Source organism: Nocardiopsis sp. NPDC006938 (assembly GCF_042869555.1).
Lineage (GTDB): Bacteria > Actinomycetota > Actinomycetes > Streptosporangiales > Streptosporangiaceae > Nocardiopsis.
In genome coordinates, this window is sequence record NZ_JBIAGA010000001.1 from 292,664 (window position 1) to 523,349 (window position 230,686).

The 230,686-nt window shown below is 71.0% G+C and carries 186 protein-coding genes, 1 tRNA gene, 3 pseudogenes and 1 riboswitch (2 of these 191 cut by a window edge); of the genes and pseudogenes, 97 read left to right on the forward strand and 93 right to left on the reverse strand.

Annotated features, from left to right (window positions below; all coding sequences use genetic code 11):
* Positions 1–695: the 3' portion of an IclR family transcriptional regulator gene (locus ACFYL4_RS01320; RefSeq protein ID WP_357766575.1), read on the forward strand. 40 nt of this gene lie to the left of the window's left edge; 695 of the gene's 735 nt are visible here — the last part of the coding sequence; the start codon falls outside the window, past its left edge; it ends in the stop codon at positions 693–695.
* A 71-nt stretch (positions 696–766) separates the two neighbouring features.
* Here the strand turns inward: ACFYL4_RS01320 and era are convergent, their stop codons facing one another.
* The 5 genes and pseudogenes from era to ACFYL4_RS01345 all read right to left on the reverse strand — a co-directional run.
* The gene (gene era / locus ACFYL4_RS01325; protein ID WP_387515522.1) at positions 767–1,735 is read right to left on the reverse strand and encodes a GTPase Era; all 969 of its coding nucleotides are present in this window, start codon (positions 1,733–1,735) and stop codon (positions 767–769) included.
* A gap of 9 nt (positions 1,736–1,744) precedes the next feature.
* Complete coding sequence (locus ACFYL4_RS01330) at positions 1,745–2,089, reverse strand: cytidine deaminase (RefSeq protein ID WP_357766464.1); 345 nt, start codon at positions 2,087–2,089, stop codon at positions 1,745–1,747.
* A complete protein-coding gene (locus tag ACFYL4_RS01335) occupies positions 2,086–3,450 on the reverse strand; it encodes a hemolysin family protein (protein WP_357766461.1) in 1,365 nt (454 codons plus the stop codon). Before ACFYL4_RS01335 ends, ACFYL4_RS01330 begins: the two co-directional genes overlap by 4 nt.
* A complete protein-coding gene (gene ybeY / locus ACFYL4_RS01340; protein ID WP_387515524.1) occupies positions 3,447–3,944 on the reverse strand; it encodes an rRNA maturation RNase YbeY in 498 nt (165 codons plus the stop codon). Before ybeY ends, ACFYL4_RS01335 begins: the two co-directional genes overlap by 4 nt.
* Positions 3,945–4,079: 135 nt before the next feature.
* Positions 4,080–4,484 (reverse strand): annotated as a pseudogene (locus ACFYL4_RS01345) (PhoH family protein); the annotation flags it as partial.
* 1,030 nt (positions 4,485–5,514) lie between these two features.
* Between ACFYL4_RS01345 and ACFYL4_RS01350 the strand changes: the two are divergent.
* Positions 5,515–5,574 (forward strand): annotated as a pseudogene (locus ACFYL4_RS01350) (hypothetical protein); the annotation flags it as partial.
* Here ACFYL4_RS01350 and ACFYL4_RS01355 read toward each other — a convergent pair.
* Positions 5,565–6,263 (reverse strand): annotated as a pseudogene (locus ACFYL4_RS01355) (PhoH family protein); the annotation flags it as partial. The pseudogenes ACFYL4_RS01350 and ACFYL4_RS01355 sit on opposite strands and share 10 nt — an antisense overlap.
* Positions 6,264–6,470: 207 nt before the next feature.
* Positions 6,471–6,821: a histidine triad nucleotide-binding protein gene (locus ACFYL4_RS01360; RefSeq protein WP_387515526.1), complete on the reverse strand. Its 351-nt coding sequence runs from the start codon at positions 6,819–6,821 to the stop codon at positions 6,471–6,473.
* A 283-nt stretch (positions 6,822–7,104) separates the two neighbouring features.
* On the opposite strand from ACFYL4_RS01360, the gene ACFYL4_RS01365 reads away from it, so the two are divergent.
* Both ACFYL4_RS01365 and ACFYL4_RS01370 read left to right on the forward strand, forming a co-directional pair.
* A complete protein-coding gene (locus tag ACFYL4_RS01365) occupies positions 7,105–7,695 on the forward strand; it encodes a SigE family RNA polymerase sigma factor (RefSeq protein ID WP_387515528.1) in 591 nt (196 codons plus the stop codon).
* Entirely contained in the window at positions 7,692–8,402 is a 711-nt protein-coding gene (locus ACFYL4_RS01370; protein WP_357766453.1) for a hypothetical protein, read from the forward strand. The genes ACFYL4_RS01365 and ACFYL4_RS01370 overlap by 4 nt, the downstream gene beginning before the upstream one ends.
* Before the next feature lie 119 nt (positions 8,403–8,521).
* Here ACFYL4_RS01370 and ACFYL4_RS01375 read toward each other — a convergent pair whose 3' ends face one another.
* Together ACFYL4_RS01375 and dnaJ are read right to left on the reverse strand one after the other, a co-directional pair.
* The gene (locus ACFYL4_RS01375) at positions 8,522–9,265 is read right to left on the reverse strand and encodes a 16S rRNA (uracil(1498)-N(3))-methyltransferase (protein WP_387515530.1); all 744 of its coding nucleotides are present in this window, start codon (positions 9,263–9,265) and stop codon (positions 8,522–8,524) included.
* The gene (dnaJ, locus tag ACFYL4_RS01380; RefSeq protein WP_357766448.1) at positions 9,262–10,401 is read right to left on the reverse strand and encodes a molecular chaperone DnaJ; all 1,140 of its coding nucleotides are present in this window, start codon (positions 10,399–10,401) and stop codon (positions 9,262–9,264) included. The genes ACFYL4_RS01375 and dnaJ overlap by 4 nt, the downstream gene beginning before the upstream one ends.
* 119 nt (positions 10,402–10,520) lie before the next feature.
* On the opposite strand from dnaJ, the gene ACFYL4_RS01385 reads away from it, so the two are divergent.
* Positions 10,521–11,444 carry a tyrosine-type recombinase/integrase gene (locus ACFYL4_RS01385; RefSeq protein WP_387515532.1) on the forward strand — a complete coding sequence of 308 codons (924 nt, stop codon included), beginning with the start codon at positions 10,521–10,523 and terminating at the stop codon, positions 11,442–11,444.
* Positions 11,445–11,614: 170 nt separating this feature from the next.
* On the opposite strand, the gene ACFYL4_RS01390 is transcribed toward ACFYL4_RS01385, so the two are convergent.
* The gene (locus ACFYL4_RS01390; RefSeq protein ID WP_387515534.1) at positions 11,615–13,033 is read right to left on the reverse strand and encodes a hypothetical protein; all 1,419 of its coding nucleotides are present in this window, start codon (positions 13,031–13,033) and stop codon (positions 11,615–11,617) included.
* 575 nt (positions 13,034–13,608) lie between these two features.
* Here ACFYL4_RS01390 and ACFYL4_RS01395 point away from each other — a divergent pair.
* The 8 genes from ACFYL4_RS01395 (at position 13,609) to ACFYL4_RS01430 (ending at position 19,242) form a co-directional block, all read left to right on the forward strand.
* Positions 13,609–14,127 (forward strand): HNH endonuclease, encoded by a 519-nt coding sequence (locus ACFYL4_RS01395; RefSeq protein ID WP_387515536.1) that lies wholly within the window; start codon positions 13,609–13,611, stop codon positions 14,125–14,127.
* A 527-nt stretch (positions 14,128–14,654) separates the two neighbouring features.
* Positions 14,655–14,924: a peptidoglycan-binding protein gene (locus ACFYL4_RS01400; RefSeq protein ID WP_387515538.1), complete on the forward strand. Its 270-nt coding sequence runs from the start codon at positions 14,655–14,657 to the stop codon at positions 14,922–14,924.
* 157 nt (positions 14,925–15,081) lie between these two features.
* Positions 15,082–15,600, forward strand: a complete 519-nt coding sequence (locus ACFYL4_RS01405; RefSeq protein WP_387515540.1) for a hypothetical protein — start codon at positions 15,082–15,084, stop codon at positions 15,598–15,600.
* 83 nt (positions 15,601–15,683) lie between these two features.
* Positions 15,684–16,043 (forward strand): hypothetical protein, encoded by a 360-nt coding sequence (locus ACFYL4_RS01410; RefSeq protein ID WP_387515542.1) that lies wholly within the window; start codon positions 15,684–15,686, stop codon positions 16,041–16,043.
* A 1,021-nt stretch (positions 16,044–17,064) separates the two neighbouring features.
* On the forward strand, positions 17,065–17,322 hold the full coding sequence (locus ACFYL4_RS01415) for a hypothetical protein (RefSeq protein ID WP_387515544.1): 258 nt from the start codon (positions 17,065–17,067) through the stop codon (positions 17,320–17,322).
* 41 nt (positions 17,323–17,363) lie between these two features.
* Positions 17,364–17,912: an Lsr2 family protein gene (locus tag ACFYL4_RS01420; RefSeq protein ID WP_387515546.1), complete on the forward strand. Its 549-nt coding sequence runs from the start codon at positions 17,364–17,366 to the stop codon at positions 17,910–17,912.
* An 11-nt stretch (positions 17,913–17,923) separates the two neighbouring features.
* Positions 17,924–18,106 (forward strand): hypothetical protein, encoded by a 183-nt coding sequence (locus tag ACFYL4_RS01425; protein ID WP_387515548.1) that lies wholly within the window; start codon positions 17,924–17,926, stop codon positions 18,104–18,106.
* Between the two features lie 182 nt (positions 18,107–18,288).
* Positions 18,289–19,242, forward strand: coding sequence for a hypothetical protein (locus tag ACFYL4_RS01430; RefSeq protein ID WP_387515550.1), 954 nt, complete (start codon positions 18,289–18,291; stop codon positions 19,240–19,242).
* A gap of 240 nt (positions 19,243–19,482) precedes the next feature.
* On the opposite strand, the gene ACFYL4_RS01435 is transcribed toward ACFYL4_RS01430, so the two are convergent.
* On the reverse strand, positions 19,483–19,716 hold the full coding sequence (locus ACFYL4_RS01435; RefSeq protein WP_387515552.1) for a hypothetical protein: 234 nt from the start codon (positions 19,714–19,716) through the stop codon (positions 19,483–19,485).
* On the reverse strand, positions 19,713–20,012 hold the full coding sequence (locus ACFYL4_RS01440) for a hypothetical protein (protein WP_387515554.1): 300 nt from the start codon (positions 20,010–20,012) through the stop codon (positions 19,713–19,715). The genes ACFYL4_RS01435 and ACFYL4_RS01440 overlap by 4 nt, the downstream gene beginning before the upstream one ends.
* Positions 20,013–20,183: 171 nt before the next feature.
* Here ACFYL4_RS01440 and ACFYL4_RS01445 point away from each other — a divergent pair, with 171 nt between their 5' ends.
* Both ACFYL4_RS01445 and ACFYL4_RS01450 read left to right on the forward strand, forming a co-directional pair.
* Positions 20,184–21,002, forward strand: a complete 819-nt coding sequence (locus ACFYL4_RS01445) for a helix-turn-helix domain-containing protein (RefSeq protein WP_387515555.1) — start codon at positions 20,184–20,186, stop codon at positions 21,000–21,002.
* Positions 20,992–21,174 (forward strand): DUF397 domain-containing protein, encoded by a 183-nt coding sequence (locus tag ACFYL4_RS01450; protein WP_387515557.1) that lies wholly within the window; start codon positions 20,992–20,994, stop codon positions 21,172–21,174. The genes ACFYL4_RS01445 and ACFYL4_RS01450 overlap by 11 nt, the downstream gene beginning before the upstream one ends.
* A gap of 141 nt (positions 21,175–21,315) precedes the next feature.
* On the opposite strand, the gene hrcA is transcribed toward ACFYL4_RS01450, so the two are convergent.
* Positions 21,316–22,329: a heat-inducible transcriptional repressor HrcA gene (hrcA, locus tag ACFYL4_RS01455; RefSeq protein WP_387515559.1), complete on the reverse strand. Its 1,014-nt coding sequence runs from the start codon at positions 22,327–22,329 to the stop codon at positions 21,316–21,318.
* A 177-nt stretch (positions 22,330–22,506) separates the two neighbouring features.
* Between hrcA and ACFYL4_RS01460 the strand changes: the two genes are divergently transcribed.
* From ACFYL4_RS01460 to ACFYL4_RS01470, 3 genes are all read left to right on the forward strand, one after another.
* The gene (locus tag ACFYL4_RS01460; RefSeq protein ID WP_387515561.1) at positions 22,507–23,346 is read left to right on the forward strand and encodes a DUF3097 domain-containing protein; all 840 of its coding nucleotides are present in this window, start codon (positions 22,507–22,509) and stop codon (positions 23,344–23,346) included.
* A gap of 711 nt (positions 23,347–24,057) precedes the next feature.
* Complete coding sequence (locus tag ACFYL4_RS01465; RefSeq protein WP_387515966.1) at positions 24,058–24,387, forward strand: DUF4870 domain-containing protein; 330 nt, start codon at positions 24,058–24,060, stop codon at positions 24,385–24,387.
* Positions 24,388–24,417: 30 nt separating this feature from the next.
* Positions 24,418–25,026: a DUF4870 domain-containing protein gene (locus ACFYL4_RS01470; protein ID WP_387515563.1), complete on the forward strand. Its 609-nt coding sequence runs from the start codon at positions 24,418–24,420 to the stop codon at positions 25,024–25,026.
* A gap of 80 nt (positions 25,027–25,106) precedes the next feature.
* Here the strand turns inward: ACFYL4_RS01470 and hemW are convergent, their stop codons facing one another.
* Positions 25,107–26,339, reverse strand: a complete 1,233-nt coding sequence (gene hemW, locus ACFYL4_RS01475; RefSeq protein ID WP_387515565.1) for a radical SAM family heme chaperone HemW — start codon at positions 26,337–26,339, stop codon at positions 25,107–25,109.
* A 161-nt stretch (positions 26,340–26,500) separates the two neighbouring features.
* Between hemW and ACFYL4_RS01480 the strand changes: the two genes are divergently transcribed.
* Positions 26,501–27,514: a DUF5954 family protein gene (locus ACFYL4_RS01480; RefSeq protein ID WP_387515567.1), complete on the forward strand. Its 1,014-nt coding sequence runs from the start codon at positions 26,501–26,503 to the stop codon at positions 27,512–27,514.
* Between the two features lie 155 nt (positions 27,515–27,669).
* Here ACFYL4_RS01480 and ACFYL4_RS01485 read toward each other — a convergent pair whose 3' ends face one another.
* Positions 27,670–28,764 carry a LacI family DNA-binding transcriptional regulator gene (locus ACFYL4_RS01485; protein WP_357766430.1) on the reverse strand — a complete coding sequence of 365 codons (1,095 nt, stop codon included), beginning with the start codon at positions 28,762–28,764 and terminating at the stop codon, positions 27,670–27,672.
* Between the two features lie 96 nt (positions 28,765–28,860).
* Here ACFYL4_RS01485 and ACFYL4_RS01490 point away from each other — a divergent pair, with 96 nt between their 5' ends.
* The 5 genes from ACFYL4_RS01490 to ACFYL4_RS01510 all read left to right on the forward strand — a co-directional run bounded on the left by ACFYL4_RS01490 (position 28,861) and on the right by ACFYL4_RS01510 (position 35,851).
* Entirely contained in the window at positions 28,861–30,462 is a 1,602-nt protein-coding gene (locus ACFYL4_RS01490; RefSeq protein WP_387515569.1) for an alpha-amylase family glycosyl hydrolase, read from the forward strand.
* A 177-nt stretch (positions 30,463–30,639) separates the two neighbouring features.
* Entirely contained in the window at positions 30,640–31,869 is a 1,230-nt protein-coding gene (locus tag ACFYL4_RS01495; protein WP_387515571.1) for an extracellular solute-binding protein, read from the forward strand.
* Positions 31,870–32,085: 216 nt separating this feature from the next.
* The gene (locus ACFYL4_RS01500; protein WP_387515573.1) at positions 32,086–33,333 is read left to right on the forward strand and encodes an extracellular solute-binding protein; all 1,248 of its coding nucleotides are present in this window, start codon (positions 32,086–32,088) and stop codon (positions 33,331–33,333) included.
* A gap of 2 nt (positions 33,334–33,335) precedes the next feature.
* Positions 33,336–34,949, forward strand: a complete 1,614-nt coding sequence (locus tag ACFYL4_RS01505; protein WP_357759122.1) for an ABC transporter permease subunit — start codon at positions 33,336–33,338, stop codon at positions 34,947–34,949.
* The gene (locus ACFYL4_RS01510; RefSeq protein WP_357759120.1) at positions 34,946–35,851 is read left to right on the forward strand and encodes a sugar ABC transporter permease; all 906 of its coding nucleotides are present in this window, start codon (positions 34,946–34,948) and stop codon (positions 35,849–35,851) included. The genes ACFYL4_RS01505 and ACFYL4_RS01510 overlap by 4 nt, the downstream gene beginning before the upstream one ends.
* Before the next feature lie 130 nt (positions 35,852–35,981).
* On the opposite strand, the gene lepA is transcribed toward ACFYL4_RS01510, so the two are convergent.
* Positions 35,982–37,823, reverse strand: coding sequence for a translation elongation factor 4 (gene lepA / locus ACFYL4_RS01515; RefSeq protein WP_357759117.1), 1,842 nt, complete (start codon positions 37,821–37,823; stop codon positions 35,982–35,984).
* A gap of 269 nt (positions 37,824–38,092) precedes the next feature.
* On the opposite strand from lepA, the gene ACFYL4_RS01520 reads away from it, so the two are divergent.
* The 5 genes from ACFYL4_RS01520 (at position 38,093) to holA (ending at position 44,453) form a co-directional block, all read left to right on the forward strand.
* Positions 38,093–39,082 (forward strand): hypothetical protein, encoded by a 990-nt coding sequence (locus ACFYL4_RS01520; RefSeq protein WP_357759113.1) that lies wholly within the window; start codon positions 38,093–38,095, stop codon positions 39,080–39,082.
* A 246-nt stretch (positions 39,083–39,328) separates the two neighbouring features.
* Complete coding sequence (gene rpsT, locus ACFYL4_RS01525; protein ID WP_357759110.1) at positions 39,329–39,598, forward strand: 30S ribosomal protein S20; 270 nt, start codon at positions 39,329–39,331, stop codon at positions 39,596–39,598.
* Positions 39,599–39,737: 139 nt separating this feature from the next.
* Entirely contained in the window at positions 39,738–41,066 is a 1,329-nt protein-coding gene (locus tag ACFYL4_RS01530) for a helix-hairpin-helix domain-containing protein (protein ID WP_387515576.1), read from the forward strand.
* Between the two features lie 5 nt (positions 41,067–41,071).
* Positions 41,072–43,402, forward strand: a complete 2,331-nt coding sequence (locus ACFYL4_RS01535) for a ComEC/Rec2 family competence protein (protein ID WP_387515579.1) — start codon at positions 41,072–41,074, stop codon at positions 43,400–43,402.
* 88 nt (positions 43,403–43,490) lie between these two features.
* Entirely contained in the window at positions 43,491–44,453 is a 963-nt protein-coding gene (gene holA / locus ACFYL4_RS01540; protein ID WP_387515581.1) for a DNA polymerase III subunit delta, read from the forward strand.
* 123 nt (positions 44,454–44,576) lie between these two features.
* On the opposite strand, the gene ACFYL4_RS01545 is transcribed toward holA, so the two are convergent.
* The gene (locus ACFYL4_RS01545; protein ID WP_387515583.1) at positions 44,577–45,785 is read right to left on the reverse strand and encodes an amidohydrolase family protein; all 1,209 of its coding nucleotides are present in this window, start codon (positions 45,783–45,785) and stop codon (positions 44,577–44,579) included.
* Between the two features lie 446 nt (positions 45,786–46,231).
* Positions 46,232–47,743 (reverse strand): GTPase HflX, encoded by a 1,512-nt coding sequence (hflX, locus tag ACFYL4_RS01550; protein ID WP_357759097.1) that lies wholly within the window; start codon positions 47,741–47,743, stop codon positions 46,232–46,234.
* 336 nt (positions 47,744–48,079) lie between these two features.
* Between hflX and aceB the strand changes: the two genes are divergently transcribed.
* The 6 genes from aceB to ACFYL4_RS01580 all read left to right on the forward strand — a co-directional run bounded on the left by aceB (position 48,080) and on the right by ACFYL4_RS01580 (position 57,126).
* Positions 48,080–49,684, forward strand: a complete 1,605-nt coding sequence (aceB, locus tag ACFYL4_RS01555; protein WP_357759095.1) for a malate synthase A — start codon at positions 48,080–48,082, stop codon at positions 49,682–49,684.
* A 191-nt stretch (positions 49,685–49,875) separates the two neighbouring features.
* A complete protein-coding gene (locus ACFYL4_RS01560; RefSeq protein WP_387515586.1) occupies positions 49,876–51,360 on the forward strand; it encodes an FAD-linked oxidase C-terminal domain-containing protein in 1,485 nt (494 codons plus the stop codon).
* Between the two features lie 62 nt (positions 51,361–51,422).
* Entirely contained in the window at positions 51,423–52,655 is a 1,233-nt protein-coding gene (locus ACFYL4_RS01565; RefSeq protein WP_387515588.1) for an FAD-binding oxidoreductase, read from the forward strand.
* A 78-nt stretch (positions 52,656–52,733) separates the two neighbouring features.
* Positions 52,734–54,080, forward strand: a complete 1,347-nt coding sequence (locus tag ACFYL4_RS01570) for a (Fe-S)-binding protein (protein ID WP_387515590.1) — start codon at positions 52,734–52,736, stop codon at positions 54,078–54,080.
* A 301-nt stretch (positions 54,081–54,381) separates the two neighbouring features.
* On the forward strand, positions 54,382–56,457 hold the full coding sequence (locus ACFYL4_RS01575; protein WP_387515592.1) for a hypothetical protein: 2,076 nt from the start codon (positions 54,382–54,384) through the stop codon (positions 56,455–56,457).
* Positions 56,458–56,487: 30 nt separating this feature from the next.
* Positions 56,488–57,126 (forward strand): ABC transporter ATP-binding protein, encoded by a 639-nt coding sequence (locus tag ACFYL4_RS01580; RefSeq protein WP_387515594.1) that lies wholly within the window; start codon positions 56,488–56,490, stop codon positions 57,124–57,126.
* A 17-nt stretch (positions 57,127–57,143) separates the two neighbouring features.
* Here ACFYL4_RS01580 and dapF read toward each other — a convergent pair whose 3' ends face one another.
* Positions 57,144–57,968, reverse strand: a complete 825-nt coding sequence (gene dapF / locus ACFYL4_RS01585; protein ID WP_387515596.1) for a diaminopimelate epimerase — start codon at positions 57,966–57,968, stop codon at positions 57,144–57,146.
* A gap of 138 nt (positions 57,969–58,106) precedes the next feature.
* Here dapF and miaA point away from each other — a divergent pair, with 138 nt between their 5' ends.
* Positions 58,107–59,099 carry a tRNA (adenosine(37)-N6)-dimethylallyltransferase MiaA gene (miaA, locus tag ACFYL4_RS01590; RefSeq protein ID WP_357759076.1) on the forward strand — a complete coding sequence of 331 codons (993 nt, stop codon included), beginning with the start codon at positions 58,107–58,109 and terminating at the stop codon, positions 59,097–59,099.
* Positions 59,100–59,111: 12 nt separating this feature from the next.
* On the opposite strand, the gene ACFYL4_RS01595 is transcribed toward miaA, so the two are convergent.
* Positions 59,112–59,792, reverse strand: a complete 681-nt coding sequence (locus ACFYL4_RS01595; RefSeq protein ID WP_387515599.1) for a hypothetical protein — start codon at positions 59,790–59,792, stop codon at positions 59,112–59,114.
* 180 nt (positions 59,793–59,972) lie between these two features.
* Here ACFYL4_RS01595 and ACFYL4_RS01600 point away from each other — a divergent pair, with 180 nt between their 5' ends.
* Both ACFYL4_RS01600 and ACFYL4_RS01605 read left to right on the forward strand, forming a co-directional pair.
* Positions 59,973–60,791 (forward strand): TetR/AcrR family transcriptional regulator, encoded by an 819-nt coding sequence (locus ACFYL4_RS01600; protein ID WP_387515601.1) that lies wholly within the window; start codon positions 59,973–59,975, stop codon positions 60,789–60,791.
* 16 nt (positions 60,792–60,807) lie between these two features.
* Positions 60,808–62,103 (forward strand): cytochrome P450, encoded by a 1,296-nt coding sequence (locus tag ACFYL4_RS01605; RefSeq protein WP_387515603.1) that lies wholly within the window; start codon positions 60,808–60,810, stop codon positions 62,101–62,103.
* 79 nt (positions 62,104–62,182) lie between these two features.
* On the opposite strand, the gene miaB is transcribed toward ACFYL4_RS01605, so the two are convergent.
* Positions 62,183–63,649, reverse strand: coding sequence for a tRNA (N6-isopentenyl adenosine(37)-C2)-methylthiotransferase MiaB (miaB, locus tag ACFYL4_RS01610; RefSeq protein WP_357759146.1), 1,467 nt, complete (start codon positions 63,647–63,649; stop codon positions 62,183–62,185).
* A gap of 584 nt (positions 63,650–64,233) precedes the next feature.
* On the opposite strand from miaB, the gene ACFYL4_RS01615 reads away from it, so the two are divergent.
* The 5 genes from ACFYL4_RS01615 to ACFYL4_RS01635 all read left to right on the forward strand — a co-directional run bounded on the left by ACFYL4_RS01615 (position 64,234) and on the right by ACFYL4_RS01635 (position 70,206).
* Positions 64,234–64,977, forward strand: coding sequence for an amino acid ABC transporter ATP-binding protein (locus ACFYL4_RS01615; protein WP_357759063.1), 744 nt, complete (start codon positions 64,234–64,236; stop codon positions 64,975–64,977).
* A 72-nt stretch (positions 64,978–65,049) separates the two neighbouring features.
* Complete coding sequence (locus ACFYL4_RS01620; protein WP_357759060.1) at positions 65,050–65,904, forward strand: glutamate ABC transporter substrate-binding protein; 855 nt, start codon at positions 65,050–65,052, stop codon at positions 65,902–65,904.
* Between the two features lie 79 nt (positions 65,905–65,983).
* Positions 65,984–66,658, forward strand: a complete 675-nt coding sequence (locus tag ACFYL4_RS01625) for an amino acid ABC transporter permease (protein ID WP_357759057.1) — start codon at positions 65,984–65,986, stop codon at positions 66,656–66,658.
* Positions 66,655–67,833, forward strand: a complete 1,179-nt coding sequence (locus ACFYL4_RS01630; RefSeq protein ID WP_387515606.1) for an amino acid ABC transporter permease — start codon at positions 66,655–66,657, stop codon at positions 67,831–67,833. Before ACFYL4_RS01625 ends, ACFYL4_RS01630 begins: the two co-directional genes overlap by 4 nt.
* 351 nt (positions 67,834–68,184) lie before the next feature.
* Positions 68,185–70,206, forward strand: a complete 2,022-nt coding sequence (locus tag ACFYL4_RS01635; RefSeq protein ID WP_387515608.1) for a S9 family peptidase — start codon at positions 68,185–68,187, stop codon at positions 70,204–70,206.
* Positions 70,207–70,325: 119 nt separating this feature from the next.
* Here ACFYL4_RS01635 and ACFYL4_RS01640 read toward each other — a convergent pair whose 3' ends face one another.
* From ACFYL4_RS01640 to ACFYL4_RS01655, 4 genes are all read right to left on the reverse strand, one after another.
* Positions 70,326–70,955, reverse strand: a complete 630-nt coding sequence (locus tag ACFYL4_RS01640; protein ID WP_357759050.1) for a class I SAM-dependent methyltransferase — start codon at positions 70,953–70,955, stop codon at positions 70,326–70,328.
* 68 nt (positions 70,956–71,023) lie between these two features.
* On the reverse strand, positions 71,024–71,617 hold the full coding sequence (locus ACFYL4_RS01645) for a regulatory protein RecX (protein WP_357759047.1): 594 nt from the start codon (positions 71,615–71,617) through the stop codon (positions 71,024–71,026).
* Positions 71,610–72,728, reverse strand: a complete 1,119-nt coding sequence (gene recA, locus ACFYL4_RS01650) for a recombinase RecA (protein WP_387515610.1) — start codon at positions 72,726–72,728, stop codon at positions 71,610–71,612. Before recA ends, ACFYL4_RS01645 begins: the two co-directional genes overlap by 8 nt.
* Before the next feature lie 181 nt (positions 72,729–72,909).
* Entirely contained in the window at positions 72,910–73,104 is a 195-nt protein-coding gene (locus ACFYL4_RS01655; protein ID WP_357759042.1) for a DUF3046 domain-containing protein, read from the reverse strand.
* A 120-nt stretch (positions 73,105–73,224) separates the two neighbouring features.
* Here ACFYL4_RS01655 and ACFYL4_RS01660 point away from each other — a divergent pair, with 120 nt between their 5' ends.
* The 3 genes from ACFYL4_RS01660 to ACFYL4_RS01670 all read left to right on the forward strand — a co-directional run bounded on the left by ACFYL4_RS01660 (position 73,225) and on the right by ACFYL4_RS01670 (position 80,121).
* Positions 73,225–77,781: an ATP-dependent helicase gene (locus ACFYL4_RS01660; protein ID WP_387515613.1), complete on the forward strand. Its 4,557-nt coding sequence runs from the start codon at positions 73,225–73,227 to the stop codon at positions 77,779–77,781.
* Positions 77,782–77,900: 119 nt separating this feature from the next.
* Complete coding sequence (locus tag ACFYL4_RS01665) at positions 77,901–78,380, forward strand: GNAT family N-acetyltransferase (RefSeq protein ID WP_357759143.1); 480 nt, start codon at positions 77,901–77,903, stop codon at positions 78,378–78,380.
* A gap of 91 nt (positions 78,381–78,471) precedes the next feature.
* On the forward strand, positions 78,472–80,121 hold the full coding sequence (locus ACFYL4_RS01670; protein WP_357759036.1) for a protein kinase: 1,650 nt from the start codon (positions 78,472–78,474) through the stop codon (positions 80,119–80,121).
* A gap of 96 nt (positions 80,122–80,217) precedes the next feature.
* Here the strand turns inward: ACFYL4_RS01670 and ACFYL4_RS01675 are convergent, their stop codons facing one another.
* Complete coding sequence (locus ACFYL4_RS01675; RefSeq protein ID WP_387515615.1) at positions 80,218–81,432, reverse strand: ROK family protein; 1,215 nt, start codon at positions 81,430–81,432, stop codon at positions 80,218–80,220.
* A gap of 259 nt (positions 81,433–81,691) precedes the next feature.
* Here ACFYL4_RS01675 and ACFYL4_RS01680 point away from each other — a divergent pair, with 259 nt between their 5' ends.
* From ACFYL4_RS01680 to ACFYL4_RS01700, 5 genes are all read left to right on the forward strand, one after another.
* Positions 81,692–82,978: an extracellular solute-binding protein gene (locus tag ACFYL4_RS01680; protein WP_357759030.1), complete on the forward strand. Its 1,287-nt coding sequence runs from the start codon at positions 81,692–81,694 to the stop codon at positions 82,976–82,978.
* Between the two features lie 85 nt (positions 82,979–83,063).
* Positions 83,064–84,044, forward strand: a complete 981-nt coding sequence (locus ACFYL4_RS01685) for a carbohydrate ABC transporter permease (protein ID WP_387515617.1) — start codon at positions 83,064–83,066, stop codon at positions 84,042–84,044.
* On the forward strand, positions 84,041–84,922 hold the full coding sequence (locus ACFYL4_RS01690) for a carbohydrate ABC transporter permease (RefSeq protein WP_357759024.1): 882 nt from the start codon (positions 84,041–84,043) through the stop codon (positions 84,920–84,922). Before ACFYL4_RS01685 ends, ACFYL4_RS01690 begins: the two co-directional genes overlap by 4 nt.
* An 86-nt stretch (positions 84,923–85,008) precedes the next feature.
* Entirely contained in the window at positions 85,009–86,481 is a 1,473-nt protein-coding gene (locus ACFYL4_RS01695) for a glycoside hydrolase family 3 N-terminal domain-containing protein (RefSeq protein WP_357759023.1), read from the forward strand.
* 248 nt (positions 86,482–86,729) lie between these two features.
* Positions 86,730–87,194 (forward strand): Rrf2 family transcriptional regulator, encoded by a 465-nt coding sequence (locus ACFYL4_RS01700; RefSeq protein WP_026129576.1) that lies wholly within the window; start codon positions 86,730–86,732, stop codon positions 87,192–87,194.
* A 113-nt stretch (positions 87,195–87,307) separates the two neighbouring features.
* On the opposite strand, the gene ACFYL4_RS01705 is transcribed toward ACFYL4_RS01700, so the two are convergent.
* The 9 genes from ACFYL4_RS01705 to ACFYL4_RS01745 form a co-directional block, all read right to left on the reverse strand.
* Entirely contained in the window at positions 87,308–87,664 is a 357-nt protein-coding gene (locus ACFYL4_RS01705) for a helix-turn-helix transcriptional regulator (RefSeq protein ID WP_357759020.1), read from the reverse strand.
* A gap of 158 nt (positions 87,665–87,822) precedes the next feature.
* Positions 87,823–88,359: a CinA family protein gene (locus tag ACFYL4_RS01710; RefSeq protein WP_357759017.1), complete on the reverse strand. Its 537-nt coding sequence runs from the start codon at positions 88,357–88,359 to the stop codon at positions 87,823–87,825.
* A 4-nt stretch (positions 88,360–88,363) separates the two neighbouring features.
* The gene (pgsA, locus tag ACFYL4_RS01715) at positions 88,364–88,975 is read right to left on the reverse strand and encodes a CDP-diacylglycerol--glycerol-3-phosphate 3-phosphatidyltransferase (protein ID WP_357759015.1); all 612 of its coding nucleotides are present in this window, start codon (positions 88,973–88,975) and stop codon (positions 88,364–88,366) included.
* Positions 88,972–90,405 carry a 30S ribosomal protein S12 methylthiotransferase RimO gene (gene rimO / locus ACFYL4_RS01720; RefSeq protein ID WP_357759013.1) on the reverse strand — a complete coding sequence of 478 codons (1,434 nt, stop codon included), beginning with the start codon at positions 90,403–90,405 and terminating at the stop codon, positions 88,972–88,974. The genes pgsA and rimO overlap by 4 nt, the downstream gene beginning before the upstream one ends.
* Positions 90,406–90,602: 197 nt before the next feature.
* Entirely contained in the window at positions 90,603–91,709 is a 1,107-nt protein-coding gene (locus ACFYL4_RS01725; protein ID WP_387515621.1) for a helix-turn-helix domain-containing protein, read from the reverse strand.
* A 133-nt stretch (positions 91,710–91,842) separates the two neighbouring features.
* The gene (locus ACFYL4_RS01730) at positions 91,843–94,335 is read right to left on the reverse strand and encodes a DNA translocase FtsK (RefSeq protein ID WP_357759007.1); all 2,493 of its coding nucleotides are present in this window, start codon (positions 94,333–94,335) and stop codon (positions 91,843–91,845) included.
* A gap of 195 nt (positions 94,336–94,530) precedes the next feature.
* Positions 94,531–96,216 (reverse strand): ribonuclease J, encoded by a 1,686-nt coding sequence (locus ACFYL4_RS01735; RefSeq protein ID WP_357759004.1) that lies wholly within the window; start codon positions 96,214–96,216, stop codon positions 94,531–94,533.
* A complete protein-coding gene (dapA, locus tag ACFYL4_RS01740; RefSeq protein WP_357759001.1) occupies positions 96,213–97,184 on the reverse strand; it encodes a 4-hydroxy-tetrahydrodipicolinate synthase in 972 nt (323 codons plus the stop codon). The genes ACFYL4_RS01735 and dapA overlap by 4 nt, the downstream gene beginning before the upstream one ends.
* Positions 97,185–97,608: 424 nt before the next feature.
* Positions 97,609–97,989 carry a phage holin family protein gene (locus ACFYL4_RS01745; protein WP_357758999.1) on the reverse strand — a complete coding sequence of 127 codons (381 nt, stop codon included), beginning with the start codon at positions 97,987–97,989 and terminating at the stop codon, positions 97,609–97,611.
* Positions 97,990–98,104: 115 nt separating this feature from the next.
* Between ACFYL4_RS01745 and ACFYL4_RS01750 the strand changes: the two genes are divergently transcribed.
* The 4 genes from ACFYL4_RS01750 (at position 98,105) to ACFYL4_RS01765 (ending at position 101,132) form a co-directional block, all read left to right on the forward strand.
* The gene (locus ACFYL4_RS01750; RefSeq protein ID WP_357758996.1) at positions 98,105–98,659 is read left to right on the forward strand and encodes a GNAT family N-acetyltransferase; all 555 of its coding nucleotides are present in this window, start codon (positions 98,105–98,107) and stop codon (positions 98,657–98,659) included.
* A 340-nt stretch (positions 98,660–98,999) separates the two neighbouring features.
* The gene (locus ACFYL4_RS01755; RefSeq protein ID WP_357758993.1) at positions 99,000–99,872 is read left to right on the forward strand and encodes a 1,4-dihydroxy-2-naphthoate polyprenyltransferase; all 873 of its coding nucleotides are present in this window, start codon (positions 99,000–99,002) and stop codon (positions 99,870–99,872) included.
* Between the two features lie 19 nt (positions 99,873–99,891).
* Positions 99,892–100,383 carry an NUDIX domain-containing protein gene (locus ACFYL4_RS01760; RefSeq protein WP_387515625.1) on the forward strand — a complete coding sequence of 164 codons (492 nt, stop codon included), beginning with the start codon at positions 99,892–99,894 and terminating at the stop codon, positions 100,381–100,383.
* Between the two features lie 68 nt (positions 100,384–100,451).
* Complete coding sequence (locus ACFYL4_RS01765) at positions 100,452–101,132, forward strand: methyltransferase domain-containing protein (RefSeq protein WP_357758987.1); 681 nt, start codon at positions 100,452–100,454, stop codon at positions 101,130–101,132.
* Between the two features lie 77 nt (positions 101,133–101,209).
* Here the strand turns inward: ACFYL4_RS01765 and dapB are convergent, their stop codons facing one another.
* A complete protein-coding gene (gene dapB, locus ACFYL4_RS01770) occupies positions 101,210–101,953 on the reverse strand; it encodes a 4-hydroxy-tetrahydrodipicolinate reductase (protein WP_387515627.1) in 744 nt (247 codons plus the stop codon).
* A gap of 69 nt (positions 101,954–102,022) precedes the next feature.
* On the opposite strand from dapB, the gene ACFYL4_RS01775 reads away from it, so the two are divergent.
* Entirely contained in the window at positions 102,023–102,727 is a 705-nt protein-coding gene (locus ACFYL4_RS01775; RefSeq protein WP_357758981.1) for a VIT family protein, read from the forward strand.
* 3 nt (positions 102,728–102,730) lie between these two features.
* Here ACFYL4_RS01775 and egtD read toward each other — a convergent pair whose 3' ends face one another.
* From egtD to ACFYL4_RS01825, 10 genes are all read right to left on the reverse strand, one after another.
* A complete protein-coding gene (gene egtD / locus ACFYL4_RS01780; RefSeq protein WP_387515629.1) occupies positions 102,731–103,702 on the reverse strand; it encodes an L-histidine N(alpha)-methyltransferase in 972 nt (323 codons plus the stop codon).
* 64 nt (positions 103,703–103,766) lie between these two features.
* Positions 103,767–104,504, reverse strand: a complete 738-nt coding sequence (egtC, locus tag ACFYL4_RS01785) for an ergothioneine biosynthesis protein EgtC (protein ID WP_387515631.1) — start codon at positions 104,502–104,504, stop codon at positions 103,767–103,769.
* Complete coding sequence (gene egtB, locus ACFYL4_RS01790; protein WP_387515633.1) at positions 104,504–105,847, reverse strand: ergothioneine biosynthesis protein EgtB; 1,344 nt, start codon at positions 105,845–105,847, stop codon at positions 104,504–104,506. The genes egtC and egtB overlap by 1 nt, the downstream gene beginning before the upstream one ends.
* Complete coding sequence (egtA, locus tag ACFYL4_RS01795; RefSeq protein ID WP_387515635.1) at positions 105,844–107,169, reverse strand: ergothioneine biosynthesis glutamate--cysteine ligase EgtA; 1,326 nt, start codon at positions 107,167–107,169, stop codon at positions 105,844–105,846. Before egtA ends, egtB begins: the two co-directional genes overlap by 4 nt.
* A 192-nt stretch (positions 107,170–107,361) precedes the next feature.
* Complete coding sequence (locus ACFYL4_RS01800) at positions 107,362–108,309, reverse strand: arylamine N-acetyltransferase (RefSeq protein WP_387515637.1); 948 nt, start codon at positions 108,307–108,309, stop codon at positions 107,362–107,364.
* 194 nt (positions 108,310–108,503) lie between these two features.
* Positions 108,504–109,601, reverse strand: a complete 1,098-nt coding sequence (locus ACFYL4_RS01805; protein ID WP_387515639.1) for an ABC transporter ATP-binding protein — start codon at positions 109,599–109,601, stop codon at positions 108,504–108,506.
* A complete protein-coding gene (locus tag ACFYL4_RS01810; RefSeq protein WP_387515641.1) occupies positions 109,598–110,650 on the reverse strand; it encodes an ABC transporter ATP-binding protein in 1,053 nt (350 codons plus the stop codon). Before ACFYL4_RS01810 ends, ACFYL4_RS01805 begins: the two co-directional genes overlap by 4 nt.
* The gene (locus tag ACFYL4_RS01815; protein WP_357758962.1) at positions 110,647–111,624 is read right to left on the reverse strand and encodes an ABC transporter permease; all 978 of its coding nucleotides are present in this window, start codon (positions 111,622–111,624) and stop codon (positions 110,647–110,649) included. The genes ACFYL4_RS01810 and ACFYL4_RS01815 overlap by 4 nt, the downstream gene beginning before the upstream one ends.
* On the reverse strand, positions 111,621–112,691 hold the full coding sequence (locus ACFYL4_RS01820; protein ID WP_387515644.1) for an ABC transporter permease: 1,071 nt from the start codon (positions 112,689–112,691) through the stop codon (positions 111,621–111,623). Before ACFYL4_RS01820 ends, ACFYL4_RS01815 begins: the two co-directional genes overlap by 4 nt.
* Positions 112,688–114,523, reverse strand: coding sequence for an ABC transporter substrate-binding protein (locus tag ACFYL4_RS01825; RefSeq protein WP_357758957.1), 1,836 nt, complete (start codon positions 114,521–114,523; stop codon positions 112,688–112,690). Before ACFYL4_RS01825 ends, ACFYL4_RS01820 begins: the two co-directional genes overlap by 4 nt.
* A 235-nt stretch (positions 114,524–114,758) precedes the next feature.
* Between ACFYL4_RS01825 and ACFYL4_RS01830 the strand changes: the two genes are divergently transcribed.
* The 7 genes from ACFYL4_RS01830 to ACFYL4_RS01860 all read left to right on the forward strand — a co-directional run bounded on the left by ACFYL4_RS01830 (position 114,759) and on the right by ACFYL4_RS01860 (position 124,798).
* Complete coding sequence (locus ACFYL4_RS01830; RefSeq protein WP_357759134.1) at positions 114,759–115,472, forward strand: metal-dependent hydrolase; 714 nt, start codon at positions 114,759–114,761, stop codon at positions 115,470–115,472.
* A 111-nt stretch (positions 115,473–115,583) separates the two neighbouring features.
* A complete protein-coding gene (locus tag ACFYL4_RS01835) occupies positions 115,584–116,243 on the forward strand; it encodes a class I SAM-dependent methyltransferase (protein ID WP_357758954.1) in 660 nt (219 codons plus the stop codon).
* An 82-nt stretch (positions 116,244–116,325) separates the two neighbouring features.
* The gene (locus ACFYL4_RS01840; protein ID WP_387515646.1) at positions 116,326–117,483 is read left to right on the forward strand and encodes an exonuclease SbcCD subunit D; all 1,158 of its coding nucleotides are present in this window, start codon (positions 116,326–116,328) and stop codon (positions 117,481–117,483) included.
* On the forward strand, positions 117,484–120,486 hold the full coding sequence (locus ACFYL4_RS01845) for an AAA family ATPase (protein WP_387515649.1): 3,003 nt from the start codon (positions 117,484–117,486) through the stop codon (positions 120,484–120,486).
* Positions 120,487–120,997: 511 nt separating this feature from the next.
* Complete coding sequence (locus ACFYL4_RS01850) at positions 120,998–123,661, forward strand: ParA family protein (RefSeq protein ID WP_387515651.1); 2,664 nt, start codon at positions 120,998–121,000, stop codon at positions 123,659–123,661.
* Positions 123,662–123,735: 74 nt separating this feature from the next.
* A complete protein-coding gene (locus ACFYL4_RS01855; RefSeq protein ID WP_357758942.1) occupies positions 123,736–124,164 on the forward strand; it encodes a hypothetical protein in 429 nt (142 codons plus the stop codon).
* 121 nt (positions 124,165–124,285) lie between these two features.
* The gene (locus tag ACFYL4_RS01860) at positions 124,286–124,798 is read left to right on the forward strand and encodes a DUF3558 family protein (protein ID WP_387515653.1); all 513 of its coding nucleotides are present in this window, start codon (positions 124,286–124,288) and stop codon (positions 124,796–124,798) included.
* Between the two features lie 160 nt (positions 124,799–124,958).
* Here the strand turns inward: ACFYL4_RS01860 and ACFYL4_RS01865 are convergent, their stop codons facing one another.
* The 5 genes from ACFYL4_RS01865 to ACFYL4_RS01885 form a co-directional block, all read right to left on the reverse strand.
* Entirely contained in the window at positions 124,959–125,351 is a 393-nt protein-coding gene (locus ACFYL4_RS01865; protein ID WP_357758937.1) for a hypothetical protein, read from the reverse strand.
* Between the two features lie 35 nt (positions 125,352–125,386).
* A complete protein-coding gene (locus tag ACFYL4_RS01870) occupies positions 125,387–126,673 on the reverse strand; it encodes a hypothetical protein (RefSeq protein WP_387515655.1) in 1,287 nt (428 codons plus the stop codon).
* Positions 126,674–126,893: 220 nt separating this feature from the next.
* Positions 126,894–127,751 (reverse strand): aldo/keto reductase, encoded by an 858-nt coding sequence (locus ACFYL4_RS01875; protein WP_387515657.1) that lies wholly within the window; start codon positions 127,749–127,751, stop codon positions 126,894–126,896.
* 442 nt (positions 127,752–128,193) lie between these two features.
* Positions 128,194–128,331 carry a hypothetical protein gene (locus tag ACFYL4_RS01880; protein WP_357758929.1) on the reverse strand — a complete coding sequence of 46 codons (138 nt, stop codon included), beginning with the start codon at positions 128,329–128,331 and terminating at the stop codon, positions 128,194–128,196.
* 73 nt (positions 128,332–128,404) lie between these two features.
* Positions 128,405–129,274: an alpha/beta hydrolase gene (locus tag ACFYL4_RS01885; RefSeq protein ID WP_387515659.1), complete on the reverse strand. Its 870-nt coding sequence runs from the start codon at positions 129,272–129,274 to the stop codon at positions 128,405–128,407.
* 312 nt (positions 129,275–129,586) lie between these two features.
* Between ACFYL4_RS01885 and ACFYL4_RS01890 the strand changes: the two genes are divergently transcribed.
* Positions 129,587–130,189, forward strand: a complete 603-nt coding sequence (locus ACFYL4_RS01890; RefSeq protein WP_387515660.1) for a TetR/AcrR family transcriptional regulator — start codon at positions 129,587–129,589, stop codon at positions 130,187–130,189.
* Between the two features lie 154 nt (positions 130,190–130,343).
* Here ACFYL4_RS01890 and ACFYL4_RS01895 read toward each other — a convergent pair whose 3' ends face one another.
* From ACFYL4_RS01895 to ACFYL4_RS01920, 6 genes are all read right to left on the reverse strand, one after another.
* Positions 130,344–130,469, reverse strand: a complete 126-nt coding sequence (locus tag ACFYL4_RS01895; protein ID WP_387515662.1) for a hypothetical protein — start codon at positions 130,467–130,469, stop codon at positions 130,344–130,346.
* A gap of 10 nt (positions 130,470–130,479) precedes the next feature.
* Positions 130,480–131,079 (reverse strand): class IV adenylate cyclase, encoded by a 600-nt coding sequence (gene cyaB / locus ACFYL4_RS01900; protein WP_387515664.1) that lies wholly within the window; start codon positions 131,077–131,079, stop codon positions 130,480–130,482.
* 176 nt (positions 131,080–131,255) lie between these two features.
* Positions 131,256–131,426 (reverse strand): DUF397 domain-containing protein, encoded by a 171-nt coding sequence (locus ACFYL4_RS01905; RefSeq protein ID WP_387515666.1) that lies wholly within the window; start codon positions 131,424–131,426, stop codon positions 131,256–131,258.
* Positions 131,427–131,764: 338 nt separating this feature from the next.
* On the reverse strand, positions 131,765–132,010 hold the full coding sequence (locus ACFYL4_RS01910; protein ID WP_387515668.1) for a DUF397 domain-containing protein: 246 nt from the start codon (positions 132,008–132,010) through the stop codon (positions 131,765–131,767).
* A gap of 19 nt (positions 132,011–132,029) precedes the next feature.
* Positions 132,030–132,197, reverse strand: a complete 168-nt coding sequence (locus ACFYL4_RS01915; protein ID WP_387515670.1) for a DUF397 domain-containing protein — start codon at positions 132,195–132,197, stop codon at positions 132,030–132,032.
* Positions 132,194–133,000: a Scr1 family TA system antitoxin-like transcriptional regulator gene (locus ACFYL4_RS01920; RefSeq protein WP_387515672.1), complete on the reverse strand. Its 807-nt coding sequence runs from the start codon at positions 132,998–133,000 to the stop codon at positions 132,194–132,196. The genes ACFYL4_RS01915 and ACFYL4_RS01920 overlap by 4 nt, the downstream gene beginning before the upstream one ends.
* A 223-nt stretch (positions 133,001–133,223) precedes the next feature.
* On the opposite strand from ACFYL4_RS01920, the gene ACFYL4_RS01925 reads away from it, so the two are divergent.
* The 4 genes from ACFYL4_RS01925 to ACFYL4_RS01940 all read left to right on the forward strand — a co-directional run bounded on the left by ACFYL4_RS01925 (position 133,224) and on the right by ACFYL4_RS01940 (position 135,572).
* Positions 133,224–133,709, forward strand: coding sequence for a hypothetical protein (locus ACFYL4_RS01925; RefSeq protein WP_387515675.1), 486 nt, complete (start codon positions 133,224–133,226; stop codon positions 133,707–133,709).
* A gap of 297 nt (positions 133,710–134,006) precedes the next feature.
* Positions 134,007–134,606, forward strand: a complete 600-nt coding sequence (locus tag ACFYL4_RS01930) for an ATP-binding protein (protein ID WP_387515676.1) — start codon at positions 134,007–134,009, stop codon at positions 134,604–134,606.
* Entirely contained in the window at positions 134,606–134,926 is a 321-nt protein-coding gene (locus ACFYL4_RS01935) for a hypothetical protein (protein ID WP_387515678.1), read from the forward strand. Before ACFYL4_RS01930 ends, ACFYL4_RS01935 begins: the two co-directional genes overlap by 1 nt.
* Positions 134,927–135,029: 103 nt before the next feature.
* Positions 135,030–135,572: an ATP-binding protein gene (locus tag ACFYL4_RS01940; protein WP_387515680.1), complete on the forward strand. Its 543-nt coding sequence runs from the start codon at positions 135,030–135,032 to the stop codon at positions 135,570–135,572.
* Positions 135,573–137,637: 2,065 nt separating this feature from the next.
* Here the strand turns inward: ACFYL4_RS01940 and ACFYL4_RS01945 are convergent.
* Complete coding sequence (locus tag ACFYL4_RS01945) at positions 137,638–139,839, reverse strand: cytochrome c oxidase assembly protein (protein ID WP_387515968.1); 2,202 nt, start codon at positions 139,837–139,839, stop codon at positions 137,638–137,640.
* 377 nt (positions 139,840–140,216) lie between these two features.
* On the opposite strand from ACFYL4_RS01945, the gene ACFYL4_RS01950 reads away from it, so the two are divergent.
* The 5 genes from ACFYL4_RS01950 (at position 140,217) to ACFYL4_RS01970 (ending at position 145,065) form a co-directional block, all read left to right on the forward strand.
* Positions 140,217–141,443 carry an amidohydrolase family protein gene (locus ACFYL4_RS01950; RefSeq protein WP_387515682.1) on the forward strand — a complete coding sequence of 409 codons (1,227 nt, stop codon included), beginning with the start codon at positions 140,217–140,219 and terminating at the stop codon, positions 141,441–141,443.
* A gap of 137 nt (positions 141,444–141,580) precedes the next feature.
* Positions 141,581–142,699, forward strand: a complete 1,119-nt coding sequence (ald, locus tag ACFYL4_RS01955) for an alanine dehydrogenase (RefSeq protein WP_387515684.1) — start codon at positions 141,581–141,583, stop codon at positions 142,697–142,699.
* 240 nt (positions 142,700–142,939) lie between these two features.
* Positions 142,940–144,064, forward strand: a complete 1,125-nt coding sequence (locus ACFYL4_RS01960; RefSeq protein WP_357758894.1) for an enolase C-terminal domain-like protein — start codon at positions 142,940–142,942, stop codon at positions 144,062–144,064.
* A gap of 73 nt (positions 144,065–144,137) precedes the next feature.
* Positions 144,138–144,593: a MaoC family dehydratase gene (locus ACFYL4_RS01965; RefSeq protein WP_357758892.1), complete on the forward strand. Its 456-nt coding sequence runs from the start codon at positions 144,138–144,140 to the stop codon at positions 144,591–144,593.
* Between the two features lie 28 nt (positions 144,594–144,621).
* Positions 144,622–145,065 (forward strand): VOC family protein, encoded by a 444-nt coding sequence (locus ACFYL4_RS01970; RefSeq protein ID WP_357758889.1) that lies wholly within the window; start codon positions 144,622–144,624, stop codon positions 145,063–145,065.
* A gap of 17 nt (positions 145,066–145,082) precedes the next feature.
* Here ACFYL4_RS01970 and ACFYL4_RS01975 read toward each other — a convergent pair whose 3' ends face one another.
* The 6 genes from ACFYL4_RS01975 to ACFYL4_RS02000 form a co-directional block, all read right to left on the reverse strand.
* On the reverse strand, positions 145,083–146,825 hold the full coding sequence (locus ACFYL4_RS01975) for a glycosyltransferase (RefSeq protein ID WP_387515688.1): 1,743 nt from the start codon (positions 146,823–146,825) through the stop codon (positions 145,083–145,085).
* Entirely contained in the window at positions 146,822–148,822 is a 2,001-nt protein-coding gene (locus ACFYL4_RS01980) for a glycosyltransferase (protein WP_387515690.1), read from the reverse strand. The genes ACFYL4_RS01975 and ACFYL4_RS01980 overlap by 4 nt, the downstream gene beginning before the upstream one ends.
* 217 nt (positions 148,823–149,039) lie before the next feature.
* On the reverse strand, positions 149,040–150,716 hold the full coding sequence (locus ACFYL4_RS01985) for a glycosyltransferase (RefSeq protein WP_387515692.1): 1,677 nt from the start codon (positions 150,714–150,716) through the stop codon (positions 149,040–149,042).
* On the reverse strand, positions 150,713–152,752 hold the full coding sequence (locus tag ACFYL4_RS01990) for a glycosyl transferase family 2 (protein WP_387515695.1): 2,040 nt from the start codon (positions 152,750–152,752) through the stop codon (positions 150,713–150,715). The genes ACFYL4_RS01985 and ACFYL4_RS01990 overlap by 4 nt, the downstream gene beginning before the upstream one ends.
* Before the next feature lie 155 nt (positions 152,753–152,907).
* The gene (locus ACFYL4_RS01995) at positions 152,908–153,942 is read right to left on the reverse strand and encodes a class I SAM-dependent methyltransferase (protein WP_387515697.1); all 1,035 of its coding nucleotides are present in this window, start codon (positions 153,940–153,942) and stop codon (positions 152,908–152,910) included.
* A gap of 247 nt (positions 153,943–154,189) precedes the next feature.
* Entirely contained in the window at positions 154,190–156,271 is a 2,082-nt protein-coding gene (locus ACFYL4_RS02000) for an acyltransferase family protein (RefSeq protein ID WP_387515699.1), read from the reverse strand.
* 503 nt (positions 156,272–156,774) lie between these two features.
* Here ACFYL4_RS02000 and ACFYL4_RS02005 point away from each other — a divergent pair.
* Complete coding sequence (locus tag ACFYL4_RS02005) at positions 156,775–157,389, forward strand: superoxide dismutase (RefSeq protein ID WP_387515701.1); 615 nt, start codon at positions 156,775–156,777, stop codon at positions 157,387–157,389.
* Positions 157,390–157,556: 167 nt separating this feature from the next.
* Here ACFYL4_RS02005 and ACFYL4_RS02010 read toward each other — a convergent pair whose 3' ends face one another.
* The 4 genes from ACFYL4_RS02010 to ACFYL4_RS02025 form a co-directional block, all read right to left on the reverse strand.
* Positions 157,557–159,044, reverse strand: coding sequence for a PLP-dependent aminotransferase family protein (locus ACFYL4_RS02010; RefSeq protein WP_387515703.1), 1,488 nt, complete (start codon positions 159,042–159,044; stop codon positions 157,557–157,559).
* Between the two features lie 205 nt (positions 159,045–159,249).
* Positions 159,250–160,047, reverse strand: coding sequence for an enoyl-ACP reductase FabI (gene fabI / locus ACFYL4_RS02015; protein WP_357758864.1), 798 nt, complete (start codon positions 160,045–160,047; stop codon positions 159,250–159,252).
* 138 nt (positions 160,048–160,185) lie between these two features.
* Entirely contained in the window at positions 160,186–160,890 is a 705-nt protein-coding gene (bioD, locus tag ACFYL4_RS02020; protein WP_357758861.1) for a dethiobiotin synthase, read from the reverse strand.
* Positions 160,887–162,260, reverse strand: coding sequence for an adenosylmethionine--8-amino-7-oxononanoate transaminase (locus ACFYL4_RS02025; RefSeq protein WP_387515705.1), 1,374 nt, complete (start codon positions 162,258–162,260; stop codon positions 160,887–160,889). The genes bioD and ACFYL4_RS02025 overlap by 4 nt, the downstream gene beginning before the upstream one ends.
* Before the next feature lie 333 nt (positions 162,261–162,593).
* Here ACFYL4_RS02025 and ACFYL4_RS02030 point away from each other — a divergent pair, with 333 nt between their 5' ends.
* Both ACFYL4_RS02030 and ACFYL4_RS02035 read left to right on the forward strand, forming a co-directional pair.
* A complete protein-coding gene (locus ACFYL4_RS02030) occupies positions 162,594–163,847 on the forward strand; it encodes an 8-amino-7-oxononanoate synthase (RefSeq protein WP_387515707.1) in 1,254 nt (417 codons plus the stop codon).
* 75 nt (positions 163,848–163,922) lie between these two features.
* Entirely contained in the window at positions 163,923–165,335 is a 1,413-nt protein-coding gene (locus tag ACFYL4_RS02035; protein ID WP_387515709.1) for an SGNH/GDSL hydrolase family protein, read from the forward strand.
* A gap of 88 nt (positions 165,336–165,423) precedes the next feature.
* On the opposite strand, the gene rocD is transcribed toward ACFYL4_RS02035, so the two are convergent.
* Positions 165,424–166,698: an ornithine--oxo-acid transaminase gene (gene rocD, locus ACFYL4_RS02040; RefSeq protein WP_357758851.1), complete on the reverse strand. Its 1,275-nt coding sequence runs from the start codon at positions 166,696–166,698 to the stop codon at positions 165,424–165,426.
* A 372-nt stretch (positions 166,699–167,070) separates the two neighbouring features.
* On the opposite strand from rocD, the gene ACFYL4_RS02045 reads away from it, so the two are divergent.
* The 3 genes from ACFYL4_RS02045 to thiD all read left to right on the forward strand — a co-directional run bounded on the left by ACFYL4_RS02045 (position 167,071) and on the right by thiD (position 171,016).
* Complete coding sequence (locus tag ACFYL4_RS02045) at positions 167,071–168,768, forward strand: acyl-CoA synthetase (RefSeq protein WP_387515711.1); 1,698 nt, start codon at positions 167,071–167,073, stop codon at positions 168,766–168,768.
* 353 nt (positions 168,769–169,121) lie between these two features.
* Positions 169,122–170,045 carry a DUF368 domain-containing protein gene (locus tag ACFYL4_RS02050; protein WP_387515713.1) on the forward strand — a complete coding sequence of 308 codons (924 nt, stop codon included), beginning with the start codon at positions 169,122–169,124 and terminating at the stop codon, positions 170,043–170,045.
* Between the two features lie 79 nt (positions 170,046–170,124).
* Positions 170,125–170,224: riboswitch (TPP riboswitch) on the forward strand.
* Positions 170,213–171,016: a bifunctional hydroxymethylpyrimidine kinase/phosphomethylpyrimidine kinase gene (gene thiD / locus ACFYL4_RS02055; protein ID WP_387515715.1), complete on the forward strand. Its 804-nt coding sequence runs from the start codon at positions 170,213–170,215 to the stop codon at positions 171,014–171,016. (Overlaps the previous riboswitch by 12 nt.)
* An 86-nt stretch (positions 171,017–171,102) precedes the next feature.
* Here the strand turns inward: thiD and ACFYL4_RS02060 are convergent, their stop codons facing one another.
* Together ACFYL4_RS02060 and ACFYL4_RS02065 are read right to left on the reverse strand one after the other, a co-directional pair.
* On the reverse strand, positions 171,103–172,548 hold the full coding sequence (locus ACFYL4_RS02060; protein WP_387515717.1) for an alanine/glycine:cation symporter family protein: 1,446 nt from the start codon (positions 172,546–172,548) through the stop codon (positions 171,103–171,105).
* Positions 172,549–172,769: 221 nt separating this feature from the next.
* Entirely contained in the window at positions 172,770–173,039 is a 270-nt protein-coding gene (locus ACFYL4_RS02065) for a DUF6457 domain-containing protein (protein ID WP_357758836.1), read from the reverse strand.
* A gap of 225 nt (positions 173,040–173,264) precedes the next feature.
* Here ACFYL4_RS02065 and ACFYL4_RS02070 point away from each other — a divergent pair, with 225 nt between their 5' ends.
* Entirely contained in the window at positions 173,265–174,449 is a 1,185-nt protein-coding gene (locus ACFYL4_RS02070; protein ID WP_387515720.1) for a glycosyltransferase family 4 protein, read from the forward strand.
* 148 nt (positions 174,450–174,597) lie between these two features.
* Here ACFYL4_RS02070 and ACFYL4_RS02075 read toward each other — a convergent pair whose 3' ends face one another.
* On the reverse strand, positions 174,598–175,923 hold the full coding sequence (locus ACFYL4_RS02075) for a pyridoxal phosphate-dependent aminotransferase (RefSeq protein WP_387515722.1): 1,326 nt from the start codon (positions 175,921–175,923) through the stop codon (positions 174,598–174,600).
* A 147-nt stretch (positions 175,924–176,070) separates the two neighbouring features.
* On the opposite strand from ACFYL4_RS02075, the gene ACFYL4_RS02080 reads away from it, so the two are divergent.
* Positions 176,071–177,021 (forward strand): LysR family transcriptional regulator, encoded by a 951-nt coding sequence (locus ACFYL4_RS02080; protein ID WP_357758829.1) that lies wholly within the window; start codon positions 176,071–176,073, stop codon positions 177,019–177,021.
* Between the two features lie 97 nt (positions 177,022–177,118).
* Here ACFYL4_RS02080 and ACFYL4_RS02085 read toward each other — a convergent pair whose 3' ends face one another.
* The 3 genes from ACFYL4_RS02085 to ACFYL4_RS02095 all read right to left on the reverse strand — a co-directional run bounded on the left by ACFYL4_RS02085 (position 177,119) and on the right by ACFYL4_RS02095 (position 179,710).
* A complete protein-coding gene (locus tag ACFYL4_RS02085; RefSeq protein ID WP_357758827.1) occupies positions 177,119–177,448 on the reverse strand; it encodes a hypothetical protein in 330 nt (109 codons plus the stop codon).
* Between the two features lie 122 nt (positions 177,449–177,570).
* Positions 177,571–178,800: a glycosyltransferase gene (locus ACFYL4_RS02090; protein ID WP_387515725.1), complete on the reverse strand. Its 1,230-nt coding sequence runs from the start codon at positions 178,798–178,800 to the stop codon at positions 177,571–177,573.
* A gap of 16 nt (positions 178,801–178,816) precedes the next feature.
* Entirely contained in the window at positions 178,817–179,710 is an 894-nt protein-coding gene (locus tag ACFYL4_RS02095; protein WP_387515727.1) for a DMT family transporter, read from the reverse strand.
* A 438-nt stretch (positions 179,711–180,148) separates the two neighbouring features.
* On the opposite strand from ACFYL4_RS02095, the gene ACFYL4_RS02100 reads away from it, so the two are divergent.
* Positions 180,149–181,786, forward strand: a complete 1,638-nt coding sequence (locus ACFYL4_RS02100; RefSeq protein WP_387515729.1) for a beta-N-acetylhexosaminidase — start codon at positions 180,149–180,151, stop codon at positions 181,784–181,786.
* A 92-nt stretch (positions 181,787–181,878) separates the two neighbouring features.
* Here the strand turns inward: ACFYL4_RS02100 and ACFYL4_RS02105 are convergent, their stop codons facing one another.
* Positions 181,879–183,117: an alanine racemase gene (locus tag ACFYL4_RS02105; protein WP_387515731.1), complete on the reverse strand. Its 1,239-nt coding sequence runs from the start codon at positions 183,115–183,117 to the stop codon at positions 181,879–181,881.
* A 148-nt stretch (positions 183,118–183,265) separates the two neighbouring features.
* On the reverse strand, positions 183,266–184,246 hold the full coding sequence (locus ACFYL4_RS02110) for a glycerophosphodiester phosphodiesterase (protein ID WP_387515733.1): 981 nt from the start codon (positions 184,244–184,246) through the stop codon (positions 183,266–183,268).
* Positions 184,247–184,561: 315 nt separating this feature from the next.
* Between ACFYL4_RS02110 and ACFYL4_RS02115 the strand changes: the two genes are divergently transcribed.
* Both ACFYL4_RS02115 and ACFYL4_RS02120 read left to right on the forward strand, forming a co-directional pair.
* Positions 184,562–185,995 (forward strand): hypothetical protein, encoded by a 1,434-nt coding sequence (locus tag ACFYL4_RS02115; RefSeq protein ID WP_387515735.1) that lies wholly within the window; start codon positions 184,562–184,564, stop codon positions 185,993–185,995.
* A 264-nt stretch (positions 185,996–186,259) separates the two neighbouring features.
* Positions 186,260–188,068: a gamma-glutamyltransferase family protein gene (locus ACFYL4_RS02120; RefSeq protein ID WP_387515737.1), complete on the forward strand. Its 1,809-nt coding sequence runs from the start codon at positions 186,260–186,262 to the stop codon at positions 188,066–188,068.
* A gap of 364 nt (positions 188,069–188,432) precedes the next feature.
* Here ACFYL4_RS02120 and ACFYL4_RS02125 read toward each other — a convergent pair whose 3' ends face one another.
* The 5 genes from ACFYL4_RS02125 to ACFYL4_RS02145 all read right to left on the reverse strand — a co-directional run bounded on the left by ACFYL4_RS02125 (position 188,433) and on the right by ACFYL4_RS02145 (position 194,079).
* On the reverse strand, positions 188,433–189,620 hold the full coding sequence (locus ACFYL4_RS02125) for a C40 family peptidase (RefSeq protein WP_357758804.1): 1,188 nt from the start codon (positions 189,618–189,620) through the stop codon (positions 188,433–188,435).
* 194 nt (positions 189,621–189,814) lie between these two features.
* Positions 189,815–191,545 (reverse strand): bifunctional 3'-5' exonuclease/DNA polymerase, encoded by a 1,731-nt coding sequence (locus tag ACFYL4_RS02130; protein ID WP_387515739.1) that lies wholly within the window; start codon positions 191,543–191,545, stop codon positions 189,815–189,817.
* 64 nt (positions 191,546–191,609) lie between these two features.
* Positions 191,610–192,530 (reverse strand): 2-hydroxyacid dehydrogenase, encoded by a 921-nt coding sequence (locus ACFYL4_RS02135; RefSeq protein ID WP_387515741.1) that lies wholly within the window; start codon positions 192,528–192,530, stop codon positions 191,610–191,612.
* An 85-nt stretch (positions 192,531–192,615) separates the two neighbouring features.
* Positions 192,616–193,458 (reverse strand): TrmH family RNA methyltransferase, encoded by an 843-nt coding sequence (locus tag ACFYL4_RS02140; protein ID WP_387515743.1) that lies wholly within the window; start codon positions 193,456–193,458, stop codon positions 192,616–192,618.
* A 33-nt stretch (positions 193,459–193,491) separates the two neighbouring features.
* Entirely contained in the window at positions 193,492–194,079 is a 588-nt protein-coding gene (locus ACFYL4_RS02145; protein WP_357758792.1) for a hypothetical protein, read from the reverse strand.
* A 441-nt stretch (positions 194,080–194,520) separates the two neighbouring features.
* Between ACFYL4_RS02145 and ACFYL4_RS02150 the strand changes: the two genes are divergently transcribed.
* The 6 genes from ACFYL4_RS02150 to ACFYL4_RS02175 all read left to right on the forward strand — a co-directional run bounded on the left by ACFYL4_RS02150 (position 194,521) and on the right by ACFYL4_RS02175 (position 201,952).
* Positions 194,521–196,254, forward strand: coding sequence for a substrate-binding domain-containing protein (locus tag ACFYL4_RS02150; RefSeq protein ID WP_387515745.1), 1,734 nt, complete (start codon positions 194,521–194,523; stop codon positions 196,252–196,254).
* A gap of 238 nt (positions 196,255–196,492) precedes the next feature.
* On the forward strand, positions 196,493–198,286 hold the full coding sequence (locus tag ACFYL4_RS02155) for a substrate-binding and VWA domain-containing protein (RefSeq protein ID WP_387515747.1): 1,794 nt from the start codon (positions 196,493–196,495) through the stop codon (positions 198,284–198,286).
* A 156-nt stretch (positions 198,287–198,442) separates the two neighbouring features.
* On the forward strand, positions 198,443–199,060 hold the full coding sequence (locus tag ACFYL4_RS02160; protein WP_387515749.1) for a hypothetical protein: 618 nt from the start codon (positions 198,443–198,445) through the stop codon (positions 199,058–199,060).
* A 107-nt stretch (positions 199,061–199,167) separates the two neighbouring features.
* The gene (locus ACFYL4_RS02165) at positions 199,168–201,084 is read left to right on the forward strand and encodes a hypothetical protein (RefSeq protein ID WP_387515751.1); all 1,917 of its coding nucleotides are present in this window, start codon (positions 199,168–199,170) and stop codon (positions 201,082–201,084) included.
* A gap of 74 nt (positions 201,085–201,158) precedes the next feature.
* Positions 201,159–201,809: an oligoribonuclease gene (gene orn / locus ACFYL4_RS02170; protein ID WP_387515753.1), complete on the forward strand. Its 651-nt coding sequence runs from the start codon at positions 201,159–201,161 to the stop codon at positions 201,807–201,809.
* Between the two features lie 67 nt (positions 201,810–201,876).
* Positions 201,877–201,952: transfer RNA gene (locus tag ACFYL4_RS02175), tRNA-His, on the forward strand.
* A 298-nt stretch (positions 201,953–202,250) separates the two neighbouring features.
* Here ACFYL4_RS02175 and ACFYL4_RS02180 read toward each other — a convergent pair.
* Entirely contained in the window at positions 202,251–202,790 is a 540-nt protein-coding gene (locus ACFYL4_RS02180) for a class IV adenylate cyclase (protein WP_387515755.1), read from the reverse strand.
* A gap of 690 nt (positions 202,791–203,480) precedes the next feature.
* Entirely contained in the window at positions 203,481–203,897 is a 417-nt protein-coding gene (locus ACFYL4_RS02185) for an NUDIX domain-containing protein (RefSeq protein WP_387515757.1), read from the reverse strand.
* A 329-nt stretch (positions 203,898–204,226) separates the two neighbouring features.
* On the opposite strand from ACFYL4_RS02185, the gene ACFYL4_RS02190 reads away from it, so the two are divergent.
* Positions 204,227–206,299, forward strand: a complete 2,073-nt coding sequence (locus ACFYL4_RS02190; protein ID WP_387515759.1) for a DUF262 domain-containing protein — start codon at positions 204,227–204,229, stop codon at positions 206,297–206,299.
* A gap of 487 nt (positions 206,300–206,786) precedes the next feature.
* Here ACFYL4_RS02190 and ACFYL4_RS02195 read toward each other — a convergent pair whose 3' ends face one another.
* A complete protein-coding gene (locus ACFYL4_RS02195) occupies positions 206,787–208,388 on the reverse strand; it encodes an MFS transporter (RefSeq protein WP_387515761.1) in 1,602 nt (533 codons plus the stop codon).
* Between the two features lie 358 nt (positions 208,389–208,746).
* On the opposite strand from ACFYL4_RS02195, the gene ACFYL4_RS02200 reads away from it, so the two are divergent.
* From ACFYL4_RS02200 to ACFYL4_RS02210, 3 genes are all read left to right on the forward strand, one after another.
* Positions 208,747–211,983: a BTAD domain-containing putative transcriptional regulator gene (locus tag ACFYL4_RS02200; protein WP_387515764.1), complete on the forward strand. Its 3,237-nt coding sequence runs from the start codon at positions 208,747–208,749 to the stop codon at positions 211,981–211,983.
* A gap of 239 nt (positions 211,984–212,222) precedes the next feature.
* Positions 212,223–212,978 (forward strand): 3-oxoacyl-ACP reductase FabG, encoded by a 756-nt coding sequence (gene fabG, locus ACFYL4_RS02205; RefSeq protein ID WP_387515766.1) that lies wholly within the window; start codon positions 212,223–212,225, stop codon positions 212,976–212,978.
* Between the two features lie 226 nt (positions 212,979–213,204).
* Entirely contained in the window at positions 213,205–213,822 is a 618-nt protein-coding gene (locus ACFYL4_RS02210) for a dihydrofolate reductase family protein (protein ID WP_387515768.1), read from the forward strand.
* A gap of 331 nt (positions 213,823–214,153) precedes the next feature.
* Here the strand turns inward: ACFYL4_RS02210 and ACFYL4_RS02215 are convergent, their stop codons facing one another.
* The 4 genes from ACFYL4_RS02215 to ACFYL4_RS02230 form a co-directional block, all read right to left on the reverse strand.
* The gene (locus ACFYL4_RS02215; protein WP_387515770.1) at positions 214,154–215,326 is read right to left on the reverse strand and encodes a DNRLRE domain-containing protein; all 1,173 of its coding nucleotides are present in this window, start codon (positions 215,324–215,326) and stop codon (positions 214,154–214,156) included.
* A 903-nt stretch (positions 215,327–216,229) separates the two neighbouring features.
* Complete coding sequence (locus ACFYL4_RS02220) at positions 216,230–217,162, reverse strand: ornithine cyclodeaminase family protein (RefSeq protein WP_387515771.1); 933 nt, start codon at positions 217,160–217,162, stop codon at positions 216,230–216,232.
* Positions 217,159–218,511 carry an MFS transporter gene (locus ACFYL4_RS02225; protein WP_357765018.1) on the reverse strand — a complete coding sequence of 451 codons (1,353 nt, stop codon included), beginning with the start codon at positions 218,509–218,511 and terminating at the stop codon, positions 217,159–217,161. Before ACFYL4_RS02225 ends, ACFYL4_RS02220 begins: the two co-directional genes overlap by 4 nt.
* Before the next feature lie 144 nt (positions 218,512–218,655).
* Positions 218,656–219,348: a GntR family transcriptional regulator gene (locus ACFYL4_RS02230; protein WP_357765015.1), complete on the reverse strand. Its 693-nt coding sequence runs from the start codon at positions 219,346–219,348 to the stop codon at positions 218,656–218,658.
* Between the two features lie 406 nt (positions 219,349–219,754).
* On the opposite strand from ACFYL4_RS02230, the gene ACFYL4_RS02235 reads away from it, so the two are divergent.
* Together ACFYL4_RS02235 and ACFYL4_RS02240 are read left to right on the forward strand one after the other, a co-directional pair.
* Positions 219,755–221,461 carry a sensor histidine kinase gene (locus ACFYL4_RS02235; protein ID WP_387515774.1) on the forward strand — a complete coding sequence of 569 codons (1,707 nt, stop codon included), beginning with the start codon at positions 219,755–219,757 and terminating at the stop codon, positions 221,459–221,461.
* 22 nt (positions 221,462–221,483) lie between these two features.
* Complete coding sequence (locus tag ACFYL4_RS02240; RefSeq protein WP_387515970.1) at positions 221,484–222,224, forward strand: response regulator; 741 nt, start codon at positions 221,484–221,486, stop codon at positions 222,222–222,224.
* A gap of 305 nt (positions 222,225–222,529) precedes the next feature.
* Here ACFYL4_RS02240 and ACFYL4_RS02245 read toward each other — a convergent pair whose 3' ends face one another.
* A complete protein-coding gene (locus ACFYL4_RS02245; protein WP_387515776.1) occupies positions 222,530–225,181 on the reverse strand; it encodes an FtsX-like permease family protein in 2,652 nt (883 codons plus the stop codon).
* Positions 225,175–225,930 carry an ABC transporter ATP-binding protein gene (locus tag ACFYL4_RS02250; RefSeq protein WP_387515778.1) on the reverse strand — a complete coding sequence of 252 codons (756 nt, stop codon included), beginning with the start codon at positions 225,928–225,930 and terminating at the stop codon, positions 225,175–225,177. Before ACFYL4_RS02250 ends, ACFYL4_RS02245 begins: the two co-directional genes overlap by 7 nt.
* Before the next feature lie 281 nt (positions 225,931–226,211).
* Here ACFYL4_RS02250 and ACFYL4_RS02255 point away from each other — a divergent pair, with 281 nt between their 5' ends.
* Positions 226,212–229,307 (forward strand): alpha-mannosidase, encoded by a 3,096-nt coding sequence (locus ACFYL4_RS02255; protein ID WP_387515780.1) that lies wholly within the window; start codon positions 226,212–226,214, stop codon positions 229,305–229,307.
* Between the two features lie 116 nt (positions 229,308–229,423).
* On the opposite strand, the gene ACFYL4_RS02260 is transcribed toward ACFYL4_RS02255, so the two are convergent.
* Positions 229,424–230,257 carry a carbohydrate ABC transporter permease gene (locus ACFYL4_RS02260; RefSeq protein ID WP_387515972.1) on the reverse strand — a complete coding sequence of 278 codons (834 nt, stop codon included), beginning with the start codon at positions 230,255–230,257 and terminating at the stop codon, positions 229,424–229,426.
* A gap of 68 nt (positions 230,258–230,325) precedes the next feature.
* On the reverse strand, positions 230,326–230,686 hold the 3' end of the coding sequence (locus tag ACFYL4_RS02265) for a sugar ABC transporter permease (protein WP_357765001.1). It continues 473 nt past the right edge of the window; only the last 361 of its 834 coding nucleotides appear in the window; its start codon lies off the right edge, out of view — the gene reads right to left on this strand; its stop codon occupies positions 230,326–230,328.

The window sequence follows — 230,686 nt, forward strand, 5'->3', positions numbered from 1 at the left end:
TGGCCGAGGCGGGCGGCGAGGCCTCCCTGAGCCAGCTCGCCGACTCCTCCGGACTGCCCCTGCCCACCATCCACCGCATCATCCGCACCCTGGTCGGCAACGGGTACGTCCGCCAGCTCCCCTCCCGCCGCTACGCCCTGGGCCCCCGCCTGATCGGCCTCGGCGACAAGGCCGCCCGCATGCTCGGCACCTGGGCACGCCCCCACCTGGCCCAGCTCGTGGAGGACCTCGGCGAGACCGCCAACCTCGCGATGCTCGACGGCGACAAGGTCATCTACGTCGCCCAGGTGCCCTCGCCCCACGCCATGCGCATGTTCACCGAGGTCGGCCGCCGCGTCCTTCCGCACTCCGCGGGAGTCGGCAAGGCACTGCTCTCCCAGCTCAGCGACGAGGAGGCCCTGGCCACCGTGCGCCGCACCGGCATGCCCGCAGCCACCGAGCGCACCATCACCGACCCGGACGCCTTCCTCTCGGAACTGCACCGCATCCGCGAGACCGGGTACGCGATCGACGACGGCGAACAGGAGGTCGGCGTGCGCTGCGTGGCCGTCCCGGTCAGGGACGCCCCCTCCGGCATGGCCGTGTCGGTCTCCGGCCCCGAAGCCCGCGTCAGCTGGGACTTCGTGGGTCAGGCCGCCCCCATCGTGCAGCGTTGCGCCCGGGTGCTGGCCACCGACCTCAACAACCAGAGCTGACCCGACGGGCCGCGCCGGACACGACGAGGGGGCGTGACCACATGTGGTCACGCCCCCTCGTCGAACCGCCGCTACGTCTGCTGGTCGAAACCCAGCTTGCGCAGCTGCTTGGGATCGCGCTGCCAGTCCTTGGCCACCCGGACCCGCAGGTCCAGGAACACCCGCTGCCCCAGCAGGCCCTCGATCTGCTTGCGGGCCCGCGAGCCCACGTCGCGCAGACGCGAGCCCTTGGAACCGATCACGATCGCCTTCTGGCTGGGCCGCTCCACGTACAGCGACGCGTAGATGTCCACCAGTTCCTTGCCGGGCCTGGTGTTCTCTCGCTCGTACATCTCGTCCACGACCACCGCGATCGAGTGCGGCAGCTCGTCCCGCACCCCCTCCAGGGCGGCCTCGCGGACCAGTTCGGCCACGAGCATCTCGTCCGGCTCGTCCGTGAGGTCGCCGTCCGGGTACAGCGGCGGTCCCTCGGGCAGGTGCGAGCACAGGACGTCGGTGACCGTGTCCAGCTGGAACTCGCCCCGCGCGGACACCGGAACGATGTCGGCCCAGTCACCCAGCTCGTTCACGGCCATCAGGTGCTCACCGACCGCCGCCCGGTCCACCAGGTCGGTCTTGGTCACCAGAGCCACCACCGGGGTGTTGGTCTGCTCGGCGAGCTCCTTGGCGATGTAGCTGTCGCCCCGCCCGATCGGCTCGTTGGCGGGCAGACAGAACGCGATCACGTCCACCTCGACCAACGTGGACCGCACCAGCGAGTCCAACCGCTCCCCCAGCAGGGTGCGGGGTTTGTGCAGACCGGGCGTGTCCACGATGATCAGCTGCGCGTCCGGACGGTGCACGATCCCGCGCACCGTCCGCCGCGTGGTCTGGGGCCGGTTGCTGGTGATCGCCACCTTCTGCCCGACCAGCGCGTTCATCAGGGTGGACTTGCCCACGTTCGGGCGGCCCACGAAGCACGCGAAACCGCTCCGGAAACCCTCCGGCTGGGAGAGCGACGGCAGCGGCACGCGGAGCTTCTCAAGGTCGAGGTCGTTCATCTGTCCTTCTCAACGCCGGGTGACGCTCGCGGGCACCCCGTCGGGGGCCGCGATCACCACCAGCTGGGTCTTCAGGTCGTCCGCCACCGCGCGGTCGGCCTCGGTCAGCTCCCTGGCCTCGGTGACGACCACCGCCGCCTCCAGCGCGGCGGCCTCACTGGAGGCGGCCGCGGCCACGGCGGCCTGGAGCGCGCTCAACCGCAGCGAGGGCAACGACACCGTGGTGGCCACGTACGTGCGCCCGGTCTCGTCGCGCACCGCGGCGCCCTCGGCGGCCGCGTTACGGGCCCGGGAGGCCCGCGCGAGGGTGATCAGCTTGGTGTCCTCGGGGCCGAGTCCGGTCGTGTCCGTCACTGGTCCGTGCTCCTTACGTCGTGGTCGGGGCCCTGGGCGGGATCATCGGGCAGTCGCTCCACCAGCACCGTGGTCATCCGGTTCCGGCGGCTGCTCTTGCCCTCCAGGGTCAGCCTGAGTCCAGCGTATTCCGCCTGGGCGCCACCCGCCGGGACCCGACCCAGCACGAACGCCACCAGGCCGCCCACGGTCTCCACGTCGGAGACCTCCAGGTCGCGCTCGGGGAAGAGCTCGGCCAGGTCACCCAGGGGAAGGCGCGCGGTCACCCGCACCCGGTCCTCGTCCAGCCAGTCGACCGGCGCGATCTCGTGGTCGTACTCGTCGGTGATCTCCCCGACGATCTCCTCCACGATGTCCTCCAGCGTGACCAGTCCCGCGGTGCCGCCGTACTCGTCGATCGCCACCGCCACGTGGTTGCGGCGCTTTTGCATCTCGCGCAGGAGCTCGTCGATGGGCTTGGTGTCGGGCACGAAGGTGGCGTCGCGCATCACGTCGGCGGCGGTAAGGGGCACGTCGTCCGCTCCCCCGGCGGCCGCCGCCCAGCGGTCGCGCAACCGCTCCACGAGGTCCTTGAGGTAGACGATGCCCACCACGTCGTCCTCGTCCTCCCCCGTGACGGGGATGCGCGAGTAGCCGCTCGCCATGGCGAGCGAGAGGACCGCGTCCGCGTCGGCGTCCCGGCCGGTGAAGACGATGTCGGTCCGTGGCACCATGACCTCGCGCACGGAGGTGTCGTCCAGCTTGAACACCGAGTGGATCATCTGGCGCTCCTCAGGGTCGATCACCTCCCCCTGCTCGGCCAGGTCGACCAGCTGGCGCAGCTCGACCTCGGTGCTGAAGGGGCCGTCCCGGTCGCCCTTGCCGCGGGGGGTCAGGGCGCGCCCGGCCCCCACCAGCAGTCGGGCCACCGGCCCCAGCACCACCTGGAGCGGGTACACGACCGCGGCGCTGGTCCGGGCGAACGGTCCGGCGAACTGGCGGCCGAGGATGCGCGGGGTGACCGCGATCAGCACGCACTCCGCCACCACCATCACCAGAGCGGTGAGCGCCAGCGCGGGCCAGCCCGGTCCCAGTAGGAAGACCATGCCCACCACGGCGGCCAGGACGGCGCACACCTCGCACACCACGCGCAGGAACAGCAGCATGTTCAGGTGGGCGGCGGGGTCGGCGACCACCCGGTCCCAGGCGGCGCGCGCCCGGGCGGGACGCTCCCCGTGGGCGTCCTCCATCCCCATGGAGACGACTCGGGTGACGGCGACCTCGGCGGCCACCAGGAACCCCGCCACGGCGGTCAGGAGGAGGGCGGCGACCAGGGCCCCCGCCCACACCACGGGGTCTCCCGTGGCCAGCGACGCGCTCATCGGGCGCTCTCGTCCCCTTCGGTCGTGTCATGGGCGGCCGACTCGCGCTCACGCCAGGCGGCGAGGATCTCTCCCTGGAGCCCGAACATCTCCTTGTGCTCCTCGGGCTCGGCGTGGTCGTACCCGAGCAGGTGCAGGATGCCGTGCGTGCACAGCAGGTCGATCTCCGCCTGGGTGCCGTGACCGGCCGTCTCGCCCTGGCGCTCGGCCACCTGGGGGCAGATGATCACGTCACCGAGCACGCCGGGTTCGCTGGTGCGCCCGGGGCCGCCGGGGCGCAGCTCGTCCATGGGGAACGAGAGCACGTCGGTGGGGCCGGGCTCGTCCATCCAGCGCACGTGGAGGTCGGTCATGGGTCCTTCGTCCACCAGCACGACGGACAGCTCGGCCAACGGGTGCACCCGCATGGCGTCGAGCACGTGCCGGGCCAGCCGGGAGAGTCGTTCCTCGTCCACGCTGGTGACGCCGGACTCGTTGGCGACGTCGATACTCATCGGTTGCGGATGCCTCACTTGGGTTCGGGGTGGGTCGGCGGTGTCCCTCCGCCCGGTGCCCGGGAGGGCACCGTACCGACGGCGGTGGGCCCGCACGAGGCGGGCCCACCGGTCGGTGTCACTACGTACTTCTTCTCAGTCTGCCCGTTGTTCGGGGCCCTCGGGGCCGTCGGAGCGGTCCTTCGGGGTGTCGCCGCCGCGGCGCCGGCCGCCGCGCGGTCCCGATCGGCTCCGACCTCCGTCGCCCGGCCCGCCCTGAGCGGCGTCGTAACGCCCGTAGGCGTCGACGATCTGCCCCACCAGCCGGTGCCGGACGACGTCCTCACTGGTCAGTCGGCAAAAGGCGATGTCGTCGATATCACGCAGGATGTTCTCGATCGTCCGGAGCCCGCTGGCCTGCCCTCCGGGCAGGTCCACCTGGGTGACGTCGCCGGTGACCACGATCTTGGACCCGAACCCGAGCCGGGTCAGGAACATCTTCATCTGCTCCGGCGAGGTGTTCTGCGCCTCGTCCAGGATGATGAAGGAGTCGTTGAGAGTGTTGTGTGTGAGCAGGAAGTCCTCGGTGACGTAGAGGGAGTCCTCCGCCGCCACCTGGATGCACACACACTCCTCGCTTCCGGCTGGTTCGACGGAGTCGACGAAGCGCATCGGGCGTCCCCCACCGGTCGCGTCGTACTTCTCCTTCTTGCGTCGGAGCCGGAAGGGCTGAACTCCCTCGGGCAGACGCAGGTCGAGGCCATGGGTGTCCTTGCGGTGGAAGACCTCCCGTCCCCCGGCAAGGCCCGGCGCACGCCCCTCGGCTGGGCGGGAACGCTCGTAGACCACGCCTCCAAGAGACCGGACCAGGAAGGTCACCGCGTCACGCAGGTGGGGGGACGTCGTTCCGTACTGCACGCGGCAGGTGCGCCCCGCTGGTGTGACCGGTTCCCCGTCGGAGTCGAGCAGGCCCTGGAGCAGGGCCAACCTCACCTCGGCCGTGTTGTACAGGTAGTCGTCCGGGACGAACTTCGTGTCGGACCTGGTCCCGCACAGTCCCAGGTTCCGCATGATCGCGGTCACCGGGTTGGCGATGGTGATCACCTCGCCCGGCGCGCTCTCGCGGTTGAGGACGTGGTCCGGACCGGACTCGTGCCGGACGCGAACACCGGGGAGCAGCGTGTCGAGTGCCTCGGCCAGCTCGGGGTCCTCGGTCGCGAGACCCGGTGTGGTCGAACCCGTGAGGCAACCGTCCCCAAGGAGAAGGCCCAGTGCGTAGGCGTCCATGGGCACCTCCCGCTCCGGGAAGGCCACGGGCTCGCTGAGCAGAGGGAGCTCGTACTTGCGATAGTGCGAGCTGCGCAACCCGCTCTCGACGATCTCCTTGGCGGTGAGCACCCTGGGCGGCTCGCCTCTGCCTGCGTCGTCCCTGGTCCGGACGGTCCACAGGTGGTCCTCTGAGCACAGCGTGGAGGCACCGTCCTGGGAGGAGAATCGGTAGGTCGCCTTCTCCCCCTGCGGGTACACCCCGATCACCGGGGTCGGTCGCCCGTCAGAGCCCGTCACCAGGTCACCGACCCGGAGGTCACCGATGGGCCGGAACCCCTCAGGGGTCAGCACCTTGGTGTGCAGCGGCTGCGCCCGGCCGCGCATGTACGCCAGGGGGGCGACCTCGATGGTCCCGGCGGCCATCAGCTTGGGGATGGAGTCCGGGTCGAGCATGTCGTGCAGGGCGTCGTAGAGCGGCCGCAGGTACGGGTCGATCTTGTCGTAGAGGGTGCCGGGGAGGAACCCCAGGCGCTCACCGGCCTCGACGGCGGGCCGGGTGAGGATGATCCGGTTGACCTCCTTGTCCTGGAGGGCCTTCACCGCCTTGGCCATCGCCAGGTAGGTCTTGCCGGTACCCGCGGGGCCGATGCCGAACACCACGGTGCGCTCGTCGATGACGTCGACGTAGCGCTTCTGGTTCAGCGTCTTGGGGCGGATCGTCTTGCCCCGGTTGGACAGGATGTTGGTGGTCAGCACGTCCGCGGGGCGTTCCTTGCCCGGCGAGCGCAGCATGTGGATCATGCGCTCGACGGTGTCGGGAGTGACGTGGGTGCCGCTCTTGGCGAGCTCGATCAGCTCCTCCACGAGGCGGACCACCACGGCCGTCTCCTCGGGGGTCCCGCTGATCGTGAACTCGTTGCCGCGCACGTGGATGTCGCTCTTGAAGGACCGCTCCAGCGCTCGGAGCAGCTCGTCCCCCGAACCCAGCAGGCTGATCATCGTGTGTTCGTCCGGCACCACGACCTTGACCTGGGTCTCCGGGTCCTGGTGCGTGTGAGTTGACTCGGCCATGGTGTGGCCTTGCGGCCGCTGTCCCTACCCTTCGGTCACGGCCCCGGGGTCGGTCGCCCGGGGGTCCTCGCGGACGGGCCGCACACCGTGTCCGACGGCGTCGAACACGGTCACCACGGGTGCGCGGGGCAACCGAAGTGGCCGGTGGGGCCCGTCCTCGAGTCTACCAACGGGGTCCTCCCGGGCTCGAGCGGTTATCGGGGCCGCCTACCCGGGGGGCCAGTTCAGGCCGCGGCCGCCGAGCACGTGGACATGGAGGTGGAAGACGGTCTGTCCGGCGCCCGCCCCGGTGTTGAGGACCATCCGGTAGCCGCTGTCGACCACGCCCTCGGCCCGGGCGACCTCGTGGGCCTCGCGCACGAGGGCGTCCATGAGCCCGGTGTCGGCGGCGGCCGCCGAGGCGGCGTCGATGACGTGTTCGCGGGGCACGACCAGGACGTGGGTGGGCGCCTGGGGGTTGATGTCGCGGAACGCCACCGTGCGCTCCCCCTCGCGGACGATCTCCGCGGGGACCTCGCCCTTCACGATCTTGCAGAAAAGGCAGTCGGGGTCGACCATCGCTCACCTTCCGTCACGCGGGGCCGCGTTGGGCCGCGGCACCGCTTCTCGGGTCTGTCCGGCCCATGATGCCGCAGGTGGGATGGGCGCCGCAGTGGCACGGAGGGTGAGGAGATGAACCCTCAACCTTTCCGCAACCGTTCCGATCCACGTTCCCCGCCAGCCCACAACCCCGGCGCGGTAGGCTTTGCGTCCGTGCGCGTCAGGCTGTTGGGAACGCCCGCCGTTCGGCCTCATCCGACGTGTTCGGATCGGAACGCACGTCTACTGGAAATGAAGAGGTATGCCCTTTCGTAAACCCCGCGACAAGGGTGTGCGTCGAACTGAGGTGACGACAGAAACCTTGGTGGCCAGTGCCACCACGTCGCCGCTCTCAGTCGAGTGGGACGCCGACCACGCGGTCACGGAGCTCTACCGGGAGCACTACCGTCCGCTCGTACGGCTCGCCGCCCTGCTCGTGCGGGACCACGCGACCGCCGAGGAAGTCGTCCAGGACGCCTTCGTGGCCATGCACGGCGCCTGGCGTCGCCTCAGGGACCCCAACAAGGCCCTCTCCTACCTCCGTCAGGCGGTGGTGAACAAGGCCAGGTCCGTGCTGCGCCACAGGGCCGTCGTCGAGAAGCACGCGCCCAAGGCCCTGCCGGACGCACCCAGTGCCGAGCACGGGGCCATGAACCTGCTGGAGCGCGAGGCGGTCATCGCCGCCCTGCGCAAGCTACCCACCCGTCAGCGAGAGGCCATCGTGCTCCGGTACTACGGCGACCTGTCCGAGGCGCAGATCGCGGACGCCATGGGCATCAGTCGAGGCGCGGTCAAAAGCCACACCTCGCGTGGCATCTCCTCCCTTCGCTCTGTACTGGAGCAGACGTCATGAGTAGCCCCAACGAACGAAGCGAAACGGAGTTCGAGGACCAGCTCCGTCAGATACTGAGGGCCGAGGCCGACGACGTCACACCGTCGGCCGAGGGCCTCAACCTCATCCGTGAGCGCACCGAGCGCCACCGCGGCTCCGCGTGGTTCGGTCTGCCGTGGCTGCGCCCCGTGGCGGCCGTGGCCGCCGCCGTACTCATCGTCACCTCGGTGATCATGTCGAGCCCCCAGGTTCGCGAACAGGTCCTGGACATCGTCCCGGCCGGGGCCGACCGTGCGGGCACCCCGCCCGAGGACGGCGGTGACGGCGGCGGCGTCGCCGCTCCCGGCCCCACCACGGGGTCCGCCTCCGGCAGCAGCAAGCCGGAGGAGGAGGCCGAGCTCGACCCCGAGAGCTCCCCCAGCCCGTCCAGCTCCCCGTCGTCCTCCGAGGACGGCGACCTGGAGACCACTTCCTCGTGCCCCCCGGGCGAGGAGCTCACCCCGGTCGCCTCCGACGGTGCCCGCGACGAGGACAAGAAGGACAAGGACGAGCGGGAGGGCAGGGGTTCGGGCAAGGAGACCTGCGCCCCCACGGACGAGCCCAAGGAAGAGCCCACCGACGAGCCCACCAGTCCCGGTGGCGGCGACCTCGACCCCGGTGAGGGTGTCGAGGAGCCCGGCGGCGGTTCCGGGAACCAGGGCGACGAGGACGGTGCCAGCGCGAGCTGACCCGTCGGGCCCCGGGCCCGGTACTGACACGGTGAAGGGCCCGTGGGATCTCCCACGGGCCCTTCACCGTGTCCGGTCCCCGCCGGCTCACCGGCCGTGCGGTGCTCCGGGCGCCGGTGTCACCAACGCCCGGTTCGGGCCTGGAGGACCGAGAGCGCCGCGACCCCGGCGGTGGAGGTGCGCAGGACCGAGGGGCCCAGCAGGGCCCGAACCGCCCCGGCGTCGTCGAAGGCGGCCAGCTCGGCCTCGGAGATCCCGCCCTCCGGGCCGACCACCAGGACGATCCCCGCACCGCGCGGTTCCGTCGGCAGCGGCAGTGACGACAGCCGGAGCGCGCCCTCCTCGTGCAGAACCACCGCGAGGTCCGCCTCGGCGAGCAGGGCGCACACCGCCCGGCGGTCGAGGGGCTCGGTGACCTCGGGTGTGCGGGACCGGCGGGCCTGCTTGGCGGCCTCGCGCGCGCTGGCCCGCCACTTGGCGAGCGCCTTGGCGCCCCGGTCGCCCTTCCACTGCGTGACGCAGCGTTCGGCCGACCAGGGGACGACGGCGTCCACCCCGGCCTCGGTCATCATCTCGACCGCGAGTTCGCCGCGGTCGCGCTTGGGCAGGGCCTGGACCACGATGATCCGGGGGCTGGGCGCGGGTTCGCTCCGGCGCTCCACCACCCGGCACACCAGGGTGTCCCTACCGACCACCTCGTCGACCTCGCAGCGCACGCGCAGGCCGAGACCGTCGGAGAGGTCGACGGTCTCGCCCTCGCGGACGCGTCGGACCGCCACGGCATGGCGGCCCTCCGCGCCCTCCAGCCGGACTCGGTCGCCCGCGAGGGCGTCCGTCCCGGCCAGGAACACCGGCGGGGTCACTTGGCTCCGAAGGCGTCGCGGATCTTGGAGAAGAACCCGCCGTGGCCGGGGCTGAAGCGGCCCGGGTTCTGGTCCTCCCCGCGCAGCTCGGCGAACTTGCGCAGCAGGGCCTCCTGCTCCTCGTCCAGCTTGCCCGGGGTCTCCACGTCCACGCGGATGCGCAGGTCGCCCCGGCCGCCGCCGTCGAGGTGGGTGACGCCCTTGCCCGGCAGGGTGATGACGTGGCCGGAGTTGGTGCCCGGACGCAGGTCGATGTTCTCCGTGCCGTCGAGGGTGTCGAACGCGCACGAGGCACCGAGCGCCGCCGCCGTCATGGGGACGGTGATGGTGCAGTGCAGGTCGTCGCCGCGCCGCTCGAAGGTCGGGTGCGGCTTCTGGACGATCTCCAGGATGATGTCGCCGCGCGGTCCGCCGTTGGGGCCGACCTCGCCCTCGCCCGCGAGCTGGATGCGGGTGCCGTCGTCGACGCCGGCGGGGATCTTCACGGTGCGGGTGACCTTCTCCCGGACCCGGCCCTCGCCCGCGCAGTCGCCGCAGGGGTTGGTGATGACCGACCCCTGGCCGGAGCACTGCGGGCAGGGCCGCGAGGTCATGACCTGGCCGAGGAAGGAGCGGGTGACCTGGGAGACCTCGCCCTGGCCGTGGCACATGTCGCAGGTGGTCCGGTGCGAACCGGCCGCGGTGCCCTCGCCCTGGCAGGTCTCGCACAGGATGGCGGTCGGGAAGGTGATCTCCCGGCTGACGCCGAAGGCGGTCTCGACGAGGTCGAGCTCGATGCGGAGCTTGATGCTGCGCCCGCGACGGACCCGTTCCCGGGGGCCGCGCGCGCCGGGGTGCCCGCCGCCGAAGAACGCGCCGATGAGGTCGTCGAAGGCGAACCCGCCCGCCTGCCCGAACCCTCCGGCACCGCCTCCGCCCGGGGCGAAGGGGTCCTGGCCCATGTCGAACATCCGACGCTTGTTCTCGTCGGAGAGGACCTCGTAGGCCTGGGTCACTTCCTTGAAGCGTTCCTGGGTGGCGGGGTCCGGGTTGATGTCCGGGTGGAGCTCGCGCGCGAGCCGCCGGTACGCCTTCTTGATCTCGTCCTTGGACGCGTCGCGACGCACCCCGAGAACCTGGTAATAGTCTCTGGCCACTGAGTTACTGTCCTGCCAAAATCTGTCCGACATACCGGGCCACCGCACGGACGGCTTCTAGGTCTCTGACCTGCGCAGATGCTCTCTGCTGGGGGAACAATCCTCTGTAGTGACGAGGTATGTGCACGATGACCTCCCTGGCGACACTAGTTGACGACTACCGCGCGCATCTCAAGTCCAGCAAGAAGCGCTCTCCCCTGACCTTGCAAGCCTACCTGGGCACGATCACCAAGTTCAGTGCCTGCCTGAGTGAGGGCATGGGCACCGACGTGGAGGACATCCGTCCCAGGCACCTCCGAGACTGGCTCGGGGGCTACATGGAACAGGGCAAGACCTCCAGTGCCAAGACCTACTACGAGCGTCTGAGGAGCTTCTTCAACTGGTGTGTACGTGAAGAGGAGCTGACCAAGAGCCCACTGGCCAAGGTCGATCCTCCCCAACACAACGAAGAAGCCCCCGAAATCATGCCCGAAGATGAGGTCCGATCCCTCATCAAGGCATGTGACGTGCCTCTAGCCAAGAACGCCTCATCGGTCAGGTTCGACAACGCCAGGGACACAGCGCTCATCCGGCTCATGCTGGACATCGGTCCCAGGGCTTCGGAGACCGCTGGCATCCTGTTGGACAACATCGACCTGAAGGCTCCCTCCATCCGCATCGTGGGCAAGGGAGGCAAGGTCCGCACCCTTCCCCTTGGGGTCAAGGCTGAGAACGCCCTGAGGAAGTACCTGAGGCTCAGGAAGAAGCACCGCCATGCGGACTCCCCGTTCCTGTTCCTCGGACAGCGTGGAGCACTGGGCTACCACGGCATCTGGGCCATCGTGGATCGTAGGGCTAGGGCAGGCCGTATCAGGCACATCCGTCCCCACGTACTCAGGCACACGTTCGCTCACTACTTCAGGCTCTTTGAGGGCTCTGAGGGAGACCTGATGTACCTCGGAGGATGGAGCCGTAGGGAGATGGTGGACAGGTACGCCATGACCGGTGCTCAGGTCAGGGCTCATGCTGCTCACAAAATCCACTCACCAGGAGACCACTTCTAATCCCCTGGAGGCCACTCCTAACGAATGAGAGCCCCGTCTTCCCGTTGCTGGGATAGGCGGGGCTCTCTTGCGCCTAGGCGGCTCTCAGATCGATCCTGAGGGACTTTCATGGCAACCCTGGAGTCCTTTATGGGGAATCGACTTGTGGCACTTCCGAGGGGACCTGAGGGCTACCCCTCCCAGTCCCACACGTTTTGAGCGACTCGGGCAACTCCCTTGTCTCCACGCTCTTCAGTGATCCACTCACCCAAGGGAGTGTCCTTCACCTTTTCCACAGCCACGAACTCATCAATACCTGAGTTCTTTAGCTGAACCAGGGCCCAGAAGACCCGTTGATCCGAGTCCCCTTGCCCCTGACTGGTGAGTTCCTGGAAGGTCCCGATATCCACTGAAGCTGAAGGCAGATCCAAGGCATCCATCTCGACCTCTTCACAGGGCACCAGTCGGTAACGGTCCGCCTTGCCGTACTTGTTCTTGCCGACATGGATGGAACGCCAGATGATCCCCTGCTCTCGAAACTTCTTCAGGATGCGAGACACCTCAGGCCTGGGGATGCCGGTCTCCTCAGAGGCACGGTACTGACCAAGGATGATCTCCCCGGGGTACTGAACCGCCAAATCCTTGATGTACCTGAGCAAGGCCACCTGATTCTTGGTTCTCCGAGCCAACTTCCCAAGAGCCTCCTTATGCCACTCCCAAGGATCTCGATCGTAGTCAACAAGAAGACTCTGCTGAGCTGCGTTTTCTTCCTTATCTACACTAGTAGTCCAAGAGAGCGAAGGAAGAGAAGGAGGAGTCTTTGTGTCTTGTACTTCCTTCTCCTCTTGCTTAAGTACACTAGTAGTCCAAGAAGAAGGGAAGAAGAGGAGACGTTCTTTTAGTAGTTGGTATGAGTCGTCTGGAAGATGGGTTACCTGGTCTGGAATGAGGTGTCCTTCGTACAGGTAGCCCTCTGCTGTTATAGAGCCAGTAAGCGTGGTCCAAGCAGAGTCCTGCTTGTCTCCCCGAAACAGCCCGATGAGGTCTGCTTTGGGATGGATCTGCTTCACTGCCCGGGGAAGCCCGTGGTCTTCACGCTTGAAGTGCTGGTGGTAGCCCTTCCTGGTGGACATCTCCACGGTTGCAGGCAGGCGATAGGTCTGGACAATCTCATCCATGATCTGCCGAGACTCCTCAAGACCGTCTCCATCTACATCAATGACGAGCGTTTTGTAGTTAGTCCAACCTGCGGCAATGCAGTCAGGATGAGCCTTGAGGTAGTCGAACCATTTCAGCTTCGACGTGAATCCTCGGTTCATGAAATCCCTCTGTCGACCCTTGCGCTCACCCTTGGAGATCTTGGCCCCGAAGACTCTTTCCCCGAGGTCGATAGCGGCACAGCCGTTGATGAAGATCCCCCACTGGCGGATGGGAAGGTCATCGATCCTCCGAACCCCTCTGGTGCGCTCAGAGTCCTGAGGAACGATGATGTTCTCCTTATCTACACTAGTAGTCCAAGAGAGAAGAGAGGAAGAGGAGAGGATAAGTTCTGTATGTAGTTCTGTTGCCTTGGCCTCTGCCAAGGCTTGCTGCTGTTCAATGTAATCCATGCAAGGCATGTTGATTGCTCCTAGTTTTTAGTCTTTCCTAGTCTCAATTAATTGCCCCAGGGGGAGGAGAGACTAGGAAAACCTCCCCCTGGGCTCACCCCATGCGTCGTCTGGCCGGACTCGGCATGGAGGCTGCTCTTATTTAGGGAGGGTGCAGTTCCCCTCCAGCCTTTCAGTGGGCTCGTCAGCTTTTAGACAGCATCGATCTCTATTGAGATCTGCCGGTTAGCTGGGGAGCCCCTTCACTGTTTCCCTGAGGTCTCTACCGTGTTCACACAGGAGACGCTTCAGGGTGACCCATGCCACAGAATCTAGGCATGGTTAACAGCGATACCTAATTATCTCACGTCTTCGGTCAGCCGTCAATATTTCTCGACTTGAGTGACGCTCCCCCTGGTCATTCATCATTGCCTGTCCTTTTGATCCTGACACCTCTTAATCATTGGAGGAGCAGTTTTCAGCTTGACCGATCTCTTGAGTGAGCAATCTCAAGCTGTTGCTGTCCTTCTGGATCTGAGAGCAAAAGGAATATGTGAGGAGATACCTCACCAACGAAAGGAATCAAAGTAATGGCTATGACCCTAGAAGAACTCACCGAAGCCATCTTCGGCGACCTCGACAGAGAAACACTGACCCCGATCCACCTAGTTGATGAAGAGGAGTTCCTATCAAAGATTCCAGGTTATGACCCCGACGTTGACGGACTGGGATTGGATGCAACGCAGTGTTGGGAACTGCGGAATCGCGTATGCCCAGCCAATGGTTATCCCTATATCAAAGTGAAGGGCGAAAATTGGAATGCAGCACGTATCTCATTCGAGATGTTCGTAGGCCCTCTAGGTCGGGATGAAGAGGGACGCTCAATGGAGCCCGATCATCTGTGCGGCAACACTCGCTGTGTGAACATCTACCATCTCGAAAGGGTCAGCAAGAGAGAGAACGTGCTTCGCTCTAACAACCCCTGTGCACAGAACGCCAGGAAGACCGAATGCATTCGTGGCCATGCGTTCGACGAGGACAATACGTACCTACGGCCTAACGGTGGAAGAACCTGCCGTGAATGCATTCGGATGCGCAGAGCGGGTGAGATCTGATGAGCAAGAACAGAATTCTTCAGATCATTGCGCTCCTCATCATTCTGAATGGAGCGCTTCAACTCATCGAACTCATCTGGATGGGAACATGATTACACTGACTAAGACACAATGTGGCTACTGCTATCGGGAGAACGATCTCTTCCTATGCGAGGATTGCAAGGAACAGGCCAGAGATATTCTGAGTGGTGTTCGCTGGCTGGAAGAAAACCTAGTGACCTCCCTATGTCGGCAAGACGAGTTGTCACGAGATACCGGCCCTTCCAGCGGGGGGACCCATCAACCTTTAATGTACTCCGAAAGGGCATCAGAAGCCCTCTCCCGGCTCAGGAGCGTTTTGGGGCAGTACGGGGCTCCCTTGCTCAACGGAAGACGCACAGAGGCTCTGAGAGAGGGCAGGGTCTCCCCTATGAGCTGGGCTCTGCTCATCGACTCAGACCTTGACCGCCGAGCGGCACAGGACCCTTCAGCCAGCAAGCTCCTGGAAGACCTCCAGGAGGTGAAGGAGCAAGCGCTCAGAGCTATCGATGCTCCTGAAGCGCAGCAATACCAGTACCGGTATTACGCTCCCCAGTGGTACCCCGGTACTGAAGAAGAGTAATACCGGTACCCGGGTACGACAGCTCCAGAGGGCTCTTATCAAGTCCGGGGAGAAGCTACCCAAGTACCAGGATGACGGGTGCTTTGGTACTGAGACACAGAACGCCCTGAAGAGCTTTCAGAGGAAGGCGGGTATCGCTGTGGATGGCGTCTACGGACCCAAGAGCGCTACCGCCCTGAGAAAGCGTTTGAAGTAACCAAGACCCCGGTCTAGGCATCACGTCTAGATCGGGGTCTTTTGTATTTCCATCGGACATGTGGTGACCCGATGATCACATCAGCCCCAATCCGGAAATCGGGGAAGGTTTCGGGAGCACTCAGACCGCTGTCACTGGATTGGCTTACCTTGTAGGCATGAACGAGCCTAGTTCCCCCTCATTCGGACACGGACCCATGATCGGTGGAGGCAGCCAGGGTCAGATCAACAACGACCTGGGGTCGATCCTCAGCAGTGCGGCAATCGTGGTGAACAGCCCTGCCTTCATCGGTGGCACCAGTGCCATTGGTACTGCTCTCACCACCATGATCATCACGTGGTTGCGCCAGCGTCGCTCCACGGTGCGCATCAAATCCGTCCAGCCTTCGGGGCAGGAGTACGAAGTCGAGTCGGACAAGCTCCTTGACCCTCAGGGCTACACAGAGCGCACCCTGAAGATGATCAACGAGTCACAGCACGTGGAGGTCACTGAACTCCTGACCGGAGATACTTACTTCTTCCAAGAGGGTCACAAGATTCGGGTAGTGCGCAACGACTTCAGCAGCATGTTCAGCACGGACATGTCTGACTTCAGGAAGCGCCTGGAAGCGCTACGAACCCCCACCAGGGAGCGAGAGCCCAAGTCGGGGGAAGAGACCCAGGAGACTGCTTCCTGAGGCCCTGAGATCCATGCTCCCGAGTCAGGGGAAATCGGGGGAGAGTGAGACACCAACTCTCCCCCACCACTAGCGTGATCCCCATGAACGTAGATGAGTACGACACGTGGCCCGAGGACTGGCCTGAGCCCGAAGAGAAACGCTATGCCCTCCTTCAGGAGAGTGCAGACCCGACGAACCTCACCGACATCGTGATGGTGACTGCGCTTGCGAGTGCCTTCACAGTCCCTCTGTCTAAGGTCGTCATCACCTGGTTGAAGACCAAGAGGTCCAACGTTCGGGTAGAGGTACCCCAGGATGGAAAGGGTCCCGTGAAGATCCATGGGGAGAGACTTCTCAACCCGCAGGAGTTCACGGAGAACATCCTCAGGCAGATTGATGCGTCCGAGGCAGTAAAGATCTCCTGGGCTGAAGAGAAGCCCAAGCCTCCCAAAAAGAAGTAGGTACAGCCCTGGGCTACATGCTCGGGGCTTCTTCGTGTTTGACCCATAGGAACTCGGAGATCACTCTTCCACTCATTTGATTCTAACTGCTGAATCCTTGCGTGTCTGCTCTGAATTTCCTGGCTTTGCCCTTGGTGCTATAACACCCCATCAAGAATCTGATATCACTATATTGACTTTTGTGCTGTCCGATATTCATTCATTGATCCTGAATAATATTCATCCCATCAATGCCAACTATGCACCTGACTGCATACTCATCCACACTCCAAGGCGACGAATACCCCCACCCTTTTGCCGCATACCCCCAGGGGTATCCAACCACTCTTCAGGACGTCTTGCCTGATCAGATACCCCCAAGGGGTATTACAGTGCCCTGATCCCCCGACCTAACCCCCAGACTGACTGCCTCCTGGGGCTTCCTGGCACATATCCCCAGGTCAACTCACTGCATTCTGACCCCCGATAAGCGAACGTTATCGGTAGTTAGGATTCGCAGTCATGCCGTTACACAGCGCTCTACCTGTGGCTATGCATATTTCCATCTGCCTGCATACTCACGAGTCGTCTGCATATCAGCAGGTCAGCGACACAGAGTCCTGAGCGTTGCCGACAGAGCACCAAACTCACTGCATTCGACACTCAATGCCCTTGAATGGCCCTGCATGGCTGTCAGATCAATTCTGAGGCACGATGAGCCCTTACCCTACCCCTTTACTCCATTCGACACGAAAGGCGCTCAGCGTTCATTGTAGAGCCGCTTAGGGCATAGGGATGTTTATGCAGTGACCCCCTACCCCCTAGAGAGAATGGAAATCGTTCTGGGGAACACCCTCTATATCCAGACATCTCAAAGGAGGGGGTCCGTTTTTCTGGAGGGTCACAGAGATACCGGGCTTCTTGCTCAGTGACAGAGAACCCGGACTTGTGAGCAGAGAACTACCTGTTGAGTGCGAAGAACCCCCTGGAGATCCCTGTGTCCTTACAGCATCTTCACCTTCTGATGGTCTATTCTCTCCCCATGACACATAACGAATACCTCCAGATGATCGAAGAGCAGGGGTACATCTATCTCTTCATTGAAACGACGAAGCGGGACTTCAACCAAAGCGAGCCTGATCCCCATGTGATCGTGGTCGTCTATCGCGAACCCAACGTTCATCTGACGTCGGAAAACTCATGGCGTGACAGTGGTCTCACTGACCTAGAAGCTGTGAAGAGCTTGATGGAGAGGTTCCCTGAGGGAGACTTTGAGAACGCGGAAGAGCAGGCTCCGTAAGGCCGATAGGATGCCCGAAACCAATCACGGGGAGGCACTACATGGTGCGTAAGCAAGTCGTCACATTCGTGGATGACTTAGACGGCTCTGAGGCAGAGGGCACGGTTCAGTTCACTCTGGACACCAACGCCTATGAGATCGACCTTTCACAGGCCAACCAGACCAAGCTGAGAGAGGCCCTGAGCCCCTTCCTGGAGGCCGGTAGGAGGAAGCAGTCTCAGCCCCTCTCCCGAGCCAAGGCAGCCAACCCCCGGTCTACTCAGTCTCGCCAGGAGCTTCAGCACATCCGGGCATGGGCCAAGGAGAACGGCTACCCGGTCAACGAGCGTGGACGTATCCCCAACGGCATCCTGGAGGCGTACCAGTCCGGTACCCCCTCCCCCACGGCTGGTGCCCAGGGCAAGGCCCTGAAGCTCCTGTCCACTGGCTCTATGTCCTCTGAGGGTCCGGCCAAGGCCACGATGCTCTCTGACTCGGAGTTCACCAGGTGGGCTCAGCGCGTCCTGGAGGAGGAGTCTGAGCTTCCCCAGGACGACATCAGCGCTGTGGACTTCACTCGGCTTCGGACTGACCTGAAGGCCAAGGCATAGGAGGTCGAGAGATGCCCACACACGATTACAAGACTCTCAGCAGCACCCAGCTGGGTCAGTTGGCGCTGGACAACGCCTATGCGGGGAAGACGGAGCTGGCTCAGGTTCTCGCCACCCTGGCTCAGACCAAGGAAGCAGAGTTCACTAGGAGAGTGCTCCAGACCGAACTCAAGGCCCTAGTTGACGAGAAGTAGTCCTGCAAGGCCCTGAGAGCCGCGTAGCACCACTGGGAGGCCCTTCCTGGAGGAGTTCCCATGGAAGGGCCTTTCCGTGCCCCTGGAGACGTCCTGGGGGCATCCCCCGAAGTCTCTACCAATCCTCCTGGGAAAGGTGCATCCTTGTTCCCTCATCGGACTCGGCAAGAGACGGACCCCTCGTGAGCAAGAGCCAACATGGGCAGGACTTCCATTTCCCACCCATCACAAACGGTGTCGATTACCTCTACAGCGTCATCGATCTATTGCTCAGCCATGAGGCTAAGCACAACCCCAGGAATCTGAAGTACGTCATCCTGCATCTTCATGGTGCTGTTGAGGTGATCCTCAAACACCGTCTTTGGCAAGAGGGTTGGCAACACGTAGTTGAGGACCCTGATGAGACCAGCTATGAAGATTTTCAAGCTGGCAGATTCCGAAGCATCTCCTTGAAAGTAGCCATCAAGGTTCTGAAGCGGGACTTCGGAGTGAAAATCACCAAAGGGGAGAAGACTGGGATCGACCTTCTCAGCAACCGAAGGAACGCCTTACAGCACTGGGGTGACACCAACTCAACAGCAGCCCTGGAAGCGCTATCGGTGAAGGTCTTGGACTTCCTGATCCGGTTCCTTGAAGAGGAGTTTGAAACTCTTCACGCCGATCTTGACGAGATCCGGGAAGGCACTAGCAAAATCAAGAGGTTCGTTGAGCAGAGGCTGAGCCGAATCAGGCCTGAGCTGATGAAGACAGACTTTGCTATTCCCCAGTGCCCGAACTGCACACAGTTGGCACTACCTCTGGACCCCAACGAACTCCGATGCCGGTACTGCTCTCGGGAGTGGAGCCAGTCACAAGACCTCTTTGATGAGTTCGTGGACATCGTTCTAGAGGCTTCCCCAAGAGACATCTCCCGTGGGGCTGATGATCCAACGGAAACTTGCCCTCACTGCGCCGAAGAGATGCTTGTGCGAAACGTTTCCCTCTTTGGGGAGAAGCATCCCGAAGCGGCTTGCTTTGGATGCGGCGACTACATTCGCAACTTGGAACAGTGCTCCCAGTGCTTCGGCTTGTACATCCCTGATGAGCACGAAGTAATCTGCCAGGATTGCTTCGATTACCTCATTAACAATGATTGACCATTGTGTTGAATTTACCCTGAACTCCCCCGAAGCAAGCCTGAATCTCCCCTGAATAACCCTCGAACATCCCTTGAATCTCCCCCGAAGATCCTCGGAATTCAAGGGGGTTGAAACCCGTGATGACGTGCTCATAGCGTGGTTCTAAGTGGCAAACACAGAGAAGAGCCCTCTCCCCGGGGAAGTTAATTTGGGAGAGGGCTCTTCGGCTACGGGGGATTAGGGTCCGGGGTTTTGCTCTCACAGATCAAGCTTGGAGAACGTGATCATGGTGTGGTCTGCCCTGACCACTACGGCTCCTCTGGAGCAACGGAAGAGCGTCCCCCTCTCGGAGAGGTTCAGGAGGCCGATCGCTGAGGCATGGAGCTTCTTCGGGCCTTCGGGGAACTCCACACCTTCCAGCCCGAGGAAGTTCAGAGCCTCCCCCAGCTTCGCTGGCACCGTGGCCTCATACCGAACCCTGGTGTGACTCACCTGATGACCTTCTCTTCCAGAGCCGAGAGGCTGAGCACGTTCTCCAGGCGCTTAGCAAGCTCCTGCTCCTGGCCTACGGGAACGGCAAGTTCGTACTCCCAGTTGTCGTCAGTGCGGTAGGGCTCCCAGCACCACCACCAGCACCACTCACCGGCATCGGTCCTCATGAGCCTGATCGGCTGCTCTTGGGTTTCCTTCCTCACCAGGATCACCATGTTCGGCTGAGGCAGTGGTTTGAGCCCAAGCTTGTCCAGCTCCAGGCAGAGTGCTTTCGCTGCTTCCCTCGTTGTCGTCATGTCTGCTTCCCCCCACTGGTACCGAAAGCCCCATATGAGCTGCCCGAAAGCCCCGGGCTGAGTTCTGATCTTCCGAGACAAGGCGTGGAGAACCTAGGGTTATTGGAGAGGTGCGAAAATCTGACAGAAGCGGTAGCGGCTGCTGAGATTCTGCTTCAGAAAGGTGGAAAAATGGCAAAGAGGCAGGTCAAGCCACATGCCAAGGAGTGGGGAACCGAGTTCAGGCGATTCCGTTCTGGGTCAGGTAAGACCCAAGTGTCCCTTTCGGTGGTCCTGAACTGCTCTGATTCACTGATCTCGGGATTCGAGAAGGGAACCTACTGGCCAAGCCGTGACATGGCTGTCCAGTTGGATGAGCTGGTAGGAGCTGGTGGGGAGCTTGCGTCTCTCTGGGAACGGCTGAGCAACCGCAAGGCTTACCCCGAGTGGCTTGGTGAGCGGGTCAAGGCTGAGCCCCGGGCTGTGCTCATCCGAGAGTTTGAGACCGTAGTCATCCCTGGCCTCTTCCAGACAGAGCCCTACGCTCACACCCTCATCAAGGCCAACAATCCTCTTGAGACTGATGGGAAAATCCAGGAAACCGTTGAAGGCCGCATGAGTCGGCAACTGCTGTGGAAGTCTGACCAGGCTCCACGAATGGTGCTGATCCTCAATGAGGCTGCATTGACCGCACGTATCGGGGGACCAGAGATCATGGCTAACCAGCTAGATCGGCTGGTGGAAGCGGTGGAGACCAACGTTCGGCTGCACATCATCCCCCCGGAGTGTGAACAGCCTCCCTCAACCTCCTCCTTCTCGCTGCTGACCTTCGCTGACAGGCCGGACACGCTGTACGTGGAGGATGCGATCTCGGGTTCGATGGTGACTGATCCGAAGGTGGTAAGGAGGTTCGATAGGCTCTTTGGAGACCTACAAGGTGCGGCTCTGTCGGTAGAGAAGTCGCTCAAGCGGCTGTATGAGATCCGAAGGGGGTCCCAAGATGGGGCTTAACGATGGTTGGAAGAAATCCAGCTACTCGCATGGCAACGGTGGAAACTGCGTTGAGGCCAAGGCCACTGGTGAGGGGGCTGCTGTCCGAGACACCCAGAACCGCCACCTGGGGCACCTGGAAGCCTCACAGAGCGAGTGGAGCGCCTTCCTCGGGGTTGTCAGGGCCAAGTAGCGCTAGACCCCTCAGAAGCCCTCTCAGAGCCCCCTGACCCCCACTTGGGCAGGGGGCTTCGCAATGTCGTACCGGCAAGGTATATTCAGAGCGTTCAACCCCCTGCTGGAGGTCATCGGCACAGGTCACAGGGCCACTGAGTTACTGTCCTGCCAAAATCTGTCCGACATACCGGGCCACCGCACGGACGGCGCCCATGGTCCCTGGGTAGTCCATACGGGTGGGTCCCACCACTCCGATCTTGGCCAGCGACTGGTTTCCCACACCGTAGTCGGCCGACACGATGGAAGTGGACCGAAGACCCTCGTGGAAGTTCTCCGCGCCGATGCGCACCGTGAGCATGGAGGGGTCCTTGGCCTCGCCGAGCAGTCGGATGAGGACCATGTTCTCCTCCAACGCCTCCAGCACCTCGCGCAGGCTGGCCGCGAAGTCGACGGCCGCGAGGTTGGCGGTGCCCGCCAGGACGATCTTCTCCTCGTGACGTTCCACGAGGCTCTCCAGCAGGACGGTGAGGACCGCGACCGCGACCGGCCGGTCCTCCGGCGCGACCTGGGCGGGCAGGTCCTCCACCGCGTCCGGCACGTCGCCGAGGTGCTTGCCCGCGATGGCGCGGTTGAGCATGGCGCGCAGGTCGTCGACCACGTGTTCGCTGACCGAGCCCAGCACGTCGATGACACGCTGTTCGACCCGGCCGGTGTTGGTGATGACGACCATCATGATGCGCTGGCCGCCGAGCGGCACCAGCTCCACGTGCTGGACCGACGAGCGGGTCAGCGACGGGTACTGGACGATCGCCACCTGACGGGTGAGCTGCGCGAGCAGCCGGACCGTGCGGGCGACGATCTCGTCGAGATCCACGGCGCCGCCGAGGAAGGACTCGATGGCCCTGCGCTCGGCCGCCGAGAGGGGCTTGACGGAGGAGAGCCGGTCGACGAAGAGCCGGTAGCCCTTGTCGGTGGGCACCCGTCCCGCACTGGTGTGGGGTTGGGTGATGTAGCCGTCCTCCTCCAGCGCGACCATGTCGTTGCGGATGGTCGCCGGGGAGACACCGAGGGGGTGGCGGTCCGCCAGCGCCCGCGAACCCACGGGTTCGTTGGTGTTGACGAAGTCCTCGACGACCGCACGCAGGACCGCGAGCTTGCGCTCATCCAGCAACTCGCCACCTCCTGGCACTCCAAGGTTCTCAGTGCTAATTCTATGCCCGGGCGCAAACCCTCCCGGCTACCCGCTCGCAGCAACACCGTGACGGGGGGCGCTTCTTCCCTGCGGGACCGGCGACGTGCGCCACCGCCCACGGGTGTCGCGGGCCCCGCACCAGTAGACTGCACCACCGTGGTTACCAAGGGAACCGGCCGTTACGGCCGCGACGTTCTGGCGGGAGACTGGCGGCGACCGAAGAAGGGTGCGGTGCGCGAGATACCCCTCACCCGTGACCTGGTCGTGGAGGACGCCGACGAGACCTTCTGCGGGGCCGTGGTGTCCTGGGACAAGGTCGCGGTGACCCTGGAGGACCGGGGCGGGCGCCGCAGGGTGTTCGAGCTGGGCCCGGCCGCCTTCCTGGTGGACGGCGAGCCGGTGACGCTGGTGCGCCCGGCGGCGGCGCCGCGGGGTCCGTTGCGCAGCGCCTCGGGCTCGATCGCGGTGACCGGCGCGCGGGCCCGCACGGCCCGGGAGAGCCGGATCTACGTGGAGGGCGCCCACGACGCCGAGCTGGTGGAGAAGGTGTGGGGGCACGACCTTCGGGTGGAGGGCGTGGCCGTGGAGTTCCTGGAGGGGGTCGACGACCTCCCCGCCGTGGTGGCGGAGTTCGCCCCGGGGCCGGGACGGCGGCTGGGGGTGCTGGTGGACCACCTGGTGCCGGGGTCCAAGGAGAGCCGGATCGCCGAGCGCGTGCGGGGCGCGGACGTCCTCGTCGTCGGCCACCCCTACGTGGACGTGTGGCAGGCGGTGCGCCCGGGCTCGGTGGGGATCGGAGCCTGGCCCGAGGTCCCGAAGGGGCTGCCCTGGAAGGAGGGCGTCGTGGACGCCCTGGGGTGGCGGATGGAGACGGGGGAGGCCTGGCGCCGCATCCTGGGATCGGTCCGCGGCTACGGGGACCTCGAACCGTCGCTGCTGGGCCGGGTGGAGGAGCTCATCGACTTCGTCACGGGACCGCACGCCCCGGAACACTAGGATTGTCGCGAGCGCGTGGTCTGATGGGGTCTCGGGGCCGGCGTCCCGGTCCCGTCCGTCCGGTCAGCACCGCGCCCAGCGCACCCAACAGCGGAGTCGAGGGAGAGCATGAGCGAGACCCCGTCCAGTCATCCGTCGCCGGATGACCCCCAGGGCCGGCCGCAGTCGCCCCCGAACCCGTCGGAGCGCAGCGGCGGGCGAGCCGAACGGGACGGGTCCGACGCCGACCGGCAGGTCCAGGAGCACGCCCAGGCCCCCCAGAGCGGGCCGCACCCCGGCTGGGGAGCGCCCTCCCACCAACAGCGGGCCCAGGCGTACGACCAGGCCCACGGCGGCCCCCGGGCCCCGCAGGTCAGCGGTGAGCAGCGGGGCTGGGGACAGCCGCACCAGGGTCGGACTCCGGGGCCGCAGACCGGGGCGCAGCCCGCCTGGAACCAGCCGACCGGCGGCCAGCGGCCAGCGGCGTACGGTCAGTCCGGGGCCCAGACCGGATGGGGGCACACCGCCGGGCAGCGGCAGGAATGGGCCACGCACACCGGCGCCTCACCCCAGGCACCCCAGCCGCCCCAGGCGCCGCAACCGCCGCAGTTCCCACAGGCCCCCGCGGTGGCCGGTTACGGCCAGCCGTACCAGCAGCAAACGCGGGTCCAGGGCTACACCGCCCCGCAGGGCCCGACCGCCCCCGGCGACGGCGACCCCGTCACGGCCTCGATGCTCGCGCACCTGACCGGGTTCGTCATCGCCTTCCTCGGCTGGATACCGCCGCTGGCGATCTACTTCGCCCGGCGCGAGCGGTCTCCGTTCGTGCGCCACCACGCGGCGGAAGCGGCGAACTTCCAGATCACTATGCTGATCCCCTACGTCTTCGCTGGCGTCGTGTTCTTCGGCTTGGGTATCTTTTTCCCCAGCCTGTCCTGGATCGGCTACCTGCTGATCGCCCTCGTGTGGATCGCCTGCATCGTCTTCGGCGTCCTGGGGGCGTCCGGAGCCAACAAGGGGATCTGGTACCGCTACCCCGTGAGCATCCGGCTCCTGAAGTAGTAGCCCGCTCCCATACACCAAGGAACCACCATGTCCTACCCGAACAACCCGAACCCCCACGACCCCTACGGTCAGGGCGAGTCCGGGGGCTACCCGCCCCCGCCCGGTTACCCGCAGCAGGGCGCCGCTCCCGGTGGTCCTCCCGTTCCCTACACCGGCCAGCAGAGCGGCGGCTACCCGCCGCCGCCCCAGGGCGGCTACCAGCAGCCCGGTGGTTACCCCCAGGGCGGCTACCAGCAGCCGGGCGGTTACCCGCCTCCCCCCGGCCAGTACGGCGGTTACCAGCAGCCCGGCGCCCAGGGCTACGGCTCCTACGTGCCGAGCGAGGCGGAGCGCAGCTCGGCGAAGCTCGCCCACATCGGCGGTGGCTTCCTCGGCTGGCTCCTGCCGCTCATCGTGTACATCACGAAGAAGGACGAGTCGCCCTACGTGCGCGACCAGGCCGCCCGGGCGCTCAGCTTCCAGCTGGTCATGCTGATCGGCTACCTCGTCTCCAGCGTCCTGGCGTGGTTGCTCATCGGCGTTTTGACCTGGTTCGCCCTGCTGATCTTCTCGATCGTCTCCGGCTTCCGCGCGGCGTCGGCGGTGGACCGGGGTGAGTGGGCCCGGTACCCGATGGACGTCACCTGGGTGAAGTAGCCCGACGTTCCACGCGTGAGGAGGGGCCCGGCCGTGTGCCGGGCCCCTCCTTCGTGTGCGTGTCGGGTGCGGGGCGCGCCTCAGGTGAGGTCGCGCACCACGGCGTCGGCGAGCAGGCGGCCGCGGCGGGTCAGCGCGGCCCGGCCCCCGGCGTGCGCCCGTGCGTCCAGGAGCCCCTCACCGACCAGGCGTTCGGCCGCGGCCAGCCCCGAGGCGTCCAGCAGCTCCAGCGGGCAGCCTCCGTCCACGCGCAGCTCCAGCAGGACGCGCTCGAACCGGCGTTCGGCCTCGGTGAGCACCTCGCGGGCGTGGGCGGGGCTGTCGCCGGCGGCCAGGCGGGCGGCGTAGGCGGCGGGGTGCTTGACGTTCCACCAGCGGGTCCCGCCCACGTGGCTGTGCGCGCCCGGGCCGACCCCCCACCAGTGGCCGCCGGTCCAGTAGAGCATGTTGTGGGCGCTACGGCCCTCGGTGCTGCGGGCCCAGTTGGACACCTCGTAGGGGGTGTACCCGGCGGCGGAGAGGGCCTCGTCGGCCATGAGGTAGCGGTCGGCCATGGCGTCGTCGTCGGGCTCGGTGAGCTCGCCCCGGCGGACGCGGGCGGCGAGCCGGGTGCCCTCCTCGACGATGAGCGAGTAGGCGGAGACGTGGTCGGGCCCGGCACCGATGGCGGCCTCCAGGGAGGCGGCCCAGTCCTGGTCGCTCTCCCCCGGGGTGCCGTAGATGAGGTCGAGGTTGACGTGCTCGAACCCGGCCTGGCGGGCCCAGGCCACGCACTGTTCGGGGCGGCCCGGGGTATGGCCCCGCTCCAGGACGCGCAGGACGTGGGGGCGGGCGCTCTGCATGCCGAAGGAGACGCGGGTGAACCCGGCCTCGCGCAGGCGGGCCAGGTAGTCGGGGTCGACCGTCTCGGGGTTGGCCTCGGTGGTGACCTCCGCGTCGGGGGTGAGCCCGAAGCGGTCGCGGATCTCGCCGAGGACGCGTCCGAGGTCCTCCGGGGAGAGCAGAGTGGGGGTGCCGCCCCCGACGAACACGGTGCTCACCAGGGGCCGCTCGCCGGTCAGGACGCGGTCGGCCAGGGCGACCTCGGCCGCGGCCTGCCCGGCGTAGGTCTCCCGGGAGGCGGTGGCGGTGCCGTCACGGGAGACGAGTTCGTCGGCCGTGTAGGTGTTGAAGTCGCAGTAGCCGCAGCGGGTGACGCAGAAGGGCACGTGGACGTAGAACCCGAGTGGGCGGCCGCCGAGTTCGGCGAGTGAGTCTGCGGGGAGTTCCCCGGTCCGGGGCACGGGTTCGCCGTCGAGGGCTACGGATGGCATGCCTCCAGTGTCACCGACCCGGCGACGTGCCCTGACACCCCGGGTCCGGGGGCGGCCTCCGACGCGTCGCCGGGCCCCCGCGCGGCCCCCGCGACCGGTCCCCGCCGGATGGTTTCGCCGAAAACCCCCTCGGATCGGGCTCCTGTGCGCACAATCAGAGGATGGACCCCTCACAGGCACCGAAGCCCGCTCCCCTGCGCGTCACCTATCCGCTGTACCAACCGGTCATGGAGGTGGACGGCACCTGGCTCACCCTGCGGTCACCGAGCAACTCGCCTCAGGGCGGCCGCGACGAGCTGGTCAACCACTTCTGCTGTCGGGCCAGGGAGCGGGAGGGCGACCCCCGCCTCGCCCATGAGTACCGGGAGTTCCACGACGCCGAGGTCCTGCTCTCGTGGGAACGCCACGACGAGGTCCGTGTCCTGGGCACCCGCTACCGGGTGGCGCGGATCGAACGGTTCCTGAGGTTCGTGGACGGTCTTCCCGAGGCTCCGCGCCCCTGCGACCCGGTCGACCACCCGACGGAGTCGGTCGCGGGCGAGGAGGACGGGTACTGGTCCGGCATGGACCTGACCCGGGACTGGGAGGAGGACGCGCTGGCCCAGCAGGCCCGGGGCGAGATCCTTCGCGGCAGCCTCCCCCAGCACTTTCCTGAGGAGGTGCGGATGGACGGCGCGATCCGGAGTTGCGCCTACCCGGACGTGGCGATCCTGAATCCGGACTTCCAGTGGCTGGTACACGACGCGGTCCGGCGCACGTGGGGCCCCTACGGCCCGGAGTTCTCCGATCCCGCGGACGCCCGGTCCTACTGGCTCACCCACTTCGACGCCCGTTCCCGCCCCTCGGTGTACACCGAGATGGACGGCATCGGTGAGGAGGAGACGGAGGCGATCGGACGCGCGGTGGCCACGCAACGCGTCGAGGGCGGCGACGGTCCGATCCGGGTACTGAACCGCAGTTTCCACCTGGCCCGCACGGTCCGGGCGGCGCGCTCGGGCTTCGACGGGCCCGAGCCGCCCCGTGAGAGCGACCCGGAGTTCCACGAACCGGTGGCGGTGTCGCACAAGGAGCACGCCGACACCAACGGGTTGGAGTGGGACGAGGCCCCGGTACCTCCCCCCGTGACCGAGGCGCACCGGCGATTCCTGCCCGGTCACGACGGACGCGTCGGCTGAGGCGGTCCCCACCGGGAGACCGCGTGACGGACACCGCCGGGCCTCGGCGCAGCCTCCCGGCGTAGGGCCCCGGTCCCGTGCCGGGGCCGTAGGCGGGTCGGCCCCGCGCGGGGCTCGCGCGTGCCGGGGGCCGCCCCTCGCGCGGCTCCCGGCGCTCAGACGCCGTGGGCGGCGTCCTGGGGGTCGCGGCGCAACGGGGCGGGCGACTCCAGCCGGGTGTGCGGCGCGGTCGGGCCGGACACCCGGGCGGCCGGGGCGACGGCCGTGGAGCCGCGTACGACCAGTTCGGGGTCGAAGACGTACTCGGAGTGCGAAACGGGGTGCCCGGCGATCTCGTCGCACAGGGCCCGCACGGCTGCCAGTGCCATCGCGTTGACGGGCTGGCGGACGGTGGTGAGCGGCGGGTCGGTGAAGGCGATCAGCTGTGAGTCGTCGTAACCGACCACGGAGAAGTCCTGGGGCACGCGCAGGCCGTGCTGGCGGGCGGCGCGGATGGCGCCCAGCGCCATGATGTCGGAGCCGCAGACCATGGCGGTGACGCCGCGTTCGATGAGGCGTCCGGCGGCGGCGTGTCCCCCCTCCACTCCGAACAGGGAGAGCTGGACGAGGTCCTCGCCGTCGAGGCCGTGCTCGGCGAGCGCCTGGTGGTAGCCCTCCAGCTTGCGGCGGACGGGGACGTAGCGCTCGGGTCCGCTGGTGAACCCGATCCGGGTGTGTCCGAGGGCGACCAGGTGGTTGACGGCCAAACGCCCGGCCTCCCGGTCGTCGGCGGAGATGAAGGCCGCCGGAATGGACTCGGTGTATCCGTTGACCAGCACGATGGGCAGCCGCCGGGAGACCAGGGCCTGGTAGCGCTCGTGGGAGGCGGAGGTGTCGGCGTGCTTGCCGGAGACGAAGAGGATGCCGGAGACGTTGCGCTCCAGCAGGAGTTCCACGTACTCGTCCTCGGATATCCCGCCGGGGGTCTGGGTGCACAGCACCGGGGTGTAGCCGCGCTGGGCCAGGGCGCCCTCGGCCGCCTGGGCGAACATCGGGAAGACCGGGTTCTCCAACTCGGGGATGACCATGCCGACCAGTCCGGCGGAGCGCTGGCGCAGCCGGGCGGGGCGTTCGTATCCGAGCACGTCGAGCGCGGTGAGGACGGCCTTGCGCGTGTCGCTGCCGACCCCGGGCTTGTCGTTGAGCACCCGCGAGACGGTGGCCTCGCTGACGCCTGCGTGCCGCGCGATGTCGGCAAGTCGTGGACCCATACGGGCAACTCTAGTCGAGATTACCGTCACAGGGACGAAAGTTGGCGGTAATCTTGCGCAAGAACTTGCAGCCATGATCCGGAAGGACCCCCACAGATGAAGGACCAGTCGCACTGGTGGCGCGAGGCCGCCATCTACCAGATCTACGTGCGCAGCTTCGCCGACTCCAACGGGGACGGCGAGGGCGACCTCACCGGCATCCGCGAGCGCCTCCCCCACCTGGCCGAGCTGGGCGTGGACGCGATCTGGCTGACCCCCTTCTACGTCTCGCCGCTGGCGGACGGAGGCTACGACGTCGCCGACTACCGCGACGTCGACCCCCGGTTCGGCACCCTGGAGGACTTCGACGCCCTCCTGTCCACCGCCCACGAGCTGGGCATCCGCGTGATCATCGACGTGGTCCCCAACCACTCCTCCTCGGCGCACCGCTGGTTCCGCGAGGCCGTGGCGGCCGAGCCGGGCAGCGCGGCCCGCTCCCGCTACGTCTTCCGTGACGGCCGGGGGGTCGACGGCGAGGAGCCGCCCAACAACTGGAAGTCGATCTTCGGCGGCCCGGCGTGGACCCGCCTCACGACCGCCGACGGCCTCCCCGAGCAGTGGTACCTGCACCTGTTCGACTCCGAGCAGCCCGACTTCGACTGGACCAACCAGGAGGTGCACGACGAGTTCGACGACGTCCTGCGCTTCTGGCTGGAGCGCGGGGTGGACGGGTTCCGGATCGACGTCGCGCACGGCATGGTCAAGGACCCGAAGCTGCCCGACATCGACCCCGACGCCAAGGCCGACCTGCTCGACGGCAGCACCTCGCTGCCCTACTTCGACCAGGACGGCGTCCACGACATCTACCGCCGCTGGTCACGTCTGGCCGCCGAGTACCCGGGGAACCGGGCCCTGGTGGCCGAGGCCTGGGTGGAGGACGCCCGACGGGTGGCGCGCTACCTGCGCCCGGACGAGCTGCACCAGGCGTTCAACTTCGAGTACCTCACCGCCCCGTGGGACGCGGCCCGTCTGCGCGCGGTGATCGACGGTTCCCTGGCCGCGAACGGCGAGGTGGGCGCGACCACCACGTGGGTGCTGTCCAACCACGACGTCACCCGGCACGTGACCCGCTTCGGCGGCGGCGAGCAGGGACTGCGGCGCGCGCGTGCGGCCACCCTGCTGATGCTGGGCCTGCCCGGTTCGGTCTACCTGTACCAGGGCGAGGAGCTGGGGCTGCCGGAGGTCACCGACCTGCCGGAGGAGTCGCTCCAGGACCCGACCTGGGAGCGTTCGGGCCGCACCGAGCGGGGCCGCGACGGCTGCCGGGTCCCCCTGCCGTGGGAAGGCGGCTCCGCCCCGTACGGTTTCGGCCCCGAGGGCTCCACGCCCTGGCTGCCGGTGCCCGAGGCGTGGGCCGGGCTGGCCCGCGCCGTCCAGCACGGGGTGGAGGGCTCGACCCTGGAGCTGTACCGGACCGCGCTCGGCCTGCGCCGTGAACTGGAGGCCCTGGGCGACGGCTCGATGCACTGGCTGGAGTCCCCCGAGGGTGTCCTGTACTTCGAGCGCGAGCCCGGCGTCCGGGTGGCGGTGAACCTGACCGGCGAGGCGGTCGGCCTGTCCGCCTCGGGCGAGGTGCTGGTGGCCAGCGGCCCCGGCGCCGAGCTGGCCGACGGCACGCTGACGCTGCCCGCCGAGACCTCGGCGTGGCTGCGCGTCTGACCGGCCCGTGAGCCGCGGGTGCCGGGCGGTGCGCGCACCGCCCGGCACCCGCGGCTCGCCCGGCCCGCACCCCGGGCCCGTCCAGGCGCGCGCGTGCGCCGGGACCCCTCCCTCACCTTCGCGGGGCACACCCCCGCCCGCTCGTCCGGGCCCCGCCAGACTTCTCTGGAGACCGTCTTGAGGTCACTGATCCCCCTGTGCTCGGCGGGACTGCTGCTCGCCCTGACCGCCTGCTCCACCGCCGACGACGCCGACGACTACTCGTCCGTTCCGCTGACCATCTGGGCCGACGAGGAGCGGGCCCAGGCCATGCGGACCTTCGCCGAGGCCTTCGCCCGGGACGCCAACCGGCAGGTGGAGGTGATCGTGGTGGACCACGAGGAGCTGCGTTCGAGCTTCCTGAGCGCGCACTCCACCGGTCTGGGCCCGGACCTGCTCGTGGGTCCGCACGACTGGACGGGCGAGCTGGCGTCGGCGGAGTCGATCGTCCCGGTGGGGTTGTCGGCCGACGACGCGGACCTGTTCTCGCCGGGCGCCCTGGACGCGGTGACCTACGACGGCCGGGTGTACGGGGTGCCCTACGCCACCGAGAACCTGGCGCTCTTCCGTAACACGGACCTGGTCCCGGAGGCACCCGCCTCGCTGGAGGCACTGGTGGAGACCGGTACGGACCTGGTGGACTCGGGCGCGGTGGACCGCGCCCTGAGCCTCCAGGTGGGCGAGGAGGGGGACGCCTACCACATCCACCCGTTCTTCACGTCGGCCGGCGGCTACCTGTTCGGCGAGGACGCCTCGGGCGATCCCGACCCCACGGACCTGGGGGTGGCGGCACCGGAGTCGGTGGCGGCCTTCGAGCGGCTGGCGGAGCTCGGGGAGGAGGGTTCGGGGGTGCTGGACCGTGCCGTCGACTCGTCCAACGCCACCGAGGCGTTCACCTCGGGCCAGGCTCCGTTCCTGGTCAGCGGCCCGTGGAGCATCGCACCCACGCAGGAGGCGGGGGTACCTTTCGCGGTGGACCCGGTACCGGCGTTCGCCGAGGGGGACCCGGCGCGGCCGCTCATCGGCGTGCAGGCCTTCTTCGTGGCCTCGGGGGCCAGCGACCCGGAGCTGTCGGAGAACCTGGCACGCACCTTCCTGGAGGACCCGGAGCTGTCGGTGATCCTGCACGAGGCCGACCCGCGCGTGCCCGCGCTCGACGCGGCGCTGGAGATGGTCTCCGACCAGGACCCGAACCTCGCGGCGTTCCAGCGCGCGGGCGAGGGCGGCCTCCCGATGCCCGCGATCCCGGAGATGGAGGCGGTATGGAGCCCGTTCTCACAGGCCAGCGCCGACATCATCGCCGGACGTGAGCCGTCCGAGGCCCTGGCCGAGGCGGAGCGGCTCATCCTGGAGGGTTTCGGCCCGTAGCGCCTCGAGCCCACGGCGAGCGGGGCGACACGTTCCGTGCGGGGAGACTCGAACTGTTTCCGGGGTGTTTCCACATCTTTATCCACAGCGCCTGCAAAGACTTTCAAAGCCTGCAAGTTATTGCTAACGTCACATCACCACGCATGCCCGCAACGGCTCCGGTCCCCCCGGTGAACCGTATGCACCCCACCTCAGTCCTCCCGGAAGGAAGACACCATGAGATCCCGTAGCGCTTCGGCGGTCGCCGGTATGGCCGCGATCGTCCTGATGGCGACCGCGTGCGGCGGCGACGGTTCGGACGGGGGCGGCGACGACGCCGCCGAGGGCACCCTCGTCATCTGGTCCGACCCCGAGCGCGCCGACGCCATCCAGGGCGCGGCAGCCGAGTTCGCCGAGGCCAACGGCATCACGGTGGACGTCCAGGGCCTGGCCTTCGACGACATCCAGGGCGACCTCCTCAACGCCCACCAGGCGGGCAACGCCCCCGACATCTTCATCGGGGCGCACGACTGGACCGGCAACCTGGTCCGCAACGGCGCCGTCTCCCCCGTCGAGCTCACCGGTGACCAGGAGGGCGGCCTGGACGAGACCGCCGTCGAGGCGCTCACCTACGACGGCCAGCTCTTCGGCGTCCCGTACTCGCAGGAGAACATCTTCCTGCTGCGCAACACCGACCTGGCTCCCGACGCCCCCGAGACCTTCGAGGAACTCGTCGAGGTCGGCACCGAGCTCAAGGACGCCGGGGACACCAGCGAGGTCCTGGCCATGGCGATCGGGCAGGAGGGCGAGCCCTTCCGCATGAACGCCCTGTTCACCTCCGCGGGCGGCTACCTGTTCGGGCAGGACGACACCGGCACCTGGGACCCCTCCGACCTCGGCGTGGGTTCGGACGAGTCCATCGCCGCGATGGAACGGATCGCCGAGTTCGGCGAGGGCGGCGAAGGCGTGCTGCGCCGCTCCATCGACACCGAGAACGACGCCAACCTCTTCTACGAGGAGGAGGCGCCCTTCTTCATCGCCGGTCCGTGGAACATCGGTGACGCCAACGAGGCGGGCATCGACTTCGAGATCAGCCCCATCCCCGGCTTCGAGGGCGAGGCGCCGGCCAGCCCCTACATCGGCTACCACGCCTTCTTCGTCACCGAGGGCAGCGCCAACAGCGCCCTCGCCCAGGAGTTCGTGACCAACTACGTCACCGCCAGCGACTTCGTCCTCAGCCTCTACGAGGCCGACCCGCGCACCCCCGTGCAGGCCGAGGCCCTGGAGTCCGTCTCCGCCGACGACCCCACCATCGCCGCCATCGCCGAGGCCGGTGCCGACGGCATGCCGATGCCGTCCATCCCCGAGATGGGCGAGACCTGGGACCCGCTGGGCCAGGCCCAGGCCCAGGCCATCGCGGGCGGGGACGTGCGTGAGGCCATGGAGGCCGCCCACGACACCATCGCCGAGCAGATCGGCGGGTAGAGGTGGCCGCTTCCAGCCACGACAGCGCGGGCGCCCCCTCCCGGGCGCCCGCCCGTCCGCCGCTGCCCGGCGGGCGCTTCGCCGCCAGGGGGTCGACCGTCGGCCAGCTCGTCAAGATCGCCCTGCTCAGCGTGTTCACCGCCTTCGGCGTGTGGGCGGCCCTGCCCCTGTACGTGGCGGGCAACTGGTGGGGCATCGCCCTGGTCGCCGCGGTGGTCGGCCTGGTCTACTACGTCTACCTGTCCAAGCGCACCGTCCCGGCCAAGTACCTGGTCCCGGGCGTGGTGTTCCTGTTGGCGTTCCAGATCCTGCCGGTGCTCTACACGATGAGCACCTCCGTGACCAACCTCAGCGACGGACACCGGGGCGACAAGGCACGGGCGATCTCGGCCATCGAGGCGTTCTCGGTGACCCGCGACCCCGACTCCCCCGAGTACGTGCTCACCGTCGCCACCACGGGCGACCCCGACACCGGTGAGCTGGCGTTCCTGCTCACCGACGCCGAGGGTCACACCTACGTGGGCACCGAGGACGGTCTGGGCGACCTCGGCGGCGCCGACGTCGACGCGGCGGGGAAGGTGACCGACGCGTTCGGGTACACGATCCTCACCCCCGCCGAGGTGAACGCGCGCAGCGACGAGCTCCAGGAGTTCGCGGTTCCCACCGGCGACGGTTCGGGAATCCGTTCCAGCGGGCTGTCCAGCGCGTTCGAGGGCGGCGCGGTCCGCGTCTACGACCAGGACTGCGACTGCGTCACCGACTCCGAGACCGGCCAGGTCTACACCGCCGACAACGAACGCGGCGCCTTCTACAACGAGGACGGACAGCGGCTGGCGCAGGGCTGGCAGGTCAACGTGGGCCTCGACAACTTCGCCCGCTTCCTGTTCAACCCGACCTTCGCCGGTTCGTTCTTCGGCATCCTGCTGTGGAACCTGGTGTTCGCGGTGGCCGTCACCGGGCTCGTGTTCGTGGTGGGCCTGGGGATCGCCCTGACCCTGCACGTGCCGCGCATGCGCGGACGGGTGCTCTACCGCGTGCTGGTGATCCTGCCCTACGCGATGAGCTCGCTGGCCATGTACCTGCTGTGGCGGGACATGTTCAACACCGACTTCGGCCTGTTCAACCGGATGCTCGGGCTCCAGGTCGACTGGCTGGGCGACGTGTGGACCGCCAGGGCCGCCGTCATCCTCGCCAACGTGTGGCTGGGCTACCCGTACATGTTCCTGGTGGCCACCGGTGCGCTACAGGCCATCCCGCGCGAGCTGGGGCAGGCGGCGCAGATCGACGGCGCGGGCCCCTGGCAGGCCTTCCGGCACGTCACCCTGCCGTTGCTGATGGTCGCCATGACCCCGATCCTCATCGCCACGTTCGCTTTCAACTTCAACAACTTCAACGCGGTGTGGCTGATCACCAGGGGCGGACCGTTCTCGCCGGACAACCCGACGGCGGGCGGCACGGACCTGCTCATCACCTACACCTACCGGCTCGCCTTCAACGAGGCCACGGCCCAGTACGGGTACGCGGCGGCGCTCTCGGTGATGATCTTCCTGATCGTCTCCGTGATCTCCGTGGTCAGCCTCGGTCGGAGCAAGGCCCTCAAGGAGGTGGACCGATGACGGTCGGTGTGACCGAAGCGGCGCGCGCGACCCACACCCGGAGCGCGGGGACCCGGTTCGCCCTGTGGGCGCGCCGCCTGGGATGGCGGCACGCGGTCATGGTGGTGGTCGTGGCCTTCGCGATCTTTCCGGTGCTGTTCGTGGTCTCGGCCGCGCTCAACCCCCTGGGCACCCTGAGCAGCGCGCAGCTGTGGCCGACCGGGGCGAGCCTGGCCAACGCGCAGGACCTGTTCCGGAACACGCCGTTCACCACCTGGTACGCGAACTCGCTGTTCTTCGCGCTCACCAACGCCGCGGTGACGGTGCTGCTCTCGGCCCTGGCCGCCTACACCTTCAGCCGGATGCGGTTCAAGGGACGCCGGGTGGGCCTGATCGGCCTGCTCATCATCCAGATGTTCCCGCAGTTCCTGGCGATCGTGGCCATCTACCTGATGTTCTCCACCATCGGCGAGCTCTACCCCGCGATCGGCTTCGACACCCGGTGGGGTCTGCTGCTCGTGTACCTGGGCGGCGCACTGAGCATCAACACGTGGCTCATGAAGGGCTTCTTCGACACGGTGCCCAAGGAGCTGGACGAGTCGGCGCAGATCGACGGAGCCACCCACGCGCAGGTGTTCTTCCGGATCATGCTGCCGCTGGTGACCCCGGTGCTGGCGATCGTGGCACTGCTGGTGTTCATCTCCACCATCAACGAGTTCCTCATGGCCAGCGTGTTCCTGCGGGACACCGACGCCAAGACGCTGGGCCTGGGCCTCTACCAACTGGTCGCCTCACAGCGCAACGCCAACTTCGGCATGTTCGCCGTGGGGGCGCTGATGCTGTCCCTGCCCACGCTGATCGTGTTCTGGTTCCTCCAGCGCTACATCAGCGAGGGCCTGACCGCGGGCGCCGTCAAGGGGTAGGACGGTCCGCCCGGCGGACACCGCGTGTGCGGTCGCACGGCACACGAGAGGAGGGGCGCTCCCTGACGGGGGCGCCCCTCCTTCGTCGGGTCACGGCCCGGTCGGCGTTCGTACCGACCGGGGCCGCCCCCTACTTCTTCTTCTTGTCCTCGGCGACGCTGGAGTCGGTGGACAGCGCCGAGATGAAGGCCTCCTGGGGCACCTCGACCCGGCCGACCATCTTCATCCGCTTCTTGCCCTCCTTCTGCTTCTCCAGCAGCTTGCGCTTACGGCTGATGTCGCCGCCGTAGCACTTGGAGAGCACGTCCTTGCGGATGGCGCGGATGTTCTCGCGGGCGATGACCCGGGCGCCGATGGCGGCCTGGACCGGCACCTCGAACTGCTGCCTCGGGATGAGCTCGCGCAGCTTCTTCGTCATCTCGACGCCGTAGGCGTACGCCTTCTCCTTGTGGACGATCGCGGAGAACGCGTCCACGGGCTCGCCCTGGAGGAGGATGTCCACCTTGACCAGATCGGCCCGCTGCTCGCCGATGGGCTCGTAGTCCAGGGAGGCGTACCCCTTGGTACGGGACTTGAGGGCGTCGAAGAAGTCGAAGACGATCTCGGCCATGGGGAGCGTGTACCGCATCTCCACGCGGTCCTCGGACAGGTAGTCCATGCCCTGGAGCTCGCCGCGGCGGTCCTGGCACAGCTCCATGATCTGGCCGATGTGGTCCGAGGGGCTCAGGACCGTGGCCTTGACCATCGGCTCGTAGATGCCGTCGACCTTGCCCGTGGGGAACTCGCTGGGGTTGGTCACCACGTGCTCGGCGCCGTCCTCCATCTCCACCCGGTAGATCACGTTGGGCGCGGTGGAGATGAGGTCGAGGTTGAACTCGCGCTCCAGGCGGGCCCGGGTGATCTCCAGGTGCAGCAGGCCGAGGAAGCCGCAGCGGAAGCCGAAGCCCAGCGCGGCGGAGGTCTCCGGCTCGAAGGCCAGGGCCGCGTCGTTGAGCTGGAGCTTCTCCAGGGCGTCGCGCAGCACCGGGTAGTCGGTGCCCTCGATCGGGTACAGGCCCGAGAACACCATGGGCTTGGGTTCCTGGTACCCGCCGAGCATCTCCGTGGCGGGCTTGGCCAGGGAGGTGATGGTGTCACCCACCTTGGACTGGCGCACGTCCTTCACACCGGTGATGATGTAGCCGACCTCGCCCACGCCCAGGCCCGCGCTCTTGGTGGGCTCGGGCGAGCTGACGCCGATCTCCAGGATCTCGTGGGAGGCCTTGGTGGACATCATCTGGATGCGCTCGCGTGGGCTGAGGTAGCCGTCCACGACCCGCACGTAGGTGACCACGCCGCGGTAGGTGTCGTAGACCGAGTCGAAGATCATCGCGCGGGCCGGGGCGTCGGCCACGCCGACCGGCGCCGGGATCTGGTTGACGATCTCGTTGAGCAGGTCCTCGACGCCCTCGCCGGTCTTGGCGCTGACCTTGAGCACGTCGGAGGCCTCGCAGCCGATGATCCCGGCCAGCTCCTCAGCGTACTTCTCGGGCTGCGCGGCGGGCAGGTCGATCTTGTTCAGGACCGGGATGATCGTGAGGTCGTTCTCCAGCGCCATGTAGAGGTTGGCGAGGGTCTGGGCCTCGATGCCCTGCGCGGCGTCGACGAGCAGGATCGCGCCCTCACAGGCGGCCAGGGAGCGCGACACCTCGTAGGTGAAGTCGACGTGGCCCGGGGTGTCGATGAGGTCGAGCGTGTAGGTCTGGTCGTCCACCGCGGTGAACGGGATGCGCACGGCCTGCGACTTGATGGTGATGCCGCGCTCGCGCTCGATGTCCATGCGGTCCAGGTACTGGGCGCGCATCTGACGGTCCTCGACGACGCCGGTGATCTGGAGCATCCGGTCGGCCAGCGTCGACTTGCCATGGTCGATGTGCGCGATGATGCAGAAGTTGCGGATCAGCGCAGGATCGGTCCAGTTCGGCTGTGCCACCGTGCTCCGTTCACAGGGTTGGGTGTGGGTCGTCGTGCGCCCGGGGAGGCGCCGCCCCGCCGGGCTCTCGGTGATGGGAGGACCATCCGGCCACGGCATCGTCCATCATCCCACGGCGCCGAGACCGTCCTCACCGGATACGTCCGGTGGGGATACGGCAGTATGGGCGCGAGCGCGGGACCTGGGACCAGATTATGCGACCCGGGACCGGGAACGGGCGACGCGGGTGCCGAGCGACGAGGGCGCCGGACGAGAGCGGGTGGCGCAGGGTGAAGTGGCTTCTGAAGCGGTTGCTGGCCGGTGTGGCGGCGGTCCTGGTCGTGGTGGTGGGCGCGGGAGCGCTGCTGGTCTACCAGTTCGCGGGGTCTCCGGAGGAGTGGGCCGCCTCCCAGGGGGCGGACGCGGCCTGGGTGGGCTCGTGGGAGGACACCCGGTCGCTGGAGGGGCTGCTCGACACCGGCTCCGTGAGCACCCTGTACGTGTACGCGGGCGAGGTGGACGCGGCCGGCGGGGTGGAACGCACGCCCGACACGGCCGCGCTGCTGTCCTGGCTGGACGCGAACTTCCCCGACGTGGAGGCCCTCGCCTGGCTGCGGCACGTGGAGTCGGGGTCCTCCCTCATCAGGGACCGGTTCGACTCCGCCGCTCGTGAGGCCCTGGCCCCGGCCGTCGCCGAGGTGGGCGCGGACGGGTTCGACGGGGTGCACCTGGAGGTGCGTCCGGTGACGGTGAACGACCCGTCCCTGCCCGCGCTCGTGGAACTGGTGCGCGAGGAGCTGGACGAGGACTCCGTGCTGTCCGTGCAGGCCCACCACGTGGAGCTGGTGCCGGGCGGCCGGGTGCCATCCTTCGTCGCGGGCGGTGAGGAGAAGTACTGGTCCAAGGGCTACCTGGACCGGGTGACGGAGCACGCCGACCAGGTGGTGCTGCCCGGGGTGGGCGCGAACATGCCCTCGGCCGGGCTGTACGGCGGCTTCATGGTGCGCCAGGTGACCGAGGCGGTGACGGCGCTGCGCACGCGCGAGGACGTCACCGTACGGTTCGGGGTGCCGACCTACACCAGCCGGACGTGGGGCCCGGCGACCGGGAACGAGACCGCGCTGACCGCGCTCGCCGCCGTGCGACTGGGGATGTCGCGTGTGGAGGAGGTTCCCGAGACCATGACCCTGGGGGTTTCCCTGTACCTGGTGGACGAGGCCGAGGAGGGCGACCTGACCGCCTACCGGACGGCGTGGCTGTCCCCGGTGGACCGGGAGTGAGGCCGTGTGGTGACCGGGCCCACGGGCCCGAAGGCGCGGGTCGTCCCCCCGGGGTCCCGAGTGGTCCGCCCGGTGCGGCATACTGAGAAGTCCGTGTCTCGGACTTCCACGTTCGAATTTGAGCCCTGTGGACTCACACACACCCTGCGTCGGCGCCCACGCAGGCCTCTCATGGAACGGCTGCCCATGGGATGAGCCGCCTGTTCGACCGACGCGAAGATCACAGTAACTGGAGCACGTTTTCGCATGGCGAACATCAAGTCGCAGAAGAAGCGCATTCGGCAGAACGAGAAGGCTCGTGTCCGCAACCAGGCGGTGCGCTCTTCCCTGAAGACGGCCGTTCGGAAGTTCCGCGAAGCTGCCGAGGCCGGGAACGTCGAGCAGGCCACCGTCGCGCAGCGTGACGCCGCTCGCGCCCTGGACAAGGCCAGCAGCAAGGGCGTCATCCACAAGAACCAGGCCGCGAACCGCAAGAGCGCGATCGCCAAGCGCCTGCACGACCTGCAGTCCGCCTAGGACCCAGGTACACGGCTTCTGAGGGGCCCGGTCCGTGGGACCGGGCCCTTCGCCGTGCCCGGGGGAGGCCCGCGGCCCGGTTGTCCACAGGCGGGGATCGCCCGGTGACAGACGGTCCCGACCTGCCTAGCGTTGAACCATGGCCCCTTCGCGCCGGTCACGGCGTACTCCCGCCCCGCCCGACCCCGAGGAACGGCTGCGCACGCTCGGCCTGGACTCCGTTCCCGGCCCGGTGGACCCGGGCGGCCGGTCGTGGTCGCCCTCCGATCCCGTGGCCGCCCTGCCCCGGCCGCCCTACGCGGTCGGCGCGGACGGGGAACCCCCGCCCTCCCGGGCTGCCGGTCACGATCCGGGGCCGCACCGGCGTTCCCCGTCCCCGCCGGGCCCGTTGTGGGAGGGGTGGTCCGGGGCGGCCCCGGACACCGGGGAGGACGATCCGGCGTCCGCGTCCACCGTTCCGACCTCCCCGGCCGGGGCACCGGACGGTGCGAGGGCCCCCTCCCCCGCCTCGCGGGGCGGACCTCCCGGGCGGGTGAGCCGTCCTGGGGCTCCGGCGGCGCGGAGCTCTCACGACGGCGCGCGCCCGAGTGTCCGCGACGGCTCGACCGGGCGCCCCCGGCTCCCGACCCACGGCCGGAACGGGTCCCCCACCGAGCCCGAGCCCGGCTCCGCGCGCACTGGCCACGACGACACCGACCACGTCCGCAAGGGGCGTGGGGGGCCGCCCGGGCCCACCGAGCCGGAGCCGGTCCGGCCGCCCTCCGGGTACACGGAGCTGGCGCCCGAGTCTGCCGTCTCCGCCCTGGAGCGCGTCGCCGCCAGCTGGGGCTCGCGGACGGCGTTGTCCCGGCGCGCCGTGGCGGCCCTGGCGGTGCTGGGCGCGCTCGCCGTGGTGGGCGCCCTCCTGTTCCTGCGGGAGCGGCCCGCCGAGGTGACCGTGTCCGCGCCGGAGGGCGGGGGCGCGCCCGCCGGGGCCTCGGCTCCGCCCTCGCCGGCCGACGGCGCCGAGGCCGTGCCCGTGCCCGACGGAGAGGCCGTGCCCGAGGGCGACGTGGTGGTGCACGTGGGCGGCGAGGTGGCCGAGCCCGGCCTGTACACGATGCCCGGGGGGTCGCGTGTGGCTGACGCCGTCGAGGAGGCGGGCGGTGCGCTGCCCGACGCCGACCTGGACCTGGTCAACCTGGCCCGGCCGTTGACCGACGGGGAACGCGTCCTCGTGGGCGTCCCGCCGCCGGAGGGCGAGGCGCAGGCCGGTGCCGGGGGCGGCCCGGCACCGGTCGACCTCAACCGCGCCGACCAGTCCGCCCTGGAGACCCTGCCCGGGATCGGTGAGAAGAAGGCTCGGCAGATCCTCGCCCACCGCGAGGCCCTCGGCGGCTCCTTCGGTAGCGTCGAGGACCTGTTGGGGGTCGACGGCATCGCGGAGAAGACCTTCCGCACCCTCGAACCCCACGTGACGGTGGGGTGAGCGCCGTGGCCAGCTGGCTGGGGACCGACGCCCACGGCATGGACCGTCCGCCCGATCTGCGGCTGCTCCTGCCCGCCGTCGCCGCCTGGCTGGCGGCGCTCGGCGCCCTGGCCCTGCCTCCGTGGCTGTCCTGGTTCCTGGCGGGGGTGCTGGGCTGCGCGGCCCTGGCCGCGCTCACGGTGACCCGTCCCGCCCTGGAGGCCCCGGTGCTGGCGGTGGTCGCCGCACTGGCCTGCGCGGCGACGGTGGCGGCCGTGACCGGTACCCACGTGCACCGGACGGCGTCCAGCGCCGCCGTGGCGGCGGTGGAGCACGACGGTGAGACGACCTTCCGAGCGGTGGTCTCCACCGACCCCCGCGCCCGGGCGGGGATGCCGCGCCCCGGCCGCGCGGCATGGGTGGTGCCGGCGCGTACCGCGTGGGTGCGGGTGGAGGGGGCGGAGCGGGCGTCGCGGGCCCCGGTGGTGGTGCTGGCCTCCGGCCCCGGCTGGTCGGAGCTGTTGCCCGGTCAGTCCTTCGAGGCCCGGGGCTCGTTCCTGGCCACGGACGCCGACCCGTTGACGGCCTCGCTGGTCCTCGTGCGCGGTCCCCCTGAGCGGGTGGAGCCGCCCGGAGGGCTCCAGGCGTTTGCGGGCGGGGTCCGGTCCGGTCTGCGGGAGGCCTCCTCGGGGCTGCCCCAACCGGAGCGGGGGCTGCTCCCGGCACTGATCGTCGGCGACGTGTCGTCGTTGCCGGAACGGACCGCCGAGGACTTCCGCGCCACCGGGATGACCCACCTGCTGACGGTGAGCGGCGCCAACCTCGCGATCCTGACCGGGTTCGTGCTGGGGCTGGCGCGATGGGCGCGGGCTCCCGCCTGGTGCGCCGTGCTGGGCGGGGCCCTGATGATCTGGGTGTTCGTCCTGGTCTGCCGCCCGGAACCCAGTGTGGTGCGGGCGGCGTTCATGGGGTCGTTGGGCCTGTGGGCGCTCGCTGCGGGGCGGGAGCACGCCGGGTTGCGGGCCCTGTGCGTCACGGTGGTGGGGGTGCTGTTCGTGGCGCCGGGACTGGCCGCCTCCTACGGGTTCGCGCTGTCGGTGCTGGCCACGGCGGGCATCCTGCTGCTCGTACCGGGGTGGACCCGGGTGTGGTCGGCGCGCTGGCCCCGCCCGGTCGCCGAGGCCCTGGCGGTCGCGGTGGCGGCCCAGGTGGCGGTGGCCCCGGTGCTGGTGCTGCTGTCCGGTGAGGTGTCGTGGGTGGCGGTCCCGGCCAACGTCCTGGCCGCGCCGGTGGTGGCGGTGGTGACGGTGGCGGGTTCGGCGTTGACCGCGCTGGCCTCGGTGTGGCCCGGCGCCGCCGCGTTCCTGGCGCCCCTGCCCGGATGGGGGGTGTCCTGGATCGCCCTGGTGGCGCGGGTCGGGGCGGGCGTCCCGTTCGGCGCCCTGCCCTGGCGGTCGGACGTGGCGGGTGCCCTGGTGCTGGCCGTGGTGCTGTCGGTGTTCCTGGTGACCCGCGGCCTGGTCCGCCGGGTGCTCGCCGCCGGGGCCGTGGCGGTGCTGGTCCTGGGTTTGGCGGCCCGCTGCGTACCGGGCGGGTGGCCTCCGCCGGGGTGGGCGCTGGTCGCCTGCGACGTGGGCCAGGGTGACGCGTTCGTGCTGTCGGCGGGGCGCGGGGAGGCGGTGGTCTTCGACACGGGGGACGACCCGGACCTGGTGGACGCCTGCCTGGGGCGCCTGGGAGTGCGCGGGGTCGCGCTGCTGGTCCTGAGCCACGACCACGCCGACCACGTCGACGGCGTACCCGGGGTGCTGCGGCACCGGAGGGTCGCGGTCGCGCTGGCCCCGCCGGGGTTCGGTCAGGGCGCGGTGGGGCGGCTGCTGGAGGAGGAGGGGGTGCGACTGGAGGAGGGCGAGCGGGGGCGACGGTACCGGGCGGGTCCGTGGCTACTGCGGGTGCTCTGGCCCACCAGCGGGTTCGTGGGTTCGGTGAACGACTCCTCACTGGTGGTGCGCGCGGACGGACCGCACATGTCGGTGCTGTTCACCGGGGACGTCGAGGAGCAGGGCCAGGAGGCCCTGCTGCGCGAGCCGGAACCGGAGCTGTTGTCGGTGACCGTGCTGACCACGCCCCACCACGGGGCGAACACGCAGTCCACGGCCTTCCTGACCGCCACCGGCGCGACGGTGGCGGTCACCTCGGCGGGCAGGGGGAACGCCTACGGACACCCGACCCCGTTCACGGTGGGTGTGCTGGAGGGGGTGGTGCGGGCGCACGCGCGGACCGACCTCGACGGTGACGTCGCCGTCCTGGGCGACCCGGTGCGGGTGGCCGTCCGGGGTCCGGGGCCCGATCCGTAGCGTCTGGGAGCGGGCCCCGCCGGGTCGGGCGGCCGCGGCGGGGGTGATCGGGCACCGGTTGGTCGGCGGGGCGTGGCATCCTCGTTGTATGCCTGCACCCGCCCTCATCACGCTCATCGTCGGCGACGAGGAGCTCCTCGTCGACCGGGCCGTGGCCGCCGTCGTCGCCTCGGCCCGCGAGGAGGACCCCGAGGTGGACGTCCACGACCTCGTGCCCTCCCAGGTCGGCCCGACCACCCTGGTGGAGGTCACCTCCCCCTCGCTCTTCGGCGACCGCCGGGTGGTGGTGATCCGCTCTTCCCAGGACCTGGTCAAGGACCTCGCGGCAACCGTCACGGACTACCTCCGTGCCCCCGCCGACGACGTGTTCATGGTGCTCACCCACGCGGGCGGGGCCAAGGGCAAGGCGCTGCTCCAGGCCGCGGTGAAGGCGGGGGCCCTGAGGGTGGACTGCAAGGGGCCCACGAAGGGGACCGAGCGGGTCGCCTTCGTCAAGGGCGAGTTCTCCTCCGCAGGACGGCAGATCACCTCCGACGCCGCCCAGGCACTGGTGGACGCCGTCGGTACCGAGCTGCGCGAGATCGCCGCCGCCTGCACCCAGTTGATCGCCGACACCCAGGGCCGGGTGGACGCGGCGGCGGTGGCCCGCTACCACTCCGGCAAGGCGGAGGCCTCCGGATTCAGCGTCGCCGACCGGGCCGTGGAGGGGCGTCTGGCCGAGGCCCTGGAACAGCTGCGGTGGTCGCTCGCGGTGGGTACCGCACCGGTGCTCATCAACAGCGCGCTGGCCGGGGCGGTACGCGGGATCGCGGTGGCCGCCCAGCCGCCGCGCGGCATGAACGAGGCCGAACTGGCCAAACGGGCCAAGGTGCCCCCGTGGAAGCTGCGGACCCTGCGCCAGCAGGCCCGGGGATGGAGCGCGGCCGGGTTGACCCGGGCCATGGCGGTCATCGCGGAGACCGACGCGCTGATCAAGGGCGCCGGACGCGACCCCGAGTACGCGCTGGAGCGCGCGGTGATCGAGATCGCCCGCGCCCGGGGCGCCCGCTGACCGGAAGACCACCACACCTCCCAGCACGCGTGTGCCGGAGAGAGGGAGTTCCACGACGGGCGCCGACCCGGGGATGGGCGCCTCCCGGAACGCGCGTGGTGCGGTCGCTCCGCCGGGGCGACCTCAGCGGATGGTGCGGCCGCCCTGCCACACGCGCAGGGTGTGCAGGCCCATGGACCACGCGAAGGCGCCCTCGTGGTCGGCGTCCCACTGCACGAGGTCGGCCAGCATGCCCGGGGCGAGCATGCCCCGGTCGTTGAGGCCCAGGGCGTGCGCGCTACCCGCGGTGGCCGCGTTGAGGGCTTCCTGCACGGTCATCTCGAACATGGACACGGCCAGGGAGATGACCAACGGCATGGACGTGGTACCGGACTGCCCGGGGTTGTGGTCGGTGCCCAGGCCCACGGGGACGCCGTGGTCGAGCAGCGCGCGCACCGGCGGGGTGCGGCGTTCGTGCAGGGCGGTGGTGGGACAGGCCACGACGGGCGTGCGGGTGGCCGCCAACGCCAACAGGTCCTCGTCGTCGGCCTCGTGCAGGAGGTCCACCGAGGAGCAGCCGAGCTCGGCCGCCATCCGGACCGCTCCGTGGCGGGGCCGTGAGCAGGCGTGCAGCGTGGTGCGCAGGCCCACCGACTGGCCCACCCCCAGGAGCATGTGGGCGTCCTCGGTGGTGAACTGCTGGTTGTCGCAGTAGACGTCCACCCCGTCGGCTCCGGCCATGGCGGCGTCGCTGAGCCAGGAGGCGGCGGTGGCCACGTACTCCTTGGGGCGGCCGAAGAACTCCGGCGGGACGCCGTGCGCGGGGAAGAAGGTGACGTGCAGCCGGGGCATGCCGGGCTCCTCCTCCAGGGAGCGCAGCAGGCGCACGTCGGCGAGCTCGCCGTCCCGGGTGAGGTGGTAGCCGGTCTTGGCCTCCACGGTGGTGCTGCCGGAGAGCACCCAGTGCCGCAGGCGTTCCCGTACGGCGTTGCACAGCGTCCAGGGGTCGGTCCCCCGGGTGATGGTGACGGTCGTGGACACCCCGCCCCCGGCGGCGAAGATGTCGGCTCGGGTCGCGCCCTTGGCCCACATGTTGACCTCGGCGTAGCGGTCGCCCGCGTAGACGGGGTGGCAGTGGGCGTCGACCAGTCCGGGGGTGATGAGTCCGCCGCCGATGTTGACGACCTCGTCGACGTCGGTGAGGTCCTCCATCACCCCGGGGATGCGCTGGGGGAGCTCCGCGGCCGGGCCGACCCAGGCGATCCGGTCGTTGTCCATGAGGAGGGCGGCCTTGGTGAGCAGCTCGTTCCCGGTCCACAGGCGACCGATGTTGGTGAGGAGTACTACCGTCATGGGGGTCGCCGGTCAGTTCCGCGGCGACACACGCGGAGCGGGGACGTGGCGTGCGCGGGCGGGCATGGCGACCTCGTATCTGGATGCGATTCCGACAGGGCCGAGGGCGACCCGGAGTCGCCTCGCGGTGCCGTGACAGTGGGGGTGCGCGTTGGCCCGGGGGGACAGCGATCACTGCCGGCCAGTGCTCCAAAACCGTAGTCCATCCCCGGAGTCCGTGTACACCTCTCCAGGCGGACGAATGCGAGCGTTACCGAGCGAAACTCGCAAGCCCGCAGGGTGACGAAGGCCACCCGACCTCCCGAACTGCCCGTCCTTGCCGTGTGCGGCGTTCGGGGACGGTTCTCGTGAACGCGAGGTCCGGCCCGCTGCCGCCGGGAGAGGGGGCCCGAACACACGGCGGCCGGGACGTCGCGTGGACGTCCCGGCCGGGTGGTCGCCTGGCCTCAGGCGTTGCTGGGCGTGTACTCGTCGAGCTTGGCGGCGAGCAGCGCGGGGACGAAGGCGTGCAGCGCCGTCCCCTCGGCCGTGTGCTCCTCGCTCAGGATGCGGCCCTCCTCGTGGGCCCTGGCGATGAGGTCGCCCCGCGAGTACGGGACGAGCGCACGCACCTCCTTGGCGAGCTCGGGGAGCGCGTCGGCCAGCGCGGTGACCAGATCGGGCACCCCCTCGCCGGTGCGCGCGGAGACCTCGACCAGGTCGGGGTAGCGGGTGCGCAGCGTCCTGAGGGTATCGGGGTCGGCGGCGTCGACCTTGTTCACCACGATGAGCTCGGGCACGTCGACGGCCTCGATCTCGGCGAACACCTCGCGGACCGCGCTGATCTGCTGTTCGGGGTCGGGGTGCGAGCCGTCGACCACGTGCAGGATCAGGTCGGAGTCGGCGACCTCCTCCAGGGTGGAGCGGAACGCCTCCACCAGCTGGTGCGGCAGGTGCCGGACGAAGCCGACGGTGTCGCTCAGGGTGAAGCCCCGGCCGTCGGGCGTGCGTGCCTGGCGGACGGTCGGGTCGAGGGTGGCGAACAGGGCGTTCTCCACCAGGACCCCGGCACCGGTGAGCCGGTTGAGCAGGCTCGACTTGCCTGCGTTGGTGTACCCGGCGATCGCCACCGAGGGCACCTCGCGGGTACGCCGGACGTCCTTCTTGACATCGCGCGCGGTACGCATGTGGGCGAGCTGACGGCGCAGCTTGGCCATCTTGTCGTTGATGCGTCGGCGGTCGGTCTCGATCTTGGTCTCACCGGGTCCGCGCAGTCCCACGCCGCCGCCCGCGCCGCCACCGCCGGAGCCGCCGGCCTGTCGGGACAGTGAGTCGCCCCAACCGCGCAGGCGCGGCAGCAGGTAGTTGAGCTGGGCGAGTTCGACCTGGGCCTTGCCCTCGCTGCTGCTGGCGTGCTGGGCGAAGATGTCGAGGATCAGGGCGGTGCGGTCGACCACCTTGACCTTGACGACCTCCTCCAGTTGGCGCAGCTGGCCCGGGGTGAGTTCGCCGTCGCAGATGACGGTGTCGGCACCGGTGGCCTCGACGATGTCGCGCAGTTCGGCGGCCTTGCCCTTGCCGACGTAGGTGGCGGGGTCGGGCTTGGACCGGCGCTGGGTGAGTCCTTCGAGGACGAGGGCGCCCGCCGTCTCGGCGAGTGCGGCCAGCTCGGTCAGCGAGTTGTCGGCGTCGGTCTGGTTGCCCCTGGTCCAGACGCCGATGAGCACGACGCGTTCGAGCCGGAGCTTACGGTTCTCGACCTCGGTGACGTCGGTGAGCTCGGTGGACAGGCCCTGGACGCGGCGGAGCGCGTGCCGTTCGGCCAGTTCCATCTCGCCCTGGTCGGGCGCGTGGCCCTGGTCCTCGTGGTGGTCACCGCCGGTGGCGGCGCCACCGGTGGTGCTCTCCTCACGGAGGTCGTCCGCGCCGTGGGCCCCGTGGCCCGCGCGGTCGCTTCCGTGGGTGTCAGCTGTATTCATATCCCTCCAGGTGGGTCAACGCGTACGCCGCCGTCGTTCTTCCCGGAGCGGGTGGGCGGCCCCGTGGCCACGATGCTCGCACCTCCGCTCGGGCGGGGCATCCGAATTATCGCAGGGAACGTGACACAGGCCATGTCTCGACTCGGGCGCGTGAGACGCTGGGAGTAGATCGGACACTCAAGAAGCGCAGATCTTTCGGGGAAAGTTTGGGCATACTTCCGAGACGATGAAGATCTCCACTGATCAAGCGTGTGAGTGACGTTGACCGCTCGACATCAAGATAGTAGCTTCATTTCCACATCCCAGAAGCTTGTTTCGTATTGCGGAAGGTTCTCCATGGGCGCCACGCACGGGGTCGAGATCACCGGCCCCCTCAACGATCGGTTCGACGAGATCCTCACCGAGGACGCCCTCGCCCTCGTCGCCGAACTGCACCGCACCTTCGAACCGCGCCGCCAGGAGCTGCTGGCCGCGCGCCGGACCCGCGAGGAGCGGATCGCCGCCGGTGAGGACCTCGACTTCCTCCCCGAGACCAGGCACATCCGCGAGGACGACAGCTGGAGGGTCGCCCCGGCCGCGCCCGGCATCACCGACCGCCGCGTCGAGATCACCGGTCCCACCGACCGCAAGATGACGATCAACGCGCTCAACTCGGGCGCGAAGGTGTGGCTGGCCGACTTCGAGGACGCCAACACCCCGCTGTGGGAGAACATGATCCAGGGGCAGCTCAACCTGCGCGACGCCCTGGACCGCGAGATCGACTTCACCTCCCCCCAGGGCAAGACCTACGCCCTCAAGGACGACTCCGAGCTGGCCACGATCGTGGTCCGCCCGCGCGGCTGGCACCTCGACGAGAAGCACGTCCTCGTCGACGGCCAGCGCACCAGCGGCGGCATCGTCGACTTCGCGCTCTACCTCTTCCACAGCGCCAAGCGCCAGATCGCCAAGGGCCGGGGGCCCTACTTCTACCTGCCGAAGATGCAGAGCCACCTGGAGGCGCGCCTCTGGAACGACGTCTTCGTGCTGGCCCAGGAGCGCCTGGAGATCCCGCGCGGCACCATCCGCGCCACCTGCCTGATCGAGACCATCCCGGCCGCGTTCGAGATGGAGGAGATCCTGTACGAGCTCCGCGAGCACTCCGCGGGCCTCAACGCGGGCCGCTGGGACTACCTCTTCAGCATCATCAAGACCCACCGCACCCGCGGCCGCGCGTTCCTGCTGCCCGAGCGCAACGCCGTCACGATGACCGCCCCGATGATGCGTGCCTACACCGAGCTGCTGGTCAAGACCTGCCACAAGCGCGGCGCCCACGCCATCGGCGGCATGGCCGCCTTCATCCCGTCCCGCAGGGACGAGGAGGTCAACCGGAACGCCTTCGCCAAGGTCCGTGACGACAAGTCCCGTGAGTCCGGCGACGGTTTCGACGGCTCCTGGGTCGCCCACCCCGACCTGGTCCCGATCGCCCGCGAGGTCTTCGACGGCGTCCTGGGCGACCGCCCCAACCAGATCGACAAGCAGCGCCCCGACGTCGAGGTGACCGCCGCCGACCTGCTCGCCGTGGATCAGACCCCGGGCGGCGTCACGCTCGCCGGTCTGCGCAGCAACGTCAACGTCGCCCTCCAGTACCTGGCGGCGTGGATGGGCGGCAACGGCGCGGTGGCGATCCACAACCTCATGGAGGACGCCGCCACCGCCGAGATCTCCCGGTCCCAGATCTGGCAGTGGCTGCACAACGACGTCACCCTGGACGGCGGCGAGAAGGTCACCGCCGAGCTGGTGCGCCAGATCATCGGCGAGGAGCTGACCGCGATCCGCGAGTCCCTGGGCGACGGCTTCGACGAGGGCCTGTACAAGCAGGCCAGTGAGCTCTTCACCGAGGTGGCCCTGGACGACGACTACGTCGACTTCCTGACCCTGCCCGCCTACGAGCGCATGCCGTAGCGGCCCGGGGCCCGTCCGGGCCGGCCTCCCCGGCGGCCCGGCGGAACCCCACCGGTTCCACACAACGAAATATCGTTTCCACCGTGCCCCCTTGCCTCGGCAGGGGGCGCGGTCGTACGGTCCCCTTGCGAGACCGCAGAAGGAGGACACCGCCCCCCGCCGGGTCCTCCGGACGGAACCGGGAGGCGCCCATGACCACGCCCGTACAGCGCACCACCGAGGTGTTGGCCGCCCTGACGCCCCGGCTGCGCGAGATCTGCGGTGACGACGGGGTCCTCACCGACCCCTCCCAACGCCGCGTCTACGAGAGCGACGGCCTCACCCACCACCGTGCCACCCCCGGTGTGGTGGTCATGCCGACCACCACCGAACAGATCGCGGCCGTCGTCCGGCTCTGCGCCGAACACGGCGTCCCGTTCGTCCCGCGCGGTGCGGGCACCGGCCTCTCGGCCGGTGCGCTCCCCCACTCCGAGGGCGTCCTGCTGGTCACCTCCCGTATGCGACGCGTGCTGGAGATCGACGTCGACAACGAGTGCGCGGTGGTCGAACCGGGCGTGGCCAACCTCGACGTGACCCGGGCCGCCAGCCCCTTCGGGTACTACTACGCGCCCGATCCCTCCAGCCAGCAGGTGTGCTCCGTGGGCGGCAACGTCGCGGAGAACTCGGGCGGTGCGCACTGCCTCAAGTACGGGTTCACCGTCAACCACGTGCGCGGCCTCCAGATCGTCACCCCCTCCGGCGAGGTCGTCGAGCTCGGCGGAAAGGCCCCCGGGGCGCACGGGTACGACCTCATCGGTGCGTTCGTCGGTTCCGAGGGCACCCTGGGCGTGGCCACACGGGTCACGGTGTCCCTGACCCGGAGCCCCGAGCGGACCGTCACCCTGCTGTCGGCGTTCACCTCACTGGACGCGGGCGGTCGGGCGGTGAGCGCGATCATCGCCGCCGGGGTGCTGCCCTCCGCGATCGAGATGATGGACGCGCTGGCCGTCGAGGCCGCCGAACGCGCCGTGGCCTGCGCCTACCCCGAGGGGGCGGCCGCCGTACTGGTGGTGGAACTGGACGGCCCCGCCGAGGAGGTCGACGCCCAGCTGGAACGCGTCACGGCGCTGTGCGCGGACGCCGGGTCCTTCGAGACCCGAGCGGCCAGCGGTGCCGAGGAACGGGCCCTGATCTGGAAGGGCCGCAAGTCGGCCTTCGCCGCGGTGGGCCGGATCAGCCCCGCCTACATCGTCCAGGACGGAGTGGTGCCGCGCACCGCCCTGGGTGAGGTGCTGGGCCGGATCGCCGCCCTGTCGCGGGAGTCCGGCATCCGGGTGGCCAACGTCTTCCACGCCGGGGACGGCAACCTGCACCCGCTCGTGTTGTTCGACGACGCCGAGCCCGGTGAGGCCGAGCGCGCCGAACGGGTGTCGGGGGCGATCCTGGACCTGTGCGTGGAGTACGGCGGGTCGATCACCGGCGAACACGGGGTGGGTGTGGACAAGGCGTGCAAGATGCCCCGGATGTTCGACGACGCCGCCCTGGAGACCTTCGACCTCTTCCGGCGGGCCCTCGACCCGGAGGGGATCGCCAACCCGGAGAAGCTGTTGCCCACACCGCGCCTGTGCGGTGAGCGTCCCGGGGTGCGCACCGGGGTCCACCCCCTGGTGGAGTCCGGCGCGGCCGAACAGTTCTGAACCGGTCGGGCGCGGGCCGACCGGTGGTACGGGAGCGACGACGAGGGCTGGGAGGGCCGAGGGTGACACCGAACCTGGATGTCGAGGGCTGTTCGCTACGGGAGGCGACGGAGCGGGACGCCGTGTGCGGCGTGCGCCCGGGGCGGGTGGCGGCGCCGTCCGACACCGACGCCCTCGCACGGGTGATGGCGGCGGCGCACCGGAGCGGGCTCACGGTGACCCCGCGCGGCGGCGGCACCGCCCTGGACTGGGGCGGGACGCCGCGCTCGGTGGATCTGCTGGTGGACGTCGCGGCGCTCTCCTGGATCGACCACGACGCCGGTGACCTGGTGGTGGAGGTCGGCGCGGGCACCCCGGTGGCCGACCTGTACGCGGCGCTGGCCTCGGCGGGCCAGCGGTTGTCCTTCGACCCGGTCCGGCGGGGCGGCACGGTGGGCGGCGCCGTGGCCACCGGGGTGAGCGGGCCGCGTCGCCTGCTGTGCGGCGCCCTGCGCGACCTCGTGATCGGGATGACGGTGGTGCGCTCGGACGGGGTGGTGGCCCGCAGCGGCGGGCGCGTGGTCAAGAACGTGGCCGGATACGACCTGGCCAAGCTGCACACCGGCGGGTACGGAACCCTCGGCGTGGTCGCTTCGGTGGCCTTCCGCCTGCACCCCCTGCCCGAGGCGTTGTGCCTGGTGAGCGCGCGGGTGTCCTCCCGATCGCGGGCCGAGGAGGCCCTGGCCTCGTTGCGGGCTACCTCCGTGGTGCCCTCGGCCGTGGAACTGGACTGGCCCGCCGAGGGCCCCGGACGGCTGGACGTGGTGGTGGAGGGGACCCCCGCCGGGTTGCAGGCACGCGCGGGGAGGACGGTGCGGGCCCTGGCGGAGTCCGGCGCCGACGGCCCGCCCACCGTCTCAGAGGAGGTGCCCGGGGACTGGGGGCTGTTGCCCGAGGAGGGCACCCTGGCCCTGGTCACAGTGCCCCCGGCGGAGAGCGTGGCGGCCGCATGCCGGGTGGTGGAGGTGTCCGGAGCGGTGGGCGCGAGCGCCCACGTGCGCGGCTCGGCGGCCACCGGTTCCCTGGTGGTGTCCTTCCCGCCCGGTACCGACCCCGAACGGGTCCGGCTCGCGGTGGACGGCGTGCGCTCGGAAACCGCGTATCCGCTGGTGCTCCTGCGCTCCGAACCGGACGTGCGGGCCAGCGGTGTCAGTCCGTGGGGCGAGGTCCCCGGGCTGGGCCTGATGCGCGCGGTCAAGGACGCGCTCGACCCCGGACACCGCCTGTCACCCGGCCGCTTCGCCGGGGGCATCTGACCTCGGTCCGACCTCGGTGCCCATCGCCTGGGCGCCGACCGGACCGCCGCCCCGTACGCACCGACCCAGGGAGCCCGCGTGACCGACCTACCGTCCCCGCCCAGTGGTGGCCCCGAGGAGAGGGAGCGGCTCTTCGGTGAGCTGCTGAGCGACTGCGTGCACTGCGGGTTCTGCCTGCCCACCTGCCCCACGAACGTGCTGTGGGGCCAGGAAATGGACTCCCCGCGCGGGCGCATCCACCTCATGGGCCAGGCGCACGAGGAGGACGTGCTCACCCCTACGGCGGTCGGCCACTTCGACAACTGCCTGGGGTGCCTGGCGTGTGTGACCTCGTGCCCGTCCGGGGTGGCCTACGACGCCCTGATCGAGCACACCCGGTACCGGGTCGAGGAGGAGCACCGGCGCACACCGGGCGAGCGCGCGCTGCGCGGCGCGGTGTTCTCGCTGTTCCCGTACCGGGGGCGGCTGCGGGCCCTGCGCGGTCCGCTGCGCGCCTACCAGGCCAGTGGTGTCTCGGCCCTGGTCCGCCGATCCGGAGTCCTGGACCGGCTCTCACCGGCGCTGGCCACGATGGAGCGGATCGCCCCGCCGCTCTCGGCTGCCCCACCTCCGCTGCCCGAACTCGTTCCCGCGGTGGGCGGGCGGCGCGCCCGGGTGGGCATGCTCGTGGGGTGCGTGCAGGGCGCGTTCTTCCCCGAGGTCAACACCGCCACCGCCCGCGTTCTGGCCCTGGAGGGGTGTGAGGTGGTGATCCCGCGTTCCCAGGGGTGCTGCGGGGCGCTGTCGGGGCACGCGGGTCGGCTCGCCGAGGCGGCGGGCTTCGCCAAGGACCTGGTCGAGGTGTTCGAGGCCCGGCAGGTGGAACGGGTCGTGGTGAACTCGGCCGGGTGCGGGTCGGGTATGAAGCACGTCGAGCGCACGCTCGCGGAGGCGGGCGCCGGTCCGGCCTGGGTGGAGCGGGCCCGCGCGTTCTCCGCGAAGGTGGTGGACCTGAGTGAGTACCTGGTGGAACTCGGGCCGCGCGCCGAACGCCGACCGGTGCCGCTGCGCGTGGCCTACCACGACGCCTGCCACCTGTCCCACGGCCAGGGCGTGACCCGGCAGCCTCGCGAGCTGCTGCGGGGCGTCCCGGGGTTGGAGGTGGTCGACCTGCCCAACGCGGAGATCTGCTGCGGCTCGGCGGGCGTGTACAACCTGTTCCGTCCGGAGACCGCGGCCGCGCTGGGCGACCGCAAGGGCGCGGACGTGGCCGCCACGGGGGCCGGGGTGCTGGTGTCGGGCAACCCGGGGTGCGCGCTCCAGATCGCGTCGGCGATGGAGCGCGCGGGGGAGCCGACGAGGGTGGCCCACACCGCGCAGATCCTGGACGCCTCCCTGCGCGGTCTGGGAGCGGAGCCGTTCACCGGAGTTCGCGAAAAGGCGTGAACCGGGGGCGGAGCGGGCGGCGATAGGGGTGTGGAGAGCACCGATCGCCGCCTTTGCTTTGGGAGGGCACCGCTCTGCGCACGGGATCGCGTCGGGACGCATCGGGCGAACCCCCGGAGTGGTCCGAAAACGAGAACGGGATCAGGTATTCACGCGCGTGCGCCACGGCGAGCGCGCTCCCTGACGCGCCTGAACCCACCGCCCGCCCACACGCACACCACGCCTCACCTCCACCCCCCTTCCGACTCACCAGCTGCGGCCCGCCGGTGCCGACACCGGCGGGCCCCCGACAGGAACGTTCGTGCCCAACAGAACCCTCTCCTTCGCCTACACGGCCTGTGCCCTGTTCGCCGTCCTCATCGCCTACCTCCTCGCCATCGGAGTCGAACGCCTCCAGTACACGCTGGAGGACACGCGCGTCGTGTGGATCTCCGAGAACGACGAGAGCAGCGACGCCGCCGAGGTCGCGGCCGCCGTGCAGCGGGTCGCCGAGGACCACGACACCGTGATCGGCTACGGGGTCCTCGACGTGAACGACCCGTACTCGGTGAGCCACCTCTACCTGGCGCTGCCCGACTCCCCCACCCCCCAGGCGCGGTGGTTAGAGGAGGGCTATCCCGGCTTCGACCCGGGATTCACCGTCCGGACCCACCCCCTGGCCGACTTCGAGGACGTGGGACCCAACGGCCACTACCTGGTCTTCGGTTCGTCGGAGACCGAGACGGCCCTGCGCGCCGAGCTCGCCGAACTCGGCCTGTACGAGGCCCCCGGGGTACAGACCACCCGGGCGTGGCACTTCTTCACGGGCGGACACCTGTTCCACCTGTCGGTGGTCGCCCTGCTCGCCGCCGTCACGGCGGCCGGAGCCGGGGTCCTGCTGGCCTCGAGGGACTACGGCGTGTGGCGCCTCCAGGGGCGTTCCTACCTCCGCGTCCTCGCGGCCGACCTGCTCAAGGTCGCCCGGCTGGCGGCGGTGGTGCTCCCCCTGGTCACCGCGGGCACGCTGGTGTTCCTCGGCCCGTACAACGGGTGGAACCAGCTCGGCCTGTTCTCTCTCATGGCCCTGGTCTTCCTCGGTCTGCTCACGGCCGCCTGTCTCCTGGCCCACGCCGCCGCGCTGGGCCTGGTGTACTCGACCAGCGTCCTGGCCTCCCTCAAAGGTCGTCTGCCGGTCCGCAGCACCTACGCCTGCGTCTACCTCGTCAGGCTCCCCGTCCTGGTGCTGACCCTGGTCGTCCTCGGCAACATCGTCACCGCCGCCCAGGGCCTACGGGACCAGCGGGTCCAGCTGGACCTGGCCGAGGCGCAGGGCGACACCTCGTTCCCCTCCCTGAGCGCCAACTACGGGTGGGCCGACGAGCAGGCCGTGGACGACGAGCTCGGCCCCTGGCTGCGCGAAGCCGACTCCCGGGGCGACATGGTGCTGGTCGTTCCCAGTGACACCGCCCTGCTCTCACCGCCGTCCCCGGACCTCCCGCCGACCCCCGGCTCCGAGCGGCCGCTCCTGTTCGTCAACGACACCTACCTGGGCGAGCAGGAGGTCCTCGCCCCCTCAGGGGAGCGGTACGGCCCGGGCGGGTCCGTGCGCGTCCTGGTCCCCGAAGGCGCCGCGGCGGACGTCGGGGCCGTCACCGCGGACGCCATCGGCTCCTGGCTGGACCTGCACGGCGGACCCGACCGGGCGCCCCGGACCGAGGTTCTTCCGCTGGCCGACGGGCAGACTCTGTACACCTACGCCGCCAAGGGCCTCGACTCCCCGAGGCCCCACCTGCCGCTGGTCCACGACGCCGTCGTGGTCGTCCTCCCCAACGCGGGGGTGCTCTCCGACAGCGCGTACGTCTCCTACATGACGACGCGTTCGACCGTCTTCCCGGACCCGGAGGTGGTGGAGGACCACCGGGAACGCGACCCCACCGCGTCGCGGTACATCGCCATGGTGGAGCCCCTCTCCACCAGTGCGCGCCACACCCACAGCCAGACCCTGACGGTCCTGCGCGGCGAGCTGTTCAACCTGGTCGGCGCGGCCGCCGTCCTCCTGCTCACCGGCATGGCCGCGTGCGTCATCCACGTGCGGTCCCGCGCCCAGGAGATCTTCGCCCGGCACATCTGCGGCTGGACCTTCCCGGCCACGCACCGGCGGCTCCTGCTCACCGAGGGGGCGATCACCCTGATATTCCTCGGTGGGGTCCTGTGGGACACGCTCTCCAGGATCGCCGCCGCCGCGAATCCGGCCACGGCGGGACTTCCGACGGCCGCGCCCACCGGGGCCGAGCCGCTCTACGCGCTCGGGATCGCCGCGGCCTGCCTGCTGGTCACCGTCACCGCGCTCGCCCTCTTCCACCGCCGTGTCGTCCGCGAGGGCGCCTCCCGGGCCTGAGGGCCTCGAACCGAAGACGCAAGGAAACCCATGATCACCCTGAACGACCTCGGCAAGTCCTTCGGCTCCCGCGTCCTGTGGGAGGGCCTGGACCTCACGGTAGAGCCGGGCCGCATGCTCGCACTGGTCGGTGCCAGCGGCTCGGGGAAGACCACCCTGCTCAACTGCATGGGCCTGTTGGACAAGCCCAGCTCCGGACGGATCGTGTTCGAGGGCACCGACGTCACCCGGCTCGGCCCGGGGCGCCAGCGCAGGTTCCGCCGCGACCACCTCGGCTACCTCTTCCAGAACTACGCCCTGATCGAGAACGCCACCGTCAGGGCCAACCTCGACGTGGCTCGGCGGCGCCGCACCCGCACCGAGCACGCGAGCGCGCTGTCCCGGGTGGGTCTGGCCGGGCGGGAGGCGGAGAAGGTACACCACCTGTCCGGCGGAGAGCAGCAGCGCGTGGCCCTGGCACGCCTCATGGTGAAGAGGCCCTCACTGGTCCTGGCCGACGAGCCGACCGGCGCCCTGGACGGGGACAACGCCGCGATGGTCGTGGACGTACTGCGCGAGATGAGCCGGGAGGGCTGCGCGGTGGTCGTCGCCACGCACAACGACACCGTCCGTGACGCCTGCGACGCCGCGTTCGACGTCTCGGCCGGGCGGGAGGCGACCGTGCGGTGAACGCCCGGGCGGTCCCGTCAGACCAGCACGGTCTCGCCCTCGGCGACGATCACGGCGGGGCCGCGCAGCCGGGCGCCCGAGGCGTCCAGGTAGACCACGCACTCACCGCCGGGGACGCGCACCCGCCACGTGGCGCCCTCGCCCTCGGGGGTGGCGGCAGCGGCGGCGGCGACGATGCCGGTGCCGCACGAACGGGTCTCTCCGGAGCCCCGTTCGTACACACGCATCTCCAGCACGCCGGGACCGACCTCGGAGAACACCTCGACGTTGGCTCCCTGGGGGAAGGCCTCGGTGTCCACCACGGGGGGTTCGGTCAGGTCGATCCCGGCCACGGGGGCGTCGACAGCGCAGGCCAGGTGCGGGTTGCCCACGGAGATGCGGGCACCGCGCACGACCTGTCGGGCGAGCTCGGCCGAGGAGGTGCCGAGCCGTTCGACCCGGCCCATGTCCACGGTGACGTCGCCGCCGGGCTCGATGACGACCCCCTTGGCGCCGTCACGGGTCCCGACCTCGAAACGGTCGCCGGCGGCCAGACCGGCGTGCCTCAGGTAGTGGGCGAAGACCCGCACCCCGTTGCCGCACATCTCGGCCACGCTGCCGTCCGAGTTGCGGTAGTCCATGAACCACTCGGTCCGTTCGGCGGTGCGGGCGGACGGGGCGAGGACCTCACCCAGTGCGCGCGTGCGCACCACCCGCAGGACACCGTCGGCCCCGATACCGGAGCGCCGGTCGCACAGCGACCGGACGGTCTCCTCCGTGAGCTGGAGCTCCCCGTCGGGGTCGGGGAGGATCACGAAGTCGTTCTCGGTTCCGTGGGCCTTGGCGAATCGCATGCCCGCCATCCTAGACGCGGGCGCGCGGGTCACCGAACGGACCGCACCGCGCCGGGGCCAGGGGCGTCCCGGGCCTGCCGCCCAACTCCCACCGATCTCTCACCCGCCCTGGCACCGGCGCGGTCCGGACGTGGTTACGCTGGGGGAATGATCAAGGTGATCGCGGTCGTGGGCCCGACCGCTGTGGGCAAGTCGGACCTGGCCGTCGATCTGGCGGAGTGGTTGGAGGAACGGACCGGGCGCCGGGGCGAGGTGATCAACGCCGACTCCATGCAGCTGTACCGGGGCATGGACATCGGCACCGCCAAGCTTGCCCCGGAGGAGCGCCGGGGCGTGCCCCACCACCTCCTGGACATCTGGGACGTGCACGAGCCCGCCGACGTCGCCACCTACCAGGCCCTCGCCCGCGAGCGGGTGGACGACTGCGCCGACCGCGACGTCATCCCCGTACTGGTGGGCGGTTCCGGTCTGTACGTGCGCGCCGTCCTGGACCACATGGAGTTCCCCGGCACCAACCCCCGGGTGCGCGCCCGTCTGGAGGGCGAGCTGGCCGACGTCGGGCCCGGGCTGATGCACGCCCGGCTCGCCGAGGCCGACCCCGAGGCGGCCCGCACCATCCTTCCGGGCAACGGACGGCGGATCGTCCGCGCCCTGGAGGTCATCGAACTGACGGGGCGACCGTTCACCGCGAACCTGCCCGACCACACCTCCTTCTACCCGTGCGTGCAGCTGGGGCTGACCGCCCCGCGCCCCGAACTCGACGAGCGGATCGACCTGCGGGTGGAGCGCATGTGGGAGCAGGGCCTGGTGGAGGAGGTCCGGGGCCTGGACGCGCGCGGGCTGCGCGAGGGCCGCACCGCCGCCAAGGCGCTCGGCTACGCGCAGGCGCTGGCCCAGCTGGACGGCGCGATCACCGAGTCGGAGGCCAAGGCCCAGACCGCGCAGGCCACACGCAGGTTCGCCCGGCGCCAGGAGTCGTGGTTCCGCCGCGACCCCCGGGTGCACTGGCTCCCCTATGACGCGCCGACCCTGCTGGAACGGGCGTTGACGCAGGTGGAGTCCGCGCTGTCGGGGCGCACCGAGGAGCCGGGTGAGGCGCTGGTGGACGTCGCCACGATGCTGCCGCACTCCCTGTCCTGAACCGCGGGCGGTTCAGGTCCAGGCTGCCACGAAGTACCCGACGCCGTAGGGGGCCTCGTAGGCGAGCAGCTCGCCGGTGAGGGAGGACCCCGCGGCGGCCCCGGCCAGGACCTGCCAGGCGGCGCGGCCCGCCACCATGAGGTCGCCGGCCAGCACGGGGTCGAGTGCGGCCAGCCGGGCGTGGTCGGCCGCGGCCAGCGCCTCGGCGACCGCGTCGTCGTGGGGGACGGCGCGGTCGTCCACGCGTCCGGGTGAGTGCTCGGTTCGGCGGGCGCTGCCGTCGCCCGTGACCAGGAGCGCGACCCGCTCCGCCGACCCGGCGATCTCGGCGCCGAGCACGGCGGCGCGCTCGGGAGCGGTGTCGGCGGGGACCTCCAGGTAGCCGTCGGGGGTGAGCCCGACCCGTTCGGCCAGCCAGCGCCCGGTCGTGGCCGCCACGTCGAGGACGGCGGGGGCCGGTCCGACCCCCAGGGCGAGGCCGAAGTCAGCGAGGTCGCCCCCGGCGTCCGGACCGAAGCGGCGTTCGGCGGGCCCCCGGCCCACGACCACGAGGCGTTCGGCGCGGGCGTCGCCGAGCCGGGCGACGGCGCGGTCGCAGGCGGCCCTGAGTCCGTCCAGGTCCGGTGCGGCTCCCTGGGCGATCTCCGGGAACAGCACGGGCGGGTGCGGGCACACTGCGGCGGCGATCAACACAAGGGCGAGGCTACCGCCCCCTCTCCCTCCCGGTCGGTACCCCTCCACCGCGCCGCGACCCGTTCCGGCCCCCGAAGGGCTTGTCCCCGAGCCCTCCCTGGCCTAGATTTGACTGTGTGACCAGATTTGAAATCCAGTCACACGGTCATTTCGATGCGGTCGGGGAAGGGAGGGCTGGATATGGTCGTCGCGTCGACGCTGGTGGCCGCCCCACCGGCGACCACCGCATCGAAGGAGCCGCACGTGTCCCCGTCCGCCGACAGCAGGGCCCAGGCCCGGCCCGCCTCCGAACGTGAGCTGCGGGCCGACCGCATCCTCGACGCCGCCGAGGAGCTCATGGTGGCCTGGGGCCACCGCAAGACCACCATCGACGACGTCGCGCGACGGGCCGGGATCGGCAAGGGCACCGTCTACCTGCACTTCCCCACCAAGGAACGCCTGTTCCTCACGGTGGTGATGCGCGCCCAGCACACCATCGTCGAACGGCTCCTGGACATCATGCGCGCGGACCCCGAAGCCGCCCGCCCCAGCGAGGTCGCCCGCCACGTCTACCTCCTCCAGTTCGACACCCCCGTCGTCCGGACCCTCTACGGCAACGGCGGCGAGGAGCTCGGCGCCTTCTCCCGCACCTATCCCCACCTGGCCAAGGACCTCTCGGAGGCCCGGCAGAGCGTCCTGGGCGACTACTGGGCCCTGTTGGACGAACACGGTGTCCTGGGTCCGCAGATCCCCGCCGACCAGCGCTTCTACGCCTACTGCTCGACCATCGTCGGGCACCTGCTCACCGAACCCCTGCTCGCCCAGCAGGGCTTCCCCGTCCCCGACCGCGCTGCCCGGGCCGACCTGGCCGCGCGCAGCATCCGTCTGCTCCTGGAACAGGACGTGCCCGAACCCGCGATGCGGGCCGTGCAGACGGGAACTATCGCCCTCTTCGCCGCTCTCGACCAGCTCCTGACCGGCGAGATCGAGGAACAGAAGAGCGTCAAGCGCAGCACGTAGACCCCAGGAGGGGCACATGCACACCGTCACACCCCGCACGGACCAGTACGAACCCGAGCCGGTCAACATGCGCTCGGAGGAGTTCGCCTCCCGTCCGCTGGAGGTCGTCGAGCGCATCCGCGCGGCGGGCGGCTCCGCCCCCGTCGTCTTCCTCGACGGCCAGCCCGCCCGGGCCTTCGTCGACGACGCCGACGTGCGCACCATCCTCGGCGACCGCCGGTTCGTGGTCGACCCGGACCACGTGCCCGGGGGCCCCACCGGTGTCCGGCGCTCCGACGCCATGGCCCACCTGGGCCTGCGCCCCGACCTCATCACCTACCTGACCGAGTCCCTGCTGGACAAGGACGGCTCCGACCACGCGCGCCTGCGCAAACTCGTCTCCCGCACCTTCACCGTGCGGCGCGTCAACGCGATGCGGCCGGCAGTGGAGCGGATCACCGCCGACCTGCTGTCGGCCCTGCCCGGACACGCGGACGACGACGGCGTGGTCGACCTGATCGAGCACTTCGCCTACCCGCTGCCCATCACGGTCATCTGCGACCTGGTGGGCGTCCCGGTGGCCGAGCGCGCCCAGTGGCAGGCCTGGAGCCACCAGCTCGCCCGGTTCGACCCCGCCCGACCGGAGGAGATGAACCGGGTCCTCGGTGCGATGATCGAGCACGTCGAGGCGATGATCGACGAGCGCCGCGACCACCCGCGAGAGGACCTGCTCGACGCGCTCGTGCGCGCACGGGACGAGGGCGGTGGCCGCCTCTCCCAGAGCGAACTGGTCACGCTGGTGTTCACCCTGGTCATCGCCGGGCACGAGACCACCGCGCACCTGTTGGGCAACGGCACGCGCGTACTCCTGGAACACCCGGACCAACTCGCCCTGCTCCGCTCCGACCCCGCGCTCCTGCCCGACGCCGTCCACGAGATGCTCCGTGTCGGGGGCACCGCCGTCACGGCCAAGGCCCGGTACGCCGCCGAGGAGGTCCGGCTCACCCGGGGAACGGTGGCCGCGGGGGAACGGGCCGTGGCGATCGTGGCGGGAGCCAACCACGACCCGGCCGTACACGCCGATCCGTACCGGTTCGACGTCACCCGGCACCGGGGCAGGCCCGGTGAGGCCCACGTGGCCTTCGGGCACGGCGCGCACTACTGCCTGGGCGCCGCGCTGGCGCGTCAGGAGGGGGAGGTCGCCGTGGGAGCCCTGTTCGCGGCCTACCCGGAACTCTCACTGGTGCCCGGCCGCCCGCCCGTGCGCGACACCGTCCCGGGAACACTGCGCCTGAGGGAGCTTCCGGTACGGCTCGGGGGCGCCGGGTCGTGAACCCCCACCGGTTCCGGACGGCGCGAGGCCCCCGGCGCGGGCGCGCCGGGGGCCTCGCGGCCCGTTCGGGGTGCGGCGGTCAGGCGTCGCAGCACCCGCCCTCGGGGGCAGGCTGCTCCGGGGGGACACCGATCCGGGGCATGCCCAGCAGGACGTCGGGCTTGGTGACCTGGACCGGTCGGCCCTGGCGGGCGTCCCAGGCGTCGCCCGCGCGGGTGCGGCGCAGGCGCCTGATCCCGGAGTCGGCGACCAGGTGGTGCGGGGCGGCGTAGGTGACCTCGACGGTGACCATGTCACCCGGCCGCGGCTCCTCGGAGTCGCCCACGGCGAAGTGCACCAGGCGGTTGTCGGGGGCGCGGCCGGACAGGCGGCGGTGCTCGCCGTCCTTCTTGCCCTCGCCCTCGGAGACCATCAGTTCGACCTCGCGGCCGACCAGTGCCTGGTTCTCCTCCCAGGAGATCTGGTCCTGGAGCTCCACCAGCCGCTGGTAGCGCTCCTTGACGACCTCCGGCGGGATCTGGCCGTCCATGGTGGCGGCCGGGGTGCCGGGGCGCTTGGAGTACTGGAAGGTGTAGGCCATGGCGAACCGGGACTCGCGGACCACGTGCAGGGTCTGCTCGAAGTCCTCCTCCGTCTCACCGGGGAAGCCCACGATGATGTCCGTGGTGATGGCGGCGCGGGGCATCGCCGCGCGCACCTTCTCCACGATGCCGAGGAAGCGCTCCTGGCGGTAGGAGCGCCGCATGTCCTTGAGCACCTTGCTGGACCCGGACTGCAGGGGCATGTGCAGCTGGGGCATCACGTTCGGCGTCTGGGCCATGGCCTCGATGACGTCGTCGGTGAAGTCGCGCGGGTGCGGGGACGTGAAGCGGACCCGCTCCAGGCCCTCGATCTCACCGCAGGCGCGCAGCAGCTTGGAGAAGGCCTGGCGGTCGCCGAACTCGCTGCCGTAGGCGTTCACGTTCTGCCCGAGCAGGGTCACCTCGGTGACGCCCTCGTCGACCAGGGCGCGCACCTCGGCGAGCACGTCGCCCGGGCGCCGGTCCTTCTCCTTGCCGCGCAGCGCGGGCACGATGCAGAAGGTGCAGGTGTTGTTGCAGCCGACCGAGATCGACACCCACGCGGCGTAGGCGGACTCGCGGCGGCTGGGCAGCGTGGAGGGGAAGTGCTCCAGCGCTTCGGCGATCTCGACCTGGGCCTCTCGCCCGACGCGGGCGCGCTCCAGCAGGGTCGGCAGGGAACCGATGTTGTGGGTGCCGAACACGACGTCCACCCAGGGGGCCCGGCGCACGATCTCGCCGCGGTCCTTCTGGGCGAGGCAGCCGCCCACGGCGATCTGCATCCCCGGGTTGGCGTCCTTGACCGGCCGCAGGTGTCCCAGATTGCCGTAGAGGCGGTTGTCCGCGTTCTCACGGACCGCACAGGTGTTGAAGACGACGATGTCTGCGGTGGTGTCCTCAGCTGCGCGAGCGTACCCAGCGTCCTCCAGCAGACCGGAGAGGCGCTCGGAGTCGTGGACGTTCATCTGGCAGCCGTAGGTCCGCACTTGGTAGGTACGACTCTGGCTCACCGGTCCAGGCTATCCGCTTCGGGGCCTCGCCCAGGACGCCCCGGCGGGCCCACGCGTCGCGCGGGGGAACGTGTTCCCGGGGCGGGCGGCGGGCACGGTGTGCCCCCACCGGGCACCGGCACCGGCGCGAGAGCCGATTCGGTCGCCTGGAGCGTGTTTTGGACAGCGAAGCGGCTCATTTCAGGGGGAGAGGTTTCACAGTCAGATCCGCGCGGCGGCCACGTCTCCACGAGGGCCGCGGTGACGGAGAGTCGGTTTCCGAAAATAAGACGTTCCGTATCACGATTCCGTTCGGACGTCGGACACTCCGCACCACCCACACTCCCCCTACCTGCGCATACACGGCCCCGCACGGGTAATCCGCCCCCGGCGGGAGCACGGAAGACGACCTTCGCCGGGAACTCTGGAGAACGACTCCGCCACTCCCTGCAACGTCATTCATCCTACGTCCGCGCCATTCATAACGGTTTTGCCGATCACGCCGTAACAAGTCGGCCACTCCTCCCCTGAGAAGCGTTTTCGTGATGACACGGCAACTCCGACCCATTAGGTTCCGATGCATGACTTCAACTCCTCTCGTCGTGCTGGAGAACGTCAACAAGCACTTCGGCGACCTGCACGTGCTCCGCGACATCGATCTGACGGTTAACTCCGGCGAGGTGGTAGTCGTCATCGGCCCGTCCGGGTCCGGCAAGTCGACGCTCTGCCGCACCATGAACCGGCTGGAGACGATCGACACCGGCGTCATCTCCCTGGACGGACAGCCGCTGCCCGCCGAGGGCCGCGGCCTGGCCAAGCTGCGCAGCGACGTCGGCATGGTGTTCCAGTCCTTCAACCTGTTCGCGCACAAGACCGTGCTCCAGAACGTGACGCTGGGCCCCATGAAGGTCCTCCGTCAGTCGAAGAGCCAGGCCAACGAGCGGGCCATGGAGCTCCTGGACCGGGTCCGGATCGGCAACCAGGCGCACAAGTACCCCGCCCAGCTCTCCGGCGGCCAGCAGCAGCGCGTGGCCATCGCCCGAGCCCTGGCGATGAACCCGAAGGTGATCCTCTTCGACGAGCCGACCTCCGCCCTGGACCCCGAGATGGTCCAGGAGGTCCTCGACGTCATGACCGACCTCGCCAGCGAGGGCATGACCATGGTCGTGGTCACGCACGAGATGGGCTTCGCCCGTCGCGCCGCGAACCGGGTCGTCTTCATGGCCGACGGCCAGATCGTCGAGGAGAACACCCCCGACGAGTTCTTCACCAATCCCCGGTCGGAGCGGGCGCAGGACTTCCTGTCGAAGATCCTGACCCACTAGGTCCCGGACCCGACCGCGCTCCCCAGATCTTCGCGTTCTTCGCACGCGCACAAAGAAGAAGAGGTACCCCACATGCGAGCACGTCGATTCAACTCCATCCTGGGCGGCGCCGCCGTCCTGGCCCTCGCCCTGTCCGCCTGCGGCACCGCCGATGTCGGTGGCGAGGGTGACGGTGGCGGCGGTGACGGCGGTTCCGGCAACGGCGACACCATCACCATCGGCGTCAAGTACGACCAGCCGGGCCTGGGCCTGAGCGAGGGCGGCACCCCCGCCGGCTTCGACGTCGACGTCGCCACCTACATCGCGGGCGAGCTCGGCTACTCCCCCGACCAGATCGAGTGGACCGAGGCCGCCTCCGCCAACCGTGAGTCGTTCCTCCAGCAGGGCACGGTCGACATGATCCTGGCGACCTACTCGATCACCGACGAGCGCCGCAACGTCGTCGACTTCGGCGGCCCGTACTACGTCGCCCAGCAGGACATCCTGACCCAGGCCGACAACAGCGACATCAACGGCCCCGAGGACCTCGACGGCAAGGTGCTCTGCTCGGCCTCCGGCTCCCGCTCCGCGCACAACATCACCGAGGAGATGGAGATCGACGCCGAGCTGCGCGAGGCCGGCAACTACTCCGAGTGCCTCGAGCTGCTCAGCAACGGCACCGTCGACGCCGTCACCACCGACAACACCATCCTCGCGGGCTTCGCCGCCCAGAACCCGGACAACTTCCGGATGGTGAACAACCCGTTCGGCGAGGAGAAGTACGGCGTCGGCCTGCCGCAGGGCTCCACCGAGCGCTGTGAGGACATCAACGCGGCCATCACCAAGATGTGGGAGGAAGGCGCCGCCACCGACTACCTCGAAGACGCCTTCGGCGCGACCGACTTCGCCTACGAGGAGTCCGTCCCCGAGCTCGAGACCTGCGCCTAAAACCGTCAACTGACCGTGTTCGGAAGGTGGGGTCGGGACCGCCCGGCCCCACCTTCCGGGCCTTGACCGGCTGGGACCTATGGAAGCCTTTCTCAGCAACATCGACAGGGTCGTCGACGGTTTCTCATGGACCGTCCGGCTCACCCTGCTCAGCGCCATCTTCTCCTTCGTCCTCGGTGTGCTGCTCACCGCGATGCGGGTCTCCCCCGTCCCGCTGCTGCGCGGCCTGTCCACCGCCTACGTCGAGGGCATCCGTAACTCCCCCCTGACCCTGGTGCTGCTCTTCTGCGGCCTGGGCCTGAACAGCGCCCTGGGCCTGAGCCTGGCCGACAGCGTGGCCATGGACGTCTTCTGGTGGGCGGTGATCGGCCTGTCCGCCTACACCGCGTGCTTCGTGTCCGAGTCGCTGCGCGCCGGTATCAACACGATCCCCCTGGGCCAGGTCGAGGCGGCCCGATCCCTGGGCCTGACCTTCACCCAGAACCTGCGCCTGATCGTCATCCCGCAGGCGCTGCGCACCGTCGTCGGCCCGCTCGGCAGCGTGCTCATCGCGCTGACCAAGAACACCACCGTCGCCTCCGTCGCGGGGCTGGGCGTCCAGGAGGCGTCCCGGGAGATGAAGCTCATGTTCGACCAGGGCATCGCCCCGGTCCTGCCGACCTTCGTCGGGTTCGCGATCGGGTTCCTGATCCTGACCCTGCCGATGGGTTACTTCTTCGGCTGGCTCGCCAAGCGCGTGGCGGTGGTCCGATGAGCGCGCAGGCCGTACTCTTCGACACCCCGGGGCCCAAGGCCCGGGCACGCAACGCCGTCTACACGGTCTTCACGGTCGTCCTCGGGCTGGTCGGGCTGGCCGTGCTGTACCTGGGGTTCAACCGGACCCTCAGTGATCGCGAGGCGCCGCTGTTCTCGGCGCAGACCTGGGCGGTCAACCCGTCGGGGCAGTGGGCCGCGGACAAGTGGGAACCGTTCCTGCGTCCGGACACGTGGACCGGCTACATCATCCCCGGTCTCCAGAACACCCTGACGGCGGCACTGACCGCCTCGGTGCTGGCGGTGCTCTTCGGTCTGGTCTTCGGTATCGGGCGCCTGTCCGACCACTGGTGGATTCGGGTCCCGGCCGGGGTCGTCGTGGAGTTCTTCCGCGGCATCCCGCTGCTGATGCTGATCTTCTTCACGATGGCGCTGCCCATCGTCGCCTGGCAGCTCTTCGACATCCCGACCGGCACGTTCCAGGTGACCGCGCTGGTCGCGGTGGTCACCGGCCTGACCCTGTACAACGGTTCGGTGCTGGCCGAGGTGTTCCGGGCGGGCATCCTCGCGGTGCCCAGGGGCCAGGCCGAGGCCGCGCAGTCCATCGGCATGAGCAAGACCCAGACGATGTGGACGATCCTGATCCCCCAGGCGATCACCTCGATGATGCCCGCGATCGTGGCGCAGCTGGTGGTCCTGCTCAAGGACTCCGCCCTGGGGTACATCATCGCGTTCCCGGAGCTGCTGCGCAGCTTCACGCTGGTCGCCACGCGCGAGAGCAACGTGATCCCCGCGGCCATCATCTGCGCGGTCATCTACATCGTCATCAACCTGTCGCTGAGCCGGTTCGCGATCTGGCTGGAGCGCCGCAACGCCCAACGGGGCAGGCCCTCCGCGAAGGCCACCGCGGCGGGCGGGGCGCCCACCGACGTCACCGGACCCGGTGGCGTGGCGGCCCCCACCGGTGCCGCGCCGACGGTGGTCGTCCCCGTGGACACCGGGACCGACGAGGACACCGGGCGCGACGAGCCCGTGTCCGGCCCCGAGTCCACCGACGGGGGTTCCGGTTCCACCGGTGACTCCGGTTCCGGTGGAGGCTCCGGTTCCGGCGGAAGCTCCGGCTCCGGCTCCGGCGGCGACTCCGGTTCCGGCGGCGACGGGGGATCGGTCTCCTAACCCCGCCCCCGGGACACACCCCGCGACGGCCCCGTGGACGCACCCCGAGTGCGCTCCCCGGGGCCGTTGCCGTGGGCCCGACCGGTCCCGGGGCCGCGCTCCGCCCCCCGTACCGGAGGGCACCGGCCCGTCCACCGCACCGCCCGGCGCGGAAGGCACACGGCGGCGTCCGGTTCGTCCACAGGCGGGTCCTTCGGGACTGCACACGAAGGCCACGGAGCACTAAGGTCGACATGTCATCTGATCACACCCACGACCCATCCTGAGCGGGACATGTCTGAACTGTCGAGCCGCCACGGCTCCTGGCCATCACCCATCGGTGCCGGTGACGTCGCCCGAGGAGTGCGCCAGATGGCGTACCCCTCCGTACTCGGCGAGGAGGTCTGGTGGGAGGAGTACCGACCAGCCGAGGGGGGTCGCACGGCACTCGTGCGCCGTGACGCGGACGGTACCGTCCGCGACCTGCTGCCCGCCCCCTGGAGCGTGGGGACGAGGGTGCACGAGTACGGCGGCCGCTCCCACCTCCCGGTTCCGCGCCGCGACGACAAGGCCATCGCCCGTGTGGGCGCGGTCTTCGCCAACGCCGAGGACCAGCGCCTCTACCTCCTCGAACGCGGGGCCCGTGAGCCCGTGCCCCTCACCCCCGAGCCCGACGCGCCCGGGGCGCTGCGCTACGCCGACCCGGCCCTGCTCCCCGACGGCAAGCAACTGCTGTGCGTGCGCGAGCAGCACGTCGACGGCTCCGTGCGCCGTGCGGTGGTGACGGTGCCGCTGTCGGGCCGGGGCGCCCACGACCCCTCCGCCGTCCGCGAACTCGTCTCCGGCGCGCACTTCTACGCCTCCCCCACGGTCTCACCGGACGGCCGCCACCTGGCGTACGTGCGCTGGAACCACCCGAGGATGCCGTGGGACGGCACCGAGCTGCGGGTGGGCGAGCTCACCGAACACGGGCTGACCGGCGAGTACACGCTCAAGGGCGGGGTCGACGAGTCGGTGCTCGCCCCAGTCTGGTCGGACGACTCCACGCTGTACCTGGCCTCGGACTGGCCCGGGTTCTGGAACCTCTACCAGGCGGGGCTGACGGGGCAGGCCATCGCCCTGTACCCGGCGGAGGAGGAGTTCCACTCCGCGCCGTGGCGGCTGGGCGACCGCTGCTTCCGCCTGCTGGACGACGGTCGGATCGTGACCCTGCACGGCGACACCGCGCTGCGGCCGAGCGTGTACGACCCCGACACCCTGGAACTGGAGCCGGTCCCCACGGAACTGACCGCGTGGTCGCACCTGGACTCGGACGGGACGAGCGTGGTGGCCATCGCGGGTTCGGCGGACACCGCCGAGTGCCTGGTACGCCTGGACCCCGGGCGCCGCTCCGTCGAGGTGCTGGTGCGCGGTGCCGAGGCGCAGGTGGACCCCGCCTATCTGCCGGTGCCCCGCAAGGAGACGCTGAGCGGCCGCTACGGCGCCACGGTGCACGCCAACGTGTACCCGCCCACCCACCCCGAGATGACGTCGGAGGGGCCCGCCCCCTACGTGGTGTGGGCGCACGGCGGCCCGGTGGGGCAGGCCTCGCGCACCCTCGACCTGGTGAAGGCCTACTTCACCAGCCGGGGGATCGGCGTCGTGGACGTGGACTACGGCGGTTCCACCGGGTACGGGCGCTCCTACCGCAAGCGCCTGCACAAGCAGTGGGGCGCCGTGGACGTCGAGGACTGCACGGCCGCGGCCCGGGCCCTGGTGGAACGGGGGCTGGCCGACCCCGAGCGCCTGGCCATCCGGGGGCCGAGCGCGGGCGGGCTCACCGCCCTGCTCGCGCTGACGGGGGACACCTTCGCCTGCGGGGTGTCGTACTTCGGTGTCGCGGATCTGCTGGGGCTGGTCAAGACCACCCACGACTTCGAGTCACGTTTCCCGGACACCCTGGTCGGCACCCTGCCCGGCTTCGTGGAGACCTACCGGGAGCGGTCGCCGATCAACCGGATCGGCGAGATCGACGTCCCCGTGCTGCTGTTCCAGGGCCTGGACGACAAGGTGGTCACCCCGGACCAGGCGACCCGCATGGCCACGGGGCTCGGTCGGCGGCGGGTGCCCCACGCGCTGCTGGAGTTCGAGGGCGAGGCCCACGGCTTCCGCTCCCAGGAGGCACGGGTGCGCTCGTTGGAGGCGGAGCTGGCCTTCTACGCGGGAGTGTTCGGGTTCTCCTCGGACGCCCCCGAACTGGAACTCACCACCGACCCGCCCGCGCCCCGCGCCGTGGAAGCCGAGCCGGAGGACGACCTCCCCGTCGTGGAGCAACTGCCCGAGGTGACCCCGGAGGCCGGGGTGAGCGCCGGGACCGGCGAACCGGTGGTCAGGCAGGTCCGGGAGTCCCCGTAGCGGGGGGAGCGCCGCGGTCGGTCCGCGGCCCGGGAGCCGGGACGGACACGGTGTCGTGCCGGGGCGGTCGCGTGTGTGCGCCGATCCGGGCGGTACGCGCGGCGGGGCCGACCGCCGCGCTACCCCCGGCGGGCCAGCAGGTGGGCGTCGAGGAATCCCCGTTCGGAGGCCGGATCGTGCACCAGCCGGGCGAACTCGGTGAACCCGGCGTCGGCCAGCAGCCCGGCGAACCGGTCCACCGGCCAGCTGTGGGCGGGCGCCACGCGGTGATCGAAGCGGACCGGTTCCGGCCCGTCGGTGGCGAAGAACGAGGCCAGCAGGAGACCGCCCGGTGCCAGGACACGGGCCTGCTCGGTGAGGAGGGCGGGGACCTCTCCGGGCGGGGTGTGGATCATCGAGTAGTGGGCGAGCACCCCGCCGAGGGCCCCGTCTCCGAGGGGAAGGGACTCCATGCGGGCCTGTTCGAACCTCAGCTCCGGGTGGGCTCCGCGCGCGTGCGCCACCATGCCCGGGGAGAGATCGAGTCCGAAGGCGTCCAGGCCCAGGTCGCGCAGCAGGGCCGTGAGGTGTCCGGGCCCGCATCCGAGGTCGGCGACGCGCGGGTCGCCCCGCTCGCGCACCAGCTCGGCGAAGGCGCCGATCATGCTCCGGGTGAAGGTCTGCGTCTCCGGTCGCCCGGCGACCACCGACGCGTAGAGTTCGACGACCCCGTCGTAGGCCGCCCTGGTCCGTTCCTGGTGCTCCGTCACAGAAGGGGAAGCTAGCACCCCCGCGCGACGGTCGCCGCCGGTGTGCGCCGGTCCGGGACCCGGGGCCTCTAGAAGCCGGGACGGTCCGGGTCGGCCTCCAGGCCCTCCACGTCCATCTCCTCGCGGACGATCCGGTAGGACAGCCCGCCCGGGTACCCCTTGCGGGCCAGCACGCCCAGGGCCCGCCGGACCCGGGCCTCCCTCTCCCTGCCCCGGCTGCCCCGCAGGCTCTTGCGGGCCAGGGCGCGGGCGGCCTCCTGCTCGTCCTCGTCGCTGACCTCGGCCACCGCCGCGCGGACGGTCTCCTCCTCCACCCCCCGGGTGCGCAGCTCCTGGGTCAGGGCGCGGCGGGACAGGCCCCTGCCGTGCTGTCGGGAGTCGACCCAGGCGCGGGCGAAGGAGGCGTCGTCGACGAGCCCGGCCTCGTCGAGGCCGTTGAGCACCCGCTCGACCACCTCGTCCGGGTACTCCCTGCGGTGCAGGGAGCGCTCCAGCTGGGCGCGGGTGCGCGGTGAGTGGGTCAGCATCCGCAGAACCAGGTTCCTGGCCTTGTTCTCCAGGTCCGCTCCGGGGCGTGCCTCCGGAGCGGACCCCTCGTCGGAGTTCACCAGGCCGGTCTCGGCCGGTCCGGCGCGGTCAGGTGACCGGCGCCCCTCACGCATCCGGAACGGCGGCCTTGGTGGTCTTGGCCGCGGCGCGCTTGGCGGGGGCCTTGGGCTCCTCGGCCTTGACCGGGTCGGCCTTGGGCTCGGCGGGGCCGGAGGCGCTGTCGTCGCCCGAACCGGGGATGCCCAGCTTCTCCTTGATCTTCTTCTCGATCTCCTTGGCCACGTCGACGTTCTCGCGCAGGAAGTTGCGGGCGTTCTCCTTGCCCTGTCCGAGCTGGGTGCCGTCGTAGGTGTACCAGGCACCGGACTTGCGCACGATGGCGTGCTCCACGCCCAGGTCGATGAGGCTGCCCTCGCGGGAGACGCCGACACCGTAGAGGATGTCGAACTCCGCCTGCTTGAAGGGCGGCGCGACCTTGTTCTTGACGACCTTGACGCGGGTGCGGTTGCCGACCGCGTCGGTACCGTCCTTGAGCGTCTCGATCCGGCGCACGTCCAGGCGGACCGAGGCGTAGAACTTCAGCGCCTTGCCGCCGGTGGTGGTCTCCGGCGAGCCGAACATGACGCCGACCTTCTCGCGGAGCTGGTTGATGAAGATCGCGGTGGTGCCGGTGGAGTGCAGGGCTCCGGCGATCTTGCGCAGCGCCTGGGACATGAGCCGGGCCTGGAGGCCGACGTGGCTGTCGCCCATCTCGCCCTCGATCTCGGCGCGGGGCACCAGGGCCGCCACGGAGTCGATCACGATGATGGAGACGGCGCCGGAACGGATGAGCATGTCGACGATCTCGAGCGCCTGCTCGCCGGTGTCCGGCTGGGACAGCAGGAGGTTGTCGGTGTCGACACCGATCTTCTTCGCGTACTCGGGGTCGAGCGCGTGCTCGGCGTCGACGAAGGCGGCGATACCGCCCATCTTCTGGGCGCTGGCCACGGCGTGCAGGGCGACGGTGGTCTTACCGCTGGACTCCGGGCCGTAGACCTCGACGACCCGGCCCTTGGGCAGGCCGCCGATGCCCAGGGCGACGTCGAGCGCGATGGCGCCGGTGGGGATCGCCTCGATGGGCGGACGGTCGTCGTCCCCCAGCCGCATGACGGAGCCCTTGCCGAACTGCCGCTCGATCTGCGCGAGCGCTGTTTCGAGAGCCTTGTCTCGGTCTCCAGATGCCACGGGATTCCCCTGTTGGGTTGATGCTTTTTTCTTCATGATGGGCATGACGCTACGCGGTCGGTACGACAATCGCGACGCTCGTCGTCGGTCCGCCGCAGGCCCAGAGTACCCGAACTCATGTTCGAAATCCGGTGCGAACGCCCGGCGGCCCGGTTTTTACGCGGACTTGGGGAACGCGGGGTCAGCGAACGGAGGCGGGAAGGTCGAACGCGTCACACACGGCCCGCCACACCTCCTTGGCCGCGGTCCCGTCGGCCAGCGCCTGGTTGACCGTGCGGGAGCCGAGGGCCTCGATGACGTAGTCCTTGGCCAGGCTGTCCGCGTAGGCCTCGCCGAACTGGGCGTGCATGTTGTGCCAGAAAACAGTGAGTCTCATCGGCCCCAGTATGAGTGACGGGAGGGGGCCGCGAGGACGTGTCCACAGGACGGGTTCCGGCTCCTCCCGGACCCGGGTGTCCTGCGCCGTTCTGTCGGAACCCTTGGGCAGACTGGTGCGATGAGCGGAGCGACCGACCCCCTGGCCCCCTTCGGACCGGCGACCCGGTCGTGGTTCGCGCGGACCTTCCCGCACGGCCCCACGGCCGCGCAGACCGAGGCCTGGCGGACGATCGCCTCCGGCCGGGACACGCTGGTCGTGGCGCCGACCGGCTCGGGCAAGACGCTGTCGGCCTTCCTGTGGTCCCTGGACCGGCTCACCCACGCCCCGGTGCCCGAGGACCGCGCGCGGCGCTGCCGGGTCCTGTACGTGTCCCCGCTCAAGGCGCTGGCCGTGGACGTGGAGCGCAACCTCCGCCTGCCGCTGGCCGGAATCGCCGCGGCCGCCGCCGAGGGCGGCGAGGACCTCTCCCCCGTCACCGTGGGGGTGCGCACCGGGGACACCCCCGCCCAGGAGCGGCGCCGGATGGCCACCCACCCGCCCGACGTCCTCATCACCACGCCCGAGTCCCTCTTCCTGGTGCTGACCTCCCGGGCCCGCGAGGGCCTGGCGGGCGTGGAGACGGTCATCGTGGACGAGGTGCACGCCCTGGCCGGGACCAAGCGCGGCGCCCACCTCGCGCTGAGCCTGGAACGCCTGTCGGTCCTGCTGGACCGCCCGGCGCAGCGGATCGGCCTGTCCGCCACCGTGCGCCCGCGCGAGACCGTGGCCGCCTACCTGAGCGGGAACGGTGCGAGCGCCCCGGGCACCGTGATCGTGGCCCCGCCCGACACCCCGCACATGGACCTGCGGGTGGAGGCGTCCGCGCCCGACCTGGACGAGCCGGGGAGCCCGCCCGAGGCCTCCGCGGGCGGGGCGCCGGACCCGCGCTCGGGGGGTGCGATGAGCCGGGGCTCGGTGTGGCCGCACATGGAGCGGCGGGTGCTGGACCTGGTCGAGGCGAACCGCTCGACCATCGTGTTCACCAACGGCCGCCGCACGGCCGAGAAGCTGTGCGCCCGGCTCAACGACCTGCACGCCGAGCGCCTGGGCGAGGAGTTCCATCCGGAGGAGGTCGCCGCCCAGGTGATCGGCCAGTCGGGGCAGAGCCGTGGCGGCGCGCCGGTGATCGCCCGCGCCCACCACGGGTCGGTGTCCAAGGCCGAGCGGGCGCTCATCGAGGACGACCTCAAGGAGGGACGGCTGCGGTGCGTGGTGGCCACCTCCAGCCTCGAACTCGGGGTGGACATGGGCGCGGTGGACCTCGTGGTGCAGGTGGCCGCTCCCCCGTCGGTGGCCAGCGGCCTCCAACGGGTGGGCCGCGCGGGGCACCAGGTGGGCGAGACCTCGCGCGGGGTGTTCCTGCCCCAGTACCGGGGAGACCTGCTGGCGACCACGGTGGTGACCGAGCGGATGCGCGCGGGCGGGATCGAGCGGCTGGAGATGCCGCGCGACCCCCTGGACGTGCTGTCGCAGCAGGTCGTGGCGATGGTGGCGATGGACGACTGGGCGGTGGACGACCTCGCCGCGCTGGTGCGGCGCGCGGCCCCCTTCGCGGAGCTGGGCGACGCGGTCCTGGAGGCGGTGCTGGACATGCTGTCGGGCCGCTACCCCTCGGACGAGTTCGCCGAGCTGCGTCCGCGTCTGGTGTGGGACCGCGACGGCGGCCTGCTGCGGGCCCGGCCGGGCGCCCAGCGACTGGCGGTGATCAGCGGGGGCACCATTCCGGACCGGGGCCTGTACGGGGTGCACCTGGCCTCGGAGTCGGCGAGCCGGGCCCCGACCCGTGTGGGGGAGCTGGACGAGGAGATGGTGTACGAGTCGCGGGTGGGCGACGTGTTCGTACTGGGGTCGACCTCGTGGCGGATCGAGGCGATCACCGCCGACCGGGTGCTGGTCTCGCCCGCCCCGGGAAGGCCGGGCCGGATGCCGTTCTGGAAGGCGGACGCGCTCGGCCGCCCCGCCGAGCTGGGCCGGGCGGTGGGCGCGATGACGCGCGAGCTGGCCGGTCTGGACGCGCGACGGGGCCGGGAGCTGGCCACCGCGGCCGGGTTGGACGGTTGGGCCGCCGACAACCTGGTGGAGTACGTGGCCGACCAGCGCGAGGCGACGGGGAGCGTGCCCGACGACCGCACGGTGGTGATCGAGCGCTTCCGCGACCAGGTGGGCGACTGGCGGGCCGTGGTGCACTCACCGCTCGGCGCCCGGGTGCACGCCCCGTGGGCACTGGCGATCGCGGGGCGCGCGCGGGAACGGTTCGGGGCGGACGTCCAGGTGGTGCACGGTGACGACGGCATCGTGCTGCGGTTGCCGGACGTGGAGTCGGGCGGGCACCTGCGCGCGGGCGAGCTGGCCGACCTGGTGTCGTTGGAACCGGAGTCCGTGGAGGCGGTGGTCACGGACGAGCTCACCGGGTCGGCGCTGTTCGCGTCGCGGTTCCGCGAGTGCGCGGCGCGGGCGCTGCTGTTGCCCCGTCAGCGCCCCGACCGTCGGATGCCGCTGTGGCAGCAGCGGTTGCGGGCCCAGCACCTGTTGTCGGTGGCGGGCCGGTACGGGTCGTTCCCGATCGTGTTGGAGACGGTGCGCGAGTGCCTGCGGGACGTGTTCGACGTGCCCTCGCTGGTGGAAGTGCTCACCGACGTGCGGGCTCGGCGGACGCGGGTGGTGGAGGTGGAGACCCGGTCGGCCTCGCCGTTCGCCCGGTCCCTGCTGATGGAGTACACGGCGGCGTTCCTGTACGAGGGGGACGCTCCCGCCGCCGAACTGCGGGCGCAGGCCCTCACCCTGGACCCGTCGCTGTTGGCGGACCTGTTGGGCGGTGCCGACCTGCGGGAGCTGCTCGACCCGGAGGTGGTGGAGCACACGGGGGCGCTGTTGCAGCGGACCGCCGCCCCGGTGCGGGACCTGGAGGGCGCCGCCGACCTGTTGCGGGAGGTCGGACCCCTGACGACCGCCGAGGCGGCGGAGCGGGGGGCCGAGCGGGGGTGGTTGGCCGAGCTGGAGGAGACCGGCCGCGCGGTGCGGATGCGGGTGGCCGGGGCGGAGCGGTGGTGCGCGGTGGAGGACGTGGCGCGGCTGCGCGACGCCCTGGGGGCCGAGCCCCCGCCCGGGGTGCCCGAGGTCTTCCTGGAGCCGGTGGCGGCGCCCGTGGTGGACCTGGTGTCTCGGTTCGCCCGCACGCACGGGCCGTTCACCGCCGTGGAGGCGGCCCGGGGCCTCGGGCTGGACCGGGACGTGGTGGAGGGGGCGCTGCGCGAGCTGTCGGGGCGCGGCCGGGTGGCGCGCGGCGGGTTCCGGCCCGGCGGCAGCGGTACCGAGTGGTGCGACGACGACGTGCTGCGGCGTCTGCGGAGGGGTTCGGTCGCCCGTCTGCGCAGGGAGGTCGAGCCGGTCGAGCCGTCGGCCCTGGCACGGTTCGCCCCGCTGTGGCAGCGGGCGGTGCCCGACGCCCGGCTCAGCGGACCCGACGCGGTGTTCGAGGCCGTCGAGTCGCTGCGCGGGACCCCGTTGGCGGCCTCGTCGTTGGAGTCGTCCGTGCTGCCCGCCCGGGTGGAGGGCTACGCGCCGTCGGGGCTGGACGCGCTCACCCAGGCCGGTGAGGTGGTGTGGGCGGGGGCGGGGTCCTTGCCGGGCGGAGACGGCTGGCTGGTGCTGGCCCCGGCGGACGAGGCTCCCCTGCTGTTGCCGGACCCGGTCCCGCCGGAGGAGGGTTCGCTGGAGGCCACCGTCCTGGACGCGCTGAGGCAGGGCGGGGCGCTGTTCCTCCGGGACGTCGCCGACCGGGTCGCCCGCGCCCTGGGCGGGGCGGTGGTCTCCGACGCGGACCTGGTGGCGGCGGTGTGGCGGCTGGTGTGGGCGGGGTGCGTCACCAACGACACCCTGGCGCCGCTGCGCGCCGTGCTGGAGGCGGGCCCGGTCACGCGCCGGAGCCCCTCCCGGTCCCGGCGCCGCCCGGTCCTACCCACCCGTGCGGGGCCGCCCACCGCGGCGGGGCGCTGGTCGGTGGCCCCGGTGCCCGAACCCGATCCGACCCGGCGCACGCTGGCGCGCGTGGAGGCGCGGCTGGAGCGCGACGGCCTGCTGCTCAAGGGGCAGCAGGGTGGAGGCGTCTCGTCGGACGAGTACCGGGTGCTGCGCACCATGGAGGAGGCCGGGCGGGTCCGCCGGGGGTACTTCGTGGAGGGCCTGGGTGGAGCGCAGTTCGCGCTGCCCGGGGCCGTGGACCGGCTGCGCGCGCTCTCGGACGAACGGCCCGGGGGCCGCACGGCGCCCGTGGTGCTGGCGGCCACGGACCCCGCCAACCCGTTCGGCTCGGTACTGGCCTGGCCTTCGGGGGTCCCGGGTACGGAGGGGGCCCACCGGCCGGGCCGGGCGGCGGGCGCTCTGGTGGTGCTGGACGGCGGCCACCTCACCCTGTTCGTGGGCCGGGGCGGCCGGTCGGTGCTGACCTTCGGCTCCTCCCCGGAGCTGGTGGAGCGGGCCGCCCGCGCGATGGCCGGGCTCGTGCTCTCGGGAGCGGTGGAGTCGTTGACGGTGGAGCGCGCGGACGGCGTGGAGGTGTTCGGTACCCCGGTGGACACCGCCCTGGTCGCGGCAGGGTTCCACGTCACCCCCAAGGGCCTGCGCCTGCGCCGGTGAACGAGGGCGGGCGGGGGCGGGCGGGAATCCACTGGCCGGACCGCCCGGTGGTGCGCGAGGATCACCACCGGACCGTGAACCCGACTCAGGAGGTGGCCTTGTCACCCCTCATCCGCCCCATGGAACCGGGCGACACCGCGTCCCTGGTGGAGGTGTCCCTCGCGGCGGACACGCTCTTCGCGGAGGCGGGGCTCGCGCTCCCGCCCGACGACCCCCGGGAGATGCTCGACCACGTGGAGCGGGTCCTGGTGGCCGTCACCGACCGGGGCGTGTGCGGCCTGGCCGCCACGACCACCCTGGACGGGGCCGTCCACCTCGAACAGCTCGCCGTCCACCCCGACCACGGGCGGCGCGGGATCGGCGGCGCGCTCCTGGCCGCGGTGTGCGACCGGGCGGCGGAGGACGGGCACGACCGGGTCACCCTCACGACCTTCCGCGACCTGCCCTGGAACGGCCCCTGGTACGCGCGCCGGGGCTTCACCGAGTTGCCGCGTGCGGCGTGGGGCCCCGGGCTGGAGCACCAGTGGCGGGTCGAGGAGGAGGCCGGGATCGTCGTACGCGTCCGGATCGCGATGGTGCGGCGGCTCGCGCACCGCTGACCCGTGGCGCCCCGTCCGCTGACAGGGCTCGCGGACCGGGTCGGGGGCGCGGGGGAATCGCCCCGGCTCTCCGGTTTGCGAGAATGGGCGCATGAACCCCGCCGCCCCTGACGCCCCCGACGACCCCTCCGGCCCCACCGTGCGCCTCGGCCCCGCCGCCCAGCACCGGACGGTCGGCCGCTACACGTTCCTTGAGGAGCTCGGCAGCGGAGCGATGGGCACCGTGTGGCGGGCCCACGACACCGGCCTGGACCGTGAGGTCGCGGTCAAGGAGGTGCACCTCCCCCACGACATGCCTCCCCGGGAGCGCGAGCGCGCCCGGGCCCGGATGGTGCGTGAGGCCCAGGCGGCGGCTCGGGTCTCCCACCCCTCGGTGGTGACCGTGCACGACGTCCTGGAGGAGGGCGGGGTTCCGTACATCGTCATGGAACTGTTGGACGGCGAGTCGCTGCGCGAGCGGCTGCGGCGCGGCGGCCCCCTGCGAGAGGACGAGGTGAAGCGGATCGCCCGCCCGCTGCTGGGGGCGCTGTGGGCCGCCCACCGGGCGGGGGTGGTCCACCGCGACGTCAAACCCGCCAACATCATGCTGAGCGGGGGCGGCTCCCGGCCGGTCCTGACCGACTTCGGGATCGCCAACCTCCCCGACCACGGGGGCACGGCGCTGACCGGGACGGGCGCCATCCTGGGCACGGCCGCCTACGCCGCCCCCGAGCGCCTGGAGGACGAGGAGAACGGGGCGGTCTCGGACCTGTGGAGCCTGGGCGCGACCCTGTTCGCCGCCCTGTCCGGGGAGTCCCCGTTCAAGCGGGACTCGCTCACCGCGACCCTCACGGCGGTCCTCACCCAGCCCGTCCCCCCGGTTCCGGCGCGGGGCCCGGTGGCGGCCGTGGTGTCCGGGCTGCTGGTGCGCGACCCCCGGCGGCGACTGCTCCCCGAGCCGGCCCTGGCCCTGCTGGACGCGCCCCCGCCGCACCACGCGGAGTCCTCCGAGGCCCCGCTCCCCCACCGTCCCCGTCCACCCCAGGCGCCGCGTACCCGGCACTCGCGCGCGCCGCTGTGGATCGGCGCCGCCGTCCTGGCCGCCCTGGTGGTCGCGGGCGGCCTCGCCCTTCCGGGGCTGCTGGCCTCCGACGACGGAGAGGACGACCGGTCCCGGGCGCCGTCCCCCGAACCGACCGCCGGAGCCTCGGAGCCCGCCGCCACACCGGAACCACTCCCCCAGACCCTCACCGACGACGCCCCCGAGGGGTACGTGCGCCTCGGCGACGGTGTGGTCGAACTCGTCATGCCCCAGGACTGGGTCGTGCGTGAGGGCGACCTCCAGGGCGGGGGCGACTCGGTCACCCGGCTGTCCTCGTACGAGCTGGAGACCGGCGACGCGGACACGAACGTGACCGTCGTCGCCACGCAGTCCGACTTCCTGCTGCGCGACGCCGAGGGGTCCATGACGCGTATGGAGGAACTCCTCCAGGAGGACGACGACTTTAGCGACGTCCGACGGCAGAGGCTGGAGACCGAGGAACTGGAGGGACGCCTCCAGAGCGCCGTCTACGAGGTGCTCTACCGCTACGAGGAGCGCGAGCACCCGGAGCGGTGGATGTTCACCCGGGAGATCAGCGACGGCGACCGGGGCATCGCCTACCGGATCAGCTTCAACGTCCCGGCGGAGCTCCGGGACACCCGCCAGGACGACTTCCAGGAGGTCATCGACTCCTTCGGCCCCGACTCCGGCACGGACTGACACCGGCCGCGCGCCCCGGCGCTTGGGGGTGCCGGGGCGCGGATTCGGTGTGTGCGGGGCGGGGTGGGGCAGGGCGGGGCAGGGCGGGTGCGGGGGTCAGACCGTGGAGGAGAAGACCTCGTCGCGGGCGCGTTCGAGGGCGTGCAGGAGGGCGCCGCGCACCACCGGGCTGCCGCCGACGGAGCCCAGGGCCACCTCGGTGACGTTGGGGGCTATCCGGGCGGTGGCGGCCTGCACCCGTTCGGCGAGCCTGGGGCCGCCCGCCTTGGCGACGTCGCCGCCCAGGACCACCAGACCCGGGTCGATGATGACGCTGACCGCCGCCACGCCCCGGGCGAGGCGGTCGGCGAAGGCGTCGAGGAAGGCGTCTCCCCCGGGGGTGCCGCTGGCCGAGGCGGAGGCCACGACCTCGGTGACGTCGGAGCCGTGGATGCCGTGCTCGGCGGCGAGCTGGACCACCTGCTTGGCCTTGACCAGCGCCTGGAAGCCGTGCGGCAGCTCCCGGTCGCCCGCCGCGAGGTGGGCCTCGTAGGAGCCGGACAGGCCCACGTCGACCGGCATGGGAGCGCCGGGCACGGGCAGGTAGCCGATCTCGCCCGCGCCGCCGGACCGGCCCCGAAGGATGCGGCCGTCGATCATCGTGGACATGCCGACGCCGCCGGCGGCGCTGAGCCAGATCAGCACGAACTCGTCGACGCCCTCGGCCGCGCCCTCGGAGTACTCGGCCAGGGCGGCCAGGTTCACGTCGTTCTCCAGCACGACCGAGCGTTTGAGGTCGCTGCGCAGGGCCTCCAGGACCCCTTCGTGCCAGGACATGAGGTCGAAGGAGAACCGGATGTCGCCGGTGCGCGGGTCGACCACGCCGGGGGTGCCGATCACGCAGGCGCGGACCTTGTCCAGCGGGACCTCGGCGGTCTCGGCCAGCCGCATCACGGCGGTGTGCACCAGGGCGACGGGGTCGTCGGAGGCGCTGGGGTCGACGGTGACCTCGCTGATGACCCGGCCGGTGATGTCGGCGATGGTGGCGGTGACCCGGCCCGCGCTGACGTCGAGGGCGGCGACGTAGGCGCTCTCGGGTACCACCGCGTAGAGGGCGGCGTTGGGCCCCCTGCCCCCGGCCTGGCTGCCGACGACCCGGACGAGGTCGCGTTCCTCAAGACGTGAGAGGAGCTGGGACGCCGTCACCTTGGACAGGCCCGTCCTCGTGCCGAGCTGGGTCCTGGTGAGCGGACCGCCGGACAAGAGGAGTTCCAGTGCCGCGCGATCGTTGAGCTGGCGCAGCAGCCGGGGAGTCCCCGGACGTTGAGACATAACCGTGACACCTCACCCTGTTTTTATTAGGAAAGTTTCCTGTTAATTTAGCTGACAACCTCACAGGAGGTCACGTCCCGGCAGGTCCGAGGTGGTATTCGGACCACCGGTACCCGCGCCGGCGGGGCGGTCACAACCAGTGCTGTCCCAGCACACCCCCATAAGAGACGTCGAGGCGCCCGGGTCCGTTCATGATCCCAGGTCGTTTCGAGCACAGGCGCCGAGCCCCGGCGCGACGTGCGAAGGGAGATACGTTCACATGAGGTTCCCCAAGATCGCCCTGGCCTCGGCCGTGGTGTTGCTCGCGGCCGCCTGCGGCGGCGGCTCCGACGACGGAGGCAGCTCCTCCGGTGACGCGCCCGACACCCTGACCGTGTGGCGCATGGGTGACGCCAGCGAGGCGCAGAACACCTTCATGGACTCGGTGACCGAGCAGTACCAGGAGCTCTACCCGGACACCGACGTCGACGTCCAGTGGATTCCCTGGGGCGAGTTCAGCCAGCGGTTCCAGACCGCCATGGTCTCCGGCGGACCCGACGTCGTCGAGATCGGCAACGACCAGGTCCCCACCTGGGCCGACGCCCAGGCCCTCTACGACGTGTCGCCCTACGTCGGTGACTGGGAGGCCGCCGACGACCTCCTCGAAGGCGCCTACGCCAACGGCACCTTCGGCGACGCGCAGTACAGCATCCCCTGGTACAGCGGCGTCCGCGCCCTCTGGTACAACGCGGACTGGCTCCGCGACCTGGGCCACGAGCCCCCGGAGAACTGGGACGATCTGGTCGAGGTCTCCGAGGCCATCGAGGAGGAGCACGGCGTCCCCGGTTTCGCCGCGCCGACCGACTTCCTCAACGGCGTCGCCAGCTTCGTGTGGGCCAACGACGGCGAGTTCGCCGTCCAGGAGGGCGACGAGTGGGTCGGCCAGCTCGACTCCCCCGAGACCCGTGAGGCCCTGGAGTTCTACGCCGGCCTGACGGTCGACGGCATCTCGCCGAGCGCCTGCGTCGGCCTCAACGAGGTCGACTGCGCCCACGCCGACTTCGTGAACCGCGAGGTCGGGATGTTCATCGACGGTCCCTGGGCCCGCGCCCAGCTGGAGGACCTCAACGACGAGTACGCCGACCAGTGGGCCACCGCGCCCATCCCCGGTGTCGACGGCATGGCCCCCGCCTTCGGCGGCGGCTCCGACCTCGCCGTGTGGGGCACCTCCGAGCACCCCGAGGCCGCCTTCGACTACATCACCGTCCTGAACAGCAAGGACAACGCGATGCCCTACAACGAGGTGTCGTCGATGTTCCCGACCTACGGTGACGTGCTGGAGAGCGACGCGTTCCAGGAGGACCCGGTCCTGGCCGGTGCCGCCACGCAGGCCACCGGCGACCTGCGCCTGTTCCCGGACACCGCCAACTGGGGCCACGTCCAGTGGGAGCTGACCACCATCCAGAACGCCGTGCAGCGTCTGGCCCAGGGTGAGGACGCCGACGACGTCCTGCCCGAGCTGAACGAGGAGCTCACCGAGGCCCTCAACCGCGAGGTCGCCGAGTAACTCCCGTCCGCGTGTACCTCGCGCACGCTCCAGGGGCGGTCGCCCGAGAGGCGGCCGCCCCCGCTCAACCCGCCAGGAACGGCTCATGACACAAACGCTGGAACGCCCCACGGAACCCGAGGCCCGACGGCCCCGGGGGAGGTCGGGCCTGTCGCACCGCACGCGCCTCAGGTTCGTTCCCTACCTCCTGATCCTGCCCGCCCTGACCGTGCTGGCCGTGGTCCTCCTCTGGCCCATCGGCCAGATGGTGTGGATCTCGCTGCACGACTACGGTCTGCGTCAGCTCCAGGGCCAGGAAGCCAACTGGAACAACTTCGGGCACTACCTCTACGTGCTCACCGACGACCGCTTCTGGTCGATCTTCCGCAACACCATCGTCGTCTGCCTCTCCATGGTGGTCCTGACGATGATCCTCGGAACGCTCGTCGGCATCCTCATGCACAAGCTTCCGAAGTGGGCCTCCACCACCCTGGGGCTCGGGCTGATGCTGGCGTGGGCCACCCCCGTCATCAGCGCCGCGATCGTCTACCGCTGGCTGTTCGACACCCGGTACGGGCTGGTCAACACCATCCTGGACAGCCTCCCGAACTGGCTGGTCGGCTCGGGCTGGAACGAGTACAACTGGTTCAACGCGCCCGAGACGCTGTTCCCGATCCTGATCATCACCGTGGTGTGGCAGTCGTTCCCGTTCGTCGCCATCAGCGTGCTGGCCGGGCTCAAGAGCATCCCGAACGAGCTCTACGAGGCCGCGCGCATCGACGGCGCGACCGCCTGGCGGAGCTTTTGGAACGTCACCTTCCCGATGCTCCGGCCGCTCTTCGCACTGCTGCTCATCCTCCAGGTGATCTGGGACTTCCGCATCTTCACCCAGCTGTTCATCCTCGCGGGCGGCCTCACCAACCGGGACATCCACCTGATCCCGACCTACATCTACCAACTGGGCTTCGCCTCGACCCCGCCCAACTACGGCATGGGGTCGGCGATCGCCGTGATCATGACCGTCCTGGTGCTCGTGATCAGCGCGTACTACCTGCGCGCGATGATCCGCCAGGAGGAGGCCCGATGAACAACGTGTACCGTCTGCGCAAGGCCCTCGGCAGGCTCGGCGCCTACCTCGCGGCCCTGGTGGTCTTCGTCTTCGCGGTCTTCCCCGTCTACTGGGTGCTGGCCACGGCGCTGCGGCCCACCGGGGAGATCTTCACGCGCGAGCCCACCCTCTTCCCCCGCGAGATCACCTTCGAGCACTTCGAGCGGGTCCTGTCCGGCGTACTCATCCCCGGCACGTCCTTCTGGTCCTTCCTCACCAACAGCCTCATCATCACCGTCGGCGCGGTGTCCTTCGGCGCCCTGCTGGCGCTGCTCGCGGCGATCGCCGTGGCGCGGTTCCGGTTCAAGCTGCGTTCGGCGTTCATCATCATGCTGCTGGTGATCCAGATGGTCCCGGTGGAGGCGCTGATCATCTCGCTCTTCATCAACTTCTTCCACCTGGGCAAGACCCTGGACATCGAACTGGTCGGCAACCTGAGCGGCGTCTTCGTCATCTACGTCGCCGTGTCCCTGCCGATCACCATCCTGATGATCCGCAACTTCGTGTCGGCGGTGCCCCGGGAACTGGAGGAGGCCGCGGCCATCGACGGCGCGAACGGCTGGACCATCTTCTGGCGCATCCTGATGCCGCTGGTCGCGCCCGGTCTGGCCGCCGCGAGCATCTTCGCCTTCATCACCGCTTGGAACGAGTTCCTGGTCGCGTTCACGTTCCTCCAGAACAACACCGGTGCCTACACGCTGCCGATCTCGCTCCAGTACTACTTCGGCGCGGTGTCCATCGAGTGGGGCTCGATCATGGCCGCCTCGACCCTGCTGACCGTACCGGTGATGATCTTCTTCCTCTTCGTCCAGCGCCGCATGGTCTCCGGTCTGACCATGGGAGCCGTCAAGGGCTGACCGCCCGCGACCGTCACCTCCACCACCCCGTCCCCGCTACGCGTCTGCCCTCCCCTGGGCACCCTTGCTCACGAACGGAGTTCGTCATGCCGCACGACCCGACACTGGAGCGTCTGGCCAACGCCACGCTGCTGGTGCCCTTCGAGTCCCTCCATGCCCCCCGATGGATTCTGGACGGGCTGGCGGACGGGATCTCCGGCGTCTGTCTCTTCCACAACAACCTGGAGAGCCCCGAGCAGGTCACCGCGCTCAACGCGAGCCTGTGCGAGGCCACGGACACGCCCCTGATCTCGCTGGACGAGGAGGGCGGCGACGTCACCCGCATCGGCCAGGCCCGGGGAAGCGACTACCCCGGCAACGCCGCCCTGGGCGCGGTCGACGACCCCGAGCTGACCCGCGCCACCCTGCGCGCGCTGGGACGGCAGCTGTCGGGGCTGGGCTTCAACATGGACCTGGCCCCTTCGGTGGACGTCAACGTCGCCGACGACAACCCCGTCATCGGCACCCGTTCCTTCGGGGCCGACGCCGAGCTGGTCGCCCGGCACGCGGCCGCCTCCGTCCGGGGCCTCCAGGAGGCCGGGGTGGCCGCGTGCGCCAAGCACTTCCCCGGCCACGGCGCCACCTCCCAGGACTCCCACCACACCCTGCCCCGTGTGGAGGCCGACGCCGACCTGCTGCACCGCCGTGAGCTGCTGCCGTTCCGGGCGGCCATCGACGCCGGGGTGCGCTCCATCCTGACCGCGCACATCGAGCTGCCGGGTCTGGGCGGCGGCGACGGCCCCGCGACCCTGAACCAGGCCCTGCTCAACGACCTCCTGCGCGGTGAGCTCGGTTTCGACGGGGTCGTGGTCAGCGACGCGATGGACATGCGCGGGGTCAGCGGTGAGATCGGCATCCCCGAGGCCAGCGTGCTCGCGGTGGCCGCCGGGTGCGACCTGCTGTGCCTGGGCCGGTTCGTGTACGCCGACCAGGTCGCCCAGGTGCGCACCGCGCTGGTGGAGGCGGTCCGCGACGGGCGCCTGTCCGGTGAGCGCCTGGAGGAGGCGGCCGACCGCAACGCCCGCCTGCGCCAGTGGATCAGGAGTTCCGCCGAGGAGCGGTCGGCCGGGGCCGACGGTTCCGATCGGGTCGGTCTGACCGGGGCCCGCCGCGCCACCCGCGTGGACGGCGACATCCCTCCGCTGGAGAACCCCTACGTGGTCGAGGTGGACGCGCCGGCCGGGGTGGCCGTCGGCGACGTGCCGTGGGGCCTGGGCCCCTGGTTCGCGGACACCGTGCGGGTCTCACCCGAGACCGACGAGCCCGCCGCCGTGCTGGCGGCCGCCGCCGACCGCGACCTGGTGGTCGTGGTGCGCGACGCGCACCGTTACCCGACCGCCCAGGCGTTCGTCAACGGCCTCCTGAGCGCCCGGCCGAAGGCCGTGGTGGTCGAGATGGGCCTACCCATCTGGCGTCCCGACTGCGGCGCCTACGTGAGCACCTACGGCGCCGCCCACGTCAACGGGCTCAGCGCCGCCGAGCTCCTCGGCTCCGCGGGCGCCCTGGAGGCCGCCCGGTAGCGGGCGCACGCCACACAGCCACTCCCCGGGCGTACCCACCCCGTACGCCCCGCCGCGGCCCGGTCCCCACCTCTCCTCAAGGGACCGGGCCGCGGATGTTCCACCGGATACGACACCGGGGACGACATCACACATGTCCCCGAAAGCCGGTAGGAGAAGTACCCTTGGCCTGTAGCATCCCGGCCGCGGACGACACTCGTCGGCGCCCGGTGCCCCATTCGCCCTTCTAACCACGGCATAATCACAGCATGCGCCTTTCAGCCCGGGTCGACTACGCGCTTCGCGCGGCCGCAGAGCTCGCTGTCGCCAGCGACGGTCCGGTGACGGCCGAGCAGCTCGCACGCGCGCAGGCCATCCCCGGAAAATTCCTAGAGAACATCCTCACCCAGCTACGCCGCGCCGGACTGGTTCGCAGCCAACGGGGCCCCGTCGGCGGCTACTGGCTGGCCCGACCAGCGGCGGAGATCTCCCTCGCCGACATCATCCGTGCGGTCGACGGGCCGCTCGCCAACGTGCGCGGGGAACGCCCCGAACACGTCGACTACGACGGAGCCGCCCGCAGCCTGCAACAGGTGTGGATCGCCCTGCGCGCCAGCGAGCGCTCCATCCTGGAGGGGGTCAACCTCCAGCACCTGGTCACCAACGAACTCCCCGAACAGGTGCGCGTGCTGGCCGAGGACCCCGAGTCCTGGGTCAACCACACCCACCGCTGACGGACGCCCCCAGGGGGCACCGCCCAGAACACCGCGAGCCGGTCACCCCTTCAGGGGTGACCGGCTCGCGCGGTGAGGACTCGCAACAGTCCGCGTGGGCTGGCGGCCGGGTGTCACACACCCGCCATGTCGGCGACCTGGGGCACACGGTCCGGGACGGGAGCGATGCCGAGGTCCTGCGCCGGGACGGGGTCGGCCGTGACCGCGTCGCCCAACAGCGCGGCCTCCTGGAGCTCGGCCAGGGCCAGCTGGTCGGAGACCTCCCGGAGCACCTGCGAGAGCGGTACCCCGAGGGCACCGCAGATCGAGGAGAGCAATTCGGAAGAGGCTTCCTTCTGTCCCCGTTCGACCTCGGACAGGTAGCCGAGGGAGACCCGTGCATCGGCCGACACCTCTCGGAGGGTGCGACCCTGGCGCTGGCGCAGCCGCCTGAGCACGTCACCAAGTAGGTGACGAAGCAGGACCATCATTCGCGCTCCCTCCCACCGGTAACGACCTTCATATACAACACCGTACCTGCCCCACGCCCGATTCGGGCACCTCTTGCCGTCCTGTTCGCTGGAGGGGGAACCTCGTCCGGGGGTGGTTTTGTTCCCCGGCCCCGGGGGAGGTGGACCAGCCGGAGGGATCAGGCCCGGGTGTCTGGCGTCGCGTCCCCGCGAACGGCGGTCCTCAGGAGCGCCAGCGCACCCGCGACCGTGTCAAGGCGGATACCCGCACGATCCCCGGTGAAACAGAACCGGCGGACCCACGTGTGTGAGTCCGGTCCCGCCACCGCCACGTAGACGGTGCCCACGGGCTGGCCGTCCTGGGGCTCGGGCCCCGCCACTCCGGTGACCGCGACCCCGTAGTCGGCACCGACGAGCCGCCTGACGCCGCGCGCCATGTGGGCGGCGACCTCCGGGTGCACGGCCCCGTGCTCGGCCAGCAGGCCCTCGGGGACCCCCAGTACGGAGGCCTTGGTGTCGGTGGCGTAGGTGACGGCCCCGCCCCGGTAGGTGGTGGAGGAGCCGGGCACGGAGGTCAGGTGGGCGCCGATCATCCCCCCGGTGAGGGACTCCGCGCTGGCGGCGGTGGACCCGGCGTCGAGCAGCGCCCGGTGCGCGGCCCGCGCGGCGTCCAGCGCCGCGCGCACCGGCTCGGCTTCGGTCCCCGCTCCGCCCACGGCGCTACGCCTGCGCGCCGTCCGCGCCCTTGGCGCGCACGAGCCGGACGGCGTCGGCCACGTAGGTCAGCCCGGTCCAGAGCGTGACGGCCAGGGCCGCCGCCATGACGCCGTGCGCGATCCACGTGAACACGTCGGTGAACGGGAGCAGCTGCAACGGGAACAGGTAGATGCTGATCGCCACGATCTGGAGGACCGTCTTGAGCTTGCCCCCGCTGCTGGCGGGCATGACGCCGTAGCGCAGTACCGCGAAGCGCAGCGCGGTCACGCCCCACTCGCGCAGCAGGATGGCGGCGGTGACCCACCACCACAGGTCGCCCTGGATCGACAGCACGATCAGTGCCGCGCCGGTCAACGCCTTGTCGGCGATGGGGTCGGCGATCTTGCCGAAGTCGGTGACCAGGTTGTGGCGGCGGGCCAGCTCGCCGTCGACGCGGTCGGTGATGGCGGCGAGCACGAAGACGGAGAACGCGGCGATCTGCCACCCGAGACCGGGCAGGAACATGAACCAGACGAAGACCGGCACCATGACCAGGCGGGTCATCGTGAGGATGTTCGCGATGTTCCACAGCGGGGCCTGGGAGGCGGGCGGGTCCGCGGGGTCGTGGGTGCTCATCTGTCGGCGCTGTCCCCGTCCTGCTCCGCGACGAGGTCGGCCCCCATCGACTGGATGACGGTGGCGCGCACCAGGTCGCCGACGGCCAGGCCCTCGCCGTACAGGATGGTGCTGCCGTCGACCTCGGGCGCCTGGTGCTCGGCGCGGCCCTCGTAGGCGCCGTCCTCAAGGACGGTCTCCACCAGGACGGTCACCTCGGTGCCGATCCGCTCCTCGGCCCGCTGGACCATGAGTTCCTCGGCCAGGCGGTTGAGCGTGTCGACGCGCTCCTGGACGACCTCCTCGGGCACCTTGCCCTCGTGCTTGAGGGCCTCGGTTCCGTCCTCGTCGGAGTAGCCGAACACGCCGATGGCGTCCAGGCGGGCCTCGCTGAGGAAGGCCACCAGCTCCTGGAACTCCTCCTCCGTCTCCCCGGGGAAACCGACGATGAAGTTGGAGCGCGCACCGGCCTCCGGCGCGCCCTTGCGGGCGGTCTCCAGCAGCTCCAGGAAGCGTTCGCGATCGCCGAACCTGCGCATGCGGCGCAGCAGCGGACCGCTGGCGTGCTGGAAGGACAGGTCGAAGTAGGGCACCACGCCGGGGGTGGTGGTGAGCACGTCCACCAGCCCGGGGCGGACCTCGGCGGGCTGGAGGTAGCTGACCCTGACCCGCTCCAGGCCCTCGACGGCGGCCAGGCGCGGCAGCAGCTTCTCCAGCGCGCGCACGTCGCCCAGGTCCTTGCCGTAGGACGTGGAGTTCTCGCTGACCAGGAAGACCTCGCGCACGCCCTCGCTGGCCAGCCACTCGGCCTCGCGGACGATCTCGTCCGGCTGGCGGGAGATGTAGGCGCCCCGGAAGGCGGGGATGGCGCAGAAGGTGCACCGTCTGTCGCAGCCGGAGGCGATCTTGAGGTTGGCGACGGGGCCGCCGCTCAGACGGCGGCGCGGGGTGGCCGCGCGGTAGGGCAGCTCGGTGCCCTCGGCACCCGCCGCGTCGGCGAACGCTGCGTGCCCGGGCACGTGGACCTGGGAGGCGTCGCGGTCGGCGGGGCTGATCGGCAGCAGGGTGCGGCGGTCGCGGGGGTCGTGCGGAACCAGCGTGCGTCCGGCGACGACGTCGTCGAGCCGGTCGGTGATGGCGGCGTAGTCGTCGAACCCGATCACGTTGGCCTCGGGCAGCGCGTCGGCCAGCTCGGAGCCGTAGCGTTCGGCCATGCAGCCCGCGGCGACGACCTTCCCGCCGCCCTCCGCGGCCTCCAGCAGGGTCTCGATGGAGTCCTGTTTGGCGGCGTCGATGAACCCGCAGGTGTTGACGACGGTCACGTCGGCCTTGGTGTCGTCGTCGACGAGGTCCCAGCCGCCAGCGGCAAGGCGTCCGGCGAGCTCTTCGGAGTCGACCTCGTTACGCGCACACCCCAGGGTGACGAGTGAGACAGTACGGCGCGATGACATGGCTTCCAAGCGTGTGGGTGAGCTACGGGTGCTGCGGGGCGAGGCGCGGCCGGAGGCCGGGGTGACCGGTCGGGTCGTGCTCGCACGAGGGCGTCGCATGTCGCCGCCCGCAGCCCCCCACACTACCGTGGTTGACCTACCCGCCCGTACCCCGGCCTCGTCCGGTCCGGAGCCGGACCGCGCCGTGGAGACACCCGTCAGTCGCCCAGGCCCCGCGCTCCGATGGTGAACTCGCGGACCTCGCCGATCTGGCCGCTGGGCCCGTGGTCCTCGCCGTCCACGGCCACGTCGACCGCGCCCGCGTTGCCGACCCACAGGTTCAGCGGCTGCTCGGCCGCGTACTCCTGGGACTCGCCCTCCAGGAGGAACCCGGTGAAGAGGCCCTCCCCCTCCGCGTCCTTGACCTCGATCCAGCTGCGGCCGGTGCCGGACAGGGTGACGGTGAACTCCGCCGGAACGACCTCGACGGGCGGCTCCGCCCGCTCGACGGGCACGGCGGCGTCCTCCGGACGCAGCGCGGAGTCGACCGCCTCGTCGCCGCTGGCGCGGGCCGACTCGAAGGCGGTCCGTACGGGGTTGCCCTCGTCCCAGCCCTGCCAGGTGCGTACGCCCACGAACACGGCGGCGATCAGGATCAGTCCGACCACGGCCCACGGCCAGTGGCGCCGGAACGCCTCGGCCCTCCGGCTGGTCGTGCCGCTGACCCCGCTGCGGGGGGCCGCCGCGCGGGCCGCCCCCGGGCCCGGTCCGGGAGGCGGGCTCTGCGGCCTGCTGTGCCGACCGGGCCGCCGCGGCCCGGGGACCCCGTTGCCCGCCCCCGCGGGAACGCCCCTGGGGCGGTTGCGCCGGGGCGGTCGGGCCAGCTTCTGGTTGCGCTCGAAGTGCCCCCAGCTCTCCGCCCGCTGCTCGGGGTCGGCCTCCGCGTCACCGATGCTGCGGGGGACGTCCTGGGGCGCCTCGCGTTCGTCGGCCCCGGTGTGGGCGCGTCCCCCCTGCGCGGCGGCCACACGCGCCGCCTTCGGCTGGGCGGACGGGTGCCGGGGCAGGGGGACGAAGGTGGCCTTCTCGGGTGAGGCGTGTTCCCGTTCGAACTCCTCCAGCAGCGGTGCGGGGTCGATTCCGAAGAGCTTGCAGATCCTCCGGATGTGCCCGCGGGCGTAGAAGTCCCCTCCGCAGGGGACGAAGTCCTCGTTCTCGATCCCCCTCAGGACCTGCATGCGGATGCGTGTACGTGTGCTCAGGTTCTCCAAGGAGCAACCCGCCGCGATCCGTGCGGCGGACAGGGTCTGGCCGATCGTCGCCATGCGCACTCCCCCCGCGACTGTCTGTGCCTACGTCTACCCACTCTGCTACTCGGACACGGACAACGCAGGTCACCACGCCCCATGAAGGACTCAAGATCGCGCCAAATCGGACGTCACGGACGTGGTGTCCGTCTCATCCGCCCCGGATGTCGGTGAGCACCGCCGCGAGGTCGTCCGGCTGCACGAGCACGTCGCGCGCCTTGGAACCCTCGCTGGGGCCGACCACGTCGCGGCTCTCCATGAGGTCCATCAGACGGCCCGCCTTGGCGAACCCGACCCTGAGCTTGCGCTGGAGCATCGACGTGGAACCGAACTGGGTGGTGACCACCAGCTCGACCGCCTGGACCAACAGGTCCATGTCGTCTCCGATCTCCTCGTCGATCTCCTTCTTCTTGGTGTCGACGACCGCGACGTCCTCGCGGTAGCTGGGCTCGGACTGCTTCTTGCAGTGGTCGACGATCCCCCGGATCTCCTTCTCCCCCACCCAGGCGTTCTGGAGGCGGATGGGCTTGCCCGCGCCCATCGGGAGGAAGAGCGAGTCCCCCTTGCCCACGAGCTTCTCCGCACCGGGCTGGTCGAGGATGACCCGGCTGTCGGCGAGGCTGGAGGTGGCGAAGGCGAGCCGGGAGGGGACGTTGGCCTTGATCAGCCCGGTCACCACGTCGACGCTGGGGCGCTGGGTGGCCAGCACCAGGTGGATTCCGGCGGCGCGCGCGAGCTGGGTGATGCGCACCACCGCGTCCTCGACGTCGCGCGGGGCGACCATCATGAGGTCGGCGAGCTCGTCGACGATCACCAGCAGGTAGGGGTAGGGCTCGTAGACGCGTTCGCTGCCCAGCGGCGCGGTGAGCTCGCCCGTGCGCACGGCGGCGTTGAAGTCGTCGACGTGCCGGAACCCGGAGGCCGCGAGGTCGTCGTAGCGGCGGTCCATCTCCCCCACCACCCACTGGAGGGCTTCCGCGGCCTTCTTCGGGTTGGTGATGATGGGGGTGATCAGGTGCGGGATGCCCTCGTACATGGTCAGCTCGACCCGCTTGGGGTCGACCAGGATCATGCGCACCTCGTCGGGGGTGGCGCGCATCATCAGCGAGGTGATGAGCCCGTTGATGCACGTGGACTTACCGGCGCCGGTCGCACCGGCGACCAGCACGTGCGGCATCTTGGCGAGGTTGGCGACCACGTTGGAGCCCTCGACGTCCTTGCCCAGCCCCACCAGCATCGGGTGGTCGTCCGAGGTGGCCGCCGAGGAGCGGAGCACGTCGCCCAGACTCACGATGTCCTTGTCGGTGTTGGGGATCTCCACACCGATCGCGGACTTGCCGGGGATGGGCGACTGGATGCGCACGTCGGCGCTCTTCACCGCGAGCGAGATGTTCTTGGACAGCGCCGTGACCTTCTCGACCTTCACCGCCGGGCCGAGCTCGATCTCGTACCGGGTGACGGTGGGGCCCCGGGTGAACCCCGTGACCTCGGCGTCGATCTTGAACTGCTCCATGACACCGCTCAGGGCGGCGACCACGTCGTCGTTGGCCTGGGTGCGGGGCTTGACCGGGGTGCCCGGCTTGAGCATGGTCGGGGCGGGCAGCTCGTAGTCGCCCTCGACCACGCGGGAGGGGATGGAGAGCTGTTCGGTGGTGGCCGGAGCCGGGGTGGGGTCGGGGACCGGGGCCTTGGGCTTCTTGCGGGCGGGCTTCTTCGCCGCTGCGGCCGCCGCGGCCCCGGCCTCCTCCTCGTCGGTGAGGGCGGGGGCGATCTCCCCCTTCTCGGGGTCACTGGGCAGGACCGGGCTGTCGTAGGGGCGCTCGTGGTCGCCCGCCACGCTCTCCGAGGCCTGGGCCCTGGGTTTGCGCCTGCGCTGCTTGGCGGGCTTCTCCGGGTCCGCGCCGAGCAGTCCGATACCGGAGTCCGGGCCGCTGTCGCGCTCCATGAGGGCGCCGAACAGGGTCTGGAGGCGGTCCGGGATGCGTCGGATCGGGGTGGCGGTCACCACGAGGACGCCGAAGACCAGGACGAGGGCGAGCAGGAGCCCGGTGATCCAGGGGGTGACCACCGCGCTGAGCGGCCCGGAGGCGACGAACCCGATGACGCCGCCCGCCTCTTGGAGACCCTCGACGCCGTCGGCGGGCTGCGGGATGCCGTGGGCGATGTGGATGAGCCCGAGCAGACCGAGCATGATCGCGGTGACCCCGATGAACAGGCGCCCCGCGTCGCCCTCCCTGCTCGTGCTGGGCGTGCGCATGAGCTTGACCGCGATGGGCAGGAAGAGCAGCGGGAGGATCGGTGAGAAGGTGCCGAACCCGCCCACGACCACGAACCGCGTGGCCTCCAGCAAGAGGCCGTCGCTCTGCCACCACACGGCGGCGGCGACCAGGATGCCCAGGGCCAGCAGGATCAGCCCGGCGCCGTCGCGACGCAGATCCGGGTCGAGGCCGCGCGCGCTGCGCCCCACCGCCCGGGCCGCGCCGCCCACGGTGTGCGCGACGACCTTCCACACCACCAGCAGGAACTGCCCGAACAGGGTGACCACGTAGGCGATGGGCCCGTCGGGCATACGCTTCTTCGCCGCGGGTCTGCGCGCCGCGGGCTTCTTGCGCCCAGCACCGCCTGAGGAGGCACGCGTGGCCATCGGGGGGTCACCTCCACCGGAGACGGGATCGATTCCGAGGTCCGGGCACAGCGGCCCGGCACGGCGGGAAGCCTACTAAGCCGACCAAGCCGGGGCACGGAAGGGCGCGCGGCGTGTCGCGCTCGAACGGGAACGGCCCGGCCCGGGAGCGGGTTCGCTCCCGGGCCGGGCCGTGGTGTCACGTCTCCCCTGCGGTCAGACCTCGACCAGGACGGGGATGATCATGGGCCGTCGGCGGTAGGTCTCGTTGACCCACCGGCCCGTGCTGCGGCGGATGAGCTGGCGCAGCTGGTGCGGGTCGTTCACCCCGTCCGCGGCGGCCTTGTCCAGGGCGTCCTGGATCTTGTCGATGACGTCGTCGTAGGCCTCGGCGCCCATGCCCGCGCCCCGGGTGTGGATCTCGGGGTCGCCGAGGATCTTCCCCGAGCCCGAGTCCACCGCCACGACGACGGAGATGAAGCCCTCCTCGCCGAGGATGCGGCGGTCCTTGAGCGCGGCGTCGGTGACGTCGCCGACCGAGGAACCGTCCACGTACACGTAGCCGGCCTGCACCGCGCCGACGATCTTCGCGCGGTTCTTGTACACGTCCACCACCACGCCGTCCTCGGCGATGACGATGCGGTCGTTCGGCACGCCCGTGAGCTTGGCCAGGTCCGCATGGGCGCGCATGTGGCGCCACTCGCCGTGCACCGGCATGAAGTTGCGCGGGCGCACCATGTTGAGCACGTACAACAGCTCACCGGCGGAGGCGTGCCCGGACACGTGCACGAGCGCGTTGCCCTTGTGCACGACCTTGGCGCCCCAGCGGGTCAGGCCGTTGATGACCCGGTTGACCGAGTTCTCGTTGCCCGGGATGAGCGACGAGGCCAGCAGGACGGTGTCGCCCTCCTCGATGCGGATCTGGTGGTCCCGGTTGGCCATGCGGCTCAGCGCCGCCATGGGCTCGCCCTGGGAGCCGGTGCAGACCAGCACGACCTCGTCGGCGGGCATCTTGTCGAGCTGCTTGACGTCGACGATGGTGTCGCCGGGGATGCTCAGGTAGCCCAGGTCGCGCGCGATGTTCATGTTGCGGACCATGGACCGGCCCACGAACGCGATCTTGCGGCCGTGCGCGGTCGCCGAGTCGATGATCTGCTGGACCCGGTGCACGTGGGAGGCGAAGCACGCCACCACGATGCGCTTCTCGGCCTGGCGGAACACCTTGTCGATGGCCTCGGTCAGGTTCCGCTCGTTGACGATGAAGCCGGGCTGCTCGGCGTTGGTGGAGTCCGACAGCAGGATGTCGACGCCCTCGTCGCCGAACCGGGAGAACCCGGCCAGGTCGGTGAGGCGGCCGTCCAGCGGGAGCTGGTCCATCTTGAAGTCGCCCGTGTGGAGTACCGTGCCGCCGGGCGTGCGGATGCCCACGGCGAGCGCGTCCGGGATGGAGTGGTTGACCGCGAAGAACTCCAGGTCGAAGGGGCCGAAGTCGTGGCGCTCCCCCTCCTCCACCAGGACCGTCTCAGGCTTGATCCGGTGCTCGCCGAGCTTGGCGCTGATCAGCGCCAGGGTGAGCTTGGAGCCCACGATCGGGATGTCGGCCCGCTCGCGGAGCAGGAACGGCACACCGCCGATGTGGTCCTCGTGCCCGTGGGTGAGCACGATCGCCTCGATATCGTCGAGGCGGTCCCGGACGTAGTCGAAGTCCGGCAGGATCAGGTCGACGCCCGGCTGCTCCTCCTCGGGGAAGAGCACGCCGCAGTCGACGATGAGCAGACGGCCGTCGTACTCGAAGACCGTCATGTTGCGGCCGATCTCGCCGAGTCCGCCGAGTGGGACGATGCGCAGCACGCCCTTGCCCTGGGGCGGGGGCGGGCCGAGTTCGGGGTGGGGGTGACTCATACGGAACCCTCCGTCAGTCGTTCGACGCGCACGGCGCTGGCGGGCACGGCCTGGTGCGGGGCGAGGCCGATCGGGCCCTTGACCCCGGCGGCCGCCAGGTCCTCGCGCAGGAGGGCCTGGAGCTCGGACGAGGCGTCGGCGAGCGGTGTGCGGACCGGGCCGGACGGCAGGCCGAAGAGGTTCAGGATCGCCTTGGTGGTGATGACGCCCTGGGTGCGGAACATGCCGGTGTAGACCGGGGTGAGGCGGCGGTGGATGGCCAGCGCCTGGCCGACCTCACCCGCGTCGAAGGCGTCGATCATGTCCTTGAGGTCGCTGCCGACGATGTGGCCGACCACGCTCACGAATCCGGCCGCGCCGACCGACAGCAGCGGCAGGTTGAGGATGTCGGTGCCGCAGTAGTACGCCAGGTCGGTGCGCTCCATGACCCAGGAGCTCGCGCCGACGTTGTCCTTGGCGTCCTTGTTGGCGACGATGCGCGGGTGCTCGGCCAGCCGGACCAGGGTCTCGGAGGCGATCGGCGTCCCGGTGCGGTGCGGGATGTCGTAGAGCATGACCGGCAGGTCGGTGGTGTCGGCGATCTCGGAGAAGTGCCGGATCAGCCCCTCCTGCGGGGGCTTGTTGTAGTAGGGCGTGACCGCGAGCAGGCCGTGCGCGCCCGCCTTCTCGGCGGCCCGCGCCAGCTTGACGCTGTGGCGGGTGTCGTTGGTGCCGACTCCCGCGACGATCTGGGCGCGGTCGCCGACGGCCTCGACCACCGTGCGTAGCAGGCGGTCCTTCTCGTCGTCGCTGGTCGTGGGCGACTCGCCGGTCGTGCCGCTGATGACGAGACCGTCGTTGTGCTGCTCGTCCACCAGGTAGGTGGCGAGGCGGGCGGCGCCGTCGTAGTCGAGTTCCCCGTCTTCGAGCATCGGGGTGACCATGGCGGTCAGCATCTTGCCGAACGGGCGGTTCTTGGTTTCCACCATCGTGTTGAAAGGCTCTCGGGCCCCCGCCCGGAAGGCGTCGGGGCCCTGGGTTGCCCTTCCTCCTCTCCATGTGCGTGAAACAGGTGTGTGTGCGTCCCGAGCCGGGTGCTTTCCTCCGTGCACGGGTGAAGACGGCGCTGTGTGTCCGTCGCCGCGACCGGTGAACGCTCTGACCGGAAGCGGGAAAGTCTGTGTGTCCCGCACACGTGGGAGTGCGCGGGAGCGGGCCCGGTTCGGCCCCCGTCCTCGCGGGTTGAGGTGAGGGGCCGTGTCCGGTGGTGCGGCGGACCGGGTCACCTGGAGCCTACGCGCTCGACCGGTGCCCGGCTGTGTGAACCTACCCGCACCGGGCCCGCGTCACTCGGACGGGGCCCGGTGTCACCGTGGTCGGCGCACGGTGTGCGGGTGTCGTTTCGGGCGTGTCTCAGTCGTCCTTGTTGTCGGGCAGGAACATGCTGACGACCCAGCTCACGATGGTGACGACGATGGCGCCCCAGAACGCGGGCCAGAACCCGTCGACGTAGAAGGGGACGTCGAACAGTCCGGCGATCCACGCGGTGAGCATGAACAGCAGCGCGTTCACCACCAGCCCGATCAGCCCGAGCGTGAGGGCGTAGAACAGGCAGCCGACCGTCTTCACGATCGGTTTGATGACCGCGTTGACCACACCGAAGATCGCGCCGACCACGAGGTAGACGACGATCTGACCGGCGGTGTCCTGCGCCGTGACGTCGATCCCGTCGATGAGGAGGACAGCGGCCCAAAGGGCCAGCGCGTTCGCGATAACTCTGATAATGAGGCTCACAACGTAGATGTTCCCATGCCGGTGCAAGGTCCGGAAACTCCGGCGTGGGTGATCTTCTCGACCGGCGTGTCGCCGACCGGCGCGCGCCGCCCCGGAACCAACCGAGAGGCCCCTCGTGTCCAGTGCTCAGTTCGTCCGTCCCGCCCGTGCCGCCGACGTGGAGCGGGTGGTGGACCTCCAGGTCGCGTCATGGCGCTCGGTGTACGGGGAGCTGTTGCCCGCCGAGGTCGCGGAGGGGCTCTCCGGCACGGAGGCCCGTGAGCAGTTCCGTGAGCAGTGGACGGCGGCGCTGGAGTCGCCGCCCACCTCCAAGCACCGGCTCGTGGTGGCCACCGACGAGGACGGCGGCGTGCGAACGGTGGTGGGGTTCGCCGCGTTCGGCCCCGCGGGCGACCCGGACGTGTGGCCCGCCAGGGACGCCGAGGTGTTCGCCCTGCACGTGGACCCGGAGCGGGTGCGGCAGGGCCACGGCAGCCGCCTGGTGAACGCGTGTGTGGACCACCTCGTGGAAGGCGGGTTCGACACCGTGCACGTGTGGGTTCCGGAGGAGGAGAACGCGCTGCGGACGTTCTTCGAGGCCTCGGGGTGGCGTACGGACGGCGCGCGGCGGGAGATCGACATGGGTCGTCTGCTCCCGATGGTGCGGCTGCACGCGGCCGTCTCGGGCTAGGGCGTGTTCCGCGGATCATTCCGGGCTCGCGACCACCAGGCTGCCTCTCGCTGCGCCGACTTCGCTCGGACAGCCAAACCCGGGCTGACCTTCGCTCCTCGTCTTGCGAGAGATTGCCTGGAGGCCGCTCGCGTCGATCGGCGCAAGCGCCGAACCAACCGAAAGCATCCACGGAACACGCCCTAGCGCGGTGGAACCGGGGCCCCGGCGCGGCGACGGAGCGGCACCGGGGCCTTGGACCCCACCGGTCGGGGGGGGCGGTCCGGCCAGGCACTACCGTTGGGTAGTTGTCCGGCGCGCCGCTCGGCGCGCCACCGTCTCGAAACTGGAGGACCGGCGCGTGGCCACGGTCAGTGAATGGGTCTCGGGGCTGCGCCCCCGCACGCTTCCGAACTCGATCGTCCCGGTGGCGGTCGGTACCGCGCTGGCCCTCTCCCTGGACGGGTTCGTCTGGTGGAAGGCGCTGCTCGCCCTTGTGGTGTCGATGGCGCTCCAGGTGGGGGTGAACTTCGCCAACGACTACAGCGACGGGGTCAAGGGCACCGACACCGAGGAGCGGACGGGCCCCACACGGCTCACCGCGAGCGGTCTGGCGGCCCCCCGGCAGGTGCTGGCCGCCGCGCTCGGGAGCTTCGCGTTCGCCGGTGCGGTGGGCCTCGTACTCGTGGCGACCAGCTCGTGGTGGCTGCTGCTGATCGGCGCCGCGGCGATCGCGGCGGCCTGGTACTACACGGGCGGCCGTACCCCGTACGGGTACCGGGGGCTGGGCGAGGTCTCCGTCTTCGTGTTCTTCGGCGTGGTGGCCGTGGTGGGCACGGTGTTCGTGCAGATGGGGTCACTGCCCTGGCAGGCGTGGGTGGCGTCGGTCCCGGTGGGCCTGCTCTCGTGCTCCGTCCTCGTGATCAACAACCTGCGCGACATCCCCACGGACCGGGAGACCGGCAAGATCACCCTGGCCGTCCGCCTGGGCGAGACCGGGACCCGCCGCCTCTACGCGGGCATGGTCGTGGCGTCCTTCCTGGTCGCGCTGGTCCTGACCTCGGTGTCCTGGTGGGTACCGATCGTCCTGGTGTCGGCACCGCTCGCGGTGCCCCCGCTGCGCCGGGTGCTCGGCGGGCAGGTCGGCCGCGACCTGGTGCTCGGCCTCGGGGAGACCGGGCGGCTCCAGATGGCCTTCGGTGTGCTGTTCTCGGTGGCGCTCGCCCTGGGCTAGAAGGGTTAGGGTCGGTCGGGTGGACCAGAGCGACGAGGACTTCTTCGCGAGCCTGCCCGCGACCCGGGGTGCGGCGGGCGGACTCATCCGATCGGTGTCGGGAGACGTGCTGTTGGTACGGCGCGTGTACGACCCGGACCACCTCTGGGGCGTGCCCGGCGGGATCATGGAGGCCGAGGAGTCCCCCCTGGCCGCCTGCCGCCGGGAGATCGTCGAGGAGCTGGGCGTGACCCCGCGCGTGCGCGCCGCGCTCGTCGTGGACTGGGTGCCGCCCAGCCCGCCCCGCACGGCCGCCTACCAGTGGGTGTTCCGGGCCGACGTGCCGCACACCGACTTCCGGTTGCAGCCCGAGGAGCTGTCGGGCTGGGAGTGGGTGGGGCCGGAGCGGCTCTTCGACCACCTCCCGGAGGGAACGGCCCGACGCATGCTCGCCGCCGTCGAGGCGGACGACCGGGGCGGGGGCCCGGTCTACCTGGAGAACGGACACGCCGTCCTGCCTGGTCCGTCCTGAGTGATCCCACCTTGGGACCCCGAACCGGTTACGATGCCCGCCCCGCCTACGTACCCCCTTGGAGAACCGTGCCGAGCGACCACCCCACCGATCCCCGCGAGCTGGCCCCCGACCCGGTGGCCTGGGCCGAACGCAACGCCGACCAGGCCGACGCGTTCGACACGATCGGAGAACGCTACGACGAGGCCTTCCCGAACAAGGAGGGTCAGGAGGACTGCGTCCGCAGGCTGTTGACCCTGCTGCCACCGAACGCGCAGGTCCTCGACCTGGGTTCGGGGACCGGTCTGCCCACCGCGCGGCAGCTGGTCAGCTCGGGTGCCCGGGTGACCGGGTTCGAGATCTCCGAGGGGATGATCGAGCTGGCCCGCCGCAACGTCCCGGAGGCGCGGTTCCGCCGGGCCGACATCGTCGACCTCGATCCGGTGGAGCGGTCCTACGACGCCATCGTGGCGTTCTTCTCGCTGCTGTGCCTGCCCAAGGAGCGCATCCCCCAGGCCCTGGGCCGTGTGCGCGCCTCGCTGGTTCCCGGCGGGCTGGTGTGCCTGTCGATGGTGGAGGCGGACGTCGACGACCAGGCCATCCCCTTCCTGGGCACCGAGATCCGTGTGTCGGGGTACCCCCGGGCCGAGCTGCGCGAGGTGGTGGAGCGCGCCGGGCTGGTCATCGAGGACGAACGAGTGCTCACCTACGAGCCGGAGGGCGCGCACCCCGAGACGCAGATCTTCCTGACCTGCCGCCGGGGCGCCTGAGCCGGACCCCGGGCCGACGGGGAAGCGACGGAGGGGGACCGCCGTGGCGGCGGTCCCCCTCGTGCGGTGTGCGGCGGCTAGTCCAGGCCGAGGAGCGGCTCCAGGCCCAGCGTGAGGGGCTCGGCCAGCTCGGCGGTCCGGCGCACGCCCAGGAGGACGCCGGGCATGAACGAGGCGCGGTTCATGGAGTCGTGGCGGATCTTCAGGGTCTCGCCGTCGGTGCCGAACACCACTTCCTGGTGGGCGATGAGCCCCTGGACGCGCAGCGCGTGCACGCGGACGCCCTCGACGTCGGCGCCGCGGGCGCCGGGGATCTCCGAGGTGGTGGCGTCGGGCATCGGCCCGGCCCCGGCCTCGCGGCGGGCCTCGGCGACCAGCTCGGCGGTGCGGTAGGCGGTGCCGCTGGGGGCGTCGGCCTTGTTCGGGTGGTGCAGCTCGATGATCTCCGTGGTGTCGAAGTAGGGCGCGGCCTTCTTCGCGAAGTGCATCATGAGCACGGCGGCGATGCCGAAGTTGGGTGCGATGAGCACCTTCGCCCCGGGCGTGGCCGCCTGGAGGGCGCGCACCTCGGCGAGACGGGCCTCGTCGAAGCCGCTCGTGCCGACGACGGCGTGGATGCCGTGGCCGATCAGCCAGGCGAGGTTGTCCATCACCACGTCGGGATGCGTGAAGTCGACGACGTAGTCGGCCCCCAGCACGGCTTCACGGTCGTCGGCGCTGTCCACGCCCGCGACGAGTTCCATGTCGTCGGCGGCCCGAACCGCCTTGACGACCTCTGACCCCATGCGCCCATCGGCGCCGAAAACTCCTACCTTGAACACGGCACGAGCGTAGCGGAGTCCGGCGTGGTGAGACGTGTCGGGGCGCGTCGCACGTGTCACTCTGACCCCATGGAACGCGACACGGAGCACTCACAGAAGCGGCTGGGGTCGCTGTTGAACGGGCTCCGTGCGGCTGTTCTGGGCGCCAACGACGGGATCGTCTCCACGGCGGGTCTGGTGGTGGGCGTGGCGGGGGCCACCCCGCACCGCGAGGCGCTGCTGGTCGCTGGGGTGGCCGGGACGCTCGCGGGCGCGCTGTCGATGGCGGCGGGCGAGTACGTCTCGGTGAGCACGCAGCGCGACACCGAACGCGCCGCGATCGCCAGGGAACGGCGCGAGCTGGCCGACGACCCCGACGGCGAGCTGGAGGAGCTGGCCGGGATGTACCGGGACCGCGGGCTCAGTGAGGACCTCTCCCGCAGGGTGGCCCGCGAACTCACCGACCACGACGCGCTGAGCGCGCATGTCGAGGTGGAGCTGGGTCTGAACCGGTACCGGGTCAACCCCTGGCAGGCCGCGTTCGCGAGCATGTTCTCCTTCCTGCTGGGGGCGATGGTGCCGCTGTTCGCCATGCTGCTCAGCCCCGACGCGTGGCGGCTCGCGGTGACGGTGGTCGCGGTGCTCGCGGCCACGGGTCTTCTGGGCGCGGTCAGCGCGAGGATGGGCGGCGCCCTGCCGGTGCGGGCCGCGCTGCGGTGCGTGCTCGGCGGCGCGTTCGCCATGCTGGTGACGTACACGGTCGGCACGCTGATCGGAAGCGCGGCCGGGGCCTGAGGTTCAGCGCACGGTGGCCAGGGTGAGAGCGAAGTCCCCCGCGTCGTCGGTCCACCAGCGGGTGAGGTCGAATCCGGCGGCGTCGAGTTCGGCGGTCAGGCCCTCGCGTCGGAACTTGGCGGAGATCTCCGTGCGCATCTGCTCGCCCTCGGCGAAGTCCACCTCCAGGTCGAGGTCGGCGACGCGTACGTGCTGGGCGGAGCGGGCGCGCAGGCGCATCTCGATCCACTCGCACTCGGCGTTCCACACCGCGAGGTGGTCGTAGGCGGCGGGGTCGAAGTCGCCGCCCAGCCGCTGGTTGATCACCGAGAGCACGTTCCGGTTGAACGCGGCGGTCACCCCGCCCGGGTCGTCGTAGGCGGCCACGAGGCGGGCCGGGTCCTTGACCAGGTCGGCCCCGAGCAGCAGGCAGTCGCCCGGGTGCAGGACGTCGTGGATGTCGCGCAGGAAGGAGGCGCGGGGCCCGGGTTCCTGGTTGCCGATGGTGGAGCCGAGCACCGCGAGCGTCTGGCGGCCGTCCTCGCTGACCGGGAGCAGGCCGAGGTGGCGTTCGAAGTCGCCGACCACGGCGTGCACGTCCAGCCCGGGGTAGTCGTCGGCCACCGGGTGGGCCGACGCGGCGAGGAACTCCCCGCTCACGTCGACCGGCACGAAGCGGGCCAGGTCCCCCTGCCGGCGCATGGCGTCCAGGAGCAGGCGGGTCTTGACCCCGGCCCCGGAGCCGAGTTCGATGAGCGCGACGGACCCGGCGGCCTCGGCGATCTCGTCGGCTCGCGCCTCCAGGATGGAGCGTTCGGCCCGGGTCGGGTAGTACTCCGGGAGCCGCGTGATGTCCTCGAAGAGCTCGCTGCCGCGTTCGTCGTAGAACCACTTGGGCGGCAGTTGTTTGGGCCGGGCGGTGAGGCCCTCCGCGACGTCGGCGCGCAGGGCCTTGTCGAGCTCGTCGGCGGTCAGGTTGCGGTCGATCCTGAACATGGTGCCTCCTGTGTCCCTTACGGATGTACCCGGCGGGCGGAGCCTGTGGGCCGCGCACCGGGGCTCAGCCGAGCGGCCGGACGTCGGTGTGCTCGCGGGTGGCCACGATCACCGAGTTCTCGGGGACCTGACGCCAGCCGCGCCCGTCGTCGAAGGGTTCGGAGGCCAGCCACACCCCCTCGCCGCGCAGCGTGTAGAGGGTGTCCCCCGCCGTCGTCCCGACGATCACGTCACCGTCGCTGGCCAGCAGGTTGTACCGGCCCGCCGAGAGCTCCCTGGCGCGGCGGACCGCCGACACCAGCGCCCCGGCGAGGTCGCCCGTACCGCGCCAGGTCCGTACGGTCTGCGCGAACAGGGGCGCGGAGTCCACGGGCGCCCGGGCGTCCAGGGCGTCGGGCGGGAAGGGCGCCGCCATCCCGGCCAGGAGCGCCTGGTCGTCCCGGGCCGCCCCGTTGTGGCTGAACAGCAGGCGGTCGGCACGGAAGGGCTGGGCCCCGGACTCCTCCGAGCCGAACCCGACCGTGGCGTCGCGGACGGCGGCCACCACGCACCCCGAGCGGATGGCCCGGGCGGCGTCGGCGAAGGAGGCGTCCCCCCAGATGGGCATGGCCCTGCGGTAGCGCAGCGGTTCGGGAGCCGCGGCGCCCTCCGGGTACCAGCCGACCCCGAACCCGTCGGCGTTGACGGTGCCGTACCGCTGGTGGCGCGGGGCCCAGGACTGGACGTGCAGTGAGTGGGGCGCCGCGTACAGCAGGTCGTGCACGGTGCGCGGCGGCCCCAGGTAGGCGAGGTGGCGGCACATCAGTCGCGGTCCGCGTCGCGCGCACAGCGGAACCCGCTGAAGATCTGCCGCCGGACCGGGTGGTCCCAGTTGCGGAAGGTGGAGCGGACCGCCGTGGGGTGGGTGGCCCAGGAGCCGCCGCGCAGCACCTTGTAGTCGCGGTCGAAGAAGACCTCGGAGTACTCGCGGTACGGGAACGAGGCGAACCCGGGGTAGCCGTGGAAGGTGGTGGAGGTCCACTCCCACACGTCGCCGATGAGCTGACGCACCCCCAGGGGGGACACGCCGTCCGGGTGCCCGCCGACCGGGTGCGGGCCCAGGGCGCGCTGGCCGAGGTTGGCGCGGCTGTGGTCGGGGTCCCCGTCGCCCCAGGGGAAGCGGAGCGAGCGCCCGGTGGCGGGGTCGAAGCGGGCCGCCTTCTCCCACTCGGCCTCGGTGGGCAGCCGCCGTCCCGCCCAACGCGCGTAGGCGTCGGCCTCGTGGAACGACACGTGCTGGACCGGCTGGTCCGGCGGCACCTCCTCCACACGGCCGAACCGGCGCCGGGTCCAGGTCGTGCCGTCACGGTCCCAGAAGGCGGGTGCCTCGGCCTCGCGGCGCCGACACCACTCCCAGCCCCGCGCGCTCCACCAGCGCCGGTCCCGGTAGCCGCCGTCGTCCACGAACCGCTGGTAGGCGGCGTTGGTCACCGGATCGGTGTCGATCCAGTAGGCGTCCAGATCGACGGTGTGCGCGCCGCGCTCGTTGTCGTAGGACCAGGGGTCGTCGTCGGTGCCCATGGTGAAGGGCCCCGCGGGGACCAGGACCTCCTCGGACGGGGGCGGCACCGCCCGGGGAGGGGCCGCCTCCTCCTCCAGCAGGACCGGCGCTCCCCGGCGCAGCTGGTGGGTGGCGAGCATGGTCTCGTCGTGCTGGTGCTCGTGCTGGATGACCATGTGGTAGACGAATCCCGCCTCCAGCAGGGTCCTCTCCCCCGGAGCCCGGGGAGCGGGCACCGCGTCCAGGTCCGCCGCGTCGAGGGCGTCCAGGACCTCCCTGCGCACCCGGTCGTTGTAGGCGCGCGCCTCCTCCGGGCGCAGCAGGGGCAGCGCGACCCGGTCGGCCCGGGGGTTCTCGAAGGCGTCGTAGAGGCCGTCGATGTCCGGGCGCAGCGCCGCGCGCCCCCCTGCGGCCCGCAGTAGCCACTGCTCCTCGTAGTTGCCGATGTGCGCCAGGTCCCAGACCAGCGGGGACATCAGCGGGGAGTGCTGGGCGAGCAGGTCCTCCTCGTCCAGGGCGTCCAGTGTCAGGCCGTTGCTGCGCCTCCTGCCGCGGTCGAGTTCGGCGGCGATGCGCTCCTTGAGGCGTTCCTGTTCGCGGCTCATGCGGGACCTCCCCCGTGGGCGGCTCCGGCGCCGCCGTACTCCTCCTGCTCCCGGTGCGCGTCCTCACGCTCCCGGGGCCCGTCTCCGTCGCGCGGGACGGGGACGAGTGCGCCGAGCGCCCCGTCCGCCGGGCACAGCCCGCGCCGGACGTACAGGTTGGCGTAGGAGTCCACCAGATGGGCGAGCCCTGCGGCGCCCATCCCCGGCAGCGCCTCGACGGCGGCGTCGAAGCACACCCGCGCGCAGGCGGCGACGCCGGGGTCGGCCGGGCCCAGGCTGGCCGCGCGACGCCACAGGTCGGGAGCGGGCAGTCGGCCCCGGCACAGCCGTTCGGTGGCCTCCTCCGCGACGGCGCGGGCGCGGGGGTCGTCGACCAGGGCGGCGGCCAGGGCCACCGGCACCGGCCACCAGCGCAGCGGGAGGGCGTCGATCATCCGCAGCTCCCACCAACCGCGCGGGCGCACGGGCGGGAACAGCGTGGACAGGTGGAACTCCAGGTCGGCCTCGGTGGCGGGGCGGGCCCCGCGTCCGGCGATCCACTCGGCGAGGGTGATGCCGGGGTCGGCCGTCCACCCGCCTCCTCCGCCGGGGATCTCGGACACGGCGAGCACGTTCGCGTTCAGGGCGTACTCGGCCCAGGCGGTGGCCGGGTCCGCGTGGCTGTGCGACTCCAGGGCCGGGCGGGTGCGGGTGCCGTCGGTGGCGGCCCAGATCGCCCAGCGGGTGGACTTCCATCCGGTGGGGCGGCCGCGCCACACGGCGGAGTTGGCGAAGGCGGCCACCAGGACGGGACCGAGCCGGTGCACGAGCTCCCACCGGGAGACGGCGTCGGCGGCGTCGGCCCCGGTGTCCAGGCACACCTGTAGGGAGGCGGTGCTGCACATCATGGTGCGGCCGCTGGGCTCGCGGCGGTTGGTGAAGAACCGCTCCATGGCCGTGTAGCGGGGCAGGCGGAGCTGCCGGACGGGGGGCCGAACGGGGTCGAGCGCCGTCTCGGCCAGGTGCAGTCCGGCGTCGGCGAGGGTCTTGCGAATGTGGTCGAGGTCCCGGGCGAGCGCCTCGTGGGCGCGCGCCGGTCCGGGGAGGGCGGCGGAGCTGAGCTCGATCTGTCCGCCCGGCTCGAAGGTGATCCGGCTTCCCGCGGGCGGGGGGCCACAGGCCTCCAGCAGGTCCGCGAGGTGGTCGATGGTGACGGGTGCGGTGGGGCGCAGGGGGTCGGTGACGAGCCATTCGGTCTCCGCCCCGACCTTTCCTGGCGGGCCGGTCTTGAAGCAGACGCCGTTGACGTAGTCGTGGACGTCGTCGGTGGTCATGTGCGTCATGGACAGCTCCCTCGGGTCGCGCCCCACAGGTCCTGCCCAGACACGCACGGTCACGAACGTGTGCGATCACCCCAAATCGGAAAGGCCGAGAGGGGCCGCCGGAGTGGGCGTGCCCTCTCACCGAGGACACGCCCGCTGGCGTCGGAGTTCACGGGAGGGGTTCCCGCGAACGCCCGCGAAACGTGACCACGATCACACGTTGTGGGTCTCGCTCCGGGCTTCCACGAAGCCCCTGACCCGGTCCTCGATGATCCGGCGTTCTTCCTGGTCAAGGTCGATGTCGAACACCTCACGCAACACGGTTCCCACCTCTCCCAGAGCCACCTCGCGGGTCTCCCCGGTGCCGTCGACCCGCTCCACCGACAACGTCGTGTCGTTCAGCTCGTGCCGGGTCCCGCCGACCGTGCGCGCCACCATCAGTCGGCCGCGAAACGGCGAACGCGGGTGGGAGGTGAGGAAATGGCTGAACACCGCGTAGTCCTGCGGCAGCGCCCCGGCGGTGGCGAAGGAGTAGAGGTCGCGCCAGTTCAGGCCGTCGAACCCCCTCAGCAGCCATTCCTCGTCGCCGACCTCCGCGACCCGGTCCAGCCGGAGGTTCCATCCGCCCTGGCAGGCCTGGTGGCCGTCGGTGAACGGGAACGGCTCCACGAGGCCGCCGCCACCGAAACCGACGTCGGCCAGCCAGTGTCCGTCGCCCACCCGGACCCGCAGCAGCGCGTGGGTGGACGGCCGGGGGCGACCGTCGCCGTTCATCAGTACGCGTGCGCTGAAGGCGGTCAGGTCGAACCCGAGCCGGTCCAGGGCGGCGGCCAGGAGCAGGTTCTGTTCGTAGCAGTAGCCGCCCCTGCGGTGGTGGACCATCTTGTCGGTCAGCGAGGGGACGTCCAGCGGAACCGGCTGATCCAGGAGCAGCTGGAGGTTCTCGAACGGGATGGCGGCCAGGTGGGCGCGGTGGACGGCGGTGAGGGTGTCCAGGGTGGGCGGGAGGTCACCGGACAGCCCGAGGCGGGCCAGGTAGGCGTCCAGGTCGAGGGCGGCCCCCTGCCAGAGGTCGGTGACGGTCAGGGTCGGTTGCGGATCGGGGGCGCGCCCCGGCGCCGGGGCGGGTACGGGCGGCGTGGAGTGCGGTTTGGTCGACATGTCCGTGCCAACGAGGGCCGCAACGGAGGTGTTCCGGAAGAGGCGCCGTTCGCCCCGGCCGCACCTGGCCGGGGCGAACGGGTGTGGATCGCGGGAAGGAGGAGACGTCCGCGGTCAGCGGGGCGCGGGAGCGTCCGTCCGGGACCGGTCGGCCGACGGACCGTGTCTCCCACCGCCCGACCGGTCCCGGGCCCCTACACGGGCAGAGGACCGGCGGGCCCGTCCGCCCGCAGGCGCCCCTCCTCGTCGGCGGCCGCCCAGTGGCACGCCACCCTGCGCTCCGCGCCGCCGCCCAGCACCACCGGGTCGACCGTCGTGCACAGGTGGGCCACCCCGGCCCGATCGGCCTCGCCCGAGGCCAGCACCGGGCAGCGCGGATGGAACCGGCACCCCGCGGGCACCCGCTTGGGGTCCGGCGGCTCGCCGGAGAGCACCACGGGTCCCTCCGACGACCCGGCGTCGGGCAGCACCGACAACAGGGCCCGCGTGTACGGGTGGGCGGGCGCGGACAGGACCTCCTCCACCGTGCCCAGTTCCACCACGCGCCCCAGGTACATCACGGCGACCCGGTCGGCGATGTTCCACGCCAGCCCGAGATCGTGCGTGGCCACCAGGGCGGACAGGCCCAGTTCGTCGCGCAGTTCCAGCAGCAGCCGCAGGATCTCGCCGCGCACCGACGCGTCCAGGGACGCCACCGGTTCGTCGGCCACCAGCACCTCCGGGTCCAGGACCAGGGCTCCGGCGATCACCACGCGCTGGCGCTGTCCTCCGGAGAGCTCGTGCGGGTACCGGGAGAAGAACCGCTCGGGCGGGCGCAGACCGGCCCGGGACAGCGCCCGGGACACCCGTTCGGTCTCGTCCGCGGTGGTGCCCTCGTGGATACGCAGCCCCTCCACGACCGACTCGTACACCGTCCGGCGCGGGTTGAGCGATCCCATCGGGTCCTGCTGCACGAGCTGCACCCGGCGCCGGTAGGTGCGCAGGTCGCGCGAGCGGTAGCCCAGCGGCCGCCCCTCGAACAGGACCCGGCCGCCGGTGGGGCGCTCCAGGCCGAGCAGGGCGCGGGCCAGGGTGGTCTTCCCGCAGCCGGACTCGCCGACCAGGGCGACGATCTCCCCCGCCGCCACGTCCAGATTGACCCCGTCCACGGCGCGTGCCGTCCCCCGGCCGCCTCCCGGGGCGGCCCCGGCCGCGAAGGCCACCCGCACGTCGTCGGCGCGCAGGATCGGTCCGGTGTCCTCGTGCGGGACCCCGGGGAGCGAGGGCCCTCGTGCGTCGGTGTCGGTGCTCAACGGCTCGTCTCCTCGGTGTCGCTGGTGCCCGTGAGGCCCGTGGTGGCGGGTCCGCTCGGGCCTTCGGGACCGCTGCCCACGTGCACGCACGCGGCGTGCCGGTCCGAGCGGCCGTCGCGGTCCGGGCGCACCGGCCACAGCGGCGGGTCGACCGTGGCGCACACGGTCTCCGCCACGGCGCAGCGCGGCCGGAACACGCAGCCGGAGGGAGGGTCGGCCGGGTCGGGCGGGTCGCCGGGCAGGCCCCGGGGCGCCAGCCGCGAGGCCGGGTCCCCGATCTTCGGGAAGGCCGCGCTGAGCGCGCTCGCGTACGGGTGGGCGGGGGCGTGCACGACCTCCCGCGCGGGCCCCTGTTCGACGACGCGCCCCGCGTACATCACCGCGACCCGGTCACAGGTGGCCGCCAGGACCGACAGGTCGTGGCTGATCATCAGCATCCCGATCCCGGTCTCGGCCACCAGCCGTTCCAGCAGGGCCAGGATCTGTGCCTGGATCATCACGTCCAGCGCGGTGGTGGCCTCGTCGGCGATGATCAGGCGCGGTTCGCAGGCCAGCGCCATCGCGATCATCACCCGCTGACGCTGTCCTCCGGACAGCTGGTGGGGGTAGTCGCGTCGGCGGGAGGCGGGCAACCCGACCTGTTCGAGGAGCTCGGCCACACGGGCGCCCACCCGGGCGGGCGCGACCAGTTCGTGGATGAGCAGCGGCTCGGCGATCTGGTCGCCGATCCGCCGCACCGGGTTGAGCGAGTGCATGGCGCCCTGGAAGACCACCGAGGCCCCCACCCAGCGCACGGCGCGCAGCCGCCCCCACTTCATCTGGAGGACGTCCTCGCCCTCCAGCAGGACGCTTCCGGTGACCTTCGCGCTGGCGGGCAGCAGGCGCAGCAGCGCCAGGGCCACCGTGGACTTGCCGCTGCCGGACTCCCCCGCCACCCCGAGGGTGTCGCCGGGGTCCAGGGACAGGTTCACGCCGCGCACGGCGGGGACGTCGCCGCCGCTCCCGGAGTAGGTGACGCGCAGGTCGCTGACGTCGAGAAGGGTGCTCAACTCTGCCCCCTGAGCCGTGGGTTGATGACGGACTCGACCGCGCGCCCGCACAGGGTGAAGGAGAGCGCGACCACGGCGATGGCCAGACCGGGCGGGACGATGTACCACCAGATCCCGGCGCTGATCGCCCCGGCGGTGCGGGCCGCCTCCAGGATGCCGCCCCAGGAGATGGTGGTGGGGTCGCCCATGCCGAGGAACGCGAGGGTGGACTCGGCGATGATGGAGGTGGCCACCAGCAGCGTGGTCTGGGCGAGCACCACCGGCATCACGTTGGGCAGCACGTGCCATCCCATGACGTGCGCGTGGCCGCCGCCCAGGGCGCGGGCGCGTTCCACGTAGGGGCGGGCCTCCACGGCGAGGGTCTGGGCGCGCACCAGCCGCGCGGTGGGCGGCCAGACGGTGAGGCCGATCGCGACGATGATGGTGCCGGTGCCCCGGGGCAGCACGGCGGCCAGGGCGACCGCGAGCACCAGGGTGGGCAGGACCAGGAACCAGTCGGTGACCCGCATGAGCACGGTGGACGCGATCCGGCCGCCGAGTCCGCCGGAGGAACCGAAGTGCCCCGCGGTGACGCCGACCAGGGTGCCGAGGGTGACCGAGACGAACGTGGCCAGCAGGCCGACCGTGAGCGAGACGCGCGCGCCCCAGATGACGAGGTCCAGGATCGAGCGGCCGAAGTTGTCGGTGCCCAGGGGGAAGCGCCAGCTCGGCGGTTCGTGGGACTCGCCGGGTGCGCCGGTGATGGTCAGGTGGGTCTGGTCGATGAACAGCGGCGCGGTGACGGCGAGCAGGCCGATGGCGAGCAGCAGGCCCAGGCCGAGGAGCCCGGCCCGGTTGCGCGCGTACTCGCGCGCGAAGCGGACGAGGGCCTCGCGGCGCCGTCGCCGGGCCAGGGTGCTGGCGGAGACGGCCGGGGCGGGCGGGCCCCCGCCGGTCGCGGGTCCGGCCGAGGGGGGTCCGGTGGGTGTCGTCATGGGCGCACCCTCGGGTCGAGCAGCGGGTACACGAGGTCGGCCAGGAGGTTCATGAGGATCACCGAGGCCGCGAACACCACGAACAGGCCCTGGACGAGGCCGAGGTCGGGTACGCGCAGGCCGGAGTAGAAGAGCTGTCCGAGTCCGGGCCAGGAGAAGACCGTCTCCACGAGGATGACCCCCGAGACGACCTGCCCGAGGTTGAGGAAGATCAGCGTCACGGTGGGCAGCAGGGCGTTGGGGACGGCGTGGCGGCGGCGCACCAGAGCGTCGCGCAGCCCCTTGGCGCGCGCGGTGGTCAGGTAGTCCGCGCCCTTCTCGTCCATGAGCGAGGAGCGCATGATCATGAGGTACTGCGCGTAGATCACCGCGACCATGGTCAGGACCGGCAGCACCATGTGCCGCGCGGTGCTGAGCGCGGTCTCCACCGGCCCGCTGACGCCGGGCGAGACCATGCCGCCGGTCGGGAACAGGCCGGGCATGAACCCGCGTCCGGAGGCCAGCAGCACGATCAGCAGCAGGCCGAGCCAGAACGTGGGCACCGACCAGAAGAACAGCGCCACCGCCGTGTTGATGCGGTCGCCGCGGCCGCCCGGCTTCCACCCGGCACGGGTGCCGAGGAACAGGCCGAGGAGCGCCGCGATGACCGTTCCGGTCCCGGCGAGCAGGATCGTCGGGCCGAGCCGTTCCAGGATGAGGTCGACCACCGGCTCCCGGTACTGGAAGGAGACGCCGAGGTCGAGCCTGAGCAGCCCGGCGGCGTAGTCGAGGAACTGCTGCCACAGGGGCTGGTCGAGGCCGAACTGGCGGCGCAGCTCCTCGCGCTGTTCGGCGGAGACCTCGCGCCCCTCGGTCATGGCGCGGACGGGGTCACCGGGCAGGATGCGGAAGAGGAAGAACCCGGCGACGATCACGGCGAACAGGGAGACCGCGGCGGTGGTCAGGCGACCGAGCACGTAGACGGCCACCGGGGCCGCCCGCCCGATCCCCCTGGGGCCCGCCGGGGCGGGGACGTCGCTGGTCCCCGCCCCGGTCGGTTCGTCCGCCTCGGTGGGCGTTGTCGTCACTCGCGGTCCTCCACGGTGGAACGTCGGCGGATGATGACGAAGGCACCGGCGACGATCAGCAGCAGCACACCGGCCCCGATGCCCAGGAGCACGCCGGTGGACAGGCCCGATCCGCCCGAGGAGGCGCCCTCGGCGGGCTCGGCCGACCACCAGGCCCAGTAACCGTCCTGGCCCCAGATGTTGCCGCCCTCGGCGGGCTCCAACTGGAGGCTGGCGATGTGGTCGGTGCGGTAGGCCTCCATGATGTTCGGGTAGGTCAGGACGTTGACCACGGCCTCCCGGTAGAGCACCTCCTGGAGCTGGTGGATGATCTCGGCACGGGCCTCGCGGTCGTACTCGGCCAGCTGGGCGGCGTACAGCTCGTCGTACTCCTCGTCGCAGAAGTACGCGTCGCCCTGCATGGTGCCCGGCTCGGTGGGCAGCGCGTCACAGGTGTGGATGCTGAACACGTAGTCGGGGTCGGGGTTGACCGTCCACCCGGTGAAGATGAGGTCGTACTCGGCGTCGTAGAGGGCGTCGCTCAGGATGCCGGGGTCGACGGTCTGGTTGTCGATCTCGATACCGATGTCGGCGAGGCGCTCGGCGATGACCTGGCCCGCCTGGACGTTGTCGGGGCGGTCGGCGTGGACGTGCATGCGCAGTCTCAGGCGGTCGCCGTCGGGCGAGACGCGTACGCCGTCGTCGCCCGGCTCGTACCCGGCCTCGTCGAGCATGGCGTTGGCGGCGTCGGGATCGAAGTCGAGGATGGCCTCCTCGCCCTCGGGCCGCCAGTGGAAGTCGGTGTAGCGGGGCGGGATGTAGCCGCCCGCCGCGACGGCCTGGCCGTTGGCGCCCTGCTGGACGATTTCCTCGTTGTCGATGCCCATCACGATGGCCTGGCGCAGGGTGCGGTCCTGGAGCGCCGGGTGGCCGTCGCCGAACTCCTCGCCGTCCTGGGTGACGGCGCCGGGGTTGATGGTGAAGGCCTGGAACCGCTTGCCGTCGGCGATGTTGACGGCGACGTCGTCGAGGGTCTCCAACGAGGTGATCTGGGCGTCGGTGAGCTCGTAGACGAACGAGACCTCGCCGCTGCGCAGCGCCTCGACGGCGGCGTCCTTCTCCGAGTAGTAGCGGAAGTACAGCTCGTCGAAGCCGGGGGCGCCGCGCCAGTGGTCGGGGTTGGCCTCCAGCCGGATGTGCTCTCCACGCGAGTGGTCGGTGAGGACGAAGGGGCCGCTGCCGACCGTGGGGAACTCGTCGGCGGTGTAGTCGGAGAAGGCGTCGCCCTCCTCCTCGATGATCGGCTCCCAGACGTGTCGGGGGACGATGGGCACGCGCAGGGACTCCATGGTGGCCTGCGGTTCGTCCAGCTCGATGACGACGGTGGTCTCGTCCTCGGCGGTGACGCTCTCGAACCCGGAGACGTAGTTGCCGTTGGCGACGGCGGCGGCGTCGTTCTCCATGATCGTGGTGAACGTCCACGCGACGTCGTCGGAGGTGAGCGGTTCTCCGTCACTGAAGCGGGCGTCGTCCCGGAGGTTGAAGGTCCAGGTCAGTCCGTCGTCGGAGGTCTCCCAGCTCTCGGCGAGCGAGGGCTCGGGCTCGCCGGTCTCGGGGTTCACCGTGGTGAGGTTGTCGTAGACGTGCCGGAGGATGTTCGTGGTGACCGCGAGCTGCGCGGTGAAGGGGTTGAACGAGTCGACCTGTTGGGCGATGGCGACGGTGAGCGTGGTGCCGCCCGCCTCGTTCGCGGCGGCGGGGGCCGCCGCGAGGCCTCCGATGAGGAGGAGCGCGCTGCCGGACGCCGCGGTCCGCCGAAGAAGGGTGCCGGTGGGAGGATGTTGGGTTTTCATGACGGCCCCTGTCAGGTTTCGTGGGGTTGGTGGCATGGCCACCTGGGGGTTGTTGGTTGTCTACCAACTCGCCGCGAGGAGCGTCAACGATCTTCGAGGTGAGGCGGAATATCGCAACACATTCGACTCCTCTGTCGGAGGCATTCGTGTTTCCTGAGGGTGTGGGGGCTTTTGTTCCCTGACCGAAACCGGTCCTGATTCGCGGCGAATGGCAGACTCCGCTACGGTTCCCGCCATGATGGGGCACTCGCACGCACTCAGTGGCGTGGTCGGCTGGATGGCGGTCGTACCGCTCGTCCAGGGCACGGAATTCCTTGGACTCAGCTTCGACCTGGGCCCCGGTGAGATCATCGCGGGTTCGCTGGTGTGCGCGGGCGCCGCCCTGTTGCCGGACGTGGACCACAAGAGCGCGACGGTCACCAAGACCTACGGCAAGGCCACCGAGATCCTCAGCGACATCCTCAGCTGGGCGTTCGGCGGGCACCGGATGGGCACCCACTCGTTCTTCTTCGCGATCCTCATGGGCGTCCTGGTCCAGGCACTGGCGCTGTGGTCGGAACTGGCCGTGCAGATCTTCGTGTTCCTGCTGGTCGGAATCGCGCTCCAGGGGCTCGGGTTCGGCATGGACAAGAACCGCACGGCCTCGGGGATCATCAACGCGCTGGGCACGGCGGCGATCACCCTCACCCTGTTCTCGGTCGGCGTGAACTACACGTGGCTGGGTCTGGCCGTCGCCTTCGGAATCGTGTTGCACTTCTTCGGCGACATGATCACGAAGATGGGTGTGCCGATCTTCTGGCCGTTCTGGAAGAAGCGCATCGGCCAGGGCCAGGGCTTCGTCACCAACGGCCCGGTGGAGCAGAAGGTGGTCACCCCCCTGCTGACCATCGGCGTCATCATCGGGTCCGTGTACCTCTTCGACTGGCCCACCCTGCTGCCCTCGCACTAGGTGCACTGACCTCTCAGGTCAGTACATCCAGGCCGCCTCACCCGGGCTTCGCACCGGCCGGTCCGGGAGTGGTGCTGGCCCGGCCGGGCCGCGCCTCCTAGTGTGGCGTGCGTGACTCGAACCACTGAGGGCATCAGCCCCGAACTGCACGCCTACGTCGTCGCCCACAGCCAGCCGGTGGACCCGGTCCTGTCCGACCTCGCGGAGGAGACCGCCGCACTGTTCCCCGACTACCGGGGGATGCAGATCGGCCCGGAGCAGGGCGCCTTCAGCACCCTGCTCACCCAGCTGTCTGGCGCCCGCGACGCCGTGGAGATCGGCACCTTCACCGGCTACTCCTCGATCTGCTTCGCCCGGGGCCTGCCCGAGGACGGCACCCTGCTCGCGCTCGACATCAGCGAGGAGTGGACCTCGGTGGCCCGCCGGTACTGGGAGCGCGCCGGGGTCGACCACAAGATCACGCTGCGAATCGGCCCGGCCCTGGAATCGCTGCGCGCCCTGCCCGAGGAGCCCCGGTTCGACCTGGCGTTCCTGGACGCCGATAAGACCGGCTACGTCGACTACTGGGAGGAGCTGGTGCCCCGGGTGCGCCCCGGAGGTCTGCTGCTGGCCGACAACACCCTGTCCCACGGTCGGGTGGTGGACCCCGAGCAGACCGCGCCGCACGTCCAGGGCATCCGCGACTTCAACGCGCGGCTCGTCGCCGACGACAGGGTCGAACAGGTCCTGCTGCCCATCGGCGACGGCCTGACCCTGGCCCGCAGGCTCTGACGCCCCGCGTACGGGGAACCTCCGCCGGGAGTTGTCCACAGGGCGGACGGTTCCCCGGGCGGGACCGGGCCGATCTTGGGTAATGTCCAGTTCCATGCGCCTGCTGCACACCTCGGACTGGCACCTGGGTCGCTCCTTCCACCGGGAGAACCTCGTCGACGCCCAGGCCGCCTTCCTCGACCACCTCGTCGACACCATCCACGCGGAACGGATCGACGTGGTGGTGGTCGCCGGCGACCTCTACGACCGCGCCCTGCCTCCGGTGGACGCCGTGCGGCTGTTCGACCGCGCCCTGGGCCGTGTCCGCGAGACCGGGGCCCGGGCGGTGCTCATCAGCGGCAACCACGACTCCATGGCCCGGATGTCCTTCGCCACCGACCTCATCGCCGCCTCCGGGGTGCACCTGCGCAGCTCGCTGGAGGGTGTGGGCACCCCCGTGGTGATCGACGACGAGCACGGACCGGTGGCCTTCTACGGCATCCCCTACCTGGAGCCGGAGATCGCCCGCCACCACTGGGACCTGCCCGAGCGCGGCCACCCGGCGGCGATCGGACACGCGATGGGCCTGGTCCGGGCCGACCTCTCCCAACGCCCCGGAACCCGCTCGGTGGTGCTCTCCCACGCCTTCGTCACCGGGGGCGAGCCCTCCGACAGCGAGCGCGACATCTCCGTGGGCGGCGCCTCGCACGTGCCCGTCTCGGTCTACGACGGCGTCGACTACGTGGCCCTGGGCCACCTGCACGGACGCCAGACCATCACGCCGTCCGTGCGCTACCCGGGCAGCCCGCTGGCCTACTCCTTCTCCGAGCAGCACCACCGCAAGGGCTGCTGGGTGGTGGACCTGGACGCCGACGGCTTCGCCGGCGCGGAGTTCGTCGACGCCCCCGTCCCCCGGCCGCTCTCCCGGATCAGGGGCAGGCTGGACGACCTGCTCACCGACGACCGTTGGGAGCCGCACACCGGTCACTGGCTGCACGTGACCCTCACCGACCCCCGCCGCCCGGCCCAGCCCATGGACCGGTTGCGCGAGCGCTTCCCGCACACCCTCATGCTGGAGTTCGACCCCGACGAGGCCGACGCCGAGCGCAGGCCCGTCACCGCCTCCGTCGCCGAACGCCCCGAACGCGAGGTGGTCGCCGACTTCGTCGAGTGGGCCCGGGGCAGCGCCGCCACACCCGAGGAACGCGCGCTGGTGGACCGCGCGGTCGAAGAGGTCCGCGTCCAGGAAGGGACACGCTAGATGCGGCTGCACACCCTCACCATGACCGCCTTCGGGCCCTTCGCCGGGACCGAGACCGTCGACTTCGACCGGCTCGGCGGGGGCGGGCTGTTCCTGATCCACGGTCCGACCGGCGCGGGCAAGACCTCCGTGCTCGACGCCGTCTGTTTCGCGCTCTACGGCGACGTGCCCGGCGCGCGCGGCAAGGACCGCTCCCCCAGGAGCGACCACGCCGCGCCCGGGGTGCGGCCCGAGGTCACCCTGGAGTTCACCGTCCAGGGCCGCCGGGTGCGGATCGAGCGCAACCCGCGCTGGGAACGGCCCAAGAAGCGCGGTACCGGGACCGTCACCGAGAACCAGAAGGTGCGGGTGCTCGACTGGCGCGGCGACCGGTGGGAGGGGGTGACCACCCGCCCGGACGAGGCCGGACAGTTCGTCGGCGACCTCGTGGGGCTCACCCTCACCCAGTTCTGCCAGATTGTCATGCTGCCCCAGGGCGACTTCGCCCGGTTCCTGCGGGCCAAGTCGGACGACCGGCGCAAGTCGCTGGAGCGCATCTTCAACACCCGGGTGTTCCGCGACGTGGAGGAGTGGTTCGGCGGCCACGCCCGGAAACTGGAGCGCGAGGTGCGCGCCGCCGACGAAACGGTGCGCGCCGTCTCCGGCCGGATCGCCGAGGTCGGCCGGTCCACCGCCCCCGACGCCCCCGGGGAGCTCACCGCCTGGGCCGCCGAGCTGGCCTCGGTGCAGGCCGCGACCGCCCGCGACGCCCGGGAGGTCACCGCCGGGTTCACCGGGGCCCGCGACCTCGCCCGCGAGGCCCTGACGGTCGCGCGCGAGCTGCTGGATCGCAGACGGCGGCTGGCCGAGGCCCGGGAGCGGCGCGACCGGCTGGCCGAGCGGCGCACCTGGCGGGAGGGACTGGACGCCCGTCTGGCCGCCGCCGAACGGGCCGAGGCGGTGCTGCCGTCGCTGCGCGCCCGCGACCACCGCCGCACCGAACTCGACAAGGCCGAGCTCGCGGTGACCGACCGGCTGGCCCTGGTGAGCGGCCTCGCCGACCTCTCCCCCGCGGACCTGTCGGACCCCGCCGCCCCCACCGGGCTTCCGGCGGCGCTGCGCGGGGCCGAACGCTCCAGGCACGACGAACTCGCCCGGCTGGACCAGCTGAGCGCGGACGCCGAGCGCCGCCGCGCCCTGCACCGCGACCTCGCCGGACTGGACCGGCGGATCGCGGCCGTGCGCACCGAGGCCGTCCGGGCCGGTGAACACGTGGCGGCCCTGCCGGGACGGGTGGCGACGGTCACCGAGGAGCTGCGCCGGGCCCGGGAGCGGTCCGGTCTGACCGACCCGGCGCGCGCCGCCCTCGACCTCGCGGAGCGGCGCCGGGCCGCCGCCGAGGACGAGCGCCGTCTGGGCGCCGAGGCCGAACGGGCCGAGGAGGAGCGGCGGCTCGCGGTCGACGCCGCCCAGACCGCCCGCGACCGGGCCCAGGAGCTGCGGGAGCGGCGCGTCTCGCACATGGCCGCCGAACTCGCCACCGGTCTGGCCGACGGTGAGGCCTGCGCGGTGTGCGGGTCCGTCGAGCACCCCGCTCCCGCCCGGCCGAGTGCGAGCGGGCTGGTGTCGGCCGACGAGGAGCGCGCGGCGCACAGGGCCGCGGACACCGCGGCCGCCCGGCGCACCGAGGCGGAGAACGCCGTGGTGGCGCTGCGGGAGCGGCGCGCGGCCGCCGCCGAGCGCGCCGAGGGCCGCACCGTCGAGGCCGCCGCCGAGGAGGTGGACGTCCGGGGCCGGGAGCTGGCCGACGCCCGCGCCGCCGCCCGCGAGGCGCACCGCCTGGAGGAGGAGCTGGCCCAGGTCACGGCCGACCTGGATGGGGCCCGTCGGCGGGAGGGCGAGCTGGCCCGGGAGGAGGGCGAACTGACCGCCCGCCGCGAGGAGGGCGGCCGGGAGCACCTGCGGCTGACCGCGCTGCTGGACCGGGCGCGCGGGGAGGACGCCGGGCTGGCCGAACGGATCGCCCGGTTGCGCGGCGAGGCCGAGTCGCTGCGCGGGGCGGCCGACGCCGTCGAGGCGCGCGGCCGGGCCGCCGAGGAGCTGCGGACCGCGACCGCCGAGGCCGCGCGCTGCCTGGCCGAGGCCCGCTTCGGTGACGAGGCCGAGGCTCTGGAGGCCGCGCTGGACGAGCCGGGGCGCCGTGAGCTCAGGACCAGTGCACGCGACTTCGACGACCAGTGGGCGGCCGTCGAGGCACGGCTGGCCGATCCCGCCCTGGTCGGGGCCGAACGCGAGGCGGCGCCGGACCGCGCCCTCCTGGAGGCCGAGGCCGAACGGGCCGACCGCGCCGCCGACCGGGCGGTGGCCTGGCAGGGGATGCTCGCCGACCGTGCCCGCCGCCTGGCCGCCCTGCGCACCGAACTCGACGAGCGGCTGGCCGGTTCGGAGCCGGTACTGCGCCGCTACGCCGTGGCGCAGGGGTTGAGCACCCTGGCGTCGGGGACCTCGCCGGACAACACCGACAGCGTCCGGTTGTCCGCGTACGTGCTGGCCGCCCGCCTGGAGCAGGTGGTGGAGGCGGCCAACCACCGGCTGCTGACGATGTCGGACGGCCGGTACGAGCTGCGCTACACCGTGGACAAGGCCGCCGGGGACGGCAGGTCGCGGTCGGCCGGTGGGCTGGGCATGCGGGTCGTGGACGGCTGGACGGGGGTGGAACGCGACCCGGCGACGCTGTCCGGAGGGGAGACGTTCTTCAGCTCCCTGGCGCTGGCGCTCGGGCTCGGTGACGTGGCCACGGCCGAGGCGGGCGGTACGGAGATCGACACACTGTTCGTGGACGAGGGGTTCGGGACCCTGGACGAGGACACCCTGGAGGAGGTCCTGGACGTGTTGGACCGGCTCCGCGACGGGGGTCGGGCGGTGGGGGTGGTGAGCCACGTCGCCGACCTCCGCCAACGCGTCACCACCCGCCTGCGCGTGGTCAAGGGCGCCGCCGGTTCGCGCGTGGAGCACCACGGCTGAGCCCACTCAGGCGAATAGAAATTCTCACGGAAGCACCAGGTGGTTGATTTTCAACCAAGCTCACAGGTCATTCGGTATTCTATGATCATGGTGGATGTAGGTGTAGGCGAATTGAGGCGAAGTCGAGAACGACTAGCAGCCCAAGGAGCAACCGCAGAAAAGAACGAAGAGCATGCAGTCGGAGGCTTACTCTACTTCTATGCAGCCGAGTGCGGAATGAAGGCTGAATACCTACGCTGGAACATTCGACGCAAAGATACCTCTGCGCTACCAGCTGACCTACGCACTCACGACCTTCGGCGACTCGCCAAAGCGCTCAACTGGCAAGACCCATCACCCGGCCCAGATCCGTTGAGATGTCGAAGGCACAAGGGCGGCGACTGGATCGAGGGCCACCAATTGCACGAGGCGTGGAGGTACGGTGCAGAACTGAACCAGTCTTCAGAAAAATCCGCACTAGAGGCCCTGAAAATACTGGTAGATAAATCGAGACAGGGATAGCCAATCCATGATGGGAAAGATTTTCACTTGGGTCGACATTGATTCGCAACTGGCAGAAGTTGCGATTGAGCACGGCTGGCCCGACTGGCTGACAGAAGTCGACGCCTGGTGGGACTCCTTGGAACTCACCGTGGCCCCTGGCACAACGCCTGAAATCGTGCGGACGTGGCTTGATCAGCAATTTGGCCTTGGTTCCATCGCCACTCCCGGCGCAGACGACATGCAACTGATCCTCGATCGGCCGTCATCCCAAAGCCCCGAATCTCTCCCGGTCCGCCTCATCGAGAACTCGAGCTCACTTTCAGTTCCGCGCTCTCCCCGTCTGCGCGAACGCAGAGTGACATCGGCTCTCAGCGAACCTCTTCCTCGCCCAAAGACGGATCGCTTTGCAGAAGATCGCCAAATCACCGCATTTCACTCGTTCAAGGGTGGGGTGGGACGCACCCTGCACGCGCTGGCCCTCGCCGATCGCCTTGCTTCCCAGGGCCAGCACGTCCTTCTTATCGATGCCGACCTGGAAGCCCCAGGAATCACCTGGATGTACCAAGCGCAGGGAGGGCGCTGTGACATCGCATACGAGGATCTTCTGGCTCTTCTTCATTCAAGCAGCCAGGGAGACCCCACCAAGGCAGTAGAAATAGCCGCCTCATACCTTCCGAACCAACAGGCATCTCGGTATCCAGGCACGGGGCGAGTATCAGTTCTTCCGGCGAGCCGACGCAAACGCCTCAGCCCTCCGATCATCAGCCCAGACGACCTACTCACCGAGGATCGATCGCCATACTTCCTCAGTGATTCCTTGGCCAAGCTGGCGATCGCCGCAAATGTAGACACCGTCATCATCGACCTGCGAGCGGGAGCCACGGAACTATCTGCCCCCATCCTGCTCGACCCCCGCGTCAATCGGGTATTCGTTACGACCGTGAGCGACCAGTCCCTCCAGGGAACGGAGGGGCTGATTCGACAACTAGGCGATAAGTCACCAGCCCTCGCCGGAACTGACCCCATCCCCAGCGCGATCGTCACTCAGTTCCGCATCGATCTACACGACGCCCACGCCAGCGAGGCGCGAGAAACCCTCTCACGGGCGCTGTCCAGCATGATCGCCATCAGCGACACGGAAACAGAAGAGCATCTTTCAGTAGACGAACAGGTTCTCACGGCACCCATTCTCAGCCCCTTCCGAGAAGAATTGCTCGCCCTTCCTCGAAACTGGGATTCAGTCATCGAGGTGATTCGACGCTGCTCGCTCCCTGTCCTTCTGGACGAGCTGGGTACAAGCCTGCGGAGCACCCCCGAACCACCGCCTCAGGAACCGGCCAGTTTGGATGAGCGACGACGCTCACTGGCAGAGAGCGCAGGAGAACTCGTATACGCAGAACGCCGTGGAATGGACCACGGTCTCGGCTTTCTCACAACCGAGCCTGTGCGCAGAATCATCTCCGACCACAGCACAGACCTTCCTGTGGCGGTCATGGTCGGAGCCAAAGGCTCCGGAAAGACTTTCACGTTCGCAAGGATGTGCGCACGAGGGACGTGGAAGAATTTCGCCGAGGAGAACGAGCAGTCGGTTGAGAGAAACGCTTCGTTCGTGCCAGTTCTCGACCCCGTAAACATCTCCGAGAGTCGACACACATCGACGACACCACAGCAACTTCGCGATATCGCAGCAGGCGGAGAGGGGATCACAGCTGACAGAATTCTCAGCCTGCTCAACGCCGGTCTCAACAGCGAGGAATCTGACCCGGAGAACTGGCTCGAGATCTGGCTCGAGTGCCTCGCCCGAGCAGCCGGAAAGAATGCCGAAGGCTCCCCCCAGGACTACCTCATGGGGCTGAGCCAAGACCCATCGAGAGCATTTGTCTTCGTCATCGATGGACTCGAAGACTGGCTTGAGACTCTGAACACAGAGGCCAAGCGAATCGCACTGAGAACACTACTTCTCGGGGTTCCCGCATGGATGCGACGACTACGCCAACGAGAAATCGGATTGATTGTCTTTATTCGACGTGATCTCGTTGTTTCCGCGATCCGACAGAATCTTGGCCAGTTCCTTGATCGCTACTCACCCTACGAACTCAGGTGGGACACCGAAGATGCCCTACGCCTAGCACTGTGGGTATCGACTCAGGCTAACTCCATCCCAACCCCCAAGCAACCGATTTCCGACATGGGGGATGATGCTTTGGTCGAAGCACTTCTACCGCTCTGGGGGGCGAAACTTGGTTCCGAGAAGTCCCGAGAAGCATCAAGCGACCGGTGGGTCCCAGCTGCGCTAGCTGACTTCAACGACCAAATCCAAGCCCGGGATATCGTTCGATTCCTCCGAGAAGCGGCCAAAAGTTCTCAAGGAGACAACAGGTGGGACGATCGCGTCCTCACCCCAGCCGCCATGCGGCGTGCACTCAGTGTCTGTAGCGAGGAAAAAATCCAGGAGATCCGGCAGGAGAACCCACCACTCGGCGAACTCTTGACACAGATGTCGGAATACCCAGATGTCAAAGTTCCATTCGAAGCGGAGGATCTCAACCTCAAGACCGAACACATCGACGCGCTCAGGCAGTGGGGTGCTCTCGCCAAGGACGCAGACGGTAGATACCGAATGCCTGAGATCTACCGACACGCGCTGGGCTTCCGCACCCAGGGACGAGCACGTGTGGTGCGCACACCGTGAGCGCGAACCCCCGAGGGGTGGCCCAACCCGGGCCGGGCCACCCCGGGTTGGGTCCGCCGCCGGGCGGTGCGACAATGACCAGCGTGAATTCGCTGGTCAACATCGCCGTGTTCGGAATCGGGGGCGCCATCATGGTGGCGGCCCTGATCGGTCTCCTCCTCGTGGTCTCCGGGAGTGCGCGCGGGTCATCGCCCCGTCTCCTCACCGTCTTCGGCGCCGCCTCGGTGCTGCTGCTGGTGATGCTGCCGTCGCTGGCCGCGTTCAACGTGATGTCCGGCGGCGGTGGGTTCTGGGCGGGCTTCGCCACGGCGAGCGCCGTGGCCGCCGTGATGTACGCGGTCAACGTGGCGCTGCTGCCGGTGGTGGCGCGCCGCCAGGCCCTGGTGAGCGGGCGCGCCGGGCTGGGCGACCTGCGGCCGTCCGCGTCGGTGCTGCTCGGCGGGCTGGTGATCTGCCTCGCCGTGGGCCTGCTCGTCACCGGTGTGACCGCCTTCGTCGTCTGATGCCGTCCGGGGTTCGCCGTGACCGTTTCCGGCCACGCGGCCCGCTCCCTCCGCGCCGCTCTGTACCTTCGTGCCCGGGGCCCCACCGGCCCCGGGCGTTCGAGGGACGGAGCGGCGTCGTATGTGGGCAAGGGTCGCGGTCGCCGGGGTCGCGGGTGTGCTGCTGGTCGGCGGCTGCGCCGCCGACCGGGAGTTGGCGGACCGGGACTCCATCCGCCAGTTCGAGGTGTCGGCGTGGGACCCGAGCGACGCTCACCCCTGTGCCCTGGTGTCCGATCCCACCGCCCGTGAGCTGGGCATCCTGGACCAGGAGGGCTCCGGTAGCGCGCAGTCGGACACGAACTGCTTCTACACCAACCGGGTCGACGCCAGCGTCGACGTGCGTGTGGAGACGCACGAGGAGAGGGACGCCGTCGCCGGAGTCATCGAAGCGGCGTTCTCCGGCCGGGAGGGCCAGACGTACGTCCACGTGGAGGGGTACCCGGGCGTGACCACGCGGTTCCCCGACTCGTGCAACCTCAGCGTGGCCGTCTCCGACGATCACTCGGTGTACGTGCAGGTCAGCGCGGACGAGGCGTGTGAGAGGGCGGTCGAGGTCGCCCGGGTCGTGGTCGCCCACGCGTCCGCGGGCTGACGATCCTCCGACGACCGGAGACCGCGGATCGCGTTTCGGCGGGGTGCCGTCGGACGAACCCGTGCCGGTGCGCCGGATCGACGCCCTGCCTCCGCTTCCCGACGTGGGTGGGCCCGCGTCGCGCAACGCGGGCCCGCGCCGATCACCGGCTGACGGTCGGTCACGGGTAGGACCCCGTCACTCGCCAGTAGCGGGCCTGTCCGCCCGCACCGTTGCCGATGCTGTTCTCGAACGCCTCGATCACGCGCGCCTCGACCTCCCTCTGGGCGGCCTGGTTGCCCACGTACTCCTCCAGGCTCCGGTCGACCAGCACCGCGGCCAGGCTGGAGCCCTGGCGCTGGACGTGCAGGCGGACTCCTGGCGGGTTGGTGTTGGGACCCTGTCGGTCGATGCGGAAGGTGCCGTCGGTGATGATGGTCGTGGAACCCTGGGTGCGCCAGAAGTCCGCGTAGTGGCCGCGGAGTTCGGCACAGAGTTGCCGGGCCTGGTCGGCCCTGAACCGGGGCCTCTGGAAGGGTTCCTTCTCCTCCCACAGGACAACGCGTACGGGCACGGTCCCCGTCCTTTCCGTCGTGTTCGGCCGATGGCCTACTCGTTCGGGGGCACGGTCCAGGACGACTTCATGCCCAGGATGATCGGCCAGTTCGCGGTCGAGGTGAGCGTGAGGGTCGCGCCGTCCTGCTCGACCTTGGCGGAGGTGCTCTCCCCGCTCTCCTCGGTGCCGAAGTCCAGCGGCCCGAAGTCGAGCCCGCCCTCGTCGTGCCAGGAGGAGTACAGGTAGCTGCTGTAGGACTCCCAGGTGGTGAGGGTGACCTTGGGCCGGTAGGCGACGACCATGCCGGTGTAGATCCGGCTCAGGGAGCCGCCAGCGCCGAAGAAGTAGTTGTCGCTGCCGCTCTTGTACTTGGAGAAGCCGGTCGCGTAGGGGCCGTCCTTGAACGCGTCCACCCCCGAGTACCAGCCGTCCGCCCTGACGGGGATGGTCCGCACGTCCTGGAAGTCGATCTTGACGGTGAACCCCTGGCTGTGGCCCCAGGCGGTCACGTCCTTGCGGTTGCCCGCCAGGCCCGCGGCGAGGAAGTCCAGCCAGGTGGCGCCGCCCCACTCGGCGTAGTGCTCGGTGTAGTCGTACTCGGCGGTGTCCTGGTTGATCTCCAGGGAGGATGCCGTGCCGTTCGTGGCGTCACCGCCGAAGTTGCTGCCGGTGATCTCCATGACGTAGTCGATGGGGTAGGGGCTGCCGGTGCCGAGGTTCCACTTGCGTTCGAGGACGTTCCCGGCGGCGCTGGAGAAGGTCGCCTGGTACTGGGGGTTGTCGTAGGCGTCGAGGATGTCCTTGGTGGGTGCTTCGATCTGCTTGACGTAGTCGCGGAGCTGCTGGTCCTTGTCGAGGACGTCCTGCTTGTCGTTGTTGATCTGGTCGAGCAGGGCGAACTGGGCGGGGTCGTTGAGCCAGGTGTGGAAGTCGGGGGTGCCCGAGGGGACGGTGTTCTTCCACTGCGCCTGGGCGGCCTGGTAGTCGGTGGTGTACTTGCGCCGGGCCTCGTTCGCCGAGGCCTGGAGGCTCTTGTAGTGGGTGTCGTGTTCGAGGTTGCCGACGGCGAGCGCGTTCATCCACACCCGGTAGGAGTGGTCGAACCCGGAGCTGCCCGCGGCGGCGTTGGTGTTGGTCTGCTCCTGCGGGTTGGAGGGGACCACGTTCAGCAGCGACCAGAGGGAGTAGGGCAGGCTTCCGGGCGGGGGCGTCTGCCCTCCCCAGTCCCACGGGGTGCTGGGGGTGGTCACCTGAACCGCCTCGCCCGGCCCGGCGTTGATCATCTCTGAGAGCTTCTGGGCGTAGCGGAGCCACATGCTGACGCTTTCCTCGGTGGCCACGGCGATCTCCCTTTCGGGTCGTGTCGGGTGTCGTGTCGAGAACACCCGTGCCCTGTTGTGGAAGGATGCTGTCGACCAGGCCACCTGGTTGGCGTATGAGCGGCGACCCGTGTCGTCCTATGACCGGACATGTCGGCCGACCCGGTGAGCCCACTCTCACCGGGCGGTAAGCGTGGAACCGGGTGCCGCTCCCACCAGAAGACGGACGGGCTCGCGCCCTCTACTCGCCCCGGTAGACGGGGAACACGTCGTGCCTGCCGTAGGCCCGCATGCGCACGGCCCTCAGAGCCTCCATGTCCTCGTCGGAGATCACGAAGTCGACCCGGGCGTTGCCGCGCATGTGCTCGGGGTTCGCGGTCTTGGGCAGCGGCACGGTGCCCAGCTGTAGCGTGTACCGGATGCACAGCTGCGGGACGGTCACGCCGTACCTCTCGGCCATCGCCGCGACCTCCGGGTTCCCGAGCATCTCCCCGTGGGCGATCGGCGAGTACGCCTCCACGAGGACGTCCCTGCTCTCGCAGTAGTCGATGAGCTCGGTCGGGGTGTTGCCGACGTGGACGAGCACCTGGTTCACCTGCGGCGCGACCGAGCAGGACCCGAGGATGTTGTCCAGGTCGGACCGCAGGAAGTTGGACACCCCGATGGCGCGCAGCTTCCCTGCCTCGTGGGCGTCCTCCAGGGCGCGCCAGGCCTCGCGGTTGCCCTCGGCGTAGTCACCGCCGCGGAAGTCGCTCCAGGGCTGAGGACTGTGGATGAGCATGAGGTCGACGTGGTCGAGCCCGAGGTCCGTGAGCGATCCGTCGATCGCGGCGGCCGCGCGGTCGTAGTCCTTGATCTCCGCGGCGAGCTTCGTCGAGACGAAGAGTTCCGACCGGTCGACGCCGCTGGTGCGCACCCCCTCCCCGACGCCGCGTTCGTTGCCGTAGGCCTGGGCGGTGTCGATGTTGCGGTACCCGATCTCGACGGCGTCGCGGACCGCCTGCGCGGCGCTCCCATCGTCGATGAACCACGTCCCCAGACCGATCTTCGGAATGGCCACGCCGTTGGCCAGGTCGTAGGTCTCGTTCAGGACCGTCACGGATTGCCCCCTCGTGTTCGCGTTCGGCGGTGGGTCCACCCCCGGTGTCTCCATGGTGCGGCGCGGGGGTCGTGACCAGCGTGCGGGCAGCATCCTGGGAGGTTTCCCCCGCACGCCGTCGGCTGACGGCGCGTCCCGGCCCGCGTCGAGGTGGAGCGAGGTGTGCGCTTCGGGCGGTGAGAGGTCCGCTGATCGACGGAACCGGACGAGCTTGGGTTCTGGTGGTCGTCGCACCACCCCGGTTCAAGGGGTGCTCCGCATTTTCGCATCCGCAAGGATCGAACACCGCAGGGACGAACTCAGCGCTCCACTGAACGAGCGGCGTACTTGCAGCTCATGAAGCAGGGCCTCGGCAACGCCGAATCCTGACGGACCATGGGTATCGATCGCGAACGAGGCCGCGGCCATCGCGCCGACCGGCCACCCGCCCCAACGGCGACGATCACACCCACCAACGCGGGGACGCCGCCCAGATCGTCGCGCTCACCGTTTCCTCCACGCCCAGGGCGGCGGGTCGGGAGTGCTCGGGGACCGTGCTCTGTAGGAGGCTGCGCAGACCGCCGTGGGTCCCGGCGGACACGGCGCCTCCCGGTGCCACGAGGCACAACGGCCCGGGGCCCACCCGTACGCGCGCCGCGCGCGCCACTGGGCCGTCAGCGGCGGTGGGAGGTCTTCAGGTAGCTGAGGAACGAGGCCTGCACCCCGGTGACGTGGGTCTCGCGCAACAGGGCGTTGGTCACCTGCTCCGATCGTCCCCTGGCGTGCATGCGTTCCACCACGGCGAGGACGTGGCGGGCCATGCCACGGTAGAAGGGGATCTCGCCCAGCAGTTCGGCCTCGTTCAGCGTGATGTGCAGCCGCGGTGCGGTCGATGTCTCGCCGGGTTCGGGCAGGGCTTCGACGAGGGTGAAGACCTGGCTGTGCGCACTGGCCACACCGGGGCTGCCCGCACCGACGCTCGCGAAGAGCCCCGTCTCGCGCAGCCACGCGTAGAGGGCGAAGAGCCCCCCGTAGGAGTAGCCGAAGAGGCCGTGCCCGGAGTCGCTGACGCGCAGCCTCGACCGCAGGTGGGGGTGGAGTTCGTCGGTCAGGAAGTCGAGGAAGGCGTCGGCGCGGGATGCCGTCAGCTCCGCGAGGTAGGCGTCCACCTGCTCCTGGGTCATCGCGCCCGTCTCGCGCGCCGCCCTGAGGGTGGCCAGCGTGTCGTCACCGACGGGTTCCCCCGGCGGCACGAGGTCGCGGTTGCGGATCTGCGCCCAGTCCTCGGCCTCCTCACCGGCGTAGCCGACGCTCACCTGGATGTAGGGGGCGATGGTCAGGTAGGGGTCCGCCTGGGAGACGACGAGGGGCGCGGTGAAGCCCACCGTCCAGTTGCCGTCCAGCACGTAGACGAGCGGTAGGGGCTCGGTGGAGTCCGCGTAGCCGGGGGGTGTGGTCACCCAGACGCCGAAGCGGCGCCCCGACCGTGCGGTCACCTCCAGGTACTCGGTGTCCGGCAGGCAGCCGTGCAGCATCTCGCTCATCGGGTCTCTCCCCTTCGTGGCGGCCGCCCTGACGAAGTGGGCGCCCGTGTGTGGACCGGCGATCACCCTGAGGTCGTGGAGCGGGTCGGGTCGGCGCGTGACCCCGTCGGCGCGTGCCCGAGGCCCGAGGCGGATCGTCCCGTCCGCGCCGCCCGACCGATGTCGGCGTCGGCGCTGGTGGACGGCGTCGAGGCGTCGGTCACCGGGCCCCGTCACGGCCCCGCGGCATCGAACTCAACAGTGGTGAATTGGATGTGCGATAACGTACTCAACAGTGGTGAAACTGTCAACGGAGGCAACGTGAGATCGCCGGTGGGGGAAGGGAAGACGCGCCTGCTGGAGGCGCTGTTCGACGTGTTCGGCGAGAACGGCCCCAGCCCGAACCTGTCGATGCGCCAGGTGGCGGAGCGGCTCGGCGTGCACCACACGTTGCTGACGTACCATTTCGGGTCGCGGCCGGGACTGCTGCGCGCGGTGCTGCTGGAGGCGCGCCGCCGCGACAACCTCGTGATCGCGGCGACCGGCGACGAGCTCGGGTTCGTGGCGCTGTGCAGAGTCGTCTGGAACTTCTACTCGGACCCCGCACACGAGGACCGCACGAACGCCTTCTTCCACCTGGTGGGGCTCGCGGTCTACGAGCGCGACGCGCTCCAGGAACTCGTCGTCGACATCGACCACCTGGAGCACCTTCTCGAAGCGGCCGCGCTGCGCGACGGCGCTTCGGCGGCCGACGCCAGGCAGCAGGGCATCGTCGCGACCGCGTGCCTGCGAGGACTCCTGCTGCAAAGGCTGCTGAGCCCGACCGCCGAGGTCGACGCCGCGGCAGAGCGCCTCATCACCTCGCTGGCGGCGTTCGAGGGCCAGGATCGCGCGCCGTCAGGCCTCGTGAGCCAGGGGTCGACGGACCAGCAGTGAGCCCCCGAGGGCGACCGCCACTCGCGAGGACCCCTACACGCCCATCGATGAGGATGAGCTGGAGGAGACACCCTTCCACGCCGTGACGTTCTCCTCGCAGAGCGAGTCGCTCCTGGACTACTGGTAGTCGGTGCGCAATGCCCCCGGCCTCACGTCATCCGGTCGCTGTGAACTCGTCGTAGGTCGGTTGATCAACGAGGTCCGGCTTCTGGTCGGTCTTGGCTGGCCCCCAGTTGACGAGCAGCTCGGTCCTTGGGGTGTGGATCGATTCACCAAGCATGGCCCCCCGGTCAGGGCATGGAGGTGGGCATCGCGTCCTCAGTCGCTTGGACGCTCAACAACAGGTCCCGATAGGGCGAGGTCACCACCGGGTGGGGACCCAATTCCAGGAGCCGTTCGGTCTCTTCGAGCTGCCGTACGGCCTCCTGGTGAGAGCCCGCCGAGACGACTTCGGTCTCGACGAACGACCCCAGGCCCGTCACCGTGTCCACCACCACCGAAAGTTCCGGTCGTCCTGAGGCGCGGTAGCACGTGCGCGACTTCTCCACCCGGGCGAGCCGGACCATTCCCAACGCCTCCAGAAGGGCGTGGGCGTGCGCGGCCTGGGCGGTGTCCGCCAGCGCCACGTTCGTCTCCTGCTTGGCGATGACACCAGTGGTGCTGTGGGTGGTGGAGTCGGAGGCGGGTTTGTAGGTGACCTCGCACCCGCCGTCACGTTCCCGAACCCGCAGGCACTCGACCGTGACCAGGAAGTCGACGTCGGGCCTGCTGTAGTAGGTGTCGGTCTCCACTGTCGGCCCCGTCGCGACGAAACCGGACTGTTCGAGTCGCTGTTCCAGGAGTTCGCGACTCTCCAACGCACGCTTGCGCTCGATCTCCATCAGTGGCATCGAGGAGTCATCCCCTTCCGAAGGCCAGGGCCGTGAAGACGCGGGCGAGGTTGTGCTTGCTGAACGACTCTCGAACACCGCCAGTGCCTCGTCCAGCATCCGGGAATCCGACACCGGGATGTTACGGAAGAGAACCGGCCCCACCAGGTTCGCAGGTGGGGCCCGTGAGCGTTGGTCTAGAGGCGGACGGCCGCCACGAACGCCTTCCACTCAGCGGCGGAAGCGTCGAGCTGGGCCAGGTGACGGTTCTGGGTGTCCCTCATCTGCGCACCCTGACCCGCCGCCCGAGCCTCCACACAGTCGCCGCCTTCACCGTTGCTGTGCGACGACTTGTGCCACTTCGTCATGAGAATCTCCTCCGCCTTCCGTCCGGTCAGGTACTCAGCGTCGCACCCAAGAAGCGATCTAGGCTGGATCTCAGTAAATCAGCCTCGATCATTTCAGTCACTATGTGTAAGATCTCGGCCCTTTGGACTATCCAGAAAGCGATCGTTCGCCCGCCTGACCAGTGCCAGGGGCCAGTCGTGAAAGCTGGGACAGTAGTTATGAACGGTTCTTTCAGGCCATTGGTCCTGGCGATGCGTTTCCTCTACAGGTAGCCTGAACAGGCACAACACGAACCGGACCCCGCCAACATCCCTGGCGGGGTCCGGTTCACTTCTCTTCAGAGGCGCTCGGCCTGGATCTAAGCAGTGGTGGCCTTCAGGAAGGCCGCCCACTCTACCGCCTGAGCTTCCAGGTGGCCCAGATGGCGGTTCTGTGTGTCACGAATCGCCGTAACCTGCTGCCCTTCGAGCACCTCCACACAGTTGGCGCCGTTGGCGCTGTAGCTCGACTTGTGCCAGACCCACGCTTCTTTCATTTCATGCCCCTTCACTAGATCTTGGATCAGCTCGATGGACTTGGCTGGTGACAGGGCCTCGGCCCGCAAGGGGCCGGTTAGCTCGAAGCTAAGAGATAGCCGCCTTCAGGAAGGCCGTCCACTCCGCTGTCTGAGCTTCCAGATGGCCAAGCTCGCGGTACCGGGTGTCGCGAATGTACGTGACCGACCCTTCCGCGACCTCCACGCAGTTACCGCCACCACCGTCGCTGTAACTCGACTTGTGCCACTCGTTCATGCGGCCCACCGCTCCTTATTTTTGCTGATCACCTCTAGAGTCGCCCGCGTTGACAGCGCCTCGCCCTGCATCGCACTGAACAGGTCGTAGGCTTCACGCACGGTCTTCTCCGTGTCTACGATCTCACCCCCCATGGCGTTCTCCAGATAGAGGGCCTGCCTACGTGGACCGAGGTCGACTACGCGGTAGGGGGCGCACAAGCCCGGCGCACCGTCGAGTGGGATCGCCTGAAATCGGATAGTACCGGCTTTGACCAGCTCCTCAACCCATGCCAGCTGTTCGATCAGAACCTCTCGCGAGCCGACCGGGCGAGTGAGGACAACTTCGTCGGCCAAGAACCACAACCTGACTCCTCGTGCCCGAAGTGCCTCCAGCCGGACCACACGCGCCCGCACGATCTCGTCGACTTCGTCTCCGGTTGCTTCAGGAGTTCGCGCCTTGACCAGCGCACGCGCATAGCTAGCGGTCTGAATAACGCCAGGGAAGATGATGGACTGATACTCACGGATCTGCGTCGCCTTCCGTTCGAGCGAAAGAGCGCTCTTCAACTGCTCTGGGACTGCCCCCTCAAGATGCGTGTCCCGCCAGAAGCTCAGAAGTTCACCCCTTGTCGCGAACAGCACTTCCATTTTGTCCACATGATGGCGTTTTGCGACTCTTGTGGCGCGCTCAATCGATCCGACCATCGCCCCACTGACCCCCAGGCGCTCTCCTACGCCTGCGAGCGATAGACCCAGGTCCGTCCGGTGCTTTCGCACTGCCGCACCAAAAGGAACCCACTTTCGCATCTGATCCTTCGGCATAGCAACAGTGAACAACAGAAGACAACACCTCGCCACTCATAGAACCAGAAAAGAACAGTTTCACTGTTGTTATAGCGCCCTGACCTGCGCATGTGTCAAGTTATCGGCACGCCCACCCGAGCGCCAGAACCCGGTTTGGGGCAGAGGTGCGACAACCCGAAGTTCAGCAGGGCCCAGGGAGCCGATGTTGCGAGTGGCCACCTGGGTTGAGAGCCACCCCGATATGACCGAGGTGAGACACATGCAGGCCAACCAGGAGACACCGGTGCCGCCGGTTGTTCCCGGACGTTTCCCCCGCGTCCTCCGGTTCTCCGAGCCCGCCCGTCACGGCATCCTGCTCGGCCCCAGCCGGGAGTACCGGGCCCTGTCGGCCTGGTGTCGGAACGCGCTCCCCGTCCAGGGCACCCGGTTGGCTCGCATCGCGCGCATCCTGGTCAGCAACTCCCACCGGCACTCCCGGTCGGGCCTGCCCGGCGGAACCGTCCGCGTGGTCCTGGACCAGACCCACCCCAAGCTCCCGCGCTTGTACGTGACCGACCAGGGACCACGCACCACCACTGCGCCCGAGCACCCCCGGTTGAACGCCGGGACGCAGGTGTCCGGGCTCGCGGTCCTGGACCGCCTCGCCTTCTCCTGGTCGCCGTCCTGGACCTGGGACGGCGACCGCGTCCAACAGACCACCGTCGAAGCCGTCCTCGACCTCAACTAGCCCACACCGCACCCGACTCTTTCAACACACAGATACAGAGCCCCAAGCCCGAGCATCCGGCGCAACGCCCACCGCCCAGGGCTGACTCAGTCAACCCAACGAACACCTCCGAGAAAGCAGAACCATGAACCCCGACCACCTGAGGCCCCCGCCCGAATGGCCCACCCAAGCGCCCGGAACCCCCCGTGGCCACCTGCGAGGACCCGTCATCCCCTCGCCTCGCAGGCCCGTCGAAACCGTCCCGGTAGAGGTCCTGCGCAACGTCCTCGCCGGACTGCGACGCCTGGAGGTCACCCCATGAGGCCCGCGCCCCCGTTCTCCCCCGAACTCGCCCACCGCGAAGTGGTAGCCCCCGTGGCGAGTTTCATCAAGCCGTTCCACTCCCACTACTTCTCCCGCACCGTGGGACCCCCGTACCGCAAGCGGCAGTACTCCTTCGCCGGGCTCCCCGGACTCATGCCCCTGGTGCGGGCGTTCCTGGACACCAGCGCAGCCGAACGGTGTGAGGAGTACCAGTTCCTCTTCACCCTGCTCGGGTCGGAGTTGGCGAACAACGCGATCGCCCACAGCCGGTCGAGTGAACGCGGCAGTACGTACACGTTGACGGTGGATCGGGGTGCTAAGGGGATGACGTTGATCTGCCGTGACCAGGGCAGCCGTCTCCCGCAGGAGAAGGGCACCTTCACCGCCGCCACGTTCGCCGACATCGAAGCCGAAACCGCGACCGGTCGGGGGTTGGCGCTGATCGACGCGCTCGCGGACCGGTGGGGCGACAACGGCGACCCGAAGTTCCGGCAGGTGTGGTTCTTCCTGGCCTACGACCTGACCGACAACCCGTGGATGCAGATCGACACCGACGACGCCGAGGACATCGGCAAGAACGAGGTGGAGTGCTGATGTTGGACATCGACACCAGGGACCTGCTCGAAAGCGCCGAAAACGCCCTCACCGCCCCCGGACACCTGACCCCCGCGCAGGAGGACGTGTGGCACAACCACACCCTGCGCAACCGCATCCCCATGATCCAAGAGGCGCTGCGAATCGCCCGCGAAGAAGGCGACGCCGAACGGGCCATGCAGCTCATCGACCAGGCCGTACACGACTACCCCGCCCCCACCCGAATTCCCGGCAACAGGCCGGTACCAGGGTCCCGACTGCTCTCCCACCACCACCGCGCCGACCACAACGACGCCCCGGAGCCCCCAACCGCCGCCTGAAGCCTGACGAAGGCGGTCATGAAAAAGGCTCTGGCAGGTGCGCTAACACCCCCAGAGCAGGCCGACAACCCACACCCCGTTGAAGAGAAAGCAGATTGCCGACATGGCTATTGTGCCGCACACCCCTGCCCTGAACCACACGAACAACCCTCCCCCGGCGGAGTCCCGGTGGGAGTGCCGGGTTTACCCGGGACAGCTCGCCCAGATCAGCCGAGTCCGCTCCGACATGAACACCGACCTGAACCGCCTGCTCTCCCTCCCGGCCGAGGTGCGGGAGGAGATGGTGTTGTGCGTGAGCGAGATGTTCGCCAACGCCTGCGAGCACTCCCGCTCGGGACAGGACCCGGACGGCAGGGTGGTCCGAACCCTGGAAGCACCGGTCCCGGGCCTGGTGAGGGTGTCGATCATCGACGACGGCACCAGGACGGACACCATCGTGGACTCCCTCCCGAGGGTTCCGCGCAGGCGCACCCGCAAGGACTGGGAGCAGGCCGAACGCGGCCGAGGCCTGCTGCTCATGGGTGAGCTGGCGTCGAAGTGGGGGTTCCGGCCCGTGCTGGACTTCCCCTTCTGCGAAGGACTGGGCACGGTCATCTGGGCCGAGTTCACCCTGCCCATGCTGCTCACCGCTGGGGGTACCCGATGACGGCGCACGTCAGCACTCAAGTGCGGTCGGTCCTGACCGCACCCCGAGGCGAACGCTTCTCCCGACCGAACCCGCGTTCCCTGCGAGCCGTCCCAGTTCGCTCGGAGTCGCACCAGGATCGTCAGGAGCGGCTGTTGCGTCAGATGGGCGACAATCCCCGGGTCGCGTACATGCTCCGGCACGGCCCCGTCCCGCACTGGGTCAAGGTCGCCCGCCGCCACCGCGAACAAGCCGCCCGCCAAGCCCGACAGGCAGCCGCCGACGCTCGGGCTGAGCGGGTCCCCGTACGTGCTCGGGGCCGTCACCGGGCCCCGCGCCGCTGGTGGAATTGGCTCGCCACCGCTGTCGGAACCACCCTCTTCCACGGATTGAACACCCTGGAAACCCGGGACCACTCACGCAACTTCGGAATCCCGATCTAGTCGAACAACAAGGACGGGGTCCGGTGCACACGCCGGGCCCCGTCATCGCTGAGTCCGCAGAGAGCAGTTCATACGTGATCAAGAGTCGTCATTCCGGGGGCCCATCACCGCGCGCGCTGGGAGCCTCCGTTCCACTTCCCCGTAGCGGTGTCAGTGGTAGGGCGGACCACCGGTCTCCAGCATCGAAACCCGCTGGGGCTGAGCACGACTGGACGTTCTACGGTCTGTAGTTGATGTGAGCTGTGGGTACAGGGGCTGTGGTTGCTGTTTGTGGATGTGTTCTACGGTCTGTGGTTGGTGTGAGTTGTGGGTACAGGGCCTGTGGTTGCCGTAGCGCGAGGGTTCTACGGCCAACCCGCTTATCCCTTTGGGCCGGTAGGTCCTGTGCGGCTTACTGCGTACCCCTTGTGCGCTGAGCGTTCCAATCAGAGCGGGGTGTGTGGATGGTGCTCTGCCCGGACCGCACTTGGCGGTTGTGTTTTCGTGTGACACGACTGGCAGGAAAGGGCCAAGCACGGCACCGGGCCACCCCCCAGGACAACTGATGTGTTCGAGAGATGCGTGTCCCCCGGACTGGTAAAAACCCCCGCCGTCCGAGCACCGCCTACCGCTCTACGGCCAACCCGCTCACCACAGGAAAGCGCGTACCCGCAGGTTTGTACCCCGCCGTGTCCGGGGTGCGTTGCGCCGCGCGGCTCACTACCGCACATGGCTGGGGTTCCAACCCCCTGGGGGTGAAGGGGAAACCTCGCCTTCAGCTGTACCCCGCTGTGTCCGGGGTGCGTTGCGCCGCGCGGCTTACTACTGTGCGTGATGGGGGCGACCAACCCCTGGGGGTTGAGGGGTCTGCGTTGGAGTCTGCTTCACGCCTGTGACAGCGCGCCCACCAGCACCACGAGGGGTGTGAACCCCCGCCACGTGTTGTTGCGACCCCTGAGGGGAGCTTCCCCCTTCACCCCGTGGTGGTGACCCAAGCACTTCGGTGCCCCCTCAACCCCCAGGGGGTGGGAACCTCAGTCACGTGCGGTAGTAAGCCGCACGGCGCAAACCCCCTCAACCACAGCGGGGTACAAACGTGCACGTGAGTGCTGGGTTCAGGAGAGCGGGTTGGCCGTAGAGCGGCAAGCGGCGCCCGGACGGCGGGGGTTTTTACCAGTCCGGGGGACACGCATCTCTCGAACACATCAGTTGTCCTGGGGGGTGGCCCGGTGCCGTGCTTGGCCCTTTCCTGCCAGTCGTGTCACACGAAAACACAACCGCCAAGTGCGGTCCGGGCAGAGCACCATCCACACACCCCGCCCTGACCGGAGTCCTCAACACACAAGGGGTACGCAGTAAGCCGCACAGGACCTACCGGCCCAAAGGGATAAACGGGTTGGCCGTAGAACCCTCGCGCTACGGCAACCACAGGCCCTGTACCCACAGCTCACATCAACCACAACCGCCGTACCCACAGCTCACATCAACCACAGGCCGTAGAGCCCGCTACAAACAACAACCACAACCGCAGAACTCACAGACCACACCGACCCAAAGGAAAGGGGGCGCGCCCCGGACGGACGCACCCCCTCAAGCAGGCGGCTCTTCTCCCTACCGCTACCGCCGCTGAATCCTCACCACTGACTACCGTCTACTGGCGCTGCCTACTCCTTGCCGGTGCCTTCGCTGGCGTCAGTCTCACCACCAGCACCGTCACCACCGGACGCAGCACCACCACCAGCACCACCACCGGCACTCCCAACACCACCACCAGCCGCCGTTACCCCTCCGGCTGCCGCCTTGGCTCGGCGGTCGAGCTCGGCGAGGTAGGCGTTGTAGTCGTCCATGTCGGCGTCGTCGGAACCACCGCGACGGCTGTGCCGCTCCCTGCGACGCTCCTGGCGCTCGTCGTCGCGCGACCACTGCACCACCAGCGCCAGCATCACCATGACGGTGGGGATCTCCCCCAACGCCCAGGCGATCCCGCCGCCCGCGTACTGGTCGGCGGCCTGGTCGGCCATCCAGGGGATCTCGAACTGCCCGTAGTACTGCATGGCCATCGGGGTGGCCTGTTCCATGATCGCGATGCCGAAGAACGCGTGGAAGCCCATCGCCACCAGCAGCAGGAGAATCCTGAGCAGGAACGGGACCCTGCGGGGCGCCGGGTCGATGCCGACGATCACCCAGTAGAAGAGGAATCCGGAGATCAGGAAGTGCACGCCCATGAACAGGTGACCGAGGTGGTCGTTCATGAGGGTGGGGAACAGCGGGGTGAAGTACAGCGCGTAGGGGCTGAACACGAAGATGGGGGCGGCCACCGCCGGGTGGGTCACGATCTTCGAGAACCGGCTGTTCAGGAAGGCGTTCAGCCATTCGCGCGGCCCCCGGTCGCCGCGGGTCTGGGCGGGCCTGAGCGCGCGCAGCGCCAGGGTCACCGGGGCGCCGAGCACCAGCAGGATCGGTGTGACCATGGCCAGCACCATGTGTTGGATCATGTGCATGGAGAACATGATCATGGCGTAGGTCGCGAACCCGCTGAGCTGTACCGCCACGATGGTGAGCAGGCCCAGCACGAACGCGACGGTGCGGCCCACGGGCCACGAGTCACCGCGCTGGACCAGACGCCACACCCCGCCGAGGTAGAGGACCGCCGCGACCACGACGAACAGGATGAAGAACAGGTCGGGCCGCCACAGGGTGAGCACCGTCTCCAGGCTCATCGCGGGCGGGATGGCGAAGCCGAGGATGGCGGCGGCCGGGTCCTGGACGGTCTCGGCCGGCGCCGACGGCGGCGGGGTGCGCCCGAGGCCGACGGACACGCCGATGACGGCGGCCATGATCATGACCTCCGCCCCGGCCAGGCGCAGGAAGCTCCGGCGGCGGAAGGAGTAGCCCGCCTTGCCGCCGGGGGCGGCGTCGATCCGGGTCAGCACCCGGGTCCGGTGCGCGTTGCCGAGAAAGCCCAGGACAACGAACAGGACGACCTTCACCAGGATGATGCGGCCGTACTCGGTGCCGAGCAGGTCGTTGACGGAGTACAGGCGCGCCAGCGCGCTGGCGGCGCCGCTGACGGCCACGCCGACGTAGGCCCACAGGGCCATGCGGCTGAACCGGTGCGCGGCCACGGCCGGTTCCTGGCCGTCCTTGCGCATGGCGTGGTAGGTGACCACGGTCAGCCCGCCCACCCACGCGCAGATGGAGACCAGGTGCAGGGCGAGTCCGGTGACGGCGAGCTCGTGCGCGCCGGAGGAGGCGGCGTGGCCGGTGAGGGCGGGCGGGGTGACGGCCACCAGGGACGCGACGAGCAGCCACAGTCCGCCGGTGGCGGTGGTGATGGTGCGCCCGAACAGGGCGATGCCGGTGGCGATGAGGATGACGAACATCAGCGCCACGCCGGAGCCGACCGACCCGGCGAAGGCGGTGACCTCGTCGACGGTCACCTGGCCCGCGCGCCTGCCGAGGAACTCGGCGGTCTGGAAGTACAGGGTGCCGACGGCGCCGACGACCCACCCGAGGGCGGTCCAGGTTCCGGCGCGGACGTAGCCGATGGCCTGCGGGGTCAGCTGTCCCTTGTCCGAGCCGAGCAGGACGACCGCCATGAGCATGAGGCCGATGGTCAGGACGGCGGCGGTGTCCATGACCGTCTTGGCGATGGGCATGCCCCAGCGGACGAACTCGCCGGAGTCGAACCGTTCCATGCCGGGGATGATCTGCGCGAAGACCGCGCCGCCCAGGATGAGGGTGGCGCCCAGGGCGACCGTGCACACGAGTACGGCGGCCAGGGCGTAGACGGGAGCGTTCGCGGTTCCGGGGGCCTGGTCCTGATTGTCCTTGGGAGATGTGTCGTTCTGGGCGGGAGGAGCCACGCGCCACTCCGTCGTCGAGTCGGTCGGTTTGCAGGTCAGGGCCCCGGCCGCACCGGTCTTGCGCACCTTGCCGTCCTTCGGGCTCCGGCGGGGACCTGGCGCGGAGGGACACCTCGACCAAGGTTAGTCCGTTTACTACACAGTGTCGGACTTGGGTCCGTCCGCCCACCCCCCTAGTGCCGGAAATCCCCGCCGGGTTCGGCACGGGGCCCGCAAGAAGTGACGTTTCCCCCTTCGTCGGAGGGCCTTCGCGATACGCTCGACATCCCTACAGGAGGTCACGGACCACCCCCTCGCGCCCGTCACCTCGCACCGCCGCGCCCCCTCCGCGGCTCCCAGATCGACGACGACAGAGAAGCGCACGAAGGGGGAGGGCGATGCCCGAGTTCGACAGTGTCATCCGTTCCACGCGAACGGTGGTCCCCGGGGGGATCAGGCCGGTCAGCGTGGGAGTTCGCGACGGCCGTATCGAGGCGGTCCGCCCCTACTCGGCGGCGATGTCGACCGGTGAGGTGGTCGACCTCGGCGACACGGCCCTGTTGCCCGGCGCGGTCGACCTCGGTACCGGCGTGCACGCCCCCGGGGAGGAACTGGCGGAGTCCTACCGGCGGATGGGCGAGGCGGCGCTGCGCGGCGGTGTCACCTGCGCGGTGGTCGCGCCCGCCCCCGGCCGTCCGGCGATCACCTGCGCCGACTCCCTCCAGGTGCACCAGCGGGCGGCGGCGGGGGCCGAGGTCTCGGTGTTCTTCCTGGGCGGGGTCACGCACGGCACGAGTCCGCTGGACCTGACGGACCTGCACGCGGGAGGGGTGGTGGCCTTCCAGGGGTCGTTGTCGGACGGCGGGGCCCCGGACATGGCCGCGCTGGGCGACGCGCACCTGCGCAAGACCATGGCCGAGATCGCCACCCTGAACGGCCTGCTGCTGGTGCACGCCGAGGACGCGCGCGAGCTGGGCTCGCCGCCGGTGTCGGCGGACCAGCGGCCGCCCCGGGCCGAGCGGCGGGGGCTCGAACGGGTGATCGCGGCGGCGCGGGTGGCGGGGGCGCGTACGCACGTGGCGCCGTTCACCGCCGCCGAGTGCGCCGCCCTGCTCGCCGCCGCCGGGTCGGTGGGGGTGGGGCTGACCGCGCACACCTGCCCGCACTACCTGTGTCTGCCCTCGGAGTTCCCGGGGCCGGGGTCCGCGGTGCACGGGTGCCGTCCGCCGTTGCGGTCGGACGCCAACCGCAAGGCGTTGTGGAGTTCGCTGCTGGAGCCCGACTCCCCGATCCGGACGGTGGGTTCGGGGCACCTGCCCGCGATCGGGCTGTACACCCTGGAGTGGAGCCTGTCGGCGCTGTGGACGGCGGCGCGCAGGCGCGGCCGGTCGTTGGCCGACCTGGCGCGGTGGACCGCCCAGGAGCCGGCGGACCTCGTGGGGCTGAGCGGCCGGGGGCGTGTGGAGGAGGGGTACGACGCCGACCTGGTGGCCTTCGAGGACCAGGTGACCGTCGCGGTGCCGCACCAGGACCCGAGCCCCTACGCGGGGATGCGTCTGACCGGTCGGGTGCGGCGGACCTGGGTGGCGGGGCGTGCGTCCCGCCCCGGGCCGCATCAGCGCTAGACCCGTGTCACACCACACACATCGGGCTTACAGCCTGTCAACATGGCAGTGCAGGGCCATGCACGTTGGCGATGGTGTGAGCACGCCCTCGCAGGTCACAGTGGAAGGTGTCAATGGCGATACCAGTTGGAGGAACCGTGCGCATCGGTGTGCCCCGTGAGATCAAGAACCACGAGTACCGGGTGGCGATCACCCCGGCGGGAGCCCACGAACTGACCCGCCGGGGTCACGAGGTCTACGTCGAACACGACGCCGGTGCGGGGTCCTCGATCACCAACGAGGAGTACGCCGCGGCCGGGGCCACCGTCCTGGGCACCGCCGACGAGGTGTGGGCCACCGGCGACCTGATCCTCAAGGTCAAGGAGCCCGTCCCCGCCGAGTACCACCGGATGCGCGAGGGCCAGACCCTCTTCACGTACCTGCACCTGGCCGCCTCCCGCGAGTGCACGGACGCGCTCCTGGAGCGCGGGGTCACCGGTATCGCCTACGAGACCGTGCAGCTGCCCGACGGTTCGCTCCCGCTGCTCGCCCCCATGTCCGAGGTGGCCGGGCGGTTGGCCCCGCAGGTGGGCTCGGTGACCCTCCAGCGCCCCAACGGCGGGCGGGGCGTGCTGATGGGCGGGGTCCCGGGGGTGCGCCCGGCCAACGTCACCGTGATCGGCGCCGGGGTGTCCGGGCTCAACGCGACCCAGATCGCCGTGGGCATGGGCGCGAACGTGACCGTGCTCGACCTCAACGTCAACAAGTTGCGCCACGTGGACGCGCTGTACCGGGGCCAGGTCAAGACGGTGGTCTCCAACGCCTTCGAGCTCGAGCTGTCGGTGCTGGAGTCCGACATGGTGATCGGCGCGGTCCTGGTGCCCGGTGCGAAGGCGCCCAAGCTCGTCACGAACGAGCTGGTCTCGCGGATGCGCCCGGGCGCGGTGCTGGTCGACATCGCGATCGACCAGGGCGGGTGCTTCGAGGACTCGCGGCCCACCACGCACGACGACCCGACCTTCGCCGTGCACGACACCGTGTTCTACTGCGTGGCCAACATGCCGGGCGCGGTGCCCAACACCTCCACGCACGCCCTGACCAAGGACACCCTGGCGTACACGGTGGCCCTGGCGGACAAGGGGTGGAAGCAGGCCCTGCGGGACGACGCCGCCCTGGCGGAGGGTCTCAACACCTTCGGCGGGGAGCTGGTGTACGCCCCGGTCGCCGAGGCGCACGGGCTCAAGTACCGCTCGCTCTCGGAGGTCCTGGCCTCCTAGGGGCGCCACGGGAGCGCGGGAACACGGGGGGTCGTCCGTTCGGGCGGCCCCTCCTCGGTGTGACCGGCCCGACGCGCCGCCGACCGTCCCGCCCCGAACCCGTCCCACCTGGGGTCACCGGTCGCATTCGTGCCTCGTCACGGGGTGGTCGGGCCGCGACGGCGGGGGTACCGTCGAGGGGTGGCCCCTCCGGTGGCGGGGCCCGTGACCGGGGCCCGAGCACATGAGGTGGGGACTGTAGTGACACACACCGGAGCGGTAACGGTGACCCGGATCGTCGAGCTCGAACTCGTGCGGTTGCGGCCTTCGCTGGCCGGGCGCGGTTCCGACGGTTCCGTTCCGGTGCTGGTCCGGGTGTCCGACGGCCGGGTGAGCGGCTGGGGCGAGGTGGCCCGGGCCACCGCCGAGCAGTGGGAGGGGCTCGCCCGCGACTACGCTCCGGCGCTGCTGGAGCACGCCTGGCGCCGCCCGACCGAGGTGGCCGACGCCTTCGCCGACCTGCCCTGGGACCCGGCCCTGACCGGGGCCCTGGACACCGCGTGCTGGGACCTGTGGAGCCGTCAGCGCTCCACGCCGCTGGCCCACGCGCTGGGTGGTGAGCGCACCGCCCTCACGGCGGGGGCGACCCTGCCCCGGCAGTCGACCCTGGAGTCGGTGGTCACCGAGGTGAACCGCCGGGTGGGTGCGGGCTTCCGGCGGATCAGGCTGGAGGTCGAGCCGGGGTGGGACACCGACGTGGTGCGTGCGGTGCAGTCCAGCTTCCCGTTCCTGGTGCTCCAGGTGGACGCGGGCGGACGGTACACGGAGTCGCCCTCGGACCTGGACGCCCTGCGGTCGTTGGACGCGTTGGGGCTGCTCACCATCGAGGACCCCTTCGCCGCCGGTGACCTGGGCGCGCACGCGCGCCTGTCGGCCGAACTGCGCACGCCGGTGGCCCTGTACCGGTCGTTGTCGTCGGTGGAGGACCTGCGCGAGGCGATCCTGGCGGAGGCGGGCCGCGCGGTGAGCGTGGACCCTGCCAGGTTGGGCGGGCTGACGGCCGCTCGACGGGCGGTCGACCGGGCCGTCGACGCCGGTTGGCAGGTGTGGTGCGGGTCCTCGGCCGTGACGGGGGTGGGGCGCGCGGCGACGGTCGCGCTGGCCTCGCTGGCGGGGGCGACCCTGCCGGTGGAGGTGCGGGGATCGGGCGGGCGCGGCCGTGACCTGGTGGTTCCGCCGGTGCGTGCGCACGACGGGGTGGTGCCGGTGCCGTTGGCCGAGAGCGGTCTGGGGCACGACGTGGACCGGGCGGCGCTGTCGGGGTACACGTCCCGGACGGTGGTCGTGGGCCACGGGACGCATTCGGCGCCGGAGACCTCCCCATAACCGAACGCCGTTAGGTACCCTTGCGGCACCGAGTCCGGACCCGGTGCCGGACCCCGACGCACGTGGAGGCGCGGTGCGCGTGTTCGCCGACGTCCAGGAGGTCGTCGCCGCCCAGGGTGAACCCCTGGGCCGGACCGACTGGCTGACCATCACCCAGGACCGCGTCGACCTGTTCGCCGACGCGACCGACGACCACCAGTGGATTCACCAGGACGCGGAGCGTGCCGCCCGGGGCCCCTTCGGCGCCACCATCGCGCACGGTTACCTGTCGCTGTCGCTGCTGGCCCACTTCTCCCAGAGCCTGATCTCCCTCACCCGCAAGCCGAGCATGTCCATCAACTACGGGCTCGACCGGGTGCGCTTCCTCCAACCGGTCACCGTGGGGTCGCGGGTGCGCGACGCCGTCGTGCTGGGCGAGGTCCGCGAGACGCCCAAGGGGTACCTGGTCGCCACCGAGCACACCGTGGAGATCGAGAACCGCGACCGCCCCGCCCTCGTCGCCACCGCCCTCGGCCTGTGGGTTCCCTAGCCCGGGCGGAACGGCCTACCCTCTTGGCGTGTCCGTACCTCCACCGCGCCTGACCGTGGTCACCCTCGGCGCGCGGGACCTACCGTCGCTGCGCCGGTTCTACCAGGCCCTCGGCTGGGAGGAACTGTCCTCCGGCTCCGACGACTGGACGGGGTTCCTCCTGGGCGGGGTCCTGCTCTCCCTGTTCCCCGTGGGGGAACTGGCCGCCGAGGCCGCCGAGGGCGAGGTCCCCGCCTCGGCGGGCTGGTCCGGATTCACCCTCGCGTGCAACGTCGACACCCCCGGGCAGGTCGACGAGGCGTTCGCCGCCGCCGTGCGGGCGGGCGCCCGGGCGGTGGCCGAACCCGCGCCCCGGCCCTGGGGCGGGAGGTCGGCCTACGTCGCCGACCCCGAGGGCAACCGCTGGGAGATCGCCTGGGCCCCGGGCGCGCGGTTCGACGCCCGGGGCTCGCTCACGTCCTTCGGCGACTGACCGACCGGTTCCGGGCCCTACCGGGCCACACGGCGCAGCGCCCGGCGGACCAGCCCCGGGGTGAACCAGCGCAGTTTGCGCTCGGCCCGCTCGGCCCGGCGGCGCATGCGATCGCTCCGGGCCCGGGCCTGCTCCAGGTCGGCGCGGAGCCGCGCCACGTCCGGAGCGTCGGCCTCCTCCGGTGGGGCGGCCGCCGGAGCCTCCAACCGGGCCTCCTCCTCGTCCGAGGCGCGGACCAGGTCGGTCGCGGGCATCCAGTGGATGCCGTGGACCTCCTCCACCAGCCGGTCCAGCTCCCGCCCGGACGCCTCCGGGTCGAGGTGGCGGGCCCGCGCGAACGCGGCGGTGCGCTCCAGGCGCACCATGCCCTCCTCCGCGGTGAGCGCGCCCGGCATGGGCGCGCACAGCAGGCCCACCGCGTGGGTGTCGCAGGCGTGCACCATCTCCGCGACGGCCCTCGGGTAGAGTTCGGCGCCCGCCTCCAGGTACAGCCGGTGCGGTACGCGCGGGTCCGTGCCCGGCTCGCTCTCGACGAACCGCACACGCGGGTCGCCCCGGAAGGTCTCGTGCGCCAGCCTCAGGTCGAGGTCGTCCTCCTCCAGCGGCGAACGGCGCTCATCCCGCAACCGCCCCCACGGGCCCACCATCCACAGGCGCAGGTCCGGCGTCGTACCGGTCAGCAGCGCGGCGGCGGTGGCGTCGACCTCCTCCAGCGTGTGCCCGGCCACGTCGAGCACGACGTCGACCAGCGGCACCTCCCACAGACGCTCGGCGCGTTTGCGGCGCAGGTGGAAGTCGGGCACCCGGTTGGCCACGTAGGGCATCCGGTAGCGCGTCCCGGCGTCCCTCTTCTCCTGCATCTGCGAACGACCCAGGTGCCAACTGCTGGTCTCCTGGTCCGGAACGAACACCGCGCCCCGTTGGGCCACCCGGTGGCCGAACTCGCTGTCGCCGCCCAGGATCATCTCCGGGTCCAGGCCGCCCGCCGCGTCGAACAGGCTCCGGTGCAGCGACCCGGTCGCCCCCACGTACACCTTGAACGCCTCGTGGTGGGCCGAACGCAACCGGTCGTGGCGGTCGATGAACCGCTCCACCCAGTGCGGGTCGGCGCCCTCCCGGTCGAACAACAGCTCGGCGCGCCCGGCGGCCACCTCGTCCCGCACGTGTGCGGGGGTCATCGCGGCCGGGTCGAAGTCCACGAACATCTTGTGGCCCATCACCACGGCGTAGTCCACCACGTGGTGCCAGCGCATCTGCGACTCCACGTGTTCGCGGTAGACGAGCATGTCGGCGTCCAGACGCAGCACCACCCGCCCCGTGGAGGCGGCCACGCCGGTGTTGACCGCGTGTCCCGAACCCCAGCCGCCGGGCGCCGAGGTGATCAGCCGCGTGTTCTCCGGACGCACCTCCGGCAGGGTCAGGGGCTCGGGCGATCCGTCGTCCACCACGACCACCTCCATCAGGTGCGCCGGGTAGCTCTGGGCCGCCAGCGACGCCAGCACCAACGCCAGCTTCTCGGGGTGGCCGTGCGCGGGGATCACCACGCTCACCGACAGCGTCGGCGTCCACTCCCCCAGCACGGGCGGGGTGAGCGGGGCGTAGTCGTTGCGGAACACCAGGGGCTGGCCCTGCGGCGCCGTGTACCGATCCGCTCCGGTCCGCCGCCGCTCCCGCCCCTGTTCCGGGACCATCCCGACCCGGACCCGGGTGTCGGCCCGGGTCTCCGGGCCGCGTTTGGAGACGTTGTCCGCACTGGTCACGACTGTCCTCCCGTGTACTCGGTGGTCCGGAGCAGGGTCCGCCCGGGGCCGGACTCCGGCCGGCCCAACGGCGCGGGTTCACCCTCCAGCAGCGAGCTCGGCCGCCAGCCGGACCACTGCCGGGTGCTCCTGCGGAGGAAATAGCCCATGTCGGCACCCCAGGTGTGTCCCTGTCCGGCCCGGCGCAGCAGGTAGCCGAGGCCGTGGGTGCGGTAGATCCGACCACTGTGGCGGCGGACCGCGAGGAGGAGCTGGCTGTCGATCGCCCGGGGCAGCGGGCGGAAGCCGCCGACGTCGCGCAGCACGGAGCGGTCGACGACGATCGTGCTGCCCACCACGTCCGGAGACGGCTTCTCCGTCTGGTAGCTCCGCCACACGGTGAGGTCGAGCTCCTCCAGGTACACCAGGTCCTGGGTGACGCCGACCAGGTCGGCGCAGGAGTAGGCGCGGGCCATCACCATGTCGGCGAGGTGCTCGGGGCCGTACCAGTCGTCGTCGTCCCACTTGGCCACGACGCTGCCGGACGTGCGGTCGACCGCGTCGTTCAGGACGGCGCCGAACACCTGGTCGGCCGGGGCCTCGTACACGGTGATCGGGATGCCGGTCGCGGCGAACTCCGCCACGGCGGGCCCGACCTCGGGGTGGCCCGCGGAGAACCCGTGCAGGGCCAGGACCAGCTCGAACCGCACCCCGCGCTGACGGGCCACCTGGGCCAGCGCGAACCCCACCAGTTCCGGACGGCGGGTGCACAGCATCACCGACACCAGCGGGTCGGGCGGCACCGGGACCCCGGCGCGTTCGGCCAGCGCCCGCCATCGGGCCCGCTGCCCGTGGGCGCGCAGCGCGGCGCGCCGCAGACGCACGCTGTGCTCCTCCCGGCTGAGCGGGTCGGCCAGCTCGGTCGCGTCCAGGCGGGTCAGCGTGGCGGTGAGCTCCGGTCCCAGCGCCGCCGCCCAGTCGGGAACCGGCCCGCTGACCACGGGCACCCCGGCGGCGGCCAGCGCGACCACGGCCCGCACCACGGCGACCGGTCGCGCGTGCCCGGACCAGTCGACCCGTACCCCGCGCAGGTAGCGGACCCGGCCCACGTCCAGGTCGGTGACGGTGCCGTCCTCGGGGACGGTGGCCAGGACCTTCTCCCCCTCACGGAGGACGGTGCGCCCGCCCCGGGCGGACAGGTCACCCAGGGGTCCGCCGGCCTTCTTCGTGAAGCCCACGGGGTTGACGCACTGTTCGTCGATCGGGGCGAGGGACGTGACGGGGTCGGACACGTCGGCGCGGGCCCCCACGGCCGGTACGTCGAGGTGGGGGACGACGGCGTCCTCCCACAGCGGCGGCTGTCTGTCGCCCGCGCGGACCACGAGGTCGGACACGGGCGAGACCCGGCGCAGCGGCACGGGTCCGGTGGCGCTCACCCCGGTGGCGGCCGTGTCACCGGGGCGCCACCGCGCCGCGCCCACACCCTGCACCCCCGCCAGCGGGGTGACCCGGCCTCCGCGACGGCCCCCGGTGGTGCCGTGCACCACGCAGTCGAGGGCCTGGCCGGTCTCGACGGAGTTGGGGAAGAACAGCTCGCAGATCCAGCCGCGCTTGCCCACACGGCGCACGCGCGACTCGAGGAGGTCGTTCCACTCGTCGATGCCCGGCGGGCCGGGGACGAGCGGCCCGTGGTGGCCCGGGGTGTCGACGACCACCGTGACGAGGTGGACGGTGCGCGGCAGGGCCTGGACGGTGACCAGGTGGCGGCGCAGGTCGGTGAGGCTGGCCGCCACGACGGCGACGAGCCCGACCGCGTCCGGCTGGTCCTGACCGCCCACCCCGGCGATCGCGAACGGTTCGCCGAGGGGGTGGTGGTCGAGGTCGACACGCAGGTCGCCGGGGCGCAGCCGTAGTCCGGAGAGCGCCTTCAGGGTCGACTCGCGGTCCCCGGTGTGGCAGAGGACGGCCGGTTCGTCGCCGCGCGTGCGCAGCGCCTGGCGTAGGACGGAGTGGATCATCGGGCGACCCCGGGGTTCGGAGTGGGCTGGAGGTGCGAACCGGCCCTGACCGGCCACACCGCCCCACCCTAGCCACTCCCGTCACACACGGTGACTTACCGTCACGGCGTGTCCGTCACGGGGACAGAACCACCCCTGCCACTGGGGTCCGGCCCCGTGAGTCGGACCCACGGCCCGGCCGCGACTCCGGCCCCCGCGGCGTGCCCGGTAGTTCCGATCAGCGGGCCAGCCTGCGCAGCACCCTCCGGGTGAGACCGGGGGTGAACCAGCGCAGCTTGCGCTCGGCCCGTTCAGCCCGCGCGCGGAGCCGGTCGGCCTCGGCCAGGGCCCGGTCCAGACGGTTCCGGACCACCTCGGGACGGTCCTCGGACACCTCCTCGGCGCCGGGGTCGACCACGAACGGCTCCCCCGGAATCCAGTGCGTGCCGCAGGTCAGCTCCACCACGCGGTCCAGGTCCGTGCCGGTCGCCCCCGGTTCCAGGTGCAGGGCGCGGGCGAAGGCGGAGGCCCGCTCCAGGCGCAGGACCCCGTCGCTCCGCGTGGCCCCGGGCAGTGGGGCGCAGAGCAGACCGGCGCCCTCCCTGTCGATCTCCTTGACCAGGTCCCCCAGGGCGTCCGGGGAGGGGGCCGTCCCGGCGCCCACGGTGAGCCGGAAGGTCACCCGGGGGTCGCGTTGGGGGGCGGCGGCCACGAACCGCACGCGCGGGTCGCCCCGGAAGGTCTCGCGGATCAGGCGCAGGTCCAGGTGCTCCTCGTCGAGCGGGGAACGGCGGTCCTCGTCCAACGAGTCCCAGGGCCCCACGAGCCACAGGCGCAGGTCCGGCGTCGTACCGGCCAACAGGGCGGCGGCGGTGGCGTCGACCTCCTCCAGGGTGTGCCCGGCGGCGTCCAGTACGACGTCGACCAGCGGCACCTCCCACTGGCGCTCGGGGTGCTTGCGGCGCAGGTGGAAGTCGGGCACCCGGTTGGAGACGAACGGCATCCGGTAGCGGGTGCCCGCGTCGCGCCGCGTCTGCATCTGTGAGCGTCCCAGGTGCCAACTGCTGGTGTCGAGGTCGGGAACGAACACGGCGCCGCTCTGGGCCACCCGGTAGGCGAACTCGGTGTCGCCGCCCAGGACCAGCGCGGCGTCCAGGCCGCCCGCCGTCTCGAACAGGCTCCGGTGCAGCGACCCGGTGGCGCCGACGAACACCTTGTAGGAGAGGCGTCCGGCGGTGCGCAGCCGGTCGTTCTTGTTGATGAGCCGCTCCACCCAGTGCGGGTCGGCGCCCTCCCGGTCGAACAACAGCTCGGCGCGCCCGGCGGCCACCTCGTCCCGCACGTGTGCGGGGGTCATCGCGGCCGGGTCGAAGTCCACGAACATCTTGTGACCGAGGGCGACCCCGTAGTCGATCTGGTGGTGCCAGCGCATCTGCGACTCCACGTGCTCGCGGTAGACGAGCATGTCGGCGTCCAGACGCAGCACCACCTGTCCCGAGGAGGCCGCGACACCGGTGTTGACCGCGTGTCCCGAACCCCAGCCGCCGGGCGCCGAGGTGATCAGCCGCGTGTTCTCCGGACGCACCTCCGGCAGGGTCAGGGGCTCGGGCGATCCGTCGTCCACCACGACCACCTCCATCAGGTGCGCCGGGTAGCTCTGGGCCGCCAGCGACGCCAGCACCAACGCCAGCTTCTCGGGGTGGCCGTGCGCGGGGATCACCACGCTCACCGACAGCGTCGGCGTCCACTCCCCCAGCACGGGCGGGGTGAGCGGGGCGTAGTCGTTGCGGCGCAGGCGGAGCTGGCCGCCGAAGTCCACCGCGCCTCGGGGCAGCGGTTCCCCGGGCACGATCGCCGGACCCGTGTCGGAGACCGGGCCCACGGCCGGGGCGGCGTGTTCTTCGGTACTGGTCAAGGGTGTCCCCCCGTGTGCTGTGTGGTCCCGACCGGCCGTCCGTCTTCGGCTCCGCTCCCCAGCGGGGCGGGCTCGCCCTCCAGGAGTGAGCTGGGCCGCCAGCCGGACCACTGTCGGGCGTAGTTGTGCAGGAAGTAGGCCATGTCCTCGGACCAGGTGTGGCCGCCGCCGGTGCGGCGCAGCACGTAGCCCAGCCCGTGGGTGCGGTGGACGCGGCCGCCGCCACGGGTGACGGCGATGAGCAGCTGGGTGTCGATGGCGCGGGGCAGCGGGCGGAACCCGCCGGTCTCCTCCAGCACCACGCGGTCGGTGAGGATCGTGCCACCGGCGATGAACCGGGTGGCGGTCTCCGACTCCCGGCTGCGCCAGACCATGAGGTCGATCTCCTGGAGGAAGACGAAGTCCTGGCCGGTACCGACCAGTTCGGCGCCCGAGTAGGTGCGGGCCAGGACCAGGTCGGCCAGGTGTTCGGGGCCGTACCAGTCGTCGTCGTCCCACTTGGCGAGGAGGTCGCCGGAGGCCAGGGCGACGGAGTCGTTGAGGACGGCGCCGAAGACCCGGTCGGCGGGCGCCTCGTGCACGACCAGGGGCAGGCCGGTGGCCCGGTAGGCGTCGACGGCGGCCCGCACCCGGGGCAGCGAGGCGGGGAAGCCGTGCAGGGTGAGGACGGTCTCCACGTCCACGCCGCGCTGGCGGGCGATCTGGGCGAGGGCGAAGCCCACCATGTCGGGACGGCGGGTGCACAGGATGACCGACACCCGGGGCGCCGGGGGCACGGGGACCCCGGCCTCGGCTGCCAGGGCCCGCCAGCGGGAGCGCTGTCCGTGGGTGTACAGGGCGGCGCGGCGCAGGCGGACGCTGTACTCCTCGCGGGCCAGCCGGTCGGAGAGGTCGGCCTCGGCGGCGGAGCCGAGCAGCGCGGTGAGCGGCGCTCCGAGCCCGGCCGCCCAGGCGGGGACCGGGCCGCTGACGAGCGGCACGCCCCCGGCCGCCAGGGACGCCACCGCGCGCACGGCCGCGTGCGGGCCGCTGTGACCGGACCAGTCCACCCGCACCCCGCGCAGGTGGCGCAGGCGGGACAGGTCGACGTCCGTGACGGTGCCGTCCGGGGCGACCGTGACGAGGTCCTTCCGGCCGTCCGCGACCACGGCGGAGTCGCCGCGCAGGGTGAGGTCGCCCAAGGGGCCCTTCTCGGCCTTGGTGAACCCGGTGGGGTTGACGGTGGTCTCGTCGACGGGCGCGACGTGGTGGACGGGGTCGGCGCCGGGCCTGTCGGTGACCAGGAGCGGGGAGCGGCCCGCCCGGTCGTGGCCGTGCGGTCCGGTCAGCGCCTCCCAGGAGTCGGTGCCGGTGGTGGCGCGGTCCAGGACGGGCACGTTCGCGTCGGTCCAGTCGGGGGGTGCGTCGGGGCCGTGCGCGCGCAGGGCCAGGTCGCCGACCGGGGTGACCCGGCGCAGCGGCACCGGCCCCTCGGCGGACACGCCGTGGGCGCCGGTGTCGCCGGGCCGCCACAGCGCCGCCTCGACACCGTTGAGGGCGGCCGACGGGGCGACGGCCGGGCCGCGCCGACGGCCGCGTGTGCCGTGGAAGACCGCGTCCAGGACCGGTGCGGACTCGATGGCGTTGGGGAAGAACAGTTCGCATACCCAGCCCCGGCTGCCCACCCTGCGCACCCGCAGTTCCTGGAGGTCGCGCCACTGCCCCAGGCCCGGCCCGACGGGCACCGGGGGTTCCTGGTGGCCGGGTGTGGCGACCAGGGCCGCCACCAGGTGCACGGCGCGCGGCAGGTGCACGGCGTTGGTGAGGGCCCGGTGGAGGTCGGTGGTGGTGGCCGCGACCAGCGCCACCAGACCGGCCACCGGGTCGTCGTCGAGGACGGGTGCGCCGAGGGGGCGGGCGTCGAGGTCGAGGACGAGGTCGCCGGGGGCGGTGGGCAGCCCGGTCAGCTCGGCGCGGGTGTTCGCGCCCGTGTGGCACAGCACGGCCGGTTCCTTGCCGCGAGCGCGGAGGGCGTGACGAAGGACGGTGGTGATCATCGGGTGGCCTTCGAGGTCGGGAGGCGGCTGGGGGCGGGCTGCCGGGCGGTGTCGGAGCGGGAGGGAACGCTACGTGGGTCGGTACGGGCACGAGGGCGGATCGGGAGGCGGTGCTCGAAGGGGCCGCCGCCAACGGGCCGGGGACGGTGTCGGGCTCAGGGGCTCCGGCGGGTGAACACGTGGGCGCCCTTCTCCAGGGGCTCCTCGGCGCGCAGCAGGCCGAACTCGCGAACCCAGCGCTCGCCCAGGGCCCTCTCGTCCGGCCGGTCGGCGTCGTCCAGGACCACCACGGCGTCGTCGGTCAGGCGCGGCAGCAGCGCGGGGACCGCCGGGTACCGGGCCTGCGCGCCGGTGGCCTGGGGCGGACCGTCCACGAACAGCAGGCCGACGCGGTCCAGGTCGTCCAGGCGCGAGAGGTCGTACCACAGCGGCCGGGACTCGTCCGGGCCGTCGGACGCCTCCCCTGCCAGATTCGGCTCGACCTCCGTCAGCGGGGCGTACCGGACCTCCACGAGGTCGTCGAGGTCGTGCGCGGCCACCAGGTCGCGGCTGAGATCGGCGTAGCGTTCCTCGTGCTCGATCGCGACCAGGCGGCCCGTGCCCGCGCGGCGCAGCGCGTACCCGAGCCACACGCTGGAGGCGCCGCTGCCGCACTCCACCACGAGCTCGGGGCGGTGGCGGTCGATGAGCCGAACGAGCAGGCGGAGCACGTCCGGAGAGGCGGCCCAGCCGCGCAGCGGCGGCATGAACGGGGCGGCGTCCAGGTACGCGCGCAGTTCGGCCCAGGCCACCTGCTGTTCGTAGTCGTGGCGGCCCTGCACGGTGACGGCGCGCTGGATCTCCCGGCTGACCCGGGGAAGCGCGTGGTCCTGGAGCCGGGTCAGCCGCTCGGCGACCCCGTCCAGGGACCGGGTGATCTCCAGGCGGTCCCGGCCGAGCACCTCGGTGACCCCGCGCGCGCTCCCGGCGACCGCGACCGACAGGGCGCGCACGGAGCCGCGCAGCGACCACAGGGCCAGGCCGAGCACGCACACCAGACCGCCGAGCAGGAGCACGGCGGTGGCGATCACCGCCTCCGCCCAGTCCAGGACCCCCAGGGCGCCCGCCACGATCGGGAGGGCGAGCGCGGCCGGGCCGAGGACGGCGCCGATCGCCAGGAGGAGTGTGGCTCGGCGGCGGAGCGTGCGCAAGGGGAACCTCCACGGGAGTCGCGCGGCAGCGGGTTTTCGGGGGCGTTCCGGGATGAGGGGAGAAAAAGCCCCGGACACTTTCGACACTAACTCCTCAAAGCGCCCGCATTGTTGCCCGCCGGGGAAATCGAAACCCGAAAGGGAATCAATTCCCCCGGCGTTCACCCATGGATCACCGGGGTTTCACGCCCGGACACTTCCGCGTCCGTTCCGCCGGAAGGGCCCCGCCTCTCACCCGCTCACGACCTCACCATCCGGTCGCCTCGACCAGTGCCTCCTCCATCGCCGGGGCCAGGGTGCGGGCGTAGGTGGCGGTGACGTGGGAGTGGTCCCAGAACACGAGGATGTTGCCGACCACGGCGTCGCACGTACCGCCCGGGCACACCTGGTCGGTGAGGTCCATGAGGGTGACGTTGGGCGGCAGGTCGGCCTCGGCGGCCGGGTCGGTCTCCGCCTGGCTCGCGGAGACCGGCGACGCGCACCGGTCCACCGGTCCGGACTCCACGCACTCGGCTCCCTGGTAGGTGAGCCGGGGCAGGTCCCGCAGGCCCAGGACCTCGACACCCAGTCCGTCCAGCCACGCCCACATGTCCAGGAAGCCGTCGTGGACCCGCTCGCCGTTGAGCGTGGCACGGGTGGAGGAGGTCAGGACCGCGTCCGGACGCAGCTCCTCCAGTTCGGCCATGGCCGCGGCCTTCCACACCTCGCACTCGTCGAAGACCACGCCGTCCCGGTAGGAGGTGTCGGTGCTGAACTGGCAGCCGCTCTTGGTGAACGAGACCAGGCGCCACCCCCGGGCGTCGGCCGCCTCATGCACCGCGGGGTACCAGTGGGCGGCCCGCGAGGCGCCGACCAGGGCGATCGTGCGTTCGGCGTCCTGGGGGCCGCTGTCGCACACCACCAGCTCCTCCGAGGCCAGCGTGACGTGGCAGCCCTCCTGGTGGTGCCAGGAGAGGTCCTGGCGGGCGTCGGCCGGGTCCGGCCGCACCGGGACGTCGGCCAGGACCGAGGCCAGGGCCGGGTCGGCGACCGCCAGGGCCCCCGGGTAGCTCTCCGGGGCCGCCATCTCCACCGCGCGTTCGGCCCGCTCCCGGTCGATGCGGTCGCTCCACAGCAGGGAGACGGCCAGCACCGGGACGATCAGGGCGGCGGCGATCCCGATCGACCACGCGGGGGTGCGGCGGGCCGCCGGACGGGTGAAGCGGTCGAGGCCGCCCTCCGCGAGGCGGTGGGTGAGCCAGGCCAGGACCAGGGACGCCCCCAGCACGCCGAGGCCACCCAGCGGGCTGGCCAGGGAGCGGCCGGTGACCTCCAGGTAGCAGACCAGGACCGGCCAGTGCCACAGGTAGAGGGGGTAGGAGAGCTTGCCGAGGTCGGTGAGCGGCCTCCAGGTGAGCAGGCGGTCCGCGCCGTGCGGGCTGCCGGTGGTCCCGGCCAGGATCACCAGGACGGCGGCGCCGGTGGGCCAGAGAGCGACGTATCCGGGGAAGAGCGTGGACACCGAGAGCAGCACCCCGCAGGAGACCAGGGCGGCCAGGCCGAACCAGCCCAGGAACACGCGCAGCCCCCGGGGCAGGCGCACGCGGTGGACCACCAGGGCCAGGATCGCGCCGAGCGCCAGCTCCCACAGGCGGGCGCCGGTGTCGAAGTAGGCCCAGGCCTGGTCGCTCGCGGTGACCGAGACCGAGTAGCTCAGGGAGAGCGCGAACACCGCCGTGACCAGGCCCAGGACGGTGGCCCGGAACGGCAGCCGCACCCGTGCGGCCGCGAGCGCGGCGAGGGCGACCAGCACCGGCCACAGCAGGTAGAACTGGCCCTGGATGGACAGGGACCAGAAGTGCTGGACGGGGCTGGGCGCGGCCTCCCGCGCCAGGTAGTCCACGGCGCCCCGGGCCAGCGCCCAGTTCTCGTGGTAGAGCGCCGCCGCCCGCACCTCGTCGAGGACGTCGGCCCAGCGCGAGCGCGGCAGCACCAGGTACGTGGCCGCCATGGTCGCCGCCAGGACCACGGCCGCGGCGGGGACGAGCCGCCGGGCCAGCCGGGTCCAGAAGGCCGCGAAGCGGACCCGGCCCTCGCGTTCGACGCTCCTGACCAGGGACCCGGTGATGAGGAACCCGGTGAGCATCAGGAAGACGTCGACACCGCCGGAGACCCGGCCGAGCCAGATGTGGTAGACGGCCACCAGGAGGACGGCGACGGCGCGCAGGCCCTCGATCTCGGGCCGGAATCCCCCCGATCCGCCCTTGATGCGTGCGTCGTCTGGGACTGAAGTGGCTGACGTGACTGAGGTGGCCCTCGTAACGAGGGGCTTCGGAGTGGAAGGGTCCATGAGCGGCGGCGGCCTCGGAGCGCTAGGGATTCTGTGCACCGAACGAGGCGTCTGAACGGGTTTCGTCACTCGAATTCGGCGCTGCATTATCGCCGTTCCCGATGCCCGTCCGGTAAATGGCGGACCAACGCCCGGACAACGTTCTCCTACCCTGCCGGGCCGACCTCGTACGACCCGGCCAGGTTAGGTCGGCGGAACGCGAACGGACGGCCCCGGCGTTATTCGGGAGGTTCGGGAACAACGGTGATGGTTCGTGTGGCGGACGGGAGGGAAGGGTGGGGGGAGGCCACGCGGAGAGCACGGGTCGACCGGGGCCGGACCGGAGGGGTCGGACACACGCCGGGACCCGTCACACCGCCCCCGCGAGGGGGCGTTTATTCCCGGGTCCGTGTGTAAAGAGCCTGACATCGGGTGTCCGCCCGCCTGGCTGATAGCTTGCTGACTAGAGCGATCCCATCGCTGTAAGCCCGAAGAATCGCGTCATTTGGAAAGGTGCGTCAGAGATGTCTGCGCCATACTCGCTTCCCGAACTGCCCTACGACTACGCGGCCCTGGAGCCGTGGATCTCCGGTCAGATCATGGAGCTGCACCACGACAAGCACCACGCCGCCTACGTCGCCGGTGCCAACGACGCGCTGGAGAAGCTGGCCGCGGCCCGCGAGTCCGGCGACTTCGGCACCGTGAACCAGCTCCAGAAGAACCTCGCGTTCCACCTGGGCGGCCACGTCAACCACTCCGTGTTCTGGAAGAACCTCTCCCCCGAGGGCGGCGACAAGCCCGAGGGTGAGCTGGGTGCCGCCATCGACGACCAGTTCGGTTCGTTCGACGCCTTCCGCGCGCACTTCAACGCCGCCGCCACCGCGATCCAGGGTTCGGGCTGGGCGATCCTCGCCTGGGACGCCCTCGGCCAGCGCCTGATCATCGAGCAGCTGTTCGACCAGCAGGCCAACATCGCCATCGGCACGCAGCCGCTGCTCATGCTGGACATGTGGGAGCACGCCTTCTACCTCCAGTACAAGAACGTCAAGGGCGAGTACGTCAAGGCGTTCTGGAACGTCGTCAACTGGGCCGACGTCCAGGAGCGCTTCGCCGAGGCCCGCAAGGTGCAGCTCGGCTAGGGCCCCCGCGCGCGCCGGTCGGCGATCGGCCGGGGTGCCGGGAACGGCGGAGGGCGGCACCGCGCGGTGCCGCCCTCGCTGCTGCCGGGGGTCCGTTCGGGTGGGCCGCCGGGAACGGGGATCGGAGCCCGTGCCGCCCGGTCCCGGGGGCGAGGCGACCCGGTGGGTCAGACCACCAGGGAGTCGGGGTGCGCCTGGACCGGGCCGTGCCGGTCCAGCTCGCGCCAGGCGCGGGCCAGCCGCCACACCAGCTCCTGACGGGTGGCGCGGTCGTGCACCAGGGGCAGCCGGAAGTACTCGTCGTGGCCCCCCTGCTCCGAGGTCGCCATGGTCGGACCGGGGACCAGCTCCACGCCGTGCCCGAGGGCGACCTGGGCGAACGCGCGGGCGTCGGCCCCCGGCAGGCGCACCCACAGGGCCGCCCCGCCGTCGGGGGTGCGCCAGCGCCAGCCGGGCAGGTCCCTGCGCAGCAGGCTCTCCGTGTGCTCCAGTGCCTCCCGCAGGAGCTCGGACCTCTCCTTGGCGAGCCGCGCGTAGCGGTCGACCAGACGCACCCCGATCGCCTGGTCGAGCAGGGGGCTGGCCAGGTCGGCCAGGACCTTGCGGCGGCTGAGACGCAGCGCCATCTCGGCCGGGGCGCGCAGCCAGCCCAGCCGCAGGCCCGCCCAGCCCACCTTGGACAGCGAGTCGACGGTGAGGACCTCGGCACCGCGCGGCGCGTGGGCGGCCAACGGCGCGGGTTCGCCGTCGGCCCGGAGGCCCGTGTAGGCGCTGTCCTCCAGGATCGGAAAGCCCAGGCGGGCGGACATCTCCCCCAGTTCCCGGCGACGGGCGGCGGACATCAGGGTGCCGGTGGGGTTGTGGTAGGAGGGCATCACGTAGAGCAGGTGGGGTGTGGCCTCGGCGCAGGCGCGGCGCACCCCGTTGGGGTCGATCCCCTGGTCGTCGAGGGGGACCCCGCGCACGCGGGCGCCCCGGTCACGGATGAGGTCGAGGCAGCCCGCGAACCCGGGGTCCTCGGCCACCACCGGCGACCCCCGTCGCAGGTAGAGCTGGGCGACCAGGGCGACGGCCTGGTGGGCGCCGGTGGTGACCACGATCTGGTCGGGGTGGGTGGGCAGCCCCCGGGCCTCGTAGTGGCGCGCGACGGCCTCGCGCAGGGCGGGCAGCCCGCGCGGGTGGTAGTCACCCTCGGCCATCAGCGCCGGCAGGTCCTCGGCGGTGACCTCACGGATGGCCCGTTCCACCTCCGACAGACCCGGGGTGGTCAGGCAGGACGTGGAGATGACGTTCTCGTCGGCCTGGAGGAGGTTGCGGTAGACGGTGGTGCCGTTGCCGTGAGGGCTCCACCCGTCCGATCGGACCGGGGCCCGTGAACCGCACACCCGGGTCCCGCTGCCCCGGCGGCTCTCCAGGACGCCCTCCGAGCGCAGGTGGTCGTAGGCCGAGACCACGGTGGTGCGGCTGACGCGCAGCGCGGCGGCCAGGCCGCGTTCGGAGGGCAGGCGCTCACCGGGGACGAGGGTGCCCTGGTCGACCAGGTCGCGCAGGGCGTCGGACAGGCGCCGGTGCAGGGCCCCCTTCCCGGTGGACCAGGTCCCCAGGGAGTCCACCACGTCGTCGGTGCGTCGAACAGGTTCGGCTCCTGGCGCCATGGGCACTCCTCACGTCCGGGCCGGAACCCGATACTGGCATCGGTCCACCCGTACCACCAGAGCCTGGACCCTTCCCGGGGCCAGGAGCGACCCGGAGGCCGGGTGCCCGTGGCGGAGGCCGGGCGCCGCCCCCTCGCACGAACGGGCCCGGCCATCGAACGGCCGGGCCCGGTGCCCTCTCCCGCACGCCCCTCGCGGCGCGGGATCAGGCCGAGACGGGGCCCGGTGTGGGGGCGAGCGGCGCGCCCATCGCGTGGTAGCCGCCGTCCACGTGCATGACCGTGCCGGTGACGGCGCGGGCCGCGGGCGACATCAGGAAGAGCGCGGGGCCCGCCACCACGGAGGTGTCCTTGGTGTCCCAGCCCAGCGGGGCGTGGCCCGCCCAGGAGTCGGCGATCTGCGCGAAGCCGGGGATGGAACCGCCCGCGAGGGACTTGATCGGACCGGCGGAGACGGTGTTCACGCGGATACCGTCCGGGCCCAGGTCGCGGGCCAGGTAGCGGGCGGAGTTCTCCAGGACGGCCTTGGCCGACCCCATCCAGTCGTAGACCGGCCAGGCGACGCTGGCGTCGAAGGTCAGGGAGACCACGCCGGCGCCCTGCGGCGCCTTGGCGAGGAGGTCGCGCAGACCCACGGTGAGCGCGGCCAGCGAGTAGCCGGAGATGTGGATCGCCTTGGACACGTCCTCCCACTCGGTGTTGAGGAAGTTGCCGCCCAGGGCGGTCTCGGGCGCGAAGGCGATGGCGTGGAGCAGGCCGTCCACGTGGTCCCAGTGCTCACCGACCGCCTTGGCCGTGGCGGCGATCTGCGCGGGGTCGGTGACGTCCATCGGCAGGACGGCGACCGGCTCCTTCGGCAGCCGCTTGGCGATGCGCTCGCAGATGGAGAAGGCACGGCCGGGCGGATTGGTCAGGATCACCTCGTGGCCCTGGTTCATGGCCTCCTCCGCGATCGCGTACGCGATGGAGGACTGCGTGGTGATGCCGGTGATGAGCAGGTTCAAGGGGTCCCCTGGAAGGCGGTGTTCGGGCTGGCAGTGGCAACGTACCGGCGCGCGGCGGGGCGCGTCTGCCGTGGAACGGCACAAAGAATCGGCTCCGGCCTTGAAGGGGTCCGCCAGTGGCGGGCTCCGACGCCGGGGTCAGCGCCGCTCCGGGGGCGACCACGTGCCGCCGAGGCCCGCGCCCAGGGACCGGCGGGCCGCCCCGGCGAACGCCGCGGGGGGCAGGTCCCCCATTCCCGAGGGCAGCACCCCGGAGAGCGGACCGGCACCCATCGCGGACAGGTCCGTGAGGTTGCAGCGCATGGCCAGGTCGGGTTCGCGCGGCCAGGAGCCCACGACCACACCGGCGGGGACGAGCCCGCGCGCGTGCAGGGCCTCGGCGGTCAGGGCGGTGGCGTTGAGCGTGCCGAGCCGGGGGTCGGCCACGAGCAGGACCGGCGAGGACAGCAGTTCCGCGACGTCGGCGAGGGTCTCGCCGTCCTTGTTGAACCGGACGAGGAGTCCACCCGCGCCCTCCACCAGGACGAGGTCGTGCCCGCGCGCGAGGTCGAGGGCGCGGTCGGCCACCTCCCAGGCGGCCGGGCCGTCCCGCCCCGCCCGGGCCGCGGCGGTGGCGGGGGCGAGGGGTTCGGGGAAACGGGCGGTCTCGGCGGCGGTCACGCCGGGGGCCAGTCGCGCGACGGTGCGCGCGTCGCCCTCCTCGCCGGGGAGCACCCCGGTCTGGACGGCCTTGAGCACCGCCACCCGGCGGCCCCGGTCCAGGGCCAGGGCGGCCACCGCCGCCGTGGCCACGGTCTTGCCCACCTCGGTTCCGGTGCCGGTCACCACGAGCACGGTCGTCACCGATCCCCCTCCGCGTCCTCGCCCGCGTCCCGGGCCCCGGCGTCGGCGTCGGCTCCCACCGAGGCCTCGACCGCGGCCACCATCCCGGCGGCGATGGTCGCGACCTCGGCCCCGGTGCACACGTAGGGGGGCATCGCGTACACGTGGCGGCGGAACGGGCGCAGCCACACCCCGGCCCCGACCGCCGCCCTGGTGGCCTCTCCCATGCGCACCGGCCGGTCCAGCTCGACCACCCCGATCGCGCCGAGCACCCGCACCTCGCGCACGCCCGGAAGGTCACGCGCCGGGGCCAGGCCCTCGCGCAGCCCGGCGCCGATCCGCGCCACGTCACCGCGCCAGTCGCCCTCGGTGAGCAGCTCCACGGAGGCCAGCGCCGTCGCGCAGGCGAGCGGGTTGCCCATGAACGTGGGCCCGTGCGCGAGCACCGGCACGTCGCCGTCGGCGATCCCGCGTGCCACGCGCGGTGTGCACAGGGTCGCGGCCAGCGTCATGTAGCCACCGGTCAGGGCCTTGCCCACGCACAGGATGTCGGGGACCACCCCGGCGTGGTCGGCGGCGAACATCTCGCCGGTGCGGCCGAACCCGGTGGCGATCTCGTCGAACACCAGCAACAGGCCGTGGGCGTCCGCGATCCGGCGCAGTTCCCGCAGGTAGCCGGGGTGGTGGAAGCGCATCCCGCCCGCTCCCTGCACCACGGGTTCGACGATGATCGCGGCCAGCTCGCGGGCGTGGTCGCGGGCCAGTGCCTCGAACCGGGCGACGTAGTCCGGGTCGGGCGGGGTGTCGAACCCGGCAGGCGGTTCGGGCGCGAACACCTGCGGCGGCAGGACGTCGCCCCACAGGGCGTGCATGCCGCCCTCGGGGTCACACACGCTCATGGCGTGGAAGGTGTCGCCGTGGTAGCCGCCGCGCCAGGTGAGGAACCCGCGGCGGCCGGACGCCCCGGTGGACCGGTGGTACTGGAGGCACATCTTCATGGCCACCTCCACCGACACCGAACCGGAGTCGGCGAGGAAGACGTGGTCGAGCCCCTCGGGGGTGATCCGCACGAGCGCCTCGGCCAGGGCCGCGGCGGGGGCGTGCGTGAGCCCGCCGAACATGACGTGGCTGAACCGGTCCGTCTGGGCGTGCACGGCGGCGTCCAGGCGCGGGTGGCGGTACCCGTGGATCGCCGACCACCAGGACGCCATGCCGTCGACGACGCTGTGGTCGCGCCCGTCCGCCCACAGGTCGAGGCGCACGCCCGCGGCTCCGGTCACCACGTAGGGCGTCTCGGTCGCGGGGACGCTGGTGTACGGGTGCCACAGGTGGGCGCTGTCGGCGGCTCGGACCCGGTCGGGACGGGGCGTCTCGGTGCTGGTTCGCGACATGGTGACCCATTGTTCCGCGCACGCGGCCGCTGGCACCCCGTACGAGTGAGCCAGGAATCCCCGCCCAATCTTTGTGGGCTTCCACCGGTGACCGGGGCGGCGCGAACCGGCAGAGTCGTAGGCGCCTCCCTGGCACTGCAAGGGACGGGTCGCCCCAGCGGACTTGGCCGTCGCTGGGTCGACCCGCCAGGGCATCCTCCCGCCGGACCGACCACCCGCGCACTTACCTCGTGCACGAGGTTTCTCCCGGGCCGGAGCCCCTCCCCCGCCCCCACACGCACGGAGCCGCACCAGCCACCGCATCCGCCACCCGACCCGAGGAGCCTCCTCCGCATGGATCGCCTCGACACCGCCGCCCGCCCCGCGCGCCGCCCCTGGCCCCTGCGTGCCACCAGCCCGAAGGCCGCCCCGGCGCCGCCGCGCCCGGACCACCCGCTGGCCTGGCTGGACCGCGCCGCCGAACGACGCGCGAGCGCCGGGCTCACCCGCCGCACGGTCCCCCGGTCACCCTCGGACGGACCGCTGGACCTGGCGGGCAACGACTACCTCGGGCTCTCCCGGCATCCCGCCGTGGTGGCGGCCTCCGCAGACGCCGTCCGTGTCTGGGGCGCGGGCGCGGGCGGTTCGCGGCTGGTCGCCGGGGACACCGAGCTGCACGGCGAACTGGAGCGCGAGCTGGCCGACTTCCACGGGTCCGAGGCGGCCCTGGTGTTCTCCTCCGGGTACGCGGCCAATCTCGCCATGGTGGCGTCGCTGGCCGCCCCGATCCCCGAGGACGTCGAACCCCCGCTGGTGGTGTGCGACCGCCACAACCACGCCTCCCTCATCGACGCCACCCGCCTGGCCCGGGTGGCCGGGGCCCGGGTCGCGGTCTTTCGCCACCGCGACGCCGACCACGCCGCCGAGCTGCTCGGCGAGGGGCGGGGGCGGCGCCTGCTGCTGAGCGACACCGTGTTCTCGGTGGACGGCGACCTCTCCGACCCCTCCGCCCTGGCCCGGGTGGCGCGTCGCCACGGGTCCGCGCTGTTGCTGGACGACGCGCACGGGCTCGGGGTGCTCGGGGCGGGAGGCCGCGGCGCCGTCGGCGGCACCGCGCTGGGCTCCGCCGACGACGTCGTGGTGTCGGTGACCCTGTCGAAGTCCCTCGGCGCGCAGGGCGGGGCGGTGCTGGGATCGCGGCGGGTGATCCGCCACCTGGTGGAGACGGCTCGCACGTTCGTGTTCGACACCGGCCTGGCACCCGCCTCGACCGGGGCGGCCCTGGCCGCGCTGCGCGTGCTGCGGGCCGAGCCGGGACGGGCGGAGGACGTCCGTGCCCGGGCCCGTGCGCTGGCCGAGGGGCTCCGCGCACGCGGGTTGGAGGCGAGCTCCCCGGACGCGGCCGTGGTGTCGGTGCCGGCGCGTTCCCCCCAGGAGGCGCTGGCCTGGCGGGACGCGTGCCTGGCGGACGGGGTCAGGGTGGGCTGCTTCCGTCCGCCGTCGGTCCCGGACTCGCGCTCGCGCCTACGCCTGAGCGCCCGGTCCACCCTGCACGACGCCGACGTCCGACGGGTTCTCGACGTCATCGCGGTGAACCGCCCCGGGTAGTCTGGCCGGTGGATCAGGGTGTGGCGGCCGTACGCACCCCGCACGCCCCACGGACCTGGGAGGCGGTAGGAGATCGTGTCAGAGCGTGATGGTGACCCCCGAGGCCCCCGGGAGCCTGAGGACCCCGCCGCGGTACCGCCCGACGGGGGTCCCGCGAGCGGCCCCGCGCCGGATGCGACCGCGTCGGCCTCGGAAGGGGTCGACAACGCCGAGGGACCCGAACGCGCGGACGCCTCCGCCACCACCGACGCCACCGAGGACGCGGCCCCTGCCCGCCCCCGTCGGCGCCGCCGTCTCGCGCTGGCCGTCGTGTCCGTGCTCGTCCTGTCACTGCTGGCGGTCGTGGCCGTGCCCGCCAGCCGCGACGCCCTCCTGGGCCTGTGGTGCGACGCCACCGGAGGCGTGTGCCCCGGCGAGCCCCTGCCCCCCATCACCGAGGACGAGGAGCAGGACTGGCGGGTCCGCATGGAACCCGAGGAGGCCGCGGTCTGGGGGAACTACGTCTCTTTGGGCGACTCCTACTCCTCCGGCGACGGTGCCGGGGAGTACGAGGAGGGCACCGCCGAGCCCGGTGAGTGCTGGCGCTCCGAGCACGCCTACCCGCGCGTCGTCGAGCGCGAGTTCTCGTTCGAGGGCGCGCTCGGCTTCTACGCGTGCAGCAGTCACAAGGGCTCGGACATGCTCAGCCAGATCGGCTCCCCCGAATCGCAGATCGAGCGCGTCACCGAGCACACGTCGCTGGTCACCGTCGGTATCGGTGGCAACGACCTCGGGTTCATCCCCGTCCTGCGCACCTGCATCATGCGGATGCCGCTGCTGGAGCGGACCGCCTGCACGGACCAGGAGGAGGAGGTCACCGAGAAGATGGACGCCTTCGAGGAGACGCTCACCACCGTGATCACCGAGATCCGCGACCGTGCCCCCGACGCCCGGGTGCTGGTCCTGGGCTACCCGCGCCTCTTCCCCGAACAGCCGCCCGGCATGTACTACACGCTCTCCCAGAGCGACCAGCTGTGGCTCAACTCCGTCGCGCAGCGCTTCAACGATCGGATCAGGGACACCGCGATCCGCGCGGACGGCGAGGTGTACGGGGCCCGGCAGGCGGGCAGCGTGGAGTTCGTCAACGTCTTCACCGCCCTGAAGGGCCACGAGGTCAGCGAGGACGACGCCTGGCTCAACGGGATCGTCCTGGGCCAGCTCGGCCAGGGCCTGCGCGTGGACCGGGCGAGCTTCCACCCGACCGCCCAGGGACAGCGGTCCATCGCCGAGCGGGTCAGGCTCCAGATCGAGGAGGGGCCGGACCGGGTGCTGTACACGTCGCGGGAGACCCTGGACAAGGTGAACGCGGACCTGCTGCACACCGAGCTCGGCGGCCCGCTGGACCCGGCCAACGCGGTGCCGGGCACCGACGCCCCCGGGGACTCCGAGGAGGCCGACGGAGACGGCGGGGACGACGCGGGCGCGGCCGAGGCCGGGGCGGGTTCCTGACCCCGAACGCCGCTCGGCGCACACGCGCGGCCCCACCCCGGCAGATCTGCCGGGGTGGGGCCGCGCCGTTCGCGTCCTCGGCGGCGTCCTACCCGCGTTCCGCCTTGAGTTCGGCGATGACCTCGGCGAACCGGTCCAGACCCCAGTTGAGGTCGTCCTCGCTGATCACCAGCGGCGGGGACATCCGCACCGTCGAACCGTGGGTGTCCTTGACCAGCACCCCGTGCTCGGCGAGCCGCTTGCACAGCTCCTTGCCGGAGGCCAGCGCCGGGTCCACGTCCACACCCGCCCACAGGCCGATACTGCGCGCCGACACCACCCCGTCGCCGACGAACTCGCCCAGCCTGCGCCGGAGCACCTCACCCAGCTTGCGTGCGTTCTCCAGGTAGGGGCCCTCGGTCAGCATCCGGACGACCGTCCGGCCCACCGCCCCGGCGAGCGGGTTCCCGCCGAAGGTGCTCCCGTGCTGGCCGGGCTGGATGACGCCGAGCACGTCCTCGTCGGCCACCATCGCCGACACCGGCAGGATGCCGCCGCCCAGCGCCTTGCCGAACAGGTACGCGTCCGGGACGACCCCGGTGTGCTCGCAGGCCCGGATCGTGCCCGTGCGCCCCAGGCCCGCCTGCACTTCGTCGGCGATGAACAGCACCCGGTTGGCGTCGCAGATCTCCCGGACGCGGGGCAGGTAGTCGTCGGGCGGCACGATCACGCCCGCCTCGCCCTGCACCGGTTCGATGAGCACCGCGACGGTGGTCTCGTCGACGGCCTCCTCGATGGCGGCGGCGTCCCCGTAGGCCACCGAGCGGAAGCCCGGCGTGTAGGGGCCGAAACCCGTCTTCGCCTCGGGGTCGGAGGAGAAGGAGATGATCGTGGTCGTGCGCCCGTGGAAGTTGGCCCCGGCCACGACGATGGTCGCCTGGTTCTCCGGGACGCCCTTGACCTCGTAGCCCCACTTGCGGGCCACCTTGATGCCGGTCTCCACCGCCTCGGCGCCGGTGTTCATGGGCAGGACCTTCTCCTTGCCGACCATGTCGGCGAGCGAGCTCACCCACGGGCCGAACTGGTCGTTGTAGAAGGCCCGGCTGGTCAGCGTCACCCGGTCGAGCTGGGCGTGCGCGGCGGCCAGGAGGTCGGGGTTGTGGTGGCCGAAGTTCATGGCCGAGTACCCGGCCAGGCAGTCGAGATAGCGTTTGCCCTCCACGTCGGTCACCCAGGCACCGCGGCCCTCGGCGATCACGACGGGCAGGGGTGCGTAGTTGTGCGCCGACCTCGTCCGTGCGAGTTCGATGTGGTCCGCGCTGGAGAGTCCCTGTCCGCCGGGGTTTCCGGCGGAGTCCTGCTGTCCCAGATTCTGGGTGGTCATCTAGCCGCTCCGATCACCATTGACCGATGTCAGACAGTAGATACCCACCGCGCGGCCCGGTAGAGCCCCGCGGCGGGATCTCCACGAGTTGAGCAGATGATCCGGTGAGCCCACAAGGGGTGGCGAAGATCACCAGCGGGAGCCGGGGCCCGAAACCCCCGCCCCTTCCGCACCGGCACCCCCGCTGAGCGGGCGTGGCCCGGCGGCGCCCGTCCGGAGGGTGACGGGGGACGGTTACGCAGGTGACGCGGTACACAGCCCCCACGGCGATCGGGTCCCGGCCCGACGGGTACGTTCGCTCGTAGCCAGCCACAGCCGCCGCGAGCGCCCCCGCCGAGGACGGCAGTACCGATCGTCAGGGAGGTATCAGACGTGCCCCACGCGTCCCCGGACACCCCCTTCTCCCTCGCCGGCCTCATGTCGGCGGTGGCCGACGCCGTCCCCGACCGGATCGCCCTGGTCGCCGGGCCCCGGCGCCTGACCTACCGCGCCCTGGACGACCGGGCCACCCGGCTCGCGCGCCACCTGGTCACGGCCGGTGTGCGCCCCGGGGAGAACGTGGCGATCCTGTCGTTCAACCGCGCCGAGTGGGTGGAGTCGTTCCTGGGAGTGCTGCGCGCGGGCGCGGTCCCGGTGAACGTCAACTACCGGTACGTGGCGGGCGAGCTCCGGCACGTGCTGTCGGACTCGCACTCGGTGGCCCTGATCGCCGAGGACTCCCTGGCCGCGACGGTGGCCGCGGTGCGCTCGGACCTGCCGCGCCTGAGGCATGTGCTCCTGCTGGAGGACGGCTCCGTGCGCGACGCGACCCTGGGCGGCGCGGACTACGAGGAGGCACTCGCCGCGCACGGTCCCGTCACCGACGACGAGGCGGTGGCCCTGCCCGTGACCAGCGGTGACGACCACTACCTGTTGTACACCGGGGGCACCACCGGCTATCCCAAGGGTGTGCTGTGGCGTCAGGCGGACGTCTTCCGCGCCGCGGTGGAGCGCCGCGACCCGGGCTCCCCCCGCGCCGCCACCCCCTCCGACGTGGCCGATCGCGCGGCCCGCTGTTTCCCTCTGCGCATGCTGGTGCTCGGTCCGCTCATGCACGCCGCCGGGCAGTGGAACGCGCTGAGCATGCTGCTGTGCGGCAAGCGTGTGGTGCTCTCCACCGACCGCAGTCTCCGGGCGGACCGCGTGCTGGAACTGGCGCACCGCGAGGGGGTGCACGCCGTGCAGCTGGTGGGGGACGCCATGGCGCGTCCGCTGGCCAGGCACCTGCTCACCGAGCCCGACCTGTGTCCGGACCTGACGTCGGTGCGCTCGGGCGGCACCCCGCTCACGCCCGCCGTGCGCGGGCTGTGGCGTGCCTGGCGCGAGGACGTCGCCCTGGCCGACGCCTACGGGGGGTCGGAGACGGGCGTGTGCGGCTCGGCGACCGCACCCGAGGAGCACACGAGCGTCGCGGACTCCGCCGACCGGCGCAGCTTCACCATGGGCGGCAGCATCGCGGTGCTGGACGGCGCCCTGAGGCCGCTGCCCCCGGGGTCGGTCGAGGTCGGCCGGATCGCCCGGACCGGCCGGATTCCGCTGGGCTACTACAACGATCCGATCGCCACCGCCCGCACGTTCCCCACGGACGGTGAGGGGCGGCGCTGGGCGCTGTCGGGCGACTACGGCACTCGGGCGGCGGACGGTTCCATCGTGTTGCTGGGCCGGGGCAGCGTGGTGATCAATACCGCCGGAGAGAAGGTCTATCCCGAAGAGGTGGAGGCCGTGTTGAAGGCCCATCCCTCGGTGGAGGACGTGATCGTGGTGCCCGCCCCCGACGAGCGGCTCGGGCAGAGGGTGACGGCCCTGGTCTCGCTGGCCTCGGGTTCGGCCCCCGACGAGGGCGCGTTGAGGGCGCACTGCCGCGTGCGCCTGGCGGGGTTCAAGGTGCCCCGGACCGTGCACTTCGTGGACCGGGTGCGGCGTACGGCGGTGGGGAAGCAGGACTACCGGTGGGCCGCGTCGGTGGCCGGGGAGGACCCCGCCGCGCCCGCCGTCCCGCTCGCTCCGCTGTCGGCGTCGCGCCGGAACTGAGACGGGGTTCGGGGCCGCCTGTCACGTTCTGTTTTCGGACTCCGGACCTGACGGGCGAATACCTGACCAAAACCCCGAATATCAGGGCGCTCGGACGTCTCGGCCCCGCCCGGCGCCGCTAGAATCGGCACTGCCCGGCCCGGGGCCTGTCGGCTCTCCTCCCCCATCGCACGGCCCGGGCGGCACACATCAGCGCGGGCCGGGGCGTCGAACCGGTGGAGGTCGCCCCCGCGACCCGCGCGACACAGCACCCCTTTGACACCGCCGACCGGCATCGACACCGTGTCGGCGGCCCCATCAGGACGGAGGACGGCGCCGCGTCCCGGGACTCTCCCGGGCCCGCGCCCGACAACATGGCCAAGTCAGTAGGCTCCTACATCTTCAACGCGGTGCGCGGCGGGGCCGTCGGCACCTCCGAGGCCCTTCCCGGCATCAGCGGCGGCACCGTCGCGCTGATGGTCGGCCTCTACGACAAGCTGATCGGCGGCGCGGGCCACGTGGTCAGCGGCATCAAGCGCTACGTCACCGACGTCCCCCGGGGCAAGGGCAAGGAGCGGGCCCAGGAGCAGTTCCGCCAGGTCGACTGGCCGGTGCTCGTCCCCGCCCTGATCGGCATGGCCGTCGCGCTCATCCTGGCCGCGGTCTTCCTCGCCCCGCTGGTCGAGGTGTACGCGCAGTACGCCTACGCGCTCTTCTTCGGCCTGGTCCTGGCCTGCCTGTGGATTCCCTACACCGGCGCGGGCAAGAAGTGGAAGGCCTGGCACTACGCGGTCGCGCTGGTGTTCGCCGTACTCGCGTTCCTCCTCACCGGCCTGCCCGGAGCCAACCTGCCCACCCACCCCGTGGTGGTCTTCTTCGCGGCGGCCGTCGCGATCTGCGCGCTGGTCCTGCCCGGCTTGTCAGGGTCGTTCATCCTGCTGACCCTGGGCCTGTACGAGCCCACCATGGCCGCCCTGCGCGCCGCCGACCTGCCCTACATCACCGTCTTCGTGCTGGGCATGATCACCGGTCTGGCGCTGTTCGTGAAGGTGCTCCAGTTCCTGCTGGAGAACCACCACCACATCACCCTGGTGGTGCTCACCGGTCTCATGGCCGGTTCGCTGCGCGCCCTGTGGCCGTGGCAGGACGAGAACCGCGACCTGCTGCCGATGACCGACGTCCCCGTGACGCTCGCCTTCGCGGTCGGCGGCTTCGTGGTGGTCGTCGGCATGATCGTCTGGGAACAGCGCAAGCTCGCCCAGCAGCGGGTGGAGGCCCGTCAGGACGTCTCCGTCTAGAGCCCCCGGTCCGCTCCTGCGAACCGTCCACTACAGTCGGAACCACCACAAACCAATACCGATGCCGGGGCCGCGAGGCCCCGGCGGCGCGGGGTGCCGGAAGCGTCCTTCCGGCTGAGAGCACACCCGTCGAACCTGCCCTAGTTCGTACTAGCGAAGGAACGCCAATGAGCGCGTACAACGTCGTGTCCATCGCCGGAAGCGACCCCAGCGGAGGCGCGGGCGTCCAGGCCGACCTGAAGGCGTTCTCCGCCCACGGGGTCTTCGGGATGACCGTGGTGACGGCGTTGACCGCCCAGTCCACACGCGGGGTCACCGGAGTGCACGGTGTCCCCGCGTCGTTCGTCACCGACCAGATGGACACCCTGTTCACCGACGCGACCGTGCACGCGGTCAAGGTGGGCATGCTGTCCACGTCCGAGGTCACCGAGGCCGTCGCGGCCGCCGTGGACCGCCACCGGCTCCCGAACGTGGTCGTGGACCCGGTGATGGTGGCCAAGAGCGGCGACCGCCTCCTGGAACGGTCGGCCATCGAGGCGCTGCGGAGCGTCCTGTTGCCCCGCGCCGACCTGCTCACCCCCAACCTCCCCGAGGCGGCCGACCTGCTCGGCGAGGCCGAGGCCACCACCCTCGGGGAGATGCGCGACCAGGCCGAGCGCCTGCTCGGGCTCGGCCCCCGCCGGGTCCTGCTCAAGGGCGGGCACCTGCCGGGCGCTGAGAGCGTCGACCTGCTGGTCGACGGGGTCGGCGAGCCCGTCGAGTTCCGTGCGGGGCGGGTGGACACCCGCAACACCCACGGCACCGGCTGCACCCTGTCCTCGTCGATCGCGGCCCTGCTGCCGCAGCGGCCGGACGCGGTGACGGCCGTGGCCGACGCCAAGGCCTACCTCACCGAGGCCCTGCGCCGCGCCGACGAGATCGACGCGGGCGGCGGGCAGGGGCCGGTGCACCACTTCCACGCCTGGTGGTAGCCGCCCGGCAACGCGAAGGGGGACCGGCAGTCGCGGCCGGTCCCCCTCGTCGTGGCCCCGGGACGCCGTCCCGGGCCGCACGCGGACTACTTGCTGACGTCGTCCATGATCACGTCGGGGTTGCGCCACTGCGGGTGGCCGAAGAACTTGCGGGTCTCCGCCACCACGACCGGCGACAACAGGATCAGACCCACGAGGTTGGGCAGCGCCATCAACCCGTTGGCGATGTCGCTGAAGAGCCAGACCGACTCGACGCTGGCCGTCGCTCCGACGTACACGACGGCGATGAAGAGCAGGCGGTACGGCAGGACCAGGGTGCGCCTGCCCTGGGCCAGGTAGACCATGCAGCGCTCGCCGTAGTACGACCAGCCCAGGATCGTCGTGTAGGCGAAGACCGCGACGGCGCAGGCGATGAAGACGACGCCGAAGGTGCCCAGGGCCGGGCTGAGCATGGACAGGCCCTGCTCCATCGAACCCGAGGTGAGCAGCACGCCCTTGTCGTCGGGGTCGAACCCGGCGCTCACGTTCGCGTTCCACAGGCCAGAGGTGATGATCATCAGCGCGGTCAGGGTCACCATGATGATGGTGTCGATGAAGGTCTGCGTCATCGACACCATGGCCTGGCGGACCGGCTGCGTGGTCTTGGCGGAGGCCGCCGCGATGGCGCCCGTGCCCAGGCCGGACTCGTTGGAGAAGATGCCCCGGGCCACACCCGTGCGGATGACCAGCATCAGGCCGGCGCCCGCGAATCCGCCGGCGGCCGAGGTGCCGGTGAAGGCGTCGGTGAAGACGAGCACGAAGGCGGGGAGGATCTGCTCCCAGTTGATCATCAGCACCAGCAGGTTCATGAAGATGAACCCGATGATCATGAACGGCACGATCGCGGAGGCGAAGCGGCCGATGCTCTTGATCCCGCCAAGGATGACGATGGCGACGAGCACCATCAGGACCACGCCGATGATCCGCTGGTCGACGCCGGTCACGTTGTTGAGGGAGCTGGACACGGCCTCGGCCTGGGTGCCGTTGCCGATGCCGAACGCGGCGATGGCGCCGAAGATCGCGAAGGCGCCGCCGAGGAAGTACCCGAACCGGCCGGGCAGCCCGTTGCGGAGGTAGTACATCGGGCCGCCGGCCTGCTCGCCCTTCTCGTCCTTGACCCGGTACTTGACGCCCAGAAGGGCTTCGCTGTACTTGGTGGCCATGCCCGCGAGGCCCGTGAGCCACATCCAGAACAGCGCGCCGGGCCCGCCGATCCCGATGGCCAGGCCGACACCGGCGATGTTGCCGACGCCGACGGTGGCGGCCAGGGCCGTGCTGAGCGCCTGGTAGTGAGAGATGTCGCCCTCGGCCTGGTGGTGGTCCTCCTTGCGCCGGACGAAGGCGAGCCAGAGCGCGTGGCCGAGCTTCGTGAACTGGAGCAGGTTCAACCGGATCGTCAGGAAGACACCGGTCAGGAGCAGCAGCGGGATGAGGACGTACGGGCCCCAGATGACGTCCCGCAGGACTTCGGCCATTTCGAGGAGGTGGTCCACGGGGGGACCTCTCTTTCGGTGATTACGTGGGGTAGGGGAAGACTGTGGTGTGAAGGGGAACCGGGACCCACGGAAACACGTTGGAAACGGTGGGTACCGTTCGGTATCGGGAAAGAATGGCACTGGCGCGTAACGAACGCATCACACGAGGTCAGAATGCTTATTACGGCCACCTAACACGTCTTTTTCACGTGTCCTGATCCCGGTCCTCTCAGGGGGAGCTACCCCTCTCCGCTCTCGGCCCCGCCCGCTTCCTCCGCCCGGGCCAGGGCGAGGCGGCTGAGCACGGCCGCCGCGACCTCCGGGTCGGCCCCCCGGCCCACGGCCACTCCCAACAGGTAGGTCGTCAGCGGGGCCGCCGGTCGGGCGACCGAGTGGGCGGCGTCGCGCGCGAGGTCCAGGACGCGGTCCACGTCGGCTTTCTGAAGAGGGTCCGTTTCGTCCAGGTCCAGTTCCGCTCGGACCAGTTCGGACCATTCCACGAGTGTCACCACACGGCTCCTTGGGGCGTTCGGTCGGTCACGTTCGGCGATCACGGCCGAGGCGGGGTCATCCGGCGGTCAGGCGACCGTCCGGACGGTGTCACCACCTGATCGGCCAACCCGGGGCGCGCCTTCGGGCGAGGTTCTCCCGCCCGGCGACCCGGGTTCACTCCCCGACCCTAGCGTCGGAGGCAGCCGCCACTCGGCGTGACACCTCGGCGTTGGGAGCCCCGCATGTCCCCCACACCCCCGCCCTCCGACCACCGGCCGCCCCTGCGCGTGGCCATCGTGACCGAGTCCTTCCTCCCCCAGGTCAACGGGGTCACCAACTCCGTGTGCCGGGTCAGCGAGCACCTCGCCGCCGAGGGCCACCGCGCGCTCGTGCTGGCCCCCGGGCCGGGGCCCTCCTCCTACGCGGGCTTCCCCGTGGTGCGGATGCCCGCCGTGCCGCTGCCGCTGTACCGCGACTTCTCCATGGGCCTGCCCGCCCGCCGGACCATGACCGCCGCGATCCGCGCGTTCGCACCCGACGTGCTCCACCTGGCCTCCCCCGCGCTCTTCGGGGCGACGGCGGTGGACGTCGCCCGTCGGTGGGCGCTGCCGACCGTGGCCGCGTTCCAGACCGACCTGCCCGGCTTCGCGGGCCGCTACGGTCTGCCCGGCGGCGAGGCGCTGTGGGCGCACCTGCACCGCCTCCACTCCGCGGTGGACCGTACGCTCGCCCCCTCCTCCGCCACCCTGGAGACGCTCTCCGGCCGGGCGTTCCCCCGGCTCGGCCTGTGGCGGCGGGGTGTGGACGCCGAGCGCTTCTCGCCCGACCACCGTTCCGAGGAGCTGCGCCGGAGGCTGGCTCCGAACGGCGAGGCGATCGTGGGGTACGTGGGCCGCCTGTCCCGGGACAAGCGGGTCCACCTGCTCGCCCACCTGGCCCGGTTGCGGGGCCTGCGCCTGGTGGTGGTCGGGGACGGCCCGGAACGGGCCCGCCTGCGTCGGCTGCTGCCGGGCGCGGTCCTCACCGGGCAGCGCACCGGCGGGGACCTGTCCAGGCTGTACGCGTCGCTGGACGTGTTCGTGCACACGGGCGCCGACGAGACCTTCTGCCAGAGCGTGCAGGAGGCGCTGGCCTCGGGCGTTCCGGTGGTCGCCCCGGACGCGGGCGGCCCCGTGGACCTGGTGGCCGACGGACGCAACGGCTTCCTGTACGGCGCGGACTCGGTCCGTGAGCTGCGGGTGGCGGTGGGCCGCCTGGTCCACGACCGGCGGGTGCGGGACCGACTCGCCGCGGGGGCGCGCCCCTCGGTGGAGCACCGCACGTGGCGGTCGGTCAACGAGGAACTGGTGGAGCACTACCGGGCGGTGATCGCGCCCAGTCGCGAACTCGCCGCCCGCCGCGACCGGGTGGCGGCGCGGAGCGCGTGAACGCTCCGGGCGCCGCCGTTGGAGGAGGGGCCGCGGCGGGGGCGAGCATGACGGGGCCCTCCCTGGGAGAGAGAGGGAGGGTCCCGTCCTTGGTGCCCGCCTCACCCCGTAACAGTGAGGCGGGCACGACCTGGGTGCCGTCGCGCGGTCAGTGGACCGGCTGGGCGACCGGCTGGGGCGCCGGGATCACGGCGCTGGGCGACTCCGCGAGGAGCGATCCGAGGACCTCGGAGAGGCGGTCCAGGTGGCCCCTGACCCACGGAAGGGCCAGCGGGTCCTCGGCGGACAGCGCCGCGTACCGCTTGTCCTCGGTGTCCCCGTAGAGGAGGCTGGTCGCCACGCGCATCCGCAGCGCGGCGGGGCTCTCGCCGAACTCGACGGCCGGAAGCACCCCCATCCCGAAGCGGTCCAGGAGCAGCCCGGTCAGTTCCGGCCCGGTGTCCACCCCGTGCAGGGCCGAGAGCCGCTCCCGGACGGGTTCGAAGTCCGGGTAGAGGTAGAAGGCGGCCGTGGGGGGCGCCACGAGCGCCCCGGCCCCGGAGAAGACGTCGGCGACGGCGCGGGCGACGATCCCGTGCAGGCGGCGGCTGCGGTCCACGTGGTCGCGCAGCTCGGCGGGTTCGGCGAAGGCGTGCGCGGCCGCCTGCTGGACCGGCGCGGCCGGGCTGGACCAGATCTCGCTGGCCACCCCGAGGAGGCCGCCGCGCAGACGGTGGCCGATCTCGGAGTCGGGCAGGCGCAGGACGCCGATGCGCCATCCGCCCAGGGCCAGGTTCTTGCTGAGGCCGGTGGAGATGACCGTGCGCTCGGGGGCGTACTCGGCGGGGCTGTGGACGTCGGCCCGGTCGCGGCCGCCCTCGTCGACGTGGACGAGGTCGCGGTAGATCTCGTCGGAGATGATCACCAGGTCGAGTTCGCGGGCGACCTCGGCCAGGCGCCGGACGGTGTCGGCCTCGGCGACGGTGCCGGTCGGGTTGTCCGGGACGGTGACGATCACCGCGTTGACGGTGCGCCCCTGCTCCCGGGCGTCGGTGACCGCCGCGTGCAGCAGGTCCGGCTGGGGTACCCCGCCCTGGCCGGTGGCGGTCGGCACCATGACCGGGCGCTGGCCCACGAGACGGCTCTGCGCGGCGTAGCTGACCCAGCTGGGCGCGGCGATCGCGGTGTCCCCGCCGATCTCCAGGAGCAGGCTGTAGAGCAGGGGCTTGCTGCCCGGGCCCGCGATCACCAGGTCGGGGTCGGTGGGCAGGCCCCGGCGGCCCCAGTACCCGGCGGCCGCCTCGCGCAGGTCACTCGATCCGGCGACGGGCCCGTAGGAGTTGGCGGCGTTGCCCGCCGTGAGCTGGTCGCGCATGACCGGGTGCACCGGCAGACCGGCCTCACCGAACCCGAGCGGAAGCACGCGCACCCCCTGGCGGCGCTTGTCGTTGAGGGCTTCGTTCACGGCGAGAGTGGCGGACACAGTGACGGCCATGGATGACTCATCTCCGGCTTGTCGTTAGGCGCTGACCACCGGTTGAGCTGGACCGTGGTCCGGCTGGTGGCCTTTCACCACACAGCCTGCCCACTTCACGCCATCAGCACAAGCGAGTCTTTTCGATGCTGAGCATAAGATGTTCTTATGCTCGACCTACGACGCCTCCAGCTCCTGCGGGAGTTCAGTACGCGCGGGACCATCGCCGCGACCGCGCACGCCCTCGGGTACACGCCTTCGGCGGTGTCCCAACAGCTCGCCACGCTCGAACGGGAGACGGGGGTCGCGCTCCTGGACCGCTCTCCGCGCGGCGCCGAGCTCACCGACGCCGGGCAGCTGCTCGTGAACCAGGCCGAGGAGATCCTGGCCCTGGTGGAGGCCGCCGAGTCGGTGCTGGCCGAGCAGTCCAACATCGCGCTGGGCGTGGTGACGGTCACGGCCTTCCCCACGGCGGCGGTGGCCTTCGCCCCGCTGCTGGCCCCGCCGCTGCGCGCCTACGAGGGGATGCAGCTGGTGCTGCGCCAGACCCTGCTGGCCACCGGCACCCAGAAGGTGCGCTCCCGCGAGGTGGACATCGCCCTGGTCGACGACTGGACGGGACAGCACCCGGGGCGTGGCCCGGACAGCGGGCTGCGCCACGTCCACCTGCTGCGCGACCCGATGGTGCTGGCGGTACCGGAGGAGCACCGGCTGGCCGACCCCGGGGTCCCGCTGGTGCTGGAGCGGATGCTGGGTGAGTCGTGGATCGTGGCGCCGGAGGGTGAGCGGTCCCGGTACGGCACGGAGAGGCTGTTCGCCGAGGTGGGCGGATTGCCGGCGGCCGCGTGGGAGTTCGAGGGGCTGGGCACGATCCTCAGCCTGGTGTCGCGGGGCATCGGGATCGCGGCGGTGCCCGCGCTGGCCATGGTGGGCGCTCCGGCGGGGCTCGTGTACCGGAGGTTCCCCTCCCCGCCCGAGCGGCACGTGTACGCGGTCCTGCGTCCCGCCTCGCTGCGGCGACCGGCCGTGCAGGTGACCCTGTCGGCACTACGGGACGCCGCCCGCAGCGTGGAGCGGGAACTCCGACTGGACTCCCCTCCGGAGCCCGGGGCCGGGTGAGCGGAGACGGGAACGAGCACACGGCCCGCCCCTCAGCCGGGGTCGGGCCGTGTTCGATGTTCTCTGGTTCGTGTCCGGCGGGCTGGTCGGTCTCCGGTCACGGGTCGTCGCTCCGTCGGCGCGCCTTGTCGATCCTGCGGCGGAGCTTGCGACAGACGTGGCGAGCTCGGTCGCGGTCGTCGCGGGCGTTCCACCAGCGCGCGTAGGCTTCCAGTCTTCTCTTGCGCAGGGACTCCAGCTCGGCTTCCATCCGGTTCACCCGGTGCTCCAGGTCGATGCGCTCTCGCTCGAACGACGACATGTCGCGCTCGTGGAAACCCGCCTCGCGTTCGGCACTGACCAGCCGATCCGCGAGGCCCTCGGTGGCGTTTCCGCTCCGGGCGATCCGGCCGACGCCGGCCTGTCCGCTGATGCCTTCGAACCACACAGTTGTGGTCTTTCCCGAAGTGGTTCAAGATCACCGTTCGCTACGCAAAGAATACAGAAAGTACCCAAAGCGGACTTTTTTCACGGGCACACCTGGACACGCGCCCTCCATGGTCAGTACACCTAGGCCACCATGGCCCGCTCCGCCTCCAGACGGCCCGAACCCCCGCCCTGGAGCCGTGTGTAGACCGCCTCGAACCGCTCCAACGACCGGTGGTGGTCGTGCTCCCGGGCGATCTCCCGGCTGGCCCGCCCCAGCTCCTCGCGCCGACGCTCCGAGCCGAGCACCGTCAGCAGCCGGTCGGCCAGGAGCAGGTGGTCACCCGGCGGGAACAGGAACCCGTTCCGTCCCTCCTCCACCAGGTGCGGCAGGGCCATCGCGTCGGCCGCCACCACGGGCAGACCCGTGGACATCGCCTCCAGGGTGGCGATGCTCTGGAGCTCGGCCACGCTCGCGATGGCGAACACGTCCGCCGCCGCGTACACGAGCGGCAGCTCCTCGTCCGGCACGAAGCCCAGGAAGTACACGCGGTCGGCCACACCCAGGGCGGCGGCGAGCGCGCGCAGCTCGGTCTCGCGCTGCCCGGTTCCGGCCAGCACCAGCTGAGCGTCGCGCTCGGGCACCGTCAGCGCCAGAGCGCGGATCGTGTCGTCGAGCCGCTTCTCCTCGTCCAGCCGCCCCACGAACACCACGGTCTCCCGGTCCGGCAGGCCGAACCTGGCCCTGGCCCCCGCACGGTCTCCGGCCCGGGGCTGGAACCGGTCGAGGTCGATCCCGCAGGAGATCGCCTCGATGTCACGGGCGAACCCCCGGTCCCGCAGGAGTTCGGCCGCGCGCGGGGTCGGGGTGGTCACGTGATCGGCCTCCGCCGCCACCCGGACCATGTCACGCCAGGCCAGCGAGCCCGCCGCCCGCTGCATCGAACGCGGCACGCGGGCGTGCGCGTAGAGGTTGTCCGGCATGAAGTGGTTGGTGAGGACGACCGGGACCGCCGCGGCCCGGGCCCGGCGCAGGGTCGAACGGCTGAGGGTGAAGTGGCTCTGCACGTGGACGACGTCGGGGTCCAGCCGCCACAGGACCCGGGCGATGTGTCCGCCCATGCCCAGCGGTACCGCCGCGCGCATGGAGGGTTGGAAGGGGATCGGAGCCGAGCGCAGACGGTGCTCGGTGACGCTCCCGTTGACCGCCACCCGGGGTTCGCCACGCTCGGAGGGGCACACCACGTGCACCCGGTGCCCCCGGGCGGCCAGCCCCTCCGCCAGACGGTGGGTGAAGTAGCCCGCGCCGTTGACGTCGGGGGGGTAGGTGTCCGAGGCGATCAGGACGCGCAGTGGACGGTTCGGCTGTGCCATCTGGGAACTCCCTGTTTCAACGAGTGCGGCTACTGGGGGCGGCGGCGGAACCGGTGTCGTCGTCCGCCTCCGGGTTGCGGTGCCGGGACCTAGCCAGCGTGACCGTCCCCGCGAAGGCGAGGAGGGCGAACAGCACCGCGCCGACCTGTTCGAGCGGGGTGTTCGGGACCCCCTCGCCGAGCAGGAGCGCGCCGATGCCGACGCCGACCACCGGGTCGGCGATCAGGAGCGTGGCGTAGGCCGCGGCGAAGTGACCGGTCCGGTAGGCGTTCTGGAGCAGGAGGGCGCCGAAGACGGCGGTGACCGCGGCCATGACCGTCAGCCAGCTGAAGAGCTTGAGCGGGTCCCCCACCGCCCCTGAGGTGATCACCCGCGCCAGGCCCGAGGTGGTGCCGAGGGCCGCGCCGCCCGCCGTCGCGAGGAGCAGGGCGCGCACGCCGCTGGGCAGCCAGTGCGCCGTGACGTACACGACCCCCCCGGCGGCGATCATGCCGCCGGACAGCCACAGGGCGGTCTGGGTCGACATGACCGGCGGATGGGAGCTGTGGGGGAAGGTCGTCAGGAGGCCGACCAGACCGACCATCACCGCGATCCCGGCCAGGATCTGCGAGACGCGGACCCGCTGCCGGTTGAACACGGCCGACAGCACGATCGCGAACAGCAGACCGGTGACGCCGATCGGCTGGATGATGGTGAGCGGCGCCCCGCTGAGGGCGAGCAGGTGGAGGGAGGCGCCCACGACCGCCGCTCCGGTGCCGAGGAGCCAGCGGGGCTGGCGCAGCAGGTGCAGGAGGAAGCCCGCGCGGGCCACCTTCTGTCCGGGGGCCCGGACGGCGTCGCGTTCCTGCAGGGCCGAGCCGAGCGCCAGGGAGAAGGCTCCCGCCACGGCCATGAGTACGTGCAGGGGCATCAGGCGCGCCACCCCGTCCAGGCCGGCGCCGTCTCCGGTGCTCCGCGCATCACCGCATCTCCCCGTCCCTCGGTACTCGCCCGTGACCGCCCGGAATCCGGGTACGGGCCAAACAGTACGGAGTGACGGCACGCTCCGGCGATAACGCCACCCCCCGTCTTCGTCGTAGTGTCGTCCCCACCCCGGAGGACGGGCACGCACCCGCCCCGGGACTTCCGGCCCCGCTGACGGTTTCGGCACCGAGCGAAGGCGCTCCTCCTTCCCTACGTCTCCCGCAAAAGCCACGCGGCTAAGAGTCCCCGCCGGTCAAGAGTGGGTATTGGGTGGACCTGAATAGCGGAACCCACCTGGACCGATTGCCGGTCAGCCCTGTGCCCGCACAGCAGGACGTGACACTATGTCCGGGTATTGGTCTAGACCGGACAGGAGCAGTACCCCGTGCCTGAGAACCCCCACCCCGACCCCGTCTCCCTGCTGCCCCGGCCCCGGGAGCTGACCACCGACGGCTCCGGCGGACTCGTCCTGACCGCCGCCACCCGGATCTCCGCCGACCAGGAGGCCCAGGGAACGCTCGCCTGGCTCCAGCGCGAGCTGGGCGCCGCCACCGGCCTCCCCCTGGCCACCGGCGACGAGGAGGGCGCCCAGATCCGGCTCAGCGTCGACCCCGGCGCGGGGCTCGGGCGCGAGGGCTACCGCCTGATCATCGACGCCGAGGGAGCGATCGTGGTGGGCAACGAGCCCGCCGGGGTCTTCTACGGGGCGCAGACCCTGCGTCAGCTGCTGCCCGCCGACGCGTACCGCACCACCCCCCTGGGCGGCGCCGAATGGCGCCTGCCCGCCGTCAGCGTCACCGACGCCCCGCGCTTCCAGTGGCGGGGCGCGATGCTCGACATCGCCCGCCACTTCCAGCCCAAGCGCGAGATCCTGCGCTTCGTCGACCTGCTGGCCATGCACAAGCTCAATGTGCTGCACCTGCACCTGACCGACGACCAGGGCTGGCGGATCGAGATCCGCCGCTACCCGAAGCTGACCGAGGCCGCCTCTTGGCGCACCGAGAGCCAGCTGGGCGCCACCAAGCCCGCGACGTTCGACAACCGTCCGCACGGCGGGTTCCTCACCCAGGACGACATCCGCGAGATCGTCGCCTACGCGGACGCCCGGCACGTGGCCGTGGTCCCGGAGATCGACGTGCCCGGCCACTCGCAGGCCGCCATCCACGCCTACCCCGAACTCGGCGAGGTCGGCGAGATCCCCGTGGGCACCCAGTGGGGGATCTTCGAGGAGATCCTCGCGGTCACCGACAACGTCCTGGAGTTCTACAAGAACGTCTTCGACGAGCTCATCGAACTGTTCCCCAGCACCTACGTCCATGTGGGCGGGGACGAGGTTCCCAAGACGCAGTGGAAGAACAGCGCGTCGGCACAGAAGCGGATCAAGGACGAGGGGCTCGCCGACGAGGACGAGCTCCAGAGCTGGTTCATCCGTCAGCTCGACGACCACCTGACCCTGCGCGGCCGCCGCCTGCTCGGTTGGGACGAGATCCTGGAGGGGGGTCTGGCCCCCGGCGCGACGGTGATGTCGTGGCGCGGCGAGCAGGGCGGGATCGCGGCCGCCCGTGCGGGCCACGACGTGATCATGGCCCCCACCGCCACCTCCTACCTGGACTACAAGCAGTCCGAGCGGCCCGACGAGCCCGTCCCCGTCGGCACGCTGCTGCGGCTGGAGGACGTGTACGCGGGCGACCCGGTCCCCGCCGACCTCACCGAGGACGAGGCCCGGCACGTCCTCGGCGGCCAGGTCAACCTGTGGAGCGAGCACATCGACAACGCGCGCCGCCTCGACTACATGGTCTTCCCGCGCCTGACCGCGTTCGCGGAGAAGGTCTGGACCGAGGGCGAGCGTGACTTCGCCGAGTTCGAGCCGCGGCTGCGCCACCATCTGACCAGGCTCGACGCGGCGGGCGTGGAGTACCGGCCGCTCGACGGCCCGCACCCCTGGCAGACCCGCCCGGGGGTCTACGGCTGGGGCTACCAGCCCGGTCAGGAGGCCCCGGAGCAGGGACACACCGGGGTGTAGCCCCGACGTCGCGGCCGGCTCGGAGAGTCGGCCGCGACAGCCCGCGCACCGTGCCCCCGCCTCCGTGAGGCGGGGGCACACCAGGGCACGGGTCAGAAGTAGGTGGCGATCGCGTCGACCACGCGGTACCCGTCGTCGACGACCGGGATGACCCTCCAGCGGTCGAAGGCCGTGCACGGGTGCGAGATCCCGAAGGAGACCAGGTCACCCGGGCGCACCCCGAGCTCCTCGGGCACGTCCAGGTAGGCGTGGTGGTCGTTGAGGTCCGTGACCGCGACCCCCTCGGCCCGGACCAGGCCACCGTCGCTCCGGCGCAGGACGCGCGCCACCGGGAAACCCTGGTCGGAGTTGGCCTCACGGCGGCCCATCCCGGCGATCGCCCGGCCCGGTTCCGGGGTGGAGGTGACCTGCGCCCACAGTTCGAGCGCCCCGGACAGCGCGTCGCCGCCCTCGGGCAGCCGGTTGTAGGGCGTGGTCCGCCGGTACAGGCCGTCGTCGTGGGCGACGTAGGCCCCGCTGCGCAGGATCGGCGTGACGTCGGCCCGGCCGCCGACCTCCTCCGCGACGACGTCGAACCACGCGCTACCACCCACCGACAGCACCGGTCGCTCCAGCCCGTGCGCGTCGGCCAGCGCGGCCGCGTCACCGAGGAGGTCCCGCACGAAGCCCCGGACCCCCGCCGCGTCACGGAGCGGCCCTTCGTAACCGGCCACCCCGGCCAGTTCCAGGCCGGGGGCCCGCACGACCTCGCGGGCCACGCCGAGCACCGCCTCCCTCGTACGGCACCCGGTACGGCCGCCCGGGACACCGCGCTCGACCAGGACCCTCAGGGGACGTCCCCCGTCGCGGGCCACCGCCTGGGAGGCCAGGGCGACGCCCTCGGGGGAGTCCACGTAGAACAGGAACACGAAGTCGGGGTCGGCGTCCTGCTCGGCCGCCGCCCAGCGCAGCACCTTGGGGTCCAGGAGTTCGTTGGCCAGCAGGACCCGGTCCACCCCGAAGCGGCGGAAGTCGAGGACCTGGTTGCCGGTGGCGGCGGTGATGCCCCAGGCCCCCGCGTCGAGTTGGCGCTGGGTGAGCACGGGGGACATCGCCGTCTTGCCGTGGGGAGCGAACAGCAGCCCGTGACCGCGCGTGAACTCGGACAGGGCGGCGATGTTGCGGTCCAGGGCGGAGGCGCCGAGCACCATGAGCGGCCAGGTGAACGGGCCGTCGAACAGGTGGTCGCCACGTGCGGCGAACTCGGCCAGGGTGACGGGTTCGCCCGGCCACCACAGGCCCTTGGTGCGCCAGTCGACGTGTTCCTGGGGGACGCTCAGCCGGTCGCTCACATGGCCTCCGCTGCCGGATCGTGTGGGTACGCGACCGATCCTCCCACCACGGGCACCGGATGACACCCCTCCCCGGCGCCGGGTCCAGGGCCCCGGAGACGGCGCGGGGACCGCCCGGCGCTCCGGACGGTCCCCGCGGGCGCACCGGCTAGCCGGGGGCCGGGGCCATGACGCGTTCGTCGGCGTACCCCCTGGTCACGCCCGGGTTCGCTTCGAGGTACTCCGCGATGGCCCGCTGTCCTCGGTCCGGGAAGTCCGTGATGAAACCGTCCACGCCCATGTCCAGGACCCGCCCCATGTCCGCGGGGTCGTTGATCGTGTAGGGCATGATCTCCAACCCCGCGTCGTGCACGCGACCGACGTAGTCGGCGTCGATGGTGGTGTGGTTCGGGTTGATCATGTGCGCCCAGTCGAACTCGCCGATCCGCTCCTCCGGCACCCGGCCGAGCAGTGCGTGCGGGAGCGTCGGCAGCAGGTCCTTGGAACGCTCGGTGGACTCCCAGTCGAAGCTCTGCACGACGATCCGGTGCGGCTGGTCGGGCGCGTTGGGCACCAGCCAGTGCGGGTTCCTCGCGAGTTCTTCGGCGATCTGGTTCTCGATGCCCGGGTACAGGGCGGGCTCCTTGACCTCCAGGAGCAGGTTCATGCCGTGCGCCTCCAGACGGTCCAGCGCCTCCCCGAGGAGCGGTACCCGCTCTCCCGCGAACGCGGCGTCGAAGGACGACCCCGCGTCCAGGCGCCGGATCTCCGCCAGCGTGAAGTCCCCGACGTCGTAGGGCGCGCGGCCGGGGAAGACCTCGGCGACGTCGGTGGTGCGGCCGAGCGTGGTGTCGTGCATGAGGACGAGCCGGTCGTCGGAGGTGAGCTGGACGTCCACCTCGACGGCCTCCGCGCCCAGCCGGTGGGCCTCGTCGATGGCCGCCAGGGTGTTCTCGGGCGCGTGGCCGGAGGCCCCCCGGTGGGCGACCGCGATCAGCGGGCGGGTCGGTGACGGCTGCTGGGGCGGACGGAATCCGGCACCGGGTCCGACCCGCTGCGCGGTCGCGGCCCCTGCGGCCGCGACCGCCTGGGCGTTCTCGGTCGCGGGGTTCGGGACGGCGAGCCCCGGGCTCGATCCCATGGCCAACATGAGTGATACGGCTCCGACTACGAATCCGATGCGCTGGTGCACCGGGCCTCCCAAGTACGCGTGGACTGGCCGACTGCCACCTCAGGGTGAGTGCGCATGGTGACCGGACGGTGACCACGCGCGGAGCATCCGGTGATGCGGCGCCCATCTTCTGGTGCGAGCGCGTCCCTTGGGCAACAAGGGATACCCGGCGAAACATCTCACCCTATGTAGGCAATTGATCGCTTCATGTCTGATTTTTGACGGCACGCCCCCTCGATAATCACCCAGAGTCCTGAAAACATCACGACTAGTAGTCGATGGGAAGGAACTCTCATGCGCAAGCACCACACGAGGTGGGTCGCGCTCTTCGGCGCCGCCGCGATCTCCACGACGGGGCTCGTCTGCCTCGCGGGACCGGCCACGGCGGACGACCGGGACACGAAGGCGCTCAGCTGGCCCGTGGTACGGCAGGGGGTGTCCACCTACAGCGTCGACGGGTTCGAGATCACCTACCTGCCCGCCGGTCTGGAGCGGTACGGCATCAACGCCACCTCCACGACCGACCGCAGGGGTAACAGCCAGTCCCAGCTGTCGTGGGTGCAGGGCCCCGACCAGCTGTACGGCCGGGTCGCCGTACTGCGTTCGGAGCGTCTCCAGGACCTGGACGACGTGCGTGAGAGCCGTTACAGCCACCTCTCGGAGAGCTCCCTGGAGGAGGTGGAGCCCAACGAGGCCTTCGAGCACGGCGCCTACCTCTCCGAGGAGACGGGGGACCTGTTCTGGGTGGAGCGTCCGGGCGTGGCGATCGCGACCCACCTCCAGCCGGACCGCTGGGACGGCGCCGACCTCGTGAAGCTGGCCGAGTCCGTCACCGAGGAGGACGCCTCGGCGGAGGACGGGGAGCCGGTGACCGAGGACGCCAGCGCGGTCACCTCCGAGGAGGCCGCGGAGGAGGCAGCGGCCCCGGTCGAGGAAGCCCCCGTGGAGGAGGCTCCCGCCGAGGAGGCCCCGGACGCAGAGGCCCCGGCGGAGGAAGCGCCGACCGAGGAAGCTCCCGCCGAGGAGGCCCCGGACGCAGCGGCCCCGGTCGAGGAAGCCCCGGTGGAAGAGGCTCCGGTCGAGGAGGCCCCGGTCGAGGAAGCTCCCGCCGAGGAGGCCCCGGACGCCGAGGCTCCCGCCGAGGAGGCACCGGTCGAGGAGGCACCGGTCGACGAGGAGGTGGTCGACGGGGCCGAGGTCGGCGAGATCACCCCCGTCGAGGAGGTCGTCGAGGAAGAGGCGGCCGAGCAGACCGAACCCGCCGCGAACGTCTCCTCCCGTGAGGTCAAGACCTGCCTCACCGAGCACTTCGTGGACTTCGGGTCCGGCTCGTCCGAGCTCGACACCACGCAGATGACCAGCACCAGCGGCGCCTTCGTGGAGCGCGCCCTGGCCACGACCGACCTCGGCGACGCCGAGCGCGACCGCCTGCTGGCCACGGTCTGGTACTACGGTGACGAGAGCGCCAAGGTGAACGCCACCAACGACTGCGCGCGTCAGCTCGGCCTGGAGCGCGCCGAGGTGGAGGACGCCCTGGCCGAGGTCTCCGGCATCATCGGCGAGCTCGTCCAGGAGGCCAACGAGAGCATGGCCAACTCGATGGACGAGGTCAGCAAGGCGAGCGGCGGGGCCGCCGGGGCCGGTTCGGTGACGGAGCCGGTGGGCGCGGACGAATGGGCCGATCTGTGGGACTCCCTGCCGTGGTCCATCCCGGTGGAGAACCCCTGAACCACACCCGTCGAACCGCGTTGACCGAAGCCCGGTCGTGACTCCCAGGGAGCCGCGGCCGGGCTTCGGTCATGCCCGGCCCGGGGTACGCCACACCGGCGCCGCCGCGAACGGCGACCAAGGTCCCGAACCACCCGATCACCCGACATCCGGGCCACCCCATGCGATACCGTCGCCCTCGTCCGGCCGGTTCCCACCGAGCACCGGTCGACGCCCCCAGACCGGCGGCGACCCCGCCCTCCCCCGTCCGCAGGAGGACAGCCCATGTCCGGATTCACCACCCGACCCCAGCTCCGAGGCGACTTCGGCATGGTCGCCTCCACCCACTGGCTGGCCAGCGCCACCGGCATGTCGGTCCTCGAACGCGGGGGCAACGCCTTCGACGCGGCCGTCGCGGCGGGCTTCACCCTCCAGGTCGTCGAACCCCACCTGAACGGACCCGGCGGTGAGGTGCCGGTCGTGTTCCAGGCCGCGGGCGGCTCACCGCGCGTGCTGTGCGGGCAGGGAGTGTCCCCGGCCGCCGCCACCGTCGGGGCCTTCGAGGAGCGGGGGCTGGACCGCGTCCCCGGCAGCGGTGTCCTGGCCGCCACCGTCCCCGGCGCCTTCGACGCGTGGATGCGGCTCCTGCTCGACCACGGCACGATGTCGGTCCGGGAGGTCCTCGACCACGCCATCGGCCTGGCCGAACGCGGCTACCCGGTGCTGGAGCGGATCTCCGCCGCCCTGGAGACCCTCACCCCGGTGTTCTCCCGACACTGGGCGGGCTCGGCGCGGGTCTACCTGCCGCACGGCTCCGCTCCCGCCGCCGGGACCCGTCTGCGCAACCCGGCGCTGGCCGCCACCTACCGGCGTGTGGTCGCCGAGGCCGAGGCCGCGGGCGTCGACCGGGAGGCCCAGATCGAGGCGGCCCGCCGCAGCTGGTCCCAGGGTTTCGTCGCCGAGGCGGTCGGCGCCTTCCTCGCCGGTCCGGTCGCCAACGGTCGCGGCGAACCCGAACAGGCCCTGCTGACCGCGCAGGACATGGCCGACTGGAGCGCCTCCTACGAGGACACCGTCAGTGTCTCCTACGGGTCGCACACCGTGCACAAGACCGGCCCCTGGGGCCAGGGGCCGGTGATGCTCCAGCAACTGCGCATGGCGGAGGCGGTCGGGGTCGGCGCCGACGCGCGCGCGGGCGTGAGCGCGGACTTCGTGCACTGGAGCACCGAGATCGCCAAGCTCGCCTTCGCCGACCGCGAGGGCTGGTACGGCGACCCGGACTTCACCGAGGTCCCCCTCAAGGAGCTGCTGTCCGCCGACTACGCGGCCGAGCGGGTGCGGGGGATCGACGGCGGTCGGGCCTGCCTGGAGCCCTTCCCGGGCGCCCCGGGCGGCCGCGTCCCCTTCGAGGCGCCCGTGTACCTGCCCGGAGCGACCCCGGGCGACCGCACCACCGGTGAGCCCACCGTCCGCGACGCCTCCGGCCGGACCCCCGCCGACCTGCGCGGTGACACCTGCCACGTGGATGTGGTGGACGCACGCGGCAACATGGTCTCCGCGACCCCCAGCGGGGGCTGGTTCAGTAGTTCGCCGCTCATCCCGGAGCTCGGGTTCCCCCTGGGCACCCGGGCGCAGATGTTCTGGCTCGACCCCGCCTCGCCCAACGCGCTCTCCCCGGGTCGCCGCCCCCGCACCACCCTCTCCCCCACCCTGGTCACCCGCGAGGACGGCGAGGCGGTCCTGGCCATCGGCACCCCCGGCGGCGACCAGCAGGACCAGTGGACCACCACGGCTCTGGTGCGGGTCCTCAACGGGGTGGACGACCTCCAGAGGGCCCTGGACACCCCGATGTTCCACACCAACGCCTTCCCCAGCTCCTTCCACCCCCGGGAGACCGTCCCCGGCGACCTGGTCGTGGAGCCGGGCGTGGGCGAGGAGGTCGTCGAGGAGCTGCGGGGGCGGGGGCACCGGGTGAAGGTGGCCCCGGAGTGGTCCCTGGGTCGGCTGGCTGCGGTCGCCCGCGACCCCGAGAGCGGTGAGCTGCGCGCGGCCGCCGACCCCCGGGGGGCCCAGGGGTACGCCGCAGGCCGCTGACCGGTGGCAGACGAAAGCGCACGGAAGCCCCCTTCCGCTGGACAGGAGGGGCTTTGTCGCGGGGTGGGGGTACTTGCATGGCTTGACCGGACCTCTTGCCAAATCGGTCGGTCACTGCTTATGTAGTCCTGTGCGGCGGGGCGCCGGGCCGCTGGCCCGCGAGCTCCCGCCACAACTCCATACCACCCCAAGGGCCGACCACCGCTGTCTCCCCCTCCCTCAGCGGCGGCCCTGTCCCCCCTCCTGACCGAGGCCTGCCTTCCCCTCCCGGCGGTTTTTCGGACATGGAGAAGGAAGGGCCGTGGTGCCACCGCCCCGGTGGCGCCACGGCCCTTCCCCGTTTCCGGTTCCGGTCCCGGGCGACTCAGGTGCTCACGCGCACCGCGCCCGCGTAGTTGGCGGTCCGCACGGGGGTGACCCGCACGTCGAGTCCGCTGCGCGGGGCCTCCAGCATCGTGCCGTCGCCGAGGTACATCGCCACGTGCGAGATGTAGTCGGGCGCGGTCGGGTCCGAACGCCAGAACAGCAGGTCGCCGCGTTGGAGGTCGTCCCACTCCACGCGTTCGCCCGCGTTCCACTGGTCGTGGGTGACGCGAGGGATGGACACCCCCGCCTCACGGAACGCCCACTGGAGCAGGCCGGAGCAGTCGAAGCCGACGTCGGGGGTGGTGCCGCCCCAGACATAGGGCACGCCCAACTGCGTCTCGGCGTTGGCGATGACCTGTTCGATCACCGAGGAGGGCACCGCGTCGCCGTCGACCCGGGGTTCGGGCGCGTCGGCGACCAGCTGGAGGGAGGCGTCCTCGCCGAGGGCCTCCTCCAGCTCCCCGTGAAGCTCCCACAGGTCGGCGTCGGGAGCGGAGACGACCAGGGCGTTGCCCTCGGGCATGCCCAGGTCCCGGGCGACCTCGCGGGAGACGAGCGCGTCGATCCCGGCGATGCCCGAGGTGGCGTGGGTCCACACCTCCCGGGGGATCTCGCCGTTGCCGCCCGCGAGGGTGATGCGGCCGCCCACCTCCAGTTCGCGTTCGGTGCCCGCGTCCTTGGAGAGCGCCACGTGCCCTTCCGCCACCCCCTGCCAGACGTCGTCGGACTCGGCGGAGGGCCGGGGGGCGTGGTTGCGGAAGCTGGAGGGGTTGACGCCGAGCACGGCCGTGGGCTGCCCCTCGACCTCCACGCGCGCCGCGTCGACGGTGAGCACGTGCTCCACACCGTCGATGTCGCGGACCGCGTCGACGACCTCGCGGGGCAGCCGTTCCGGGGCCACGGCGAAGTACTCGACGGAGCGCGCTTCGAGGAAGGGGGCGACGTAGGTGTCCCGTTGGAGCTCACCGACGTCGGCGACGTCGGGGCTGACGGGGGTTTCGGTCGGAGGGGAGGGTGCTCGGGGAACGGTGCCGCTGGGGGGCGCGGTCTCGGGCGAGACCTGCTCGGCGAGGGGCGGCCGGTCCTCGGCGACGGGTTCGGCCATCGCGGGGTTGGCCCCGAAGGCCGTGAAGGCGACCGCGAAGGCGGCCGTGGTTCCCGCACATGTTCTGAGACGGTTCCGCACGGGGTTCCATCATCCTTTCTGAGGCCGCGGCAGGCGGGGGAGTCGCTGCGGCGCACGGCCTCGAAGACAGGGTCCGCGTCCAAGAATGGGCGTACCCGAGCGTGTTGGCAAGACGCCCACGCCGTCCGATACCGGACGTCCACCTATCAGCCGCTTGTCCGTTCACTGAGGGAATCGCGTCTTTCGGCCGCGTCTCACCTATCGGCATAACAGTCCGTAACCGACACGGACAGGGGGAAGCGGACCGGGGTGTCCCCGAAGAGGGTCTCCCGGGTCCGGACCTCGGCGCGGTCGATCGCGCGGACCGTCTCCTCGGCAAGCTCCCGCGGGACGTGCGCCACCACCTCGTCGTGGACGAAGAAGACGATACCTCCGCCCTCGGGGAGCGGCGGGAGTTCCTGGCGAAGCGCGGCCAGCAGGACCAGCGCCCACTCGGCGGCGGTGGCCTGCACCGCGAAGTTGCGGGTGAACCGTCCGTGAGCGCGACGTCTTCGGTCGCCGTCCGCGGCCGCGACGGTGGCCGACCAGTCGTGCGGTGCTGGCGAGGTACGGCCCAGCCACGAGCGGACGATGCCGCCGCCCTCACCGGTGCGGGCGGCCGCGTCCACGTACTCCAGGGCTCGGGGGTAGAGGCGGCGCAGGGTGGCCAGCAGCGGCGCGGCGTCTCCGGAGGTCTGTCCGTACATGGCGGCGAGCAGGCCGATCTTCGCGCGTTCGCGGTCGTCGCCCACGTGCACGGCCAGCCGGGCGTACAGGTCCTCCTCGGCCGCCGCGGACGCCAGGGCGTTGTCCCCCGAGACGGCGGCGAGCACACGGGGTTCGAGCTGACCGGCGTCGGCGCGCACCAGAACCCATCCCGGGTCGGCCCGCACGGCCCGGCGCACCGACCTGGGGATCTGGAGGGCGCCGCCGCCCCGTGTGGCCCACCGCCCCGACACCACCCCTCCCACCACGTAGTCCGGGTGGAAACGGCCCAGGCGCGGGCCGCCGGGGTCCGCACCGGGCAGCTCGCGCACCCACGTCTCCAACCACGACCATCCGTTGGCGGAGTACAGGCGGGCCAGCTCCTTGTACCGCAGCAGCAGCGGTACGAGGGGGTGGTCCACCCCCTCCAGGACCCAGGAGCGGGTGGAGGCGACCGGGTGGCCCACCCACGCCATCGCCCGCAGCACCTGGGCCGGTGAGTCCGGGTTGACGTCGTGCCCGACCACCTCGCCGATCCGGGTGACCAGGTCGGCCAGGACCGTCGGCCGCTCTCCGGGTCGGGGGCGGGGACCGAGGATCTCGGTGAGGACGCGGTCGTGGACGTCCGGTCGCCAGGGCAGGCCGTCGTGACCCATCTCGACCGCGGCCAGGGCGCCCGCCGACTCCACCGCCGCGAGCAGCGCCATGCGCCCGGGCTCGGGAAGCGCGGCGACCCGCCGCCGCTGGTCGTCGTGGACCTCCACCAGGGCGGCGAGCCGGTCGGTCCCGGGAGGCAGGGTGGAACGGTCGGCCTCGAACAGCGCGGGCTGGGCGGCCGTGCCCTCGCCCAGCGGCCGCACCGGGTCGTCGGGAACCGGCAGGTCGCGCAGGCGGGCCCAGGCCGCGCCCAGGGAGCGGGGTTCGGAGTGCCGGGCCGCGTACCCGAGCAGCAGGGCCTCGGTCAGGGCGACGTCGTGGCACCGAGCCACCCGCACCCCGGCCCGGACCAGGTCGGGGTAGACGTCGCAGGTGTCGGCCCAGACCCAGCGGACGGGCGCGGAGGAGCTCTCCCGCTGGTCCGGGGCCGGGTCCGACACGGCCGTGACGGGCCCGGCCCGCTCGATCTCGCGCACGGCGGCGGCGAGGTCGTCCACCCGGCGCGGCCGAACCGGCCCGGCGCCCTCACCGAGCTCCCGCAGCCACCCCCCGCCGTCGCCGTCGGCGACCACCGCGATCCGCATGACCCCAGTGTCCTCCCCGGCACCGACAATCGGCATCCGGCGCACGGGCGCCGACGCCGCAGTCTCAGCTCCCGGGGCGCACCACGTTGGCCAGGGGTTCACCCGCGGCCCAGCGCTCCAGCTGGGCGTCCACGAAGGCGCGGGCACGCGGGTAGAACGCCGCCGACCCCCCGGCCACGTGGGGAGTCAGGTACACGCCGGGCGCGTCCCACAGCGGGTGGTCCACCGGCAGCGGCTCGGGGTCGGTGACGTCCAGGGCCGCGCGCACCCGACCGTTCTGGGCGATCAGGGCGGCGGTGTCCATCACCGCTCCCCGGCCGACGTTCACCACCAGGGCGTCGTCACGGAGCAGCGCGAACTCGTCCGCGCCGAACAGGCCGCGCGTCCGTTCCGTGAGCGGGGTGACCAGCACCACCACGTCGGCCTCCGGCAGCAGGGCGGGCAGTTCGTCCACCCCGTGGACGTCCTCCTCCGGGCGGGCCCGGCTGGCCACCCGCACGACCTCGGTCTCGAAGGGCAGCAGACGGCGCTCGACGGCCCGCCCGATGCTGCCGTAGCCGACGATCACCACGCGCGAGTCGGCCAGGGAGCGCTGCGGGACCGAGCCCCAGCGGTGTTCGCGCTGGTCGACGGCCCACCGGGGCAGGTCGCGCTGCGAGGCGAGGATGAGCGCGAGCGTGTGCTCGGCGGTGCTGGCGTCGTGCAGCCCGCGCCCGTTGCACAGGGTCACGTGGTCGGGCAGCAGGTCGAGGACCTGCTCGTACCCGGCGGAGACCAGCTGCACCACCCGGAGCTCGGGCATCCTCGCGATGATGTCCAGCCGCTCGTCCACGCCCTGCGTGGAGGGCGCGTAGGGCACCTGGTAGAACGTGACGTCCTCCAGCCCCCTGTCGGGGGCCGGTCCCCCGGTGTAGAGGTCGACGTGGAGAGATCGGGGCGCGTTGTCCCTGTTCTGCTCCCACTGCACCAGTACTCGGCCGCCCATGTCGCGCGCCCTCCTTCGGCTCGGTCCGTGTCACCCGACACCCTAGGGGCTCGGTGGTCGGGTGACACGGACCGGTCCGCCCTCCTCAGACCCGGTGGTCGCGGGCGGGCACGGCACCGATGCGCGACAGCTCGTAACAGGCGACGGCGGCGGCCGCGGTGACGTTGAGGGAGTCGACGTCGCGGTCGGCCATGGGGATGTGCACGCGGGAGGTGGCCCGCTCCAGCCATCGTGCGGACAGGCCGTCGCCCTCGGTGCCCAGCAGCAGCCCCACGCGGGCGTCGGGCGCCAGGGCGTCCATGGCCTCCCGCAACGGCAGCGACCCCTCGCCGGGGGTGAGCGCCATCAGGTCGAACCCGGCCCCGCGCAGGGTGTCCAGGCCGCCGTACCAGTCGTCGAGCCGGGTGTAGGGGAGGGTGAGGACGGCGCCCATCGACACCTTCACGGACCTGCGGTACAGGGGGTCGGCGCAGCGCGGCGCCAGCACCACGGCGTCCACTCCCAGACCGGCGGCGCTGCGGAAGATCGCGCCGACGTTGGTGTGGTCCACCAGGTCTTCCAGCACCACGATGGCGCGCGCCCCGGTGAGGACGTCGTCGAGCGAGGGCAGCGGTTTGCGGTGGAACGCGGCGAGCGCGCCCCGGTGCAGGTCGAAGCCGACCAGGCGTTCGGCGGTCTCCTCGCTCACGACGTACAGCGGAGCCTCGGAGGAGGCGACCACGTCGTCCAGTGCGCGGGCCCGCCGCTCGGTGAGCAGGAAGCTGCGGGGAACGAACCCGGCGTCGGCGGCGCGCCGGATCACCTTGTCGCCCTCGGCCATGAACAGGCCGTGCTCGGTCTCCAGGTGGCGGCGCAGGTTGACGTCACGCAACCGGGTGTAGTCGGCCAGACGCGGGTCGGCGGGGTCACTGACCCTGATGGCATCCATGGTCAGCGATTATCCCGTGCGGCGCGGGGTGGCTCAGCCGATCTGTTCCGTGACGGCGCGCAGGCGCTGCCAGCGGGCCTCCTCACACGAGCCCTTACGGGAGAGTGTGGTGTCGATCTCCTCGCCGTCCCAGGTGCCCTCGATCGCCGCCTCCTGGGGGCCGTACACCTTGTCGGTGCAGACGGTGCCCTCGCGGACCTCGGTGAACAGCTGGTCCCCGGAGGCCGTGGGGGCGCCCTCGTCGTCGGCGCCGGCGGGCTCGGTGGCGGTGGGGTCTCCGGCGAGCTCGGCCGCGGCCTCGGCCATGACGGCGCAGGGCTCGGGGTCCTCGGCCAGGTTCCCGGTGCAGTTCAGCGTCTGCACCCAGGCCAGGCCCCGGTCGCTGACGTTGATGCGCAGGTGCCCGACCGGGCCGTCGAGGTCGGTCGACTCCTCCTCGGGTTCGATGACGCTTCCGAGCACCTCGGGGGTGCTGACGTTCGTCGTCTCGACGTCCTGCGGCGGCAGCATCGAGGGCGCCACCAACACGGCGTAGGCCACCGCGCCGGCACAGCAGGCTCCGGCGAGCAGCACGGTACCGACACTGCCTCGGCTTCGACGGTCACTGTGCGAATGGGACATGCCATAACCCTCGGGGGTCGATTGGTCACGGGGGGCGAACGCCACGCGCGACGCCCCGTTCTCGGGGCGTCCGGGCAAGCGGACGCCAAGTATCGGTCAAGCGAATACCGGGGCAATGGTAGCCCGGAGTGAACACCGGCACCCGTCGGGCGCCGTAACAAAGCGATCACCGACCGCACCGGACCACCCCGCGTGCGGGCCCTGTGAGCCAGACCACCCCTCCCCTTCCGCTCTCGCGTTACCAACGAGTAAGGTCCTGGTGAGGAATCGTTCGTGTCCGACCGGTCGGTTGATCACATCCACGGGGTGTGACGCCCTCCGCCCCACGATGGTTCTCACCGATCCGCCGCGCGCCGGGCGCCGACCCCCGCGACCGCCCCCGAAGACCGGTTCCCGGCCGCTCCCCGGCCCGGGACCGGAGCCCACACCCCCGGAGTTCCCGTGTCCAGTGGACGCCACCGCCACCCCTCACAGACCGCCGCCCGCACCCGCCGGGCGGTGACGTCACCGCTGGGAGTGACCGCGATCGTCGTCGCGCTCATCGCCGTCGCGGCGATCGCCGTACCGGTCACCCTCAACGCCCTGGGCTGCGGCGAGACCCGCTACCTCCGCGTCTCGACCACCCAGAGCGTCGCCCCGGTGATGCGCGCCGCGGCGACGGAGTTCAACGCGGACCGGCCGAACTACGGCGGACAGTGCGTGTTCGCGCAGGTCGACGAGATCGCGCCGCACCGGATCATGGCCGCGCTGACCGGCGGACAGCCCGCGGACTCCACCATCGCCCCGCACGTGTGGGTCCCCGAGTCCTCCGCCTGGGTCGAACTGGCCCGCGTCTCCGACGGCGGGGCGCGCGGCATCGAGACCGATCCGCCCTCCCTGGCCAGTTCACCGGTCGTGCTCGCCGCTCCCCCCGGCACCGAGGGCATGCCGGACCAGGACGACGCCAGCTGGACCATGCTGCTGCCCGACGCGCGCGACCCGGACCGGCCCGTGGTGATGGTCGACCCCAACCGGGGCGCCGACGGTATGACGGTCATGCGCGCGATCCGCGAGCACCTGGGCTCCGGGGACGACGCCGACACCGCCATGACCGACTTCGTGCGCGACGTCCAACTGGACAGCGCGTTCGGCGAGATCGACCTGACCAACGTCTTCACCGGCTCCGCGGCCTCGAACGACCGCGTGGACCCGGTGATCGCCGTTCCCGAGCAGGCCGTGGTGGCCTACAACGACCGCCGCGCGGACTCGGCCCCGGCCCTGCGCGCGCACTACGTCGCCGACGGGACGGTCAACCTGGACTACCCCTACGTCACCGTGGCCGAGGACACCGCGCTGCGGTCGGCCGCCACCGACCTCTACGAGGTCGTACGCGGCACCGAGTACCGGGAGCGCCTGCGCGAACTGGGCTTTCGCGACCCCAACGGCGAGGCCGCCCCGCCCCTGGCCGACCGGACCGGCGTCATCGCCGAGCCGCCGCCCGCCGGGGACCCCCTGACCGGCGACGCCCTGCTGGCCTCGGTCACCGACTGGAACCGGCTCTCCATGCCGTCCCGGACCCTGGTACTGGCCGACGCGTCACAGAACATGGACGACGACCTGAACGGCGGACCCCGGCGCATCGAGGTCGCCAAGCAGGCGGCCCTGATGGGGCTCGGCCTGTTCCCCGACGAGACCGACATGGGCCTGTGGCTGATGTCGGAGGGCTTCGGCGACGACGGGCGCGAGGAGTCGGCGGACCTGCACCCCCTGGGCGCCGCCGACGACGGCGACGTGACCCGGCGCCAGGAGATGGTGCGGGTGGCCCAGGAGCTGGAGGTCGAGGGCGGCGGCTCCCGTCTCTACGACAACATCCTGGCCGCCTACGACGAGGTCCAGGCCAACTACCACGAGGACAAGATCAACAGCGTCATCCTGTTGACCGCCGGACAGGACGAGGGGTCCAGCGACCTCACCCACCAGGAGCTGGTCGCGGCGTTGCAGGACCGGTTCGACCCCCAGCGCCCGGTCACGATGTTCGTCATCGCCTTCGGGCAGCAGGCGGACGGCCCGGAGCTGGCGCAGATCGCGCGTGCGACCAGCGGATCGTCGTTCGTGACCGAGGACCCGGACGAGATCGGCGACATCTTCCTGAGCTCGATCTCCCGGCGGCTGTGCGTCCCCGACTGCGACAACTGATGCAGCCGCCCGAGCCCGGCTCGGGCCACCAAACAGGACGAAAGCCCCGGACCTGCCCCTTCACCCGAACACGGACGTTCAGTAACGTTCCCCCAGGCAACACACGCAAGGCCAGGCGGCGGGACGCCGGTCGCCGCGCACGGACCACCCTTGACCCCGTCAACGGGTGCCCGTCACCCCCGAACGACCCCATCCCCCTGTACGACACCCGTCCGTACACCACCTCGTGAGGAAAGCTGTGGGACGTCACCGCGGAAAGTACGCAGAAGGACCCTCGGACCGGAGCAGGCGCCGCAAGGGGCGCGGCGGCGCCGTCGCCGCCCTCGCCGCCGCGATGGTCATCGTGGTCGGACTCGCCGTGGCGGGCGTGTACGCGTTCGGGCGGGGCGACGGGTGCGGTGGCTCCGACATCGACCTGGTCGTCGCCGTCAGCCCGGAGCTGGCCCCCGCCCTGAGCGAGCTCGCCGACGACTTCAACGCCGAGGAGCACACCGTCGACCAACGTTGTGTGCGCGCCGACGTACGCGAGGCCGACTCGGCCAACGTCGCCTTCCAGATCACCGGTGCCGGCGCCACCACCGGCGACACCGACTCCCACGTGTGGATTCCGGACTCCTCCCTGTGGCCCCGCCTGGTCCAGGGGCAGGCCGGAGACGCCGTGATCACCGAGACCGGCACCTCCGTGGCCCGCACCCCCCTGGTCGTGGCCGAGCTGTCCGAGTTCGCCGACGACCAGGACGGCACCACCTGGGCGGACGTGGTCCCCACCACCGCACCCGGCGACGAGGCCGAACGGGTCGTCCGCGTGGTCGACCCGACCCGCAGTTCCAGCGGCCTGGCCACCCTCTACCTGCTCAACGGCGCCCTGGAGGAGGCCAGCCCCGACGCCGACACCTTCAACGCGCACATGACCGCCGCGCTCCAAGCCCTGCACCGGGGCGCCTCCGCCGACGAGGACTCGGCCTTCCTGGCCCTGAGCGGCGGCAGCTCCGAGGCCCCGCCCGTCATGGTCATGTCCGAACAGGCGGTGTGGCGCTACAACACCGACCACGCCGACGCCGTGGCTCAGCCCAACTACCTCGACGACGGCACCTACTTCCTCGACTACCCGTACATCGTGCGCAGCGATGACAGCGAGATCACCCGCGCCGCCGAGGAGTTCCGGGCGGCGGTGCGCTCCGACGCGGCCGTGGACCTGTTCCTCGGCGAGGGGTTCCGGGGCCCCGAGGGCGAACTCGACGACGGCGTGCTGACCGCGGACGCCGGCTTCGGCGCGGACGTCCCCACCGAGCTGCCCGCCCCCTCCGACGGCTCCGTCAGAGAGCTCACCCGGTTCTGGAACCAGCTGAAGATGGACTCGCGGGTGCTGACCATCGTCGACGTTTCGGGGTCCATGCTGGCCGAGGTGCCCGGCACCGGGCTGACCCGCATGCAGGTGGCGGGCGCGGCCTCCGCCGAGGGCCTACAGATGTTCTCCGACAGCTCCGAACTGGGCCTGTGGAAGTTCTCCACCAACGTCAACAACGCCCTCCACTACCAGGAGGTCGCCCCGATCCGCGAGCTCCAGGCCACCGGCGACACCGGGGAGGAACACCGGGACGTGCTCGGCGCCGCCCTCCAGAGCATGCAGCCGCTCCCCGAGGGCGACACCGCGCTGTACGAGACCTACCTGGCCGCCTACCAGGAGATGTCACGCACCTACCGCCCCGACCGCACCAACGTGATCCTCATGCTCACGGACGGCGACAACGACAACCCCGGCGGCATGGAACTCGACGAGCTGATGTCCCAGCTCGAATCCATGGCCAGCCCCTCACGGCCCATCCCGATCATCACCATCGCCTTCGGGCCGGACGTCCAGAACCTGGAGCCGCTCCAGCGAATCGCCGCCGCGACCGGCGGCGCGGCGTACATGACCGAGGACCCGACCGAGATCGGCGACATCTTCCTCCAGGCCTTCTCCTTGAGGATCGTCGGAGACGAGGAGAGTGCCGACGGCGCTGAGGACGCGGAGGACGCGGACGAGGGGTAGCGGGGCCGCCGTTCCGGAACAGGAGGTGACATGACCCTGTCCCCCGGCTCCCGACCCTGGACTTCTCCACCCCGGTCGCGTACCACGGGAAGGGTCCGGACACGGGCCCCGGCGCCCCGCCCCGGACCGACGGGCCGCAGGGCCGGAGGGGGTTCCATGGCGAGAGCGTGGATGGCCGGAGCCGAGAGGATCGCCGGGGCGACCGTGCGGACCGCGCCGGGAGTCGGCGTTCCACGCGCCGTCTGGACGGTGACCGGAACCGACCCGGAGACGTGGTCGGCGCGCGAGGAGGCGCTCCGACTGGTCCGTGAGGGCGGGGCCGCGCACCTGGTGTGGAACCCGCGGACCGGTGCGATCGCCCAGGCCCTGGCCGCCACCCGCCGCAGCGGCCTCCCCCTGGGGAGCACCCCCTGGTCCGGCCGGGAACTGGACCACGGCGACGAGGGTCGCGTCTGCCTCGTGGTCGCGGTGGTGTCCCCGGAGCACGAGCCGTTCACCGACGGCCCGCTGGCCGGGCTGGAGCCGATCCTGGACTGGCTGGGATCGTGGGGCGTCCCCCGTACATGGCCCGCCGGCCCTCCCGGGCGGGAGCGCGCGCACCGGCCCGGCACGGCGGAGCGTGCCCGCGCGTGGTCCAGGGGAGGCCACTTCGGCCACGACCAGGTGCCGGGCTCCACCTCGACCGCACCGGGACGGGTGGACCCCGAACACCTGCTGGGCTCCCGACGAGGAGCGTCCACCCACGCCCCAGGCCCCGGCGGACACCTTCGGTAACCGCTCGGGCACGCACACGCAACACCAAACGGAGCAAAGGCCCACCACTGTGGAGAATCGGATACCACTGGTTAAGTACAGCTCCAAAACCCCTTAGTCTGTCGCCCATGGGTGGATCTATCGAGCCGGGTTGGTACGCCGACCCGCAGGGCGACGCGCAGACGCTCAGATGGTGGAACGGTGACGAGTGGACGAGGCATACCCGTTCGCTGAGCGAGCTCCAGGGCGGCGCCGACAGCGCCGACGAGGAAGCCACCACCTACCTGGGCCAGGACGGGGACCCCTCCCCCGACAACGAGGAGGGAACGGTCCGGCTGGGGACGACGACCCCGGCTCCGATCGACGACGATCCGAGCACCATGCGCATCGACCCCTCCTGGGCCCGGCGCACCCCCGACCCCGCCCCCCAGGCCCCGACCACCCCCTCTGACGAAGAGCCCAGCACCGTCCGGATCAACCCCGCATGGGGCCAGGACGTCTCACCCCGGCAGTCGCCGTCGCACCCCTCCCCCACCCCGGTCGGCGACGAGCCCAGCACCATGCGCATCGACCCCTCCTGGGCCCAGCAGGCCCCCGCCGCGCACACCGCCGACGACGAGCCGACCGCCGACATGGGCGACGTCGGCGCCACGATGCGTGTCAGCCCCTCCGACCTGCCCGGCGCCCAGGACGAACCGCCCACGGTGGACCTCACCGACGACGAGGTGCCCACCGCCAACCTGACCGGCGACGACATCGGTGACACCCCCCGCACCGCCGTCTTCGACCCCACGTCCGTCAGCGAGACCCCCCGCACCGCCGTCTTCGACCCCAACACGATCGGGGACACCCCGAGCACGGCCGTGTTCGACCCCAACACTGTCGGGGACACCCCGAGCACGGCCGTGTTCACGCCCGGCGGGGCGGCCCCGGGCGGTCCGGCCCCCGGCGGAACCGCCGTCTTCGACCCCAACGACCCGATGTTCTCGGGCGGGGGCGGCGACGAGGACGACCGCAAGGGCGGCAAGTTCAAGGGTTTCCTCGGCAACCTGAAGGAGGGCTGGGCCGACCTCTCCGAGGAGCGCAAGGAACAGCGCCGCCACGCCGAGGAGGAGGCCGCCAAGAAACGCGAGGAGGAGCGGGTCCTCCGCGAGGCCGAGGCCAAGAAGCAGGCCGAGGAGGCCCAGCAGCGGGCGGAGGAGGAGCGCAGGCGCGCCGAGGAGGCCGCCCGCAACGCTCCCGTCACTCCCCCCGGCGCGGTACCCCCCGGCGCGGTACCTCCGGGCGCGGTCCCCCCGATCGAGGGACCCCAGTCCGCTGGTGTCCCGCCGGTGGGCTGGACCCCGCAGAACCCGGGGCAGCCGCAGGGCGCCGGCCAGCCCCCGACCCCGGGACAGCCCCAGCCGCCTTCGGGGCCGCACCAGGCCCCGGGACAGCCCCAGCCGCCTTCCGGGCCCCAGCCCGGGTTCGGCGGTCCCGCCCAACCCCCGTCCGGCCCGCAGCCGGGTGCCTTCCCCGGTCAGCGTCCACCGACCGGACCGCAGCGCCCGCAGCAGTACGCGCCGAACCAACCGCCCTCCGGCCCCCAGCCCGGCTTCCCGCCGCACCAGCAGCAGTACGCCCCCGGGGGCTATCCGCCGCCGCCGGGCGTGAACCGGCCCCCGATGCCGCCCCACGGCCTGCCTCCGCAGGGACCACCGCCGCAGCGGTTCGGTCCGCCCACCGCGGGCCACGGACCGCACGGGCCCATGGGGGGTCCGGCCGGACCCCCACCCGGCGGCCAGTGGGGCCCGCCCCCCGGCGGCCCCAGGGGCGGCGCCCCCTACGGCGGGCCGCCCAACAACCCGTACGGCCCACCGCCCGCCCCGCCCAAGCCGCCCAAGAAGAAGGGCGGCTGCGGTTGCGGCTGCTTCTTCTTCGTGCTGCTCTTCCTCGTCGTCCTGGTCATGGCCTACCTCCAGTTCTGGGACGTGTGGGACTGGATGTACGACATCTTCGGCGTGGGCATGCCCCAGGGCGGGTCCGACCCGTTCGTCTGGGACTAGCGCACCGCGACCGGGGGCGGCGGGTCGACGACCCACCGCCCCCGTCGGCGTCCACAAGCCCTAAGCTGACCGGTATGAATGACAGTTTGGTGTGGATCGACTGCGAGATGACCGGCCTCGACTTCGAGAACGACGCCCTGATCGAGGTGGCCTGTCTGATCACCGACGGCGAGCTGAACATCCTCGACGAGGGTGTGGACGTCGTGATCAAGCCCCCGCAGGAGGCTCTGGACCGGATGGGCGACTTCGTCCGGAACATGCACACCACGTCGGGGCTCCTCGACGAACTCGACAAGGGCGTGACGCTCCAGGAGGCCGAGGACCGCGTCCTGGAGCACATCCGCCAGTACGTGACCGAGCCCCGCAAGGCCCCCCTGTGCGGCAACTCGATCGCCACCGACCGGACCTTCCTCGCCCGGGACATGCGCCGCATCGACGACTTTCTGCACTACCGGATGGTGGACGTCTCCTCCATCAAGGAGCTCCTGCGCCGCTGGTACCCGCGCGTCTACTACGCGAGCCCGGAGAAGAACGGCGGCCACCGCGCCCTCGCCGACATCACCGAGAGCATCCGTGAGCTGCGGTACTTCCGCGCCGCGGCCTTCGTGCCCGAACCCGGACCGAGCTCGGCCACCGCCCGCGCCATCGCGGCGGAGGTCGTGGCGGACGGCACCGGTCTGGTCGCACGTGACGCGGCTCTCCACGACCCGTCCCCGCAAAACTGATCGAAGCACTCCCCGGAGTCCGCTAAGATTTCATACGTACGCAGGGCCGCGAGGCCAGGCGGACGTGGTGGGTGTAGCTCAGCCGGTAGAGCACTTGGTTGTGGTCCAAGAAGTCGCGGGTTCAAGTCCCGTCACTCACCCCAGAGGCTTAAGCCCCTGACCAGCGGAAACGCAAAGTGGTCAGGGGCTTTTGCGTTGCCGGGGTGCACGGGACCCACGCCCCAGGCCGGTGAGTGTGCACCACACATCCCGTCACTCACCGATACGGCCGGGGGTGCACGGCCGTGCCGCAGCCGTGGCTGCGCCGAGCCCTCGACGAAATCCTGCAACGCCGCGGATGACTGAACGCCCCAGGAAGGAACTCACCGGAACCGACCGTCGCGCCTGGCTGCACGAGATCGCCGAGCGCGCCCACGGTGCCGTGGCAGCGATCAACCCTCCTCAGGCTTCAAAGCGCAGATCCGCGATGCCGGACAGGTCGATGCCGTAGCGGTCGTAGACCTTGGTGGTGTTCTCACCTGTCAAAGACGACTCGTCGAATCCGAGCAGGGCGGCCACCCGCACCACCTCGGCGCGGCTTACTGCTTCAATCTCCGGATACGCGGGGATTCGCGGCCAGGAGTCGATCTCCAACTGGGCCCCGTCCAACGTGAAGCTGTGCCGCCGGTTCTCCTGGTAGGCCTTGGGCGTGTAACCGAGCTTGCCCAACAACGCGTTGGCGGTCTCGAAGTCGCCGACCTCCGTCTCGGTCTCCCGGGTGCCGCCGATGGCGTCGGAGTCGATCTCCTTCACCGTGAGCGTGACCCGGCTCCCGGTGTCGCGCAGCCGCACCCACCGCGACGTGTCCCCGGGCTCGATGTCGTACACGTAGCGCCTTTGGAGTACCTCGCCCAGGTCGGCACCGCCCTTGTCGAAGATGAGCCGGGCGACCTGTTCGGGGGCGATGTCCAAGACCTTGGCCTCGTATTCGATCACGCTCATGGCGCCTTCTCTCGTGTTCCTCTGAATCCATCTGCGACACTGCATCAGCCAGACGCGCGATAGCGGCTCCCGACCGGCCCGCCTTCCTCAGCTCGCTGCCGTGCATACGCAGCACGTGCCCGAGGAAGTCACCCTCATCCAGGTACCGAGCGAGCCGCATGGCACCGCCCGTCCATCGCGCGGCCAGGTACAACTGCTCCTCTGGCAGGACGTGCCCCAGCGACGTGCCGAGCGTTGCCCGCGCCCGTGCCAACAGAGAGGCCGTCCCGTAGTCGACCCGTCCCTCACTCAGGCGTGCCTCCAGCCGCACCACCGACGGCCACAGCTCCTCGACCGCCTCTGCCGCGCGTCCCGCCTGCCTGGCGATCTCGGCGAGCCGTACCGTCGACTCCCCGAACTGCAGTGCGGCGAGGAAGTCCGCATCCTCGTCGCTGGTGATTCCCAGGGCGTGCGGCGGAACGCCCAGGACCCGGCTGATGTGCGACAACCCCTGCCGGTCATTGCTGGTGCGCTGGCGCCGCTCCAGCAGGGAAATATAGGAGGGGTCGTATCCGAGAAGCTCACCCATCGCCACCTGGGAGAGTCCCGCGAACTTGCGATAGCAACGCAGGATCACCGCGAGCTCCCGGGTCTCCAGGGCTCGACGTGCCTCGGGTAGCAGCCACAGCCAGCGGGTGGAGGTCGAAGCGGTCACGTGTCCGGCTGGGCGAACCAGGAGAGAACCGACCTCTTGTACCCCTCCGGCATCTTCAGACCGGGTACCTCGTCCTTGGTGAACAGCCCGGCTTCCTTGTGCTCGCTGGAGACCACGACCGGGGCGTCCGAGTCCACATGACAGCCGTAGGTGACGATGAGGACGTGCTTGTCGACCTGGGTGATGTGGTAGATCCACGCATCGAGGATCTGCGCCACCGTGACCGGCCAGCCCGTCTCCTCCTCGATCTCCCGGGCCAAGCACTCCTCCGGGGTCTCTCCCAGTTCGATCTTTCCGCCGGGGAGCTCCCACTCGTCACGCTCGTTGCGCAACAGCAGTACCCGCCCGTCACGGACGACGACGCCTTTGACTGAGACGGGGAACGTGCGCGGTGCATAGGCGGCGTCGGACACAGGGGGCTCGCTTTCGACGGCGTAGGGGGTTTGGTGAAGGGGCGCACGCCCGTGCACCCCGAAGCGACCGCGCCCAAGCTCTGGAGGCGCCCGCAGCGGCTGGAGATTCGGCACCCAGTCCCCATGCTCCCCCACTCGCATTAGTCTCGGGGCACAAGCATGTCAGCCACCTCCCCCCTGTGCCTCAGACAGATCCCCCGTGAATCCGCGATGACGGCAACGAACCCTCGCTGGGACACCAGTAGCCCACACGCGTGGCGCCCCAACGGATTCGCTCAGGGCCATGGCCAGAAAGGCTCTCCAGCACGGTGAAAGCATCCGAGACCCCCTTGCTGAAACTGATCCAGCAGGGTCACCAGTTCGTCATACCGATCTACCAGCGCGCGTACTCGTGGACCGCGGCGGAGTGCGACCAGTTGTTGGCCGACATCGAGCGCGCTGGCCGCGACGACACGTTGACTTCGCACTTCACCGGTTCGATCGTCTATGTGGAGAAGGGGCTGTCGAACCTGACGACGCAGGAGCCCCATCTCGTGATCGATGGTCAGCAGCGGATGACCACGGTGATGCTCCTCGTCTCGGCCCTGGCGCGCGCCCTCGAGAGTCTTCCGGAGGGCACACCCTTTCCACTACCGGATTTCTCGCCCAGGAAGCTGCGCAACCGCTACCTGGTGAACAACGACGAGGAGGGCGATGACTACTTCAAGCTTCTACTGTCGGAGAAGGACCGTGAAACGCTGAAGGCCGTCATCGGCCGCACCCCCTTGCCGTCGAACCCGTCTGAGAGCGTGAGCAACAACCACCAGCGATTCCTGGACCACCTCGCGAAACCGAGTACGGACCTGGGAAACGTCTGCCGCGGACTCGCCAAGCTGGTCGTCGTCGACATTCGGTTGGACCGAGCATCGGACAACCCGCAGTTGATCTTCGAGTCCATGAACTCCACCGGACTGCAACTGTCACAGGCGGACCTCATCCGCAACTTCGTGCTGATGGGCCAGGCACCACCCGTCCAGGAAAAGCTCTACAACACCTACTGGCGGCCGATGGAGACCGATTTCGGCCAGGCCGCCTACGAGAAGCAGTTCGACGACTTCGTACGCCACTACCTCACCGTCGTCACCGGTGAGATCCCGCGCTTCGACAACGTCTATGGGGCCTACAAGAAGCATGCGCAGGCCTTCAGAACCGAAGGTGTCGAGATCGAGGCCCTCGTCCGCGAACTACACGCCTACGCCAAGCGATACTGCGCCGTGGCCCTTGGACAGGAGGACGACAAGCTTCTCGCCGCGGCCTTCCAAGACCTGAGGGAGATCAAGGCTGACGTCGTCTACCCGCTGTTGCTGGAGCTCTACACCGACTACGAACACGGCCTCCTCCAGCGAGACGATCTGGTCACCATCGTCGAGATGGTCACCTCCTACATCTTCCGCCGCGCGGTCTGCCGCGTGCCCACCAACTCGCTCAACAGAACCTTCAGCACGTTCACCAAGGCGATCGACAAAGAGAGGTACGTCGAGAGCGTCCAGGCACATCTGCTGGGTTTGAAGAGCTATCGGGCCTTTCCCTCCGACGAGGACTTCAAGGATGAACTGACCAAGGCCAACATGTACAACTTCAAACGTCGGTCGTACCTGTTGCGACGGTTGGAGAACTTCGACAGGAAAGAACACGTTTCGATCGAGGACTACACGATCGAGCACATTCTGCCGCAGAACGAGAAGCTCTCCGCCCAGTGGCGGGAGGATCTGGGAGCAGACTGGGCCCAGATTCAGGAGCGCTGTGTGCACACACTGGGCAATCTGACGCTGACCGGCTACAACTCCGAGTACAGCGACCGACCGTTCGCCGAGAAGCGGGACATGGAGGGCGGGTTTCGGGAGAGCCCGCTACGGCTCAACAGGGGGCTCGGCACTCTGGAATCCTGGAACGAAGTGACCATCAGGAAACGTGCGGAGCGGCTGGCGGCGCAGGCCGTGGACATCTGGCCGCGTCCTGTCCGACCTGAGGGTTTCCCGCACACCGGAGGCTCGGCCACGGAATCCGGATACTCCATCGAGGACCATCCGAATCTGACGGGGCCGCTGCTGACGCTGTTCGAGAAGTTCCGTAGCCGGGTGCTCGCCTTGGACGAGGTCGTCACGGAGACCTTCCTGAAACGGTACATCGCCTACAAGGCCGAGACGAACTTCGTCGACGTGGTGGCGCAGAGCGAGCGGCTGAAGCTCACCCTCAACATGCCCTTCGAGTCCCTCCACGACGAGCGCGCCATGGCCTGGGACGTGACCGGGAAGGGCAAGGCGGGCAACGGCAACGTCCAAGTCGTACTGGGCGCCGAGGAGGACGTGGACCACGTCCTGGGGCTGGTCCGTCAAGCCTACGAATACCAGGTCGGGGAGTAGGGGAAGCGCGTTCGACGCGCCTGGCACCAAGGCGCCGCCCTCGTGTGGCTCAGTCTCCCAGGGCACGTGCTTCTCGTGCCGGGTGCTCTCCCGGTGTGGCGCCGCCCCGGCTCCGGGCCGAGTTCCGGAGTCGTCCTCGCCGGATTGGTATGGCGCATGCGATCACTTTTGTCTTCGCGCCGTCCCAAGAAGGGTCGAACCAGCTCCCTGTGGTGCACCCGGTGGGACGCGGGGCAACCCGGCAGCCACCTCCCCCACGGCCTTCCGGATTCTCTCGCTACCGCAATCAGGACACTCCCCACCAGCGTTCACGACCCGCGTCACTCGCCCCGGAGGCTCAGGCCCCTGACCAGCGCAGCGGTCAGGGGCTTTCGCGTTGCCGAACGGGCGCCAGCGAGTGCACGAGGACCCGCGAACCGGGGCTCCGCCTTCGTCGGCGCCCGACCGGCCCTCGGCGGTGCTCGCGGGCCGGATCGCGGTGGGGACCCTAGTCCCGGGTCTGTGGAACGGCTCCGTCCCCGCTGGTGGAGACGGGCTCGGCGGTGTTCTCCCCGGCCTCCCCGCTGATGGGACGGATGTGGCGCATGAGGATCGTCGTCAACACGGCCACCACCGCGAGCAGGGCGGCGCTGACCCCGGCGGCCGTGTTCATCCCCTGGGTGAACGCCTCCTGAGCTGGGGCGATCAGGGCCTGGGCGTGGGATGGCGACTGCTGGGCCGCGGCCAACGCCCCGGCCAGGGTCTCGCCCGCGCTCTCGGCCGCCGCGGCGGGAACTTCCTCCGGGACGGCGTCGGCCATCTGGCTCCGGTACACGGCCGCACCGACACTGCCGAGCGTGGCCACGCCCAGCGCTCCACCCAGTTCTCCCGAGGTCTCCGACATGGCCGCGGCCGAGCCCGCCTTCTCCGGGGGAACGGAACCCACGATCAGGTCGGTCCCAAGGGCGAGAAGCGGGCTGATGCCCATACCGAGGACCACCTGGCCCACGATCAGCAGGCCGAACCCCGAACTCGCGTCGACCTGTGTGAGAACGAGGAAACCGAGCACGCTGAGCCCGAGCCCGCCACCGATCACGGTGCCCGGACGCATCCTGGCCGCCAGGGCCGGGGCCACCATGAACCCGACCATCATGCCCGCGACCGAGGGAAGCAGCCACAGGCCGGAACGCAGGGGCGACAGCCCCTGGATCATCTGGAAGTACTGGGTCACGAACAGCATGACCGCGCTCATGGCCATCACGCCGAACAGCATGCTTCCCAGGGCGGTGCTGAAGACGCGGTTCTTGAAGAGGTCCATGTCCAGGAGCGGATCGGCCAGCCCGCGCTGGCGGAGGACGAACAGCGCGCCGACTCCGAGTCCGGTCACCAGGGCCAGGAGAGACCACGTTCCCGGGCCGTTCGAGGCGAACTCCTTGAGCGCGTAGATGACCGGCAGGATCGTGAACACGAGCATCACGGCGCTCAGGACGTCCAGACGACCCGCGCCCGGGGCACGGTACTCGGGGAGCAGGAACGGTGCGGTGACCACCAGGAGCACCATGACCGGAACGCCGATCAGGAACACGGCCCCCCACCAGAAGTACTGGAGGACGAGGCCGCCGACCAGTGGACCGATCGCCATGCCGCCCATGAAGCACATCATCCACACGCCGATGGCCGCCGCGCGCTGCTGCGGGTCCTCGAACATGTTCCGGATGAGGGCGAGGGTGGAGGGCATCAGTGTCGCACCCGCGAGCCCCAGGACGGCCCGGTTGACGATGAGCATCTCGACGTTGACCGAGTAGGCCGCGAGCACCGAGGCGGCGCCGAAGACCACCGCGCCGATGACGAGCAGTCGACGTCGGCCGATGCGGTCGCCGAGGGCGCCCATCGTGACCAGGAATCCGCCGATCATGAAGGCGTAGATGTCCAGGACCCACAGCTGCTGGGTGCTGGTGGGGGCGAGGTCCGCGCTCAGTTCCGGCAGGGCCAGGTACAGCACGGTCATGTCGATGGACAGGAGCAGCGTCGGCATGGCCAGGACGGCGAGGCCGATCCACTCCTTCGCGCCGGCGCGAACACCGGCCGTGTCGGAGGTCTGCGATGGCATAGGTCGTGCACTCTCTTCCAAGGTGATCCTGCTCGTGCTGGGGGTGGGGCGTCGCCGAGGCCGCCCTCCGGGAGGCGGCGGCGCACGTCCCCGGTGGTCGCGTCGGTTCCAGCGGCGGGTCGGTCGCGCACCGGCGCGAGCCCGGGGCCGGGTCGCGCGCGAGGAGTCCGTCGGCCGCTCCGCCGGTTCGGTCGTCCACACGTGCCGGTGCCAGTCGCATTCCCTCACGCTCGGCCGGGCTCCGCACCCCACCACGGTGCGACCCGAGGGTTCCGGTAACGTTCCGGCGCGGTTGCGTCTCCTCCGGTGCCGCCGCGCCCGGGGCCGACTCCCGCCCTGCCTGCACTACTGTTGCCGTATGCGATTCGGCATCCTCGGTCCGCTCCAGCTGTGGGATTCCGACGGCAGAGCCATCCGAGTCCCCGAGACGAAGGTTCGGGCGCTGCTGGCCGTGTTGCTCGTCCACCGGGGCGCCCCCGTGCCGACGGACCGCCTCATCGACACCCTGTGGGGAGACGACCCTCCGGCCAACCCCTCCGGAGTCCTGCGCAGCAAGGTCTCCCAACTGCGCCGGGTGCTGAGGCAGGCTGATCCCGACGGCGCCGATCCGATCGTGTTCCTCCGGCCGGGCTACCAGCTGCGAACGCCCCCGGAGGCCCTCGACGCCGACCGCTTCGGGGCTCTGTTCGCCCGGGCACACGGGAACGGGGACCCGCACGGGAGGGCCGCGCTCCTGACACAGGCCCTGGCGTTCTGGCGCGGGCCGGCCCTGGCGGACTTCGCGGACGAGCCGTTCGCGGGCGCCGAGATCGCCCGGTTGGAGGAGCAGCGCCTGACGGCCCTGGAGGAGCAGGCCGAGGCGCGGCTGGAGCTGGGGGAACACGGGCTCCTGGTGGGTGAACTCGCCGATCTGGTGGAACGCCATCCGTTCAGGGAGCGTTTTCGCGCCGCGCAGATGCTCGCCCTCTACCGGTCGGGGCGCCAGGGCGAGGCGCTGGACTGCCACCGGTCGTTCCGGGTCCTCCTGGCCGACGAACTGGGGGTCGATCCCGGACCCGACCTGGTGGCCCTGCACCAGGCGATCCTGGGGCAGGACCCCGGTCTGTCGTTGGGCGCCCCGGCCCGGGAACCCGTACGGCCCCCGTTCACCATCCCAGCACCTCTCACGGAGCTGATCGGCAGGGACGAGGACGCTTCGAGGACGGAGGGGCTCCTCGGCGAGGCGCGTCTGGTGACGCTCACCGGCCCCGGTGGCGTCGGCAAGACGAGGCTCGCGTGCGAGGTGGCCACACGCATGGCCGGTGCATTCGGTGGCGGGGTGTGGATGGTCGAACTGGCGTCCTTGGAGAGGTCCCACCAACGGACCCGGCGGGACTCCACACTTCGGGTCGCGGAGGCCGTGGCTGAGGCGCTTGGGGTCCGTGACGTCCCCGCCGGACCGGCGCCCGTACCGAGGCCGGGCGGTACGCCCCTGGTCGAGCGCGTCTGCGAAGCTCTGTCCGGCAAGGAGGTACTCCTGGTCCTGGACAACTGCGAACACGTGGTCGGCGCGGCCGCCACGCTGAGTGAGACCCTGCTGAGAGCGGTGCCCGGCCTGCGAATCCTGGCGACCAGCCAGGAGCCCCTGGGCATCTCCGGAGAGCGGTTGCGGGAGGTCCCGCCCCTGGAGTCGCCTCCGGTCTCGGCCGAGCCGTCCGTCTCGTGCCGGGCCAGTGCCGTCCGGCTGTTCGTGGCCAGGGCGGCCGCCACGGCTCCCGGGTTCGCCCTCGACGACGACAACACCGCGGCCGTTGCCGCGATCTGCCGCAGGCTGGACGGCCTCCCCCTCGCCCTGGAACTCGCGGCGACACGGGTGCGCGCCCTGGGCGTGCACGAGCTGTCGGCCCGCCTCGACGACCGGTTCGGTCTGCTCTCCTCCGGCCGACGGGACACACCCGAAAGGCAGAGGACCCTCCTGGCGACGATCGACTGGAGCTGGGAGCTGCTCACCGGGAACGAGCAGGCCGTGCTTCGGCGGCTTGCGGTCCACCCTGACGGCTGCATACTGGCCGCCGCCGAGGAGGTGTGCGCCGGTGACGGGGTGGAACGCGCGGACGTGGTCGACCTGCTGGCCCGTCTGGTGGACCGTTCACTCGTCGTGGTGGTCCCCGGGGACACCCCCCGCTACCGGCTGTTGGAGTCCGTTTCGGTCTACTGCGTCGCCCGACTCCGGGAGGCCGGAGAGGCCGTCACCACGCAGGGCAGGTTCGACCTCTACTACGTCGAACTGGCGGAACGTGCCGACTCGTGTCTGCGGGGACACGCGCAGCGCCAGTGGTTGCGCAGGATGGACGCCGAGGCCGCGAACCTGCGCGCCGCCCTGGAGAGCTCCCTACGGCGCGACGAGGCGCAGCTGGCGCTCCGCCTGGTGTGTGCCATGTCCTGGTACTGGGTGCTGCGCGGACGACTCGGCGAGGGCCGCCGCGCGCTGGCCCGCGCCCGGGCGTTGGAGGGGGCGGCGCCCGACGGCCTGCGGGACCTGGCCACCTCGTGGTGGGCGGCCGTTGCGGCGCTCTCGGGGGACGACGTCGACACTGTCGAGACGGTGTCACCGAGGCGCGAGGTGTCTCGTGGACCCCGCCTGGACGACCGGTATCTGCGGAGGCGGACCAGGGCCGAACTGCTTCTGGGCTCGGCCATGCCGGATGCGCCCGAGGGAGAGGGCCTGGTCAACCGGTCGTTGGAGACCTCCCGCCGAGTCGGAGACCGGTGGGGGCTCGCCGCGGCGCTGAGTGTTCGCGCCTGGGACGCGCTGCTGCGCAGTGACTTCGCGGCCGTCCGGAGCGAGGCTGAGCACAGCATGGACGTGTTCCGTGAGCTCGGGGACCGTTGGGGCGTGCTCCAGGCCGCCGACGCCCTCGCGATCCTGGCCCAGATCACGGGCGACTACGAGCGCGCGGAGCATGTGCACCGGGAGGGGTTGCGGATCGCCGAGGATCTGGAGCTGCGCACGGAGGTCTCGTACAAACTGTCCGGGCTCGGGCGAGTGGCACTGCTGAACGGCGACTTCGAACAGGCCGACGCGTTCCACCACAGGGCCATGCGCCTGGCCGCCGACCAGGCGAACAAGCCCCTGAAGCAGTTCGCCGAGCTGGGTTTGGGGATCGGAGCCCGTCGACAGGGGCGGTTGGAGGCGGCCGAGGCCCACCTGGCCCACTGGCTCGACTGGAACCGTCGGGGAGGTTGGGACGCCGGGGTCGCGTTGGTTCTCTCCGAACTCGGTTTCGCGGCGGAGCTGCGCGGTGACGCCCAGCGGGCTCGGGACCTGCACACGCAGGGGTACGACGCGGCCTGTGCCACGCAGGACCCGCGCGCGATCGCACTGGCGCTCGAAGGGCTCGCAGGGGCGTACGCGCTCGCCGAGAGCGACGATGACGCCGCCCGGCTGCTCGGGGCGGCGGTCGCGGCACGAGCGTCGGTGGGTGTCCCGCTGCCGCCCGGGGAGCGGGGGGACGTCGACCGGATCACCACCAAGGTGCGCGCCGCCCTGGGAGAGGAGCGGTTCCGCGCCGAGATGGCGCGGACCGTGGGATCGAGCGTCATTCCCTCTCGGTAGAACGCTGTCGCCCACCTGTGGAGGGTCGGGGTCCTTCCAGGTCCCGGACCCGCGGGGGTCCCGTCAGGACGGGTGCTCAGGGGAGTGCGATGCGGGTGCGCTGGAGGGGCGCACGTGTCCAGGCAGGAGCACCGGGCACGCTCGCGACCCCGTGACGGCGCCGCGAAGGCCTGAGGGGCGGGGTTCCGCCGTCCCCTCGCGGGGTACGACGGTGACCGGTCCGGCGACGGGGGGCGGCTGTGGGCAGATCGGTTCTGGTGACCGGCGGCACGAGGGGGATCGGGCTCGGCATCGCCAGGGCGTTCGCCGAGGCCGGGGACCAGGTGTTGGTCGTCGGGCGCGACGAGGACAGGGCGCGGGAGGCAGCTCGCGATGTCGCGGGGATGGAGTGGGCCGTCGGTGACGTGGCCGACCCCGTGGACTGCGCGCGCGTGGTCGAACGGGCCGTGCGGAACACCGGCGGGCTCGACGTGGTCTGCGCCAACGCCGGAGTGTTCCCCTCGTCCCCGCTGGTGACGATGGACCCGGAGGAACTCGGCCGGGTCATCGACACCAACCTCAAGGGCACCGTGTTCACGGTACGGGCGGCGGTGGAGGCCCTGACCCTCTCGGGGAGGGGGAGGGTGGTGATCACCTCCTCCATCACCGGACCGTTGACCGGGTACGCGGGCTGGTCGCATTATGGCGCGACCAAGGCGGCCCAGTTGGGATTCATGCGCAGCGCCGCCCTGGAACTCGCGCCACGGGGGATCACCGTCAACGCCGTGCTGCCCGGCAACGTGCGCACCGAGGGGTTGGAGGAGATGGGACCGGACTACCTCGAACGCATGCGCGCGGCGATCCCTCTCGGGCGGATCGGGGAGGTCGGCGACATCGCCGCCGCCTGCATGTTCCTGGCAGGCCCGGGGGCGTCGTTCGTCACCGGCCAGGCCATCGTCGTCGACGGGGGCCAGGTGTTGCCCGAGGACGGCGGCGCCTTCCCCGACCCCGTCTGAGGCCGTGCCCGCGGTCAGCGGATCTCGCACTGCTCGCGCGCGGACCTGGAGGAGGGGTCGATGCGGTCGGTGTCGACGCGGGCCACCATCAGTCCGGAACTCATGGACCCGACGGGACGGGTCTCCTGGGACGATGCGGGCCACCCGGCGTGGATACGGGGACGGGGGCCGCCCGGGTGTGAGACTGGACCGGCGACGGTGGTCGAGCCGTCGGAGAGGAGCCCGCGTGAAGATCACCCTCACCCAGTTCGTCTCGCTCGACGGCGTCAGCCAGGGGCCCGGGTCGGCCGACGAGGACACCTCCGACGGTTTCGGTCGCGGCGGTTGGTTCGTTCCCTTCATGGACGCGGCGTTCGTGCGGACCGCCTCGGAGTGGCTGGACCACGCGGACGGTCTGCTGTTCGGCCGACGCACCTACGAGGCCTTCGCGCGCGACTGGCCCCGGATCACCGAGCCCGACCCGTTCACCGTACGGATGAACTCGCTCCCCAAGTACGTCGTGAGCTCCACCCTCGCCGAGGGGACGTGGGCTCCCACCACGGTGTTGCGTGACGTGGAGGGCGTGCGGAGGCTGCGGGAGCGACCCGGGCGCGAGGTGCAGATCCACGGCAGCGCGAGACTCGGCGGTGCGCTCCTGGCCGGGGGGCTGGTCGACACGCTCCGCCTGGTCGTCGCTCCGACCGTGGTCGGTGAGGGACGACGCCTGTTCACGCACCCGTCGCAGAGCACGGGGCTGCGCCTGGTCGGGCGCGATGACACCCCGGCTGGTGTGCTCCTGTTGGAGTACGCGACCACCGGTGCGGCCCCACTGGCCGACTACGAGGGTGTCGACGCCCTGACCTGAACCTCCTTCCAGGAGCGACGTGTGTTGTTCGTGGCACGCGAACGCTCCGCGGCGGCCCGGAGTACACCTGTGTGCTGCCCACGCACACAGGCGGCTCCGGGCCTCCGCGGCTTCCCGGTGCGGAGCCCCGCCGGGTTCCGCTCCGGGCACGTCCGGGTTCCGGGACGTTCGCTCTCTCGGCTGGCGCGGTACCGGACCTTCCGCCTTCGGCCACTGCGCCCGGTGGCCGGGTGGGAGGGTACGGGTTCACCGACCGCCGGTGGCACCCCACCATGGTGCTCCGTGCCGCGATGACCGCTGCGCCGCACCGATACGCGTCCGCGCCCGAGGATCACGTGTCGGTGTGAGGGGACGTCCACGGGCAACCGGTTCCCAGGCTGTCGCACCCGGGGTCGGTCGTCGTGTGGCGGGGGGATGGGGGTCCCCTCGCCCGGTCCGCGGTGTCGTCGGCCGACCGTTCGCCGACAGGGGCGGCCGTGTGGTGTGTACGGGAGCCAGGAGTGCGTTCCTCGTCGACCCGGTGGATGCCCGTGGGGTCGGTGAGAGCGACGTGGTCGATTCGCCGGGTCGGTGGGACCGCGGGGAGCTCCACGGGAGGTAGGGGGTCGGCGGTGGAGTCGTGCCGATACGTGCCGGGGGCTGGATCGAGGCGGGGACCGGGGCCCGCTGTCGCCGTCGTGGCACGGGTGTCCTCGGCTGAGGGGTTCGCGTCCCGCGCAGGAGCGTGGTCGACCACCAGCACCGGCGGGGCGTCGGCGACGTCGAAACGGCGCCACGCGGTGGTTCCGGACTCGTCGCGCTCGCCCATCCTGAGGTGGAGGTGGTCCTCCCCCGCGTCGAGGGCCCGCTGGTAGGCCTCGGTCACGTCGAACTCGACACCGCCCTCGACCGGGCAGGACGGGTGACCGCCGCGCACGTTCCGGGTGTCCAGCAGTTCGTGGGCCGTGGGCTGGTCGTTCCAGGTGGCGTTCTCGTCGAAGGGTCCGACCCGGCGCAGTTCCACGAGGGAGTCGTTCGCGCAGTCGTAGGACCAGGCCACCTCCACACGGAGAACGGCGGATTCCACCGCGGTACCGGAATCGTGTGCCACCGGGAATCGGAAGAGGGCCCTTCGGGTGTAGACGCGGTCCTCCCACGCGAGGCGCCCCGTGCCCACACTTCCGGTTTCGGACACGCGGGAGGGCAGGTCCGGAAAGGCGCGATCCACGAACGCCGACCGGGAACTCGCGACCTCGGCGGACATCGGGTTTGCGCGAGACGATCCGAAAGCGCTTTCCCCGGAAACGGCGTCGGCGGAATCCGGGGGATTCCGTGTACCGCGCTCGGGAGGCACGGTTCCGGAGACGGGGTCGACGGACTCCGAGAAGGTCGCGGGAGCCCGCCCGTGGGCGGTGACGCCTTCGTCAGCTGCGGCGGGGGCGGCCACCCCCACGGCCACCCCCAGTACCAGAACCAGGGCATGGCTCGCACAGGCCGCCGTCGCGCGGGTCAGGGTACGACGCATGACGGTGTGTGCCTACACCTTCCAACTGTGACCGAAAAACGATTCCGGCGAGACGTGGAGCCGCGCCTTCAACTACGAGGAATTTACCAAATTCACACCGCAATCGACAAACAACGGGGGTATTCACCCGGACCAAAACCACCATTACCCCACAAGGCAAACAGAGCCCTCACGGAGCCCCCCGCACACACGGAATCACCCCGGAATTTCCGCCGGGCAATATCCGGAAACCATAAAACGTCATTTCACAACAAACCGAAACAAGTCAGCCGCGCGGCGGCCTCCGCCGGGCACCCGGCCGCGCCCCGTCATCCCGTCGCCCCGTCGTCCCGGTCCGACCGGAACCCGGTACCTTGCCGGGTGTGCACGACCAAACCGGCGCCGAGGGACTCACGGTCGCGCTGATGTCCGAGCGCTCCGGGCTCTCCCCCCACACACTGCGGTACTACGAGCGATCGGCCTGCTGCGGCCGGTGCGACGGTCCGCGGCGAGCCACCGCAGGGACGGAGAACCCGAGACAGCCCGGCTCGTCCCGGGTCCGCCTGGCCAGGTCGCCCAGCGCGGCGCGGGCCTCCGGAACCCGCGCGGGATCGGTGCAGCGGATACGGGCCGTGACCTCGTACGGGCACGGTGGTGTCGTGGTTCACGACGTGAACACCAGGACTTCGAGCGCGTTCGAAGTCAACCCCTGCCTCGCGGTCGGGCGCGTCACGCGTGTTGGAGACGGGTACCGCGTGGAAACGAACCCGGTGGGCCTGCCTGGAGGCCGGTGCCGGGGCGGTGCGCCCGTCCCGGACCCGACGAAAGGGCTCCGCACCGCGATGCGTCTCGCGGTGCGGAGCCCGGTGTCACACGGGCCGACAGGACGGTTCGGCCCGGGCGACTGGTCCGCCCTCGGACCGGTCAGAGGGTGGGTGCGACACCCACGGCGACAGCGAGGTCCTCCCAGGACATACCGGAACCCTTGAAGACGTTGGGCCGGTCGGTACGCCGGGCCACCTCACCCCGGACGAGCGGGGCGAGGCCGACGAGGTCGGCCTCGGTGAGGGTGCCCTCCTCGATGGCGAGCACCACGTCGCCGCACTCGCGCAGGGCGGCGCCGCTCTCCTCGACCACCACGAACGACCGGCCCATCAGGGCGGCGTCCAGTTCGCGGCGGTCGGCCTCGTGCGAACCCATGGCGACCACGCAGGCCCCGTCCCTGACCAGGGAACCGTCGAACAGCGGGTCCTTGGCCGAGGTCGCGCACACGACGATGTCGGCCTGGGGCACGTCGGACCCGACCCCCGCCTCGGCGGCGATGCCGCGCTCGGCGAGCTCCCGGAGGGCGGCGTCCACACGGTGCGCGGTACGGCCGACCATCCGAACGCTCGTGAGCGTACGGACCTGCGCCACCGCGACGACGTGCTCGACCGCCTGGGGGCCGCTGCCGAACACCACGAGCCGGGAGGCGTCGGCCGCGGCCAACCGGTCCACCGCCACGGCGGAGGTGGCCGGAGTGCGCAGCGAGGTGAGCGCGACACCGTCGACGAGCAGCCTGGGCGTGAGGGTCCTGGCGTCCATCAGCATGTACACGGCCTGGATGCGGGGCAGGTCACGAGCGGGGTTGTCCGGAGACACCGACGCGACCTTGACACCGACCCAGTCGCCGAGGGTCGAGGGCATGAGCAACAGGTGCCCGTCCCCCGCCCCGGCGTGGACCCGGGCGGGGTCCTCGGAGGGGTCGAAGCCGTCCAGCAGGGCGCGCTCGATCAGCTCGAACGCCCGGCGGGGGCCGATCCGCTCCCGTAGTTCCCCGGCGCTCACGAGGGGCAGACCGGTCTGGGTCTGGGTCATGCGGACACCTCGGGCTGTTCGTCACGGGAGGCCCCTTCACGGGCCTCGATGAGGGCGGTCTCCTTGCGCACCACGCTGCCGGAGACCGCGACGGCGGTGAAGGAGATGACGGCGAGGACCACCAGGTAGGTGGCGATCGGCCACCAGGCGCCGTCGAAGCGGGCGAGCAGCCAGGTCGCCAGCAGCGGGGCGGTTCCGCCCGCGAGCGCGGCGCCGATCTGGTAACCGAGCGTCACACCGGTGTAGCGCACGCGGGTCGTGAAGATCTCGGAGGTCAGGGTGCCGAGGGTGGCGGTGACCGGCGGCCAGGCCACACCGAGGGCGATCACGACGGCCGCGTACACCGCCCAGTTCATGTGGAGGTCGAGCAGCATGAAGAAGGGCGCCGCGAACAGGGCGATGAGCAGGGTCCCGCCGAGGTAGACCTTCTGGCGGCCGAAACGGTCCGAGAGCGCGCCCATGAGCAGGATGGCGAACGTGCTGACCAGCGCGCCCGCACTGACGGCGTTGAGGACCACGGACTGCTGGATGTCGAGCGTGCCGGTCGCATAGCTGACCACGAAGGTCGCGAAGATGTAGAACGGCGCGGTCTCGACGACCTTGGCGCCGACCGCCACGAGCACGGACCGCCAGTGGTCGCGCAGGGTGTCCTGGATGGGGAGCTTGGCGACGTTGCCGCTCTCCTTGGCCTCGCGGAACGCGGGCGTCTCGGCCAGGCCCTTGCGAATCCACAGGCCGACGAAGACGAGGACGATGCTGGCGATGAAGGGGATGCGCCAGCCCCAGGCCTCGAAGGCACCGTCCGGGAGCAGGCTGACCAGCCCGAAGGCGACCGTGGACATGAGCATGCCGATAGTGATGCCGGTCTGGGGCACGGAGCCGAAGAAGCCGCGGCGGTTCTCGGGGGCGTACTCGTAGGCCAGCAGCAGGGCGCCGCCCCACTCCCCGCCGATCGCGAGGCCCTGGATGATCCGGCAGAGGATCAGCAGGACCGGCGCCAGGAGACCGACCTGGTCGTAGGTGGGCAGGAGACCGATCGCCACCGTCGCGCCGCCCATGAGCGACAGGGTGATGACGAGGGTCTTCTTCCGCCCGATCCGGTCGCCGATGTGGGAGAAGACGATCCCGCCGAACGGCCGGATGAAGAAGGTGAGCGACAGGGTCAGGTACGACAGCATCAACGAGATCACGGGATCGTCGTTGGGGAAGAACTGCTTGTCGAAGATGAGCGCCGCGGCGGTGGCGTACAGGAAGAAATCGAACCACTCGATCGCGCTGCCGCTCAGGCTGCCAAAGAGTACACGGCGGTTGGTGGCCGGTTTACCGACCACCGAGTGCTGCGAGGCCACTCACAACTCCTCGGATCAGGGCCCGACGAAGCGGGGCCTCAAGATGGGAACTTGTGCAACGTACAATTGCACCCTCCCCGAATCAAGACCCGTGACCGAATCGAAGCAGCTCAGCTACCTGATGCGTGCGTCTCCTCTCCGGCCTCAGACCTCCGCCCGACCGGCCCAGACCCCCCGCACGTGCCCGAGATGGTGTCGCATGAGCGCCTCGGAACCGGCCACGTCACCCGCTTCGAGGCGATCCAGCAGCGCGTGGTGCTCCTGCGCGGTGTCGACCAGGCGCCCCTGCTCATAGAGGCCGCGCAGCGCGGACAGCCGTGACATCCCACGGAGCCGACGCACCTCCTCGACCAGCCTCCGGTTACCCGCGATCGACAACAGCTGGAGGTGGAAGGCCATGTCGTTGGCGATGAACTCGCGCAACCGCCCGGTCTCGGCGGTCTCGGTCAGCCGGTCGGCGAGCGGACGCAGCGCGGCGATCTGCTCGGGCGTGGCGGTCGCGGCGACCCGGCCGACCGTGGGGACCTCGATGAGCGCACGGAGCTCGATGAGCTCGTCCAGGGCGACGTCGCTGAACTCCACCACGCGGTAGCCCCGGTGCCGGAGGGTCTCCACGAGCCCCTCCTGGGTCAGTTCCATCATGGCCTCGCGCACCGGGGTCGCGGAGACGCCGAGGCGTTCGGCGAGAGCGGGGGCCGAGTAGACGAGGCCGGGTTCGAGTTCCCCGGCGATCATGGCCTCACGCAGCACCTCCGTCACCCGCGCGCGCAGGCTGGCACTCTCCGTGAGCGAACCGAGGACCGACCGAGACCGGTCCCGTGAGGCGTCGATGCTCATGTGCTGGGTTCCTCCCCGGGGTGTGTCGCTCCCAGGATGCCACGCGCCCGGGCTCCGAACACGCGAAAGTTCGCCCCGGGAAGGGTTCGAAGGAGTGGGAAGTACGACACGGACGGTCACCGCACGGCCGTGCGGGCTCCGCGCGCCGGGCGGCGCGCTCCCAGGATTCCGAGGCCCGTGGGAAGCCGAGCGGCTCCGGGGGCGCGCACGCGTGGACGCGTGGGCGGGACCGGACTCATGGGCCGCCCCTGCTCTCCGGGGTCCTCCTGGGACGGCGGCCCCGCCACCGGTGCCATCCTCACTGGCCCGGCGTCCCCACCCTGACTTTCGACAGGGGACGCGGCCCCATCCGGCGGGCTAGGTTCCCACCATGCGTTCCTCTCCCACCCACCACCGACCGTGCCGTGTGTCAGCAGGCGATCTGGCCTTGGCCGCCACGCTCCTACTGCTGGTCCTGGCCCCGCGGTGGCCGTTCCTGCTGATGGCCGTCCCGGTGCCCGCCATGCTCACCGGACGACTGTCCCGGGACCCGCGCGCGGCGGGATGCGCCCACGCCGTGGCGGGCCTGGTCGGAGTGGGAGCGCTGGTGGTCGGCGGCCACCCCGTGGGCCTGTGGGTGACCGGAGGCGTGCTCGCCGTGTTCGCGGTGGTGCTGCCGTGGCTGCTCGGCCTGTACCTGCGCAGCACCTCCGCCCTGGAACGGGCGGGCTGGGAGCGGGCCCGAACCCTGGAGCGGGAGTTGCGGTTGAGGACCGAGCGCACACGCATGCGGGAGCGCTCGCGTATCGCCCGGGACCTGCACGACGCCATGGGCCACCAGTTGAGCCTGCTGGCGCTGGGTGCCGGCGCGATGGAGACGGCACCCGACCTGCCCGAGGAGCGCCGGGCCCAGGCCGGGCAGCTCCGGGAGGCGGCCGGCCGCGCGGCCGAACAGCTGATGGTCGCGGTGGGCGTCCTGCGCACCGACGCCGATCCCGCTCCGCTCGCCCCGACCGGGGACGGTCTCACCCGGCTGGTCGACGACGCGCGCGAGGCGGGTCTGCGCGTGACCCTCGAAGAACGCGGCCCGCTGGTCGACCTTCCCCTGATGGTCGACCGGGCCCTGTACCGGGTGGTCCAGGAGGCCCTGACCAACGTCGCCAAACACGCACCGGACACGGAGTCGCGGGTGGAACTGCACGGTGGCTCGGGCTCGGTCGGGGTGCGGGTGTGCAACCCCCTGCCCCGGGAATGGGGCGACCGGCGCCCCGCCCCCGGGGCCGGTAGCGGCCTGGTCGGGCTTCGGGAACGGGTCCACCTGGCCGGGGGCGCATTGACCGCCGGACCGGACAACGGGTACTGGGTGGTGGTGGCCCAGCTCCCGACGCGGGAGCCGGGCCCGGCTCAGGACGCCCAAGCGACCGGCGGCGCTGAAGGGGACCGGGCCGTTCAGGGCGCCTCCGCCACGGTCGGCCACCCGGCGGGAACGTCCGCAGGGGTGTTCGGACCCGGTCCCGGCCCTGGGTCCGGCCACAGAACCAGCAGCGGGTCCGGATCTGGGAGCGGGGGCGGGGGCCGGTACCAGGGGGCTGACGGGCGTCGGCGGTCGTGCGACGGGAGTCGACGCGGTGGTCACGATCCGGGCGGGAACCGGAAACCGCGCGACGCCGACAGCTGCGGGCTCCGCGCCCGGACCGCCGTTGACCGCGGGGCGGACGACGAGGTTCCAGGGGTGGACGAGATCCCGGGGGAGATCGAGGAGCATCCGCAACGACGCGTGCGTCGTCGTACCCTGTGGGCGATCAGCACCATCGTGACCGTTCCGATCCTCGCCGCGATGGTCGGGTACGGGCTGTTGTTGGGGATGTCCACGCACGAGGCGGCCAGTTCCACCCTCGATCCGGGCGTCTACGATGGCCTGCGCGTCGGTCAGGACCGAGCCGAGGTGGAAGCCCTCCTCCCCCCTCGCGAGCTGAACCCCGGCGCCGTGACCGCCGCGTACTGGCCCGAGGAACCCGAGGGGCTGGACTGCCGCCACTACCGGTCCAGCGCGGACGTGCTCTCCGGCGAGTTCGACAGCTACCGGCTCTGTTTCGACTCGCTGAGACTGGTCTCGGCGGAGGTACTGCCGTGAGGACGGGGGAAGGGGTGTGAGCGTGGTCAGGGTGCTCTTGGTTGACGACGACGCGATGGTCCGCGCGGGCGTGCGGGCGGTGCTCGGCAACGATCCGGAGATCGAGGTGGTGGCCGAGGCCTCCGGTGGACGCCAGGGTGTGGAGATGGCCTGGTCGCACCGGCCGGACGTGGCTCTGGTCGACATCCGTATGCCGGGCATGAACGGGCTGGAGGCGGCGGTCGAGATCCGCAGGGCCGTACCGGGCGTCGGCGTGGTCATCCTGACCACCTTCGGCGAGGAGGAGTACGTGGTGCGGGCCCTCGACAGCGGTGTGGACGGGTTCCTGCTCAAAACCGGAGACCCGAGGGAACTGCTGTTGGGGGTGCGCGCGGTCGCGGAGGGCGGGGCCTTCCTCTCCCCCAAGGTGGCCCGCCGGGTCCTCGACGGCATGGCCCACGAACGCTCCACCGCACGCTTGCGCGCCCGGGAGCGCCTCGCCGGGCTGACCGCCCGGGAGCACGAGGTACTGCACCTGCTGGCCATCGGGCTGTCCAACGGAGACATCGGGCGTCGGCTCTTCATGGTGGAGGGAACGGTGAAGGGGCACGTGAGTACCATTCTGCGTCGGTTGGGGGTCCGTAACCGGGTGGAGGCGGCGGCGATCGCGCACGAGGCCGGTCTGACGGAGCCGGACCGGTGCCCCCCGAGAGGGGACCGGTCCGGCGCCGGAACCGTCTCCGGCCCCCGTTTCCAGTCGGGGGTCCAGCGGCACCGGCCGTGACACGGCCGTCGTCGGCCCTGTCACGGGCACAGGGACCGCACTGCCACCAGCCGTCCAACCGCGACGCCCCCGGTCGCGCCGACGGCACCGGGGGCGTCGCCGATCGGGGTACTGACGGCGCCGTGGCTCCCGGCACGGCGTCGACCCCAGCGGCGTCGCTCCCAGGGCCGACACCAGCGGCGTCGCCGTCGCCCCGGCTGGGCTCCGGCCCCGGATCGAGCTCCGAACGGGGGTCTCGACGGCCCCCACCCGAATCGCGGACGATCCCGCGCGAGCCGCCGGACGAGGGTGGCTCGGATGAGCGTTCACGCCCGGGTGAGACCTTCGGCCGGCGCGATACGGGCGGCACGAACGGCGGGTGCGAGGGTGGCGAGTACACCGATCGCCAATGCGGCGACCGGGAGCAGTCCCAGCTGCGCCCAGGGAACCGACACCACCAGGGGCGCGGTGCGCCCCACGATCGCGCCCACCCCGAGCACGCCGTACGGCAGGCCGACCAGCACTCCCAGGACCACTCCGAGCTGGGAGATGACCACGGCTTCGACGGCGAGGGTTCCACGAAGACCGCCCCGGCTCAGGCCCAAAGCTCTCAGGAGGGCCGTCTCCCTGGTTCTCTCCAGGACCGACAGGCTCAGCGTGTTGGCCACCCCGAGGCTGGAGATGACCACGGTGACGAGCAGCATCACCAGGGCCAGCGCGACCAAGAGGTCGAGGATTTCGGTGAGGTCCCTCCTCTCGCTGAGTGCTCCGCTGACCGCGACACCCGGATCAGCCCCGGCCACCAGGTCCATCTGGTCGGCGAGGTGCTCCCGGTCCGCTCCAGGGGCCGCCACCCCCCACACCACGCCCTGATCCCAACCCCGGGTGACACCGTCAAGAACGTCCTCGAGGACCACCGGCGCGGCCGTTCCGGAGGCGGTGGCCAGGGCGGACGGGTACAGGGTGAACGTACGGGCGGTGCCGTCCAGGACCAGTTCGGTGCTCTGCCCGGGTACGGCGCCCAGCGCCTTCAGCTGATCGCCGGAGACCAGCATGACGGGCTCCGTCCCCCCGGTGGTCCCCCGGTCGGAACCTCCGCCGACGCCCGTGCCGGTTCCGGTGTCGAGGAGCTCGTCGGCACCGACGACCTCGGCGAGACTCGGCGAGACGCCGATCAGGGTCACCTCGTCCCACCCCTGGACCGTCACCGGCGCCGTCCGGGGTGCCTCCACGAACTCCAGCCCCTCGATCGCCCGTATCCGCTCCACTGTGTCGGTGTCGACGGAGCCCGTGTCCGCGCGGGCGCTCACCTCCACCGGGTAGCGGGAGTCCAGGTCACCGTCGATGGTGGCCCTGCCGGTGGCGGCCGCGGTGGTGAGGGCGCTGATCAGGCCGAGCCCCAGGACGAGGGCGAGTGTGGCGGTGGCGGCTCTGCCGGTGTCCCGGCGGAGGTTGGCTCCGGCCAGGTCCGCGACCCCGCCCATCCGGCGCAGCGGACCATGTGCCCAGCGCAGGAGTCGGGCGATCAGGTGGCGCAGCGCCAGGAGCAGACCGATCGCCCCGGCGAAGCCTCCGGCGATCGCGAGTGGCAGCGACCCCGTCCAGGTGCCAAGGGCCATGGTCGCCAGCCCCGTGAGCGCGAGTAGCGCCCCGAGCACGCGTCTGCGGCGCAGGTGTACTCCGTCGTCCAACGGCGCCGACCTCAGCGCCTCGACCGGAGCGGTGGTGGAGGCCGAGCGCGCCGGGAACCAGGCGGCGGCCACGGTGGTGCCGACCCCCGCCGCGACGCAGCCGAGCAACGGGAGCGGGGCCAGACGCAGACCGTCTCCGGCCATCCCGGCCAGGGAGGCCCCCGCGTATCCGGCGGCGATGCCCGCTCCGGCCCCGATCAGGGAGCCGGTCAGCCCGATGAGGAGGGCCTCCGTGACGACCAGCTCGCGCACCTGACGGCGATCGGCGCCGACCAGGCGCAGCAGCGCGGTGTCGCGACGGCGTTGGGAGAGCAGGATCGTGAAGGTGTTGGAGATGACCATCGCCGCCGCGAGCAGGGCCATGAGCGCGCACACGAGCAGGAGGAGGCCGAGCTGCTGGGAACCGCCCGCGAACCGGTCGGCGGCCATCCGGGACTGTTCCTCGGCGGTCATCACGTGCAGGTCACCCGGCAGGGCGCCGGTGAGGCCGTCTACCGCGTCCTGGGGGTCGACCCCGTCGACCGTGCTGGCCAGCACGGTGAGGGGGGTGTCTCCGGCGAAGTACGCCGCGGGGGCGTGGAAGGTGTGCCGCACGCCGGTCAGAGGTCGAAACCCCGGGTCGGTGCTGCCCACCACCGTGACCTCGTGCGTGCTGTCCGCCGCGCCCGCCCCCTGCGGGGCGTCCACCGCCGGGGCGACGTCAACGCCCTCCGGCGCGGCGTCCCCGACCGCACCGCCCGCCGCCGCGCCCTCCCGCGCGCTGTCCCCCGCGCCGTCCTCATGGACCCGTTCCCCGGCCCTACCCTCGCGCGCGGGGTCGTGCCCCCCGACGAGCCGGACCGTGTCCCCCACCGCGAGCCCCAGCGACTCCAGCGTGGCGGTGTCGGCCACCACCTCGTCGGGGCCGGTCGGCCAGTCGCCCTCGGCCAGGTCGAACCAGCGCAGCCCGGGGTCGTCCGCGAGCCCGTAGACGTTGGCGGTTCCCCGCAGGCCGTCGGTGACCACCTCGACGGTGCGCGCGTGGACCGGCGCGACCGCCGTGACGTCGGGGTGTGCGGCGACCCGGTCGGCCCAGTCCGGCCCGGGGTCGGCGCCCTGCGGGTCGAGGTCCACGACCACGTCGGCGACGGTCAGCGGCGCGGCGGCCACCGCGCGCAGGCCCGCGCTGGAGGTCGAGGAGAACACCGCCGTGGCCGCGAGGAAGAGCGTGCCGAGCACGACCGCGAGCAGGACGGCGAGCAGCCGGGCGGGGTGGGCGCGGAGCTGGGCCCACGCGAGGTTCAGCATCGGGTCTCCGTTCGGGCCATCGCGGTGAGGACCTCGTTGGTGGTGGGCCGTTCGAGGGAGTCGCGCAGGAGCCCGTCGGACATCGTCAGGACCCGGTCTGCGTAGGTGGCGGCGACGGGGTCGTGCGTGACCATGACGATGGTCCGGCCGAGTTCGGTGCTGGCCGAACGCAGGTGTTCGAGCAGTTCCCGACCGCTGGTGACGTCCAGGGCCCCGGTGGGTTCGTCGGCGAAGAGCACGGCGGGGCGGGTGAGCAGGGCGCGGGCGACGGCGACCCTCTGTTGCTGCCCTCCGGAGAGTTCCGGAGGTCTGTGGGCGAGCCGGTCACCGATCCGCAGCGACGCCACGACCTCGTCCAGGTGCGCGCGGTCGGGGCGTTGGCCGGAGAGCCGCAGCGGAAGCAGGATGTTCTGTTCGGCGGTGAGCGCGGGCAACAGGTTGAAGGACTGGAAGACGAAGCCGACACGTTCGCGCCGTAGCCGGGCGAGTTCCCGGTCAGTGAGCCGAGAGAGGTCTCGTCCCTCGACCAGCACCCGCCCCGAGGTGGGGGTGTCCAGGCCCGCCAGGAGGTTCATGAGCGTGGACTTTCCGGAGCCGGAAGGGCCCATGATCGCGGTGAACTCCCCGGTGTGGAAGGCGAGGCTCACGCCCGCCACGGCGGTGACCGCGGTTTCTCCCTCTCCGTAGCTCCGGACGAGCTCGCTCGCCTGGAGTACCGTGTCGCGCTGTCGCGACGGTGTGGTCGTCATCGGGTCCCTTCCCTCACGTGTCCCGCTATCTGGAACCACGCTAGGAATCGGGGCACCGGGGCCGACACTGACGACCGGCGGGGTGGCCCCCTGTCGATCGACAGGGGTGGAACTCGGATGGATGCGCTATGGCGGCGCCCACGGACCCCGCCCTCCTGTCCCGCTCGCCCGGTGCGGCGGCGACACCCCCCGAACGGACTTCGTCCAAAGCATTGACGAAGTGCCGAAGCGCTGGCAGTGTACGCGGCATCTGCCAGGGGACGACCGAACGGAGACCCACCGTGCACGACGACCGGCGGCTGACCGAGGCACGACTGGACCGCGTTCTGAGGGAACGCGTGTGGCCCGCGGTGTACACGACCTCGATCCCCCTGGAGGTGGGCCGCTGGGACGCGCCCGGGGAGCCGGTCCCGGCGGAGGAGGGAATCGGCGCGCCCCACGCGCCCGCCCGGGTGGGTGACGCCTGGGGCCCGGCCTGGGGCACCACCTGGTTCCGGTTGCGCGGCCGGGTGCCCGCCGAGTGGGCCGGTCGCACGGTGGAGGCCGTGGTCGACCTGGGTTTCGACGACGCGATGCCCGGCTTCCAGTGTGAGGGTCTGGTCCACCTCGCCGACGGCACCGTGGTGAAGGGGCTCAACCCCCGCAACGCCTGGATTCCGGTCGGCTCGCCCGTGGACGGCGGCGAGACCGTCGAATTCCACGTGGAGGCCGCCGCCAACCCGGTGATCCTGGGCGATCCACCGTTCCGGCCCACGGACCTCGGCTCGGGGCTCGGCCCCGAGGACCGGCCGCTGTACCGGCTGGCCCGCGCCGACCTGGCCGTCTTCGAAGGCCAGGTGTGGGAGCTGGCCCTGGACCTGGAGGTCGCGGGCGGGCTCATGCGCGAGTTGGACACCGGCGACCCCCGCCGCTGGGAGCTGCTGCGCACCCTGGGTCGTGCCCTGGACGCCCTGGACCTCCAGGACGTTCCCGGTACGGCGGAGCGGGCCCGGGAGGCGGTGGCCCCGGTGCTGCGCTCCCCCGCGTCGGCCAGCGCCCACCGGGTGTCGGCCGTGGGACACGCCCACATCGACTCCGCCTGGCTCTGGCCCCTGCGCGAGACCGTCCGCAAGGTGGCGCGGACCAGCGCCAACGTGGTGGCGCTGTTGGACGACCACCCGGAGCTCGTGTTCGCGATGTCCCAGGCCCAGCAGTGGGCCTGGCTCAAGGACCACAGTCCGGAGGTGTTCTCCCGGGTCGTGCGGGCCGCCGAGGCAGGGCGGTTCGTCCCGGTCGGGGGCATGTGGGTGGAGTCCGACACGAACATGCCCGGGTCGGAGGCGCTGGCCCGCCAGTTCGTCCTCGGCAAGCGCTTCTTCCGCGACGAACTGGGAGTGGACACGCGGGAGGTGTGGCTGCCGGACTCCTTCGGGTACTCGGCGGCGCTTCCCCAGCTGGTCCGGCTGTCGGGTTCGCGCTGGTTCCTCACCCAGAAGATCTCGTGGAGCCAGACCAACCGCTTCCCTCACCACACCTTCTGGTGGGAGGGGTTGGACGGCACCCGCGTCTTCACCCACTTCCCTCCGGTCGACACCTACAACGCCGAGCTCACCGGCGCCGAGCTGGCCCACGCGTCACGCAACTTCCGTGACAAGGGGGGCGCCTCGCGCTCCCTCGTGCCGTTCGGCCACGGCGACGGCGGCGGCGGACCCACCCGCGAGATGCTCGCCCGGGCCGCGCGCCTGCGTGACCTCGAGGGCTCGCCGACGGTGGAGATCGAGCACCCGGAACGCTTCTTCGCCAAGGCGCGCGAGGAGTACGCCGACGCCCCGGTGTGGTGGGGCGAGCTGTACCTGGAGTTCCACCGCGGCACCTACACGAGCCAGGCCGCGACCAAGCAGGGCAACCGGCGATCGGAGCACCTGCTGCGCGAGGCCGAGCTGTGGTCGGCCACGGCCGCCGTGCGCACGGACGCCCCCTACCCGTACGAACGGTTGGAGGAGCTGTGGCGGACGGTCCTGCTCCACCAGTTCCACGACATCCTGCCCGGCAGCTCGATCGCCTGGGTGCACCGGGAGGCAGCCGAGACCTACGCCCGGGTGGCACGGGAACTCGAGGGGATCATCGCGCTGGCGCAGGACCGGCTCGCCGGTGACGGAGCGGACGGACAGGAGCCCGGATCGTCGGGTGTGGTGTTCAACCCGACGCCGCACGAACTCGACGGCGTCCCCGCCCTGGGCGCCCTGCCCCGGCACCGGATGGGTGACGGGGTCCCCGGGTCCGCCCTCCTCGGCCCGGACCCGCTCACTCCGGGCGGCTTCGTCATGGAGAACGAGCTGTTGAGGGTACGGGTGGACGGGCGGGGGCTGGTCACCTCGGTCCTGGACCTGTCCGCGGTCGCGGGGGGCCGGGAGGTGCTCGCGCCCGGACGCCCCGGCAACCTGCTCCAGGTGCACCAGGACCTGCCCAACCAGTGGGACGCCTGGGACGTGGACGAGTTCTACCGCAACACCACGGTGGACCTCACCGACGTCGAGAGCGTGGAGCCCGAGCCCCCCGGCTCCGCGTCCGTCGCGCTGCGCGTCACCCGTTCCTTCGGCGACTCCACCGTGGTCCAGGTGATCTCCCTGTCCCCTCGTACCCGGCGACTGGACGTGGAGACGGTCGTGGACTGGCGCGAACGGGAGAAGTTCCTCAAGGCCGCCTTCCCGCTGGACGTGCGCGCGCACGAGTCGTCGTCGGAGATCCAGTTCGGCCACGTCAGGCGCCCCACGCACACCAACACGTCGTGGGACACGGCCAGGTTCGAGATCTGTGCCCACCGTTGGGTGCACGTGGCCGAGCCCGGGTACGGGGTGGCGGTGCTCAACGACTCCACCTACGGCCACGACGTGACCCGCGACGTCCGGGACGACGGTGGCACCACGACCACGGTGCGTCTGTCGCTGCTGCGCGCCCCGCGCTTCCCCGATCCCGACACCGACCAGGGCGAGCACCGGTTCCGGTACGCGCTGGCGCCGGGGGCGGAGGTCGGGGACGCCGTGCGCGAGGGCTACCGTCTCAACCTGCCGGTGCGCGAGGTGCCCGGTGACGCCGCGGTGGAACCGCTGGTGGCCGTGGACGACCCCGGCGTGGTGGTCGAGGCGGTCAAGCTCGCCGACGACCGCTCGGGCGACGTGGTGGTGCGGATGTACGAGGCGCGCGGCGGCCGCGCCCGCGCCACGGTGAGCACCGGGTTCCCGGTCACGGGGGTGCGTGCGGTGAACCTGTTGGAGGAGGACGACGAGGAGGCCCCGGAGCTGCTCGTCGAGCCGGTTACCTCGTCGGAGCCCGGACCCCGTCGGGTGTCCTTTTCACTGCGGCCGTTCCAGATCCTGACCCTGCGCCTGGAGCGCTGACCGACTCCGGGGCCCGGGCCCGCCGTCCCGGGCCCGGGCCCCGGTCACCGCGCCTCTGCCCTTCCCGTCCCGGCCCGGGAGAGCGTGGTCGCCAGGTGTGCTGGTCGAGACGGGATCTACCCCTTCACGGCGCCACCCAGGGCGAAACGGCCGCCCAGGGCCCGTGAGACCGCCATGTACAGCACGACGACCGGCACGGTGTAGATCAGTGAGTACGCGGCCAGCTCGCCGTAGCGCACCGAACCGTACTGGCCGAAGAACGTGAACACGCGTACCGCCGCGGGCATCTTGTCCGGACTCGTCAGCAGGATGAACGGGACGAAGAAGTTGCCCCAGGTGGTGACGAGGGTGAAGATCGCGACCACCGCCAGCCCGGGCGCGAGCAGAGGGGCCACGAGGTGGCGGATCGACTGCCAGGCCGAGGCCCCGTCCACCCAGGCCGCCTCCTCCAGGGCGATCGGGATGCCGTCGATGAAGTTCTTGGTGAGCCAGATCCCGAACGGCAGGGTGCTCGCGGACAGGAACAGGGTGGTCGCGACCAGCGAGTTCAACAGGTTGGCCTGCACGAACATCCCGTACACCGGCACCATGATCGCCGTGACCGGAAGCCCGGTGGCGAACAGCACCGTGTACAGGAACGGCCTGCGGAACCGGAGGTTGTACCGGGACAGCGGGTAGGCGGCCAGCATCGAGCACACCGCCGTGATGAGCGCCGCTCCCCCGCAGGTCAGGATGCTGTTCCAGATCGGCAGGTAGACGGTCTCGGGGGTCAGGATCGCCCCGAAGTGGTCGAGCGTGAACCCTGAGGGCGCGCTGGCCCGCAACGACGGTTCGGGGTCGACGGCCGCCACGAGCATCCAGAGCATCGGCACCAGGAACAACACCGCGAGGACGCCCAGCACGAGGTGGGTGAGGAGGGTACCCGCGACCCGGCTCGGGGAACTGACCACCGCACGGGCCCGACCCGCGGCGCCGTGCCGCCGCCGGTCGCCGCCCCCGCCTTCGTTCGGTTCGTCGTTCACCGCTCCTCCTTGCTCAGCATCCACACGTAGACGGTCGAGAACAGCCCGGCCACCACGAGCAGCGCCAGCGCGATGGCGGTGCCGTACCCGAGGTCGCCCATCCGCAGCGCCTCCTGGTACATGAGCAGTGGGAGCGTGGTGCTGCGGGCTCCCGGCCCGCCCGAGGTCATCACGAAGATGAGAGTGAACACCTGCACGGTCTGGAGCGTGACCAGCAGCAGCGTGGTGGCCAGGGTACGCCGCAGGAGCGGGATGACCACGTGCCACAGCACCTGGAACCCGGAGGCCCCGTCCACCCGCGCCGCCTCCCTGAGCTCACCGGGGACCTCGGACAGCCCCGCCGAGTAGGTCATCATC

Excerpts from the sequence above, each read along its gene's own strand:
- ACFYL4_RS02140 (WP_387515743.1), bottom strand. The coding sequence starts at position 193,458 with ATGGATGCCATCAGGGTCAGTGACCCCGCCGACCCGCGTCTGGCCGAC.
- ACFYL4_RS01645 (WP_357759047.1), bottom strand. The coding sequence starts at position 71,617 with ATGCGTGAGGGGCGCCGGTCACCTGACCGCGCCGGACCGGCCGAGACC.
- ACFYL4_RS01470 (WP_387515563.1), top strand. The coding sequence starts at position 24,418 with ATGTCCTACCCGAACAACCCGAACCCCCACGACCCCTACGGTCAGGGC.
- dapF (WP_387515596.1), bottom strand. The coding sequence starts at position 57,968 with ATGGCGGGCATGCGATTCGCCAAGGCCCACGGAACCGAGAACGACTTC.
- ACFYL4_RS01920 (WP_387515672.1), bottom strand. The coding sequence starts at position 133,000 with ATGCCGAAGGATCAGATGCGAAAGTGGGTTCCTTTTGGTGCGGCAGTG.
- ACFYL4_RS02030 (WP_387515707.1), top strand. The coding sequence starts at position 162,594 with ATGGATCGCCTCGACACCGCCGCCCGCCCCGCGCGCCGCCCCTGGCCC.
- ACFYL4_RS02200 (WP_387515764.1), top strand. The coding sequence starts at position 208,747 with ATGCGATTCGGCATCCTCGGTCCGCTCCAGCTGTGGGATTCCGACGGC.
- ACFYL4_RS02005 (WP_387515701.1), top strand. The coding sequence starts at position 156,775 with ATGTCTGCGCCATACTCGCTTCCCGAACTGCCCTACGACTACGCGGCC.
- egtD (WP_387515629.1), bottom strand. The coding sequence starts at position 103,702 with ATGTTCAGGATCGACCGCAACCTGACCGCCGACGAGCTCGACAAGGCC.
- ACFYL4_RS01390 (WP_387515534.1), bottom strand. The coding sequence starts at position 13,033 with ATGGATTACATTGAACAGCAGCAAGCCTTGGCAGAGGCCAAGGCAACA.
- ACFYL4_RS01480 (WP_387515567.1), top strand. The coding sequence starts at position 26,501 with ATGGACCCCTCACAGGCACCGAAGCCCGCTCCCCTGCGCGTCACCTAT.
- miaA (WP_357759076.1), top strand. The coding sequence starts at position 58,107 with ATGATCAAGGTGATCGCGGTCGTGGGCCCGACCGCTGTGGGCAAGTCG.
- ACFYL4_RS01940 (WP_387515680.1), top strand. The coding sequence starts at position 135,030 with ATGGCTATTGTGCCGCACACCCCTGCCCTGAACCACACGAACAACCCT.
- ACFYL4_RS02250 (WP_387515778.1), bottom strand. The coding sequence starts at position 225,930 with ATGACGACCACACCGTCGCGACAGCGCGACACGGTACTCCAGGCGAGC.
- rocD (WP_357758851.1), bottom strand. The coding sequence starts at position 166,698 with ATGACCACCCAGAATCTGGGACAGCAGGACTCCGCCGGAAACCCCGGC.
- ACFYL4_RS01815 (WP_357758962.1), bottom strand. The coding sequence starts at position 111,624 with ATGACGACACCCACCGGACCCCCCTCGGCCGGACCCGCGACCGGCGGG.
- ACFYL4_RS01925 (WP_387515675.1), top strand. The coding sequence starts at position 133,224 with ATGACCGAGGTGAGACACATGCAGGCCAACCAGGAGACACCGGTGCCG.
- ACFYL4_RS01635 (WP_387515608.1), top strand. The coding sequence starts at position 68,185 with ATGGCGTACCCCTCCGTACTCGGCGAGGAGGTCTGGTGGGAGGAGTAC.
- ACFYL4_RS01545 (WP_387515583.1), bottom strand. The coding sequence starts at position 45,785 with ATGACGGTAGTACTCCTCACCAACATCGGTCGCCTGTGGACCGGGAAC.
- ACFYL4_RS01700 (WP_026129576.1), top strand. The coding sequence starts at position 86,730 with ATGCGCCTTTCAGCCCGGGTCGACTACGCGCTTCGCGCGGCCGCAGAG.
- ACFYL4_RS01615 (WP_357759063.1), top strand. The coding sequence starts at position 64,234 with ATGACTTCAACTCCTCTCGTCGTGCTGGAGAACGTCAACAAGCACTTC.
- hflX (WP_357759097.1), bottom strand. The coding sequence starts at position 47,743 with ATGAATACAGCTGACACCCACGGAAGCGACCGCGCGGGCCACGGGGCC.
- ACFYL4_RS01800 (WP_387515637.1), bottom strand. The coding sequence starts at position 108,309 with ATGTCGACCAAACCGCACTCCACGCCGCCCGTACCCGCCCCGGCGCCG.
- ACFYL4_RS01370 (WP_357766453.1), top strand. The coding sequence starts at position 7,692 with ATGAGTAGCCCCAACGAACGAAGCGAAACGGAGTTCGAGGACCAGCTC.
- ACFYL4_RS01630 (WP_387515606.1), top strand. The coding sequence starts at position 66,655 with ATGAGCGCGCAGGCCGTACTCTTCGACACCCCGGGGCCCAAGGCCCGG.
- ACFYL4_RS01840 (WP_387515646.1), top strand. The coding sequence starts at position 116,326 with ATGTCCAGTTCCATGCGCCTGCTGCACACCTCGGACTGGCACCTGGGT.
- ACFYL4_RS02025 (WP_387515705.1), bottom strand. The coding sequence starts at position 162,260 with ATGTCGCGAACCAGCACCGAGACGCCCCGTCCCGACCGGGTCCGAGCC.
- ACFYL4_RS02070 (WP_387515720.1), top strand. The coding sequence starts at position 173,265 with ATGTCCCCCACACCCCCGCCCTCCGACCACCGGCCGCCCCTGCGCGTG.
- ACFYL4_RS01360 (WP_387515526.1), bottom strand. The coding sequence starts at position 6,821 with ATGGTCGACCCCGACTGCCTTTTCTGCAAGATCGTGAAGGGCGAGGTC.
- ACFYL4_RS01845 (WP_387515649.1), top strand. The coding sequence starts at position 117,484 with ATGCGGCTGCACACCCTCACCATGACCGCCTTCGGGCCCTTCGCCGGG.
- aceB (WP_357759095.1), top strand. The coding sequence starts at position 48,080 with ATGGGCGCCACGCACGGGGTCGAGATCACCGGCCCCCTCAACGATCGG.
- ACFYL4_RS01830 (WP_357759134.1), top strand. The coding sequence starts at position 114,759 with ATGATGGGGCACTCGCACGCACTCAGTGGCGTGGTCGGCTGGATGGCG.
- egtC (WP_387515631.1), bottom strand. The coding sequence starts at position 104,504 with ATGTGCCGCCACCTCGCCTACCTGGGGCCGCCGCGCACCGTGCACGAC.
- ACFYL4_RS01670 (WP_357759036.1), top strand. The coding sequence starts at position 78,472 with ATGAACCCCGCCGCCCCTGACGCCCCCGACGACCCCTCCGGCCCCACC.
- ACFYL4_RS02110 (WP_387515733.1), bottom strand. The coding sequence starts at position 184,246 with ATGTTGGCCATGGGATCGAGCCCGGGGCTCGCCGTCCCGAACCCCGCG.
- ACFYL4_RS01335 (WP_357766461.1), bottom strand. The coding sequence starts at position 3,450 with ATGAGCGCGTCGCTGGCCACGGGAGACCCCGTGGTGTGGGCGGGGGCC.
- ACFYL4_RS02010 (WP_387515703.1), bottom strand. The coding sequence starts at position 159,044 with ATGGCGCCAGGAGCCGAACCTGTTCGACGCACCGACGACGTGGTGGAC.
- ACFYL4_RS02080 (WP_357758829.1), top strand. The coding sequence starts at position 176,071 with ATGCTCGACCTACGACGCCTCCAGCTCCTGCGGGAGTTCAGTACGCGC.
- hemW (WP_387515565.1), bottom strand. The coding sequence starts at position 26,339 with ATGCCATCCGTAGCCCTCGACGGCGAACCCGTGCCCCGGACCGGGGAA.
- dapA (WP_357759001.1), bottom strand. The coding sequence starts at position 97,184 with ATGGTGGAAACCAAGAACCGCCCGTTCGGCAAGATGCTGACCGCCATG.
- ACFYL4_RS01395 (WP_387515536.1), top strand. The coding sequence starts at position 13,609 with ATGACCCTAGAAGAACTCACCGAAGCCATCTTCGGCGACCTCGACAGA.
- cyaB (WP_387515664.1), bottom strand. The coding sequence starts at position 131,079 with ATGCCACTGATGGAGATCGAGCGCAAGCGTGCGTTGGAGAGTCGCGAA.
- holA (WP_387515581.1), top strand. The coding sequence starts at position 43,491 with ATGCCTGCACCCGCCCTCATCACGCTCATCGTCGGCGACGAGGAGCTC.
- ACFYL4_RS02195 (WP_387515761.1), bottom strand. The coding sequence starts at position 208,388 with ATGCCATCGCAGACCTCCGACACGGCCGGTGTTCGCGCCGGCGCGAAG.
- ACFYL4_RS02000 (WP_387515699.1), bottom strand. The coding sequence starts at position 156,271 with ATGGACCCTTCCACTCCGAAGCCCCTCGTTACGAGGGCCACCTCAGTC.
- ACFYL4_RS01580 (WP_387515594.1), top strand. The coding sequence starts at position 56,488 with ATGATCACCCTGAACGACCTCGGCAAGTCCTTCGGCTCCCGCGTCCTG.
- ACFYL4_RS01620 (WP_357759060.1), top strand. The coding sequence starts at position 65,050 with ATGCGAGCACGTCGATTCAACTCCATCCTGGGCGGCGCCGCCGTCCTG.
- egtA (WP_387515635.1), bottom strand. The coding sequence starts at position 107,169 with ATGACGCACATGACCACCGACGACGTCCACGACTACGTCAACGGCGTC.
- ACFYL4_RS01600 (WP_387515601.1), top strand. The coding sequence starts at position 59,973 with ATGGTCGTCGCGTCGACGCTGGTGGCCGCCCCACCGGCGACCACCGCA.
- ybeY (WP_387515524.1), bottom strand. The coding sequence starts at position 3,944 with ATGAGTATCGACGTCGCCAACGAGTCCGGCGTCACCAGCGTGGACGAG.
- ACFYL4_RS01990 (WP_387515695.1), bottom strand. The coding sequence starts at position 152,752 with ATGATCACCACCGTCCTTCGTCACGCCCTCCGCGCTCGCGGCAAGGAA.
- ACFYL4_RS01665 (WP_357759143.1), top strand. The coding sequence starts at position 77,901 with ATGGAACCGGGCGACACCGCGTCCCTGGTGGAGGTGTCCCTCGCGGCG.
- ACFYL4_RS01440 (WP_387515554.1), bottom strand. The coding sequence starts at position 20,012 with ATGACGACAACGAGGGAAGCAGCGAAAGCACTCTGCCTGGAGCTGGAC.
- ACFYL4_RS01425 (WP_387515548.1), top strand. The coding sequence starts at position 17,924 with ATGCCCACACACGATTACAAGACTCTCAGCAGCACCCAGCTGGGTCAG.
- ACFYL4_RS01685 (WP_387515617.1), top strand. The coding sequence starts at position 83,064 with ATGACACAAACGCTGGAACGCCCCACGGAACCCGAGGCCCGACGGCCC.
- ACFYL4_RS02120 (WP_387515737.1), top strand. The coding sequence starts at position 186,260 with ATGTCCGGATTCACCACCCGACCCCAGCTCCGAGGCGACTTCGGCATG.
- orn (WP_387515753.1), top strand. The coding sequence starts at position 201,159 with ATGAATGACAGTTTGGTGTGGATCGACTGCGAGATGACCGGCCTCGAC.
- ACFYL4_RS01675 (WP_387515615.1), bottom strand. The coding sequence starts at position 81,432 with ATGTCTCAACGTCCGGGGACTCCCCGGCTGCTGCGCCAGCTCAACGAT.
- ACFYL4_RS01730 (WP_357759007.1), bottom strand. The coding sequence starts at position 94,335 with ATGGCCACGCGTGCCTCCTCAGGCGGTGCTGGGCGCAAGAAGCCCGCG.
- thiD (WP_387515715.1), top strand. The coding sequence starts at position 170,213 with ATGAGCGCGTACAACGTCGTGTCCATCGCCGGAAGCGACCCCAGCGGA.
- ACFYL4_RS02180 (WP_387515755.1), bottom strand. The coding sequence starts at position 202,790 with ATGAGCGTGATCGAATACGAGGCCAAGGTCTTGGACATCGCCCCCGAA.
- ACFYL4_RS01695 (WP_357759023.1), top strand. The coding sequence starts at position 85,009 with ATGCCGCACGACCCGACACTGGAGCGTCTGGCCAACGCCACGCTGCTG.
- ACFYL4_RS01775 (WP_357758981.1), top strand. The coding sequence starts at position 102,023 with ATGGAACGCGACACGGAGCACTCACAGAAGCGGCTGGGGTCGCTGTTG.
- ACFYL4_RS01680 (WP_357759030.1), top strand. The coding sequence starts at position 81,692 with ATGAGGTTCCCCAAGATCGCCCTGGCCTCGGCCGTGGTGTTGCTCGCG.
- ACFYL4_RS01405 (WP_387515540.1), top strand. The coding sequence starts at position 15,082 with ATGAACGAGCCTAGTTCCCCCTCATTCGGACACGGACCCATGATCGGT.
- ACFYL4_RS02230 (WP_357765015.1), bottom strand. The coding sequence starts at position 219,348 with ATGAGCATCGACGCCTCACGGGACCGGTCTCGGTCGGTCCTCGGTTCG.
- ACFYL4_RS01560 (WP_387515586.1), top strand. The coding sequence starts at position 49,876 with ATGACCACGCCCGTACAGCGCACCACCGAGGTGTTGGCCGCCCTGACG.
- ACFYL4_RS01885 (WP_387515659.1), bottom strand. The coding sequence starts at position 129,274 with ATGAGCGAGATGCTGCACGGCTGCCTGCCGGACACCGAGTACCTGGAG.
- ACFYL4_RS01490 (WP_387515569.1), top strand. The coding sequence starts at position 28,861 with ATGAAGGACCAGTCGCACTGGTGGCGCGAGGCCGCCATCTACCAGATC.
- ACFYL4_RS01660 (WP_387515613.1), top strand. The coding sequence starts at position 73,225 with ATGAGCGGAGCGACCGACCCCCTGGCCCCCTTCGGACCGGCGACCCGG.
- ACFYL4_RS02215 (WP_387515770.1), bottom strand. The coding sequence starts at position 215,326 with ATGCGTCGTACCCTGACCCGCGCGACGGCGGCCTGTGCGAGCCATGCC.
- ACFYL4_RS02050 (WP_387515713.1), top strand. The coding sequence starts at position 169,122 with ATGGCCAAGTCAGTAGGCTCCTACATCTTCAACGCGGTGCGCGGCGGG.
- ACFYL4_RS02130 (WP_387515739.1), bottom strand. The coding sequence starts at position 191,545 with ATGCGGATCGCGGTGGTCGCCGACGGCGACGGCGGGGGGTGGCTGCGG.
- ACFYL4_RS01705 (WP_357759020.1), bottom strand. The coding sequence starts at position 87,664 with ATGATGGTCCTGCTTCGTCACCTACTTGGTGACGTGCTCAGGCGGCTG.
- ACFYL4_RS01930 (WP_387515676.1), top strand. The coding sequence starts at position 134,007 with ATGAGGCCCGCGCCCCCGTTCTCCCCCGAACTCGCCCACCGCGAAGTG.
- ACFYL4_RS01895 (WP_387515662.1), bottom strand. The coding sequence starts at position 130,469 with ATGCTTGGTGAATCGATCCACACCCCAAGGACCGAGCTGCTCGTCAAC.
- ACFYL4_RS01825 (WP_357758957.1), bottom strand. The coding sequence starts at position 114,523 with ATGAAAACCCAACATCCTCCCACCGGCACCCTTCTTCGGCGGACCGCG.
- ACFYL4_RS02135 (WP_387515741.1), bottom strand. The coding sequence starts at position 192,530 with ATGGGCGGCCGAGTACTGGTGCAGTGGGAGCAGAACAGGGACAACGCG.
- ACFYL4_RS01950 (WP_387515682.1), top strand. The coding sequence starts at position 140,217 with ATGCCCGAGTTCGACAGTGTCATCCGTTCCACGCGAACGGTGGTCCCC.
- ACFYL4_RS02090 (WP_387515725.1), bottom strand. The coding sequence starts at position 178,800 with ATGGCACAGCCGAACCGTCCACTGCGCGTCCTGATCGCCTCGGACACC.
- ACFYL4_RS01850 (WP_387515651.1), top strand. The coding sequence starts at position 120,998 with ATGGGAAAGATTTTCACTTGGGTCGACATTGATTCGCAACTGGCAGAA.
- ACFYL4_RS01365 (WP_387515528.1), top strand. The coding sequence starts at position 7,105 with ATGCCCTTTCGTAAACCCCGCGACAAGGGTGTGCGTCGAACTGAGGTG.
- ACFYL4_RS01725 (WP_387515621.1), bottom strand. The coding sequence starts at position 91,709 with ATGGCGACGATCGGCCAGACCCTGTCCGCCGCACGGATCGCGGCGGGT.
- ACFYL4_RS01690 (WP_357759024.1), top strand. The coding sequence starts at position 84,041 with ATGAACAACGTGTACCGTCTGCGCAAGGCCCTCGGCAGGCTCGGCGCC.
- ACFYL4_RS01860 (WP_387515653.1), top strand. The coding sequence starts at position 124,286 with ATGTGGGCAAGGGTCGCGGTCGCCGGGGTCGCGGGTGTGCTGCTGGTC.
- ACFYL4_RS01385 (WP_387515532.1), top strand. The coding sequence starts at position 10,521 with ATGTGCACGATGACCTCCCTGGCGACACTAGTTGACGACTACCGCGCG.
- ACFYL4_RS02245 (WP_387515776.1), bottom strand. The coding sequence starts at position 225,181 with ATGCTGAACCTCGCGTGGGCCCAGCTCCGCGCCCACCCCGCCCGGCTG.
- ACFYL4_RS01980 (WP_387515690.1), bottom strand. The coding sequence starts at position 148,822 with ATGATCCACTCCGTCCTACGCCAGGCGCTGCGCACGCGCGGCGACGAA.
- ACFYL4_RS01855 (WP_357758942.1), top strand. The coding sequence starts at position 123,736 with ATGACCAGCGTGAATTCGCTGGTCAACATCGCCGTGTTCGGAATCGGG.
- ACFYL4_RS01915 (WP_387515670.1), bottom strand. The coding sequence starts at position 132,197 with ATGAACGAGTGGCACAAGTCGAGTTACAGCGACGGTGGTGGCGGTAAC.
- ACFYL4_RS01500 (WP_387515573.1), top strand. The coding sequence starts at position 32,086 with ATGAGATCCCGTAGCGCTTCGGCGGTCGCCGGTATGGCCGCGATCGTC.
- ACFYL4_RS02220 (WP_387515771.1), bottom strand. The coding sequence starts at position 217,162 with ATGACCCAGACCCAGACCGGTCTGCCCCTCGTGAGCGCCGGGGAACTA.
- ACFYL4_RS02115 (WP_387515735.1), top strand. The coding sequence starts at position 184,562 with ATGCGCAAGCACCACACGAGGTGGGTCGCGCTCTTCGGCGCCGCCGCG.
- ACFYL4_RS01445 (WP_387515555.1), top strand. The coding sequence starts at position 20,184 with ATGGCAAAGAGGCAGGTCAAGCCACATGCCAAGGAGTGGGGAACCGAG.
- ACFYL4_RS01510 (WP_357759120.1), top strand. The coding sequence starts at position 34,946 with ATGACGGTCGGTGTGACCGAAGCGGCGCGCGCGACCCACACCCGGAGC.
- ACFYL4_RS02095 (WP_387515727.1), bottom strand. The coding sequence starts at position 179,710 with ATGCCCCTGCACGTACTCATGGCCGTGGCGGGAGCCTTCTCCCTGGCG.
- ACFYL4_RS02075 (WP_387515722.1), bottom strand. The coding sequence starts at position 175,923 with ATGGCCGTCACTGTGTCCGCCACTCTCGCCGTGAACGAAGCCCTCAAC.
- ACFYL4_RS01655 (WP_357759042.1), bottom strand. The coding sequence starts at position 73,104 with ATGAGACTCACTGTTTTCTGGCACAACATGCACGCCCAGTTCGGCGAG.
- ACFYL4_RS01530 (WP_387515576.1), top strand. The coding sequence starts at position 39,738 with ATGGCCCCTTCGCGCCGGTCACGGCGTACTCCCGCCCCGCCCGACCCC.
- ACFYL4_RS01735 (WP_357759004.1), bottom strand. The coding sequence starts at position 96,216 with ATGAGTCACCCCCACCCCGAACTCGGCCCGCCCCCGCCCCAGGGCAAG.
- ACFYL4_RS01465 (WP_387515966.1), top strand. The coding sequence starts at position 24,058 with ATGCTCGCGCACCTGACCGGGTTCGTCATCGCCTTCCTCGGCTGGATA.
- ACFYL4_RS01935 (WP_387515678.1), top strand. The coding sequence starts at position 134,606 with ATGTTGGACATCGACACCAGGGACCTGCTCGAAAGCGCCGAAAACGCC.
- ACFYL4_RS01400 (WP_387515538.1), top strand. The coding sequence starts at position 14,655 with ATGCTCCTGAAGCGCAGCAATACCAGTACCGGTATTACGCTCCCCAGT.
- ACFYL4_RS01605 (WP_387515603.1), top strand. The coding sequence starts at position 60,808 with ATGCACACCGTCACACCCCGCACGGACCAGTACGAACCCGAGCCGGTC.
- era (WP_387515522.1), bottom strand. The coding sequence starts at position 1,735 with ATGAACGACCTCGACCTTGAGAAGCTCCGCGTGCCGCTGCCGTCGCTC.
- ACFYL4_RS02160 (WP_387515749.1), top strand. The coding sequence starts at position 198,443 with ATGGCGAGAGCGTGGATGGCCGGAGCCGAGAGGATCGCCGGGGCGACC.
- rpsT (WP_357759110.1), top strand. The coding sequence starts at position 39,329 with ATGGCGAACATCAAGTCGCAGAAGAAGCGCATTCGGCAGAACGAGAAG.
- ACFYL4_RS01485 (WP_357766430.1), bottom strand. The coding sequence starts at position 28,764 with ATGGGTCCACGACTTGCCGACATCGCGCGGCACGCAGGCGTCAGCGAG.
- rimO (WP_357759013.1), bottom strand. The coding sequence starts at position 90,405 with ATGTCATCGCGCCGTACTGTCTCACTCGTCACCCTGGGGTGTGCGCGT.
- ACFYL4_RS01905 (WP_387515666.1), bottom strand. The coding sequence starts at position 131,426 with ATGACGAAGTGGCACAAGTCGTCGCACAGCAACGGTGAAGGCGGCGAC.
- ACFYL4_RS02165 (WP_387515751.1), top strand. The coding sequence starts at position 199,168 with ATGGGTGGATCTATCGAGCCGGGTTGGTACGCCGACCCGCAGGGCGAC.
- ACFYL4_RS01415 (WP_387515544.1), top strand. The coding sequence starts at position 17,065 with ATGACACATAACGAATACCTCCAGATGATCGAAGAGCAGGGGTACATC.
- ACFYL4_RS01420 (WP_387515546.1), top strand. The coding sequence starts at position 17,364 with ATGGTGCGTAAGCAAGTCGTCACATTCGTGGATGACTTAGACGGCTCT.
- egtB (WP_387515633.1), bottom strand. The coding sequence starts at position 105,847 with ATGAGCCGCGAACAGGAACGCCTCAAGGAGCGCATCGCCGCCGAACTC.
- ACFYL4_RS01450 (WP_387515557.1), top strand. The coding sequence starts at position 20,992 with ATGGGGCTTAACGATGGTTGGAAGAAATCCAGCTACTCGCATGGCAAC.
- ACFYL4_RS02145 (WP_357758792.1), bottom strand. The coding sequence starts at position 194,079 with ATGTCCCATTCGCACAGTGACCGTCGAAGCCGAGGCAGTGTCGGTACC.
- ACFYL4_RS01410 (WP_387515542.1), top strand. The coding sequence starts at position 15,684 with ATGAACGTAGATGAGTACGACACGTGGCCCGAGGACTGGCCTGAGCCC.
- ACFYL4_RS01625 (WP_357759057.1), top strand. The coding sequence starts at position 65,984 with ATGGAAGCCTTTCTCAGCAACATCGACAGGGTCGTCGACGGTTTCTCA.
- pgsA (WP_357759015.1), bottom strand. The coding sequence starts at position 88,975 with ATGAGCACCCACGACCCCGCGGACCCGCCCGCCTCCCAGGCCCCGCTG.